The organism is Stenotrophomonas sp. C9D9, assembly GCF_056491205.1.
In genome coordinates this window covers 1,775,570-2,000,681 of the sequence record NZ_JBSZIF010000004.1, presented here as the reverse complement: position 1 = coordinate 2,000,681, position 225,112 = coordinate 1,775,570, and the positions used below count along the sequence as shown (strand labels likewise).

The window sequence follows — 225,112 nt, the reverse complement described above, 5'->3', positions numbered from 1 at the left end:
GAAAAAAAAGCAGAAGCAAAAGCAACAGCCGACGGCTTCCGGGGTCAGATCCCTTTTCCGCAGGAAAAGGGATCTGACCCCTCTTTCCAAGCCGATAACACCAATGCTCTTGCTGTCCGATGCAGTGAAGAACGAGAGGGTTGGGCCGGGGTGGGGTGACGGGACCGTTGGCGCCATGGATGGCGCCATCGAGCCCCCATGGATGGGTTTACGGCGTGTCCCGTCACCCCACCCCGACCCGACCCAGCACGTAAGAACAATGAGCCGACCAACCTGCTGTTGATCTTGATGTTGATCTGTAAGCAGTCGCGGCCGCAGGCCGCGCGGAACACTCACAGATGCCGCAGTTCCTGCTTCAGCGTCGCCACGCAGCGGCGGCTGACTTCCAGCGGCTGCCTGCCATGCCGCAGCACCGCCTGCACCTGCCCACCCGAGCCGCGGCGCAGTTCCACCAGCTCGTGGCGCGCCACCAGGCAGTTGCGATGGATGCGGATGAAACGGCTGGCGAACTCTTCTTCCAGCGACTTCAGCGATTCCTCGATCAGGTCCTCGCCGCGCGCGTGGTGCACTACCACGTACTTCTCTTCGGCCTGCAGGTAGTGGATGTCGTCCAGCGGAATCAGCCGCAGGCTGCCGCGCAGGCGTGCGCACAGCACGCTGCGTGCCTGCTGCCCGCCATGTTCCTGCGGCTGGCCATCGCGGCCGGCCAGGAATGTGCGTGCACGTGCAATCGCCGCTGCCAGTCGTTCGGCGCGCACTGGCTTCATCAGGTAGTCGATCGCTGCGGCCTCGAACGCCGACAGCGCATGCGCATCGTAGGCAGTGCAGAACACCACCGCCGGCCGCGGTTCGAAGCTGGCCAGGTGGCGGGCTGCTTCCAGGCCGTCCAGCCCAGGCATTGCGATGTCCAGCAGGACCAGGTCGGGCTGCAGCTCCGCGCACGCGTGCAGGGCCTGCTCGCCGTTGCCGGCCTCGGCCACCACGTCCACGCCGTCCTGCGCCGCCAACAGGCTGCGCAGGCGCTCGCGCGCCAGTGGTTCGTCATCGGCGATGACTACCCTCACGATCGTTCCCTCACTGGATCGGCACTGTCACCTGGCAGGCATAGTAGCCTTCGCTCCAGCCAGCCGTCATCCGCGCGGCGCTGCCGAAGCGCCAGGCCAGCCGATGGCCGATGCTGTGCTGGGCATGGCCGGCCCCCCGCGCCAAGGCCAGCCCGGGCGCCTGCGGATCAGGCGCGGGATTGCGCACGCGGATCTGCAGCTCGTTGCCCTCGCACAGCAGCTGCAGCTCGATGGTGCCGCCGTCGGGCAGGCGCGAGATGCCGTGCAGCACGGCGTTTTCCACCAGCGGCTGCAGTACCAGCCTCGGCAATGGCAGGTCCCACGGCAGCGGCTCGTCGCGCTGCCAGCGCACCTGCAGGCGTTCGCCCAGGCGCAGCGATTCGATCGACAGGTAGCGCTCGGCCAGTTCGCATTCGTCGCGCAGGGTGGAATCGCCCTCGCCTGCACCGAGCGCAGCACGGAACAGATCGGACAGATCGAGCACCGCACGTTCGGCCACCGCGGGATCGCGATGCAGCAGGCTGGCGATCAGGTTCATGCTGTTGAACAGGAAGTGCGGGCGGATCCGCGCCTGCAGCGCGTCGGCCTGGGCGCGTGCATTGGCCTGCACCTGCGCGGCCCAGCGGTCGCTGACATAGAAGTAGCGCAGCGCCAGCGCGGTGATCAGCGCCGTGGTTGCTGCACTCCCAAGGGTGAAGCGCCAGAAGCTGATGCCGCTGGCGAAGCTGTCACCCAGCACCGCGTACAAGGCGTGCACGATGCCGGCACAGACCACCGCGATCAGGGTCGCCAGTGCGATGGCGGCGACCGCCCCCAGCACCTGCGGCAGCCTGGACAGCGCCTGCCGCAGCAGGCACAGGCAGGCGGTCACCGCCAACGCCAGCCATAGCGCGAATCCACTGGCCGACAGCAGTTCGCCGAAGGTCCAGTGGCGGCTGCCATCCGGGGCCAGGGCCAGCACCACCACCACCAGTTCGGCCAGGCCCAGCATCGCCGCCAGCCGCGGCAGGCGGCACAGTTCCGGCATCCATGGCGGTGTGCTGGCCGGGGACATGGCTCAGCCCGCGCCCAGGCGTTCCTGCAGCCAGTCACCCAGTGCCTGGATCTCTTCGGCACAGACCTGGTGGGCCATCGGGTAGCTGTGCCATTCCACCTCCAGGCCCAGCGCCTGCAGCGCCTGCGCGCTGTGTACGGCCACCGCCTGCGGAATCACCGGGTCGCTGCTGCCATGGGCCATGAACACCGGCACCTGCACGGCACCGTCAACACGCGTGGCGCTTTCAGCTTCGGGCAGGTAGGTGGACAGCGCGATCAGGCCGGCCAGCGGCGCGGTGCGCGACAGCGCAGCGGTCAGGATGATCGCGCCACCCTGCGAGAAGCCGGCCAGGAAGATCTTCTCCGCCGGAATGCCGCGCTCGATCTCACGCGCGATCAGCGCGTCCAGCTGCGCCACCGATTCCTGCACGCCGGCCATGTCGGCGCGCGAACGGAAGTCCATGCCGACGATGTCGTACCAGCCGCGCATCGGCACGCCGTTGTTGATCGTGATCGGCCGCACCGGTGCGTGCGGGAACACGAAGCGCAGCGCCGGCCAATGCGGCCGCACCAGCTCCGGCACGATCGGCGCGAAATCATGGCCATCGGCGCCGAGGCCGTGCAGCCAGATCACCGACCACTGCGGCGAGGCGCCGGTTTCCTGTTCCACCGTTTGCAGCATGATGCGGCTCCTTCAAGTTCGAGCCGCATTATGCCGCTGGCGCGGGGCAATCAGTACAGCGGCGGTTGCGCGGCCGCTTCCCGGCGCAGCTGCGCGGCGCGTACCAGCACCGGCGGCGGGATGTTCTCCTCGGGGATATCGAGCAGGCCAAGACGGTGCAGGAAGGCGCCGGGGCCACGCGAGGACGTCAACGCCACCACCGGGACCGCCAGCACCATGCCGATCACCACCGGCGCCATCCACGCCGCCAGCGATGGCGACACCGCCCAGGCCAGCACGCCCATGAAGGCGCCGAACACACCCAGGCCACCGTAGCCGCGGATCAGTGCCAGCCACGAGATGCCACCGTCGTCACGCTGCTGCGCGTCCCAGCCGGAATCGCGGCCGGACAACACTTCGGCCACGCCCCGCGACTGCACGTACATCACCACCGGCGCCATCAGTGCGGCCAACACGGTTTCCACCAGCATCGACACGAAGGCACGGATCGCACCGCCGCAGCCACGGCGGTCGACCGGGTCCAGCAGCATCGCCAGGTAGCCGAGCACCTTGGGCAGCAGCAGCACCGCCATGGTGGCGGCGAACAGGCGCACCACCTGCTCTTCGTCCTGTGCGCGCCAGTAGACGCTGGGCGACAGGTGCAGCAGGGCGTTGAAATCGATGCCCTCCTGGAACAGCGGGATGGCGATGCCGATCAGCATCAGCATTGCCCACATCGGCGCGGTGAAATAGTGGCCGATGCCGATCAGCATGTGCGTGCGGCTGATCCAGTGCAGGCCGCGGCTGCCGACCACCTTGCCGTGCTGCAGGTTGCCCTGGCACCAGCGACGGTCGCGCACCAGCAGGTCGGTCAGGGTCGGCGGGCCCTCTTCATAGCTGCCACCGAGGTAGGGCACCATGTGCGCGGCCCAGCCGCCACGCCGCATCAACGCCGCTTCGACGAAGTCATGGCTGAGCACGTGGCCGCCGAACGGCTTGCGCCCCGGCAGCGCCGGCAGGCCGGCGTGGTCGGCGAAGGCGCGGGTGCGGATGATGGCGTTGTGGCCCCAGTAGTTGCTCTCGGCGCCATGCCACCAGGCCACGCCGCGGGCGATCACCGGCCCGTACACGCGGCCGCCGAACTGCTGCATGCGCGCGAACAGGGTACGGCCGCCGATCACCGACGGCAGGGTCTGGATCAGGCCGACGTCGGCGTTGTGCTCCATGCCGGCCACCAGGCGCACGATGCTGTCGCCGGTCATCAGGCTGTCGGCGTCGAGGATCAGCATCTGCGGGTAGGCACCGCCGAAGCGGCGGACCCAGTCGGCGATGTTGCCGGCCTTGCGCCCGCTGTTGTCACCACGGCGACGGTAGAACAGGCGGGTCTGCCCGTCCGGCACCCGCTCGCGCAGCTCGGCGAACACCTGCTCCTCGGCAGCGGCGATATCCTCGCGACGGGTATCGCTGAGCACGAAGAAATCGAAGCGGTCGAGCTGGCCGGTGGCCGCCACCGACTCGTAGATCGCCTGCAGGCCCGCCAGCAGGCGGCGCGGATCTTCGTTGTAGGTCGGCATCAGCAGTGCGGTGCGGCTGTGCACGGTCGGCAGCGGCTTGTCCGGGTCGATGCCGAGGCGGTAGCCACGGTCGAACACGGCGGTCAGGAAGCCGGCCAGGGCGCTGGCGAAAGACAGCGCGATCCAGGCAAACAGGCCGACGAACAGTACCAGCAGACAGGCTTCAAGCACGCTGATGCCATTGGCCGACAGCACCCGCCACATCATCCGCGTGGCCACGGCGGTCATGCCGAGCGTGCCACCGAAAATGTACAGCCGGCGCAGGCCGATCAGGCGCGGCGACGTGCGGTGCCGCCGGACCTTCAGCGCGCCTTCGCGCAAGGTCTGTTCGGGCATCTGCAAGGGAGATTCAGCGGGCAGCAGCGCCCAGCCGGCATCGAGCCGGGGCGTTTCTGCTTCCGCATGGATGGTCTGCACCCCCATCGCCGCCTACTCCGCGCCGTCGGCACGGCCGGCCATCCCGGCCGGGCTGCATGCACCATGGTTCCCGGCGCGCTTTCCCGGCGCCCGCACTTGTCCTGGCTGTGTCGGCCTCAGGCCGCACAGTCGATGTCTGTCACTACCGGAACCCACACGATCTCCAACGGGGCGGAATCGAAAATGCGGCCCAGTCTAGGGCGCCGAATGTAAGCCGAGCGCGAAGGTCTACGCCGGGATTTATCCCCATTCAGCAAATAGCAGGCGATCATGCCGGGGATTGGCCAGATGTCATTACATCGCCCCCGGTACTGGATCGTAACAAACGCGAACGGTTATCATTTCATTAACCAGGCAGGTCACCGTCTTCCGCACGGCCGCGACCCACCCAGCTGCGCCGGTCCACACCGCGCGCCCGACGACCCACGGAAGGGGGGGCTGCCTGCTGTCTGCCTGCGCCTGCTGCTTCCACAGGGTCACCCCACCTCCCATGGAAGCCGTCATGTCCCCGTCGTCCCGTTCCCGTTCCGCGCGCCTGCCGCGCACCCGCCTGGCCAGCGCTCTGGCCACCGCCTGCCTGCTCGCCCTGCCCGGCCTGGCCGCTGCAGAGGCCAGCGCCGATGCCTCCACCAAGGACCTGGATACCGTGGTGGTCACCGCCTCGGGCAGCCAGCAATGGATCAAGGATGCCCCGGCCAGCATCAGTGTGATCAGCCGTGAGGACATCGAGCGCCAGCCGGTGCCCGACCTGGCCACCCTGCTCAGCCGCGTGCCGGGCGTGACCGGCGGCCTCAGCGCCGTCGGCGAACAGTCCAAGATCAAGCTGCGTGGCATGCCGTCCAACTACACGCTGGTGCTGGTGGACGGCAAGCGCATGGGCAGCTCGGCCGCGACCAACTATCGCCCCGACCTCGGCCGCCAGGACCTGAACTGGATCTCGCCCGACCAGATCGAACGCATCGAAGTGGTGCGCGGCCCGATGTCGTCGCTGTACGGCTCTGACGCGATGGGCGGCGTGATCAACATCATTACCCGGCGCATCGGCGACGAATGGAATGGCAGCGCCACCCACAGCTATACCCGTCCCGGTGATGGCAAGCGCGGCGATACCCAGCAGATCGGCGCCACCTTCTCCGGCCCGCTGGGCGAACGCTTCGGCCTGCGCATCGGTGCCAACAGCATGCGCCGTGATTCGGACCAGTCCAACAACGGTGTCTACGGCAATGCCTACGCCGGCGAGAAGGACCGCAATGTCGATGCGCTGCTGCAGTGGAAGCTGAGCGATGCACAGGAACTGTCGCTGGAAGCCGGCCATGGCGTGCAGCAGGCCTTCATCGATGCGTCGCTGGAAAAGCAGGACGAAGGCGCCTGGGGTGCCAGTGAGCTCAAGCGCAGTTCGCTGGCGCTCAACCATGATGGCACGTGGAGCTTCGGCACCTCCAAGCTCAGCGCGTACTGGACCGAATACAAGAACGACATCGGCGCCACCGGACGTTCCGAGGCCACCGACACGATCATCGAAGGCAGCCTGACCACGCCGTTCACGCTGGGCGTTGAACACCAGTTCGCCGTGGGTGGGCAATGGAAGCGCCAGGAGCTGACCAACACCGACACCATCGGCCGCGCGCCGATCGACTACGCCGGCAATGCCGTCAGCGGCTCCAACCTGGAAGTGGATACGTGGGCGCTGTTCGTCGAAGACGAACTGAAGCTGCACCGCACCCTGGCCCTGACCGTGGGCGCGCGCCTGGACCACCATGAGAAGTTCGGCGGCCACGTCAGCCCGCGTGCGTACCTGGTCTGGCATCCGGCCGAACAGTGGACGATCCGCGGTGGCGTCTCCAAGGGCTTCCGGGCGCCCAGCCTGACCGAGAATTCGGCCACCGCGGCCACCCAGTCCGGCGGCCGCGGCTGCACCTCGCTGATCCCGCTGGGCTATACCCGCGGCGGCTGCTACATGGCCGGCAACCCGGACCTGGATCCGGAAACCAGCACCAACCGCGAGATCGGCATCAGCTTCGACAATGACCTGATCGATGTCGGCGTGACCTACTTCCATACCGACTTCCGGAACAAGATCGAGTACGCGCCGCTGGGCCGTTTCAACGGCATCTGGTGGACGCGCATGAGCAACGTGCAGCGCGCGCGCACCAGCGGCATGGAAGGCAACTTCAATGTCCGCTTCGGCGAGCAGTGGCGCTGGCGCACCTCGGCCACGTGGATGAAGGAAGCCAAGAACCTGACCACCGGCCGCAACCTGATCGATACGCCGGAATTCTCAGGCTATTCGTCGCTGGACTGGACGCCGAACACGGTGTTCTCCAGCAGCCTGTCGGCGCAGTACACCGGCAAGCAGACCGGCACCGCCACGACCTTCCTCAAGGCCTACACGCTGTATGACCTGACCGCTGCATGGAACGTCAACGAGGTACTGACCCTGCGCGGTGGCGTCAGCAACCTGGCGGACAAGAAGCTGTATGCCGAAGGCTCCACCGACTACTTCGTGGCCGGGCGCAGCTACTTCCTGAGCATGACCGCACGGTTCTGACCGGCGGCGCGCGCCGTGATCGCGCTGGCGACATGCCAGCGCGATCGACGGTGTTGCGGGTTACTCGCTTTCCAGCGCGGCCGGTGCCGCATCCCGCGTGGCGGCCGTGCGTGCACGGTCCATCGCCACCGCCAGTTGCTGGCGTGCGAGCAGTTGTTGTGCCTGCACCACTTCAGGTGTCGGCAGGAGCACCGGTCCCGGTGCGTTTTCCGGTGTAGCAGGTGTGGTCATGCAACCTCCATGGACATCCCGCCGCCGCACGGGTCCAGCCGGGGCGGCAGCGGAACTGCGCACCCTATCCTAAAAACAAGGCGGGTGGGTGACGGTGCGGCGCCCTGCCGCAGCCCCACACCGGCCCACCCGTCACATTTTTGACGCCCGAGGCTGGTTTCCTGAACCGATCGCCCCGTATCATGTAACCGTTTTCCTACAAGGACGTATTCGTCAATGAACGCAGTCGACCTCTCCCGCTTCAGCCCGAAGTGGCAGTTCCGCTTCAACTTCTTCCAGCAGCACGGCGCTCCCAAGGAGCCGGGTTTCAAGCAGGCCTGGAAGGCGCTGTCCTTCGGCGACCGCCTGAAGGTCAACATCAACTTCTTCGCCTTCTTCTTCGGCGCCATCTACCTGTTCATCCTGGGCATGTGGCGCAAGGCGCTGGTGGTGATCGGCATCAACATCGTGCTGGTCATCGTCACTCTGTTCCTGCCGGAAATCGTTGCCCGCGCACTGTTCATCGCCATGAACTTCCTGGTCGCCTCCAGCACCAACTACAGCTACTACCTGGAACAGGTGAAGGGCAAGGCCAGCTGGAACCCGTTCGAAGGCATGTTCTAAGCCACCGCAGTCACCGGACGCGGTCCGGTGCACCAGCGAGAGCAACGATGACGCCCGGCCTTGGCCGGGCGTCATCGTTCATGCAGTGCCTCAGGCTGCGCGGCGTGACGGCACCTGCGGCTCGGCCTGCAGGCGGAAGCGCGATACCGCCACCGCCAGCTGCTCGGCCTGCTCTTCCATCGCCCGCGCGGCGGCGCTGGCTTCCTCCACCAGCGCGGCGTTCTGCTGGGTGGTTTCGTCCATCTGCACCACGGTCTGGTTGACCTGCTCGATGCCGGCCGACTGCTCGCGCGAGGCCGCCGAGATCTCGGCCATGATCTCGTTGACCCGGCCGACCTGGCCGACGATTTCCTGCATGGTGCGGCCCGCGCCGTGCACCAGCTGCGCACCGGCACCCACCTGCGCCACCGAGGCGTCGATCAGCTCCTTGATCTCCTTGGCCGCACCGGCCGAGCGCTGCGCCAGTGCGCGCACTTCGCTGGCGACCACGGCGAAGCCGCGGCCCTGCTCACCGGCGCGCGCCGCTTCCACTGCCGCGTTCAGCGCAAGGATATTGGTCTGGAAGGCGATGCCATCGATCACCGAGATGATCTCGGCGATGCGCTGCGACGACGCTTCGATCTGCTCCATGGTGTGCACCACCTGGCTGACCACCTGGCCACCTTCGCTGGCCACGCCCGCCGCGGAACCGGCCAGCGTGTTGGCCTGCAGCGCGTGATCGGCATTCTGGCGCACGGTGGACGTCAGCTCTTCCATCGACGCGGCCGTTTCTTCCAGGTTGGCGGCCTGCTGTTCGGTGCGCCGCGACAGATCGCTGTTGCCGGCGGCGATCTCGCCGGCGGCCAGGCGGATGCTGGCCGCCGACTGCTGGATCTGGCCGACGATCTGGGTCAGCTGCTGCACGGTGCTGTTGGCATCGTCGCGCATCACTGCGAACACCCCGTGGAAGTCGCCCTGCATGCGGGCGCTGAGGTCACCGGCGGCGATCGCGCGCAGCAGCGTCGACAGCGCCGCCAGGTTGTGGTCGCTGACCTGCATCATCGTGTTCAGGGTCTCCACCATGCGGCGGAAATCGTGGTCGAAGCGCAGTGCATCACCGCGCACGGCGAAATCACCGGCGGCGGCAGCGGCGGCCAGCTGCTGGATCTGCTCGTTGATCGCGGCCAGGTTGCTCTTGGTGGTCGCCATCGCGGCGGTGAACACCGCCTTCTCGCCCGGCAGCGCTTCCATGTCCACGCTGAGGTCGCCCACGGCATAACGCTGCATCACTTCAACCAGGCGCTGGGTGACCGCATTGCTGGACGCCACCAGCTGGTTGCTGTCGGCCACCATGCGGCCGTACTCGCCCGGGAACGCCGCGGCATCCATGCGGTAGCTGAGTTCACCGGCATCGTGGCGGCGCGCCATTTCGGCCTGCGCGGCCATCACCGCTTGCAGCTGGCCGCGCATGCCCTGCATCGCGTCCAGCAGGCGCCCCACTTCGTCATTGCTGCGCGCCGGCAACGTGCTGTCCAGCTTGCCGGCGGCGACGTCGCCGGCCACGCGCACCGCTTCGGCCAGCGGGCGGATCGCCAGGCGGCGCAGCAGTACATAGACACCGGCGCTGAGGGTCAGCGCGGCGATCACGCCGACCAGCAGGGTCAGCCACAGCAGCTGGCGCGCTTCGGCCACGATCACCGCATGCGGCATCACCACGCCCAGCGCGAAGCGCTGCGGGGCATCGCCCACGCGCAGCGGCACATACACGCGCACGTTGCCGGCCGCATCGGGGCTGAAGGCCTCGAACGGGCGGTCGGCGGCGATCTCGGTCAGCATGCTGCGGGTCAGTGCATCGTTACGCGGCTTGCCGATTTCGGCGGCGTTGGCCGAGGCCAGCACCACGCCCTTCGGCGACAGCAGTTCGATCCGGCCGGCCCCCATCGGCTTCAGCGTGGCCAGGTGCCTCTGCAGTGCCGCCAGCGAGAAGTCGACGGTGAATACACCGAGGAACTTGTCGTTCTCGATGATCGGCGTGCTCAGCGTACTCATCAGCACCTGCTGCCCGGCGATGTCATAGGCATAGGGCTCGCTGACCTTGGGAAGCTTGTCGCGGCTGGGCACGATGTACCAGTCACCGGAACCACTGGCAGTCTCGGTGTAGTCGGTCATCTGCGACTGCTGCGGCTTGCCGTCATGCCAGGCCCAGTAGCTCATGTAGCGGCCGGTGGCGTCGTGCGCTTCGGTGTTGACGAACGCGGCATCCTTGCCGTCGAAGGCGTCGGCCTCCCACATGGTGCTCTTGCCCAGCCATTCCGGATGGGTGCGCAGCTGCTCACCCAGCACGGCGGCCAGGCTGGCGCGATCGGGCACATCGCCACGGGCGCGCTGGGCCAGCACGGTCTCGACCATGGCGTCATTGCTGGCGAAGGCGGTGCCCAGATCGGCCGAGACCTGGCGCGCTTCGGCGGTGGCCTCGCTGGTCATGGTCTGGCGCGAAGCGCTGATCAGGCTGGCGCTGGCCTGTCGGTAGATCAGGAACGCGGTCAGGCCGAAGCACAGCAGCGCGATCGCGGCGGTGCCCAGCATCAGCTTGTGGGCGATGCTACCCGGGCGGCGGGCAGCGGCGGAGCGGGAAGAAGACATGGGAGGGTCCGCAAGGCAGTTCAGGACGACCGGCACCACGAAGGCACCGCGCAGGCGCGCGATCCGTCGCGCAGGCCACCGGCCGCCGGGGTGGTCCCGGCGCTGGAAGCGCACCGGGTTAGCGGCCGCCCGCCAACGAGGTTGAGGCGACCGGCCTGCACATTCCTGAATCTGCTCAGGGTCGGGTCAGCTACCCGCCCGTCGCGATGACCTCACTCGGCCACGCGGTCCTTGATCCACTGCGCGCGCGGCAGTACCTCGATGCTGCCGACGGCGTACTGCTGCAGCACGTCGTCCGGCCCGAAGCACGGTTGCCAGCCCAGCTCGCTGCGCAGGCGGGCACTGTCGTAGACACGGTCGATGCTCAATGGCAGCGGCCAGCCACGGCGTTCGAACTCGGCCAGCAGCTGCGGCGCGCGGCGGGCCAGCACGCTGCGCGGGTGGGTGGCCAGTTCCAGGCAGTCCTCGCGCCGGAACGGCGTCGGCGCGCAGGCGAGGTAGCGGGCGAAACGGGCGCCTTCGTCGAGCAGCAGTGCAGCATGTGCGCTGGCCACATCGCGGGCGTCGATGCCGCGATGCAGGCGGAACATCGCCATCCGTTCGGGCGGTTCCGGGAAGCACCGGCCCATGCGCAGCACGCGAACGCTGAAGCCCGGCGTGGCGGCAGCTTCAGCCAGGGTCTCGGCCTGCAGCTTGGTGCGGTGGTAGATCGTGCGCGGCAGCGGCTCGGTGTCTTCGTCGATCCAGCGGCAGCCACCGGCTACCACGGCATGGCCGTACAGCGCCGTGGTGCTGGTCAGCACGAAACGCCGTGCGCCGGCTTCGCGTGCGGCCTGCAGCAGGTGCGCGGTTGCCTCCACGTTGATCTGCTGGAACACCGCGTCCGGCACCAGGCCAACATGCGGGGCATGCAGGGCCGCGGTATGGATGACCGCGTCCACGCCCTTTACCGCGCGTGCGACGGCCTGGCGGTCGGTGACATCGGCAATGATGCGCGTGGTGGCGAACGGGCTGCGGTCCAGCCCCACCACTTCGTGGGCGGCCGCCAATGCACCGAAGATCGCGCGCCCGATGCGCCCGGAACTGCCGGTCAACAGAATCTTCATTGAGTCCATTCACTCGAAGCGCCCGGGAACTACCGGGATGCCTCGATTCTAGGCATGCATTCGCGCATCTGCGATAGGACAGCCATGCAATCGTGCGTTCATCTTGACGACTTCGCAGGCGCCAGCAGTTGCCGCGCGATGAACAGCGGATCGTCGCCGCCGGCCACATCAGGCCTCACGCCGGTGCCTTCCCAGTTGCCACCGGTGCGCAGATTGATGGGTTGCCGGTCGGGAATGCTGATCTGATAGCCATCGGGCAGCAGCACAGGATCACTAAACATATGCGCTGCGCCGCCACTGCGCGTGCCGACAATCCGCGCGCGACCCAAGGCCTGCAGCGAGTAGGCGACGAACTCGGCGGCCGAACCGGTGCGGCGGTCGATCAGCACCACCAGCGGTTTCAGGTAGGCGGGCAGGCTCGCCGGCGGCAGCGGTACCGGCGTGCGCCGGCCGCGCTGGTCCAGCTGCTGCACCGTGCCGATCTTCGCGTCCAGCAGCGTCCGTACCAGCAGATCGGCACTTGCATCGTCGCCGCCGCCGTTCTGGCGCAGGTCCAGCACCAGGCCATCGGTGTCGGCCAGCAGCATGAAGGCCGCAGCAAGCTTCGGCCGCGCCAGATCCAGCGGATAGAAGGTACTCAACCGCAGGTAGCCAACGTTGCCCTCCAGCACCCGCACCTCGCGCACGCCGGCGCCGTTGCTGCGGGCATCGGCGCGCCAGGCCATCAACCAGTCGTCCTGGCCGGCCGCCGCGTCCACGCGTTCAACGTGGAAGTGGCCATCGAACATGTCCAGGTCCTGGTTCAGGCGTGCGCTGAACGCAGCAGGATCCGAGCAGCTGTCCGCATAGCGCTGCTGCGTCGACCAGCTGCGCAGGGCGTCGGCGATGCGGGCGCCCTGCGCCTCGTCCAGGTACTGCGCCTGCACGGCGCTGGCGGCCGCCTGCAGGACCCCGTCCTGCGCGGGGCAGGCCGCCGCCAGCAACGCGCCGAGCATCCAGGAGAGCGCCATCATCCACCCCGCATTGAAGATATATAAGTGCTTATATATCATCCCGGTCATGGATCTCCAACACGCCACGCTGGGTACCCTGCTGCGCGCCCTGCTCGACCAGCTGGACCCGGCCGTCGAGCAGGCCTACCAGGACCTGCGCCTGGACTACCGGCCGCGCTACACGCCGGTGCTGCGCACGCTGATGGCGCAGGGCCCCTGCCGGATCAAGGACCTCGCGCTGGCCTGCGGGCTCAGCCATTCGGCGCTCAGCCAGACCGTGGCGGCGATGGTGCGCGATGGTTGGCTGCACACTGCCAACGGTGACGACGGGCGCGAACGCATCCTGCAGTTGAGCCCACGCGCGCAGCGCGCGATGCCTGTGCTGCAGGCGCAATGGCAGGCCACCGCAGTGGCGGCACGCAGCCTCGATGCCGATCTGGGCCAGTCGCTGGAGCAGGTGCTGCGCGAAGCACTGGTGGCGCTCGAACAACGGCCCTTCGCACAGCGCCTGCAGGACGCCCGCCGGCGCTGAAGCGCTACTGCTCTGCGGCCATCTCGATCTCGCTGAGGAAGGTCCAGCTGCCGTTGGCCACGCGCAGCTCCAGCGTGCGGCATTGCGCAGCCAGGGGGGCTGCATTGCCGAGCACGTACTCCTCTTCGGTCGAGCCCATCACGCCGGACTGGGTGAAGGGTGCCGACAGCGTGCCGATCGGGACGGCGGCAGTTCCCGGCTCGGCGCACATCACCTGCACCGACGTCGGCGTGACGATGCCCCAGGCCGGGCGGGTCATCGTGTGCAGGCCGATCCAGTCGACCCGTCGGCGCTGGCCGAGGTCGATGGTGATGCTGACGTTGCCGTGCACGCCTACCCAGCCCGCGTCCATCGGATTGCGCGGGTCGCCTACACGGCGGTCGAACAACTCATGGCCGCTGCTGTCGGGATAGCTGGCTGCCGGCGCCACGCTGTAGCGATAGGTGGTCTGCACCGGATCGACGAGGTACGAGGCACCCAACCCGTACAACCCGCGATAGGTGTTCATCATCCGCGGCGCCTCGCCGTAGCCCTGGCCGGGGCCGACCACTTCGGACATGTGGTACTGGTTGAGCCAGGCAACGCGCTTGCCAGCCGAACGCGCACTCCACAACTGCTGGTTGATGCGCTGCACCGACGCCGACCGGTATGCACCGGACAGGCCGTTGCCGGTGTCCAGGAACAGCGGGCTGCCATGGTTGAACAGCTCGATGTCGGCCCACACGGCGCTGGCGCCCAGCTGCGCCGACAACGCCTGGTAGTACTGCTCGGTGGAGTAGCCCGGTCGATCCCACTGGAACAGTTTCGCGTGCGACGCCGCGCCGATGCCGTCCTGCCAGATCTGCACGTCGACCCCCGTGGCGGTGCGGAACCGCGCTGCAGCGCTGGCCACACTGGCCGGGTCGACGCTGGACGACGCCAGATAGGGCGCCACCATCACCGGCCTGGACGGCGTCGCCGCTTTCAGTGTTGAGACGATCGCGCGGTAGAAGGACACACGATCGGCCGGCACCTGCGCGGGCTCATCGGTGATGTACCAGCCGCCGAATGCCGGATGCGCTGCGTAGTGCTGGGCCAGCAGCGCCATTGACTGTGCTGCATCCTGCGCCACCGCTGCGGCGTTCGCCCCCTGCCAGAACGTCGCGCACTGGCCCGAACTGTAGGTGGTGCCGACCACGACCTTCATCCCGCGCGCCGCGGCGGCGTCCAGTACCGTTCCCAGCTTGGCCGGGAAGCCGGCGATCCATTCGAAATCCTGCGCGCTGCTGGCGCAGCCCGCGCCGGCACGCGTGGCGCGGGTCTGGCCGATGATGAGCGTGTCGTTGCCCAGGTCCTGCAGTTCATCGAGGAACATCGGCAACTGTGCCGCCGGCAACTGCTCATCGGTGGACGAGTAACCGAAGTGGACGAAACTACCGCTCAGCAATACGTTGTCCGCATGGGCCGGCGCAGCGCAGGCCAGCAGTGCGAGCCATCCGAATCTGTTCATGGTGTCCTTTCCTGTCTGGGTTGCCATCCGGCATGCCGGCCCATCCTAGCCAAGCCGCGCCCGCCTCGCAGCAGCGTAGCTGCGCCGTGAAAGGCAGTGCGGTGTGGCGTGAAGCCCGCGCCGCCGGCGCGGACACTCCCTTAGCCGGGCACGCGCAAGGATGAGCTTCCCTTCCATGCACCGGGAGCCTTCACATGGCTGACCAGCATCACGGCACCTCCCATCGCGGCTTCGCTTCGATGGACCAGGACAAGCAGCGCGCGATCGCCGCAAAGGGTGGACGCGCCGCGCATGCGTCCGGCAATGCACATGAGTTCAGCCCGGCCGAGGCACGCGTGGCAGGCCGCAAGGGCGGCGAGGCGATCAGCCGCAATCGCCAGCACATGGCAGCGATCGGCCGCGAAGGCGGGCACGCGCGCCACGCCAATGCACGGCAGCAGCAACAGCAGCACGTGGCCGAACCTTCGCCAACCACGGAGGAGGGGGCGCAACGCCAGCAGGGCTGACTGCGGCGGGCTCAAGCGCGCTGGCGCTGGCGGTACAGACCCAGCGCCGCCAGCAGGGCCAGCACGCCGGCGACGGCCATCGCCCAGCCGAAACCGCTGGCCATGGCGCCGCGGTACCAGGCCAGCGTCTGCGCCCCTGGCAGCAATGACGACGGCTGCAGGATCAGCGCGCGCGCCTGTGCGGCCACTGCGGGTTGCCCTGCCGCCTGCGCGGCCGCAGCGAACTGTCGCACCGCGCGCAGGCCCATCAGGCTGCCCAGCAGTGCAATGCCCAGGCTCATGCCCGCCTGGCGCAGCGCGTTCATCGTGGCCGACGCAATGCCAGCCCGCTCCACGGGGACACAGGCCATCACCGCCATACCGGTCGCCGGCACCGCCAGGCCCATGCCAACGCCGAGCAGCATCAGCAGGGCGCTGGCGTGGCCACGTCCCGTGCCCGGCGCAAACGTGGCGATCGCACACAGGGCCACGCCGGTCAGTACATACCCCGACACCAGCGCGGTATGCAGCCCGATGCGTGCCACCAGACGGCCGAACAACAATGACACCACGCCCATCAGCAGGAACTGCGGTACCAGCTGCGAGCCCGCCTGCGCCGCATCGTGGCCCTGCGCCTGCTGGAAGAACAGCGACAGGAAGAACAGGCTGGCATAGGCGGTGAATCCAAGGACGAACGAGGCCAGGTTGAGCATGCCAAAGCCAGGCATCGCCAACAGGTCCAGCGGCAGCAGCGGCCGCATCACGCGACGCTCGACCGACGCAAACAGCGCCAGGCCCAATACCGCGATGCCGAGTGCCAGCAGCGTCGCAAGCGCCAGCGGCCCGTGCTCGCCGATCGCGATCAGGCCATAGCTGAGCGCACCCAGCGCGACAATGCTGAGCAGCTGCCCGACCGGGTCCAGCGCGGCGTGCTGCGGATGCCGCCGCTCCGGAATGCCCCAGGCCCCCAACGCCAATGCAAGCAGGCCCAGCGGCAGGTTGATCAGGAAGATGCTGGGCCAACCGGCGCGCTGCACCAGTTCACCGCCCAGCAGCGGCCCCAGCACCAGCGCCAGCGCGCTGAACGCCGACCAGCCACCGATCGCGCGTGCACGCGGGCGTGCTTCGGGAAATGCATGGCTGAGGATCGGCATCGCACTGGGAATCAGCAGGGCACCGGCCACACCCTGCACCGCCCGCCCCGCCACCAGTGCCGGCAGGCTGCCAGCGCAGGCACACAGCAGCGAGCCTGCGATGAAGGTCGCCACGCTGAGCAACCACATGCGGCGGTGGCCGTAGCGGTCACCCAGTGGTCCCGCCGACAGCATCACCGCCGACAGGGCGATGGCATACGCATTGATCACCCACTGCAGCCCCGCCATGTCGGTGTGCAGTGCCTGCTGCAGTGTCGGCAGCGCGACGTTGACGATGCTGATGTCCAGCGAAGCAAGGAAGGTGCCCAGATAGGCCGCCAGCACCAAAGCCGGCCGTCGGAAGCGTTGCATGTACAGATCCCGGGGGAGGATGTGGGCGCATCGTAGTTGACTGACTGACCGTCGGTCAATGACTGGCGGTCAGTCAATGCGGGAGGACGGCTAGAATGAGCACCGTCGCACCCGGACCCCGCCCCATGCAGATCCCCGCTGCCGCCAGGCCCCGTACCAAACCCGCTGAAACCCGCCAGGAAGAGCTGATGGACGCCGCGCAGGCGCTGTTCCTGTCACAGGGCGTGGAAGCGACCACCATCAGCGACATCGTGGCCGCCGCCGACGTGGCCAAGGGCACGTTCTATACCTACTTCGCCTCGCGCACCGAGATCCTGCAGGCGCTGGCACTGCGCTACACGCAGCAGTTCATGGCCGAGGTCGACCACGCCGTGCAGCAGCAGCCTGCCCACGATGGCGTGGCGCGCCTGCGCGCCTGGATCCGCGCCAACATCGTGACCTACGTCCGCACGCACGCGCTGCACGACGTCGTGTATGCCAACCATCACCACCACCAGCGCGGCAATGCCGAGCGCAACGCGATCCAGCAGCAGTTGCTCGGCATCCTCGAAGCAGGTGTCAACGCGGGCCTTTGGCAGCTGCCGGCACCGCAGGTCACAGCCTCGCTGATCTATGCCGGCGTGCACGGCGCCACCGACGATCTGATCGCTGCACCAGCACAGGACGCCGACACCTTCATTGCGGCGGTGGTGGCCGATTGCCTGCGCATGGTCGGCGTGTCGCCGGCCCCGAAGCGTGGCGGCACGCGGCGCTGAAGCGCTGGCCGTCGCTCAGGCGTGGGCGAGGATGTTCAACAACCGACCAAACGGGTCGCGGACGAAGAAGCGCCGCACGCCCCAAGGCTCGTCGGCCGGGCCATATTCCAGCCCGATGCCGGCCGCGCGCATGCGCTCCAGCACCTCCTGCAGGTTGTCCACTTCGATCGACAGGTCCGGCACCGGTGTGCCGGAACCCCCTTCGCTGGCGAAGCTGACCTGCGCCAGCGCACTGCCCTGCCCGCCATGGGTGACGATCCAGCCATGGTCCATCACCACCGGCATGCCAAGCAGTTCGCCGTAGAACGCAGCGGCACGCACGGGGTCGGGGGTGGCGATGTTGGCGACGACGCGCTTGACGGCCATGTTCCATTCCACCATGAAGAATGCGTCGAGAGTGCCCGACCCTGCGCGCAAACAGAAGAGCCCCGTCACCGACGGGGCCCGTCATCAGCCGATCATGGCTGGGCTTACACCGCGCCGCAGCGCTCCATGACACATCGATCGTATTCGTACTGGCATTCCATGGCATCACCACCGCCGGATACACACGCCTGATAGGCCTTCCAGCAGGGCAGATCGCAGGGCGGAATCGGTCCGGCCACGGCCACCGAGCCGCTGCAGGCCAACGCGAACACGGCACCGGCGATCACTTTCCTGAAAGTACGCATCGACATCGCTCCTTGATAAGCCTGGTGAGCCCAAGCCCGGCCACCTTAGCGCTGCACACGGGGCGTTGGGTGAAGGCAGATGCGGCTCGACTCAGCGTTGCAGCAACCCCAGGACACGCAGTTGCTCGGCCAGCTCATCAATGTTGCGCCACGGCAGGATCGGCGAATTGCCACGCTCGTCCGGTGGGTTGTCCGGCAGCGCGTCGGACCAGCCACCCGTCCCCACAAGCGGCAGCAGCGGCCGCTTGTGCAGCCAGGCCAGGCAAACCTCCGAGATCGTGCCGGCACGCCCGCCGATCACGATGCAGGCATCACCGGCCAGGGCCATGATGAGGTTGCGCGCATCCCCCATGCCACAGGGCACCACCACCGTGGCCGGCCAATCGGCCGGCGGCATGCTGCTTTCCGGAATGACGCTGAGCACCTGGCCACCGGCGGCGATCGCCTGCTCGGCAGCCACGCGCGTAGCGGCGCTGCCACAGCCACTGACGACCGTGATGCCCTGGATGGCCAGGAAACGCCCTGCTTCAGCTGCCCGTTGGAACGCGTCGCTGCCAGGATCGGCACTACCCAATATCGCCAACTGTGGTTTACGGAATTCAGTACGCATGGACGGTTCCAGGGCCTCGGAAGGAAAGATCACGGTGCTCTGTATGGCGGAGCCACGCCACGCACCAATCACAAAACATTAACACGTTCATAAAAATCCCTTCACATTACTGGGGGATCTCGCCATGCCTTGGCGTTAACGGCCTTGTTGTCCGTCAACCAAGGAAGTTGTCCGATGAATCACCCGCTGTACGGCCGTTCGTCCCGCTCCCTGTCGCACCGCCCACTGGCGCTTGCCGTCGCCAGTTCGCTGCTGCTGGCCGCCGCATTGCCGGCCATGGCCAGCGAATCACTTGATGCCTGGCAGCAGCAACGCCAGCTGCAGGCTGCGTGGGCGCAGCCCGCTGCAAGCACCGCACCTGCAGCCACAGCCACTGCACCTGCCGCCAGCAGCACCGCCGTTCTCGGCAACCCGGGCGATCCGGCCAGCTGGCGCAGCGATGAATTCAACGCCGATTGGGGCCTGGGTGCGATGGGCGCCGACTACGCCTATGCACGCGGCCTTACCGGCAAGGGCGTGCGCCTGGCGCTGTTCGACTCGGGCTCCGCACTTGCGCATCCAGAGTTTGCAGGACGCAATACCTCCAGCATCACCATCGGTGCCGACTGCGCGACGCCAGGTGTCGTCGCAGGTACCGGTGCCTGCGGGCAGACCCGCGGCGAACAGCCCGGCTACAACTACTACGGACTCGGCGCCGGCGTTCCGGCCGCACTCGCGGCACGCCTGATCGCCGCCGGCCAGCCCTATGGCTTCAGCTACGCCGACCATGGAACGCATGTGCTTGGCACCATCGGCGCCAACCGCAATGGCACCGGCATGCATGGCGTGGCCTTTGGTGCAGATCTCACCACCGCCCGCGTGTTCGGTGACACCTACTACGAGTGGCGCCTGGACCCCGACAATTTCTATCGCCCGCGCGCGGTGTACCGCACCGATCCGGATGACGCCGCTACGCTGGACATGTACGCGCAGATCCAGGCGCAGGGTGTACGCGCCATCAACCACAGCTGGGGCATTTCCACGCGCAACATGACCGCCGCCGCGCTGGACCAGCAGTACGCCAGCATCGGTGCCGACTACGGCGTGTACGGCAGCATCTACACCAGCAACGGCGATACCCCGGCTTCCACCCTCATCCAGGTGTGGTCGGCCGGCAACGGCAGCGGTGCGGTTGCCGGCATCACCGCCTCGATGCCGCGCTGGAAGCCCGAACTGGAACCGTACTGGCTGGCGGTCGCCAACGTCCGCAGGCCCAATGCCGCCGCAGGTGAAACCGACTACGTGATCGATGGCAGTTCCAGCATCTGCGGCGTTGCCGCCAACTGGTGCATCTCGGCCCCCGGCACCGACATCGTCAGCACTATCGTCTCCGGTGATATCCAGGGCCGCATCGAGAACACCTCCGCCTACGTGCGGCTGATCATCGACAGCGAGAACACCAACTACGTCTACGGCACCAAGACCGGCACGTCGATGGCCGCGCCGCACATCACCGGCGCTCTTGGTCTGTTGATGGAGCGCTTCCCGTACCTGGACAACGCCCAGGTCCGCGACGTGCTGCTGACCACCGCACGCGATCTCGGCGCGCCGGGTATCGACGCAATCTACGGCTGGGGCATGGTCGACCTGCGCAAGGCCATCGAGGGCTATGGCTCGCTGCGCGTGGACACCACTGTGGTGATGAACCAGAAGGCCGGCGGCCTGAAGGTCTGGGAAGGTGATGCCTGGGACAACTGGGCCAACGACATCGGCGGCCCCGGCAAGCTGACCAAATCCGGCATCGGCTGGCTGCGTCTGAGCGGCAACAACAGCTTCAACGGCGCCGTGGTGCAGGACGGTACGCTGGAGTTGAACGGCGCCAACACGCTCACGTCGGCGGTCGAGGTCCAGGGTGGCCGGTTCCTGCTCAACGGCAGCCTGGTCTCCACCGCCCTGACCAGCACCGGTGGCGTCAGCACGGTCAGCGCCAGCGGCGTACTGAACAACAGCAACCTGGTGGTCAACGGCGGCGTGGTGTCCTTCAACGGCACCCAGACCGGTGGCACCACCACGGTCGGCGCCAATGGCCTGTTGAAGGGCGTCGGCACGCTCGGCAACACCCGCGTGGACGGCATCATCGCGCCGGGCAACTCGATCGGCACGCTGACCATCAACGGCAACTACGTGCAGGGCGCCACCGGCGTCTATGCAGCGGAGCTGGCACCGGGTGGCCGCAGTGACCAGCTGCATGTGACCGGCACCGCCACTCTCGGCGGCACCCTGGTCGCGCTGCCGGAACCGGGCGTGTACTACCTCGGCGAACAGTTCAACTTCCTGCGTGCCGACGGCGGCATCAGCGGCCAGTTCGCCAAGACCGACTTCAGCGCGTTCTCGCCCTTCCTGCAGTTCAGCCTGGCCTACGGGGCCAATGGCACGCGTATCGATGTCGCCCGTGGCGCCTCGCTGACCACGGCTGCCAATACGCCCAACCAGCGTGCAGTGGCGGCGGCGGCTGACCTGCTGCCGATCGCCCAGGGCCTGCCCAAGCCGCTGACCCAGCTGTTCCCGCAGCAGGTGGGTGGCGTGCTCGACGGTCTCAGCGGCGAGCTGCATCCGGCCACGGCCATCGCCCTGGTCGAGGGCAGCCGCTACGTGCGCGATGCCGCGTTGTCACGCCGTGCCGGCGCTGCGGCCCCCGGCACCGACGCGGGTGATGCGACGGGTGCATGGGTGCAGGCCATCGGTGGCAACAGCAAGCTGGACGGTGACTTCAATACCGCCCGCACCGAAGCCAACAGCAACGGCCTGCTGGTCGGCATCGACCGCGAGTTCTCCGGCTGGCAGGTTGGCGTTCTGGCCGGCACCGGCCGTACCGACGTGAAGCAGCAGGACCGCCGCGCCAAGTCCAAGATCGACAACACGCACTTCGGTGCCTATGCCAGCCACAACTGGGGCGGCTTCGGCTTGCGCGGTGGTGTGGCGTGGAGCAAGCACGAGGTGAAGAGTACGCGTGATGTCGCCTTCGCAGGTTTCAGTGACAGCCTGAGCGCGCGCTACGACGCCCGTACCCGCCAGGCCTTCATCGAAGCCGGTTACCGCTTCGGTGGCCCGGAAGCGGGGCTGGAACCGTACCTGCAGGTGGCGCGCGTGGAAGTGGACCTCAAGCGCATCAACGAACGCGGCGGAGCGGCGGCGCTGCAGGGCAAGGTGGACGACACCGGAACCACGATCGCCACCGCCGGCGTGCGCTTCGACAAGGGGCTGAAGGCTTCGTTCCAGCAGGATAGCTGGCTGCACCTGCGCGGTGGCGTCGGCTATCGCCGTGCCTCGGGGGATCGCAGCCAGGTTGCCAACCTTGCCTTCGCCAACGGCGGCACCACCTTCGCCGTCAGCGGCGCAGCGATCGCCGACAACGCGGTGGTGGCAGAGCTCGGCCTGTCAGCCTGGCTGACACCGCGACAGCAGCTGGAGCTGGGCTACAGCGGCCAGTTCGGCAGCGAAAGCCGCGACCACGGTGCAAACGCACGCTGGTCCGTGCGCTTCTGATTCCGAAGCAGTGTGCGCTTGAAGCGTTGGGGCGGCCTCACGGCCGCCCCTTTTTTATGCCACACCGGGAAAGGTGGCCGGGGCAGCGTACTGCCCCGGCCGCGGCGGCCCCGGGGAGAAGGCCGCCTTCAACCGTCAGGCAGCCTTCATCGCATGCTTCCGCGCACGCATGACGTTGTGGCACTCCTGCACTTCGGGCAGCAACTGGGTCACTTCCTGGCGTACCGCCGGCGGAAGCTCGTTGTCCTTCAACACGTCCTTGAACGCGCCCAGCAGGCGGTCCTCCGATTCTTCCAGCTCGGCCACGTAGCCATAGTTGGTGTCACCGAAGGCAGCACGCACCTTGCCATAGAACTGCTGCATCGAACCGACCACAGTGCCATGCTCGGCCGGCTTGCCACCGCTGGCGGCCACCGAGCCGCTCAGCGCCGCCACGATGCGGCCCTTGACGCCAGCAATGCGGGTGAACAGTGCCGACAGCTCGGCATCCTTGACCTTGGTGGCGGCTTCTTCATAGAAGGACTTGCCATCGCGGGCGATTTCAATCAGGTCGTTGAGGCGATGTTCGATGGTGGACTGGGTGCTCATGGAAATCACTCCTGTTCGCTTGAAAGTCTGTGGGAAACCGGCAAACGCATCTGCGTTGCCTGCGTGTCCACTGTGGCGTTGGGGATGTGGGCCCAGGGTGAGCACCGATTGATCCGCACGTCACCATCCACAACACGTACTGACTTCTTCATGCCCGGACCCGACAACGTTCACGGGAACTGAGCAAACAGTCCGGCATTCACCAGGGCGCGGTGACGACGAGCAATGCGATCACCAGCACGATCGCCAGAACGAGAAGCAGAGCGTGCCACTGCCGCCAACTGGGCTTCGGTTTTCCCGGGGTATTCATGCAACGTCTCCTTCATCGTTTATGGGTTCAGAGGCAGACTGATGCAGAGCAGCATCCCGTCCCGTGGACGGAGCGTGGATGCCTCGTGCACGACCAACGGCGCGGCGCGCTGACGATAACGCGTCCATAACGTAATTGACGTGTAAACGGAATGTTAGGTTCCTCTCGATTCCGCATAGCGGAGTTTCAGATCGGTTTCGACACAGCGATGTGCGGAGCCCATACAACTGGATTTGGAGAGAGCCAAATGCATCACTCGTACACCCTGCTTTCGCTGGCAGTGGGCACCGCGCTGGCCGCTGCCTGGGCACCGGCCGCGCACGCACAGACCGACGGCGACAAGACACCGAAGAACCTCGACCGCATCCAGGTCACCGGCTCGGCCATCCGCAGCGTGGACATCGAAACCCAACAGCCGATCATCGCCATCACCCGTTCGATGATCGAGCACCAGGGCTTCACCACCATTGCCGACCTGCTGCAGAACCTGACATCCACCGGCTCACCGGCCATCTCCCGCGCGCGTGCGCTGGCGTCCGGCGAGAATGTCGGCGGCTACTACGCCGACATCCGCAACCTCGGCGCCACCCGCACGCTGGTACTGGTCAACGGCAAGCGATTGGGGGCAACCACCGGCGGCCTGCAGGACCTGAGCCAGATCCCGATGAGTGCGGTCGAGCGCATCGATGTCCTGAAGGACGGCGCCTCCGCACTGTACGGCTCCGATGCCATCGCCGGCGTGGTCAACATCATCACCCGCAAGGACTACGACGGCCTGGAAGTCTCCGTGCAGCACGGCCAGTTCAGCCAGGGCGACGGCAAGGACAGCACGTTCTCGCTGGTTACCGGCGCACGCGGCGAGCGCGGTGGCTACACGCTGGCCCTGGAGTACCAGAAGTCCGATCCCGTGTTCGCGCGCGACCGTTCATTCTCGAAGTATGGCGGCGCCGGCCCCGACTATCCCGGCGCGGACTGGAGCAACATCAGCCAGAACGGTTCCTGGTGCGACCCCGCGCTCTACAAGTGCAACACCGGCGATGCCGTGTTCAAGACGCTCAACCGTGGCGGCAACCCGAAGAACCCCAGCGACTACCACCCGATCACCCCGGCCGAGTTCGCCAATGGCAACGATCAGATGCACCTGCAGACCGGCATCGAGCGCCGCTCGTTGTTCCTCAGTACCGACTATGCGCTGACCGACCAGATCAAGTTCAGCACCGACATCGGCTACAACGAGCGCATCACCGACCAGCAGATCGCAGGCTACCCGTACCAGTCCACCAAGTTCGGCACACCGCTGTCGGCCGGCAGCGTGTTCAACCCGGTCGGGCGCAACGTCGAGTTCAATCGCCGCCTGTGGGAGCTGCCGCGCACCACCGAAAGCAAGCTGAAGTCACTGCGCATCGCCCCCAGCCTGTCCGGCTATTTCGAGCTGGCCACCAAGGCCTATGACTGGGAAGTGGGCGCTCTGTTCAACCGCAATGAAGTCACAAAAACAGGCCGTGGCGACATGAGCCTGATCGCTTCCCGGCAGGCATTGGGGGCTTCCTACCTCGATGCCAACGGCGTGGCACGGTGTGGCACGGCGGCATCGCCGGTCTCCGGCTGCCTGGCCTGGAATCCTTTGCTGCCATTCGGTGTCGCGGGGGCAGGCTCTCTCTCCGACCCCGAATTGCAGCGCTTCTTGTTCCCCACCTTCACCGATACCGGCATCACCAAGACCCGCAGCTACTTCGCCAACATCTCCGGCCCGGTGATCGACCTGCCCGCCGGCGAGCTGTCGGTGGCGCTGGGCTACCAGTACCGCAAGGAAGAAGGGCGCTTCGTGCCCGACGCCTTCGCGCAGTCGCGCCAGAGCACCGCGCTGGGCGCATCAACCACCGCCGGCGACTACAGCCTCAATGAATTCTTTGCCGAAGTGAACGTGCCGGTGCTGCGCGACCTGCCGTTCGCCAGGGAGCTGACCGTGAACCTGGCCACGCGCTATTCCGACTACAGCAACTTCGGCAGCACCACCAACTCCAAGGCGAGCTTTGCCTGGCGCCCGATCGAGGAGCTGATGATCCGCGGCACCTTCGCCGAGGGCTTCCGTGCACCGAGCATCTCCGACCTCTACGGTGGGCTGGGTACCAGCTTCCAGACCTACGTCGATCCCTGTGGCACGGGAGCCACCAACAGCGTCAACGGCAATGCGGCATGCAATGCGGCCGGCGTTCCGCTGGGCTACCAGCAGCTGAACCAGAGTCTCAAGCCCTGCGCCAGCTACCCGTGTGCCACCCCCGACGAGTTCACCACCGGCTCCAACCCGAAGCTGCGCCCGGAAGAGTCCAAGAGCAAGACGGTGGGTGTGGTCTGGAGCCCGCGCTGGGTCGACGGGCTGGACATCAACCTGGACTGGTACAGCTACAAGATCACCAACATGATCATCCAGGACAGCGTCGACCGCATCCTGCGTGACTGCTACGTGCTCGGCAATGCGCCGCGCTGCGGCAGCGTCAAGCGCGCGGGCGACGGTCATATCACCAGCATGTTCTATGGCCTGGCCAATCTCGGCGCCATGGAAACCGAAGGCTGGGACCTGGGCATCCGCTACCGGCTGCCGGAATTCTCGTTCGGCCGTTTCACCCTCGACCTCCAGAACAGCTACGTCTCCAGCTACGACGAGCAGAACCAGAACTCGGCCGGCGAAACGATCATGATGGGCCGCGTCGGCCAGCCGGGCATCTTCCGCCTGCGCTCCAATCTCGGCGTGAACTGGCAGCTGGGCAACTTCACTACCCAGTACACCCTGCGCTACTACTCCGGCATGGTGGAGAGCTGCGTGCCGAATCGCCCCTGCACCCTGCCCGACCGATACGCCTATGGCGAACCGGATGCGCAGCGCAGGGTGGGTGGCAACGCCTTCCATGACATCCAGGTCAGCTACAAGCTGCCGTGGGACGGCACCGTGGCGCTGGGTTCGAACAACGTGTTCAACCACCAGGGGCCGATCATGTTCTCCAAGCCGTCCAGCTCCTTCCCCTACTACGGTGGGTTCGATATCGGCCGCACCGTGTACGTGAAGTACTCGCAGCGCTTCTGACCTGAACGGGCCGTGCGCGTGGCCGGCGGAAGGGGAGTCCGCCGGCCACGCTGCACACTTCCTCCACCCAATCTCCATCGTTCTTCGACGGAATCTCCAAGGTTTCCGGCAACACTGATGTCATGACGGCAAGGGAGCTGGACCGCATGGATCGCCACGCGTACCGATGCTGCATGCCCGTCTCCAGGTTCACCACTGCATGCAATGGCATGGCCCTGTTCGTCAATGCAGGCCAGACCGTTGCTAGGGAAGTACGAGATGACAACGGCAGTTCGCACCGGCCTGGCCGACCTGGTCGCTGACGCGCAGCGCTACCTGCGCAGGGTCCTGCCGGGGCTTGCCTCGGCGGTGCATCCGGTCACGGTGGCACACGCCATTCCGCGCGCGATGGCGTCGCGCTACCACATCGCCGAGCTGACCCTGTACGGTGAAACCCCTGCCATGCTCGCCGTGGCCCGCGAGCCGGGCGAGTCCAGCAGCCGCGTCATCCAGGACGTACGCAGCCTGCGCTCGGCAGCAAACGCATTGGTGCTGTATGTCTCGCCCTACCTCACACCGACACAGCGACGCTTCCTGGTCGAGAACCACATCGACTTCGTGGTGCCGCACGCACAGCTGTTCGCACCGAGCCTGGCCATCGAGTTCCGCGACGCGCCCGACCACGAGAAGAAGGCGATCTCGCTGCTGCCTTCGGCGCAGGCCGTGCTGATCCACGTACTGTTGTCCGGGCAGCCGCGCTGGTGGTCGCCCCGCGAGATCAGCGCCACCGCAGGCTATACCTCGATGACCGCATCGCGGTTGTCCGCCGAGCTGGTCGGGCGCGGCCTGGCCGAACGCTCCACGGGCGGCCGCGAACGTTTCCTGCGCCTGGCAGGCGATCGCCGTGATGTCTGGGCCAGGGCGCAACCCTTCCTGCGCTCACCGGTACTGAAAGAAGTCGATGTCTGCTGGGACCTGGTAGGTACCCTGCTGGCCGATGCGGGCCAACCCGCGCCGCGTGCAGGTCGGGATGCACTGGACGCGGACGGATCGCCAGCGGTGGTGACCACCCGTGCACTGCATATCGATGCCTGGCGCGCGCTTGCTGCGCAGCCGGCGGTCGCCCCCGGTTGCGCGCAGCAGGTGCGGTTGCAGATATGGGCCTATCCACCGGCGTTCACCGGCGTCGGCGCGGTGATCGACCCGCTGTCGCTGTACCTCAGCCTGCAGGGCAAGCGCGGCCACGACAGCGATACCCTGGAATTGCGGATCGAACAGGCACTGGCGACCGCGCAGCACGCCTGATCGCCCATTTCAGCCTACGCCTGCGATTCCGCCGTGGCCTGCGTCGCGCGCTTGGCACTGAACTCAGCAAATACCACGCCCGACACTGCCAGCAGGCCGCCACCCAGCACCCATCCGCTGAGTGACTCGCCCAGCAGCAGCACCGCCAGTGCGGCCGTCACGATCGGCACCAGGTTGAAGAAGCCCGAAACGCGCGCCGCACCCAACCGCGAAAGACCGGTCATCCAGGTCAGGGGTGCAAGGATCGACGCACATACGGCAGCGAAACCGATACAGCCCACAGCGGTCAGGTTGTTCACCCCGCTGCCGACCAGCAGCTGCAGTGGCAACAGGATCAGCGATGCGGCCGTGGCCTGCAGGAACAGTGACTCCAGCACCGACAGCGGAATCTTCCAGCGCTGCATGAGCACGTTGTAGGCGGCAAATGCCAACGCGCCGATCAGCATGATCGCATCACCGCGGTTCAGGCCGTGCACCGCCAGCCGCGCCAGGTCGCCCTGCGACACCACAGCCACCACACCGACCGTGGAGATCACCGCACCGACGATGGCGGCACCGCGCACCGGATGGCCCATGAAAAGACGTGACAGCGCCAGCGCGATCAACGGAATCAGCGCCTGGATCACGCCCATGTTGGTGGCCGAGGTGAAGTGCGCCGCATAGTACGCCAGGCACTGGTACATCACCCCGCCCAGGCAGCCCAGCACCAGGAAGCGCCCCAGATTGGCGCGCACGATCGGTAGATGGCCGCGCAGCCGTGGCCATGCGAAGGGCAGCAGGATGATCGCGGCCACCAGCCAGCGGAAGAAGCCGATGTCGATGGGACCGACCGAGCCGGAGGCCAGCTTGGTGACAATCGTGTTGGCGCCCCACAGCAGGCAGGCGAGGATCGGGAAGAGATAGTTCAAGACGGCAGGTGTACGCGGGGGAATGGCCAGCGTACGCTTGGCGCATATCAAGGACATCCCGAAAATGCGCCACTCCGACCCAGGCTTGCGGCAACCGTTGGAACCCATCCCCACCTTCCGCCAGCTGCCCGGCCCGATCTACTTCCGGCAGGGTGCGATGGAACCCACCGACTGGGGCACGCACAGCCATCCCTGGGGACAGTTCAACTTCGTTGCGCAGGGCGTGATGGAAATGAAGATCGAGGGCGAGTGGATGGTGTCCCCGCCGCACTATGCGCTCTGGATTCCGCCTGGCGTGGCCCACTACTCGCGCAACCGATCGGTGCTGGCCTATCGATCGGCTTACCTGTCGCCAGCGTTGTCGCGCCGCTTGCCCACGCGCTGCCGGGCGCTGGAGGTCACGCCCCTTCTGCGTGAACTGCTGCACGAACTGGCGCGCCAGGGCGTGACCGATCCGCAGACGCCTGGCCAACGGCGCATGGCCGCGGTGGTGATCGACCAGATCATCAACGCCGCCGTTCTGCCCAGCTTCCTGCCGATCGCCAGCAGTGATGCACTGAAGCAGGTGATGGCATACGTGGAGAAACACCTGTCCACGGCCGAATCCGTGGCCGAGATCGCGCAGCGGCATCACATGAGCGTGCGCAAGCTGGAGCGCATGGCGCGCAGTGAACTGGGCATGTCACTCGGCGACTGGCGTGGGCGGGTGAAGTTCGTGCGCGCCACCGAGGCGCTGTGCACACGCAAGCCGATCAGCCGCATCGCCGAGGAGCTGGGCTATTCAGGCGTCAGCGCGTTTGCCGAAATGTTCAAGCGGCACGCGCAGTGCACACCCGACCAGTATCGGAAGCAACATCGGGCCGGGTAGAGGTGGCGTCAGTTGGCATCCTGCCTGGCAGCGGCCTTCTGGCGTGCATACCGAGGCGCCAGCGCCAACCGTTCGATGCCCAGCAGAATGCCCATGAACAGAAGCACTGCGGGTAGCCAGTAGAACAGGAACACCGCAATCTGAAAGTCCCAGGTGTTCACGTACTGATCGGGGTTCGGCGGACCCGCCAGGACAGCCTTCGCATTCACGTAGAACCACGATGAGGCCAGGATCACCGCGATCAGCAGTTGCGCCGAGGCCAGCATCCAGAAGGGTGGTAAACGGGAATGACCGCGCATGGCATCCTGCCGGTGAAGGAAGCTGGCAATTGTAGGCGTGACCTGCACACGGGCACAGACTCGAGTGTCGAATTCCCGCCCCGTTGTTCGTCGGAACAGGAAAAGCAGGCCCCTCTGCCTGCAGGAGCGCTCCAATGCCCCCGATCCTCACCGCCTTCGCTACTTCCCCCGACCGCGGCCAGGGCCTGGCCCGCGACATGCGCGTGCGCTGGGCACTGGAGGAACTGGCCGTAGCCTATGACGTGCAACTGCTCAGCTTCGCCGAGCTGAAGCAGCCCGCGCACCTGGCACGGAATCCGTTCGGGCAGATTCCCACCTGGCAGGAGGGCGACCGGACCCTGTTCGAATCCGGCGCCATCGTCCTGCATCTGGCTGAGCAGCATGCCGGCCTGCTGCCGCGCGACCCGGACGCCCGCATGCGCGCGATCATGTGGCTGTTCGCTGCACTGAGCACGGTAGAGCCCCCCATCGTCGAGCGCTCCATGGCCTGGGTGCTTGAGCGCGAGCAACCCTGGTATGGGCAGCGGCAGGTGATGCTCGATGAGCGGGTCCGGACGCGGCTGGCACAGCTGTCGACGTGGCTGGCCAGGGCGGAATGGCTGGACGGCGAGTTCAGCGTCGGCGACCTGATGATGGTCTCGGTACTGCTGCGCCTGAAGAGCAGCGGCCTGCTCGACGAGTACCCGCAGGTGGCCGCCTATGTGGCCCGGGCCACGCAGCGGCCCGCGTACCAGCGCGCCTTCGCCGCGCAGCTGGCGGTATTCCAGAACGCCTAGCGCTCCGCCCCGCGCGGGGTCTTCAGTGCCGCCTGCGCCGGCAGGCGGCCTGCACCAGCATCAGCTGTGCCACCAGGATCAGCATCGCACAGCCCGACAACAGCCAGGGATCGATGTACCACTGATCGTTGAAACTGAAGTCGCCCGCCGATATGCGCTTCCAGCCGTTGAAGTGCTGCATCGCCGCGACCACGAACGCGAAGCCACCTGCAGTGTACGACAACCAGGGCACGATGAGACCGCCCGGGCGCGCGAACAGCGTCAGCAGGCCCAGCACGCCGATCACCGTGCGCTGCACGCGGCAGTACGGGCAGACATAGGCCATTCCGCTCCATTCCACCGCCCAGGCCAGCACGCTGACCAGCACCGCAGCGCCTGCCGCGATGTAGAGGACTCTGGGCGAGACCATCATGCTGCCATCGTGTGCCATCCCGTGCTCCTTCGTTCAAAGACCCCGGCAGGGTAGCAGCGTGGCAGGCTCAATCCTTCTTGAAGACCGTACGCTTGCCGATCGGACTGCTCTTGCGCGCCGTGGGCCTGGCCAGGCCGGGAATCAGGAAGTCGGTGACCTTGTAGCCCTTCTGGACCTTGGAGGCCAGCCAGCGCGGCATGCGCCCACGGCCGGACCAGGTCAGTCGCTTGTACTCCGGATCACGGTATTTGGCGGCTACTTTCCCGGTTCTGCGCCGTGCCGGTTTCCGGCTGGGTGCGTCCGCTTCGATGGCCTCTCCACCGAACAGCTCTTCGAGGGTATACCCCGCTTCGGCCGCGGCGGCCTTCAACATCCGCCGCACCGCGCTGGCTGGACGGCGGTTGGAAATGAGCTGTTTCCGCTGTTCAGCGGCAACCACCAAGGCGCCCAGCTCCCGAAGGCTGAGCGATTCAATATCGATCGTCATGCTGGAAAGGTCTACTGCCGCGCGGCCCGTGTCAAGGCGGCTTGCCTCCGCGTAGACACGGGCTTCACCGCCGGTGGGCTCCGATCGCCTGCGTCGGCCATCCCCGAGGACATCCCTTTGAGCACTTCATCGCATTCGCTCGCCTACCTGCTTGCACGCATCCTGCTGATGGCGCTGTTCCTGGTCTCCGGGCTGGGCAAGCTCGGCGATCTCAGCGGCACCCAGGGCTACATGGAAGCGATGGGCGTGCCCGGCATCCTGCTGTGGCCGACCATCGCCTTCGAGATCGGCAGCGGCCTGTGCATCCTGCTTGGCTTTCAGACCCGGCTGGTGTCGATCGTGCTGGTGGGATTCAGCCTGGTCACCGCTTTCATCTTCCACCACAACCTCGCCGACCAGACCCAGCAGATCATGTTCCTGAAGAACCTGGGGCTGGCCGGTGGGTTCCTGCTGCTGGCCTGCACCGGGGCCGGGCGCTACAGCGTTGATGGCAGAGGGCGGCGCGGGTAAGCGTCGATCCGTGGTCGGCACGCGCTAGCGGCGAAGTTCGGCCTCTGGCGCCAGCGTGTGGATCACCTTGCCCTGCGCATCCAGAAACTCGATCGCACCATAGCCTTCCGCAGTGACGGTCAGCCGCAACCGCGTACGGTCGGCCTTGTCATTCAACGCAATGGCCGGCGTGCCGTCAGAGCCGACCACCAGGCCGATTCGGGTCGGTGCCTGCACGCCGGGAATCAGCTTGTTGCCCAGCGCAGGCTCGCGGATCAGCTTTGGCGCCTGGTTGATCGAAAAACTCACCGCCCCGTCCGGCGAGACCCGCCAGCCGATCGCATCCATCGCCGGATGATCCAGTGCCAGCACCGCCATTCCACCGTCGACATCGGCAGTACCGAAGCCACCGCGCTCGCTGCCCTTATCGTCATACAGCACCATGCCGGCCACGTTGAAGGCGCGCTTGTACTGCAGGCCATCGATGATCGGCGCCGGCGTCTTGCCGGACAGCGTCATGCGGATCACGCCCGTGTCATCGATGATGTCGATGCGCCGTGCAGTGATCCGCTCATGGTCCGGTGTCTGCACGCGCGTCTGCGGTGCCTTGTCGACAATCAGGCGTTTCAAGGTTTCAACAGACGGGCGCCTGGGTGATTCGCCAGCGTCGGACGCGAATGCCGGAACGCATTGCAATGCAACCAGAAGGAAGAACGTACAAGTACTGTGCATCATGCGGTCTCCTGTCGGGATCGGAATCAACATCTGCACGCCCAGCATACCTGTGGTCGACGCCCCCCCTCGCGGTGACACGGGCGTGCTGGCGATGGATCGACACCATGCCGTCAACCACGCCCCCCGCGGTCTGTATTCACTCCTGCGCACGCCGCCGGATACGGAAATGATCCCGGCAAGCGGACGGGGACATGCTGATAACGCCCTGGAACGCCGTGCGGAAGGCGCTCAGTCCTCGTATCCCAACTCTCACTCGGGCGGCGTTGGATTGCTTGTCCCACTGCGACGTGAGCCTTCCCATCTCTGGAACCAGCTCAGTCCCTACGCGGCCTCAACGTACGGTGCTACTGCAACGGCCAGCACGTCGATTCCCCGCATTGAGCCGGCGATGTCGTCTGGCCCGCTCTTCTTGAAGCGCGACCAATCCGCCCTCGCCAGCTTCCCCACCAGCAGTTGATCTGCGGGCAGCCGATGCATCGCCCAATAGGGGAACTGTCGCGAAGACACACGACCTCGCGCCAGCTCAACGATGCCGGTGTGACTCGTCGACTGCATCACACGCTCGTAGACACTCGCAACGCCGTCTTCAGGCCCTTCGAAGTACTGCACGAATCGATCTCCGTCGTGCAGAAGGACACCGGTAACCCCGGCCATCCTGTTGAACCTGGCGGCATCTGCTACCAACGACTCCAAACGTTCCGCGGAGAGATCCGCGGCAACCTGACTTGCGTAAACAACAGCCCGAAGGGGCATGGCTTCTGCCTTGAAGGATGTGCCGGGACGGCACCTATTCATACCCTAGCACCGGGAACAAGTCCGCACCGCCACTCGAATTCTTAATTCTTCAGAATTCGATCAAACCACCTTTGTCCCAGATGGCCCTCAAAACAGCATGATGGGCGCCCTACGGATTCAGGGGCTTCGTTCATCTTCATGCGTGACATCGGACAGTTCTACGTAATCAGCGTCGAGGGAGTGACGCGGGCGGACGGCACCCTGCTGCAGGTCACCCGGATCGATTGCTCCTGCATCAAGTGTTCCTGGCAATTCAGGGCCATTCCCAACCATGGCCTGGTCGATCTCGACGGTGCGGCGGCCCTCAGCTGCCCCACCTGCGGCAATCACCAGTCAGTCAGCCGCGCACGGCTTGAAGAGCTCAACCGACGCAACGACGAATAGCCTGCACTTCAACCATCCATCAACGCGGCACCGACACGACCGATACCTGGTTGGCTCTATCGTTCGTCAACAGGCACCATCCCGGCATTCCCATGAGTCATACCGGCATTTTTCAGATCACCGATCTCACCTACACGCCTGGAGAGCAGGGCACGCTGGCCCGCGCACTGCAGATCGTCGCCACCTGCACTGCGTGCGGATCCACGAGCATCTGGGGCGAGCATGAGATGGAACACGTTGCCGGTGGAACCGTGCTCTCATGCCGCACCTGTGGTGTCCGCCAGGCCATCAGCAACGCGCGCCTTTCGATCTGCCCATCGGACATCCGCCATCCGCGCCGCTGAAGGACACCGGGCTCGTACTGCGTAGCGAACCGGCAGAAGCAGACGTTCACTCGGCTTTTACAACGCATCGCCACTCCAGGCCAGGAAGCCCCGGACGCATCTACCTGCATCCAACGGCCGCGCCAGCGCGTATGTAGGATGCCCGCGCCTTGCGGGCCTCCCATAGAGGAACGCGCCGTGAAAGCTCTTCAGCGGATAGCCGCCACCGTAAGCTTCGCCGTACTCGTTTCAGCCACTTCAGCCAGCTTCGCCGCCAACACCGTGATGGTCGGCGGAGCGGAGATGTATCCCACCAGGACCATCGTCCAGAACGCCATCAACTCCAAGGACCACACGACCCTGGTTGCGGCAGTCAAGGCCGCAGGCCTGGTCGATACACTCAATGGAGCCGGCCCCTTCACCGTTTTCGCGCCCACCAATGCGGCCTTCAACAAGCTGCCTGCCGGCACGGTCGATACGCTGGTGAAGCCTGAAAACAAGGCACAACTGACCAAGATCCTGACCTACCACGTAGTGCCGGGCAACTACAGTTCCGCGCAGCTGATGGCCGATGCCAGGAAGCACGGCGGCAAGGCCATGCTGAAGACCGTTGAAGGTGAATCGCTCACCGTCGCTCTGCACGATGGCAAGCTGTGGGTCATCGATGCCAAGGGCGGCAAGGCGGGCATCAGCATTGCCGATGTCGGCCAGTCCAATGGCGTGATCCACGTGATCGACACCGTGTTGATGCCGAAGTAGCTGCACGCAGCAGGACGTCCACATGAGCGGCAGTCGCGTAGCGGCTGCCGCTGTCGCCCTCCTTGAACCAGAATCGCGGCTGCGGGGCAGATGACACGCCATCACATCGCTCCTGAAGCGCCCGGCAGCCTTGATATCCCTCATCCACCAGAAGCAGACCCTGGATTCCAGGTGACTACCTGGACGTCGTAGATCTCGCATTCGGTTTGGTCCATGGGCTCCCAATGGTCGCTCGCCAACTCAAAGAAGGCATCCGGCACATCCATGGAAAACGTTGGGCCTTTCTCCCGATTGCGCTGGCGGACGCGATCACGACGAACGTCACGTGGGGCATCCAGGAGATACACGGCCAGATCGTAGCCCGCCTCCCTGACCTGCGCGTAGAAGCTCTCGCGGCTGGCTCTCTCCACCAGGCCCAGCTCGAGTACAACGTCGCGACCCGTATCGAGCACTTCGCAGGCTGTGATCCATATCTGCGCCGTGCAACGCGCCTTCCTTGCGGCATACCATTCCATCAGGTTGGCGGCGGGACGGTCCGGGCTGTACAGCCGTACGAACCACGCGTCCAGAATGAATCCTGCCGCCGTGTGCAGACTTCGCAGCTCGGCAACAAACGTGGATTTGCCCGCACCGACGGGCCCTTCGACCAGGTGAATCGTTGCCATAGTGATTGAGCCATTCCTCATGGCGTTATCGACGATCATGTTCGACTACACCACTGGCAGCCACGCGCTTCTGCGCCACGTGAATTCTGCCGGCGGCACAAAAAAGGCACTGAGACCGAAGCCCAAGTGTCTTCCATTTTCTGGTCGCACCAGGATTGGAACCTGGAACCGAAGCATTTTGAGGATTCTACAGGGCCTCCACGCGTCACCACAGACGTTCCGGCTGTAAACCAAGCGGCTGATTTTCCCAGGCCGCGCGACCATCTTCGCTCATCATTGTCTACCTCTTTCCGCTGACAGAAGGCCGCCGAGCGATCGCCAATGGGCGCAATGAAGGGAATGCTCAGAGAGAACGGACTGGCCACTTTGCCGATCGTCAAATGGGCCTCGGATCCAGCGTCGCATGGTGTGGGCTGCCCGGATGTGCGGAAGCTCGCCGGCGGTGGGCTGAAGTTCCGCTACAGATACACCAAGGCCAACGGTCAACGCGATCGCGTCGCGGCCGCACCAGAAGTGAGGGCGCAACCTTCGCGATGAGATCGCAACTGCGGCGGCCGCCGCCGGGCGAACGAGCGAACGAAGCCAAGTGCTACCGCGGCACGGAATGGCCATTTTGCCACTCATGCACTCGCCTCCCGAAGAAGGGCATTTGTCGCTTTACGTCCAGTGATGCGTGACTGAGAACACGCAAGAAGCAAGTGTAGCCAGCCACAACAAATTTCTGGTTGACAGTGAATATCAACCCGCAATATGAAACCGCGGGAATCGAGAGGCAGGGGATCAGCGCCAAAATCCGTTATCACCACGGCCCGAGGTCCAGCCCATCGCAAAGCTCTGCCACGACAAGGGAAAGGAATCAGGTGAAGATGAGTAGAAGTCTCGGATATGGAATGGTCGTCATCGGCGTAGTCGCAACCATTTCCTGGCTGGCCTGCAGACCATCCGATGTCACAGGAAGCAAAGGGCATGAGGCTCCTCGCAGTGAAAAAAGCACTTCGCCAACGGATGTCGCATCTGAATCAAGCATTCATCAATCCTTGCGTTCTCCACCCCAATCCATCGAATCAAAAGTGGCTTTGATTGGGAAGGCATTTCTGCTCAAGATCGAAGCACCTCACTACGAAGGCGATGCCTCGGAATACATTGACAGGCGCATCGCGGCTGCACGGGCGGGCGATGCCCAGTCGAGCTATGAGATCCACAACCGCATTGCCAGCTGCAAGCGGGCGCTTAACTCAGGTGATGCCGATGAGTACAAGGCCTACGCATCAGTGGGCCTGGGGGAGCAGTACTCAAGGAAGATCGAACAGGAGATTGACCACTGCCAAGGACTGATAGGGCGAACGGAAATCGGAGATGAGAATTGGCTCTCTCTTGCTGCCGCCCAAGGATCGGTCGAAGCGAGACTGATTTTCGCCAAAGACCCGAAAGCCATCATTGGCGACTTGACTGAGGCGCTCAAGGATCCGGAGCGGATAACCAATTATCGAAGGGATGCGATTGATTATCTTAGTGAGTCGGTATCACTGGGAAGCGTCGACTCGATTGAAGCCCTTGCTGACATCCATGACCGAGGGATCATTGCCGATAAATCCCCTGAAAAGAGCCTTGCATACTGGCTCGCATATCAGCGCGCGCAACCCAACAGCCAATCGGCGGCGTCCATTGCGAGGCTCTCCAAACTGTTACAGCCCAACCAGATAGAGCGATCCAACGAGATGTCTGAGGCTATATACAGATCCTGCTGCTTGTAATCCAACAAAAGTTTCCTACTCACCCAACATGGCGCACGATGAAAGCAATGATTTCGAAGAAATGGTTGATTGCAACTTCCCTGGTGGTCGCAATTGCAGCCCTTCCCATGGCTTATGCGATTTGGCCCTTTGATCCTGCCCCCACCGTCTTTGGCCCAGTCAACTGTAGTACGTGTCAGTTGCAGGCTCGAATTCCAGACAACGCCACGAAGGCGTTCCTGAATAGATACAGAGATGTAACGAACGAGCAGAGAAAGGGGGGATTCGAATTCTCAATTCAGGCAGGTTCCAAAGTCATCGTCTGCAACGCGACGCACTGCGCCACCTACGAGTTGACAGACAGCAATGACTGGAACGGAACCAACCAGGAGCCCATCACGCGTCCGCCCTCCAGTCGCGGCGGCGCTGGCGGCGGCAGCGGAGGAGGTAGTGGTGGCACGGGCGGAGCCAACCTGGGTGGAGGCTGCCACGGCAACTGCGGAGGCAGCGGCAGCGGAAGGGTAACGATCAAACCGATTACTCCTATTCGCCCGAAGTAGCATTGGAAGCGCAGAACAGATCAGGCAAGCGGGAACAGCACCTCCCGCTTGCATGAACATCAGCATTGATCCTGCAACGGCGAGAAGTAGTGGAAGCGCGACGACCGGATCCAGCATCGAGGCGCCCCGGATGTGCAGCAGTGGATGCGCAACGAATGACCCTTCCCAGGCACCGGCATCGGTACCAACTGAAATGTAGACACCGCATAGGCATCGAACGCAAAAGGCACCGCATAGCGGTGCCTTTGAAATGATGTAAGCCACTGGATGAGTTGGTGGGCCCACCAGGATTCGAACCTGGAACCAAGGGATTATGAGTCCCCTGCTCTAACCGTTGAGCTATAGGCCCTGCGCAGCCTCACAGTGTAGTGAGGCCGCCATCGGGATTCCACTGCGCGCCACCCCAGGCCCTCACGCCATTACTGCCCCAGGCGCTGCATCAACCGCTCCAACGGCGCACGGTTGTGGTATTCCCCGCGCAGGCTGCGCTCGCGCTCGTCGCACTGTCCGTTGTCGGCCACCACCAGGTCGGTGCCGCGCAGCAGTACTCGCGTCGTGCAGCGCCCCTGATGCAGATGCAGCACGTCCTCATCCTCCTCTGCTGCAGCACGGCCCAGAACCCGCGGCGCCGCTCCCTCGTCGCTACCGGGCACGCTCAGTTCGAATGCGTCGCCCTTGGCTGCGATGTCGATGGCATTTCCGTCGCTGCGTTCCCAATGGGCGACCCAGTCGGTCAGGCTGGTCTCGACGTAGCTGCTCGTTTTCATCACGCGCGACTCCGGCGCCCAGCCCACCACCTCCTTGCTCGGCGGACGTGCTTTCACGCAGTAGTAGCTGTTCCAGCGGTCGCCGATCACCAGGCCGGTGCCCGGTTCCATCTCCTCGCCACTGCGGCACCCGTCCCGTTCCTCGTCCAGGCAGCCTTCTGCCTCGCCCAGCAGCAGCACCTGCCCGGCGTCGACCACGCGGCCCACGGCATAGTCGAACTGGCTGCTGAAGAAACTCTCGGCATTGCATGGCGGTGGTTGCGGAGTATCCGCCCAGGCAACCAGCGGTGACAGCGAGAGCAGCAGGATCGGCAGTTTCATCGGCATTCCATTGACCAGGGCGAAAACAGGACACGTATCCTATCCCGTCGCCTGCAACGCGGATGATCGCAGGCAAAAAACAAACCCCGCTTGCGCGGGGTCTGTCAGGTGCTTCATGTGCAGCGGATACGCGTCAATCGATATCCAGGAAGCTGCGCAGCTGCTCCGAGCGGCTCGGGTGACGCAGCTTGCGCAGGGCCTTCGCTTCGATCTGGCGGATGCGCTCACGGGTCACGTCGAACTGCTTGCCGACCTCTTCCAGCGTGTGGTCGGTGTTCATGTCGATGCCGAAGCGCATGCGCAGCACCTTGGCTTCCCTCGGGGTGAGGCCGGCCAGCACGTCGCGCACGGTTTCAGACAGGTTGATGTTGGTGGTGTTCTCGATCGGGGACTCCACGTTGGTGTCCTCGATGAAGTCGCCCAGATGGGAATCCTCGTCGTCGCCGATCGGGGTTTCCATCGAGATCGGCTCCTTGGCGATCTTCATCACCTTGCGGATCTTGTCTTCCGGCATGTCCATTTCCTTGGCCAGCTCCTCCGGCGTAGCCTCGCGGCCGTACTGCTGGAGCATCTGGCGGGAAATGCGGTTCAACTTGTTGATCGTCTCGATCATGTGCACCGGAATACGGATGGTGCGCGCCTGGTCGGCGATCGAGCGGGTGATGGCCTGGCGGATCCACCAGGTGGCGTAGGTCGAGAACTTGTAACCGCGGCGGTACTCGAACTTGTCCACGGCCTTCATCAGGCCGATGTTGCCTTCCTGGATCAGGTCGAGGAACTGCAGGCCACGGTTGGTGTACTTCTTGGCGATCGAGATCACCAGGCGCAGGTTGGCCTCGACCATTTCCTTCTTGGCCTTGCGCGCCTTGGCTTCACCGTAGGCCATGGCACGGCTGATTTCCTTCAGCTCTTCCAGGTCCAGCTGGGTCAGCTTCTCGATGTCGATCGTCGCCTGCTGTTCGGCGATGATCTGGTCCTTCACTTCGCGCAGGGCCGAAGACCACTTCTGCTTGCGCTTCAGTGCGTCTTCCACCCACTCCAGGTTGGTCTGGTTGCCTTCCCAGGAGCGGATGAAGTCCTTGCGCGGCATGCGGGCAGTAACGGTCGCCAGGTTCAGCACGCGGCGCTCATGGGCCTTGATCGACGCCATGGTGTCGCGCAGCTGCTTGGTCAGCACGTCGGTCAGCGGCAGCGGCAGCTTCAGGGTGACGAACACCGCCGACATCTCTTCGCGCAGGCGCGGCAGGTTCTTCTTGTCGCCCTTGGTCGCCGCCTTCTTGAAGGCATTGAAGGCATCGCTGAGCGCCTGCATGCGCGCAGCGACTTCCTCCGGATCCGGACCGGTCGGTGCGGCTTCTTCCTCGCCCCCCTCGACATCATCGTCCTCGTCCTCATCGCCTTCGGCGTCGGCATCGCTGCTGTCATCGGCAGCGGCCGCCGGCGGCGCCGGCTCTTCGTCGGCAAGGTCGTTGAAGCCGACGATCACTTCGGCCAGGCGCTTCTTGCCTTCCTTGTGGGCTTCGTAGTCGGTCAGCAGCGACTCGACCGAAACCGGGAACTGGCCGAGGGCGGCCTGGACCTGCGAAAGGCCTTCCTCGATGCGCTTGGCGATGGCGATTTCGCCTTCGCGGGTCAGCAGCTCGACAGTGCCCATTTCGCGCATGTACATGCGCACCGGGTCGGTGGTACGGCCACCTTCGGTGTCGAGCGCGCTCAGCGCGGCGGCGGCTTCTTCGGCCGCGGTGTCATCGACTTCGCGGTTACCGGTGTTGCCGTCGTTGAGAAGCAGGGTTTCCACATCCGGCGCAACTTCATGGACATCGATGCCCATGCCGTTGATCATGCCGATGATGTCTTCGATCTGTTCCGGGTCGACCATGTCGTCCGGCAGATGGTCATTGACTTCGGCGTAGGTCAGGTAGCCCTGTTCCAGGCCCTTGCTGATCAGTTGCTTGATTTCGGATTGGGCAGGACGTTCGTTGGCCATGTAGTGCTCGCGCCACCGGCTAGGGAGAAATAGGGAACGTAGCATTATACCAGCCCGGGGCCCTGCCTGCCGGGCGGTGGTCCCGCAGGCTCAGGGCCTGAGAAGGAAGGTCACGGGACCGTCATTGACCAGGCTGACGACCATATGGGCACCAAACCGGCCCGTTTCCACCCCTGGTGCGTGATTTTCACGGCAGATGTCGACAAATCGATTGAACCCGCGTTCAGCCTCGTCCGGCGGCGCGGCGCTGGTGAAGCTGGGCCGCATGCCCGAACGGGTATCGGCCGCCAGGGTGAACTGGCTGACCAACAGCAGGCCGCCGCCGGTGTCGCGCAGCGACCGGTTCATCTTCCCGGCCTCGTCGGCGAACACCCGGTAGCCCAGCAGGCGCTCGGCCATCCGCCGCAACTGGGCCTCGGTATCGCCCGGCTCCATGCCGACCAGGGCCAGCAGGCCGGGGCCGATCTGCCCCACCACCTCCTCGTCGACATGGACGGCGGCCTGGCTGACACGCTGGATCAGGACGAGCATCGTGGGCTTCCAATGAACGGGGCCGGCCACGATAGCAGCGCCCTTGGCTAAACTGGCGCCGATGAATCCGCAACGCAAAGCCCGGCTGGTCTACCGCGCCACCACCCTGTTCGCCCGCCTGCCCTGGCCGCTGCTGCGGGGGTTCGCGCACGCCCTGGCGTGGACGTGGGTCCGTCTCAATGCTCGCGAGAGCCGCGTCACCCGGCGCAATCTGGAACTGGCCTACCCGGAACTGGATGGTCCGGCGCGCGACCGCCTGCACCGCGAACTGCTGCGCTCCACCGCGCTGCAGGCCATCGAGACCCTGCGTCTGTGGAGCCAGCAACCGGCCGACAACCTGCGCCTGCACCTGAAGCAGCGCCACGGCGAAGCCCTGTACGACGCGGCCCTGGCCAGCGGCAAGGGCGTGATCGTGGCCGCGCCGCACTTCGGCAACTGGGAGCTGCTGAACCAGTGGCTGGCCTCGCGCGGGCAGATCGCCATCGTCTACAAGCCGCCGGAAGACGAGGCCAGCGACGCCTTCCTGCAGCTGGTGCGCGGCGGCCAGAACGTGCAGCAGGTGCGCGCCGAGGGCCCGGCCGTACGCCAGCTGTTCAAGGTACTCAAGGACGGCGGCGCCACCGGCATCCTGCCCGACCAGCAGCCCAAGGCCGGCGATGGCGTGTTCGTGCCGTTCTTCGGCGTGCAGGCGCTGACCATGACCCTGGTCAACCGGCTGGCCGAGCGCACCGGCGCCACCGTGCTGTACGGCTGGTGCGAGCGCATCGGGCCGGACATGGAATTCGCCCTGCACATCGAGCCGACCGACCCGGCCGTGGCTGATCCGGACCCGCAGGTGGCGGCGACCGCGCTCAATGCCGGCATCGAGCGCATCGCCCGCCGCGACCCGACGCAGTACCAGTGGACCTACAAGCGCTATACGCTGCGGCCACCGGGCAGCGGCGAGGAAGACCCGTACGCGACCGAAGAGCATCCGCACTGACGGCTGTCCGGTCACCTGCGACCGGCGGCCGCACCACGTTGAATACGACGCCGGCGCCCCCATAGAGACTGCGATGTCCGCCTCCCCCGGTCCTGCCATGCCTGCTGCCTCTTCCCTGTTCGGCGATCCCGCCGCGATCCGCTGCGAACGCGCGGTGGCCGAACTGCGTGCCGGCCGCCCGGTGCTGCTCCACGATGGCCAGGGCCAGCGCCTGGCGGTGATCGCCCTGGACAGCGCCACCGCCAGCAGCTTCGCTGCCTTCGCCGCTGCCGCGCGCGAACGCCACTACCTGTTCCTGACCGCCACCCGCGCCCGCGTGCTCGGCGTGGAGGCCCCGGAAGGCGCGCGCCTGCCGCTGGCCGGTGTCGCCTTCGATGCCCTGCCCTCGCTGGGCTACCTGCGCGAGCCCGGCCCGATGCCGGATGGCTGGAGCGCTGGTGACGCCTTCGATGCCGGCGCGGTGGAGCTGGCCCGGCTGGGCCTGCTGCTGCCGGCAATGGTGGCTGTGCGCCTGGATGCAGATGACAGCACCTTCAATGGCGCTGCTGAAGTGGCGCTTTGCGATCTGGCCGAGGGCGCGGCCCACGCCACCCACGACTACGAACTGGTGGCGCGCTCGCCGGTGCCGCTGCGCGACGTCGGCATGACCACCTTCGCGGTGTTCCGCGGCGGCGTGGCCCAGCGCGACCAGGTCGCGATCATCGTCGGCGAACCAGACCTGTCGGCGGTGGTGCCTGTACGCGTGCACTCCTCGTGCCTGACCGGCGACCTGTTCGGCTCACTCAAGTGCGACTGCGGCGACCAGCTGCGGCGCGGCCTGCGCAAGCTGAAGGAACTGGGCGGCGGTGTGCTGCTGTACCTGGACCAGGAAGGCCGCGGCACCGGCATCGCCGCCAAGATGCGCGCCTACGGCTACCAGCACGACGGCCTGGACACCATCGATGCCGATGCACAGCTGGGCTTCGGTGCCGACGAGCGCCGCTACGGCAGTGCGGTGGCGATGCTGCATGGCCTGGGCATTTCGCGCGTGGCCCTGCTCAGCAACAACCCGACCAAGGCACAGCGCCTGCGCAACGCCGGCATCGAGGTGCTGGACTGCATTCCGGTCACCGGCGAGATCACCGCCGAGAACGAGCATTACCTGCGCACCAAGGCCGATCGCGCAGGCCACATGCTGGATGTCGACGCGCTGATCCAGGCTGCGCAGTAACGCAGCCGACCTGCTACCGTCTGCGCGGTGCGGTCTCGGCCGCCATCGCCCGCCCTGCCGCCTGACGGAGCCCGCGTGACCGACGTCCTCCTGCCCTCCCCGCCCACCGATGCCTGGCAGTCGCTGCCGCAACGCGCTGCCCGCCTCGCTGCACTGGAAGGCGCCTTCGGCGGCCTGTTCGTGCCGGGCCTGCCGCTGGCCGCGGCCGCATGGTTCTTCGATCTGCCCGGCGGCCTGTGGACGGCCGCCCTTGGGCTGCTGATCGGCATCGTCTTCGGCGCCTGGCTCGGCCGCCGGCGCTTGACCCGCACCCGCTGGCGGCTGGATGCCCAGGGGCTGGGCCTGCGCCGCGACCTGATGTGGCAGCTGGAAACGCGCATCCCCATTTCGCGCGTGCAGCACCTGGACCTGCGTCGCGGCCCGCTGGAACGCCGCGCCGGCCTGGCCACGCTGATCGTGCACACCGCCGGTACCCGCATGAGCGCGGTGACCGTAAGCGGCCTGGATGAAGCCGACGCCGAGCGCCTGCGCGACACCCTCTCGCACCAGCTGGACCAGGACGCCGACGCCCTGTGAGCCTGCCGCCGCCCTTGCCCGCATCGCTGCCTGCCGGTGGCGAGGACCATCGCCTGCACCCGTGGTCGTGGCTGTTCGTGCTGCTGATGCAGCTGCGCCACTACTTCCTGCCACTGGTGGCGCTGCTGGTGTTCGGCCAGCGCGGCGATCGCGACCCGATGTGGGCGCAGCTGATTCCGCTGTCTGCGATTGCCGCGCTGGTGCTGGTCTCGGTGCTGCAGTACCTCAGCTACCGCTACCGCATCGGCAGCGATGCGATCACCGTGCGCAGCGGGCTGCTGGCGCGCAACCGCCGCGAGATCCCATTCGCCCGCATCCACAACGTGGAAGTGCGGCGGAACCCGCTGCACCGTCTGTTCGGCGTGGCCGAGCTGCGCCTGGAATCGGCCGGCGGCGTGCGCCCGGAAGCGGAGATGCGCGTGCTGAAGCTGGACCAGGCGCTGGCGCTGGAACGACTGGTGCGCCAGCGTGGGCAGGCACCGCAGGCCGCTGACGTTGTCGCCGCCCCCTCGTTCACCGACGCCGACACCGAACAGGTGCTGCTGCGCCTGTCGAGCTGGGACGTGGTGCGCATGGGCCTGCTCTCCAACCGCGGTTGGGCACTGGCGATCGCCGCCTTCGGTGTGCTGTTCCAGACCGTGCCGCGGCCGGTGATGGACGCGGCCATCCAGCGTGGCGGCCAGGAAGCCTTCGGCTATGCCAGCCACCTGCATCCCGGCGTGGCCGGCGCCTTCCTGCTGCTGGCTGCCGCACTGCTGCTGGGCTGGCTGGCGCTGCGAGCGCTGTCGGTGGTGCTGACCCTGCTGCGCTATCACGGCTTCACCCTCAGCGAGCAGGATCGCCGCCTGACCGTGTCGGCCGGCCTGCTCAGCCGCACCCGGAGTAGTGTCGCGCGTCGCCGCATCCAGGCCTGGACGCTGCGCGAAAGCACCCTGCATCGCTGGTTCGGCCTGCGCCAGCTGCGCATCGACAGCGCTGCCGGCGGCCCTTCGCGCGATGAGGATCGCGCCCTGCGCGAGCTGGCGCCGCTGGCAACCCAGGAGCGCTGCACGCAGCTGGTGCAGCACCTGCTGCCACAACTGCAGTGGCCACCGGCGCAGTGGCAGTCCATCCCGCAGCGTGGCTGGTGGCGGCTGTGCCTGGGCGCGCTGGTGCTGGTGCCGTTGCTGGCAGCGGCCGCGTACTGGCGCTGGGGATCGTGGGGGCTGGTCGTGCTCGCATGGCTGCCGGTGGCGCTGCTGGTGGCACATCGGCAGATGGCGCGCATGGGCTGGTACCTGGATGACCACTACGTGGCCGTGCGCGGCGGCTGGTGGAAGCGCTGGTGGCGCTGGGCCGAGCTGGACAAGGTGCAGGGCCTGCGCCTGCAGCGTTCACCGCTGGACAAGCTGCTCGGCACCAGCAGCCTGCAGCTGGACACCGCCGGTGCACACGGTGATGTGGCGTTGACCCTGCACTACCTGCCGCAGGCGCAGGCGCAACACGTGATGGAGCAGCTGGCGGCGGCGCTGGCACGGCGCAAGCTGCGCTGGTAAGCAATACAGGCAGTGCCGGCCGCTGGCCGGCAACCGGAGACATTCCCGAGGTTGCCGGCCAGCGGCCGGCACTACCGCGAGCGGGGCCGTGCATCCACGCGTGGCTCGGCTCTACACCTCTCCGATCAGCGCTGCGACGGGCCCCAGTACCCCAGGTCCTTGCGGATCTGCAGGTCGCGCACCCAGCTGCCGAATGGCTTGCGCCGCAACACACCCATTTCACCGGACAGGAAATCCTCGGTGGCCGCGATCACCCGCTCGCTGGACAGGCCATCGCGGTATGGATGGATGGCGTCGGCGTAGCGCACGATCTCCGCCTGCAGCGCGGCGTCCGGATGCAGCGCACGCTGCAGCATCACCGGCAGCTGCGCCGGGTCGTCGAAGTCGATCATGTGCGGCTTGGGCACGCGGTTGCGGAAGGTCACCACCGGCTTGTGCTGGACGATGAACTCCGAAACGATCGACGAGGTGTCCGACACCAGCACATCGGCGGCGCGTTGCGCGGCCATCACCTGCTCGGGCTCGATGAAGCGGGCATTGGCACCGGCCAGCGCGCGGTAGCGCTCGAACAGTTCCGGTGGGCACTTCGGGTGCAGGGTCAGCAGCCAGTAGCGGTTGCCCTCGGCGATGTCAGCGGCGATCTGCGCATGCAGGTGTGGCGCTGCACTCAGGCGCTCGGTGAAGGTCGAACCGAACAGGATCACCGGACGCCCGCCCGCCGCTGCGCGCAACGCGGCGCTCTCGCCACCGTCGTCGCGGAACAACGGGTCCAGCTTCGGCCAGCCGGTCTCGGCCACCGCGAAGTGGCCCTGCAGGGCGGCGATCTCACGGAACGGCCCGGTGGTGGCCGGCCCCTGCGTGCAGTACAGGTCGAACATGCCGCGCACCCGGAAGTGGCCGCGCGCACTGTCCCGCTTCTCCACGTTGAAGCCATGGAACAGCTGCACCTTGGCGCCGGACAGGAAGGTCGGCACCCAGTTGGCGGCGCTGAACACGGCACGCGGCCGCATCGCCAGGGCCTGTTTCAGGCCGATGTTGGGCACACCCGGCAGGCTGCTGCCGGCCGCGCCGTCCTCGAACCAGGCCGCCACCTCCTGCCCGGAGGCGTGCAAGGCCTGCGCCAACGGGGCGAGAATAGGCAGCGCATAGCGCTCCGTCGCAAACAACAGGTACCCGGCCATCATGTCCTCCACGACCGCTCCCATCGAACGGCCTCGCATCTCGGCCTGCATTATCGCGTTCAACGAGGCCGGCCGCATCGGCGACTGCCTGGCCTCGCTGGCCTTCTGCGACGAGATCATCGTCGTGGACTCGTGCTCCACCGATGCCACCGTGGCCATCGCCGAGGCCGCAGGCGCCCGCGTGCTGCAGCGCGCGTTCGATGGTTTCCGCAGCCAGAAGGCATTCTGTGTGGAGCAGGCCCGCCACGACTGGGTGCTGTGCCTGGATGCCGATGAGCGGATCAGCCCGGAACTGCGCGCGGCCATCGAACAGGCCCGCGACGGTGGCTTCGCCGGCCATGCCGGCTATCGCTTCGCGCGCCTGTCGGAGTACTTCGGCAAGTTCCTGCGCCATGGCAACGCCTACCCGGACCGGGTGATGCGCCTGTTCGACCGCCGCCGCGGCGGCTGGCGCGGCAAGCGCGAGATCCACGAGGCGGCCAGCGTCGACGGCAGTGTCGGCACCCTGCGCGGCGATCTGGTCCATTACCCGTACCGCTCCCTGCAGCAGCAGCTGGCCAAGACCGAGAAGTACGCGCGGATGATGGCCGAGCACGAGTTCGCACGCGGCAAGCGGGCCACGCTGGGCAAGCTGGTGCTGGCCCCGGCCTGGCGGTTCTGGCGCGGCTTCGTGTTCCGCGGTGGCTTCCGCGACGGCTGGCACGGTCTGGTCTACGCCTATGTGCGCGCCAACTACGTGCGCCAGAAGACCATCATGCTGTGGATGCTGGGCAACGGCCAGGCCGTGGCCGACCCGCCGAACCGCTGATCGCCGGGCCCTGCCCGGCGCGACGCGGCATCACGACCCGGTGATCGCCCGGTGGCGCGTGCCTTCGACGATCGACAGGCCGGTCAGCAGGCCGACCAGGGTCACGTAGAAACTGGCCGTCATCTGGTGCGCGAACATCGACTGGGTCAGCCCGCACAGCGCGTAGGTGATCACCAGCATGACGCCGGCTGCGGCCGGCCCCCGGAAGGTCGCCCGTCCACTGCGGCGATGCAGGCGCACGAACAACCACAGCGGGATGCCATACACCGCCAGCAACAGCAGCAGGCCCGGTACGCCCTGGGTCGCCGCCCATTCGGCCACGTCGTTGTGTGCATGCCCCAGGTGGCAGCGCAATTCTGCCGGGTTCTCCCGGCAGACCGGCACGCGCTGCATCGCACTGTCGAAATGACCGATGCCAACACCCACCAGCGGATGATCGAGGAAGGTCTGCCAGGCCACCTGCAGGCGCTCGACGCGGGCGCCGGCGGAAGAATCACTGTCGCCCAGCTCCATCCGCTGCACGTCGCTGTGCAGCTCGCTCAGGCGGACCTGGTGGCGCAGCTCCGGTACCGACAGCAGCAGCGTCGCACCGATCGCCAGCATGCCGGCCAGCACCGACAGGCGCGCCGCACCGGTGCGCCAGCGCAGGCTCAGCGCCAGCACCACCAGCAGCGCCAGCAAGGCGGCGAACACACCGCGGCTGCCGGTCAGCACGATGGTGCCGCAGCCGGCGGCCATGCCGAGGATCACCAGCGACCAGCGCCGCGATGGGCGGCAGAACACCAGCAGCACCATCAACACCATCACGATGTCGGCCAGCACGATGGCGTTGGTGAACAGCTCCGCGCGCGGGGCGCCGCCCAGCACCTGCCACAGCGACATCGCAAAGGTGGCGAGCAGGCCGGTCAATGATCCGTACCAGAGCCACCGCAGGTTGGGACGCAGCGCGCAGACCCACAGCGCGATCCATGGGATCACCACGAACCGCGAACGGTTGTCGACGTCACGCAGGCCCTGTTCGAACAGCACCACCGACAGTACGCCGAGCGCCAGCACCGCCAGCATCAGCCAGGCCAGTACCTTCACTGGCTGGCCGGCCATGCCGCGCGCGCGCCACAGCAGCTCCGGCGCCAGCAGGGTGCTGAGCAGCAGCAGGAGACCGTACGGCAACAGGTTGATCGGCACGGTCAGCACCAGTGCCGGCAGGCAGAACAGGCCCAGCTGGGCCAGCCCGTGTGCAACCCCCTGGCGCCCACCGACGGGAACGCCCAGCGGGTCGCCGGCCATGAAGTTCAGGTTGTCCGGTGAAGCTGGCACGTCGGGAAGTATCGCTGCAATCTGCTGGAAGAACGGGAAGGACCAACGGGGGCCGTCCCAGCCTGCTGTTTTACTGCCTTTGGGCCCGCTTGGGCAGACTGGACAAGCGGAAATCGTGCTGGCTAGTCATGTTCCTGCAAACGCCGTTCACGTTCCCGCTCCTCGGCAGTGACCACGCAGGGCACCGTCACCGCCGCCGCCGGCACCAGCCACCAGCGCCGCCGGTTGGCCACGCCGGCCAGTTCAGAGCGGTTGCGGTCGACGCACGACAGCATCGCGTACTCGTGGACCAGCAGCCAACGACGTCCGGGCACCAGCCGCTGCCAGCGCGTGGCCGCCACCAGCTGCTCGTCCCAGTCAGTCTCGAAACCGAAGGTCGCCGCGGGTCGGTCGGCCAGCAGCAGGTGCTGCTCCTTCCAGGCCACCAGCCCCAGCTCGGCATCGGGGCCCAGACGGGTACCGACCGTGCGCATCAGGCCACGGGCGGAACTGGAATCGTTCAGCAGCGGGTAGCCGACCAGGCTGTACAGCACCCAGACCATCGCCAGGGTCGACACCAGCGCAAGCTGTCGGCGACGGCCGCAGGCCAGCAGACTCAATCCGCCCCACAGGCCCATCGCCAGGATCGTCCACGCCAGCGCGTCGACGGCCCCGGGGGCCAGCCCGCGGCTGTGGGTCAGGCGCAGCTCGAAGGCCGGGTCACCCAGCACCGCCATCGCGCCGGCCACCGCCAGGCCCAGTGACAGCAGGCCGGTGAACAGCCCCACCACGGCCTGCACATCGCGCCGCTTCAGCAACCCCGGCAACAGCGGTGCCAGCACCAGGCAGAACATCGGCAGCGCCGGCAGGATGTAGACGTCGCGCTTGCCGGCGGGAATCGAGAAGAACAGCACCACCATCAGCCACCAGGCCAGCGGCAGCAGATAGCGCGGGTCGCGGCGTTGCAGCCGGCGGCGCCAGGCCGGAATCGCCCAGGGCAGGGCCAGGAACGCCGGGATCCACATCAGCGGCATCGTCGCCAGGAAGTACCAGGCGGGCTGGTGGTGGTCCCAGGAATGGGTGTAGCGCTGCGCCGTCTGCTGGAACAGGATGTCGTCCATGTAGGCGCGGTACTCGTCCGAGCCGGTGGCAAAGCCGGCCAGCAGCATCGGCGCCAGCCACAACGACACCGCCAGCAGGAAGGCCAGCGGCGCCAGCCAGAAGCGCGCATCGCGCGCGTGCAGGCCCACCCGTGGCCACTGCAGTGCCGCGGCGATTGCCGCGGGTACGATCATCAGCAGCGCCAGCATGCCCACGCCCTTGGTGATCACGCCGATGCCGGCGAAGAACCAGCCCAGCCACCACCAGCGCCAGGCGGGCCCCAGCAGCAGGTGACGCAGCAGGCCGTAGTTGGCCAGGGTGATGAACAGCAGCAGCAGTGGATCGATCTGCGCCTTCTTCGCCTGGAAGGTGAACTGCAGCGCGAACAGCAGCGCCCAGCCGGCATACAGTCCCACCCGCCGCGTCCACAGCCGCCGCCCCAGGTCGACCACGCACCACAGCGTGCCCAGTGCCGCCAGCAGCGAGGGCAGCAGGAAGGCCACGCGCCACTGCCCGATCAGGCTGTACAGCGTGGCCTGCCACCACATCAGCATCGGCGGCTTGTCCGAGTACAGCTCGGTCCCGCGGTGCGGGAACAGCCAGTGGCCGCTGTCGAACATCTGCTTGGCCACCAGCGCGAAGCGCGGTTCGTCCGACGGCCACGGATCACGAAGGCCCAGCCCGGCCCCCAGCACCAGCAGGGCCATCACCACGAACAACCACGTCTCGCGCGACGCGCGGGATTTCAGCATGGGACTCGGAACGTCAGCGGGGGTCAGGCTGTTTTTAGCAGACGCGCGTAAAAGAAACCGTCAGCATCGCTGTCACCCGGCAGTCGCTGGCGCGCGATCCCCTCGCAGTCCAGGCCGAATGTGTCATCCAGAGGCTGTGCCACCGCGTCCGGATGCCACTTCAGGAAGGCCCGCACCTGATCGACGTTCTCGGCGCGCAGGATCGAACAGGTGGCGTACAAAAGCACGCCGCCCGGGCGCAGCATCGACCAGCAGGCCTCCAGCAGGCGGGCCTGCACGCCGACCAGCGCATCGATATCCTCGGCGCGGCGGTGGAACATCACGTCCGGCTGGCGGCGGATCACGCCGGTGGCCGAACACGGTGCATCCAGCAGGATGGCGTCGAACGGGGTGCCATCCCACCAGGCACCGGGGTCGCTGGCATCGGCCACCCGGGTCTGCGCCCCGTCACCCACACCGGTGCGGGTGTAGGTATCGCGGGCACGCGCCAGGCGGCGCGCATCGATATCCAGCGCCAGCAGGCGCAGGCTCGGGTCACGTTCCAGCAGGTGCGCCGACTTGCCACCCGGTGCCGCGCAGGCGTCCAGCACGCGGGCGCCGGACGCCGGTGCCAGCGCGTCCGCCGCACATTGCGCCGACAGGTCCTGCACCGACAGCGCACCGTCGGCGAACCCCGGCAGCTGGTTCACCGCGATCGGCGCCGCCAGGCGCAGCGCGTCGGCGCTGAGCGGGCTGGCTTCGGCGGCAATGCCGGCCTCGGCCAGCGTGGCCAGCGCCTTGTCACGCCCCCCCTGTTGGCGGTTGGCCCGCAGCCACAACGGCGCCGGCTGCAGGCTGGCGGCGAAGATCGCCTCGGCCTGGGCCGGCCAGTCGCGCTCGACGGCATCGGCCAGCCACTCCGGGAAGGCATCGCGCGCCGGCTGTTCCGGGAATCCCTCACGCTGCGCGCGGCGCAGGATCGCGTTGACCAGGCCGGCCTGGCGCTCACGGCCCAGCGCGCGGGCGGCGTCGACCGTGGCCGACAGCGCCGCATGCGCCGGCAGTTCCAGCACGTCCAGCTGGGCGAAGCCCACCATCAACAGGGTGCGCAGGTCGGCGTCGCGTGCCGACAGCGGCTTCTGCATCCACGACTGCAAGGCCGCGTCATAGGTACTACGACGGCGCAGGACTGCAAAGCACAGCGCTTCCAGCAGCGCACGATCGCGGCTGTCGGCCAGCTTGGGCAGCGCCCAGGCCAGTTCCGCCTTCAGCGAGCGGCCACGGGTGAACACCTGCGCCAGCACGCGTGCGGCCAGCATGCGGGTGGCCGCGCCCGGCGCCGCCTTGGCGACGGAGAAATCATTCTGCTTCGACACCGCTTATGCCCCCACGTGCAGGTCGCGGCGGGCATTGAGGTAGTCGGCGGCGGTGATCGCCTTGCCGCCTTCGCGTTGCAGCGTGCGCAGGCGCAGCGCGCCCTGGCCGCAGGCGATGTCGATGCCATCGCGGCTGGCCGCCAGCACCGTCCCCGGCGCCTGGCCATGGGCCAGGTCAAGGGCGACCGCGCCGTGGATGCGCACGCGCTCGCCGGCCAGCATGGCCTCGGCGATCGGCCACGGATTGAAGGCACGCACGGTGCGCGCCAGTGCATCGGCGTCCTGCGCCCAGTCCAGGCGGGCTTCGGCCTTGTCCAGCTTGTGCGCGTAGGTCACGCCCTGCTCGGGCTGCGGCCGCGCGATCGGCTTGATGCCGGCACGCAGCAGGCCCAGGCCGTCGGACAGCACCTGTGCGCCCAGTTCGGCCAGCTTGTCATGCAGCTGGCCGCCGGTATCGGTGGCCGCGATCGGCAGCTCCTGGTGCAGCAGCACCGGGCCGGTATCCAGGCCGGCTTCCATCTGCATCAGGCACACACCGGTCTTTGCATCACCGGCCTGGATCGCGCGCTGGATCGGCGCGGCACCGCGCCAGCGCGGCAGCAGCGAGGCATGCACGTTCCAGCAGCCGTGGGTCGGGATCGCCAGTACCGCCTTGGGCAGGATCAGACCGTAGGCCACCACCACCATCAGGTCCGGCTGCAGGTCGCGCAGCTGCTGCTGGGCAGCCTCATCCTTCAGCGATTCGGGCTGGTAGACCGGAATGCCACGGGCCACGGCCTCGAGCTTGACCGGCGACGGCGCCAGGCCACGGCCGCGGCCGGCCGGGCGATCAGGCTGGGTATAGACGGCCACGACCTCATGGTGGCGCGCCGCAGCGCGCAGCGACGACACCGCGAATTCCGGCGTACCGGCAAAGACAATCCTCATGGCTACCCCACTTGCAGGATGGATTCGTGCAGGAAAGAAAACGGCGCCGTCGGCCGGCGCCGTACAGCCCGCGCGCGTCGCGCAGGCACGGGCCACCCGAAGGGCGGCCCGGATTGGCGATCACGCCACGTGCTTGCGCTGCTTGGCCAGCTTCTTGCGGACCATCTCGCGCTTGAGCGGCGACAGATAGTCGATGAACAGCTTGCCGTCCAGGTGGTCCATCTCGTGCTGGATGCAGGTGGCCAGCACTTCGCCGGCCTCCAGCTGCTGCTCCTGGCCGTTGCGGTCCAGGTACTTCACGGTGATGGTATCGGCGCGGGTCACGTCGGCGAAGATGCCCGGGACCGACAGGCAGCCCTCCTGGTACACCCGCCCCCCGTCCTTGGCGACGATTTCCGGGTTGATGAACACATGCGGTTCATTCTTCTCTTCGCTGACATCGATGACCATGAAGCGCTTGTGCACGTCCACCTGGGTGGCGGCCAGGCCGATGCCCGGGGCGTCGTACATGGTCAGGAACATGTTGTCGATCAGTTCCTGGAAGGCCGGCGTGGTGACTTCGGCGGCTTCGATCAACGCAGCCTTGGTACGCAGGCGCGGATCGGGGAACTCGAGAATGGGGAGAAGGGCCATGGCTGTTTCCGGATAGGGGGCCGGCACGCCGGCATACGTCGCAGATTCTAGCTCCAACGCTTGCCTTGCGCCCCGGTTTCTGGACTATAGTGCGCGGACCTGTTGGGGAATCAGGGCTTCACACCTATGTTGCTTCGTTTTCGTACGGTCGTCGCCGCGGCGATGCTGACCGTGGCTGCCTATGCTACCGCCGTGGAAGTGAATGGCGGGCACCCGGACACCTATGTGGTCCGAAAAGGGGATACGTTGTGGGATATCGCCGCACGTTTCCTGCAGAAGCCTTGGCTGTGGCCGGAGATCTGGCAAGCCAATCCGCAGATCGCCAACCCGCACCTGATCTATCCAGGTGACGTGCTGAGCCTGGCCTACCTGGACCGGGTGACCGTGTCCCAGGCCGGTCCGCGCCAGGAGGCCCCGATCGACGCCATTCCGCTGGCCCAGGTCGAGCCGTTCCTGAAGCAGCTGAGCGTTGTCGACAGCGTCAAGCAGCTGCCCTACGTGGTCGGCCTGGAGGACAGCCGCCTGCGCGTGTCCGGCGGCGACACCGTCTACGTGCGCCTGGCTGATGCCCAGGTGGGCCAGCGCTGGGCCGTGGTACGCCCGACCGTGCGTTACGCCCAGCCCAAGCCGACCGAGGACCTGACCGCCAATGGCGACGTCACCCCGGGCAGCGGCAACCTGTGGAAGGCCTACAACGCGCCCAACGCCCGCCGTGGCGTGCTCGGCTACGAGCTGGCCCAGGTCGCCACCGGCACCATCACCCAGATCGCCGGCGGCAAGGTCGAGGCCTCCACGCTGGTGCTGGACAAGAACGTCGGCGGCCGCGAAGTGCGCGCCGGCGACCGCCTGGTGCCGGTCGAAGCCAGGCCGTACGACCTGCAGTTCGTGCCCCACGTGCCCGCCGCGGGTGTCGAGGGCGTGGACGTGCGCGTGCTGGCCGTCACCGACATGTTCACCGCCGGTGGTCCGCGCGACGTGATCGCGATCTCGGCCGGCCGCGCCCAGGGCGTGGACAACGGCACCGTGTTCTCGCTGTGGCGCCCGGGCCGCCATGTGGCGCACCGCATGAAGTATCCGACCTCCTCGCGCATGGACGACTCGCTCAGCACCGGCGCGGGCCGGGTCTCGCTGCCGGACGAATACGCCGCGCATGCGATGGTGTTCCGCACCTTCGACAACGTCAGCTACGCGCTGGTGATGCAGGGCGTGAAGCCGGTGCGGGTGGGCTACAACGCGCTGCACCCGGATGCGAAGTAACGGTTGCCGGGCTGCCCCGGCCACCGCAGGGAGTGCCGGCCGCGGACCGGCAGGCACCTCCGGCAAAACCTGACAGCCACACGCGAAGGCGCCCTAGGGCGCCTTTGTTGCGTGCGGCCGATAGTGGGGGATGACCACGCATGCATATGAGGCGCTGCTGCGCCTGCTGATGGCGGGAGGCGCACTGGCGCCCCGACGGGCCCTGCTGCAGGCCGCGGGCGATGCGGAAGCCGCCATCGCGCAAGGCACTGCGACCTGGCGCGCGCACGGTTGCACGCCGGAGCAGTGCGCCGCGCTGGACCGCCCCGATACCCGGGCCTGGACAGCCGCCCGGCGCTGGCTGGAACAGGACAACCATCACCTGCTGCCCTGCACCGATCCGGCCTTTCCGCCATCACTGCTGGAGGTACCCAATCCGCCGCTGGCCCTGTTCGTGGCCGGCGACCCCAGCCTGGCCTGGCGCCCCTCGGTGGCGCTGGTCGGCAGCCGCTCACCCACCCCGGGCGGGCGCGCACTGGCCGCACGTTTTGCCGGCTGCTTCGTCGAGGCGGGCCTGGCGGTGACCAGTGGCCTGGCCGCAGGCATCGATGCGGCCGCGCACCAGGCCACGCTGGAGGCCGGCGGCTGCACCGTGGCGGTGATCGGCACCGGCCCTGACCGGGCCTATCCGGACAGCCACGCCCGGCTGCAGGCGCGGATCGCCGCCGAAGGCGTGGTGCTCAGCGAGTACCTGCCGGGCACGGCTGCCCGCCCCGGCCACTTCCCCGCGCGCAACCGGCTGGTGGCCGGGCTGGCGCTGGCCACGGTGGTGGTCGAGGCCGCCCAGCGCTCGGGCGCGCTGATCACCGCGCGCCTGGCCGCCGAGGCGGGCCGCGAGGTCTGTGCCCTGCCCGGGTCGGTGCTCAACCCACGTGCGGCCGGCTGCCACCGCCTGATCCGTGAGGGCGCGGCGCTGGTCGAGCGTCCCGAGGAGGTCCTGGAACTGCTCGCCCCCGCCCTTCGCCAGCAACTGCCGGGCTTGCAATCGCGGTTGGCCACCCCCACTGAACAGGCACCGCCGGCGCTCCTGCCGGCGCGCTGGGCCGACGACCCTGACTACCAGTGCTTGTGGCGGGCCCTGGACCACAACCCAAGCGGTATGGATTCACTGATCACGCGCTGTGGATTGACGGCGTCACAGGTGTCCTCCATGCTGCTGGCCATGGAACTGGCGGGAATCGTGGTGTGCGTACACGGCCGCTACTGTCGAACTCCCTAGTTTCTTCACCTCCACAGCGTCGCGCGACGCAGGCCGAGGGGCAATGAAAGAGAGCATCCTGGACGTACTGCTGTACCTGTTTGAACACTATTTCAGCGAAGATGCGGACCTGATCCGTGACCGCGATTCGCTCCAGAACGGCCTGATCCAGGCCGGTTTCAGTCCCACCGAGATCAACAAGGCGTTCGACTGGCTCGATGCCCTGGCCGCGCAGCGGCCGAGCGTGGCCCAGGCGCGGGTCGATGGCCCGGTGCGCATCTACCATGGCCCTGAGCTGGACAAGCTGGACGTGGAATGCCGCGGCTTCCTGCTGTACCTGGAACAGCACGGCATCCTCGACGCCGACCAGCGCGAGCTGGTGCTGGACCGGGCGATGGCCCTGGACCAGGACGAACTGGACCTGGACGACCTGAAGTGGGTCGTGCTGATGGTGCTGTTCAACCAGCCCGGCTCCGAAGCGGCCTATGCCTGGATGGAGACGCAGATGTTCATGGACGAGCCAGAACCCCTGCACTGACCGTACACTTGGGGGCATAGCGCATTCAGGAGCGTCCCCGTGAGCGAGTGGTTCCATGCAGAAGGCAACCGGCAGCAAGGCCCGCTGCCGGCGGAACAGTTGGTCGAGTTGTTCCGCAACAACCAGATCTCCCTGGACACCCTGGTCTGGCGCGACGGCCTGCCGCAATGGCAGCCGTTGCGCAGCGTCGTCGACGAGCTGGGCCTGATCGTGCCGGCACTGGATGTCGCCGCGCCGGCCGTGGAACCCGAGCCGGAAACCGAACCGGAACCGGTGGCGCCGCCTCCGCCGCAGCCACCGGTGCTGCCACCATCCACGCCCTATGCCACGCAGACCCCGGCCGGGGTGCTGCCGCCGCCGAAAAAGAAGCTCTCCGGTTGCGCCCTGACCGCGATCATCGGCGGCGGCCTGCTGCTGGTGCTGGTGCCGATCATGGCCATCCTCGCGGCGATCGCCCTGCCCGCGTACAACGACTACACCGTGCGTGCCAAGGTCGCCACCGCGGTCAATGCCCTGCAGCCGCTGAAACAGCAGGTGCAGCACTTCGCCGACGACGAAGGCCGCTGCCCCGGTGCCAACGATGCCGGTTTCCCGGCCCCGGGTGATTTCACCCAGGCCGGCCTGTCGGCGGTGAACATCGGCCGCTTCAACAACGGCCACTGTGGCATCGAAGCAACGCTGGCCGTGCCTGGCAAGAGCCTCGATGGCGACCTGCTGTGGCTGGAATATGATCGCGACAGCGGCCGCTGGGAATGCAGCGGTGAAAGCGACGACAAGTACCTGCCGCCGTCGTGCCGCGGCTGAGCCACGCGCACGGCAGCACCTCCAAGGACGATCCAACAGGGAACATGCAATGACTGAGTGGTACTACGCCGAAGGACAGCAACGCCAGGGCCCACTGCCGGTCCAGGAAATCCGCCAGCGCTTCCAGCGCGGCGAACTGAACCTGGACACCCTGGTCTGGCGCGAAGGCATGGCCCAGTGGGCTGCACTGCGCCAGGTGGTCGACGAACTCGGCCTGCAGACGCTGGCCGACGCCAGCACGGCCACCGCCAGTGGCGGCTTCGACCTGCGCAGCGACTACGCCGCCATCGACAACGGCACCGCACCGCTGCCTGGCACGGGTGCGCTCAGCAGCTCGCCCTACAGCGCGCCGGCCGCTGCCGGTGCCGGTGGCCCGCAGCCGGTGATCGGCGGCGAGGTGGTCTATGCCGGCTTCTGGAAGCGCGTAGCGGCGTACATGATCGACTACTTCGTGCTGGCCATTCCGGGCGGCATCATCGGCGCCATCATCGGCGTGGTGCTTGGCGCCAGCATGGGCGCGGTGGGCAGTGGCGAGACCTCCATCGAAATCGTCGCGCAGGTGGCCAGCGCGCTGATCAACATGGCCATCGGCGTTGCCTACTACACCTGGTTCCATTCCTCGCAGGGTGGCGCCACGCTGGGCAAGATGGCGGTCGGCATCAAGGTCGTGCGCAGCAACGGCGACCGCCTGACCAAGGGCCGCGCCTTTGGTCGCTACTGGGCCATGCTGCTGAGCAGCCTCACCCTCGGCATCGGCTTCCTGATGGCCGCCTTCACCGAGCGCAAGCAGGGCCTGCACGACATGATCTGCGACACCCTGGTGGTCGACCGCTGGGCCTACACCGACCAGCCGCACCTGCAGCGCCATGAGCTGGGTACGGTCACCATCGTGATCCTGGTGCTGACCGGCCTGCTGTCGCTGGCGGGCCTGGTGCTGCTGGTGGCCGCGGTCGGCTTCATCGCCAAGATGGCCTCATGAACGGCCATCCTCACGTCTGGCTGCTTGACACGGGCTGGCCGGGCGTGATTCCTCTAATAAGGTGAAACCTGAACGCCCGGCACACTACCGGGCGTTCAGCGTATTGATTTGTCCGTGGCCGCTTCACTAATGCGGCCGTTTGCTCCACCCTAGCGGCCCCTCCCCTGCGGCTCGCCCCACAGACACTGCTGCCATGCCCAAGCACCTGCTCATCGTCGAATCGCCGGCCAAGGCCAAGACGATCAACAAATACCTCGGCAAGGACTACACCGTCCTGGCCTCGTATGGGCATGTGCGTGACCTGATTCCGAAGGAAGGCGCGGTCGACCCGGACAACGGGTTCGCCATGCACTACGACGTGATCGACAAGAACGAAAAGCATGTCGACGCGATCGCCAAGGCCGCCAAGGGCGCCGACGACATCCTGCTGGCAACCGACCCGGATCGCGAGGGTGAAGCGATCAGCTGGCATATCGCCGAGATCCTGAAGGAACGCGGGCTGGTCAAGGACAAGCCGATGCAGCGCGTGGTGTTCACCGAGATCACCCCGCGCGCCATCAAGGAAGCGATCAGCCAGCCGCGCGCGATCGCCAGCGACCTGGTCGATGCCCAGCAGGCGCGCCGCGCGCTGGACTACCTGGTCGGCTTCAACCTGTCGCCGGTGCTGTGGCGCAAGGTCCAGCGCGGCCTGTCCGCCGGCCGCGTGCAGAGCCCGGCGCTGCGCATGATCGTCGAGCGCGAGGAAGAGATCGAAGCCTTCATCGCCCGCGAGTACTGGTCGATCGCCGCCGAGTGCGCACACCCGTCGCAGCACTTCAACGCCAAGCTGATCAAGCTGGACGGGCAGAAGTTCGAACAGTTCACCATCACCGACGGCGACACCGCCGAGGCCGCCCGCCTGCGCATCCAGCAGGCCGCGCAGGGCTCGCTGCATGTCACCGACGTGGCCAGCAAGGAGCGCAAGCGCCGCCCGGCACCGCCGTTCACCACCTCCACCCTGCAGCAGGAAGCCTCGCGCAAGCTCGGCTTCACCACCCGCAAGACCATGCAGGTGGCGCAGAAGCTGTACGAAGGCGTGGCGATCGGTGACGAAGGCACCGTCGGCCTGATCTCGTACATGCGTACCGACTCGGTGAACCTGTCGCAGGACGCGCTGGCCGAAATCCGCGACGTGATCGCCCGTGATTACGGCATCGCCTCGCTGCCTGACCAGCCGAACACCTACCAGACCAAGTCGAAGAACGCCCAGGAAGCGCACGAAGCGGTGCGCCCGACCTCGGCCCTGCGCACCCCGGCCCAGGTGGCGCGCTTCCTGACCGATGACGAGCGCCGCCTGTACGAACTGATCTGGAAGCGCGCAGTCGCCTGCCAGATGATTCCGGCCACGCTCAACACGGTCAGCGTCGACCTGTCGGCTGGCAGCGAGCACGTGTTCCGTGCCAGCGGCACCACCGTGGTGGTGCCCGGCTTCCTCGCCGTATACGAGGAAGGCAAGGACAACAAGAGCGCCGAAGACGAAGACGAAGGCCGCAAGCTGCCGGCGATGAAGCCTGGCGACCGCGTGCCGCTGGAACGCATCCAGGCCGAGCAGCATTTCACCCAGCCGCCGCCGCGCTACACCGAAGCGGCGCTGGTGAAGGCGCTGGAAGAGTACGGCATCGGCCGTCCCTCGACCTACGCCTCGATCATCCAGACCCTGCTGTTCCGCAAGTACGTGGAAATGGAAGGCCGCAGCTTCCGTCCGTCCGACGTCGGCCGCGCGGTGTCCAAGTTCCTGTCCAGCCACTTCACCCGGTACGTGGACTACGACTTCACCGCCAAGCTCGAAGACGAGCTCGACGCCGTCTCGCGTGGCGAAGAAGAGTGGATCCCGCTGATGGCCCGCTTCTGGGAGCCGTTCAAGGAGCTGGTGGAAGACAAGAAGGAATCGGTGGACCGTGCCGAGGCCAGTGGCGCGCGCGAGCTCGGCACCGACCCGAAGACCGGCAAGCCGGTCAGCGTGCGGCTGGGCCGCTTCGGGCCTTACGCCGCCATCGGCAGCACCGCCGAGGACGCCGAGGAGAAGCCGAAGTTCGCCTCGCTGCGCCCCGGCCAGTCGATGCACACCATCTCGCTGGAAGACGCGCTGGAACTGTTCCTGATGCCACGCGCGCTGGGCGAGGACAACGGCGAGCCAGTCAGCGTCGGCATCGGCCGCTTCGGCCCGTTCGCCAAGCGCGGCAGCACCTATGCCTCGCTGAAGAAGGAAGACGACCCGTACACCATCGACCTGGCCCGCGCCGTGTTCCTGATCGAAGAGAAGGAAGAGATCGCGCGCAACCGGATCATCAAGGAGTTCGAGGGCAGCGACATCCAGGTGCTGAACGGCCGCTTCGGCCCGTACATCAGCGACGGCAGTATGAACGGCAAGATCCCCAAGGATCGTGAGCCGGCCTCGCTGACCCTGGCCGAAGTGCAGCAGCTGATGGAAGAAACCGGCAAGCCGGTGCGCAAGGGCTTCGGCGCCAAGAAGGCCGCCGCGAAGAAGGCACCGGCCAAGAAGGCGGCGGTCAAGAAGGAAGCGGCGCCGAAGAAGGCCGCGGCCAAGAAGGCACCGACCAAGAAAGCAGTAAAGAAGGCGGCCGCAAAGAAGGCCCCGGCGAAGAAGGCCGTCAAGAAGGCAGTCAAGAAGGCCGCGAAGTAACTCCACGCCATGCGTGGATGAGGGTCAAGGTGTGCGGACCAACGGTCCGCACCTACCGTCCGCACCCACCACCCCTTCTGCACGCGGCAGGGGGATAATGAAGGCCCACGTCGGGCCGGTCGCCGCCATGAAAGAACTCACCCTGGACTCTGCTGTCGCCACGCTCCGCGCCGGCGGCGTGATCGCCTATCCGACCGAAGCGGTCTGGGGCCTGGGCTGCGATCCCTCGCATGAAGCCGCAGTGCACATGGTGCTGCGGCTGAAGCAGCGCCCGATCGAGAAGGGCATGATCCTGGTCGCAGCCGAACTGTCGCAGCTGGAGGGCTGGGTGCGCCTGCAGGCGCTGCCCGACGCCCGCCAGCGTGCGGTTCTGGCCAGCTGGCCGGGCGCCAACACCTGGATCCTGCCGGCCGGTCCGCGCGCCCAACCGTGGGTCACCGGTGAACACAGCGGCATCGCCGTACGCATCAGCGCCCACCCACTGGTCGCCGCCCTGTGCCGCGCCTGGGGTGGCCCCCTGGTCTCCACCAGCGCCAACCTGGCCGGTGAACCACCGGCACGCAGCCGTGCCGAGCTGGATCCGCGCCTGTTGCGCCTGCTCGATGGCATCCTTGATGGCGAGACCGGCGGCCTGGCCCAGCCAACCCCGATCCGCGACGCGCTCAGCGGCAACGTGCTGCGCTCCTGAACCGACGATTGCACTGCCGCGTACAATCGCGCACCCTGCCGCCATGAACCTGCTGCGCACCGCCCTGGGCCTGTGCCTGTTGCTGCCATGGACCGCACCGGCCGCCGAGGACGTGCGCGTGTACCGCTGTGTCGCCAACAACGGCGCCGTGGCCCTGCAGGACAAGCCATGCAGCAGTGGTCGGCAGGAAGTGCGTGACCTGCAGCGCCCGCGCGACCCGGCACCACGGGTGGTGCGCAGCGACGCGACAGCCGCGCCGCCGGATGAGGCGCCGGTGATGCGTGATCGCGAGGTCCGTCACGTCTACATCCAGCCGCCGCAGCCGTTGTACGAGTGCGTGAGCGACGACGGTCGTCGCTACACCAGCGACAACAACGAGGGCAATCCGCGCTGGGTACCGTTGTGGACCAGCGTCTGGCTTCCGCACGGGCACCACGGCCCGGTCCATCCCGGCCCACGCCCGGCCTTCGGCACGCCGGTCGGCACCCCCATCGGTGAAGGAACCGGCTACCGGCCGCCCGCGGTGGGTGTCGGTGTGCAGGTCCCGGCCGGCAGCGTGCTGGTCCGCGACAGCTGTCATGCCCTGCCGCCGCAGGAAGTCTGTGCGCGCCTGCGTGACCGCCGCTGGGAACTCGATCGTCGCTACAACAGTGCGCTGCAGAGCGAGCGCACTGCCATCAGCAACGAACAGCGTGGCATCGACGCACGACTGTCGCGGGACTGCGAACGCTGAGCGCAGCGCCTGCCGTGGCATGTACGCTGTGCACATGAAGAACCTGATCTGGCTGGCCATGGGCCTGTTCGCCGGCAACGCAGTGGCCGACGACGGGGTGATCTACCGCTGTACTTCCAGCAGCAGCGATGTGCCCACCCTGCAACGTACGCCCTGCCCTGCCGGCAGCAAGCAGCAGGTGGTGAGGATTCCGGCGGCCGCCAGTGCGTCACCTGCATCGGCCACACCCGCACCTGTGCCGCCGCCACCCGAACCGGCGACGGCAGGTACACCGCCCGCTTCGGTGCCCAGCCCCCGTCGCCCCGGCGAAGGACGCACGATCATGGAAGCCGGCATGGTCGAACGCGAAGGCGGCGATCTGATACTCGACAGTGCATCGCTGCCACGCCAGGCCGATGCCGCGGCGGACCGCAATGCGCCCCCGAAGCCGCCGCTGCCACCGATCTTCCAGTGCACCGACAGCCAGGGCGGCGGCTACCTGCACGAGTACGAGGCCGCCCCCGGGCGCTGCGAACTGATGACCGTGCAGGGCCTGGGCGGCGCCACCCCGGTCAACGCCGCCGGCTGCGAAGTGGTGCGCGACCGCTGCGAGGAACTGCCGGAGGCGCAGCGCTGCAGCAGCTGGCAGCAACGCTTCCGCGACGCGCGCGGCCGTGAACGGTTCGCCTCGCCGGAAAACCGCGACAACGCCCGTGGGGAACGCGAACGGCTGCAGGGCGTGCTGGAGGCCAGCAACTGCCCGGTACCGGGGTGACAGCCACCGGTAGTGCCGGCCGCTGGCCGGCAACTGCAAGCATCTGAAGATCCTGTGGTTGCCGGCCAGCGGCCGGCACTACCACCGCATGATCAGAAGCCGTAACGCAGGAAACCGCCATCCACTGCGATGCATTCGCCGGTGACATAGCTGGCCGCCGGCAGGCACAGGAAGCCCACGGCCGCGGCCACTTCCTCCGGCTCGCCGATGCGGCGCATCGGCGTGCGGTTGATCACTTCTTCGTAGTAGTCCGGGTCCGACAATGGACCGGACGTGCGCCGCGTGCGGATGTACCAGGGCGCCACCGCGTTGACCCGGATGCCATCCTCGGCCCACTCGACGGCCAGGTTGCGGGTCATCTGGTGCATCGCGGCCTTGGTCATGCCGTAGACCACACCACTGCGTACGTGGGTCAGCCCGGACACGCTGCCGACATTGACGATCGACGACGACGCGTGCCGGGCCAGCAGCGGATGCGCGTAGCGCGACAGCTCGAAGGCCGAGAACAGGTTGGTCTCGAAGATCTTGCGCCACTCGTCCTCGGAATACTCCGTGGCCGCCTTGGTGACGTTGCCACCGGCATTGTTGACCAGGATGTGCAGGCCATCACTGTGGTCTTCCACCCAGTCCAGGATCTGGCGGCGGTCCTCGTCATCGGAGACGTCGGCGGCCAGCGCATGCACCTGGTGCTGCGGATACACATCCAGCAGTTCGTCGCGCGCGGTCTCCAGCATGTCGATATCGCGGCCGACGATCATCAGATCGGCGCCGAGCCCCGCCAGTTCATGCGCGATGGCCAGGCCGATGCCGGCGCTGGCGCCGGTGATCAGGGCCGTCTGGCCGTCCAGGCGCCACCGTTGCTGGGTCATGTGTCCTCCGGGGCCGTGCCCACTGCATTTCAATGCCGCAAGGATACGCGCTCACGGCGGCGCTCGGCCGGGGATGCGACACTTGCCCATACGCCCACCGCGGAGAGCTGCCATGCGCATCCTGATCCTGTCCACGTCACTGCTGGCCAGCCTGCTGCTGGCGGCCTGCCAGCGTCCGCCGACGCCGAACCCGGAGAAGCCACCGGTGCCACGAGCGATGTCGCGTGCGATCAACGAACCGCTGGACCGCGCCAAGGACGTGCAGAAAACCGTCGATGATGCCGCCGCGCGTGAGCGCAAGGCCGAGGCCGACGCAACACAGTGACCTGTGGGGTCAGAGCCCTTTGCGCTGCAAAGGGATCCGACCCCATGAACGAAAACGCCCGGCCTGAGCCGGGCGTTTTCATTCGATACCGTTGCCGGTCAGAACCCGCAGAAGCAGTACGCCAGCGCCTTCACCGGTGCGCCATTGCCCTTCTCGCGGGCCGCGTTCTCGACGAAGCGCAGCTGCGTATCCACTTCCGGCATCGTGCGCGCCAGCATCATCCGCGCCATGCCCGAATCGGACAGCATCCAGGCACCGGCGCGGCTGCCGGCGAAACCGCTGACGAACTGCGCGAACGGCGTGGCTGCCTTCTCGATGTAGCGCACGCGATAGGCATCGGCCTTGCCCAGTTTGGCGCGGCTGGCCGCATCGGCCACCGCATCCTTCAGGCCACCGAAGGCATCGACCAGGCCGCGTTCCTTGGCCTGTGCACCGCTCCAAACGCGGCCGCGGGCGACCTCGTCCACGGCCTCGACCGGCTTCTTGCGGGCGTCGGCGACGCGACCGGTGAAGTCGGCGTAGCCCTTGTTGATCACCGTCTGGATGACCTGGCCCACGGCCGGGTCCATCGGGCGGGTGACGTCGAAGGCACCGGCGAAACGGGTGGTGCCGACGCCATCGGTGTGCACGCCGATCTTGTCCAGCGCGCGGCTGAAGTTCGGCACCATGCCGAAGATGCCGATCGAACCGGTGATGGTCGACGGATCGGCATAGATGCGATCGGCATTCATGCTGATCCAGTAGCCACCGGAGGCGGCCAGGTCACCCATCGACACCACCACCGGCTTGCCGGCGGCCTGCAGCGCCACCACTTCGCGGCGGATCTGCTCGGAGGCGAACACTTCACCGCCCGGCGAATCCACGCGCAGCACCACCGACTTCACGTTGTCGTCGTCGCGCGCGGCGCGCAGCAGCGCCGAGGTCGACTCGCCACCGATGCGACCGGCCGGCAGGTCACCGCCACTGATTTCGCCGGCGGCCACCACCACGGCCACCTGCGGACGCGAGTCCACCGGGTTGCGGCGCGCGTCGAGCAGGGCCAGGTAGCGGCCGAAGTCGACGTTGCGGAAACCGCCATCGGCATCCTCGTCGGCCACGCCGCGCTCGATCATCAGATCCTCGAATTCCTCGCGGGTCTTCAGCGCGGTCACCAGCTTCTGCTGCAGGGCGAACTTGGCCAGGTCGCCACCGGCGGCAGCGATGCCTTCCGGCAGCGTGTCGATGCCGGCGGCCAGCTGCGCCGGATCCAGGCGGCGGGCCTTGGCGATGTCGCCCAGATAGCGCTGCCACACATCATTCATCCAGAACAGGTCGGCTTCCTTGGAGGCCGGCGACGCAGCATCGAGCACGTACGGCTCGGCCGCGGACTTGTACTCGCCCACCTTGAACAGGTGCACGTCCACGCCCAGCTTGTCCTGCAGGCCGGTGCGGAAGTACTGGCGGTAGCGGCCCAGGCCTTCGAGCACGACCGAACCCATCGGGTCCAGGTAGACCTCGTCGGCCTGCGCGGCCAGCAGGTACTGCGACTGGCCCATGCTCTCGCTGTAGGCCACCAGCTGCTTGCCGGAGGCGCGCAGGTCCTGCAGCGCGGCGGCCACTTCACGCAGCGAGGCGAAGCCGGACGGCTGCAGCTTGTCCAGCTCCAGCACCACGCGTTCGATCTTCTTGTCTTCCTTGGCCGACTCGATCACCCGCAGCAGGTCGCGCAGCTGGATCTCTTCGGCACCGTTGTCACCCACTGCCTTGGCCAGCGCGCGGCTGACCGGATCGGCACTGAACTGCTCGACCAGGCGGCCTTCCGGCGCGATCACGAGCGTCGTGCGGTCCTGCAGCGACTTGCTGGCACCGGCGCCCATGCCGGCGGCGATGACGAACATCACCAGCAGCAGGAACAGCAGGCCGAAGAACACCAGGTTGAGGATCAACCGGCGGGTGAAGTTCATGACGTCCCACAGCCCGATGAAGAAGCTGGCGACGGGATTGCGACGCGCCGGGGGCAGCGGGGGCACGGGTTGATTCATGGAACGCTCCGGATGGCTTCTTGCCGTGGTACCAGCATAGCCGGTGCCGCGTGATGCGGCATCGGACACAAGTCAGGGGATCGCCCGCCATGGGTCGGCAGGGCGGGCGGGACGATCAGGACAACATCGACTGGCCGATGCGCAGGCTGCTGCGGCGCAGGCGCCAGCCCATCAGGATGGCAGCGGCGGTCAGGCCGACGATCAGGCCGATCCACATGCCCTGCGGGCCCATGCCCAGCCCCAGGCCGAGGCCGGCGCCGAGCGGCATGCCCAGGCCCCAGTACGCGAACATGGCGATGAACATCGGCACGCGGGTGTCCTTCAGCCCGCGCAGCGCGCCGGCCGACAGCACCTGGATGCCGTCCGGGAACTGGAAGGTGGCCGCGTACAGCAGCAGGGTCGAGGCCAGCCCGGCCACCGCCAGGTCGTTGGTGTATACACCGACGATGGCATCGTGGCCGAACAGCAGCACCGCCGCCGACAACGTCTGCGTGCCCATGATGATCGCGTAACCGGCCCAGGCCGCGCGCCGCACGCCGAAGCCGTCACCACGGCCGACCGCATGGCCGACGCGCACGGTGGTGGCCTCGGCCACGCCCATCGGGATCATGAAGCACAGCTGGGCGACATTGATCGCGATCTGGTGCGCGGCCGCTTCATTGGCACCGAGGCGGCCGATCAGCAGCGCGGTGACGATGAACAGGCCGCCTTCCATCAGCACGGTGATGCCGATCGGCAGGCCGGTGCGCAGCAGCTCCCAGATCGCCTTCCAGCGCGGTCCTTCGAAGTGCGAGAACAGCTGCAGGCGGGCGAAGCGCTTGGTGAACCACAGGTAGGTGGCGAAGGCGATCGCCTGCAGCCACATCATCACCGCCGAGGCGATGCCCAGGCCTTCGGCGCCCATTTCCGGGAAGCCGAGCTTGCCGTTGGCCAGCACATAGCCCATCGGTGCCAGCACCAGCAGGCCACCGAAGCCGAGCAGCATGGTCGGCAGCGTCCAGTGCATGCCCTCGCTGAGATAGCGCATGCAGAAATACAGGGTCAGCGCAGGTCCGCCCCAGCGCACCGCATGCAGGAATGCGGTGGTCCCCGGCACGATGTCCGGCGCGATGCCGAATGCCGGCAGCAGCGGCGGCACCACGGTGAGGAAGGTGAACATGATCAGGCCCAGCCCCAGCGCCAGCCACAGTGCCTGGCGGAACAGCGGGCCGATCTCGCGCTCGCGGCCGGCGCCATGCAGCTGCGACACCGAGGCGGTGAGCGAGATCAGGGTGCCGATCGGAATCAGCATCGGCAGCCACAGCAGCGCCGTACCGATGGTGACGGCGGCCAGCGTGGCCGTGGCGTGGTGGCCAGCAATCACGTTGTCGACGAAGGAGATCAGACCGGTGGACACATGACCCAGCACGAGCGGCAGGGCGAGCAGACCGGTGGCGCCGACTTCCTTGCTGAAGCGCGGCGTGGAGGTTGCAGTAGACATAAGGTGCTTGACGCGAACTGCGGTTGCGCGCGAAGGGCACAGGCACCGGGTTGCGGGCGCCCATCTTACGCGGGCGGCGCGTGCATTCCCATGACATGGCGTGAATGCTGGGTTTCAGCCGCCCCACACAAAAAGGGGACGGAGGGGATTAAGTCGTATCCGGCACTAGCGGGCCTGAAACGACTTAATCCCCTCCGTCCCTTTTTTACTGGCCGGCCTGGCGCTTGAGCCAGCTGTCGCGCTCGGCGGCGGGCACGGCGAGGAAGGCGCTGCGCACGGTGTCGCGTTCCTGCGGTGGCGTGCGCTGCGCGACCAGGGTCAGCTGGGCCAGCTGCGCCGGGCTGAGCTGGCGCAGTACGGCCAGCGCGGTCTCGCGCTGTTCCGGGGGCACGAAGCCGAACAAGCCATGCAGCTTGGGGAATTCCAGGCCCAGTTGCGGGCCCAGCCGCCACCCGTCGCGGAACGCCTGGTCCTGGTCGCGGAACTGTTGGCGCAGGCGCTGCTGCTGGTCCGCAGGCAGCGCATTGAATCGCGCAGCCGCCTGGCGGATACGCTCGCGCTCTCCTTCAGGCAACGCGCGCCACGCGGCGTAGTCGGCGCGGCGTTGGCGCTGTTGCTGCGCATCGAGCTGGGCGAAGGCAGCGGGTGCTGCCGTCGTCGATGCCGGCGAAGCCACCGGCGTGGCCGGCGACGACGGTGGCGGCAACGGCACGTTCAACGATTGCGGTGCCGCAGACAGCGACAACGGCAGGGCCAGCAACAGGCTGGCGAACCAGGACTTATTCATCGGCAGCAGCGGTTTCCAGCGTGGCGCTGGCCGGCTCCGGCCGGCTCGGCTTGGATTGCGATTCGTCTACCGGCAGCGGACCGCCCGCGGCAGTCCACGCGTACAGGTCGGCATCGGCCACCAGCGGGTAGTCGCGGTCGGCCAGCATCGTGGCGTCGTCCGTGGCCTGGGCCGTGGTCGCATCCGGGGTGGCGTTGACCTTGCTTGGTGGCAGGGCTTCCACCGTCACCGGACCGGCTTCGCCCACCACACCCTCCGGCAGCGGTGCATCACTGCCGAAGGAATGCCCCTGCCAGTAGCGCCAGCCCAGCGCTGCGGCCAACAGCACCGCCACGGTCACCAGCAGGATCAGCGGACCGCGCCAGCGCGGCTTGGCGTTCGTGCGACGGCGCTTGCCATGGGCGGCCGCACGCTCATCGCGCTGCGGTGCGCGCCAGCTCGAGGTCGGGGCTTCGTTGTGGGCGGCCGGTGCGGCGGGTTGCTGCAGCTGCTGCAGGCGCGCGGCCGGCAGCTCACGGATGCGCGCCTGCACCTGTTCGGCCAGCTGGCGCCAGGCCGAGGCATCCGGCTGGCCGTGGGCATCACGCGGGCAGGCGTCGGCCAGCAGGTGCTGGTAGCCGGCCTCGTCCTGGTCGAGCACGCGCATGGCGATGCCCTCATCCAGGCTGCCGCCCACCCGCAGCAGCAATGCCAGGCGCGGCAGCGGTGGCATCGCGCCCAGCGCGGCCAACGGCGGCCCCCACTGCCCGCCCGCCGGCTCGCGCAACGCCTGGCGCTGGCCCAGCAGGGTCCAGAAGCGGGTCGGCCACTGCGCCATCGGCAGATCGCTGGCGACGGCGGCAAAGGCGCGCATCACCGCCACCAGGGTCTGCTCGGCGCGCGCGGCATCGCCGCACTGCAGTTCAGCGACCACCAGGGCACGGCGCTCGACGCCACGCAGGAACGCCGACAGCGCGCCGGCCGCGGTCGAGGAAACAGGGGCGGGCACAGCCGTCATCGGTCACTCCAAAGGTCTGCCGGCATGATAGCGGCAGGCCATCGACGCCCGTAGGACTTGCGCCCACAGGCACTTCGTGCTGCAGGTTGTGCACAGCACCACGCCCCCGCAGCGGAAAACTGGGGCATCCAGCTGAATTCACTCTGTTTCAGCATTGTTTCACACTTAAGTTGTTGATTTTGAATGTTTTTACTATGTGGCGATTTTTTGACCAACCCAAGCGTGAGGCCGTCGCCATCGGCCTTCTGCGTTTCCGCTGACCGTTAACGCACAACGTTATCCACAGAACATGTGGATAAGACTGAATCTCCAATGGACACCGATATTTAGGTGACATTTATGATTCAACGGGCGCCGCCCGGCCGCTCCCTCTTCTGCCATTCGCGCGCGCATGGCCCGTTACACTGGCCCGATGCTTTCACCGATTCCGACCCTGCAGGTCGCCCTGCCCGTCCCCCTGCCCCGCCTGTTCGACTACCTGTCGCCTGAGGGTGATGGCCCGGCGGTCGCGGTCGGCTGCCGCCTGAAGGTGCCATTCGGCAACCGGGAGCTGGTCGGTGTGGTGGTCGGTCACGGCCAGATCGACGACGGCCAGGGACTGCGCCAGGCCCTGGCCTGGTGCGACCCGCAGCCGCTGCTGCAGGGTGAGCTGTGGCAGAGCCTGCAATGGCTGGCGCGCTACACCCACGCCCCCCTGGGCGAGGTGCTGAGCACCGCCCTTCCCGGCCCGCTGCGCCATGGCGAGCCCCTGCCGGACACCCACCACTGGGGCTGGCAGCTGACCCCGGAAGGCCGCGATCAGCGCGACAGGCTGCGCGCCGGCAGCCGCCCACGGCAACTGGCCGAACTGCTGGCCGAAGCCATCGTGGATGAGGACGTGCTGGGCGAACGCATGGAGGACTGGCGCACCGCCGCACGCAGCCTGGCCAAGCGCGGGCTGGCCGAGCGCGTTGCGCTGAGCGTGGCCCCCCAACACGCGCAGCCACTGCCCGGCCCCACGCTCAACCCGGACCAGGCCGAGGCCGTGGCGGCGATCAACGCCGCCGACGGCTTCCAGCCGTTCCTGCTGGATGGCGTGACCGGCAGCGGCAAGACCGAGGTCTATCTGCAGGCGATCATCCATTGCCTGGCACAGGGCAAGCAGGCGCTGGTGCTGGTGCCGGAAATCGGCCTGACCCCGCAGACCCTGGCACGCTTCCGCGGCCGCCTCGGCATCGCCGTGCATGCGCTGCATTCGGGGTTGAACGACAACGAGCGCGCGCGCGTCTGGGCAGCGGCCTCACGCGGCGAAGCACGCGTCATCGTCGGCACCCGCTCGGCAGTGTTCACGCCGCTGCCCCAGGCCGGCCTGCTGATCGTCGACGAGGAACACGACGGCAGCTACAAGCAGCAGGACGGCATCCGTTACCACGCGCGCGATTTCGCCCTGGTCCGGGCCAAGTCGCTGGGCATTCCGGTTCTGCTGGGCAGTGCCACGCCCTCGCTGGAAACCCTGCACAACGCCTACGCCGGGCGTTACACCCACCTGCGCCTGAAACAGCGCGCCGGCGATGCGCGGCCACCGCGCGTGCGCATCCTGGACGTACGCAAGCGCCCGCTGCATGACGGTCTCTCCGCCGATGTGCTGGCCGGCATCGGCGAGCACCTGCAGCGCGGCCAGCAGGTACTGGTCTTCAAGAACCGCCGCGGCTATGCGCCGGTGCTGCTTTGCCACGACTGCGGCTGGACCGCGCCATGCCAGCGCTGCGATGCGCCGATGACGGTGCATGGTGGCGGTCGTCGCCTGCAGTGCCACCACTGCGGTGCGCGGCAACCGGCGCCGCTCGCGTGCCCGGCCTGCGGCAGCCTGGCGCTGCAGCCGCAGGGCATCGGCACCGAACGCCTGGAAGAACACCTCACCGCCGCCTTCGCCGACTTCCCCGTGGTACGCATCGACCGCGGCACCACCTCACGGCGCGACGCGCTGGAACAGCAGCTGGCGAAACTGGGCGACCAGCCCGGCATCCTGGTCGGCACGCAGATCCTGGCCAAGGGCCACGACCTGCCCAAGCTGACGCTGGTGGTGGTGGTCGGCATCGACGAAGGTCTGTTCTCCGCCGACTTCCGCGCCAGCGAGAAACTGGCCCAGCAGCTGATCCAGGTGGCCGGTCGCGCCGGACGTGCACGTGACCCCGGCGAGGTCTGGCTGCAGACTCATCACCCCGGGCACCCGCTGCTGGAAACCCTGGTGAGCGGTGGCTACCAGCCGTTCGCGCAGGCCGAGTTGAACCAGCGCCAGGCGGCCGGATTCCCGCCGTTCGCGCATCTGGCGCTGATGCGCGCCGAAGCGCAGCAGGTGGAGCATGCCAACGCGTTCCTGCTGGCCGCTCGGCAGTTGCTGGGCGAGCAGAACGTGGTCGAAGCCTACGGCCCGATGCCGGCACCGATGCCACGGCGTGCTGGCTACCAGCGCACGCAGCTGCTGCTGTCGGCCATGCAGCGGCCGCCGCTGCATGGTGTGCTTTCGCAGTTGGTGCCGCAGCTGTATGCACTGCCGGAAGCACGCAAGGTGCGCTGGTCGCTGGATGTGGATCCGACGGATCTGTATTGAGGGGTCGGAGCCCACCCGCTGGGTGGGATCCGACCCCGATGGCCAGGGGGTCGGATCCCTTTTCGCAGAAAAGGGCTCTGACCCCGAACGCCACCGCTTACGTCAGCGGCGACATCACGCCGCGCTGGTAGGCCGGCCGCTCCCGCAGCCGCGCATACCAGTCAGCCAGATGCGGCAGCTCCGGGCGCTGGATCGGCAGTTCGAACCAGGCGTAGATCAGCGAGCCCAGTGGAATGTCACCCATCGCGAATTTCTCGCCCGACAGCCATGGCTGTTTCGCCAGGGTGGCATCGGCCATTGCCAGGTAGTCACCGGCGCGGACGATGGCGGCGCTGATGCGCGCTTCGTCGCGGTCGGCCGGCGCGGTGCGCATGATGCCCCAGACCAGGTCGCTGTACAGCGGCGCCATCCGCGACGTGCTCCAGTCCATCCACTTCTCGGCCTGGGCGCGTTCCATCGGATCTTCGGCGTACAGGGTACCCAGCGCGTAACGCGCACTGAGGTAGCGCACGATGGCATTCGATTCCCACAGCGGCAGGCCGTGGTCTTCGATCACCGGCACCAGGCTGTTGGGATTCATCGCCTGGTACTCCGGCGTCTGCGTGCCGCCGTGGCTGCCACCGACTTCGATGGACTCATACGGCAGGCCGATCTCTTCGGCGCACCACAGTACCTTGCGGACGTTGCTGGAATTGCGGCGGCCCCAGATCTTCAACATGCGGGTTTTCCTTGCGGGCAATGCGAGCGGCAACGATACGCCTGATCGGAGTGGAGATGTGCGTGCCGGATGCGGGATCAGGCATCTGGGGCTTGCCGGCCAGCGGCCGGCACTACCTGTTCTTTTTTGGCAGCGCGCGCACGTAGGACGACTTGCCGTCCTTCTTCAGCTCGAACAGCCCGATTGCTGCCAGCAGATCACTGAGCTTGCCGTAGCCGTAGTTGCGCGGATCGAACGAGGCCTGGTTGCCGATCTGGCTGCCGACCGGCCCCAGGTGCGACCAGCCATCCTCGCCCTCGGCCGAGGACACCGCGCGGCGCAGCATCTTCACTAGCCGCGTATCGCTGCGCATCTCCGCCCCGCTCTTGCGCGGGCGTGCATCATCATTGGCGACGGGCTCGCTCGACGCCTGCTCGCTCGATGCCTGCTCGGCATCCGGCACGCTGGCATGGGTCTGGCCCAGCGCTTCCAGGTAGGTGAACTTCGAGCACGCGTTGACGAACGGTTCGGGCGTCTTCTTTTCGCCGAAGCCATACACCTTCACGCCATCGGTCAGCAGGCGCATCACCATCGGGGTGAAATCGGCATCGCTGGACACGATGGCGAACCCATCAAGATTGCGCGCGTACAGCAGGTCCATGGCATCGATCACCATCGCCATGTCGGAGGCATTCTTGCCCTTGCTGTAGGCGAACTGCTGGATCGGGCGGATCGCATATTCGTGCAGCACCGCTTCCCAGCCCTTCAACCGCGGGCTCTTCCAGTTGCCATAGGCACGGCGCACGTTGGCCACGCCGTAGCGGGCGACTTCGGCCAGGACCTCGTCGATCTTCGAGGCCGGCGCGTTGTCGGCGTCGATCAACAGGGCGATGCGCTTTTCCGGTTCGCTCATGGGCTCCTCAGGGGCCGTTGCCTGAACCCGAGTATCGCCGATCCACGCGGGCGCTGACGTGACAGGCAGCCGCCGTGCGAAGATGCCAGGCGCTTCCCCCAATGCCCCCACTGGAGTGAGTCGATGAGTCGCGAGCGCGTTCCCCACCTGGTTGTTGTCGGCGGCGGTTTTGCCGGCCTCTGGGCCACCCGTGCCCTGGCCCGCGAGCGCATACGCATCACCCTGGTCGACCGCCGCAACCATCACCTGTTCCAGCCGCTGCTGTACCAGGTGGCCACCGCCGGCCTGTCCGCGCCGGATATCGCCGCGCCGCTGCGCCACATCCTCGGCCACCAGCGCAACGTGGAAGTACGCCTCGGCGAAGTGGTCGCCATCGACAAGCAGGCCCGGCAGATCCGCATGGCCGATGGCAGCACGCTGGACTACGACAGCCTGCTGTTGGCCACCGGCGCCACCCACGCCTACTTCGGCAACGACCAGTGGGCCGATGATGCACCCGGCCTGAAGACGCTGGACGATGCCATCGCGCTGCGCCGCAAGCTGCTGCTGGCATTCGAGCGCGCCGAGGCCGAACCGGACCCGGCGAAGAAGGCGGCATGGCTGAGCTTCGCGGTGGTCGGCGGCGGTCCCACCGGCGTCGAACTGGCCGGCACCCTGGCCGAGATCGCGCGGCATACGCTGCGCAACGAATTCCGCCACATCGACCCGGCCAGCGCCAAGGTGCGGCTGGTCGAGGCCGGCCCGCGCGTGCTGTCCTCGTTCCCGGAAGTGCTTTCGCTGAAGGCGCGCCGGCAGCTTGAAAAGCTGGGCGTGGAAGTGCTGACCGGTACCCCGGTGAGCGACATCGACAGCCAGGGCTTCAAGCTCGGTGACCAGTTCGTGCCGGCACGCACCGTGGTGTGGGCCGCCGGCGTGGCTGCTTCGCCGCTGGCGCGCACGCTGGACGTGCCGCTGGACCGCGCCGGCCGCGTGCAGGTGCAACCGGACCTGACCCTGCCCGACCACCCGGAGCTGTTCGTGGCCGGCGATCTGGCCGCACTGAACCAGGCCAACGGCAAGCCGGTGCCCGGCGTGGCGCCTGCCGCCAAGCAGATGGGCAAGTACGTGGCCGAGGTGATCCGCGCGCGGCTGCATGCCAAGGCGGCACCGGGGCCGTTCAAGTACGCCGACTACGGCAACCTGGCCACCATCGGCCGCATGGCCGCGATCGTGCACCTGGGCCGGCTGCAGCTGTCGGGCATCCTGGCCTGGTGGTTCTGGCTGGCCGCGCACGTGTTCTTCCTGATCGGCTTCCGCAACCGCATCGTGGTGCTGCTGAACTGGGCGGTCGCGTACTGGAGTTACCAGCGCAGCGCGCGCATCATCTTCGGTGATGACCAGGATGACCGGCGGCCGAAGCGCTAGGGCCGAAGACGGACACGGGTTCTCTGCCTGGGAGTAGATCCACGCCATGCGTGGATGAATGTCTGTGCAGGACGCATCGAGCTCAGCCACGCATGGCGTGGCTCTACTGCCTCATCGGGCCACCTGGCACCCGCCGTTTCGACCAGGTGCGGCAGAAGTCCTCCTTCCTTGCGGTATCGGCAATCTGCGCGGTACTCCAATGCCGGGTGATCCAGATCGTCAACGCGGTGCTGCTCAGATGCCAGCGCAGCATGCCGTGCCGAGGCTGTCGCCACAGATGGCGTCGGGCAATCCAGAAGGCCTCCCGCTCCACTTCCGGCACCTTCTTCTGCATCACGTCCTTGTCGAAGAACTGCGCGGCGAAGCGCCAGGGGTTCATCGGCTGGTATCCCGCCCGTGGTTCACTACTGCACGCAGCCACACCACTGGGCGCGCGGTCCGCCGGCTTCGGCCGGCCTTCCACCAGCGCCAGTCCGAGCAGGTACAGCAGGCCAGGCAGCAGCGCGATACCGGCGACCACTACGACGACGGAGATCAATGCCTTGCCAGCAGCGCGCATCGCGCTCACTTCGCCTTTGGTTTTGGATACCACAGTGCGTTGACGATGACCCAGCGCTGGTCGAAGCGCCCCATGTGGAAGTAGTCGACGAACCACGGGGTTTCCAGCCGCACCGAGGCCGCGTTGCCGGTCACGTCCAGCACCGTGCAGCGGCGGTCCCATTGATCCTTCGGCGTCTTCAACGCGCCCTGCTTCGTCAGCGAGACCAGCTCTTCCTTCGACATCCGGCGCAGGCCCAGGCGTTCATCGGGTGTATCGCCGAGGACCGCGCGCTTGGCCAGATCCGGATGCAGGGAGCGGGCGACGCGCTGCGGGTCGGCCTCCAGCTGGCCGTCGACGTAATCGTGGCAGGTAGCTTCGATGGCCGCGATGGTGGCCGGGTCTGCGGCGGGACTTGTTGATGCGGAGAGAGCGAACAGCAGGGCGATCGTGGACATCCGGGTCTCCAGGGCTGGGCGCGGGGCGATCATCGCATGGGCCGGGCAGCCCATCCACGCATGGCGTGGCTCTACTGGGACCGGCGATGTCGGCAGGCCGGAGCCGAGCGTGGGCGTGGATCTACAGAAGCGTCTCGGCTGGTGCCTGCAGCCAGGCCAGCTTGCGTTCGCGCGGCTGCTGCTTGAGTTGCCACTCGGCGCGTGAGGCGGCGGCCCGGTCCGGGTACTCGCGCACGGCCAGCACGCGCAGCGGTGGCCGTGCCCGGGTGTAGCGCGCGCCCTTGCCGGCCTGGTGGGCGGCGAAACGCGCCTCCACATCGGTGCTGATGCCGGCGTAATAGCTGCCATCGCGGCATTCGAGCAGGTACAGGAACCACGGGCGGAGGGACGGGGCCATGCCCGGATTATGCCGTGCTGCACTGCAGCGGATATACTGGCGCCCGAATGCAGGAGAGAGGCGCCGCGCTGGCGCCCGCCGAAGGCGCAGGCTCCCATGATCGCTCAGGCCGGTGGGCTGGAATCCCACCAACCATGCATTCGACTCGCCGAGCTGGAGAGAGGTCACCGGGCACGCCCGGGACGATCCGCCGAAGGGGCACGCGGCCCACGCCGCTGAACTCTCAGGCAAAAGGACAGCGGGAGCGGCACCGGTCATCGTCATCCCGTCATTGCGCAGGCAGTGGCGGTATACGCGCATGGCCGGCCCTACCGCGCCCGGAGCCTGCCCCATGCTGCTGTCCATCATCTACCTGATCGCCATTTCCGCCGAAGCCATGACCGGCGCGCTGTCCGCCGGCCGCCGCCGCATGGACCTGTTCGGCGTGGTCATGATCGCCTGCGTCACCGCCCTCGGCGGCGGCTCGCTGCGCGACATCCTGCTCGGCCATTACCCGCTGGGCTGGGTGAAGCATCCCGAGTACCTGGGCTTCACCGTATGCGCGGCGCTGATCGCCACCTGGGTCGCACGCTGGATGCACCACTTCCGCCGCACCTTCCTGGTGCTCGATGGCCTGGGCCTGATCGCCTTCACCCTGATCGGCTGCTCGATCGCGCGCGAGGCCGGCCATGCGATGCCGATCGTGCTGATCGCCGGCATGCTGACCGGCGCGTTCGGCGGCGTGCTGCGCGACATCCTCTGCAACGAGGTGCCGCTGATCTTCCAGAAGGAGCTGTACGCGATCATCGCGCTGCTGACCGGCGCGGCCTATCTGTTGCTGCTGCATTGGGGCGTGGCCGATGCCACTGCGATCCTGTGCTGCCTGGGCGGCGGCTTCGCGCTGCGCCTGCTGGCGATCCACTACCGCTGGGAAATGCCGAAGTTCGTGTACCACGACGAAGTGCATTGAGGTTCGCGTTCGCCGAGCATGGGGTTCCAGGCTTGGCGCGGATCTACTGCACCACCCCGGCGATGTACCTGGCGCTGTCGCTCATGCGCAGCGCCAGGCGCATCGCCGGTGCAGATGGGCCGGTCTCCAACTCCGGCCGGCCCTGATCGCGGCCGCACCCCCGCAGGCGCTGGCCGCCATCCACACACGTGCCGCACTCAAGCGGCTTCGGACACCTTCACGTCGCGACGGGCGCGCACGGCCGCAGCCAGTCGCTGCAACACCGTCACGGTGGTGTCCCAGTCGATGCAGCCATCGGTGATGCTCTGCCCGTAGACCAGCGGCTGGCCTTCCACCAGTTCCTGGCGGCCACCAACCAGATGGCTCTCGATCATCACACCAACGATGCGCTGTTCGCCGTCTTCCAACTGAACGGCGATGTCCTCGATCACCTTCGGCTGGTTTTCCGGATTCTTCAGGCTGTTGGCATGGCTGGCGTCGATCATCAGGCGCGTCGGCAGCCTGGCCTTGGCCAGCACCTGGCAGGCGTCGGCGACGCTGCCTGCGTCGTAGTTCGGCTGCTTGCCGCCGCGCAGGATCACATGGCAATCCGGATTGCCGGCGGTCGATACGATGGCGGTACCGCCCTGCTTGGTGACCGACAGGAAGTGGTGCGGATTGGACGCTGCACCCACCGCGTCGGCGGCGATCTTCACGTTGCCATCGGTGCCGTTCTTGAAGCCGACCGGGCACGACAGCCCCGACGCCAGCTCGCGATGCACCTGGCTTTCGGTGGTGCGTGCACCGATCGCGCCCCACGCCACCAGGTCGGCGATGTACTGCGGCGAGATCACGTCAAGGAACTCGACACCGGCTGGCAGGCCGAGCTTGTTGATGTCGCGCAGCAGGCCGCGGGCGATGCGCAGGCCCTTGTCGATCCTGAAGCTGCCATCCAGGTCCGGATCGTTGATCAGGCCCTTCCAGCCCACCGTGGTGCGCGGCTTCTCGAAGTACACGCGCATGACGATTTCCAGTTCGCCGGCCAGCGCGTCGCGCAGCGGCTTGAGGCGCTGGGCGTATTCGATGGCGGCCTTCGGGTCGTGGATCGAGCACGGGCCCACCACCACCGCAAGGCGATCGTCACGGCCATGCAGGATCTGGTGCAGGGCCGCGCGCGAGGCGCTGACGGTGTCGGAGGCTTCATCGTCACAGGGCAGCATCGCCAGCAGCTGGGCGGGCGGTGTCAGCGGTTCGATGGTGCGGATACGCAGGTCGTCGGTGTGCGGGGGCATTGCAGGAGATCTCCGGAACGTTGGGGGTCCCCAGCGTGGCGGCATGAAAAAAGCCGCCAGGTTCGCTGGCGGCTTTCGGGAATGCGTCTGAAGCTTTCTTCAGGGTGAGCGCAGTCCTTCCTCCGCCAGTGGCTTCGGAAAGTAATACCAGTAAAAGCGGGTAGCGGCTGCGTTCATGGGGTGTATTGATAGCACAGCTTTTGCGCAGTGCAAAATGTTTCATCCGCAACTGGGGACCCGGTTCAGCGAGGTGCGCGCCAGCGCTGCCTACCTGGCAGCAGCCACGCAGAGTCGCTCATTTGCCATGCACTTCCACGTCCAGCAGCAGGCCTTCGTGGATGTCGGCCCAGCGTTCCAGCACGCGATCCAGCTCCTGCCTGGCCTCGTCCAGCTGCTCGGGGTTGAGCAGGGAACGGGCGGTGTAGAGGTCGGAGACCAACCGCCGCAGGGCCGCTTCCGGGATGGCGACCGACGGCCCTTCCAGCCCCGGCAACTGCAATGCCGGGCTGTCGCCAAGCGGGCCGAACAGCGTGACCTGGAGCGTGCTCTGCATGATCAACTTCCCTGCGGATGGACATGGGCAATGCACTGTTTACCGCGTCCGGGTGACAGGCGCATGTGCCATGCTCGCTTGAATGGCCTGGGGTTGCCGGCCAGCGGCCGGCACTACCGAAGCGAGCGCATCGCGCGTTTGCGGATGTAGGCGTTGGCGGTGCTGTCGTGCTCGCGCTGCCAGCGCGCGCAGAGTTCGCGCAGCCACTGCGGCTTTGTCTTTCCGGCATCATTGAGCCAGTTGCCGACGGAATCCTGCACATAGCGTTCCGGGTCATCGGCCAGTGCTTCCAGCAGCGCCACTGCATGTTCCGGATGTTGCTTGAACAGGGCGATGTGCGTGGCCCAGACACCACGCGGGCGCAGTGCTTCGCAGGCGAAGCGGCGCAGGTACGGCGATGTTTCCTGTGTCCACGGTTGCAGGTACCCGAGCGCCTGCACCGGCGCGGAAACAATGTCCGTGCGTAGCGCCAGCCACGCCCATTCGCGCACTCCGAAGTGTGGGTCGTCGGCCAGCGTGCGCATCTGCTGCAGCTTCTCTGCCAACGTTGCGCGAGCATCGCTGCCGATCAGATAACAGGCCCAGCCGCGCACGGTATCGGAGCTGTGATGCTGCCAGAGTGCAGGCGCGCCCTGCCCCGCCCCGCGCAGCAACTGCGCGGCCAAGGCCATGCGCTGGGTGATGCCCTTGCCTGAGGCTTCGTGCATGCGGTGCAGCGCTTCGGGTTCAAGCGCAGGCGCTACCCCTTGCAACAGCTCGGCGAAATCCACTGCCAGGCATTCGGCCAGATGGGTAGCGGCGGCGTTGCCGCTGTTGAGTGCGCGCCGCCGTTCCGCTGGAATGGGCGTGCTCATGCTGCGGATTCCCGCCCGGCGTCCGTGTGCTGCCAGACCTTGTGCAGCAGCCGTGACAGCTGTTGCTGTTCATCCGCATCCAGGCCGTTGAACAGGCCGCCGATCCACTGTGTGTGCTGCTCGAACAGCGCTTCGGCCAGGCGCGCCCCCTTTGCGGTCAACACGATCTGCAGGCGGCGGCCATCCTCGGCATCGCTGCGACGCTGCAGCAGGCCTTCGCGTTGCATGCCGTCGAGCAGGCCGCTGATGGTGGCACGGGTCACGCCGGCACGCTCTGCCAGTTCATGGGGCGGCAGCGTGCCGCCCGCCCCGTGTAGCAGGAACAGCACGATGAAGCGGCCCTCGCTGAGCCCGTGCGGTGCAAGCCGGGCAGCGCAGTCGCGATCGATCGACGAGGCCAGCGAGAGCAGCTGGAAACACAGGCGCAGCTGCGCGACGTTGGCGTGGCCGCGTCGCTGCGCCTCATCCATCAGGGCATGGTGCTTGGCTTCGATCATGGCACCCCTCCAATATGATTAGCCGCCTAATCATATTATAAAAATAAGTCATCCATGAACTACACCGATTTTCAGGAGAACGTCCCCAGCAACAGGCGTGCGATCAGCCCGCCGCCCTCACGGTGCAGCAGCTGCAGTTCGCCTGCGTGCCGCCTGGCCACATTGGCGGCCACAGCCAACCCCAACCCGGCGCCACCGGTGGCGCGGCTGCGCGAGCTCTCGCTGCGCTGGAACGGTTGCAGCAGGCGTGCACGGTCGGCCTCGGCGATGCCCGGGCCGCGGTCCATCACATCCAGCTGCACCCTGTGGCCGGCCATGGCGAGCTGCAGCTCCACGGCCCCGGCGTAGCGCTCGGCGTTGTCGATGAGATTGTCGACCGCGCGCCGGATCAGCAGCGCATCGCCGTTCCAGCGCAGCGTGTCCGGCCCCTGGATGGAGATGCCGGCTCCGCGCAGCAGCGCCGCCTGCACGCACTCCTCCAGCAGCGCAGCCAGATCCAGCGAGTGCATCTGCAACGGCTGCAGTTCACCACGTGCGTAGTCGAGCACCTGCTCGATCATCGTATCCATGCGTTCGATGTCCGCCACCATCCGTGCCGCCTGTGGCGCAGGCGCAAACTCGGCGCGTAGGCGCAGGCCGGTCAACGGCGTGCGCAGATCATGCGCCACTGCGGCCAGCATGTGGGTCATGTCCTGTGCCTGCGCATGCAGGCGATCGCGACCGGTGCTGATCGCAGCGGCCAGCATCTGTACCTCGCGTGGGCCGTCATCCGGCAAGGGCGCTGCGGCCTGCAGGTCCACCCGTGCGCTGGCTTCGGCCAGGCGGTGCAGCGGGCGTCCCAGCCGGATCGATGCCCACGCCGCCAGCGGCGCCAGCAGGACCGCACCACCCAGCAGCGCAAGCACCACCTGGCGGCGCCAGGCCGCCAGATCGCTGTGATCGCTGCCGACCACCTGCCAACGGCCATCGGCCTGGCGTACGCCCAGTTCAAACGGCGGCCATTGCATGGCGGTCAGTACCGCCGCCTGCGCCTTCAGTACACCGGCCCGCGCCGTGGCATCGAGCACGGTACCCCCCTCGATGACCTGCACGTCCGGCGCCTTGCCCTGCCCACTCCAGACCAGGCGTACCTCCTTCGCCGGCAAACCCATCTGCAGCGCCGCCAACTGGGTGAGCCAGTCGCTGGCGCTGCCCTGTGGTGGTGCGTCCTGTGTCGCCAGATGCAGGCCCAATGGCGCTGCGGCCTGTTCGCCGCGCAGCACCTGCACGGCCTGGTCCAACCGCATCGGCGGAGGCGCGGGCCGGGGCATCCAGCCAACCACGGCCACGCTGACCAATGTCGCCAGCAGCAGGCTGGCCAGGGCCAGCATCGCGATCCAGCGCGCGGTCGGCCACCGGCTGCTCACAACACCTGTACCTCGGCGTCGAAGCGGTAGCCTTCACCGCGCAAGGTCTGCACCAGGGCTTCAGCACCGGGTGAGGCCTGCCCCAGCTTGCGTCGCAGCCGACTGATCGCCAGGTCGACCGCACGATCGACGCTGTCGGTGGGTTCACCGCGGCTCAGCTGCAGCAGCTGCTCACGCCCCAGCACCCGCCCGGGACGTTCGGCCAGCGCCAGCAGCAGGCTGAACTCACCGCGGCTGAGCATCAGTTCGTTTCCGTCCGGCGCGAACAGGCGACGTTGATCAGGCAGCAGCCGCCAACCGGCAAAGCGCAGTTCGCTGGCCACCTGCGCGCGCAGCTTGTGCTGGCGGCGCAGCAGCGCGCGTACCCGTGCCAGCAGCTCCCGCGGATCGAACGGCTTGGCCAGGTAGTCGTCCGCACCCATCTCCAGTCCGATCACCCGATCCGGCGCGCTGCCCATCGCCGACAGCATCAGGATCGGGATGGCGCGTGCCTGCAGCCGGCGGCAGACCGAAAGCCCGTCCTCGCCGGGCATCATCCAGTCAAGGATGATCAGGTCGGGCCGTTCGCTCTGCAGCACCATGTCGAGCGCCGTCGCGTCCGCGGCCACCCGCACCTGGTAGCCATGCAGCAGCAGGCAATCGGCGATGGCATCGCGGATGCTGGCGTCGTCATCGACAACGATGACACGGGCGGGAGTCGTCATGCGGGCAGTATCGGGCCGGTCTGTATCAGGACGGTATCAACAGCGATATTCCCGCGATACGCCGCTGCGCGCCAATGGGCGCCCATGATCACTGCGGAGATTTCCCTTGCGCCTCATCCTCCTGTCCCTGCTTGCTGCGCCGCTGCCTGCGCTGGCGTCCGATGCCCCCGAACACGTGCTGCCAATGTGGATGCAGGGTGGTCATCCGGCGGTGGCCGTCCTGCTGGACGGACGCGCCGAACCGCTGCGCTTCGTGGTCGACAGTGCCGCCGGGGCAACGCTGGTCGATGCCCGTGTGGCGAGGCGCTATGGCCTGGAGGATGCGGATGCGGTGGTATCGCACGCCCAGGGCGCAAGTGCGAAGGCGGCCCGGTTGCAGCGCACGCGCAGCACGTCCTGGCAGCTGGGCAGCTGGCAGCTGCAGGCCCGTGGCATGCAGGTCGACCTGTCCTCCCTGGCCAAGGACGATGATCCGGCCATCGACGGTTTGATCGGCAATGACCTGACCGGACGCTGGGACACGCGCTGGGACTTCGGCGGCAATCGCCTGGCGCTATGGACGCCTGGCCGATTGAACCTGGAAGGACCGGGTTGCCAGCCCAATGCGCTGCCCGAGCGCACTGCCAGCCTGCGCCAGTTCGGCTTCATCACACTGGCACTGGGCACGCCGGGTGTGGAGGCCATTGCCGTGGTCGACACCGGCGCGGCGCAGACTGTTCTCAACGCTGAAGCGGCCCGCGCACTGGGGTTGCGCACCGACGGCAGCGACGCACGGGTAAGCATGCGCGAAAAGGGCACCGAGGGGCTGGGCGGCGGCGCGCAGGCCACCTGGCTGTACACCCTGCCCGGGATGACCGGCAGCGGCTGGAAGCACCCGTCGATGGAGGTCCGCATCAGCGAACTACCGGTGTTCAAGGCGATCGGCCTGGAGGCGCGGCCGGCGCTGATCCTCGGTGCCGATGCAATGCGCGGAGGCCAGGTGGACTTCGGTGCCGGCGCGGCCCGGATCTGCCTGCGCCGGCCGCAGGCCAGCTGACATCTGGCAATGACGCCAGCGGCAGCCTGGCGTAGCATCGCCGTGCGCCCCACCAGGAGTTCCACGCATGTGCCGTGCCACCCTGATGTTGCTGACGCTGCTCCCGCTGGCGGTACTGGCCGCGCCGCCACCCGTGCCCACGCCGGCTCGCATCGATGCCGAAGCACAGCGGCTGATGCAGGCGGCCCATGCGCGCGGGATGGCGCTGGCGGTGATCGACGACGGCAAGGTGGTGCACGTGGCCGCCTACGGTGAACGCAACGCCGCGGGCGAGCCGCTGCGCACCGACACTGTGATGTACGCCGCATCGCTGACCAAGATGGCGTTCGGGTACCTGGTCGCACAACTGGTGCAGGACGCGCGTATCGATCTGGACGCCAGCATTGCTACCGCCCTGGACAAACCGCTGCCGGACTATCCACCGGAACCGAAGAAGTACGCCGACTACAGCGTGCTGGCCAGCGATGCCCGCTGGCGCCAGCTCACGCCACGCCTGCTGCTCAACCACGCCAGCGGCTTTGCCAATTTCGGCTTTCTCGAACCGGATGGCCGGTTGAAGTTCCACTTCGAGCCCGGCAGCCGCTACGCCTATTCCGGTGAGGGCCTGATCCTGCTGCAGTTCGTGATCGAACGCGGGCGACTGGGCGAGGATGTGGGTGCGTTGATGCAGCAGTGCGTGTTCGATCGCTTCGGCATGGCGCGCACCAGCATGGTGTGGCGCGCGGATTTCGCCGGCAACCTGGCCGATGGCTGGACGGCCGAAGGCAATTCAGAGCCGCACGATGAACGCAGCCGTGTGCGGGCGGCGGGGTCGATGGATACCACCATCACCGACATGGCCCACTTCGCCGCCGGCTATGTGCGCGGCGATGGGCTGTCCCCGGCAATGCGCAGGGAGCTGGTGCGGCCACAGCTACCGATCACCACCGCCAGCCAGTTCCCAACACTGCAGCCGGAGCTGCCCGTTGCGCAGCAGCACAGGGATCTGGCCGCGGGCCTGGGCGTAGTGACCTTCCGTGGTCCCCAGGGTGCAGGCTTCTACAAGGGCGGCCACGACGATGCGGTCGGCAACACCCTGGTGTGCATCGAGCGGCACAAACGCTGCGTGGTGATCCTGGGCAACGATGTACGGGCGGAGGCTACGTTCCCGGCACTGGTGGCGTTCGTGCTGGGCGATACCGGCGTGCCATGGCAGTGGGAGTACGGCGTGGCGAAGGCATTCGTCGAATGAGGGCGCGTTGACGCCTGCATGGCAAGTGCGGCTGGACGGGTGCATCCACGCATGGCGCGGATCTACCAGCGAAACCGTGCACCTGTAGATCCACGCCATGCGTGGATGCCTGCCCCGCTCAGCGCGCCTGTTCGAAGAACATCAGGTACACCAGCCGGCCATTCTCCAGGCAGTCGCCGAACGCGGGCCCGGCGGTGTGCCAGAACCAGGGGCGCAGCAGCACCAGCCGGTTGAAGCGCATCGGGATGCGCATGGTCATTTCCCACTGGCTGTCGTCGTTGCTGTCGCGCTCGATGATGTCGCGATGCATGTCGCCGCCGTTGGCATAGCCTAATGCGGCCAGCTCCGCTGCATCCAGGGCCATGCGCTCGGTGCCGGTGCGGCGGTGGCGGAAGAACTCGGTGCCGCCCTCGCAGTGCTCCGGTGCACTCAGGTAGAGGATGCCCGACCAGTGCGAGTGGTCGGCGTGCACCTTGGCGCGGCCGGTATCACCGGCCAGGGTGATCCGGAACTTGCCGTGCGACTGCAGCGGGTTGACCGGCCGCAGCGGTTCGTTGACCAGCCGCGAGACCGCGCCGGACAGTCCATCCAGATCCAGCCGCTGCTGCGAATTGCGGCCGGGAAACGCGCCCTCCTGCACGGGATAGGTCAGGCCCAGCGCCGCCTGGCGCAACCCCTGCGCATCGGCAGGAGAAAGGAAGTCGTCAACGATGATGAACGAGGTAGGCATGGCCACCGAGCGTAGCGATGCGCTGCGGCGGCAGCAACCGGGCAACGAAAAACCCCGCCTCGCGGCGGGGTTCTTCCTTGCATCGGGAAGGCGTGCCGACCAGGGTCGGCAACGACTGCCGGGGACGTGGACTTAGAAGTCCATGCCGCCCATGCCACCCATGCCGCCCATGCCACCGGCGCCACCCATGGCCGGCTCGTCCTTCTTCGGAGCTTCGGCAACCATGGCTTCGGTGGTGATCATCAGGCCAGCAATCGAAGCGGCGTTCTGCAGCGCCGAACGGGTCACCTTGGTCGGGTCCAGGATGCCGAACTGCAGCATGTCGCCGAACTCGCCGGTGGCGGCGTTGTAGCCGAAGCTGCCGGTGCCTTCCTTGACCTTGTTGATGATGACCGACGGCTCTTCGCCGGCGTTGGCCACGATTTCGCGCAGCGGGGCTTCCATCGCGCGCAGGGCGATCTGGATGCCGTGGTTCTGGTCTTCGTTGGCACCCTTCAGGCCGGCCAGTGCGGTGACCGCACGGACCAGGGCGACGCCGCCGCCCGGGACCACGCCTTCTTCAACGGCTGCACGGGTAGCGTGCAGGGCGTCGTCGACGCGATCCTTCTTTTCCTTCATTTCGATTTCGGTCGACGCGCCGACCTTGATCACGGCAACGCCGCCGGCCAGCTTGGCCACGCGTTCCTGCAGCTTCTCGCGGTCGTAATCCGAGGAGGTGTCCTGGATCTGGGTCTTGATCTGGCCGACGCGTGCATCGACGGCAGCCTTGTCACCCACGCCATCGATGATGGTGGTGTTTTCCTTGGAAACCTGCACCTTCTTGGCGCGGCCCAGGTCCTTGATGGTGGCCTTTTCCAGCGACAGGCCGACTTCTTCGGAGATCACGGTGCCGCCGGTCAGCACGGCCATGTCTTCCAGCATCGCCTTGCGACGGTCGCCGAAGCCCGGAGCCTTGACGGCCACGACCTTGACGATGCCACGGATGGTGTTGACCACCAGGGTCGCCAGCGCTTCGCCTTCAACTTCTTCGGCCACGATCAGCAGCGGCTTGCCGGCCTTGGCGACGCCTTCCAGCACCGGCAGCAGGTCACGGACGTTGGAGATCTTCTTGTCGTGCAGCAGGATGAACGGGTCATCCAGATCAGCGGTCTGCGACTGCTGGTTGTTGATGAAGTACGGGGACAGGTAGCCGCGGTCGAACTGCATGCCCTTGACCACGTCCAGCTCGTTGTCCAGGCCCGAGCCTTCTTCAACGGTGATCACGCCTTCCTTGCCGACTTCCTTCATCGCGTCGGCGATGATCTGGCCGATCGACTCGTCCGAGTTGGCCGAGATGGTACCGACCTGGGCAATCGCCTTGTCGTCGGCGGTCGGCTTGGAGATGGTCTTCAGTTCGGCAACGGCGGCCACGACGGCCTTGTCGATACCACGCTTCAGGTCCATCGGGTTCATGCCGGCGGCAACCGCCTTGGCACCTTCGCGGATCAGGGCCTGGGCCAGCACGGTGGCGGTGGTGGTGCCGTCGCCCGCGTCATCGTTGGTGCGCGAAGCAACTTCCTTCACCATCTGCGCGCCCATGTTCTCGAACTTGTCAGCCAGTTCGATTTCCTTGGCGACGGAGACGCCGTCCTTGGTGATGGTCGGCGCGCCGAAGCTCTTTTCCAGCACGACGTTGCGGCCCTTCGGGCCCAGGGTGGCCTTGACGGCATTGGCGAGAACGTTGACGCCGCGCACCATGCGCGAACGGGCGTCTTCACCGAAACGAATATCCTTGGCAGCCATTGCATTTACCTCATTGGTAGCGCCGGACGAGGCCCGGCGGCTGGGATTTGGGGATCAGGTTGAAACAGGTCGCGCCGGGGCTCAGCCGATGACGGCGAGCACGTCGTCTTCGCGCAGGACCTTGTACTCGACGCCTTCGCTCTTGTACGAGCTGCCGGCGTACTGGCCGTAGATGACCTTGTCGCCGACCTTCAGCGACGGAGCGCGCACGCTGCCGTTGTCCAGCGGCTTGCCCGGGCCGACGGCCACGACTTCACCCTTGGTGGACTTTTCCTTGGCCGAATCCGGAATGACGATGCCACCGGCGGAGATTTCGTCGGCTTCGATCGGCTTGACCACAACGCGGTCGTGCAGCGGCTTGATGCTCATGAGAGACCTCTTAAGTTATTGATTGGTCTGAAAAAGTCTGGCGATGTTAGCACTCACCCCAGGTGACTGCCAGCATTGCTCGCGAAAAAGCCCGATGAATCGGGAGCAGGACAGAGATGGAGCTGCGCCCGGACCTTTCAAGGCCGGGCGAGGAAAAATTTTCGCCGCCCCGGGATGCGCGGATTCCCGCCCTGCGTGAAGGCATTCAGGCCGGTGCAACGCGACAACCCCGTGCCCAAAACCCTCGACATTTGGTGACCCGCGTCGCACTGTCAGATATCTGACGTTCATTTACGACAAAGTGTCACTGGATCGGCCTTAGGCTCGGCCGCGCATTCCCAATCACAAGGAGTAGTCGATGCGATTGCTGTCCCCGCTTGCCGCCGCCTGCCTGCTGGCCCTGGCCGCCGCGCCGGCCCAGGCCGAGGTCTTCATCAATGAACTGCACTACGACGACAGCACCGCCGCCGGTGACGTCGGCGAAGCGATCGAGGTCGTGGCCACCGCCGGTGAGGACCTGTCCGGCTACCGCCTGTACCTGTACAACGGCGCCAACGCCTCGGCCGCCGTGGTGTACGACAACAAGCCGGTGCCGGCTGGCAGCGCCGCCGGCTGCGGCAGCGCCACGATCGCCGTGGTCAACTACCCGACCAACGGCATCCAGAACGGCCCCAACGACGGCATCGCCCTGGTCGATGCCAGCGGCAAGGTGGTCCAGTTCCTCAGCTACGAGGGCGCCATCACCGCCTCCGGCGGCCCTGCCGCCGGCATGACCAGCCAGAACATCCCGGTGGCCGAGACCAACAGCACGGCGCCGGGCACCTCGCTGCAGCTGACCGGCAGCGGCAGCCAGTACGCCCACTTCACTTGGGCCGAGTCGGCCAAGCAGACGTTTGGCAGCTGCAACAACGGCCAGACCTTCAGCGGCGGTGGCACCCCGGGCCCGAACACGCCGCCGTCGGTCTCCACCACCACCCCGGCGCAGGGCAGCAGCACCTTCCCGGCCGCCGCCGACCTGGAAGTGGTGTTCAGCGAGACGGTGAACCTGGCCAGTGGCGCCTTCGCCCTGAGCTGCGGCACCTCCGGCAGCGTGCCGCTGACTTTCCCGGCCAGCGGCCGCAGCGTGAAGCTGTCCACCAACACCGCGCTGGTGGCCGGTGAAGCCTGCCGCTTCGATATCCGTGCCGCGCGCATCACCGACCTGCAGGGCGCGCACCCGGCCGCCGACAGCCGCATCGCCTTCACCGTGGCCAGCACCGGCGGCAATCCGGACCCGGGCAACCCGGGCGTGCCGGCCGGCTACTACTCCAAGGTCAACACCAGCAGCCCCAGCCAGCTGCGCTGCTCGCTGCACGCCACCATCAAGGGCCACACCGCCTATCCGTACAGTGGCTCGGGCACCAGTACCTGGACCATCCTGGAAATCGCCGACGAGGATCCGAACAATTCCGGCAGGATCCTGGATGCGTATCGCAACCACAGCTACGCCAAGGTGACCGATCGCGCCGGCAGCGGCAGTGGCCTGAAGTACAACCGCGAGCACACCTGGCCGAACTCGCTGGGCTTTGCCAGCACCACCGGCGACAAGGGCCTGCCCTACGCGCCGTACACCGACACCCACATGCTGTACCTGACCGACGCGCAGTGGAACGCCGACCGTGGCAACAAGCCGTTCGGCAAGTGCGACGCCAATTGCGGCGAGCGCGCCACCGAGGCCAACAACGGTCAGGGCGGCGGCAGCGGTGGCTATCCGGGCAACTCCAACTGGGTGCGCACGCCGGACGGCAACACCGGCACCTTCGAGGTGTGGGGCAAGCGCAAGGGCGACATGGCGCGTGCGGTGATGTACATGGCGATCCGCTACGAGGGCGGCAAGGATGCGGCCACCGGCCAGTCCGAGCCGGATCTGGAGCTGACCGACGACCGCAGCAAGATCGTCAAGACCAGCAGTTCGCCCGCCTACATGGGCCTGCTGTCGACGCTGATCGACTGGCACCTGTCCGATCCGCCGGATGATGCCGAGCGTGCGCGCAATGACGTGGTCTACAGCTTCCAGGGCAACCGCAATCCGTTCATCGACCACCCCGAGTGGGCAACCCCGGCCCTGTTCACCTCGGCCAAGCCGGCCACCTGCCAGCTGGCCAACTGACCGCGCAACGCAGCGGTCCACTGCCGCCGCCGGGCCCTGACCCGGCGGCGGCCCTATACTCGACGGTCATGTCGACCGTCGATCCCGTCCTGCTGCTGTTGACCACCTGCCCGGACCGGGCCAGTGCCGAGCGCATCGCGCACGCGCTGGTCGGCGAGCGCCTGGCGGCGTGCGTGACCCGCCTCGATGGCGCGCAGTCGACCTACCGCTGGCAGGGCGAGGTGACCACCGACGCCGAACTGCAGCTGCTGGTGAAAACCACCGCGAGCCGCGTCGATGACGCGATTGCCCGGATCGTCGCACTGCATCCGTATGAACTCCCGGAGTGCATCGCGGTCGAAACCCGGGCCGGCCTGCCGGCGTATCTGGACTGGATCCGGGCACAGACCCGGGAGGACACTGATTGAAGACTCTGTTTGCGCGCGGCGCCGCCTTGTGCGCCCTGTTGTGGCTCTCGCTGCCGGCCTTCGCGCTGGATGAGAAGGACCTGCTGCCGGTGGACCAGGCGTTCGCGCTGACCGCCAGTGCCCCCGAACGGGGCCAGGTGCAACTGCAGTTCAAGATCGCACCGGGCTATTACCTGTATCGCCACCGCACCAGCGTCAAGGCCGACCCGGCCTTCAACGCCGGCGCGCTGCAGATGCCCAAGGGCGACAGGCACCACGACGATTTCTTCGGCGAGGTCGAGACCTATCGCGAGCGCCTGCAGGCCACCCTGCCCGGCACGCCGACCGACGCCGCCGGCACCATCAGCCTGGAAGTGCGTTACCAGGGCTGCGCCGATGCCGGTGTCTGCTACCCGCCGCAGAAGCGCGTGGTGCAGGTCACCCTGCCGGGCGCCGGTGCGGCGGCCGCGGTGCCTGCCGCGCGTGCCGGTGCGGCAAGCCCGTTCAACAACCCGCTGGCCGGTGCCGGCAACAGCGGTGGCCTGCGCCTGCCGGGCGCGGCCAACAACAGCCAGGCCCTGCCGCTGCCGTCGGAACAGGCGTTCGGCTTCGATGCCATCGCCAGTGACGGCAACACCCTGCTGCTGCGCTTCAGCCCAGCGCCCGGCTATTACCTGTATCGCGACCGCACTTCGCTGAAGCTGGAAGGCAGCGCAGGCGTGCTGGCCGACAAGCCGCGCTGGCCAGCCGCGCAATCGCATCGCGACGAGCACTTCGGCGATGTCTCGGTCTACTTCAACCAGGTGGAAGTGCCGCTGCCGCTGCGCCGCACTGTCACTGATGCGGTCGACAGCACCCTGGTGGTGACCTTCCAGGGCTGCCAGACCGATGGCATCTGCTACCCGCCGATGACCCGCCGGGTGAAGCTGTCGATTCCGGCGGGCAAGCTCTCCGCCAGCACTGACCAGGCGCCAGCACGCAACGAGGTGATCAGCCCGCTGCGCGCCGCCGGCGCGCCACGTGAATCCGCCAACGGCGCACCGCTGCGCCTGCTGCCGACCGTGCCCAACGACGGCAGCGCCGCTCCCGCCGCCAGCGGCAGTGAGGGCGCACGCAATGAGTTCGCCGCCGACGCGCGCGATGGCAACGCCCTGCGCACGCGGCCACCGGTGACCACGCCGAATCCGGACCGCTCGTTCGTCTGGGTGCTGCTGCTGGCGCTGGCCGGCGGCCTGGTGCTGAACCTGATGCCCTGCGTGCTGCCGATCCTGTCGCTGAAGGTGCTGAGCCTGGCGCAGAGTGGCGAAAGCCCCGAGCGTGCGCGCAGCCATGCCCTCTGGTACACGCTGGGCGTGCTGGTCGCCTTCGCGGTGATCGGTGCGCTGATGGTGGGCCTGCGCGCGATCGGCAACGCCGTCGGCATCGGCTTCCAGCTGCAGCACCCGGGCGTGGTGGCGGCGCTGGCGTACATCATGTTCGCGGTGGGCCTGAGCCTGTCGGGCGTGTTCACCCTCGGCGGTGGCATCGGCAACCTCGGCCAGTCGCTGGCCAGCCGCAGCGGCCCGGCCGGTGATTTCTTCACCGGTGCGCTGGCCTGCCTGGTCGGCAGCGCCTGTGTCGGCCCGTTCATGGGCGGGGCGATTGCCTATGCCTTCATTGCCCCGCCGCTGAAGGCGATGACCGTGTTCCTGTTCCTCGGCCTGGGCCTGGCACTGCCGTTCCTGCTGATCGGCTTCGTGCCGGCGCTGGCACGCCGCCTGCCCAAGCCCGGCCCGTGGATGGAAACGCTCAAGCACGTGCTGGCCTTCCCGATGTATGCCACCGCGCTGTGGCTGCTGTGGGTACTGGGCAAGCAGCGCGGCGTGGACGGCATGGCGCTGGTGCTGGGCGGCCTGCTGCTGTTCGCCTTCGGCCTGTGGCTGTTTGAACGCAACCGCTGGACCGGCTCGCGCGCGGTGACCCTGCTCGGCGTGCTGCTGGCGATTGGTGCGCTGGTTCCTGCCTGGGGCGTGACCCAGCTGGCACCGCCGGCACGGGCCGCACAGGCGGCCAGCGAGAACGTGGTCGAGTATTCGCCGCAGTTGCTGGACCGCCTGCGCGCCGACAACCGCGTGGTGTTCGTCAACATGACCGCCGACTGGTGCGTGAGCTGCAAGGCCAATGAACGCGCCGTGCTGTCGCGGCCGGAGTTCAAGGAACTGCTCAAGCGCACCAACGCGGTGTACATGCGCGGTGACTACACCAATGTCGACCCGCAGATCACCACGTTCCTGGAAGAACACAAGGCCGTGGGCGTGCCGCTGTACGTGGTGTATGGCCCCGGCGCGCCGCCGACCGTGCTGCCGACCCTGTTGACCCAGGCGGTGGTCGAGGAAGCGCTGCTGCGCACCGCACGATGAAGTGGCAACGGCCAGCGCTGCTGTGGACAGCGGTGCTGGCCGCCGGCCTCGGCCTGTGGGCCGGGCATCGATTGTCACCTGGCCCGTCTGCACCGGCCGCGCCAGCGACGGCTTCCACGGCGACGGCCGTGACGCCCCCGCTGCAGGTGGGTGATCCCTTGCCGGCGCTGACGCTGCCGGACCTGGCGGGACAGCCGCTGGACCTGCGCGCTCGCTTCGCCGGCCGCCCGCTGCTGATCAACGTCTGGGCCAGCTGGTGTGCGCCCTGTGTGGAAGAGATGCCCGAACTGGCGCGCTTCGCCGATGCCCAGGGCGACAACGGCGTGCAGGTGCTGGGCATTGCGCTCGATACCCCGGACGACGTGCGCGCTTTCCTGCTGCGGGTGCCGGTGGACTACCCGATCGTGGTCGAGACGCCGGGGCCACGCGATGCCAGCGTGCAGTTGGGCAATACGCAGGGCCTGCTGCCCTACAGCGTGCTGTTCGATGCACAGGGGCGGCTGGTGAAGGCAAAGCTGGGGCCGTTCGAGCACGGTGAGATCGACGGCTGGGTGAAGTGAGGGTGTTTTTTTGCAGGGCTTGCAGCCCTGCACCCTGCACTCTGCACCCTGCTCAATGCAACGGCAACGGCAACGGCAACGGCCAAAGCCAAAGCCAAAGCCAAAGCGGGCATTCCGTGGGATGGCGGGGCACTGTGGGTGGTCAGGACACGCCGTAAACCCGTCCATGGGGGCTCGATGGCGCCATCCATGGCGCCAACGGTCCTGACCACCCACACCGCCCCACCTCTGACAGACTCCCGCAGCTGTTGGTAGGTGTCGACCTTGGTCGACACATCTGTCAGATATCGAAATAAATCCGGGGTCAGATCCGTTTTCCTGCGGAAAACGGATCTGACCCCACTGCCGTTCCACCAGATCGCGGAAATCTGTCCATGGTGGAGTGGCAACCTGCTGTTGCTGTTGCCGGCCAGCGGCCGGCCACTACCGCAGGTGCCGGGCGCCGCCCGGCCGATCCCTCCGCTTGACCGCAGGCAGGGCGCCACGGAGAATTCCGCGACTAATTCTCATTTGCTGTTGCGCAGGATGCGGGCGGCAGCCTCCCGGGCCCCTCTCCTTCGATGTTCAAGAACGTCCTGTTCCAACTGCATTGGCTGCTGGGCATTACCGCCGGTGCCGTCCTCGCCGTGATGGGCCTCAGCGGCGCCGTGCTGTCCTTCGAGGACGAGCTGCTGCGCGCGGCCAATCCCGGCTTCGCCGAAATCGCCGAGCACCATGCGGACGGCCAGCATCCCCTTGCACTCAGTGAACTGGTGCCGTTGCTGCAGGCCGGCAGCGAGCGGCCCCTGCAACGCCTGCGCGTGGACGCCACTGGACAGCGGCCGTCGGTTGCGCGATTTGCCGGCGGCAAGGACCACTGGGTGTACTTCGATCCGTACAGCGGCGAGCGCTTCAGCGCCCTGCGCGGGCAGGCGTTCTTCGACTTCGTCGAAGACCTGCATCGCCACCTCGCCGCCGGTGAGCGCGGCAAGTGGATCACCGGCAGCTGTGCGATCGCGCTGCTGTTCTTCACCCTGTCCGGTCTTTACCTGCGCTGGCCACGGCGCTGGTGGCACTGGCGCAGCTGGCTGGCGGTGGAGTGGACGCGCAGCGGCCGTGGCTTCCTGTGGAGCCTGCACTCGGTGATCGGCACCTGGGTGCTGCTGATCTACCTGATGAGTGCACTGACCGGCCTGTGGTGGTCGTTCGACTGGTACCGCACCGCGGCCAACACGCTGCTGGGCGTGGCGCCGGCGGCAAAGCACAAGGTGGCCGCCGACGCGGCACTGGACCTGGATCGCATCGAGGCCACGCTGTACGCGCTGCCCGGCGTGCGCACCGGCTTCATCGACCTGCGCCTGCCGGAGAAGCCGGGGCAGGCGCTGAACGTGCGGGTGATGGCCGGCGATCCGTCGCAGCGCGGCGGCCACCACGATCGTGCGCATGACCTGCTGCAGCTCGATCCGGCCAGCGGCGCGATTCTCGATGCCCGTCCGTACGCACGCCAGGGTGCGGGCGGGCAGCTGGCCACCAGCGTGTTCGCGCTGCATTCGGGCAGCTACTTCGGTGTGCCCGGGCGGGTGGTGGTGATGCTCAGCAGCCTGGGCATGAGCCTGTTCTTCATCACCGGCTGGATGCTGTATCTGGACCGCCGCCGCAGCCAACGTGCGGCGCGAGGGCTGCGCCGGTCGCTGCCGACAACGACCACCGATGGCGGTGGTTCGCCATGGCTGGTGGTGCATGCCAGCCAGAGCGGACTGGGCGAACAACTGGCGTGGCGTGCGGCCGCGCAGCTGCAGGCGTCCGGTCATGCGGTGCAGGTGCTGCCGCTGGCCCGCGTCGATGCCGCGAAGCTGCAGGCCACCTCCCAGGCATTGCTGGTGCTGAGCACGTTCGGCGATGGCGAGCCGCCGGATGCGGCGCGCCGCGCCGCGCGGCTGCTGCTCGCACAACGCCTGGACCTGTCGTGCCTGCAGTTCGGCCTGCTTGCGCTGGGCGACCGCCAGTACCCTCATTACTGCGGCTTCGGCCGCCAGTTCGATGGCTGGCTGATCGACAACGGCGCGTGTCCGCTGTTCGAGCGCATCGATGTCGATGCCGCTTCGGTGCCGGCGCTGCGCCAGTGGCAGCAGCAGCTGGGTGCGCTGACCGGCATCACCACCGATGACAGCGTGCTGCCTGCGGCAACGCAGATGCATGAGTGGCGGCTGCTCGGCCGCGACCGCCTCAACCCGGGCAGCATCGGCGGAGCCATCTGGCGTATCCGTCTTGCCGCACCGGCCGACATGCAGTGGCAGGCGGGTGACATCCTGCACATCGCGCCCCGCCACAACGCGCGGCATGCCGGTGCCGTGTTGAAGGCCCATGGGCTGGACCCGCTGCAGCCACTGCTGGTCGACGGCCATCCGCGCACGCTGCTGGCGCTGGCCAGCGAACGCGAGCTGCCCGAGGCCGATGCTGCGCTGGCGGTGCAGGATGCCTGCCTGTGGCTGGCCGGGCTGCCGCTGCTGCCCAGCCGCGAGTATTCGGTCGCCTCCTGCACGGATGATGGCGTGGTGGAGCTGGTGGTGCGGCTGGTGCATGACGCCTCCGGTCGAGCCGGGCTGGGCTCGGGCTGGCTGTCGTTGCATGCGCCGATCGGTGCCAGCATCGTTGCCCGTGTGCATCGCAACCCCGGTTTCCATCGTGTCAGTGGCGCCCCGATGGTGCTGATCGGCAATGGCACCGGCATCGCTGGGCTGCGCAGCCTGTTGCGCGAAGCCGCCCACGCAGGCGAGCACGGGCACTGGCTGCTGTTCGGTGAGCGCCAGCGCGCACACGACTTCCTGTTCGCCGACGAGATCGAGGCCTGGCGGGCCCAGGGCCATCTCACGCGGGTGGACCTGGCGTTCTCACGCGATGGCAAGGGTAGTTACGTGCAGGATTACCTGCGGGCGGCCACCGATGCGCTGCGCGAGTGGATGCAGCGCGGTGCGGTGATCCATGTCTGCGGCTCGCTGCAGGGCATGGCCGAAGGCGTGGACCAGGTGCTGCGTACCGCGCTGGGTGATGAAGTGGTGGAAACGCTGCTGGAAAACGGGCGCTACCGCCGCGACGTGTATTGAGCCACAAGGGTGGTGCCGGCCAGCGGCCGGCACTACCGGGGCAGCTTCAGGCCGCCGCACGCGCCTGCGGTATCGACTGCAGACGGAACGCGCCCACTGCTTCGGCCAGGGCATGTACCTGCGCCTGCATCTGCGCAGTCGAGGCACCGGCCTCTTCCACCAGGCTGGCGTTGCGCTGGGTGCTGGCTTCCATCTGCACGATGGTCTGGTTCACCTGGGCGATGCCGGCATGCTGGTCCTGCGACGCACTGCGGATGCCAGCCAGCAGGTCGGCCAGCTGCTGCACGCTGCCGACGATCTCGCCCATCGTGGTGCCGGCCTGCTCGGCCTGCCGGTTGCCCTGCCCGACGCGCGCCACCGAATCCTCGATCAGGCCCTTGATCTGCTTGGCCGCCTCGGCACTGCGCTGCGCCAGCAGGCGTACTTCGGCAGCCACCACGGCGAAGCTGCGGCCCTGCTCGCCGGCGCGCGCCGCTTCCACCGCCGCGTTGAGCGCAAGGATGTTGGTCTGGAAGGCGATGCCATCAATCAGCTGGGTGATGTCACCGATCCGCCGTGACGCTTCACTGATGCCATGCATGGTTGCCACCACCTGGCCAACAGCCTCACCGCCGCGCTGCGCCACTGCTGCCGCGCCCTGCACCAGGGCATCGGCGCGACCGGCGGCATCGGCGTTGCGGCCAACGGTGTCGGTCAGCTCATGCATCGACGCTGCGGTCTCTTCCAGGTTGGCGGCCTGTTGCTCGGTGCGCTGCGACAGATCGTGATGACCGGCAACGATCTCACCGACACCGGTATCGAGGCTGGACGTGGCCTGCTGGATGCGGGTGACGATGCGGCCCAGCTGCGCGACGGTGGCATTGGCATCGTCCCGCATGCGCGCGAACACGCCCTGCAGGTCCCCCTCCATGCGCACGCTGAGGTCGCCGCGGGCCAGTGCAGCGAGCAGTGCCTGCAGGTCACCGAGGTTGGTTTCAAAGGTGGCCAGCAGGCGATTGATGCTGGTCGACAACGTGCGCACGAAGCCCTGCTTGCCCTCCAGCGCGATACGGCCATGCAGGTCACCGTGTGCCGCCGCATCGACCAGGGCAGCCACTTCGGTTTCCAGCAGCGTCTCCAGCGCACGACTGCGCCATTCCACCGCTACGCCGAGGAACTGCCCTTCGTCGATGATGGGGTTGGCAATCAGCTGGTAGCGCACACCGACATGACCGATCTCGCGCTCCTCGCGCTGACGCACGCCGGCCAGGCTGGCCAACGCCGGATGCAGGCGCACTGCATCGCTGCCCACCAGGTCTTCGAGCTGGCGTTCGAGTTGCTGCAGCAGTGCCGGATTGACGTAGGCCACCTGGCCCTCGGCATCGATCACCATCAGCCCGGTCTGCGCGCTGTCCAGCGCCTGGCGCACGCGGGTATTGCCGCGCGCACCGGCACGCTCGGTCTCGATGCGCGCACGCAGGCGCTGCTGCATGTCGACCAGGCGCTGTGCCAGCTGTCCGATCTCGTCGTTGGCGTTGTACACGCGCAGGGTGGTATCCAGGCGGTCGTCGGCGATATCGCTGGCGAAACGCAGGGTGTCCTGGATCGGCTGGCGCACCGCACGCAGCACCAGCACCAGGCTGGTGATCAACACGCCGGCGACCAGCAGCAGGGTCACTGCGAACAGCACGCTCATGGTGCGCGTGCCGGCCTGCTGGCGCGCCTGTGCCTCGGCCAGCACCGCCATCTGGGCCTGCTGGAAGGCGGCCAGCGCCGGCGCCACGCCTGCGGCGGTATCCAGCAACGATTGCGCCTCCACATCCAGGCCAACGCGGGCGGCGGTATAGCCCAGCAACGCGACCTGATAGGCCTCCATGCCGTTGCGAAGGGCATCCTGCGCATCGGTCGGCAGGCCCACCAGCGCGAGATCGAACGGCAGTTTCTCTTCGCTCGCACGGTCGGCATGGGTGGAATCGCCATCGAGCAGCAGCAGCGCCTCCTGTCGGCGCATCTTCTGCAGGGACAACGCCAACGAAGGCCGCTGCAGCGCATCCACCTGCGCCTGCAGGGTGTCGGCGGCCTGCTGCAGCTGCGCGGCGAGGCCGGCATCGCCACGACCCATCTCATCGACGCGTTCGAACAGGGCGGCCACACCCTGCGAGAATGCACCGGCAGCTTCGGTCAGCGCCTGCAGCGCCTTGCGCCGGCCGGCATCCATCGGCATCGCGCGCAGCGCCTGAAGATCGGCCTGCAGCGCCTTCTGCGTCGCCAGCAGCTGCGCGCGGTCGGCATCGTCGAAACTGCGTGCATACTGGGTCTGCAGACGACGCGCCTCGGCCACCCGTGTCGCCAGGCTCGCGGCCAGATCGCTGCCGTGCTGGTAGCTGGCCTGGCTGCGTGCCGCCTGCGTGCTGGCATGGCCGGTCCAGGCGTAGACCGCAGCGATCGCGATCAGGCCCAGGCCACAGACCCACAGGGTCGCCTTGAGCTTGTTGGCTACGCTGAGCCGGTGCGGCTGCAGCCACAGCAGCAGGCCGGGGGACGCCGAGCGCAGCGCGGCAAGCCGCATGCGCAGGGACCGGAGGTGGGGGGCAACGGCCGACATGACAGACTCCAGGCGGAAGGACGCACCTGTATCGGCTGGAAATGGAGCAACTTTAGGGCGTTCTTGGTGCAGTTCCACCGATTGCTGGCGGACGCGGCCTTTGTACCCGGCACAGGCGACGGGGGGATGACACCCGCGCAGTGCTTGACCTCAACCCCGGTTGGGGGAGCACAGTGGACCTCCCTCCCCGCCCGGTGCCCCCATGACGACGCTCGATGTCCCCCGCTACCTGCAACGCCTGCAGCTGGATGCACCGCCACCGCTGACGCTGGCGGGCCTGACGCTGCTGCAGCAGCGCCACAACGCACTGCTGCCGTTCGAAACCCTCAGCTGCCTGCTGCGCGATGCAGTGCCGATCGACCTGGACAGCGTGCAGCGCAAGCTGCTCGACGACCACCGTGGCGGCTACTGCTTCGAACTCAATGGCGGCCTGCTGGCGCTGCTGCAGGCGCTGGGCTTCGATGCGCAGCCGTTGAGCGCGCGCGTGCTGCTGGCCGCCCAGGACGGCGAACTGACCGCACGGACCCACCTGCTGCTGCGCGTGCAGGTGGACGGCGATGACTGGCTGGTGGATGCCGGTTTCGGCAGCCTGACCCCGACCGTGCCGCTGCGCCTGCGTGATCCACAGCCGCAGGCCACGCCTCACGAGCGCTTCCTGCTGCAGCGCCTGCCCGGCGAGGGGGATTTCGTGCTGTCCGCCGAGTCCAGCGATGGCTGGCGGGCGATGTATCGCTTCGACCTGCACGCGCCGGCACCGATCGACAACGTGGTGGGCAACTGGTACGTGTGCACCCATCCCGATTCCAGTTTCCCCGGCCAGCTGCGCGCGTCACTGACCGGGCCGGACTGGCGACGCACCATCGGCAGCGGCAACTACACCGAGTACCGCCCTGGCCAGGCACCGGACAAGCGCCCGCTGCATGATGTTGGCGACGTGCGCGAAGTGTTGCAGCAACGCTTCGGCATGCAGTTGCCGGACGATCCACGGCTGGATCCGGCGATCAACGACTGGCTGCAGCGCTCGCGTGCCGCGACCCACGTGTAGCGTCGAGCCATGCTCGACTGCTGTTGGCGGCGCGGGGAACGCGTCAGTCGAGCATCGCTCGACGCTACAGAACCGCGCGCGCCTGCAATGCGATCCGGTTGCCTTCGCTGTCGCGGATCTCGGCCACGCGCCAGTCGCCGGCATCGGCCGGGCCGAAGCGCAGCTCGGCCCCTGCCTGCAGCGCACGCTCGAGGCTGGCATCCAGGTCATCGACGCCGATATAGATGCGCGCGCCCTGTTCGGAGGGCCGGTAGTCCGCACCCTGCACCAGCGACATGCTGGCGCCGGCGGCCTCATCGGCAAACGGCAGGTACGCCATCCTGCAGTCATGCAGCAGGATCGGTTCGTCCACCGCCACCTGCAGCCATTGCTGGTAGAACGTGATGGCCCGGACCAGGTCAGTGACCGGTATCTCAACGTGCAGGATGGGGTTCATCGCCGCAGGATAACCGGATACTGACACGGCCTTGCAGGGCGGCACTGGCATGCTGGGGCGCCCTTTCCCCGCGGAGTCCTGCATGTCCCTGGCCGATCATCGTAGTGCGCTGGCACCGCTGGGCTACCTGCGCGTGGCCATCAACCTGGGCAACCCGGTGCTGGCACAGGGCGATGCGCGCTCCCCGCGCGGGCCGTCGCTGGAACTGGCCACGGCATTGGCGCAGCGCATGGGCGTGCAGGCACGCTTCACCTGCCACGACTCAGCGGCCTCGGTGGTCGCTGCGGCCAGCGAGGATGCCTGGGACCTGGCCTTCCTGGCCATCGATCCGGCGCGTGCCGACCGCATCGCCTTCAGTGCCGCCTATGTGGAGATCGAAGGCACCTACCTGGTGCGCGAGGACAGCCCTGCGCAGCAGGTGGCCGACCTGGACCGCGATGGCCTGCGCATCGCGGTCGGTCGTGGCGCGGCCTACGACCTGTTCCTCAGCCGCGAACTGCGCCACGCCAAGATCGAGCGGGCCGAGACGTCGGCGGCGGCGATCACCCTGTTCGAGCAGCAGCGCCTGGATGCCGCCGCCGGCGTGCGCCAACCGTTGGCGGCATGGGCACAGGCCCATCCCGGCCACCGCGTACTGGCCGACCGCTTCACCGCGATCCAGCAGGCGGTCGCGGCGCCGGCCTCGCGCCCGGCCGATGCATTGCAGGCGCTGTTCGAGGACGTGGAGGCGATCAAGGCAGGCTCGTTGCTGGGCGAAGCCTTCGCCCGTGCCGGGCAGGCGGTTACGTTGGTACGGTGAATGCCGCGCACACGCAGTCGAGCATGGCCCAACGCTAAAGATGTGCGTCTGCCATGTGCCGCACGTGCTCGGCGGCCTGCGCATGCAGCCAGTCGCGGAACGCGAGGAAGCCACGATGGCGGGCCGAGCGCTGCGGGTAGACCAGCCAATGCGGCCAGGCGGTTTTCAGTCGCAGGCTGGACAGCGCCACCAGTTGGCCGGAATCCAGCAGCAGGCGCGCCCGCGTCACCCGTCCCAGCGCCACGCCTACCCCGTCCAGCGCCGCGCGGTGGTGCGCCTCCGAATCATCCAGCACCGCCACGAAGCGCGGCGGCGGGTTCTGTCCACTCAGCGCGAACCAGGCGCCCCACGCTCCATCGGGATCCCCCAACAGCGGCCACTGGTTCAGCGGCACGCGGTCGATCCCTCCCATGCGTTCGATCAGCGCCGGGCTGGCCATCGGCAGCAGCCACTCGTCGAACAGCGGCTCCACCACCAGGCCCGGCCACTGCCCGCTGCCCAGCCGCAGCGCGGCATCGAACTGGCGCTGCCGCTCGAAATCAACCAGGCGCTCACTTGACTGCAGGTTGATCTCGATCTGCGGGTGCTCGGCCACGAAGTGCCCCAGCCGCGGCACCAGCCACGCCGACGCCATCGACGGTACCGCGCTGATCGTCAGCACGTGCTCGGCGCGTGCGGCATAGGGCTGGAAGGCCTCGTTGATCGCATCCAGATGCGGGCCGACCTGGTCGAGCAGGCGCTGCCCCTCCAGCGTGAGGGTGACGCCACGCGGCTGGCGGACCAGCAACGGCTGCCCCAGCCGCTCTTCCAGCTGGCGCATCTGATGGCTGAGCGCACTGACGGTCAGGTTCATCGACGCCGCCGCGCGCGACAGGTTGCCGAGCCGGGCGGCAGCCACGAAACCCTGCAGGGCATGAAGGGGCGGACGGGACATAAGGCTTGAATTCCTCTCAAGGCATGCTTGCGGAAATGTCGCTTTTTGCCCTTCCATGCTGCCCGTATCGTGCAATCCACTCAAGTGGAGGCACGCTCATGAACATCTACGGCAGCCTGTTGTTCCTGCACGGCCACGTGGCCAGCGCCGAGCTGGCACGGCAGCTTGCCAGCCCGTCCACACCTGCCCCGCAGTGCCCGCGGCAACCGGCTGCGCCGGTTCAGCCGCCGCGAGCCCGTTGAGCGCCCCTCAGCCTGCATACCAGCGCTGGACGTGTTCAGGCAGCCACGGGGTCGGATCGATATCCAATGCCCGACAACCGTCGAGGGTGTCACGCAGCACGCCCTCGCCGGGGCCACCGGGCATCCGCAGGCCCTCCTCTTCCGGAAGCTGCACCGCAGCCCAGTCGTGCAGCCGATCCAGGCGCAGGCGCAGGGCGGCCCGCAGCCACGCCTTCAATGGATAACAGCGATAGCCTTGTTCGCCCAACGCGGCAATCGCAAGCGACAAAGCCTGGTTGGCACCACGTACCCATTCGGTGCGCCCCCCAGCCTTGTCCTGGACCGTCATCGGCGCCGGCGCGCGGTGCGCCTTGAACGGCGAACGCAGCTGCAGTTCCAGATCTCTTGCATCGCGCTCGCTTTCCGCTTCCACCAGTGCACCGGCGTCGAGATCGAAGAACTCGAACCAACGCCGGTGCAATGCGCTGATGCGTCCGAGCGGATCACGCGAGAAACCGATCTTCGCGTAGTCTTCCCACGCACAGGGGAAGACGTAGGCGAAGACACGACCGTCGATGCGGATATCCGACTGCATGTGCGCAGGCTGCCTCGACGACAGCCCGGGTGCAACCGGGCGTTACCGTGGACGCTGCAGTGCCTCCTGCACCGCCGCAGCCACGTCGGTGTTGTCGATGTAGCTGCCGTCATTCCAGCGCACGTGCTGGCGGTAACCGGCATCGACGCCCCGTACGCGCTTTCCAAGCAGCTCCGCACCTGCGCCCTTGGCCCACAGCGGCACCAGCGCATTGGAGTGGTTGCCGGTGGGCCGGAAGCTCATCCCCGGCATGCGTCCACGGCCGTTGTTGCGTACCGGCGCGAAGGCAACGTTCTGTGCATCCGGGCCCATCGGCATGCTGTTGTCATGGTCAGTGGTGACGATCAGCAGGTTGCGCTCCCAACCGCCGTTGCGCTCGATCCATTCAACCACTGCTGCCACTGCGTCGTTGAACTCCACGGTTTCCTCGATCAGGCGGCCGTACTGCGGCTGGTCGCTGCATTGGCCGTAGTGCCATTCGGTGCCGCAGGCGCTGGTGTGCGCGGCCCAGTCGGTGGCACCGCCTTCCACCATCAGGAACAGGCCCTTGGCCGAACGCTGCTGCAGGAACCGCAGCGCGCCACGCGTCATGGTCGCAAGATCGGGCACGCTGTCGATCTTCCTCACACCGGAAGGCGTGGCCGCATCCTTGTCCAGCACCTGCAGCTGGCGCGCCTGCTGGAGCGTATTGGCCACGCGCGGCACGCCGATCAGCGGCCGGTCGGCCGGCAACCGACCCTGCGCCAATGCAGTGAACTCTTCCTTGCTGCGGATCAGGCGCCACGGCCCCGCCGGATTGCCGGCAATGGTGCTGCCCGCTTCCAGCTGCTGCCAATCCTGCGGGGAGACCCATTCCCACGGGTTCGCGCAGCCCTCGGCCTTCGCCGAGCCGGCCCCCTCGTCACAGGCGTGACCATCAACGCTGTAGCCGGGACCGCCGGTGCCCATCACCAGGTCCATGTGGCCCTGCGCCAGCATCTGGTGCGCAATCGCGTGATAGTTGTTGCGCGATTCGTTCTGCGCCGCGAACGCCGCCGGCGTTGCATGCGCGAACGGCACCGAGGTCACCACGCCGGTCGCCATGCCCAGGCGCTTGGCGCGCAGCGTATTGAACTCGACCGGATTGCCATCGTTGTTGTAATTGATGGCGTTGTTGTAGGTCTTGATGCCCGAGGACAACGCCGTACCGGCCGCAGCACTGTCGGTCGCGACCGCCGCCAGATACTGGTAGCCGACGAACGGCAGGTCCTGCGCCGGCACCGGTTCGCTGTCCCAGGCCTTGCCCGCGTCGTAGCCCAGGGTCTGTGCGTTGTCGCGGGTCGGCTGGCTGCTGGCGTTCAACGGGAAGGTGGTTACCGCCAGGCGCTGTGGGAAATCCGCATACGGCGCGCCTTCGCGGCTGCCGTATTGCCAGTAGGCGGCGGCGTCCCAGGTGCCCCAGCCGGCACCGTCGTTGATCATCACGATCACGTTGTGCGGGCGCGCTTCGGCGGTGGGAACAGCATCGGTGCGCAGATTCGGCTGGCAGCCGCTCAGCGCGGCCAGTACGGCCAGGATCGACGGGCACAGCCAACGTCGCGCAACGGGTCGGGTCATGGGCTCCTGCAGACGGCTCAGCGGCGGATCGCGCCGCTTTTGCAACGTTATAGCATTGCTATATTGCAGGAGTGTGCGGGCGGCAGCGCCCAAGGGGCCGGACCCGCCATCAGGTCCGGCCGACGGCCTCAGGACGCCGCGTCCTGCGGCAACGTCAGCGAGCTGCCATCAACGAACACCACGGCTTCCGGCGTCCACACCACCGTGTACTTGCTCTCATCCAGGCTGGCCAGCTTGCGGTCATTACTCTTGGTCTGCGAGAAGCGCACCGAGCGACTGCCCTGCCAGATCACGCTCTGGCCAGCCGGAATGGTCACGTCATTGGTGATGGCGAATCCAGAAATCTCCTCGCCAAACAGATCGCGTACCGACACATAGCCCTTCACGCCGGCGATGTCCTTGCCGGTGTTGTTCTGGTACCCAAAATCCACGACCAGCAGTTCGTCGGTGGTGATGCCGTGCGAACGCTGCACTTCGATGTCCTTGGACACCACGGTGACGGTGACCGCCTCGCGCAGCGGCTTCATCGCCGCTTCGCGACGTGCTTCAAGTTCCGCCTTCAACGCGGCCTGGCGCGCTTCCTCGGCCTTCCGCTCTTCGACAAAGCGGCGCTGCTCTTCCACGGCCTTGCCCAGCGTCATGCCCGGCGGAATGCCCTGGCCTTCCTTGCCACCGAACACTCCGGCCATCTTCGACGTCAGGGTCACACGCACGATGTAGGCTGCAGCCAACTGCTGTTCTTCAGGGGTGAGCTTCTCCAGCTCGGGCTTGATCGTGGCCAACTGGTCCACGTCCTGCGGAATCACGGTGTTCTTCGGGTTGGCGCATGCCACCAGCATCAGGCAGGCCAGGCCGGTGACGATCAGACGCTTCTTCATGGATGTCCCTTCGCTACTGAAAAATCGGGCTTTCCGGCCCGGCGGAGGCGCAACGTTAGCGTACTTGCCGGCACATTCGTACGGGTCGATGCAGAGGCAAGATTCATGCCGGAAGCCGGTCTGCACACCCGCGATCCGCTATCCTCGTGCGGCATCCCAGCACAGCCTTTCCGACATGTCGCCATCGCCGACTGCGCACTCCTCGATCACCATCGAAGCCAGCACCTTCGCGGTGATCCACCAGCACAACGCGGACATCGCGCGGCAACCGGCCTCGCTGACCAAGCTGATGGCCGCCTACGCCGCTTACGAATGCGTCGAAGAGAACGCTCGTGCGTGGGACGAAGTGGTAACCATCGCCGCCGAAGATGTGCACGCGGTGGCCGAGGATGAAACGCGCATGGGCCTGGCGCCCGGCGAAACGGTCAGCCTGGCACGCCTGCTGGAAGGGTTGATGATCGTCTCCGGCAATGATGCGGCGCTGGCCATCGCGCGCCATCTGGACGGATCACAACCCGCATTCCTGGACCGCATGAACCGGCACGCGCGCCAGCTCGGCCTGCGCAGCACGTGGTTCGCCAGCGTGTCCGGCATCACCACCGCGCACCATGCCTCCAGCGCGCGCGACATGGCGGTACTCGCCGCCTGCCTGCTGAATGACCATCCGCAGATACTGGCAATCACCGCGCAGCGCGCGTTCGCGCATGGCAGCTTCAGCCGCAGCAACCAGAACGCCCTGCTTGGCGAAAACGGCGTGGATGGATTGAAGACCGGCTACACCCAGGCAGCAGGCTTCTGCCTGGCCGCCACCGCATGCCGGTCAGTGCCCGGGCGGGATCAGCCGGTACGCCTGATCACCGTGGTGCTGGGTTCTGAAAGCCGTGACGCACGCGATGCCCTTGTGCGCGAGCGTCTGGCCGCCGGGTTCACAGCGCTGGCCGGCAACACCGCCGACGCCTGAGCGGCTCAGCGCCGCTTGACCGTCGCCACGATCAAGCGCTGCAGCTCGGCCTCGGCGTCGGCCTTGTCCAGCGCGCCTGCTGCCACGGCTTCGGACAGGGCCTCGGCCGCACCGAGAATCGCCCAGCACCCGGCCAGTGGCACCGTGCCGTCGGCCGCAAATGGGCCCAGCCAGATGTCGCAGTTGTCGATGAAATCCTGCTGGTAGCGCCGCCTCACCTCGCGCAGTTCGGGTGCACCGACCAGCGCGGCAAGGATGCCCTGCACTTCGCTGCCCTGGCTGAGGATGCAGTCGATGTAGCCGGAGGCGATTGCCGCCGCACGATCGGCCAACTGCGCCCGGGCGCGGCCGATGCGCTCGTTGAAGACCATCGTCTGGCGACCGTCGTAGTCATCGTAGAGCGCGGCCAGCAGCCCATTGCGGGTCACGAAGTGATCGTAGGCCACCGGCTTGGTCACACCCGCAGCCTCGGCCAGCCGCCCCAGCGTCAGCGCATCGGTACCTTCGTCGCCGACCAGCGCCCAGGCCACGTCCAGCAACTGGCGGGCGCGTTGCTCACGGGTCAATCGGCGGCGCGTGGGTGCGGCGTTGGCAGGCATCGGTGGAGCACGGCGGTCAGCGCATCGGAGTACCGATTTTACGGCCGATCGCCAGCGCGGTCTGCAGATGCGCTTCGGCTGTACCGGAATCGGCGTCCAGCAGCAGGTCGGACGACAGCACGCGCGCGCCGCAGTAGTCGAAGATGCCCATGTCGATCTGGGTCTTCATCGCCGCACCGTAGCCGCGCCGTTCGATCATGTCCGCGCCGGCCCCGCCGATGCCGACCAGGTGCACGCGCAACCGCTGCAGCTTTTTCTGCACCTTGCCATCGGCACCGTCCTGGTAGGCCCAGCCCTGGGTGAACACACGATCGATCCAGCCCTTCAGCAGCGCGGGGAACGACCACCAGTACAACGGGTAGACCAGTACCAACGTGTCGGCAGCCTCCAGCCGCGCCTGCTCGGCGGCGACGTCGGCCGGCGTTGCGCCGGTGCCACGGAACAGCGCGTGGTCCTGCATGTTGAAGCGCGGATCGAAGCCTTCGGCCATCAGATCGGCGTGGGTCACGCGGTTGGCGGCGTCCGACGCGATGATGGCTTCGCCGATGCACCTGGCGATGGCATGGGTCAACGCGGCGGATTCAGGATGGGCGGTAACGATGAGGGTGTGCATGGGGGATGTCCGGAATTCACTAACTACCAATAGTAAGTAGTGACGCCCGGGATACCAGCACCATGCGTGGGACGCTGTTTCCGCATCCACCGTATAGTGCGGCGGTTCCCGCTGAGATACCCGACGATGCACCGATATCTGCTTGCCCTTCTGCTGGCCCTGCCCATGGCAATGGCCGTTGCGCCAGCGCTGGCCGGTGAACTCAGTCCGGAAGACTCGGCTGCATTGCGCAAGGAGGTGCAGGCGATGATGGACGCCTTCGCCCGGGGCGATACCGAGCTGATCATCGCGCGCACCCATCCCAGCCTGAAGCAGCTGGCTGGCGGCGACGAGGCCTTTGCGCGGGCGACCCGCGACACGGTGAAGGCGCTGCGCAAGGCCGGCGTCACCATCATCAGCGACGAGGCGGGCGTGCCAGGCCGCACCTATGCGGCCGGTGACGAGGAAGTCTGCTTCGTACCGCGCCAGTCGCTGCTGCGCGTGCGCGAGGCGCCGATGCGCAGCACGTCATTCATGGTCGCTGTGCGGAGCGTCGGTACCACGCAATGGCGCTATCTGGATGGCGCCGCGCTGCCGGACAACCCCGGGCTGTTGCAGCAGCTGCTGCCCGACCTGGAACCGGGCGTGGTCCTGCCGGAGAGTGAGACGGAAGCGCTGTAGGCGTAGGCGCATCCATCCACGCATGGCGTGGATCCACTGTCCCTGCTGGCCAGAGTCCGCACCGGGGTTTCCGTCAACGGAACAGCGCGTTCAACGCCGCACCCGAGGCCGCCTGCTGCAGGCCATCGAAGCGGCCGTCCTGCGCGATCGGCTGGGTCGCCTGCATCAGCCCACCCCACGCCGCACGCGCCAGCGCACCGCCCAGGCTGACCCGGCGCACGCCGAGTGCGGCGATGTCCTGCAGGCTCAGCGGTGTCGGTCCACCGACCAGCAGGTTCACCGGCTTCGGCCCCGCAGCGGCGACCACCGCGCTGATCTGTTCACGCGTGCTGATGCCCGGTGCATACAGCACATCGGCGCCGGCCTCGGCGTAGGCGCGCAGGCGCTGCAGGGTGTCCTGCAGATCCGGCACGCCGACGAAGAAGTTCTCGGCCCGCCCGACCAGCAGCACATCGCCACCCGCGTGGTCGATGGCCGCACGTGCCGCGCGCAGTCGCTCGACCGCCTGCCCGATCGGCCGCAGCGGCGCATCAGCTACGCCACTGGCATCCTCGATCGACAACGCCGCGATGCCGGTATCGATCGCCGCCGCCACCGCCTCCCCCACTGCCTGTGGCGTGGCGCCGAAGCCATCACCGAAATCGGCGTTCAACGGCAGCGGTGTCGCTGCCGCCATCAGCCGCAGATGTTCCAGCGTGGCCTGCAGCGAAACCGCCCCATCCGGCCGCCCTTCACTCCAGGCGCAGCCGGCACTGGTCGTGGCCAGTGCCTGGAAGCCCTGCCGCTGCAGGTAGCGTGCACTGCCCACGTCCCACGGATTGGGCAGGACGAAGCACCCTGCTGCATGCAGCTGGCGGAAGGCCGCGCGCTTGCGTTGGGTATCGGCATCGGACGAGGTCATGGCGGGCTCCGGGGCGGCAGACCTGCACCCTAGCCCGCCGCCCGGTCGCGCTCAATGGCGATGAAGGCAGCCGTGCATGAGGTGATGCCGCCTGCTTATTGGACGCTGTGGATGCAGGTGCCCGAGCGTGCTTGCCTGCCCACACAATGCCGCCACGGAGCCCTTCATGCACCCGGACCCGCCGACCCTCATCGACGCCGGCGACGATGACGCCCACTGGGCCGACCTGCTCTCGCCCGCACGGCGTCGCCTGATCGCCTCGGCCGGACTGGCCGCCGGTGGGCTGGCCAGCGCGTCGACCGCCACCGCAGCCGCGCGCAGCGACAGCACGGTGAACACCACCGAACCCGGGCGCCCTGGCTTCCGCACCATCATCCCGCCGGCGCCGGAGGGCCGCAGCCCCTGGGGCCAGGCCACCGCCAGCGAACCGACCCCGCGCCCGGCCAGCGTGCGCCCCGGCGAGGCCACGCTGCCCACCCGGCCACGCGCCTACACCGCCATCAAGAGCTACCACGCGCATATCTACTTCGACGAGGACAGCTTCGAGAAGGCCGCGCTGCTGCGGCGCTGGGCCGCCGAGCGCTTCCCGGTCGAGCTGGGCAACTGGAACCTTGAGCCGCGCGGACCGCACGTCACTCCCTCGTTCTATTTCGGCTTCACCAACGACCTGCTGCCGGTGCTGGTGCCCTGGCTGCAGCTCAACAGCCTGGGGCTGACCATCCTGATCCACCCCAACACCGGTGATGGCCGCGCCGACCATCTGTATTACGCGTTATGGGTGAATCGCGCGCAGCCGGTGAACGCCTACAACTGGCCGACGCCGAAGCCGGGGGAACGGGAGCCGCTGGAGGAGGTGTTCCCGAACGTGGTGCCGACAGTGCCGCTGGAGACCTGAGCGGGTGCGTGGCGGGGGCGGTGGGTGGCGTGCAGCGCGCCTCGGGCTGCCCCTCGGTGGGTGCGTAGCTTGCTGCGCACCGAACTTCCTTCATCCACGCATGGCGTGGATCCGCCGCATCACGGCCCATTGCGGCATCGGTCAGCGCCCAGCCTTGCCGGCATCGTCGGCCTACGTGCCAGCATCCCCGGCCAGCACCACGTTCAGCGCGCCTTGATCCAGCGCCCGCCATACGGCCACAAGCACTCCGGCAGATTTCAAACGATCGATTGAAACGCTGCAAACTTCGCCGAACTGGACAGCATCCGCCGGTTCCGCCAGACTGCCGCCCTTTCCCGTCTTCCGGATCCCATGGCGAAGCTGCTGGTCCTGCACGGCCCCAACCTCAACCTGCTCGGCACCCGCGAGCCGGAGGTCTACGGCCACACCACGCTGGCCGACATCGACCAGGCCCTGGCTGCCCAGGCATCGGCCGCCGGGCACACCGTGGACAGCCTGCAGTCCAACGCCGAGCATGTGCTGGTGGACCGCGTGCAGGCCGCGCGCAGTGACGGAACCGCTTTCATCCTGATCAACCCCGCCGCCTTCACCCACACCTCGGTGGCCCTGCGCGATGCGCTGGCGGCGGTGGCGGTGCCGTTCATCGAGATCCACCTGTCCAACCCGCATACCCGCGAGCCGTTCCGCCAGCACAGCTACTTCAGTGACAAGGCCGTGGGCGTGGTATGCGGCTTCGGTGCCGACAGCTACCGCTACGCGATGGACGCGGCACTGCTGCGCGTGCAGGCGGCCAGCGCGTGAAGATGCTGCCGCGCGTGCTCGCCGGCGTTGTGGCGTGGGCCGGCATCTACGGTGCCGCCGCCGCGTTCGACCGCAAGGACGAAGGCATCGACTGCGCCCATCCGGGTACCACGATGGAGAGCGACCTGTGCGCCTCGGACGTGGCCGCCGCCGCTGATGCCGAACTCAATACCGTCTATGCACAGGCGCGTCGCCAGCTGCGTACCCCGGCCCGCGGTGGCACCTGCAGCTATTGCGGCGATGCCGAGCAGGAGCTGGTACTGGCCCAGCGTGCCTGGATCCAGCTGCGCGACCACGACTGCAACGCGGTCTATGCCCTCAATTCCGATGGCACGGCACGCAACGGCGCACAGATGCGCTGCCTGACCACCCTCGCGCGCGACCGTACGCGGCAGCTGCGCGAGTTCTACGAACTGCTTTGACCCGAGCGCGATGCGCTTCCCACCACACTGACATCACGAGCAAAGAGGCCACCATGGATCTCCGCAAAATCAAGAAGCTGATCGACCTGCTGGAAGAGTCGAACCTGGCTGAAATCGAAATCAAGGAAGGCGAAGAGTCGGTGCGCCTGTCGCGCGCCCCGGTGGCCGGCTATGCCGCCCCGATTGCGGCCCCGGTGTATGCCGCTCCGGCCGCTCCGGCGCCGCAGGCGATGCCGATGCAGTCGCCGACCGAAGCCTCCACCGGCGGCACCGCCAAGCCGGGCCCGGCGCTGCCGGAAGGCCACGTGCTGCGCTCGCCGATGGTCGGCACCTTCTACGCCTCGTCCGCCCCGGACAAGCCGGCCTTCGTCACCGTTGGCCAGCAGGTCAAGGAAGGCGAAACCCTGGCCATCATCGAAGCGATGAAGATGTTCAACCCGATCGAAGCCGACAAGTCCGGCACCATCGTCGCCATCCTCGGCGAGAACGGCCAGCCGGTGGAATTCGACCAGCCGCTGTTCGTGATCGGCTGAGGGGCACGCCATGCTCGACAAAGTCGTCATCGCCAACCGAGGGGAAATCGCGCTGCGCATCCTGCGCGCGTGCCATACCCTCGGCATCCGCACGGTGGCCGTGCACTCCACGGTCGACCGCAACCTCAAGCACGTGGCCATGGCCGATGAGTCGGTCTGCATCGGTCCGGCGCCGTCGCCGCAGAGCTACCTCAACATCCCGGCACTGATCGCCGCGGCGGAAGTCACCGACGCCCAGGCCATCCACCCGGGTTACGGCTTCCTGTCGGAGAACGCCGACTTCGCCGAGCGTGTGGAAGAGTCCGGCTTCATCTTCATCGGCCCCAAGGCCGACACCATCCGCATGATGGGTGACAAGGTCGAAGCCATCCGCGCGATGAAGTCCGCCGGCGTACCGTGCGTGCCCGGCTCGGGCGGCCCGCTGGGCGAGGACATCGTCGCCAACACCAAGATCGCCCGTGAGATCGGCTACCCGGTCATCATCAAGGCGGCCGGTGGCGGCGGTGGCCGCGGCATGCGCGTGGTGCACGCCGAAGCCTCGCTGAAGACCTCGATCGAAACCACCAAGAGCGAGGCCAAGGCCGCGTTCGGCAATGGCGAGGTCTACATGGAAAAGTTCCTGGAAAATCCGCGCCACGTGGAGATCCAGGTGCTGGCCGACGGCCAGGGCAACGCCATCCACCTGGGTGAGCGTGACTGCTCGATGCAGCGCCGCCACCAGAAGGTGGTGGAAGAAGCACCGGCACCGGGCATCAGCGCCGAGCAGCGCGAGCAGATCGGCAAGGTGTGCACCGAAGCCTGCGTGCGCATCGGTTACCGCGGTGCCGGCACGTTCGAGTTCCTGTACGAGGACGGCCGCTTCTACTTCATCGAAATGAACACCCGCATCCAGGTGGAGCATCCGGTCACCGAAATGGTCACCGGCATCGACCTGGTGGCCGAGCAGCTGAAGATCGCCGCCGGCCAGAAGCTGTCGATCAAGCAGAGCGACGTGGTGCTGACCGGCCATGCCATCGAATGCCGCATCAACGCCGAAGACGCCGAGACCTTCGTGCCGAGCCCGGGCACCATCACCGGCTTCCATCCGCCGGGTGGCCCCGGCGTGCGCGTGGATACCCACATCTACAGTGGCTACCGCGTGCCGTCGAACTACGACTCGATGATCGGCAAGCTGATCGTGCACGGCCCGGACCGCGAAACCGCCATCGCCCGCATGCGGGTGGCACTGAGCGAAATGGTGGTCGATGGCATCAAGACCAACATCGCCCTGCAGCAGCGGATCATGCGTGACAAGGGCTTCCAGGCCGGTGGCCAGAACATCCACTACCTGGAAAAGCGCCTTGCCGAGCGCAAGAACAAGCCGATCGCACTGACCTGATCGGCGCCAGGTGCTGGACATGAAAAGGGCGGGGATCTCCCCGCCCTTTTCTGTTTCTGTAGAGCCGAGCCCATGCTCGGCTTGCCGGAAAGCACAGCCGGGGCCTGCCCGGCTCTACCCAGGCAGGCTCAGCGCGCGTCCGCCGCCGTCGCCGGGATCTGCGAGTTGGCCAGCGGCCGCACGCCATTGGGCGAGGTGGGGTCGACGATCACCATGGTTTCGGTGGAACCATCGGGCCACACCACCTGGAAGGTGCTGCCGGCCGGCAGTGAAGCGAATGGCATGCCACTCTGCGCGCGATAGACCGCAGCGACCTGGCTGGCACCGGCACGGCGCACGTCTTCCTGCGCCTTCACCGTGGTCAGCTCCACCTTCGACAGATGCCGGTAGCGGTCCTCGTAGGTATCGATCATCAGCAGGCCGACCGCGCCGGCCGAGTAGGCCACGAACAGCGCCACCCAGAACCAGAACTTGGCCCCATGCAGGAATCGACGGTAATTCATCGCCCGTCCCTCTTTCCAACCAATCGCTTGATCCATTCCTTCATTTTCCCAGCACCTTGCCGCGATACCGCAGCGTCATACACGAAATCCCGGAAATCCTGCGCTCCATCCTGCGAACAGATCCCTCCGTTCGCACAAAAATTGTTGACCAGCACGCTGTCCGCTCCACAGGCTAGACCGAGTTCACAGGCCGCAAGCCGCCATGCAAGTTCACTGAGCTGCTCGCCCGCCACCAGGCCGTCAAGCGCGCGGTCACCGGCAGCACGCACGCCCATGGCCGGCGCGATGGCCATGTAGGCCTCCGGGTCGCGCGAGGTGCGCACGCGCTCGACCAGGTCGCGACGGTATTCGGCACTGTCTTTCAGCGGCTCACCTTCGGCGAACAGCGCTGCTTCCGCGGCCAGGTTGCCCTGTGCGGCCGCTTTGCGGCGCTCGGACAGCACCAGCGCCGCACCCAGCTTGTCGCCCGGCACGAATCCGCCGCAGCGCTGCGCCACGCGCTCACGCGCCTCGATCATCGCCGGCGCCGCCGTCAGGCCCAACCCACTCAGTACGTTGTTGTCCAGGCGGTAGCCGCCCGGATCGAGTGCGTACTGCGCGCAATAGTCATAGACGCGGCTGAGCATCCAGCGCGCCTCGTGATTGCCGTTGTCGGCCTGTGCGCGCAGGCGCTGGGCGTAGGCATACAGGTCGCTGGCATCTTCGATGTCGGCGCGCAGGTCCAGCGGCAGGCCCGACGGCAGCGTGTTGCCGCGCTCGAAGGCCGCAAGCCGCCGCGCCAGTGCTTCCGGCACCGCCGGCAGCGGCGCTCCGCTGTCATGGCTGGCCACGGCCAGCGGCAGGTCCGGCGACGCCGACGGCGATGCCTCGCCCGCAGCATGGCCGCTGGCCCGATACCCGGCCACGCCCAGCACGGCCACCGCCGGCAGTACGAGCAACCAGGTTTTCAGGGTCGGAGCGAAGGCCATCGGCGGGTGTGAGCGTTCACGGCACACAGGAAAGCGCCGAGTTTAGCAAGGCCTGACAGGCCTGTCTGAACTGCCCCCGTTCATCTCAAGGCAGCATCTCAGGCAATACGGAGACGCCCCGATGGTCTAGCATGGCCCCCTTTCCCGCGACTGTCCCCACCGCCATGCCGTTCCTGGAACTGACCCTGCGCTGCACCGAAGCCACCCAGCCCCGCTATGAAAATGCGCTGGAGGACGTCGGCGCACTGGCCGTGACCCTGCTCGATGCCGAAGCCGACACCAGCAACGAACAGGCCATCCTCGAACCCGGCGTGGGTGAAACGCCGCTGTGGGACACTCTGGTGCTGAGCGCGCTGTTCCCCGCCGACAGCAATGCGCTGCTGCTGCTGGCCGCACTGGAATCCTTCGACCCGGAGCTGGACTGGAGCAATGGCAGCTTCCGCGCGGTCGAAGACGAAGACTGGGAACGCGCCTGGCTGGACCAGTTCCAGCCGATGGATTTCGGCAGCCGTACCTGGATCGTGCCGTGGAACCATGAACTGCCGGACGCCGCGCAGGCCGCCGATGCCGCCGTGGTGCGGCTGGACCCGGGCCTGGCCTTCGGCTCGGGCACCCACCCGACCACCGCCCTGTGCCTGCGCTGGCTGGACCAGCTGGCCGTGGAGGGCCAACTGCAGGGCCAGCGCGTGCTCGACTTCGGCTGCGGCTCGGGCATCCTCGCGCTGGCCGCACTGAAGCTGGGCGCCGCCGAAGCGATCGGCGTGGACAACGACCCGCAAGCGTTGGTCGCCACCGCCGACAATGCCGAGCGCAATGGCGAGCAGGCCCGCATGCATGTGTACCTGCCGCAGGACGAACCGGTCGCCACCTATCCGATCGTGGTCGCCAACATCCTCGCCTCGGCGCTGGATGCGCTGGCCGAACTGCTGGCCGCACGCGTCGCCGCCGGCGGTCGCATCGCCCTGTCGGGCATCCTGCATGGCCAGGAAGGCGAACTGCTGCAGCGCTATGCCGCGTGGTTCGACGATCTGCAGGCCACCCAGGATGGCGACTGGATGCGCATCACCGGCGTACGCCGCGCCTGATCGTGATTGAATGACTGCTGGATCCGAGCCCGCGCCCTGAGCATGTCCGAGCCGAACCCGCCGCGCCGCCCTTTGGCCACCTTCCTGCGCCCCACGTCGGAAGGCGAGGCCGCACCTGCGACCGATGCGCACACGCCCGACCCGGCGGTGCATGACATCCCTGCCGCGGAGAGCGGCGATCCGGGCGATCCGATCGACGCGGCGTTGCCGCCAATGGCGGAGACGCGACAGATCGATGACACCGTCATCCTCGACAAAGCGGCCGTGATCGAACCCGTCCCGGCCGCGCAGGCCGTGGCCGGCGATGCGCCGAGCTTCCTGGGCACTTCGCGGCCGCGCACGCTGCCGACGCCGCGCTGGCACTGGGTGCTGGTCGCCGGGCTGGCACTGTTGCTGGTACTGCAGAGCGTGCTGGCCGATCGTGCGCGACTGGCCGCCGACGCCGGCAACCGCGCCTGGCTGGGCGCGTTGTGCGGCGCACTGCGCTGCAGCCTGCCGGCCTGGCACGAGCCCACCGCGTTCACCATGACCAGCCGCGAAATCCGACCGCTGCCGGGCCAGGCCGGCGTGCTGCAGGTGCAGGCCAGCATCCGCAACGATGCGCGCTGGGCACAGGCCTGGCCGGACCTGCGCCTGTCGCTGTCCGATGCCGATGGCCGGGTGATCGGCAGCGGCGTGTTCGCACCGGCGCAGTACCTCGGCGAGGCCCCCGGCGCGGCCCTGCTGGAACCAGGCCAGAGTGCGCGCATCGCGTTCCGCGTGCAGGAGCCTGCCGCGTCCACCGTCGCATTCACCTTCGACTTCCTCTGACCAGGGTAGAGGCGACCAGCCGTGGCAGGTCGGGCACGCTCGCGCTAGACTGGCCGCCACCACCTCGTCCGGCCGCGCGCTCCGCGCGCACGGGCCAACCAGATCGGGAACCCCCTTGAACGCTGTCCTCTCTCGTCCTGACAACAGTCGTGGCGCTCCCCGGCCACCGCTGCGTGAACACGTCGCCCAGTCCGTGCGCCGCTACCTGCGTGACCTCGATGGCTGCGACGCGGACGATGTCTACGAGATCGTTCTGCGCGAGATGGAAATCCCGTTGTTCGTGGAAGTGCTCAACCACTGCGAAGGCAACCAGAGCCGTGCCGCCGCGATGCTGGGCATCCACCGCGCCACCCTGCGCAAGAAGCTGAAGGAATACGGCATCAGCGCGTAAGCGCGCGCGGGTAGTGCCGGCCGCTGGCCGGCAACCCCATGAACGATGGCAGGATGTTGCCGTTGCCGGCCAGCGGCCGGCACTACCGGCTCCAGTAGATCCACGCCATGCGTGGATGCCACCCCGGCGATCAACCGCCCCGCCCCGTCCAGTAGATCCACGCCATGCGTGGATGCAGCCCCCGCGGAATCAGCCGCCGCCGCCCGCCTTCCAGTAGTACCGCACCACATGGAAGAACACCGGCGCGGCGAAGCACACCGAATCCAGCCGGTCGAGCATGCCGCCATGCCCCTCGATCATGTGGCCCCAGTCCTTGATGCCGCGGTCGCGCTTGATCGCCGACATCACCAGGCCGCCCCAGAATCCCATCAGGTTGATCAGCAGCGACAGGCCGAACGCCTGCAGCGGCGTGAACGGGGTGATCCACCACAGCGCCGCCCCCAGCGCGCTGGCGCTCAGCACGCCACCCACGAAGCCCTCCACCGTCTTCGACGGCGACAGCTTCGGCGCGATCAGGTGCTTGCCCAGCAGCTTGCCCCAGATGTACTGCAGCACGTCCGAGGACTGCACCACGATCACCAGGAAGGCGAACAGCAACACGTTGCGCGACGGGTCATGGCCGGGCACGTGCAGGTTCAGCAGCAGCGGCACGTGCGAGATGCAGAACACGCAGATCATCAACCCCCACTGCACCTTCGCCGTGCGCTCCAGGTAGTGCGTGGTATCGCCACCAATGGTCGACAGGATCGGCAGGAACAGGAACGCATAGACCGGGATCAGCAGCGTGTACATGCCGTACCAGTCGATCCACACCAGGTAGTACTGCCAGGGCAGCACGATGTAGAACGCGGCCAGCAGCGCGTAGTAGTCGCCGGAACGGGTCGGCGCCAGGGTGATGAACTCGCGCAGCGCGAACAGCGAGATGATCGCAAACAGCACGATCACCCCGGCACGGCCGAAGAACAGCGCCAGCCCGACCACGATCGCCATCACCCACCACGCGCGGATGCGCGAGACCAGGTTTGCGATCACCGCGCTGGGCCGCCCACGCTGGCGCCAGCGCAGGGTCTCGGCCACCAGCGTGGCCAGCACCAGCACCGCGCCGACACCGGCGAACAGCAGGCCGGTCTGCTGGCCCACGCTGCGCGCTGCCAGGTCGCCGGACACATCCATCAGATAACTCATGCGCGCCCTCCATTAGGCGCCAGGTCCAGCAGCGCCTGCCGGCTGCGCGCAAGGAACGCAGCCTTATCCTCGTCGGCCTGCAACCGCAGCGGCGTGCCGAAGGTGGCCGTGCACAGCAGCGGCAGCGGCAGGAACCGGCCCTTCGGCATCACCCGCTTCAGGTTGTCGATCCACACCGGCACGAACTCCAGTTCCGGCCGTTGCCGCGCCAGGTGGTAGATGCCGCTCTTGAACGGCAACAGCGGTTCATCGCCGACATTGCGCGTGCCTTCCGGGAACAGGATCAGCGAGCAGTCTTCATCCACCGCATCGCGCAGTACCTGCAACGGGTCCTGCTGGCGATGACCGGCCTCGCGCTCGACCAGCACACCGTTGAACACCGCATCGATCAGGTAGCGGCGCAGGCCGTCGCGCTGCCAGTACTCGGCTGCGGCAACCGGGCGCACCTGGCGCCGCAATGCCGGTGGCATCGACGACCAGATCAGTACGAAGTCACCATGGCTGGCGTGGTTGCCGTAATACACGCGGCGCTCGCTGGACGGCGCGCAGCCGATCCACAGCGCGCGCGCACCGGTCACCACATGGATCGCGCCACTGCAGGCGCGGGCAATCAGTTCGGCGAACATCAGCTCCTCCCGTTCACGTCTGCGGCCACACCACGGCCAGCACCAGCAGCACCACCTGCACCGCTGTCAGCAGGTACTGGCGCAGCAGCAGGCGGCGCATGCCGGCCCAGCGCAGGTCCCAACCGCGTAGCGGCGCGTCGGGCGCGGCGCGGCGCAGGCCACTGTCGTGCAGCAGCTGGTCGGTACGGCGCGCAGCGGCGTCACCCTCCAGGCCTTCATCGCGCAGCAGCTGCAGCAGGCTGGCATCCAGCCCGACCCGCCATGCGTGGTAGGCCTGTGCGAGCCCGACGACGACGCTGACCAGCAGCAGGCCGGCAGCAACCATCGCCAGGTCCGGCTCGGTGCCAAGCAGCAGCAACGCCACCAGCAACAGGCCCAACGACAGCAACGCCGGCCAACGGCCCTGCCGCAGCAGCAGCTGCATGGTCGCCAGATCGGGAACCGTACTCACGTGCGTGCTCCCGCTGCAGCAGTGATGGCATGCAGATGCGCCGCGCCCAGCACGATACCGGGACGTGCCGCGCGCACGATCGCCACCGCGGCATCGGTATCGGCGGCACGACCACTGCGCAGCAGCCAGGCCGCCACACTGGCAGCACTGCGCGAATAGCCCAGCGCGCAACACACCAGCAGCGGCCCCTGCATGCGCAGGCGCTCGATCGCCTCGGTCGCCGCGCGCAGCTGTTCCGGCGTGGGCACTACCAGGTCCAGCATCGGCACGCTGGCATACGCCGCGCCCGGTGCACGACAGGACAGTTCAGCACAGGCATCGACCACGCCGACCAAGGGGGCTGGCAACGCAGCACAGGGAATGCGCCCCAGCCACACGCCATCCATCACCGGCACCGGCTGTGGCGCACGCCGCGTCCACAGCCGCGAATTGATCCATGCCGCGCCCAGGTACGGCGCCAGCAACCAGCGCGCCGCCATGGTCAGGCGCCCATCAGCGCGCTTCTGGAACACCACCGTGCCCAGCCCGGCATAGGCCAGCGCTACCAGCAGCAGCGACACCACCGGCCACAGCAGCCACAACGCCGCGCCACGCAGAAGCACCACCGGTACCAGCAATACAGCGGCCCCCAGCAGGTACAGCGCTGCCAATCGCCAACGTTTGGCATCACGCACGGTGCGCCAGGCGCGCAATGGCGGCGTGCCCTGCTCCGGCCACAGCCAGACGCACAGCCAACCGGCCAGCAGGCCGGTCGGGATATCAATGAAATGATGCTGGAACGTGGTCAGCACCGAGACACCGATCAGCAGCGCCCACACATGCAGCACCCAACGCCAGGCACCCTGCAGGTACTGCGCGAATTTCACCCACAACACGATCAGCAGCACGATGTGCAGCGACGGCGCCTGATTGAACGGCTTGTCGAAGCCCAGCAGCACATCGAACAGCCAACCGAACACGCCGCCGATCTCCGGCCGCTCGAAGCTGAAGCGCAACGGCCACAGCAGGAAGCAGCTCACGGCGATCAGCTGTGCACTGAACAGCCGCAGCGCGTGCCGGTCCAGTTCCAGCCGACGCCGGCACAGGAAGAACGAGATCGCGTAGAACAGGTCGATCGACCAGTACGGCACGATCGTCCAGGGCACGAACGGAATCTGCGTTTCCCATCCGAACGCCATCACCGGCAGTTCGGCATGGCGGCCGGCCATCCAGTTGGCGAAGCCATAGCTGGCGAAGAAGAACGGGCCCAGCAGCGCCAGCCACAGCAGGGCGCGCCGCCAGGGGCGCCCTTCCGCGGCCAGCGGGGTTGCAGCGAGCGTCGCCATCACGCGGTCCGGCGAGCCAGCGACACGGTGAAGATGCCGAAGTCATCGATGCGCTGCGCCACCTTCTCGAACCCGGCCAGGCGCACCAGCTCATCCATTTCCTGCTGGGTACGGCGGCGCATCACCCACGCTGCGCCACCCCGGTGGCTGGTCAATGCGCGTGCGATGAACTCCAGCTGCGGGTGCCAGGGCTGGCCGGTGTAGGCCAGGTAGCCACCCACCGGCACCGTTGCGGCGATGCCCTGCAGCGAGCGCAGCACGGCGTCGTTGTCGGGGAACAGTTCGTACAGGCCGGACACCACCGCCAGCGTGGGCGACGGATCGACCTTGGCCAACTGCGACGGATCGAACGCATCGCCCTGCTCGAAGCGTGCGATGTCGGCCGCACCGAGGCGCTCGATCAACGCCTGGCCCTGGGTCACGTTCAGATCACTGAAGTCGCGCAGCACGATGCGGTCGGCGCGCTGCTCGCCCTGGCCCAGCGCTTCCAGCACATAGCGGCCATGGCCGGCAGCCACATCCAGCACGCGCACCGGCGTGCCCTGCCCGCGCAGGCGCTGGGCAGCGTCGCGCAGCAGTTCCTGCAGGTGCTGGCCGCGAATGCGGATGCCGCGCCAGCCGATCGCATCCAGATAGTTGCGGTCGACCATCCGCCCCAGCGGGCCCTTGCCACGCGCTTCGTTGCGATAGATGTAGTCCAGCGTGCTGCCCGAATCGAAACCGGTCTGCAGTCCCAGCGCGATGCCTTCGGACAACGTACCGCCGAAACGCAGGCCGCCACGTACCACGCGCCAGCGCAGGTCGGCCAGGCTGTTACGCTCCGGTGGCCACGCCAGGATCTCCGATTCCTCGAAGGTCGGCCCATGGCGGTGCGCGTCGCGCCGTGACAGCTCGCGCAGCGGCTCGGCGAAACGCGCCTGGATGAAACTGCGGATGCGTGCCAGCGCAGGCGCCCGATCGCGCTCGCCCAGCGTGTCGTGGAAGAAGCCCGGCAGGTGCACGCGCTCCTTGATCGGGCTGGACAGGCGCTCGTAGAAGCGGTCCTGCGGGCCACGGTGCACGACGAAGTCCGAGCCGGACACCAGCAGCTGCACCGGCACGCTGATCGCCTGCGCATCGGCAACGATGCGGTCAGCCGCTTCGTACAGGCCCAGCAACACGCGCACCGAGATCGGCCGCGTGATCAGCGGGTCGGTGCGGTAGCTTTCCACCCGCGCCGGATCATGGGTCAGCCACTGCGGCTTGACGTAGCTGTTGACGAAGAAGTTGCCACGCAGCTTCTGCATCAAGGCCAGGCCCGGCCGCGCGAACGGCACGTACAGCTTCACCTTGAACGCCGGCGAAGCCATCACCAGCGCACGCAGGCGCGGCGCGTAATCGTGCACCCAGGTCGCGGCGACCACCGCCCCCACGCTCTGCGCGATCACCACGATGTCTTCCACCGCGATGCCATGCTCGGCGCCGATATGGGCGATGAAGCTGTCCAGGTCGCGCACCAGCGCCGGGAAGCCCGGTGCATCGCCACGCGCACCCGGCGAACGGCCATTGCCGCGCGCATCCCAGGCGAAGAAGGCGGTGTCGGGCAGGTCCAGCTCATCGACCAGGTGGGTGACACGCCCGGAGTGCTCGTGGCCGCGGTGCAGCAGCACGATGGCCTTGGTGGCCGGCGTTGCGGTGGTGCCCGCCCAGTACCGGTAGAACAGCGGTACCTGGTCGAAGCTGTGGAATTCCCGTTCCTGCGCCTGACGCATGCAATCTCCTGATTGTCTTTTTGTATCTGCTTGATTAATTCGGCGAAACCGCCGATTCCCGCAGTCCGCGACGGACCCGGTTGATCATGGTCAGCATGCACAGCGCCGCCATGGCCGCGGCCACGCCAGTGACCGTCATCGCGCCAACCCACTCAAACGCCAGCAGCAGGCCCAGCGCACCGATCACGAACGCGCGGTCGCTCTTGCCCATCGGGCCGTCATAGCGGCGGCTGGCAGCGACCATCAGCCCCAGCACGCCGGCGTACTCGCTCAGGGCCGCCGTCCAGGCCAGCAGCCACAGCGCCTCCGGGCGTACGCCCGGCACGCTGAGCAGGCTCAGGTACAGCGCCGCGTCGGCGATCACATCGCACAGCTCGTTCAGGTAGGCGCCCAGCCGCGACTGCTGGCCGAACTCGCGGGCCAGCATGCCGTCCACGGCGTTGAGCGCCATGCGCAGCAGCATCCACAGCGGCAGCAGCAGGTACAGCAGGGGCTGGGCCGGCGCGCAGCACCAGACGGCGGCGGCCACCAGCAGCGAGACCACGGCGGCGGCCACGGTCACCGCGTTGGCGGTGATTCCCATGCGGTACAGACCGCGTACGGCCGGACGCAACAGGTCCTGGAAACGTCCTTTCAATGCATAGATCGACACGATCTGTACCCGCTAATCCTTGGCAGTGCGGGCACAGCCTACCCCATCGTCGACAGATTCCGGCAACCCGGCTCCGGCCCGCAGCCCCGCCACCGGATCCGGTCGGATCGATGTGCCTGACGCGGCCATGCACCGATTGCCGAGGCCAATTACCCCTTCCAGCGCCCGCCACCGGCCCCCACCGCCTACAATATCGGCCCCGCTCCGCTGCCGATTCTGTCCCATGACTGCTGATCTGTTGCCCGTCCGCCGGGCCCTCCTCTCCGTTTCCGACAAGACCGGCCTGGTCGAGCTGGCCACTGCGCTGGCGGCACGCGGCGTGGAGCTGCTGTCCACCGGCGGCACCGCCAAGGCGATCCGCGATGCGGGCCTGGCCGTGAAGGACGTGGCCGAGGTCACCGGATTCCCGGAAATGATGGACGGCCGGGTCAAGACCCTGCACCCGATGGTGCATGGCGGCCTGCTGGGCCGTTCGGGCCTGGATGATGCAGTGATGGCCGAGCACGGCATCGGTGCCATCGACCTGCTGGTGCTGAACCTGTACCCGTTCGAGTCGGTCACCGCCAAGGCCGACTGCACCCTGGCCGACGCGGTCGAGAACATCGACATCGGCGGCCCGGCCATGCTGCGCTCGGCGGCCAAGAACTTTGCCCGCGTGGCAGTGGCCACCGACCCGTCGCAGTACGCCGAGCTGCTGGCCTCGCTGGAGGCCAACAACGGCCAGCTGACGGCTGCCACCCGCTTCGCGTTCTCGGTGGCCGCGTTCAACCGCGTCGCCCAGTACGATGCGGCGATCAGCAACTACCTGTCGGCGGTCACCGCCACCGACGCCGCGGTGCCGGCCCGTGCCGAGTACCCGGCGCAGATGAATTCCACCTTCGTGAAGGTGATGGACCTGCGCTACGGCGAGAACCCGCACCAGAGCGGCGCGTTCTACCGCGACCTGTACCCGGTGCCGGGCACGCTGGCCACCTTCCAGCAGCTGCAGGGCAAGGAACTGAGCTACAACAACCTGGCCGATGCCGATGCGGCGTGGGAATGCGTACGCCAGTTCGATGCGCCGGCCTGCGTCATCGTCAAGCACGCCAACCCATGCGGCGTGGCCGTCGGTGCTGGCAACGGCGATGCCTACGAGCTGGCCTACGCCACCGACCCGACCAGCGCCTTCGGCGGCATCATCGCCTTCAACAAACCGCTGGACGCCGCCACTGCCAAGGTGATCCTGGACCGCCAGTTCGTCGAAGTGCTGATTGCCCCGGACTACGAGCCGGCTGCGCTGGAATACGCGCAGAAGAAGGCCAACGTGCGCGTGCTGCGCATCCCGCACGGCGATGGCCTGAACAACTTCGACAGCAAGCGCGTCGGCTCGGGCCTGCTGCTGCAGTCGTCGGACAACCGCGGCATGACCCGTGATGAACTGAAGGTGGTCAGCAAGCTGGCGCCGACCGACAAGCAGTTCACCGACCTGCTGTTCGCCTGGAAGGTGGCCAAGTTCGTGAAGTCCAACGCGATCGTCTATGCCAAGGACAACCGCACCATCGGTGTCGGTGCCGGCCAGATGAGCCGCGTGTACTCGGCCCGCATCGCCGGCATCAAGGCCGCCGATGCGAACCTGGTAGTCGAGGGCTCGGTGATGGCCTCCGACGCGTTCTTCCCGTTCCGCGACGGCATCGACGCCGCCGCTGCCGCCGGCATCAAGGCGGTCATCCAGCCGGGCGGTTCGATGCGCGATGCCGAAGTGATTGCCGCCGCCGACGAACATGGTCTGGCCATGGTGTTCACCGGCGTGCGCCACTTCCGCCATTGATCCTGGAGCGACACGGATGTCCACAGTTTCGATGAAATCGCTGGCCGCCCTCGCCCTCGCGGGTGCGGCCGTGCTGGCGGGCTGCAAGCCTGCTGCCGAGCCCAGCACGGGCCCGAAGGCAGATGCGCCGCCGGTGGCCCCCGCCTCACCGGCGCAGCATGTCAGCCGCACCGCACGGCTGCAGGCCTTCCTGGTCCAGCGCTACGGCAGCAACGCCAAGCTCTCCGGTGAATGGCGCGGCAGCTGGACCGACGATGGCGACACCCATGCGATGGACTGGCAGGTCTGCGCGGAACAACCGGTGGTGAGCGGTGACAGCTGGCAACAGCTGCTGGCCGTGTGCGGTGCGCTGGTCGATGGCGCGCACATCGACCCGGGAACCATCGAGTTCTTCGTGCTGCGCCCGAATGGCGAGGGCTTTGAAGTGGCCAGCGAACTGACCGGCCAGCGCTTCGGCAGCGGCGGCCAGCCCGGCACCGCCAGCATCATCCGCGCCGGCAGCGACTTCTATGGTTTCCGCGTCGAGGACGGCTGGTTCGGGCAGGGTTTCTCGTTGCTCTCGCAGTCGCTGATCCTGCCGGGCCCGAACGGCCTGGTGGCCAGTGGCAGCGTGCGTAGCCATATCGACAATGACGCCCAGTACGAGTGCGACACGGTCCATGCCAGCACCGACCCCGACACGACCAACGACTGCCGCACCCGCCGCTTCAGCATCGATTTCGCCCTGCGTTTCGACGACAGCGACCGCAGCGCGCGCGTCTGGCCACTGCTGATCGAGGAAACCGGAATCACCTGTGGTGGCAAGCAGGTCCGGCAGCAGCACCGCTTTACCCTGGACCCGAAGACCTGGGCCTACTCCTTCCCCGAATCGCTGCGACGCGAAGGCTGCGAGTGAACCACGCGCGCCGCCGGGGATATCGATCCTCCCTTCCCACGCAATCTGGAATCTCGTGATGAACGTACTTGTCATGCGCATCGGCGGCCGCGAACACGCCCTGGCATGGAAGCTGGCCCAGTCCTCCCGTGTCACCGAAGTGATCGTGGCGCCCGGCAACGCCGGCACCGCCAGCGAAGACAAGTGCCGCAACGTGGCGGTCAGGGTCACCGATATCGACGGCTGGTCTGGCGCTGGCCCAGGCTGAAGGCGTGGCGCTGACCGTGGTCGGCCCGGAAGTACCGCTGGTGGCCGGCGTGGTCGACCGCTTCCGCGCCGCCGGCCTGCGCATCTTCGGGCCGACCGCCGCTGCCGCGCAGCTGGAAGGCAGCAAGGCCTACGCCAAGGACTTCCTGGCCCGCCACAACATCCCTACCGCGTTCTACGCCGTGCACAGCGACGTGGACGCTGCGCTGGCCTACGTGCGCAAGAAGGGCGCACCGATCGTGGTCAAGGCCGATGGCCTCGCCGCCGGCAAGGGCGTGATCGTCGCAATGACGTTGACCGAAGCCGAAGACGCGGTGCGAGACATGCTCTCCGGCAACGCGTTCGGCGATGCCGGCGCACGCGTGGTGATCGAGGAATTCCTCGACGGCGAGGAAGCCAGCTTCATTTCGATGGTGGACGGTGTGCATGCGCTGCCGATGGCCACCTCGCAGGACCACAAGCGCGTCAGCGACGGCGATACCGGCCCGAACACCGGCGGCATGGGCGCCTATTCGCCGGCCCCGGTGGTGACGCCGGAGGTGCATGCACGCGTGATGCGTGAGGTGGTGAACCCCACCGTGCAGGGCATGATCGCCGACGGCATCCCGTTCACCGGCTTCCTCTATGCCGGCCTGATGATCGACGCCAGCGGCGCACCGAAGGTCATCGAGTTCAACGTGCGCTTCGGCGACCCGGAAACCCAGCCGGTGATGCTGCGCCTGCAGTCGGACCTGGTGGAGCTGGTGGAAGCCGCCATCGACGGCCGCCTGGACCAGGTAGAAGCACAGTGGGATGCACGCCCGTCGCTGGGCGTGGTGCTGGCCGCGAAGCCCTACCCGGAAGCGCCGATCACCGGCGACGTGATTTCCGGCCTGGACGACGTGCCGGCCAGTGCCAAGGTGTTCCATGCCGGCACCGCGCTGGACGCGCAGGGCCAGGTGGTCAGTGCCGGCGGCCGCGTGCTGTGCGTGGCGGCGCTTGGCTACAGCGTGCGCGATGCGCAGGCAAAGGCCTATGCCGGCGTGGCCAAGGTGACCTGGGCCAACGAATTCCACCGCACCGACATCGGCTGGCGCGCGATCGCACGCGAGGGCTGAGGTCCGGCGCCGCAGCCACGCATGGCGTGGCTCTACAGGCGCCACACCGCCGGGGTAGATCCACGCCACGCGTGGATTGAACACCTCGGAAAAGCAAAGGCCCGGCAGAACCGGGCCTTTGCTTTACAGGACTGCTTCGAGTCCCTTCCGATCAATCAGGTTCAGCAACTTCAGTGATGGTCCGCTGGGCTTCTTCTCGCCCTGTTCCCAGCTGCGTACGGTGGAAACGCTGGTATTGAGAACTCCAGCAAAGACCGGCTGACTGAGCTGCAATGACGCACGCAGGGCACGGATCTGGGCACTGCTGTATTCAGGGACCGGCTCAAGGCAAAGCGCTTCGTAGCTGCTCAATCGACGTTTATCGATGAAGCCATGTGCGTGCAGACTCACAGCCGCATCATGCACCGCCTCAAGAAGCGCACTTTTCGCGCGCCGTCGCTCAGGGGTCTTCGTCATGGCTGATCTCCTGTAGATCCCCGTACTGCACGGCACGATTCAGCTGCGCCGTACTCATTTTCAAGAACTCCGATGCGTACAGCTGCAGCGCATCGCGTTCCGCATTCGTGATTGCAGCACGTTCATTCTTCTCGTAGCCGAAAAGGAAGAACCAATGCCCGCCTCGCTGTGTGGCGACGATGGTTCGGACGCTCCCACGCTTTCCTCGCCCCGGCAAGGCAACGCGCTTCTTGAAGATTCCGCCGCCAAGATCAGCATCCACCAGACCCCCTTCCATTTCACGTACCGACCGGTACAGCGCAGCGTCGGACAGGGTGGTCCTGCGCATGCTGCGATTGAAACTTCGTGTGCGGAAGACGCGTGGCATGATCATACCGTGCCACTGCGTGGTACGGCGTGAACATCAGCATCCAGCACATGATCCGGTCGGCGCAATCACCGCTTTGGCGTCAGACTAGAGCCACGCCATGCGTGGATGAGAACGCCACCAAAAAGAAAAAGCCCGGCAATGCCGGGCCTTTTCATCGCTTCAACGCCACCCCGCTTACGCGGTGAACAGCGCCTTCATCTTCTTCAGCGCATTCGCTTCAACCTGGCGGATGCGCTCGGCCGACACGCCGTACTCGTCGGCCAGCTCCTGCAGCGTCACCTTGCTGTCCGCGTCCAGCCAGCGACGGCGGATGATGTCGCGCGAGCGGGCGTCCAGCTCGGCCAGGCCTTCGCGCAGCAGCTGCATCTGGTTGTCTTCGCTGTCGGCACGTTCGTAGGCCATCGACGGGTCTTCATCGTTGGCGACCAGGAACGCAGCCGGCGACGGCGGCGCGTGCTCGTTGTCCTCGTCGGTCGGCGCATCGAAACCGATATCGCGACCGGACAGGCGCGACTCCATTTCCATGACCTCGCGCTCGGACACGTTCAGGTCCTTGGCCACCGCGCTCACCTCAGCCGCGTTCATCCAGCCCAGGCGCGTCTTCGACTTGCGCAGGTTGAAGAACAGCTTGCGCTGCGCCTTGGTGGTGGCGACCTTCACGATGCGCCAGTTCTTCAGGATGAACTCGTGCATCTCGGCACGGATCCAGTGCACGGCGAAGGAGACCAGGCGCACGCCCATGTCCGGGTCGAAGCGCTTGACCGCCTTCATCAGGCCGATGTTGCCTTCCTGGATCAGATCGCCCAGCGCAAGGCCGTAGCCGTTGTAGCCGCGGGCCACGTGCACCACGAAGCGCAGGTGCGAATGCACCAGCTCGCGGGCGGCGTCCAGATCGTTACCGTCGCGGAAGCGACGGGCCAGGTCCTGTTCGTCATCGACCGACAGCACCGGGATCTGGTGCACGGCACCGATGTAGGCGTCCAGCGAACCGAGCGCACTGGGAATCGGGAGATTGTTTGCCACAAGGGCAGTAGAGGTGTTCTGGCTCATAGGCACCCATCTTAGCAGTCCGGCATTTGGACTGCTAAAGGAGGAAAAAGTTCCAGCGTCCCATTGATGCAACACTGGTCCCAAACAGAGCCCTACCGTAGCGCGATTTGATGACAGTGGCGAGCATGCTTTTCGGGATTCACAATCCCTTGGAATTCAAGCAATTACCTACTGGAAACCGGCCAATTCCGGTCAAGCGGAGCTGAACGGGCCGTCCGCAGGACCCATTCAGGCCCGGAAACGTTGCCCGGCGTTCAGCCCCGGTCACCCACCGGCGGTCAGAGCGCCGAGCGTGGCGGCAGCGACCAGTCGATCGGGGCCTGGCCGCGGCGCTGCAGGTACTCGTTGGCCATCGAGAAATGCCGGCAGCCGAGGAAGCCACGGTGGGCCGACAGCGGCGACGGATGCGGCGACTTCAGCACGCGGTGGCGGCGGGTATCGATGACCTTGCCCTTCTGCTGCGCATAGGCGCCCCAGAGCATGAACACCAGCCCTTCGCGCTCGCGGTTGAGCACGTCCACCACGTGGTCGGTGAAGCCTTCCCAGCCACGCCCCTGGTGCGCACCGGCCTTGCCCTCCTCCACCGTCAGCACCGCATTGAGCAGCAGCACGCCACGCTGCGCCCACGGGATCAGGCAGCCGTGGTCCGGACGCGGGATACCGAGATCGCTCTCGATCTCCTTGTAGATGTTCAGCAGCGACGGCGGCACCGGCACGCCCGGCGGCACCGAGAAACTCAGGCCGTGCGCCTGCCCGCGGCCGTGGTACGGGTCCTGCCCGAGGATGACCACCTTCACCTGCTCGAAAGGCGTGGCGTCGAACGCGGCGAAGATCTGCGGGCCGGGCGGGAACACCGCCGCGCCACTGGCCTTGCGCTGGCGCAGGAAGCTGGACAGCTCGCGCATCTGCGGCTGCAACAGGTAATCGCCGACATGCTGCTTCCAGCTCGGTTCCAGCTGGATCGTCGGGGTGTCGGCTACTTCATCCATCATCGCAACAGAGGTCCATCGTTCAATCGGGCCAGCCGCAGCTGGAACAGCACCTTGGTGACCAGCAGCCGTTCTTCGATCGGCTTGAGCACCAGGTCGTTGGCACCGGACTGCAGCAGCCCGGTCTGGTTGTGCGGATTGCCATCGCCGGTCATCACCAGCACCGGCAGGCGGCGCTTGCCGTAGCCGAAGTCCACGCGCACGCGCTGCACCACGTCGCGACCGCTCAGTTCGCCCTTCAGGGTGACGTCGGTCAGCACCAGGTCGATGCGGTGGCGACTGCGGCCCAGCGACTCGGCGGTGAGCAGGGTGAACGCTTCTTCGGCGCTGACCACGTGCAGCACGTTCAACTGCTGGCGTTCCAGCATGCGCTTGGTGGCCTCGGCCACCACGCGGCTGTCCTCGATATAGAGGATGGTGGCGCCGGGAATGGTCTGCGGCTGCACGTAGCCGCGGATGAAGGTCGCCAGTGCCTCGTGGCCCAGCGCCTTGTCGAAATAGTCGGTGACGTACTCGGTGAAGCGGCGCTGCTCCAGGTGCTGCTGGGCATCGCCGGAGACCACGATCACCGGCACATAGGCCTGGCCGGCCGCTTCGCGCACCATCCGCGCCAGCGCCAGGCCGTCGCCATCGCGCAGGGTCAGCGAGGTCGTCACCAGGTCCACCGGGCCCTGCGCCAGCGCCTGCTGCGCATCCTCGATGCTGTCGCAGCCGATCACCTCCACGCCCGGCAGGTCACGCTGCAGGACGTCGGCGATCAGCTTGCGCACCAGCTTCGAACCATCGACCACCATCACCCGCGTCGCGGGCCCTTCAAGGTGCTTCAGCGCTTGCGGTTGCATGCCGGTCTCAGGTGTCGGTCGGGCGGGTCTGGCGGAGGAAGTGGCCGGTGACCAGCCAGGCGCCCAGCCAACCCAGCAGCAGCGTGCCGAGCAGGACCAGGCCGCCATGCAGCAGGTCCAGGCCGTGCAGTACGAACGGGCTGCCATAACTGCGCGAGAGTTCGGCCAGCGGCATGCGCAGGGCGGCACCGGCGGCGCCGATCAGGGCCAGCGCCACCGCGCCGGCGCCCAGGCCGTACCACGCGCCCAGGTACAGGAACGGGCGACGGATGAAGCCATCGCTGGCGCCGAGCAGCTGCAGCACGCCGATCTCTTCGCGGCGGGCCTGGATGTCCAGGCGTACCGTGTTGCCGACCACCAGCGCGGCACCCACGCCGAGCAGTACCGACAGCACCTGCACCAGCCGCGCGCCGAAGGCCAGCCAGGCATCCAGGCGCTGGCGCCACAGCGCATCGTGCTGCACCAGGTCGGCCTCGGGCAGGCTTTCCAGCGCGCGCGCCAGGCGTGCGTCATCCTTGCCCTGGCCGGGGGTGATCACCAGCAGCGAGGGCAGCGGATTGTCGTTGAGTGCGTCGATGGCCTCACCGAGGCCGGCATCGCGCAGTTCCTGCAGGCCCTGCTCCGGCGTGCGCACGTTCACTTCGGCCACGTCGTCGCGGTCGCGCAGCTGGCCCGCCAGGCGCAGCGCGCCGGGCCCATCCACGTTGCCCTTCAGGAACACGTTGATGTCGCGCGACTGCTGCACGCTGCCGGCGAACTGCTTGAGGTTGTCCAGCGCGATCGACAGCCCCAGCGGCAGGGCCAGTGCCAGCGCCATGACCATCACCGTCAGCAGGGTCGCCCACGGCTTGCGGCAGGCGCGGCCCAGGCTGAACACCACGCTGTGCACGTGGTGCTGGAACCAGACACCCACACGCGAGGGGGCGGCGGCTTCGCTGTTTTCGTTCTTCGCCATCGGTTACTCCGCCAGGTCCTGCGGCGAGATGTCATCCACCAGCCGGCCGTGGTCGAGGATCAGCACGCGCTTGCGCATGCGGCGCAGCAGCGGCAGGTCGTGACTGACCACCAGCACGCTGGTGCCGCGCGAGGGCAGCTCGGCGAACAGGGCCATGATCTCCGCCGCCAGGGTAGGGTCGAGGTTGCCGGTCGGCTCATCGGCCACCAGCAGCTTGGGCTCACCAACGATCGCGCGCGCGATGCCGACGCGCTGCTGCTCGCCGGCCGACAGCTGCGAAGGCAGCGCCTTCTCGCGGTGGCCCAGGCCCATCCGTTCCAGCACCGAGCGCACGCGCTTGTTGATGTCGCCACGGCGGGTACCGCGCAGGATCAGCGGCAGCGCCACGTTCTCGGCGATCGAACGGTCCATCAGCAGGCGGTGGTCCTGGTAGACCGCCCCCACCGCGCGTCGGTGGCGGGGCACGTCGCCACCGCGCACCTTCAGCAGGTTGCGCTCGTCGAACACCACCGCGCCGCGGCTGGGCCGCTCGTCCAGGTGGATCAACTTGAGCAGGGTGCTCTTGCCCGCACCGGAATGGCCGGTGACGAACAGCATCTCGCCCGGCGCGACCTCGAAGCTGACATCGGTCAGCGCCTCGTGGCCACCGGCGTACTGTTTGCTGACATTGTCGAAGCGCAGGACACTCATGCCCCGATTATGCAGGAGCGGCGCGACGTCGTGGAGCCGGTCGCGCGATCGGTAGTGCCGACCGCTGGCCGGCAGCTGTGTGGGTTGCCGGCCAGCGGCCGGCACTACCCCCACCCCATGGGGCAGTGCGGACCAAGGTCCGCACCCACCATCGGCGGCTTAGTTGCCCGACAGCATCCGGCGGATCTTGCGGCCGATGCGGGTCAGGAACGAATCGCCGGTATCGGCCGCCGTGCGCACCGGCTTGGCCACCACCTGCACCGGGGTCACCGGGCTGGCGCCGTTGCCGGCGTTGGCCTGCACGCCCTCGCCACCCTCGACCGGACGGCCGTGGCGACGACGACGGCGCTTGCGCGGCTTGCGTTCGCCATCCACGGCACCTTCCGGTGCACCCTCGGCACGCGGCGGGCGCGGCGGACGCGGGGCCTGGGCGACAGCGGCTTCAGCACCTTCGGCCGGGGCAGTTGCGGCCTGCTCACCTTCCACGCGCGGCTTGCGCGGGCCACGCGAACGGCGCTCGCCGCTGCGCTCACCGTCGCGACGCTCGCCACGGCCACCGCCGGAGCGGCCTCCACTGCGACCACCACCACGACGCTCTTCTTCGGCGGCACGGGCTTCGCGCGCTTCACGGAAGATCTGGCCGACGCTCTCGTTCTCCTCACCTTCCTCGCCAGCGGCCGGGGCCGGGCGTTCCGGGCGCGGCAGCGGGGTCAGCAGTTCCTTGGTGACCGGCTCGGACGGGATCTTCTGCTCGATGTAGGCCTCGATGTCCGGCAGGCCCATGGCGTAGCGTTCGCAGGCGAAGCTGATCGCATCACCCTCTTCGCCCAGGCGCGCGGTACGACCGATGCGGTGCACGTAATCTTCGGCGTCGAACGGAAGGTCGTAGTTGTAGACGTACTTGATGCCGTCGATATGCAGGCCGCGCGCGGCGACGTCGGTGGCCACCAGGATCTCCAGCTGGCCCTTCTGGAAGCGGTTGAGCAGGCTCTCGCGCTTCTTCTGCGGCACGTCGCCGGACAGCACGCCGACGCGGTAGCCGGCCTTTTCCAGCGAACGGGCGACGCGCTCGACGAACACCTTGGTATTGACGAACACCATGGTGCGCGCGCCTTCGCTGCGCGACAGCAGGCCCAGCAGCAGCGGGATCTTCTCGTCGTCGGCCGGGAAGTAGATGCGCTGGCGCACGCGGGCAGCGGTGATGGTCTCGGCTTCGACCACCAGCTTCTGCGGCTCGTTCATGTGCTCGTAGGCCAGCTCCAGCACGCGATGGCTGAGGGTGGCGCTGAACAGCAGGGTCTGGCGGATGGTGCGTTCCGGCATGCGGCGCAGCAGGAAGCGGATGTCCTTGATGAAGCCCAGATCGAACATGCGGTCGGCTTCGTCCAGCACGCAGATCTCGCAGGCGTGCAGCGAAACCACCTTGTGCTGCTTGACGTAGTCGATCAGGCGGCCCGGGGTGGCGATGATCACGTCCACGCCCTGCTGCAGCAGCTCGCGCTGCTTGTCGTAATCCACGCCGCCGTAGACCAGCGCGAAACGCAGGCCCAGGTCGGAACCGAACTTCACCGCATCCTTGTGGATCTGGATGGCCAGTTCGCGGGTCGGGGCAAGGATCAGCGCGCGCGGATCTTCCGGCTTGCGGTCGGCCAGGGCCGGGCGGGTCAGCAGGCGGTTCACGACAGCGACCAGGAAGGCCAGGGTCTTGCCGGTGCCGGTCTGGGCCTGGCCGGCAACATCACCACCGGGCAGCGCGACCGGCAGGGTCAGCGCCTGGATCGGGGTGCAGCGGGTGAATCCGGCTCCTTCAAGGCCGGCCTGCAGGGCCGGATGCAGCTCGAAGGAGGAGAAGGTCAAATCGGTCAGCGGTTTGTCGCTCATGAGTCCGTCTTGGTATGGCCGCCGGCCCGTGGGGCGGCTGGCACTTCATCGTCTAGGGGCACCGTCGCAAACTGCGGCCCCTGCGGCGGGTTGGCAGGCTGGGACCACCCGGTCCGCGCGCCGCACAATGCCCCAGTTTAACGCACTCGGGCAGGCAAACCGGAATGACCCGTCTCATAAAGTCAAGAGACGGCGCCCTTCACCCAGCCACACCGGACTTGAACGGCCTGCCCGGGGTCGCTGGTGTTGCCCACTGCCAGCCCCATGTACAGGAAGACAGTGAAATCCGACACATACCGGCCATCGAAGCGATCACGATACGCTGGGTTCCAGCCGGCGCCTGTCCCTGCCCTGCGATAGGGGTACACTGCCGGCCGTGAGCGTCCAGGCATCCCGCCGAACGCACCGCGGCAGTGCGCCGCGAGGCAACGACGAGGGTCGCGCCACCGGGCATGGCCCAGTTCACCCACCTCCGGCATCGCCGGGTGCAATCCAAGACGAGAAACCAAGATGAGCGACAAGGTTGTACATGTCGGCGACGCCGACTTTGATAGCGCAGTGCTGAATTCCAAGGAACCGGTGCTGGTCGATTTCTGGGCCGAGTGGTGTGGCCCCTGCAAGATGATCGCCCCGGCGCTGGACGAACTGGCCGATGCCTACCAGGGCCGCGCCAAGATCGCCAAGGTCAACGTCGACCACAACCGCGCGCTGGCCGCCAAGTACCACGTGCGTTCGATTCCGTACCTGGTCGTGTTCAAGGACGGCGAGAAGGTCGGCGAGCAGATCGGTGCGGTGGGCAAGGCCCAGCTGGCCGGCCTGCTGGACAAGGCCCTGGCCTGATCCCGTTGTTCCCGGCAGCCGCCGCCCCGCGGCTGCCGGCGGGCGCCCCGCGTCCATCATGAATGCTGTTCCCGGCGACCCTTGCAAGCCGCCGCAGGCCGATGATAGTGTCGGCATATCCGGCCGCGTTCGCGTGCCGCACCCTCTGGACGCAGTTTCTTCCAGACCCATTCCCAACGTTCGCCGCCCCAGCCGGGCGCTCGCACCTTCAAGCGAGGAATAACGCTCTTGTCCGATAACACTTCCGAAACCGGCAGCGCCGATGCGCCCGCCGAAAAGCGCGTGCGCAAGCCCCGCGTGAGCAAGGCCGCCGCCCCGGCAGCCGCCGAAACCAGCGCCGCTCCGGCGCAACCGACCCTGCCGCTGGCAGCCGCGCCCGAAGCGCCGGCACCGGCTGCAGCCGCCCCCGCGCCGAGCGCGCCTGCCACTGAAGCCCCCGCCTCCGGCGGCGGTGAGGGTGGCGAAGGCCGCGAATCCGGACAGCGCCAGCAGAACCACCAGGGCGGTGGCCAGAACCAGGGCCAGGGTCAGGGTCAGAACAACAACCCCTACAACCAGAACGGCCAGCAGGGCCAGGGCAATCGCCGCGACCGTTTCCGCAACCGTCGCGACCGTGACCGCAACCGCGGTGGCCGTGATGACGGCATGCCGCAGGACGGCGGCGAGCAGCAGCCCTTCGTGCCGCGCCCGCACGCCAACGTGCCGGAAGGCTTCCCGGTCTACTCGCTGAGCGACCTCAAGCGCATGCCGGCACAGAAGCTGCTGGAAATCGCCGAGCAGCTGCAGATCTCCGAAGGCGTGGCCCGTGCCCGCAAGCAGGACGTGATCTTCGCCCTGCTGAAGGTGCTGACCCGCCACGGCGACGGCGTTGCCGCCGATGGCGTGCTGGAAATCCTGCCGGACGGCTTCGGCTTCCTGCGCGCGGCCGAAGCCAGCTACCTGGCCGGCCCGGACGACACCTACATCTCGCCCAGCCAGATCCGCCGCTTCAACCTGCGCACCGGCGACCACATCTCCGGCCGCATCCGCTTCCCGAAGGACGGCGAGCGCTACTTCGCGCTGAACATCGTCGACACCATCAACGGCGAGCCGATCGAAGCGTCGAAGAACAAGGTGCTGTTCGAGAACCTGACCGCGCTGTTCCCGCGCCGCCGCTTCACCCTGGAGCGTGGCAACGGTTCGTCGGAAGACATCACCGGCCGCATCCTCGATCTGATGGCGCCGCAGGGCAAGGGCCAGCGTTCGCTCATCGTGTCCCAGCCTAAGGCCGGCAAGACGATGATGATGCAGCAGGTCGCCACGGCCATCACCACCAACCACCCGGACGTGCACCTGATCGTGCTGCTGATCGATGAGCGCCCGGAAGAAGTGACCGAAATGCAGCGCACCGTGCGCGGCGAGGTCATCAGCTCGACCTTCGACGAGCCCGCCGCGCGCCACGTGCAGGTGGCCGAAATGGTCATCGAGCGCGCCAAGCGCCTGGTCGAGCACAAGAAGGACGTGGTGATCCTGCTGGACTCGATCACCCGCCTGGCCCGCGCCTACAACAACGTGGTGCCGAGCTCGGGCAAGGTGCTGACCGGTGGTGTGGACGCCAACGCCCTGCACCGCCCGAAGCGCTTCTTCGGTGCCGCGCGCAACGTGGAAGAAGGCGGCAGCCTGACCATCATCGCCACCGCGCTGGTCGACACCGGCTCGAAGATGGACGAGGTGATCTACGAAGAGTTCAAGGGCACCGGCAACAGCGAAGTGCACCTGAGCCGTCGTATCGCTGAAAAGCGCGTGTTCCCGGCCATCGACATCAACCGTTCCGGCACCCGCCGCGAAGACCTGCTGATCGAGCCGGAGCTGCTGCAGAAGATCTGGATCCTGCGCAAGCTGCTGCATCCGATGGATGAAATGGCCGCGATGGAGTTCCTGCTGGACAAGATGAAGAACACCAAGTCCAACGACGAGTTCTTCGGTTCGATGAAGCGCTGATCCACGGCATTGCATCGAAAAGAACCTGCCGCTCGCTGCGGCAGGTTTTTTTTTGCCTGCAGGGCGACCCACTTCACTTTGCCGCCGCCGACTTTTGGCGATAATTCGCCCGATACCCTGCCCGGCCCTGCGGGCGTGGCCACCGATTCCCGCTGTCGCCCCTTCCGGAGAACCGGTCGGGTCCAGCCTCCTGCCGGATCCGTCGACGCATGCGAACGCTGTCCCCCCGCCTCAACCTGGGCAAGCTGATCCTCGCCCTGGCCCTGCTCAGCGCCATCATCGCCCTGGCCAACACCCTGCTGGCCAGCTACCGCGTGCAGCGCGACCAGCTGGTCGGCAATACCCTGGAAGCCAACCGCGTCTATGCCACCAAGCTGGCCGAGACCACCCAGAACTTCCTGCTGGCCGCACAGCAGGAGCTGGCCTACGCCGCCACCCGGCTCGGCCAGAGCGACCTGGATCCGAAGCAGGCCCAGGATGAAGCCAGCCGCCTGCAGCTGCAGACCAACAGCTTCAACTCCTCGCTGGTGGTCGACGCCGACGGCCTGGTGATCGCCACCTCGCCGCAGACCCTGCAGCTGCAGGGCGAGATCCTGCACAGCGTCGGCAACAACGCCGCACTGGCCGCGCGCCAGCCGATGATCAGCGATCCCTACCAGTCGGCCACGGGCAAACTGCTGGTCTCGCTGTCGCACCCGATCTTCGACCGCCAGGGCCGCTACCGCGGCTACGTCAGCGGCACCCTGTACCTGCGCCAGCGCAGCGCGCTGCATACGCTGCTGGGCAAGCACTACTATCGCGACGGCTCCTACCTGTACGTGGTCGACCGCCATGGCCGCCTGCTGTACCACGCCGACGGCAAGCGGGTCGGCGACTACGTGGTCGGCAACCCGGCGGTGAAGGCGGTGGTGCGCGGCGAACGCGGCGCGCAGCAGGTCCGCAACAACCTGGGCGTGTCGATGCTGGCCGGTTATGCGCCGGTACCGGCCACCGGCTGGGGCATCATCGCCCAGCGGCCGACCGAGGCCACGTTGCAGCCGCTGTCGCGGTTGATGACTGCGGTGATCTGGAACGCGATCCCGCTCGGCCTGCTGTCACTGCTGATCACCTGGTGGTTCGCCCGGCGCATCTCGATGCCGCTGTGGCAGCTGGCGCGCAACGTACAGGGCGGCGAGGACACCGGCAACGCGATCAACCACGTCAGCGGCATCCGTGCGTGGTACTTCGAGGTTGCCCAGCTGAAGCAGGCGGTCCTGCACAGCTTCAACGCCCTGCAGGACCGCATCGGTACGCTCAACCGCGCCAACCGCACCGATCCGCTGACCGGCCTGCTCAATCGCCGCGGCCTGCAGCAGGCGCTGGATGCGCTGCAGGTGCAGGGCATCCCGTTCGCGATCCTGGCGCTGGACATCGATCGCTTCAAATCGATCAACGACAGCCACGGCCATGACGTCGGCGATGCCGCCATCGTCCATATCGCCGACCAGATGCGCCGCTACTCGCGCGACAGCGACATCCTCTGCCGCGCCGGTGGCGAGGAGTTCCTGCTGCTGTTGCCGGGCATCAGTACCGACTCGGCACGCCAGGCCGGCGAGCGCCTGCGCCAGCACATCGCCGGTCATCCATTCGAGCCGGTGGGCACCATCACCGTGTCGCTGGGCGTGGCCCACTTCCCCAGCTTCCATGTCGATGCCGAGCAGGCGCTGCGGCTGGCCGACAAGGCCCTGTACATGGCCAAGGAACAGGGCCGCAACCGGGTGGTGGTCTACCCGTACGCGGACTGAGAAGCGGCCGGCCTGGCCAACCGCCTCACCGCGCCGGGCTCAGCGCTGGGCCAGCGGCGTCAGCAGGCGCAGGCCGCGCTGGGTGCCATCGACCATGTACACGCCGCCGGCGGGCAGCAGATCACTGCCCACCTGCTCGGCTGCGTCCGGCTTGCGCCACGGTGCGGCCTGGCGCGGGCCGGGGATGAAGGCACGCCAGCGGCCATAGCGTTCCGGCTGGCCGTTGTCGCTGTTGTTCAGGGCGAAGGTGACCGGCACGCGCACGGTCCAGGAGTCACGCGTACTGTCCTCGCCGGTGGTCGGCGGCACGAAGGTCCACTTGCGGGCCGCACTGATACTGGCCTTGGCGAGGATGTCGCGCATCTTGGACATGGTCCGTTCCGGTGCGACCACCGTCATGTTCACCTGTTCGGCAACGACATCGGCGACGGTGCCGTCGCGCGCTACCTGGACCAGCAGCAGCACGTCACCCTGCCCACCATTGCGGAAGGCATCCTCGGGGTAGCGCGGTGGCGGCATGTTCTTCCGGGTGACCGAATCGGTAGCCTTCGGATCATATTCACTGAAATCGACACTGGTCATGCTGATCTGGTAGTTGCCGTCGTCCTGCTCCTTGCCACGCAGGCGTACCCGCAGCGGCGCGTGGGTGGCCACCGGCTTGCCGTCGCGCAGCGTCGGCTCGAACTGCCAGCCACGGATAGTGCCTTCCACGAACGATGCGATGCCCGGTGCGAGCATCGCCTGCTGGTCCAGGGTCAGCTTGCTGACCGATCCGTCGGCCGCCACATCGATACTGCCCGACAGGGCCATGCTCATCTCGGCAGTGGCGCGCACGGCGCGCGCGTTCTGGGCAACGGCATCGGCCGGCAGCAGGGGAGCGCCGGCGGTAAACGCCAGGGCCAGGGCAAGGAACAGGGGGGAGCGCATCATTGCCGGATCCATGGTGATGAGGTGAACCCAGAGCGTACCCCAGTCTGGACGGGACCGGCAGGCGGTTCACGCCAATCCGTTCAGGCCAGGCGATGGGCCACCGCGTAGGGCGGCGTATCCGGATAGTCACCGCCGGCGAAGCGCGCCTGCAGGCCCTGCCACCACGCGGGATCGAAAAGGTGCCGATAATGTTCGCGCACCGCGGACAGCTCGCCCGCCGGCAGGCCCATGAACGGGCCGAAACGCTCGGGAAACACATCGCGTGGCCCGACATGGAACCAGGGTTCGTCGGCCATGGCTTCCTCCGGCGTACGCGGCTGCGGCCAGGCGCGGAACACGCAGTCGCTGACCAGGCACAGCTCGTCATAGTCGTAGAACACGGCCCGACCATGCCGCGATACGCCGAAGTTCTTCGGCAGCATGTCGCCGGGGAAGATGTTGTTGCGCGCCATGTCGGTGATCGCCTGCGCGTAGTCGAGTACCGCCGCGCGCACCGCCTCGCCGCCCTGCTCGCGCAGGTACAGGTTCAATGGACGGAAGCGACGCTGCACGTAGCACAGTGCGACTTCCACCTGGTCGCCATCGACGCGCACGCTCTGCGCGCACTGCTCGAGCAGCTCTTCCAGCAAGGCCGGTGCGAAGCGGTCGCGTGGGAAACGCAGATGGCGGTACGGCTGCGCATCCAGCAGGCGGCCGACCCGGTCGAGATTGAACACCAGCGCGTACTTCTCTTCCACCTGCTGCCGCGACATCGCCTTGGGCCAGGCGAAGCGGTCGCGGATCAGCTTGAACACCAGCGGATAGCTGGGCAGGGTGAACACCGCCATGACCATGCCCGGCGTACCTTCGGCGGGCACCAGCCGCTCCTGCGGATGTTCGTTGAAGTGGCGGAAGAAGGTCCGGTAGCGCTCGGTCTTGCCCTGCTTGGCCCGGCCCAGAACGGTGTAGATCTCATCGATGGGCTTGCCTGGCAGCAGGCTGCGCAGGAACACCACCGCATCGCCGACCGTGGCAAGGTCGGCCTGGAAATAACTGCGCGACACGCCGAACAGGTGGGCGACGTCGCGGCGCCGGGTCAGCACCGCATCGGCACGCAGGCCCTGGCCATCGTTGACCAGGGCAATCACGCACGGTGAGAAGCGATGCTCGCCGAACACGCGACCCACCAGGTAGGCGCGGCGCTCGCGATAGAACACGGTGTCGAGCAGCTCGATGCTGCGCACCGGCGTATCGCCCCAGTGGGCCAGATCATCCTGCAGGCGCACGGCGATGGCAGCCGCGCAGCGCAGCTGGTGCGCATAGGGAATGTCGAAGCGGTAATCGGCCAGCACACGCTGCAGGGCCTCCACCGGCCGCGTCGGCGAGACCGCATAGGTATGCCGTGCGACCGGGTGGGTGATCGCATCGGATGGCTCGACATCGAAGGCGATGAACTCCAGTTCCGGGTCCACGCCACGGGTGGAGAACAAGCGCCGCGACAGCGTGTTGTAGAAGGTCTTGTACAGTTCGGCGTCGATCAGCCCCCGCAGCAGTGCGCTGTAGCGCGCATGCACCTGCAGCCACAGCGCGCGCTCCCCGATCGCTTCGCCGGCGAGACGCCGCAGCGCATCCATCTGTTCGGCGATGCACAGGTCGTACAACGCGATGCGTTCGACTGCATCCTGGCGCGCGCCCGCCCAGTCGCGCTGCTCGAAGCGCTGCCGCGCACGGGCGGTGATCGCCGCAAAGCGGGCGTGATACTGCTCGAAGCCGGCGTGGATGGCGCAGGCGATGCGCGACGCCAGCTCGGCAGCGATGTCAGGCTCGGACATGCAGGACTCACCCGGGAGGACCGGCTTCACCATACGCTGGCGTGGGGTGGCTTGTGTAGGGCCACTGCGTGCCGCGACAAACGCAACGATTCCTACAGACCCGATGCCTCCCCGCTGCCTACCCTTTCAGGCCCAACAACGGCACGAGGTGACGCATGCAGCAAATGACCTTTATTCCACGCGTGGAGGAAGGCAACGTAATCCCCCAGCGCGCCCGCGACGGCTACATCAGCGCCACCGCCCTCTGCCAGTCCGTCGGCAAGCGCTGGTCCGATTACCGGGCGTTGAAATCGACGGAGGAGTTCCTGCAGGAGCTCATGGCGCAGACGAAGCTGTCCGAGAATGAGCTGATCCACGTGGTATCCGGTGGAAACCCGGCGATGCAGGGCACCTGGATCCACCCGTACCTCGCCATCCACCTCGGCCAGTGGCTGTCGCGCAAGTTCGCAGTGAAGGTCTCGCAGTGGGTGGTGGAATGGCAGCAGGGTCGCGCCAACGCGGTGATGCCAGCGCACATCGACCGCTACATGCAGAACCGCGCCAAGGTGCCCTATACCCACTTTTCGATGCTCAACGAGCTGACCCTGAACCTGATCGCGCCGCTCGAGCAGGCAGGCTACACGCTCCCGCAGGCGCTGGTGCCGGACATCTCCGAAGGCCGCCTGTTCTGCAAATGGCTGAGGGATCATCGGGGTATCAACACCGATGCACTGCCCACGTATGACCACTCCTACCCGGATGGGCGCACGGTGCAAGCCAAGCTGTATCCCAACGAGCTCTACGAAGACTTCCGCCGCCACTTCAACGAAGTGTGGTTGCCTGAGAAGGCGCCGGCGTACTTCGCCAAGCGCGACAACAAAGCGCTTTCGTTCGTGACCACGCTGCTGCTTCCACCGCAGTGAAAGCAGCGCCGAACGTGCTCGGCTGCTTCGGCCGAAAGCAGCCGAGCATGGCTCGGCTCTACAGTGGCAATGAGCAGCCGAGCATGGCTCGGCTCTACAGGAGCCGGTGGCTCAGATCGCCAGTTCAGCCTCCACGTCCTGTACCTTGCGCCGGGCCAATGCCAGGTTGGACTTGGTACGGTCCAGCACGATGTAGAAGAACAGGCCCTTCTTCTTCGCCACCGGGCGCATGATGTGGTACGCCTTGCCCAGCGAGATCAGGATGTCCTCGATGCTGTCGTTGAGGTTCAACGACGCGGCGGTTTTCATCTTGGCGCGGATCACTTCGGTGTTGCCGGCGGCGGCCACTTCCATGTCCATGCCGGCACCGGCTTCGCCCAGCAGCATGCCGCTTTCATAGTCGACCAGCGCCACTGCCTGCGCGCCGTCGATGCCCATCAGTGCGTTCAACGATTCATTCAATCCAGCCACGTCGCACCTCTTGTCGATGTTGGTTCGAGCCCCTCGTTCCCCTGCGGCCGGGCTCACGATCCGCCGAGTTCGGCCAGGATCGCCTGGCCACATTCCCTGCTCTGCCACAGCACCTGGCCGATCACGCTGCGCTGGTCGCAGGCCGCCATCAGCAGCAGCGGTGCGCGCCCTTCGGCCTGGATCGCCAGCATCAGCACCTTGCCGCCCGCCGCTTCCAGCATCAGTGTCTGCAGATCGCCCAGTACCAGTTCGCGCCCGACCGCCGCAGCCAACGCCAGCATCGCGCTGGTCATCGCCGCCAGCCGTTCGCCGCGCCCTTCGGCGCCGGCGCTGACCAGGGCAAAGCCATCGACGCTGGCCAGCACTACCGTGCGCACGCCTTCGACCCGCTGCTGCAGGTCCTGCAGCAGGGGCTGCAGGCGCTCACGCTGACCGGCATCGGGCAGTACCGCCATCTGCCCGTCAGCCATGTGCAGCTACCAGCGCGTGCGCTTCCATTTCGCTCATCAGTACATCCATCAGCAGCAGTCCCTGTTCGCGGTCACGGGCATCCACGGCCAGCAGCGGCAGCGGCTGGTCGTCAAGGCAGGCACGGGCGGTCCAGTCATCCAGTGCGGCCTGCGGTGCCTGGTCCAGGTGGGTGACCGCCACGACCAGTGCCAGGGATGATGCGAACGGCTGCAGCACCTGCAGGTAGCCTTCCAGCTCGCTGGCCAGGCCGGCGCGGCGCGCATCCAGCAACAGCACCGCGCCACGCGCGCCCTGCAGCAGGATCGGCCACAGGAAATCGAATCGCTGCTGGCCAGGTGTGCCGTAGAGGCGCAGGCGTTCGCCGTTGGGCAGGTCGATGTCTGCATAGTCCAGCGCTACGGTGGTGGAGGCCTTGTCGGCGCCGAGGCGATCACTGTTGGCCACATCCGTGTCGACCACCGCGCCGGCCGCGATGCTGCGTACCAGGGTCGACTTGCCGCTGCCCATGCCGCCCAGCATCACCACCTTGTGCTCACGCATTGCGCTCACTCCCGCGCAGGTGCCGCCACAGGCGGGCAAGCAATCCGTTGTCGGTGCGGGTGCCACCTGCCGCCATCATCGGCGCCGCAGGGGCGGCCTGCAGCTGCGCGTAGCCACACAGGTAGGCGGCATGGATGAAATCGCGAACGGCCGCCGCCGGCAGTTCGAGCAGCATCGCGCATTCTTCAACCGTGCACGCACGCTTGAGCAGCAACGAGCACAGGCGGAAGCCATCGTGGTCATGGCCCAGCACGCGGAAATCCGGCCAGCGCAGCAGCTTCACCGAGGCGCCGCGCAGGCGCTCGTCCAGCGCCTGCCAATGGCGGCTGCGTTGCGCCCATTGCCACAGCAGCGGCCGCAGCGGCTGGCGTGGCCGCTCGCCGGCCAGGGCCTGCAGGCGCGCGGGTGTCAGCGCGTCCAGCTGAAGGCGTTCAAAGGCATCGGCCAGGCGCTCCACCAGCGCCGCAGCCGGCTCCTGCAACAGCACGGCCTGATCGTGCTCCAGATCCATCAGCAGCAGAGGCTCGCCCGCATCACCCAGCAGTGCCTGGCCCTGTCGCAGCGGCAGCCGCTCGCGCAGCAGGCGGGTGATGGCGTGCGCGCCATCTGCCAGGCGGATCGGTGCAGGTGTCTGCATGGCCAGGGGCTCCGGTGCCAACTGCATGCGGCGCAGCGCGCGACCGATGGCACCGTCATCAAGCACGTCCTGATGCCCGTCGCCATCACGCAGCTGGCCGCCGATGTCCTCGATCCAGCACTGCAGGCGCGGTCGTTGCTGTCGCATGCGCTGGGCGGCGTTGCGCAGCGCCGGGGTATCGCGGATGACCAGCAGGTCGCAATCGTCCAGATCCTGGCTGCGCCGGACCTGGCCATCCGGCAGTGCCGAGGCCAGGCGCAACCGTTGCAGCAGGGCCTGCTCGCCCTGGATATCGGTTCCCACTACCAGCACGCGTGCCATCCGTGTTCCCCGAGCGACCACCTCCCCGGTGGTCTCGCGTCGCCAAGGCTAGGGCATTGCCGACGAAGGCCGTCGTGATCGACTGCTCAGATTGAGGGCAGCTGCAGACTGTCTCCTATCCGTTCTGCGACGGCCATCGCGGGCAAGTTTCATGCCCCTTTGACGGCATTCCGACAGCCGACGGATGTCACGGTTTCATCGCTTGGGGGGCAGATCCCTTTTGCATGGCAGAAGGGATCTGACCCCGAAGGCCGCAAAAAAGAAACCCGCGCCGAAGCGCGGGTTCCGGTGTCACGGCCGAGCGGCGCTGGATCAGCCGCGCAGCTGCTCCAGCGCGGCGTTGAAGGTCGCGCTCGGGCGCATCGCCTTGCTGGCCTTGGCCACGTCCGGGCGGTAGTAGCCACCGATGTCCACGGCCTTGCCCTGCACCGCGATCAGTTCCTCAACGATCTTCTGCTCATTGTCGGTCAGCGCCTTGGCCAGCGGGGCGAAGCGTGCCTTCAGCGCGGCATCTTCATTCTGCGCGGCCAGGGCCTGGGCCCAGTACAGCGCGATGTAGAAGTGGCTGCCGCGGTTGTCGATGCCACCCAGCTTGCGCGACGGCGACTTGTCGTTGTCCAGGAACTGGCCGTTGGCTTCGTCCAGTGCCTTGGCCAGCACGCGGGCTGCGGCGTTGTCGTAGCGGTTGCCCAGGTGTTCCAGCGACGCGGCCAGGGCCAGGAATTCGCCGAGCGAATCCCAGCGCAGGTAGTCCTCTTCGACGAACTGCTGCACGTGCTTCGGGGCCGAACCACCGGCGCCGGTCTCGAACAGGCCACCACCGGCCATCAGCGGAACGATCGACAGCATCTTGGCGCTGGTGCCCAGCTCCATGATCGGGAACAGGTCGGTGAGGTAATCGCGCAACACGTTGCCGGTCACCGAGATGGTGTCCTCGCCCTTGCGGATGCGGTCCAGCGAGAACGCAGTGGCTTCCACCGGCGGCAGGATGCGGATATCCAGGCCGTTGGTGTCGTGGTTCTTCAGGTAGGTTTCGACCCTGGCGATGACCTGCGCGTCGTGGGCGCGGGCGGCATCCAGCCAGAACACGGCCGGGGTGCTGCTCAGGCGGGCGCGTTCGACGGCCAGCTTCACCCAGTCCTGGATCGGCGCGTCCTTGGTCTGGCACATGCGCCAGATGTCACCGGCTTCCACGGCGTGCTCGAACACCACGGTGCCGGCATCGTCGGTGACCTTGACCACGCCATCGGCAGCGATCTGGAAGGTCTTGTCGTGCGAGCCGTACTCTTCGGCCTTCTGCGCCATCAGGCCGACGTTCGGCACCGAACCCATGGTGGCCGGGTCGAAAGCGCCGTGCGCCTTGCAGTCGTCGATGACGGCCTGGTACACACCGGCGTAGCAGCGATCCGGAATGACCGCCTTGGTGTCCTGCAGCTTGCCTTCGGCGTTCCACATCTTGCCGGAGTCACGGATCATCGCCGGCATCGAGGCATCGACGATCACGTCGCTCGGCACGTGCAGGTTGGTGATGCCCTTGTCCGAGTTGACCATGGCCACGCCCGGACGCTGCGCGTACTCGGCAGCCAGGTCGGCTTCGATCGCCGCACGGGTGGCCTCGGGCAGCGACGGCAGGCGTGCGGCCAGGTCACCGATGCCGTTGTTGGCATCGAAACCGGCCTGCTTGAGCACGTCGGCGTGCTTGGCCAGCACGTCCTTGTAGAACTCGTTGACCGCCACGCCGAACATGATCGGGTCGGAGACCTTCATCATGGTCGCCTTCAGGTGCAGCGAGAACAGCACGCCTTGGGCCTTGGCATCGGCGATCTGCTCGCTGATGAAGGCGGCCAGTGCCTTGCGGCTCATCACCGCGGCATCGACGATCTCGCCGGCCTTCACTGCGGTCTTTTCCTTCAGCACGACGGTGCTGCCGTCCTTGCCGTGGAAGGTGATCTTCAGCGCACCGGCGTTGGCCAGGGTGGCCGACTTTTCGCTGCCGTAGAAATCACCGGCGGCCATGTGCGCGACGTGCGACTTCGAATCCGACGCCCAAGCGCCCATGCGGTGCGGGTGCTTGCGCGCATAGTTCTTCACCGACAGCGGTGCGCGGCGGTCGGAGTTGCCTTCGCGCAGCACCGGGTTCACCGCACTGCCCTTGACCTTGTCATAGCGCGCCTTGTAGTCGCGCTGCTGGTCGTCGGCCGGGGTTTCCGGGTAATCCGGCAGCGGATAGCCCTGGTCCTGCAGTTCCTTGATGGCCGCCTTCAGCTGCGGCACCGAGGCGGAGATGTTCGGCAGCTTGATGATGTTGGCGTCCGGGGTGGTCGCCAGCTGGCCCAGCTCGGCCAGGTCGTCGCTGACCTTCTGCGCGTCGCTGAGCAGTTCCGGGAACAGCGACAGGATGCGGCCGGACAGCGAGATGTCACGGGTTTCCACCACGATGCCGGCAGTGGCGGTGTAGGCACCAACGATCGGCAGCAGCGACTGGGTGGCCAGGAACGGTGCTTCGTCGGTCAGCGTGTAGAGGATCTTGGACATGGGGGACTTGGACTCTGTAGCGATGCTCAGGGGAAGGCCGGCGCCAACGCCGGGCCACGTGCAACCGTGTCGCGCGCGGGGCCGGGCCCCGCGCTTTCCCCCGTCGCCGTCAGGGTGGGCGCGCGGCGGGGAAACCCCTGCATTGTCGCGTTTTCAGCCGCGCGGGGCAAAGCCGCGCCATACGCGGCGGTACTGCATGCCGGCAACGCTGTGATCCATCCACGCCCGGTGTGGATGAAGCGCGGCCCGGTTGTGACTAGATCCACGCCATGCGTGATGGGGCCAACCGCCACCCAATAAAAAAGGACGCAGCCTCGCGGCTGCGTCCATCGTGAGCCCTGCCGGGAGAGAGTCGGCAGGACTTACTTGACCTCGAACTCCTGCGGCGTTCCAGCCGCCTTGCCATCGACGGTGACCTCGGCGCGGTACTTGCCGGCCGGCCAGCCCTTTGCATTCTTGAACGTGACGTTGGTGGTTTCCGCGCCGCTGGTGTTCAGGGTCGCGTTCTGCTCGCCGGCCACCTGGCCGTCCTGGTAGGTCAGCTTCGCGCCAACGGTGACGTTGTTGGCAGCGCCATCGGTCTTGACCGAGACGATGACGTCATCCTTAGGTGCGAACAATGCTGTCGTCGCAACCGACTTGTCGGCGGCTGCGGTCTTGCCCACGGTGACCGCCGAGACGCTGACTGCAGCGGCTTCGGCCATCGGCGGCGGTGCGCCGGTCATCGGGGCCGGTGCCGCCGGCTCGGCCGGGGCAGTGGCTGCCGGTGCGGCGTTGCTGTCGGTCGACTCTTCCTTCTTCTTGCAACCGACCACGGCAACGCTGCCCAGCAGGGCGGCGATCAGGGCGGTCTGGAGCGGGGTGGTCTTGATCATTCGGGGTTCCTCCCAGGGATTGTCGGACGGCGTTCGATCGCCGGCTTACTTCGGCGGCAGTTTCAGGGTCTGGCCCGGGAAGATCTTGTCCGGGTCATCAAGCACATCGCGGTTGGCTTCGAAGATCTTCTTCCAGGCATTGGCGTCGCCCAGATGCTGCTTGGCGATCTTCGACAGCGAGTCACCCTTCTGCACGGTGTAGGTGCCGCCGCTCACAACGTCGGCGGTGCTGTCCACCGAAGCGCTTACGCCTGAGAAGTCCGCCTTCGGCACCTGCTCGGCGGTACTGTCGACGCTGCCACTGACGCCGGAGAAATCGGCTTTCTTCTCGGTACTCATCCACAACTCCCGTCTGCATGACTACGTGGTTCGCACGTTGCCATGGCGGTTGTTAAATGGGGATGGTGCAGATGTGAAGCCGCCCCCGGGGGCGGCTGAACAGATCGGGAGAGCCGGTGCCCGGTAGTGCCGGCCGCTGGCCGGCCTGCCCTTGCCCTGGATGCGGGTTCCCTGCAGTTGCCGGCCAGCAGCCGGCACTGCCCGTAACCGCCTGCGGCGGTTATTTATTGCCGCAGTTCGCGGTAGGTCGCAGCCGGTGCAACGATGCCGGGGCTGGCCCGCCAGGGATTGATATCCAGGCCACCACGGCGGGTATAGCGGGCCTCCACTTCCAGCCACTGCGGCTGGCAGCGGGCGGACACTTCGCTGAAGATCCGCTCAACGCACTGCTCGTGGAACTCGGCGTGCTCGCGGTAGCTGACCAGGTAGCGCAGCAGGCCCGCACGGTCGATCTTCGGCCCGCGGTAACGCAGGCTGACCGTCGCCCAGTCCGGCTGGCCGGTGACCGGGCAGTTGGACTTCAGCAGCGCCGAGACCAGGGTCTCCTCTACCACTTCATGCGCATCGGCGGTGAGGAAGTCCGCCTGCGGCGGACCGTAGCAGTCGATCTCCACATCCAGCCCGTCGACGGATTCACCGAGCGGCGTCTCGCGCAGGCCCGGCAGACCGAACTCGACCTGGACAGGCGCACCGGCGCAGGCTGACAGGTCAGCCACCAGACGCTCGCGCAGTGCCTCGGCGCTGTCGATGCGGGTGCTGTTGAGGGAGTTGAGGTACAGCTTGAACGACTTCGACTCGATCAGCCGCGGCGAGGTGCACGGCACCTGCACGGTGGCGACGGCGACCTGCGGCTTGCCACGCGGGTCGAGCCAGCTCAGCTCGAAGGCATGCCAGCGGTCGTGGCCGACGAACGGCAGCGCGGCGTCATCGAGGCCGATCTCGGCGCGGGCGCCGATGCGCGGGATGGGGAACAGCAGGCCGGGATCGTACTGCGACGGGTAACTGACCTCGCGACCGAGGCTGGAATCCTGTGGGGTGTTCATGGGGGTCATTGTATCGCGCGAAGGGCGGGCCTTCGGCCGGGCCGGCCAACGGCGGAGCCCCTCCGTGGTGGTTTTGTTGGTTGGTCGTGGAAGGCGGTCTATCGGCTTGGCCGGGTGGGTAGGCGGGTCGGGGGACGCCGTAAACCCGTCCCTGGGGGCTTGGCCGCGGCATCCATGCCGCGGACACCCCCGCCCCGCCTACCCACCCGGCCCCTGACAGTTCCCTGCACGCGGCCGCCACCACGGGAAAGATCAGAAAATCAAAATCAGAATCCGATCCTTCAGACGTTCATGACGTCCGCCGTGCCGACCAACGGTCGGCACCCACCAACAGCAGCGGGCACCAACAGCCGCGGGAAACTGTCGAAGGCGGGGTGGGTCCGGTTGAGGGGGTGTCCGCGGCATGGATGCCGCGGCCAAGCCCCCAGGGATGGGTTTACGGCGTCCCCCTCAACCGGACCCACCCCGCCATCCCAAGGAATGCCCACTTTTGACGTTGCCGTTGCCGTTGATTCAAGCGGGTGCAGGGCGCAGTCCTGCCGGAAACCCTCAGCCAGCAGGAGTGCCGGCACCGTTCAAGTAATCCAGGCTCACCTGCAGCAGCGCGCGGAATCCAACATCCAACGCCTTCTCATCCAGCAGGAACTTCGGCGAATGGTTGGCCGGCGCCGTCGCCGGGTCGATCCCAACGCTGGTGGACCCGACGAAGAAGAACATGCCCGGCACTTCCTTCGCGTACAGCGAGAAATCCTCCGCGCCCATCTGCAACGGCGGCTCGTACACGTTGTCCTTGCCCACCACCGCCTGCAGGCTCGGCAGCATCTTCGCGGTCAGTGCCGGGTTGTTCACCGTGGCCGGGTTGCCATCGGCCTCGTAGATCTCGGTCACCGCCTTCGCGCCGTGCGCGGCAGCGGTGTGCTCGGCCACGTTGCGCAGGTCGGCGAAGATCTGCTGGCGCATGCCTTCGTCGAAGGTGCGGATGGTGCCGACCATCTCCACTTCATCGGGAATGATGTTGTAGCGGATGCCACCGTTGATCGCGCCGAAGGTCAGCACCGCCGGCTGCTTGGACAGGTTGGCGCGGCGGCTGACGATGGTCTGCGCGGTGCCGACCAGATCGGCGGTGGCGACGATCGGATCGACACCGTTCCACGGCGCCGAGCCGTGCGTCTGGCGCCCGATCACCTTGATCCCGAACCGGTCCGAGGCGGCCATCAACGGGCCGCCGCGCACGGCGATCTGCCCTACCTGCACGCTGGAGAACACGTGCAGGCCGAACACCGCTTCCGGCTTGAAATCAGCGAACAGGCCTTCCTTGAGCATCAACGCGGCACCACCCTTCTCCGGCGGCGGTGCGCCCTCCTCGGCCGGTTGGAAGATCAGCATCACCTGACCCGGCAGGTCCTTCTTCATCGCCACCAGTGCTTCGGCCACGCCGAGCAGGGTGGCGGTATGCGCGTCATGGCCGCAGGCATGCATCACGCCCACGGTCTGACCGCGGTACTGGTCAGTGGCCTTCGAGGCGAACGGCAGGCCGGTCTGCTCGGTCACCGGCAACGCGTCCATGTCGGCGCGCAGCGCGATCTTCGGGCCTGGCCTGCCGCCCTCGATGATCGCCACCACGCCGTGATGGGCGATGCCGGTCTTCGGCTTCAGGCCCATCGCGCGCAGGCGCTTGGCGACCTCGGCCGAGGTGCGCGCCTCGCGGTTGGACAACTCAGGATGCTGATGGAAGTCCCGGCGCCATTCGACCACCTTGGCCTGCAGCCGCTGCGCGGCGGCGGTCACCTCCGGGCGCTGCCCGTCCTGGGCGTAGGCAAGGGCCGGCAGGGCCAGCAGCAGGGCGGACAGCAGCAGCGAACGGCGCATCGCAATCTCCACAGCAGAAGGGTTCCAGCTGAATGTAGGGCAACACCGCCGCCACGGGAACCTCCGGCGCTGGATCCGGTCTTAGCGCCCGTCCCATCCGTCATGCAGGAAACGTGATGTGGCACAGGTATGCTTTGCGCATTGCCCCGGCGTCCCGCCTGGTCCAGCCCTCTCGGAGTCCTCGTAATGTCACGTGTTTGGAAGATCGTGCTGCTGGTCGTGGCAGTGCTGGTGCTGGCCGTGGTCGGCCTGCGCGTCATGGGCGGGGGCAAGGACAAGGCCGGTGGTGCGGCTGCGGGGGCGCGCCAGGGCGGCGAGGATCCGAATGCCGGTCCCGTACCGGTGACCGTGGTGGATGCCACGCGCCAGGACGTGCCGGTGTATGCCAGCGCGCTGGGCACGGTGACCGCGATGAACACCGTTACCGTCAGCCCGCAGGTCGGCGGCCAGCTGATGAGCCTGAATTTCCGCGAAGGCCAGGAAGTGAAGCAGGGCGATGTGCTGGCGGTGATCGATCCGCGCACGGCCCAGGCCAGCTATGACCAGGCCGCCGCGGCCAAGCGCCAGAACGAAGCCCTGCTGGCCACCGCGCGCTCCAACTTCCAGCGCTCGAACGCGCCGGAGTATCGCCAGTACGTCGCCAAGACCGATCTGGATACACAGCGAAACCAAGTGGCACAGTACGAAAGCGCGGTCGCAGCGAACGAGGCCAGCATGCGCTCGGCACAGGTGCAGCTGCAGTACACCAAGGTCACCGCACCGATCACCGGCATCGCCGGCATCCGTGCGGTCGATGCGGGCAACGTGGTCAACGCCGGCACCGCACTGGTCACGCTGACCCAGATCCATCCGATCCACGTACTGTTCAACCTGCCCGAGCGCCAGCTCGGCGACGTGCGCCAGGCGCAGGCCGCCGGTACGGTGCCGGTGGCCGCGCTGGACCGTGCCGATTCGCACGTGTTGTCCGGCGACGGCAAGCTCGACGTGGTCGACAACCTGATCAGTGCCGACAGCGGCACCTTCAAGGCGCGTGCCCTGTTCGACAACACCGACAACGGCCTGTGGCCGGGCCAGTTCGTCAACGTGCGCATGCAGCTGCGCACGATCGGCGGTGGCGTGGTCATCCCCACCCAGGCGGTGCTGCGTGGCCCGGACGGCGAGTACGTCTACATCGTGCAGGGCGACAACACGGTAAAGATGCAGACCGTGCGCAGCGGCGTGGAAGTGGGCGACAGCCAGGTGCAGATCGCCGAAGGCCTGAAGGGCGGCGAGCGGGTGGTCAGTGAAGGCCAGTTCCGCCTGAAGCCAGGCAGCAAGGTCACCGCGCTGAAGCCGGGCGAGACCCCGGCCGCACCGACCGAGGCCGAACTGAAGGCGGCCGAGCAGAAGAACGCAGGCGGCGGTGGCCGTCGCGGTGGTGGCCCGCGCTGAGCGCAGGCCACTGATCTCCCTCGCGCCGGCGACCCTGCCGGCGCCGACATTGAAGTGCCAGCAAGGATCAGTCCGTGGGCTTTTCGACGATCTTCATCCGCCGCCCGATCGCCACCTCGCTGTTGATGGCGGGCCTGTTGCTGCTGGGCATCCTCGGTTACCGCAAGCTGCCGGTGTCGGCACTGCCGGAAATCGATGCGCCCAGCCTGGTGGTCACCACCCAGTACCCCGGCGCCAACGCCACCACCATGGCCTCGCTGGTCACCACGCCGCTGGAGCGCCAGTTCGGGCAGATTTCCGGGCTGGAGCTGATGACCTCCGATTCGTCGGCCGGGTTGTCCACGATCATCCTGCAGTTCTCGATGGACCGCGACATCGACATCGCCGCGCAGGACGTGCAGGCGGCGATCCGCCAGGCCACCCTGCCCTCGTCGCTGCCCTACCAGCCGGTCTACAACCGGGTGAACCCGGCCGACGCGGCCATCGTCACCCTGAAACTGACCTCTGACACGCGCCCGCTGCGCGACGTCAACAATTACGCCGATTCCATCCTGGCCCAGCGCCTGTCGCAGGTGCAGGGCGTGGGTCTGGTCTCGATCGCCGGCAATGTGCGACCGGCCGTGCGCATCCAGGTCAACCCGGCGCAGCTGTCGAACATGGGCCTGACCCTTGAGCAGCTGCGCAGCGCGCTGACCCAGGCCAACGTCAATGCGCCGAAGGGTTCGTTGAACGGCAAGACGCAGTCCTACAGCATCGGCACCAACGACCAGCTGGCCAGCGCCGCCGAGTACCGCGACACCATCATCAGCTACAAGAACGGCCGCCCGGTGCGGCTGTCTGACGTGGCCGAGGTGATCGATGGCGTGGAGAATGACCAGCTGGCCGCCTGGGCCGACGGCAAGCCGGCGGTACTGCTGGAAGTGCGCCGCCAGCCCGGTGCCAACATCGTGCAGACCGTCGAGCGCATCCGCGCGATCCTGCCGCAGCTGCAGGGCGTGCTGCCGGCCGACGTGCACCTGGAGATCTTCAACGACCGCACCGAGACCATCCGCGCGTCGGTGCATGAAGTGCAGTTCACCCTGATCCTCACCATCGGCCTGGTGGTGGCGGTGATCTTCGTGTTCCTGCGCCGGTTGTGGGCCACGATCATTCCGTCAGTGGCGGTGCCGTTGTCGCTGGCCGGCACCTTCGCGGTGATGGCCTTCGCCGGCATGTCGCTGGACAACCTCTCGCTGATGGCGCTGGTGGTGGCCACCGGCTTCGTGGTCGACGATGCGATCGTGATGATCGAGAACATCGTGCGCTACATCGAGCAGGGCAAGAGTGGCAAGGAAGCGGCCGAGATCGGCGCGCGCCAGATCGGCTTCACTGTGCTGTCGCTGACGGTCTCGCTGGTGGCGGTGTTCCTGCCGCTGCTGCTGATGCCCGGCGTCACCGGCCGCCTGTTCCACGAGTTCGCGTGGGTGCTGAGCATCGCCGTGGTGCTGTCGATGCTGATCTCGCTGACGCTCACCCCGATGATGTGCGCCTACCTGCTCAAGCCCGACGCCCTGCCCGAGGGCGAGGACGCGCATGAGCGTGCGGCGGCGGCCGGCAAGCAGAACCTGTGGACGCGCACCGTCGGCCTGTACGAACACAGCCTGGACTGGGTGCTGGGCCACCAGCGCCTGACCCTGGCGGTGGCCGGCGGCGCACTGGTGCTGACCGTCCTGCTGTACGTGCTGATTCCCAAGGGCCTGCTGCCCGAGCAGGACACCGGCCTGATCACCGGCGTGGTCCAGGCCGACCAGAACATCGCCTTCCCGCAGATGGAACAGCGCACCAAGCAGGTGGCCGAGGCACTGCGGCACGATCCGGATGTGACCGGCGTATCGGCGTTCATCGGTGCCGGCAGCATGAACCCCACGCTCAACCAGGGCCAGCTGTCGATCGTGCTGAAGGAGCGCAGCCAGCGCGATGGCCTGGACGAGATCCTGCCGCGCCTGCAGAGGGCAGTGGCCGGCATTCCGGGCGTGGCGCTGTACCTGAAGCCGGTGCAGGACGTGACCCTGGATACCCGCGTGGCCGCTACCGAGTACCAGTACTCGCTGTCGGACGTGGATTCGGCGACGGTGGCCACCCAGGCCACGCGCCTGACCGAAGCGCTGCGCAAGCGCCCGGAACTGGCGGACGTCGACAACAACCTGTCCAACCAGGGCCGCGCCCTGGAGCTGAACATCGACCGCGACAAGGCCAGCGTGCTGGGCGTGCCGATGCAGACCATCGATGACACGCTCTACGATGCGTTCGGCCAGCGCCAGATCTCGACCATCTTCACCGAGCTCAACCAGTATCGCGTGGTGCTGGAAGTGGCGCCGGAGTTCCGCACCAGCACCGCGCTGATGGAACAGCTGGCCGTGACCTCCAACGGTGCCGGCGCACTGACCGGCACCAATGCCACCAGCTTCGGCCAGGTCACCTCGTCGAACTCGTCGACCGCCACCGGCATCGGCGCGCAGAACACCGGCATCACCGTCGGCGCCGGCAACATCATCCCGCTGTCGGCGCTGGCCGAAGGCAAGGTCAGCAGTGCGCCGCTGGTGGTCAGCCACCAGCAGCAGCTGCCGGCGGTGACGGTGTCGTTCAACGTGGCGCCGGGCTATTCGCTGTCCGAGGCCGTGCGTGCGATCCAGGAGACCAAGGACAGCCTGGACATGCCGACCCACCTGCATGCCGAGTTCATCGGCAAGGCCGCCGAATTCACCGGCAGCCAGACCGATGTGGTGTGGCTGCTGCTGGCCTCGCTGGTGGTGATCTACATCGTGCTGGGCGTGCTGTACGAGAGCTACATCCACCCGATCACGATCATCTCCACGCTGCCGCCGGCCGGTGTCGGCGCGCTGCTGGCGCTGATGCTGTGCGGCCTGAGCCTGTCGGTGGACGGCATCGTCGGCATCGTGCTGCTGATCGGCATCGTCAAGAAGAACGGCATCATGATGGTCGACTTCGCGATCGAGGCGCGCCGCGCCGGTGCCAACGCGCATGAAGCGATCCGCCGTGCCTGCCTGCTGCGCTTCCGCCCGATCATGATGACCACCGCCGCGGCCATGCTGGGCGCGCTGCCGCTGGCGCTGGGCACCGGCATCGGCTCGGAACTGCGTCGCCCGCTGGGCATCGCCATCGTCGGTGGCCTGCTGCTGTCGCAGCTGGTGACCCTGTACACCACGCCGGTGATCTACCTGTACATGGAGCGCTTCTCCGAGTGGCTTGCCCGCCGCCGCGAACAGCGTGCGCTGCGCAACGGTTCGCTGCAGGAGCCGCAGGCATGATCCACGCCCCGCTGCTGCGGGGGGCCGCACGATGAACCTGTCCGGCCCCTTCATCCGCCGCCCGATCGGCACCGCGCTGCTGGCCATCGGCCTGTTCATGGTCGGCCTGATCTGCTACCTGCGGCTGGGCGTGTCGGCATTGCCGAACATCGAGATCCCGGTGATCTTCGTGCATGCCAGCCAGTCCGGCGCCGACGCGGCGACCATGGCCTCCACGGTCACCGCGCCGCTGGAACGCCATCTCGGCCAGCTGCCGGGCATCGACCGCATGCGCTCGTCGAGCTCGGAAGGCAGCTCGCTGGTGTTCATGATCTTCCAGAGCGGCCACAACATCGATTCGGCGGCACTCGATGTACAGACCGCGATCAACTCGGCACAGGCCGACCTGCCCTCGGGCATGGGCTCGCCGATGTACCAGAAGGCGAACCCGAACGACGACCCGGTGATCGCCATCGCGTTGACCTCGCAGACGCAGTCGGCCGACGAGCTGTACAACGTCGCCGATTCGCTGCTGGCGCAGCGCATCCGCCAGATCAGCGGCGTTGCTTCGGTCGACATCGCTGGCGCTTCGACGCCGGCGGTGCGCGTGGACGTCAACCTGCGCCTGATGAACGCGCTGGGCCTGACCGCCGATGACCTGCGCAACGCCGTGCGCGCGGCCAACGTGACCTCGCCCACCGGCTTCCTCAGCGATGGCAACACCACCACTGCGATCATCGCCAACGACTCGGTGGCGCGTGCCGCCGACTTCGCCGACCTGGTGGTCAAGACCCAGGGCGACGGCCGGGTGATCCGCCTGAAGGACATCGCCAACGTCTACGACGGCCAGCAGGATGCCTACCAGGCCGCGTGGTTCGACCACAAACCGGCGGTGGTGATGTACGTGTTCACCCGGGCCGGCGCCAACATCGTGGAGACCGTGGACCGGGTCAAGGCACAGATCCCGACCCTGCGTGACTACCTGCAGCCGGGCACCACGATGACGCCGTACTTCGACCGTACGCCGACCATCCGTTCGTCGCTGCATGAAGTGCAGATCACCCTGCTGATCAGCCTGGCGATGGTGGTGCTGACCATGGCGCTGTTCCTGCGCCGGCTGGCACCGACGCTGATCGCCGCAGTTACCGTGCCGCTGTCGCTGGCCGGTGCCGCGCTGGTGATGTACGTGATGGGCTTCACCCTGAACAACCTGAGCCTGCTGGCGCTGGTGATCGCGATCGGCTTCGTGGTGGACGATGCGATCGTGGTGATCGAGAACATCATGCGCCACCTCGACGAAGGCATGCCGCGCATGCAGGCGGCGCTGACCGGTGCGCGCGAGATCGGCTTCACCATCGTCTCGATCACCGCCTCGCTGGTGGCGGTGTTCATCCCGCTGCTGTTCGCCAGCGGCATGATGGGCGCGTTCTTCCGCGAGTTCACCGTCACCCTGGTCGCGGCCATCGTGGTCTCGATGATCGTCTCGCTGACGCTGACCCCGGCGCTGTGCAGCCGCTTCCTCAGTGCGCACGACCACAGCGCGCCACCGTCGCGCTTCGGCCGCTGGCTGGATGCCGGCCACGAGCGCATGCTGCGCATCTACACCGTGTTCCTCGATTTCTCGCTGCGCCACGCGCTGCTGATGTCGCTCACCCCGTTGATCCTGATCGGCGTCACCGTGTTCCTGTTCGGGGCGGTGAAGAAGGGTGCGTTCCCGCCGCAGGACACCGGCCTGATCTGGGGCCGCGCCAACTCCAGCGCCACCGTCTCCTTCGAGGACATGGTCGCCCGCCAGCGCCGCATCACCGACATGCTGATGGCCGACCCGGCAGTGAAGACCGTGGGTGTCCGCCTGGGTAGCGGCCGCCAGGGCTCCAGCGCACAGTTCAACATCGAGCTGAAGTCACGCAGCGACGGCCGCCGCGAAACCACCGCACATGCGTTGGCGCGACTCAGTGCCAAGGCCGATCGCTACCCGGACCTGCAGCTGCGCCTGCGCGCGATCCAGGATCTGCCCAGCAACGATGGCGGCGGGTCCAGCCAGGGCGCGCAGTACCGCATTTCGCTGCAGGGCAATGACCTGGCCGCATTGCAGGAATGGCTGCCCAAGCTGCAGGCGGAACTGAAGAAGAACCCGAAGCTGCGCGACGTCGGTACCGACGTGGACAATGCCGGCCTGCGCCAGAACATCCAGATCGACCGCGCCAAGGCCGCGCGCCTGGGCATCACCGTGGGTGCCATCGACGGCGCGCTGTACGGTGCGTTCGGCCAGCGCCAGATCTCCACCATCTATTCGGACATCAACCAGTACAGCGTGGTGGTCAACGCCCTGCCCTCGCAGACCGCCACCCCGGCGGCGCTGGATGAGGTGTACGTGCGTGCGCGCAACGGCGACATGGTGCCGATCACCGCGGTGGCTACCCAGATGCCCGGCCTGGCCCCTTCGCAGATCACCCACGAAAACCAGTACACGACGATGGACCTCAGCTACAACCTGGCTCCCAACGTGAGCATGGGTGAGGCCAAGGCGATCATCGATGCCACCGTGGCCGGCATGCGCATGCCTGGCGACATCCGCCTGGCCGACGATGCGGGCTTCGGCTTCAATTCCGATCCCAGCGACATGCTGATCCTGGTGCTGGCCGCGATCCTGACCGTGTACCTGGTGCTGGGCATGCTCTACGAGAGCCTGATCCACCCGGTCACCATCCTGTCCACGCTGCCCGCGGCGGGCGTCGGTGCGCTGCTGGCATTGTTCGGCACCAACACCGAGCTGTCGGTGATCTCGATGATCGCGCTGGTACTGCTGATCGGCATCGTCAAGAAGAACGCGATCATGATGATCGACTTCGCACTGGTGGCGCAGCGCGAGCATGGGCTGGCACCGCGCGACGCCGCGCGCGAGGCCAGCATCGTGCGCTTCCGCCCGATCATGATGACCACGATGGTGGCCATCCTGGCGGCGGTGCCGCTGGCGATCGGCCTGGGTGAAGGGTCCGAGCTGCGCCGCCCTCTGGGTATCGCGATGATCGGCGGCCTGCTGTTCTCGCAGAGCCTGACCCTGCTCAGCACGCCGGCGCTGTACGTGATCTTCTCGTGCCTGGCCGAGCGCTGGCGCGCACGCCGCGCACGCAAGCGCGAAGCGAAGCTGCTCAAGCGCGCGCAGCGGGCCTAACTTCGGTAGAGCCGGCCGCTGGCCGGCTTCCTCCGTACAACGAATCTGCCGGCCAGCGGCCGGCACTACCGTGGTGGTCCGCCCTCCATATTTCACGCGCAGCCCGCAATAATGGTCGGAGGTCCCTCCACCGAGCCTGCATGCCCGCCCGACAATCCCGCCTCAGCCGCCTCTGGGCCCACGAGAAGGCCAGCTACGGCCTGCGCGTGTTCATCGCGCTGGCCACGGCCGTTGCCGTGTGCTGGCAGTTCGATGCGCTGACCGCCCTGCCCGGTGTTTTCCTGGGCATCATCGCCAGCGCCATCGCTGAGACCGACGACAACTGGTGGGGCCGGACCAAGGCCGTGGCGCTGTCGCTGCTGTGCTTCTGCATTGCTGCGGCCTCGGTGATCTGGCTGTTCCCGTGGCCGTGGATCTTCATCGGCGCGCTGGCGCTGTCCACCTTCGGCCTGACCCTGCTCGGTGCGCTCGGCGAGCGCTATGCGTCCATTGCCCAGGCCACGGTGACCCTGGCGATCTACACCATGATCGGCCTGGAACAGCACGGTGCCAGCGACCTGCACAGCGCGCTGGAAGCGGTCAGCCACCTGCTGGCCGGCGCAGTCTGGTACGGCCTGCTGTCGATCCTGTGGACCGCGCTGTTCGCCAACCGGCCGGTACGTGAGCGCGTGGCACGGCTCTACCAGGAACTGGGCCGCTACCTGCAGCTGAAGGCCGCGCTGTTCGAACCGGTGCGCGAAGCCGACCTGCAACGTCGCCAGCTCGACCTGGCCGAACAGAACCGCCGCGTGGTCGGTGCACTGAACGAAGCCAAGACCGCGATCCTGGCCCGCTTCGGCCGCTCCGGACGCCCCGGCGTGAACTCCGGCCTTTACCTGCGCCTGTACTACATGGCGCAGGATTTCCACGAGCGTGCCAGTTCCTCGCACTACCCGTATGGCGCACTGGTGGACGCGTTCTTCCACAGCGATGTGCTGTACCGCTGCCAGCGCCTGCTCGACCTGCAGGGCCAGGCCTGTGCCCGCCTGGGCGAAGCGATCCGCCTGCGCCGTCCGTTCGTGTACGGCGAAAGCAACCAGCAGGCCGGGCGCGACCTGGCCGATGCGCTGGCCTACCTGCGCGACCAGCAGCGGCCGCAATGGCAGCGCCTGCTGGGCTCGCTGGACCTGCTGGTGCACAACCTACGCAGCATCGAACGGCGCCTGCTGGATGCCGAACGCTCCGAAGCGAGCCTGGACAACGTCGATACCCGCCTGCGCGACAGCAACCCCCACACCCTGCGCGAGATGGGCGTGCGCATCCGCCAGCAGCTCACGCCCGGCTCGGTGCTGTTCCGGCATGGCCTGCGCATGGCGCTGGCGCTGATCGCCGGCTTTGCAGCGATCCGCCTGTTCAATGCGCAGAACGGTTCGTGGGTGCTGCTGACCATCGTGTTCGTGTGCCGGCCCAACTTCGGCGCCACCCGCCAGCGCCTTGCCCAGCGTATTGTCGGCACCTTGGCCGGCCTGGTACTGACCTGGGCACTACTGCAGCTGTTCCCGCAGCTGCACGTGCAGCTGCTGATCGCCCTGCTCTCTGCGCTGCTGTTCTTCTTCACCCGCACCGACCGCTACCTGGTCGCGTCGGCGGCGATCACGGTAATGGCACTGACCTGCTTCAACCTGATCGGCGATGGCTTCGTGCTGATCGTGCCGCGCATGGTCGATACGGTGCTGGGCTGCGCGATCGCAGCGGCGGCCGCGTTCCTGATCCTGCCTGACTGGCAGGGTCGGCAGCTGCATCTCGTCCTGGCACGCGTGCTGGACACTGCCGCTCGCTACCTGGATTCGGTGCTGGGCCAATACCGCAGCGGCATGCGCGACGACCTGGCCTACCGCATCGCCCGCCGCGACATGCACAACGCCGATGCTGCGCTATCCACCGCACTGTCGAACATGCTGCGTGAACCCGGCCATGTGCGCCGCAATCTGGATGCCGGGTTCCACTTCCTGGCGCTGTCCAACACGCTGCTCGGCCATCTGTCGGCGCTGGGCGCGCATCGCGACCAGGTGGACAGCTATGCTGGCGACCCACTGGCATTGGCGGCCGGGGAGCGCGTGCGCAAGGCACTGCAGCAGCTGGCCTCGGCCCTGACCGCGCGGCAACCGGTCGCGGAAGATGACAACGACGCCGACCGCGCGGTGGCGGCCGAGCTGGAGCAGATCGACGAGGCAATGCCGCCGAAACTGCAACTGATCCGTACGCAGATGGCGCTGGTGCTGCGCCTGCTGCCGAAGGTGCGGGCAGCGGCCAATGAAGCGGTAACCAGCCTGACCTGATCCCTCACCGCTGAATCAGGCACGCCATCCGCGCATGGCGTGGATCCGCTGCGCCGTGTGCAACGGCGCGTTGCATCCAGCGCTGCAGTTCGATCACGCGGCCACGCGGATACTGGGCAATCCCCCACTCCGGATCATCGCCATGAAAATCGAACTCAGCGGCCGCACCGCGCTGGTGACCGCCTCCACTGCCGGCATCGGCCTGGCCATCGCCCAGGGCCTGGCCGCCGCAGGTGCGCGCGTCATTCTCAATGGCCGCAGCACCGACAGCGTCGAGCGCGCCCGCCAGCACCTGCTCGCCACCGTGCCGGGAGCCGACGTGCTCGGCGTCGCCGCCGACCTCTCTGAGGGAGCCGGTGTCGAAACACTGTTGGCCGGCCTGCCCAAGGTCGACATCCTGGTCAACAACGCCGGCATCTTCGGCCCACAGGACTTCTTCGAAACCGATGACGCGACCTGGGAGCGCTACTGGCAGACCAACGTGATGTCCGGCGTGCGCCTGTCGCGTGCGCTGCTGCCGGCGATGGTCGATGCCGGCTGGGGCCGCGTGCTGTTCATTTCCTCCGAATCGGCACGCAACATCCCCGCCGACATGATCCATTACGGGGTCAGCAAGACCGCGCAGCTGTCGTTGTCGCGCGGCCTGGCCAAGCGCGTGGCCGGCAGTGGCGTCACCGTCAACGCGGTGCTGCCCGGCCCGACCCTGTCCGATGGTTTCGCGGCGATGTTCGAGGATGAACGCCAGCGCAGCGGCAAGCCGCTGGAGCAGATCGGCCGCGAGTTCGTGATGGCGCACCGGCCGTCCTCGGTGATCCAGCGCACTGCCACGGTCGAAGAAGTGGCCAACATGGTGGTGTACCTGGCCTCGCCACAGGCCTCGGCGACCTCGGGTGCTGCGCTGCGCGTGGATGGCGGCGTGGTCGACGATATCGTCTGACACCTTTCAAAGTGTGCGGACCAACGGTCCGCACCCACAGTCGTGGGGCTTCAGTAGATCCACGCCATGCGTGGATGCATGCCGCCATGGTCCCGGCAGATGGGCAGGAATGCTAGGCTGCGCCGGTCAAGGAGGTTCCATGTCCGGTCACAACCAGTTCGCCCTGCTGCGCCAGCGCCGCTTCCTGCCGTTCTTCGTGGTCCAGGCGCTCGGTGCGTTCAACGACAACGTGTACCGGCAGGCGATCATCAGCATGTTGCTGTTCATGGCCGTGCCGGAGGAAGAACTGGGGCTGTATGCCACGCTGGCGCCGGCCATCTTCATCCTGCCGTACTTCCTGTTCTCGGCACTGGCCGGGCAGATCGCCGACAAACTGGAAAAATCGCGGCTGATCGTGATCACCACCACCATGGAGATCGTGATCATGTCGCTGGCGGCCACCGGCTTCCTCACCCAGAGCCTGCCGGTGCTGCTGGTCGCACTGTTCTGTACCGGCATGCAGTCGACCCTGTTTGGGCCGGTGAAGTATTCGGTGCTGCCGTCGGTGCTCAGGCCCGAAGAGCTGACCGGCGGCAATGGCCTGGTCGAGATGGGCACTTCGATGTCGATCCTCTCCGGCATGATCGTCGGCGGCCTGGTGTTCACCGTGGCCGGCAGCCACGGCACAGTGGTGGCTGCGTGCGCGATCATCGCCCTGGCGATCTGCGGCAACATCGCCGCCCGCCTGATTCCCAAGGTCGATGCCGGCGACCCGAACCTGAAGATCAACTGGAATCCGTTGCCGGAATCGCTGGCGGTGCTGCGCATGGCGCGCCAGCAGAAGGCCGTGCGCAACTCGATCCTGGGCGTGTCCTGGTTCTGGTTCGTCGGCACCGTGCTGACCTCGCAGCTGCCGGCCTACGCGGTGACCAACCTGGGTGGCCAGCCGACCCTGTACATCTTTGCGCTGGCCCTGTTCTCGGTCGGCACCGGCGTCGGCTCGCTGTTGTGCGAGAAGCTGTCGGCCCGCACGGTGGAAATCGGCCTGGTACCGCTGGGTGCGTTCGGCATGACTGCGTTCCTGCTCGACCTGTACTTTGCCCGCAGCGGCGAAGCGACGGTGCACGGGCTGACCATCGGGCCGTTCCTGCAGCAGCCCGGCAGCATCCGCATCGTCATCGACCTGATCGGCATCGGCCTGTTCACCGGCATCTTCGTGGTGCCGCTGTTCGCGCTGATCCAGAGCCGCACGCCGAAGGCGCAGATGTCGCGCGTGTTCGCCGCACTGAACATCCAGAACTCGGGTTTCATCGTCGCTGCGGCGCTGCTGTCGCTGGCCGCCCACAAGCTGCTGCACTGGACCATTCCGCAGCAGTTCCTGGCGCTGGCCATCGCCAACGCACTGGTGGCGATCTACATCTTCACCATCGTCCCAGAATTCCTGATGCGCTTCCTCAGCTGGCTGATGGTGCGCACCCTGTACCGGCTGCGCCCGCACGGCATCGAGGCCAACGTGCCGGACGAAGGCGCCGCACTGCTGGTCTGCAACCACGTCAGCTACATGGACGCACTGATCCTGTCGGCGACCATCCCGCGCCCGGTGCGCTTCGTCATGTACTACAAGATCTTCAACATCCCGGTGATGCGCTGGATCTTCCGGACCGCCAAGGCGATCCCGATTGCCGGGGCGCGCGAAGACCCGGCGCTGATGCAGCGTGCGTTCGATGAGATCGACGCCGCGCTGGCCGAAGGCGAACTGGTCTGCATCTTCCCCGAGGGCGCCCTGACCCGCGACGGGCAGATGGCGCCGTTCAAGTCCGGCGTCGAGAAGATCCTCGAGCGACGGCCGGTGCCGGTGGTGCCGATGGCGCTGCGCGGCATGTGGTCGAGCATGTGGAGCCGCCGCGACAGCCGCCTCGGCCGCATGCGCGTGCCGCGCCGTTTCCGCGCCACCGTCGAGGTGGTGGCAGCGCCGGCCGTCGATGGCCACACCACCAGCGCCCCGGTGCTGGCGGCCCAGGTGCGGGCCCTGCGTGGTGATCACGCCTGAAGGAACCGGCCCGTCCAGCGGGCCGGGTGACCTCTCCACATACGCCAGCGTCCAGTGGCGAACACGGCATGCCGTGGCTGTAAACGCATACATGCAACGCGGGTTGAGGTAGATTACGCACCCACAGGGGGGAGGTTCGGCCGTTTCAACATGGCCGGCCACCAAGGAATGGAGTCTCGCTTTGAATCAACCGCCACCGCTCAGCCGTCCGGTCTACATCCCCAACCATCTGGTCTGGGCGATCCTGACGACGCTGTTCTGCTGCCTGCCGTTGGGCGTGGTGTCGATCGTCTATGCCTCCCAGGTCGATGGCCGCCGCGCGGCCGGCGACCTGCCGGGGGCCTACAGCGCGTCGCGCAAGGCGGGCTGGTGGGCGGTGGCTTCGGCCGTGGCCCTGCCGGTCCTGTTGCTGTTGTGGTTCGGGCTGTTCGGCGGCTTGGCCGTACTGGGCGCTCTTTCCGACCAATGATTCACCACCACCACCCATCAAGGAGCTTGAACCCATGAACACCGCCACTCCGCAGGTCCCGAACAATCTGGTCTGGGCCATCCTGAGCACCCTGTTCTGCTGCCTGCCGGCCGGCATCGTGTCGATCGTCTACGCCGCCCAGGTCAACGGCAAGCTGGCCGCTGGCGACATCGCCGGTGCCCAGGACTCCGCCGCCAAGGCCAAGAAGTGGGCCATCTGGTCGGCCATCGCCGCCGTCGTGGTCGGCGTGCTGTACGGCATCCTGATCGTCGCTGTCGGCGGCATGGGTGCAATGAACAACAGCGGCTACTGATCCGCGTGGACGGATCCGGCGCCCGCGCCGGATCCGTTGCTGCAATGTCCGCACTTCCCGCCCGCTCCCGATTCGCCCGCTGGGCACCGCTGCTGGCCGCCACCGGCCTGGCCGCCGGTGCCGCGGTGGTGCTGCGCAACGTCAATCCGTATGTCGCCGGCAATCCCTTGCCGAGCTGCCCGCTGTACGCGCTGACCGGCCTGTACTGCCCGGGCTGTGGCAGCACCCGCTGCCTGTATTCGCTGGTCCATTTCGACCTGCCCGGCGCGATGGCGATGAACCCGCTGCTGGTCATCAGCCTGCCCTTCCTGCTGCTGATGCTGCTGAACGTCGCCGGCATCCGTCCGCGCGTGCTCGACCCGCTGATGCGGGTATTGGCCAATCCCACGTTCTGGCTCTGGGTGCTGCCCGGGTATGCGCTGCTGCGCAACCTGCCGTGGGCACCGTTCACCGCGCTGGCACCGATCTAGGTTTCCAGCCAACGGCGCAGCCCCTCGTGGTGGGCGGCGTTTGAAAGCAGAAGCCCTGGGGTTGGCCGGGCGGGATGGGTTTGCGGGGGACGCCGTGAATCCGTCCGTGGAGGCTTGGCCGCGGCATCCATGCCGCGGACACCCCCGCAAACCCATCCCGCCCGGCCACGGACAGTTTCCGTGTGCGTCCACCACGGAAAAGAAAGAGAAGATCAAAAGCGGAAGCGGATCGCTTCGCTGCGCTTGCTCGGAGCCGAGCATGGCTCGGCTCTACAGAACATCCGTCACCGGAAATCTGTCGCGGGTGGGGCGGTGTGGGGCTGCAGGACCGTTGGCGCCAAGGATGGCGCCATCGAGCCCCCAGGGACGGGTTTACGGCGTGTCCTGCAGCCCCACACCGCCCCGCCCAACCATCACCAATCCAGAGCTGCTGTTGCCGTTGCTGTTGCTTCTGCAGGTGCAGGGCTGCAAGCCCTGCAAAACAACTACGTCACCCAGCCTGCAATCACCAGCAGGGCCAGGATCGCCAGCCACAGCAGCAGCATCCGCCACACCAGGCTCATCGCATCACGCAGGTCCGGCAGCCGCTGCCACACCGGCAGCAACCCCGCCTCGGTGTAATCGTGCGCATCCTCGCGCAGCTCGGCGTTGACGCTGGCCCGCGCCACCGCGCCCAGGAATCCGATGTTGCCCGCCAGGCGTTCGCCATGGGCCTGGCGCCAGGCCTTCCACGCCGTATCGAAGTTGCCCACCAGCGCCATCGAAAACGCCATCAGCTGCGCCACCGGCCACTCGATCCAGCCCAGCAGGCGCTGCGCCAGCGCCAGCGGCTCCACCGGCACGCGGGCGCGCATCGGGCTTTCTGCCATCAACGCCAGCAGCCGGTAACCCAGCGCACCGGCCGGGCCCAGCAGCAGGAACCAGAACAGCACCGCGAACCAGCGCCGCAGCGCATTGAGCACGGTCGCCTCGACCAGCGACGGCACGTCCTCGCGCAGGCTGCCACCGGCGGCCTGCAGGTTGCGCACGGCGGCCTGCCGCGTCGCAGCGTCGTCCGCGTCGATGATCGCTTCGATATCACGATCCAGGTCGCGCGGCCCCCAGCACCAGGCCAGTACCGCCACGCCCAGCAGCAGCGACGGCAGCCCGAACAGCACCCCGCGCAGCAGCCACGCCAGCAGCGCCATCAGCAGCAACGGTGGCAGCAGCGCCAGCGCCACACCTGCCGCGCCCTGCCAGGCCTTGCCGCCATGCGCGTCCAGCCAGCCCAGCCAGCGCCGGAAGCCGTCGAAACGGCGCAGCGAGGCGGCAGCGGCCGGGGCAACGTGGCCCAGGGCCAGTGCCACCAGCACGGCGGCCAGAGTGGTGAACATGGCAGGTCTCCCTACGAAACAGAACGCTCGGCGCCGCTACCTTACCTGTCGCAGCGGCGCCCTCCGCGATGACCCGCACTGTAACCCGGGCCGTGTTCAGGTGGCGGCAATACAGGCGCCGCAGCCGGCCGGGTTCAGCCCGCGTGCTGGCGGTACCAGTGTTCGATCAGGCCCCGCGAAATCGAGATCGGCGGCGACAGGCGGATGCCCTGGCCATCGTCCTCGACATCGCGTGCCAACGCAGCGCCCACCTCTTCGGCACTGAACCAGCGCGCGTCCTCCAGTTCGCCATCCACGGTCGGCAGGTCATCCTGCGCCTGTGCACGGAAGCCGACCATCAGTGCGCCGGGGAACGGCCACGGCTGCGAACCGAGGTACTGGCAGGCGGTCACCCGCACTTTGCTCTCCTCATGGACTTCGCGCACCACGGTCTGCTCGAAGGTCTCGCCCGGTTCGACGAAGCCGGCCAGCACCGAGTAGCGACGCGGTGCCCAGTTCGACTGCCGGCCCAGCAGCAACCGGCCCTGGTTCTCCACGGCCACGATCACGGCGGGATCGACACGCGGATAGTGCTCGGTGGCGCATTGCCCGCAGCGGCCGACGAAGCCACCACGAGCAAACGCCACGGCGCCGCCGCACACGCCGCAGAAGCGGGTGCGCGAGTGCCAGTAGGACATGCCGCGGGCATAGCTGAAAGCGGTCGCATCGGCCATCGACCACAGCAACGCGGCCTGGCGCAGATCAAGCCGGCGTGGTGCGCTGATGGTGACGTTGGCGGCTTCAACCGAGAACCACGCCTGCTCCCTGCGCAGGCCAAGGAAGATCGCGGCACCCGGGCCGCCGCCGATGTCGGCACCGCTCAGCGCCAGCGGCTGATCGTCATCGCCGATGAAGGCGCTGCCGTCCTGATCGAGCACGAGAATGCGCGCACCCGGCCACAGGCGCGCCAGTGCATCGGCATCCTCGCGCAGGGCATCGGCGCGCTCCAGCGGTTCGCCAACGAAGGCGAAACCGGAAAGCGGCGAAGGAGTATTGGGCATCCGGCAAGCGTGCCGCCAATCGATGCGGGTGGCAAGGTCGGCACTGTGCGCAGTTTGCCCGTGTGCTCCACGGGCGAGGTTGCGGGCACCGCGCATCCACGCATGGCGTGGATCTACTACATGCTGAAGCTGCTGCCGCAGCCGCAGGTGGTCTTCGCGTTCGGGTTGCGGATCACGAACTGGGCACCGGTCAGGCTCTCGGTGTAGTCCACCTCGGCGCCCATCAGGTACTGCAGGCTCAGCGGGTCGACCAGCAGGGTCACCCCGCTGGTCTGTACCGCCAGGTCGTCCTCGGCACGGTTCTCGTCGAACTCGAACCCGTACTGGAAGCCCGAACAGCCGCCTCCCTCGATGTACACGCGCAGGGCCAGGTCGGGGTTGCCCTCTTCCTGGATCAGGGATTTGACCTTGGCGGCCGCCGACTCGGTGAAGTTCAGCGGGCGCTCCAGCGACTGGTAATCGGGCGCGGCAACCGGGGTGGCGCCGGGCAGGGAGACTAGCGTGCTCATGGTGTCAGCATGGGGGTGCCGACGATGGCTTTCAAGCCATCGCCTCGGCCAGCTTGCGGCGTGCGGCGGTGTCGCCCTTGCCATCATTGGCGTCGTCGCCTTCCGGCGCCGGCAAGGCCGCCATCGGCGCGCTGGCATGGATCAGGCGGCCGTTCAGCTGGGCACCCGCATTCATCTCCACCACCTGGTAGTGGACGTTGCCATTGACCCGTGCGCTCGGGGTCAGCTCGACCTTCTCGGTGGCGTGCACATCGCCGTCCAGGCGGCCACTGATGACCACCACCTGGGCGCGGATCTCACCCTCGATCACGCCATGCTCGGCGACCGTCAGGGTCGCGCCACTGGCGCCTTCGGCGGCAATCACCTTGCCGTGGATGCGGCCTTCCACATACAGGCCCCCACTGAATTCCACATCACCGCGGATCACCACCTGGTTGCCGATCAGGGCATCCACCACCAGCTGGCCTTCCCGGTTGGATTTGCTGCTTCCGAACATCTGCCTACTCCCCTTTGCTGGCCGGCGCGCCGGCCTGTTTCCAGTCGAATACCTGGGTGGTACCCCCCGTACCACTCCCCAATGTCACCCGCACGCGTTGCGGGGTGAAGTCAGCCGGCAGCATCACGCTGCCGGTGATCTGCTGGAAGTACCGGAACGAGTAATCCTGTCCCGGTACCTTGCTGCGCTGGTGCAGATCATCCCAGCTGATCGTGGCCAGCTTGCCGTTCTTCACGCCTTCCACGGTGAAGCGCATCTGCCCCTGGCTGATGGCACCGCGGTTGAGGTTCTGGGTCAGCACAGCGGTGTACTGCCAGGTGCCGGCCGCTTCCGGGCTGAACTCGATCGAGTGGGTGTTCAGGCCCTTGCGCTGGCTGGTCGAACCGACCAGCCGCTCATAGAAGGCGACGTCGGCGCGCAGGCCGGCGATTTCCTCATCGCGCTCGGCCAGCGAGGATTGCACCTCGGTGTTGGCGGCGCGGCTGATGCGGTCGGAGGCTTCCAGCGTGGCCTGCTTCTGGCGCAGTTCGGTCAGCTGCGCCTGCAGCGTCTCGGCACGCTTCTCGGCGGCCTGCAGGCGCTGGCCCTGGGCATCACGCGGCGTGGCCATCCAGCAGCCGCCGAGCACCGCCAGCACCAGGCTGAGCAGCCAGATGCCGCCGATCACCAGCAGGCGGCGGCGGTCGACAGGCGGTCGCGGCGCGCCGGGCAGGCGCACCTGCACGCGCATGGGAGGACGGTTGGTCATGGGTGGTTTCCGGGGTATCGCGAGGGCGACACCGTTACGGCCCCTGTGGCAAACGACGGGCTAGTGTATGACAGGACGGGTGGGTTTCCTGCGCAGTGGCCGGCCACGGTCTGTGGCGTTCAGGCACGCCATCGTCGATAGTGTGGCCCCCTGCACAGTTCCGTCGCCGGAGCACCGCCATGACCGAAGCCCACCTGTTCGTGATCGGCATCCTGCTGGCCTGGCTGGCCGGCATCCGCGTCTACCTCACCGTGTTCGGCGTCGGCCTGGCCGGCCTGCTCGGCTGGGTCGACCTGCCGCCCGCCCTGCAGGCCACTGAATCGTGGTGGGTGCTGGGCACATCGGCGGCGCTGGCCATCGCCGAGTTCTTCGCCGACAAGATCCCCGGCGTGGACTCGGTCTGGGACCTGGTGCAGACCCTCGCGCGCGTACCTGCCGGCGCATTCCTCGCGGCGGCCACACTGTCGCCGGATGGCCAGCTGGGCACCGGTGCGCTCGCCGCCGGTGCCGGCGTCGCTCTGGCCAGCCATGGCCTGAAGGCCGGTACCCGCGCCCTGCTCAACACCTCGCCGGAACCGGCCAGCAACTGGGTCGCCTCCGCCGCCGAAGACACCGTAGTGATCGGCGGACTGGCGCTGGCCCTGGCGCATCCGTGGATCGCGCTGGTGGTGGTGCTGGCCTGCAGCCTGGCCGGCGCACTGCTGGTGTGGCTGGTCTGGCGCGCACTGTGGAAGGGCGTGCGCTGGCTGGCGCACGGTGCATCGGCACCACCGCCAGGGCACACCGGTACCGGTTGAGCGCCGGGCTTGTCGCATAATGGACGCGAACACCAGGAGCACCGATGGCCGCAAACGAATCCCCCGCGGGCGCCCGCCCGGGACGCGCTGAAACCCCTCCGGCCGATCATTGGCAACGCTGGGCGCCCGAGGCGGCAAACCCCGCTGTGGCCGCACCGACGGTTGCGACCCCGCGGCCCATCGCGACCGATGCCCCGGCGCCGCTCAACAGCGCACCGCCGCCGCTGCCCGGCCCGATCGCACTGGCCGAAGCCGGCAACAACGATCTGGCCCCACCGCCATCGGACTCGCCTTACCGCGTGCTGATCGTTGAAGACGATCGCGCGCAGGCCCTGTTCGCGCAGAGCGTGCTGCACGGCGCCGGCATGCAGGCGATCGTGCACAGCGATGCCGATGCCGCGCTGCAGGCGATCAAGGAGCACCGCCCCGACCTGATCCTGATGGACCTGCACCTGCCCGGGCTGGACGGCATGCGCCTGACCGCGCTGATCCGCCAGCAGCCCGGCCTGCAGCTGCTGCCGATCGTGTTCCTCAGCGGCGATCCGGATCCGGAGCGCCAGTTCGAGGTGCTCGACAGCGGCGCCGACGACTACCTGAGCAAGCCGATCCGGCCCCGCCACCTGATCGCAGCGGTGGCCAACCGCATCCGCCGCGCACGTGCCCAGGCCGCGACCCTGCCGGGCGCTACCGGCGCACCAGCCACCAGCAATCCGGAAACCGGCCTGCCGACGCGCCACCACGTGCTGCAGCAGCTCAACACCGCACTCGCCCACCGCGATCAGGGCGGCGTGTTCTTCATCGAAGTAGCCAGTGCGCTGGGCCTGCGCGAACGCTATGGCTATGCGGCGTTTGAACGGCTGATGGTGCAGGCCGGGCAGCGCCTGGCCGAAGCCGGCCATCCGCACCTGCTGGCTCGCCTGAACGACAACAGCTTCCTGCTGCTGGCCCGCAACGCCGACGAGGACGCCCTCGAAGGCATCGCCGCCACCCTGCGCGAGCAGCTGTCGGCACGCGCCTTCGTGATCCGCGACGACGAATCCGTGCACCTGCGCGGCGTGGTCGGCTATGCGCCGCTGTCGCCGGGTTTCGAGGATGCCAACAGTGCGCTGGAAGCGGTTGAGCGCACCACCCTGCAGGCACGCCTGCTCAGCGCCGGCGTGGCGGGCCACGTGCATCGCCAGGCGGTCACCGAACAGGAACACCTGGCGCTGCTGGAAGGCCAGCTGGAACTGGCCTACCAGCCGATCGTCGCCGTGGCAGGTGGCAACACCGCGCAATACCAGCTGCTGCTGCGCCTGCGCCAGGCCGATGGCACGGTGCTGGCAGCCGGCCAGGTGATCCCGGCCGCGGAAGCCGCCGGGCGCATCGCCGACCTCGACCAGCAGGTGATGGACCACGCGCTGGGCCTGCTGGATCTGTACCGGCACGCGACGCAGCCGTTGAACCTGTTCGTCTCGCAGTCGCTGCGTACCCTGCAGCGCGATGCCTTCGCCGACTGGCTGCTGGAATCACTGCAGCAGCGTGACCTGCCCGGCAGTGCGCTGGTGATCGACGTGCGCCTGCCCGACGCACTGATCCACACCGTCCCGCTGCAGCAGTTCTGCCAGCGCATGGCCGGTGCCGGGGTGCGCTTCTGCCTGAGCCAGTTCGAACCCAGCGGCGAGGCCGATGCACTGCTGACCCAGCTGCCGCTGTCGTTCGTGCGCATGGCTGCGCGCTTCTCCAGCAGCCATTCCAATCCGGCCACGCGCGAGGAACTGCGCAAGGCGATCGAACAGGCCCATGCCGCCGGGCTGCAGATCATCGGCCAGCAGATCGAGGATCCGCAGGCTGCAGCAGCGATGTGGGTCGGCGGCGTCGACTACATCCAGGGCAACATGGTGCAGTCGGCCGGCAGCGACCTGAACTTCGACTTCCACAACGCGGTGCTCTGACGTGCCGCTGTGGGGCGTGCTGCTGGTTGCCCTTGCTGCGGCCGCCATCGCGCTGCTGCTGGGCCTGCGCCTGCGCGCGCGCAACCATGCGCTGGCCCAGCTGCAGCGCACGCACAATGCGCTGGCCGCCGAACGCGACCAGCTTCGCCATACCACCGAACGCCAGGGCCAGCTGGAACAACAGCTGCTGCAGGCCAAGCAGGCCGCCGAGGCGGCCGTGCTGGCCAAGGGCGAGTTCCTGGCCACGATGAGCCACGAGATCCGTACCCCGCTCAACGGCATCCTGCCGATGCTGGAGCTGATCGCGCGCGGACCGCTGGGCGAAGACCAGCGGCAGATGCTGGCGACCGCCTCGGCCAGTTCGCAGCAGCTGCTGCGCATCGTCGACGACATCCTCGACTACTCCCGGCTGGAAGCGCAGGCGCTGGAACTGGAGATCACCAGCTTCAACCTGCGCGACCTGCTCGATGGCGTGGTGCAGCTGATGCAGCGCGCCGCCGACGCCAAGGGCCTGGCCCTGGGCCTGCAACTGGATCCATCGGTGCGCCTGCCGGTGCGCGGCGACCCGGTGCGCCTGCGCCAGGTGCTGAGCAACCTGCTGGCCAACGCCATCAAGTTCACCGCCCGCGGCCAGGTGCAGCTGCGCGTGCTGCGCCTGGGCGAAGGTGCCGCGCAGCACCAGCTGCGCTTCGAGATCATCGATACCGGCATCGGCATTGACGACGCGCTGCAGGCACGCCTGTTCCAGTCCTTCAGCCAGGCCGACGCATCCACCACCCGCATCTATGGCGGCACCGGCCTGGGCCTGGCCATCTGCAAGCGCATCATCGACCTGATGCACGGGCACATCGGCGTGCAGTCCACGCCGGGCCAGGGCGCGACCTTCTGGTTCGAGATCCCGCTGCTGAAGGTCCCTGGCGACCTGCCGGCGATGGCGCGCGCGCCGGCACCACTGCTGCTGTTCAGTGCCGACGCAACGCTGCAGACACGTATCGAGCGCATCGCCGCCCACCATGGGCTGCAGGTGCAGGTGCTGGCGCAGCTGGATGCCTTGGTCGAGCGCCTGCGCGCTCCCGCGCGGCCCGGGCAACCGGCACCGGCATGGTTGCTGGTCGATGCCCGCGCACGCCGCAACGGTGAGGCCACGCTGCAGCTGGCGCTGAATGATCGCGGTGACGACGATGCACTGCAGGTGCTGTGGCTGCAGGAGGGCGCACTTCCGCAACGCCCGCGCCAGCGCCAGCTGCCCCCGCACTTCGACGATGCGGCCCTGCATGCGCTGCTGGCTGCACCGGTTGCCTCCGCCCGCCCCGCTGCGCTGCTGGCCAGCGCGGACAACGAGCAACCGGCTGCCACGCTGCCGCCGTTGCATCTGCGTGTGCTGCTGGTGGAGGACAATACGGTCAACCGGATGGTGGCCGAACAGCTGCTGCGCGTGTTCCAGTGCGAAGTGCGCAACGCCGCCGATGGCGAGCAGGCACTGGCCGCCCTGCGCGAAGGCGACGTGGACATCGTGCTGATGGATTGCCAGATGCCGGTGCTGGACGGCTATGCCGCCACGCGCCGCTGGCGCGCCGAAGAAGCGGAGACCGGGCGTGCGCGGCTGCCGATCATCGCAATGACCGCCAATGCCATGGCCGGTGACCGCGAGCGCTGCCTGCAGGCGGGCATGGACGATTACCTGTCCAAGCCGATCGCGCGCGCCACGTTGCATGCGCTGTTGCAGCGTTGGGTGCAGCGATCGCGCGATGTCGCGGCATCGCGCTTGCTCGATGGCGACACACCCGTGGCCCGTCGGGTCCTGCCAGCCGAGCAAGGCTCGGCTCTACCAGGCGATGACAGCCGGGTCGGCGCGATGCCGAAACCGGTGCTCGACCGCGACGTGCTGGATGAACTGCACGCCGTGATCGGCGACGCTGCCACCCAGATCGTTGCGGTCTTTCTTGAAGATGCGCCGGTGATGGTGCAGCAGTTGCAGCTGGCCGCGCAGAACGGCGATGAGCCGCGCTTGCAGGCCGTTGCGCACAGCCTGAAGTCATCGAGTGCGAACGTGGGCGCGTTGTCGCTTTCGGCGATCGCGCAGCGGATCGAGCATGAAGCCCGCAGCGGCAGCCTGCAGCGCCCCGCCGTGGCAGTGGCGCTGCTGGTTGCGGAATTCGCCCGCGCGCGCGTGGCGCTGACGGGCTACCTGGCACAGCATCGCGCCGGCCAGGGCGGCTGACTCACTCTTCCAGCTTGCTCAGCAGGTACTTCGGCTCGCCGATGCGCTCGATCAGGTCGAGCTGGGTTTCCAGCCAGTCGATGTGCTCTTCTTCCGAGTCGAGGATCTTCACGAACAGCTGGCGGCTGACGTAGTCGCCAACCGAGTCGGAATAGGCCACCGCCTCGCGCAGGGTGACCACGCCATCGCGTTCCAGCGACAGGTCGCACTGCAGGATCTCGGTCGGGTTCTCGCCGATGCGCAGCTTGCCCAGCGCCTGGAAATTCGGCAGTCCTTCAAGGAACAGGATGCGGTCGGCGAGCATGTCGGCATGCTTCATCTCGTCGATCGATTCCTTGTACTCGTGTTCAGCCAGTTCCTTGATGCCCCAGTTCTTCAGCATCTTGGCGTGCAGGAAGTACTGGTTGATCGCGGTCAGCTCGTTGTAGAGGACCTTGTTGAGGAATTCGATGACCTTGGTGTCGCCCTTCATGGGGGTGCTCCTGCACGCTGAAAACGCAGGCACTTTAACGCCTTGCGTGCGGTCGTGAAGGAACGCGAATCGTGCGCATTGGCCTGCGCGGCCGCACGTGAAGGATGCGAAAGCGCGGCGTCAACGCGCCGCGAAAAGGCAATCAGGCGACCTGGGCCAGGCCCAATACCGGCAGCGGCAGATCATGGGTCGCACGTGCCTTGGCCAGCAGGTCGCCGGCCATGTCCAGGCAGGAACCGCAGGTGGCACCACAACCGGTACGCATGGTCAGTTCGGCCACCGTGCTGACGCCATGGCTGGCGGCTTCGCGGATCTGGTGGTCGGTGACTCCGTTGCAGATGCAGACGTACACAGGCGGGAACCGGGCTGACAGGCCAGAAGCGGCCTGTTGGCTATTCCAATAGAAACGAGAATGGTTGTCAATCAGAGACCTGAACCATTCTCGATACCGTTCAGCCGGTCAGCTGGCCGGGCCGTCGCCCGTGGCCTTCTTCGGCCAGTAGCCCCGGGTCCGCGGGCGCTTGCGCGGGCGGTCGTGCCCGGCCGTGTGGCCCGGCATCCAGGCCTCGGCGGCGCTCTTGGGCATGGCGGTGACGCCCTGCCCGGCCACGCCGCGCGCCAGTGGCGCCAGGTGTCGCAGGGCACGCGCATAGACGCCGCGTTTGAACATCACCACGTGCTCTACCGGGTACCAGAAGTCCACCCAGCGCCAGTGGTCGAACTCGGGCGAGTCGGTGTGGTCCAGCTTCACGTGGGATTCGTCACCGGTCAGGCGCAGCAGGAACCAGACCTGCTTCTGGCCGATGCAGACCTGCCGCTCGTTGCGGCGGATGGCCCGCGCCGGCAGCTTGTAGCGCAGCCAGCCGGGTGTCGCCCCGAGCACTTCCACATGCTCAGGCAGCAGGCCGGTCTCTTCCTGCAGTTCACGATACATGGCCTCGACAGGCGTCTCGTCGGTGTTCATGCCACCCTGCGGGAACTGCCAGCCGTCCCGGCGCACGCGTCGTGCCCAGAACACCTGACCATCCTGCCGCATCAGCACGATGCCGACGTTCGGTCGATAGCCGTCCGGATCGATCACGATGCGGACTCCTAAAAAATCTACTGGTCGGGACTATCCCATGCCCTCTGTCGGCCCACAAGCACGACACAAAAGTGTTGACAGGGGCGATACACATCCGCAGAATAGCGGGCTCACCAAGGCTATGTAGCTCAGCCGGTTAGAGCACAGCACTCATAATGCTGGGGTCGGTGGTTCGAGTCCACCCATAGCCACCACACTGAAAATCAAGTTGTTTTTCAGTGTGAAAAGTGAGAAAATAGTTGCACGTTTTGCCCCGTCGCCAAGCGGTAAGGCACCTGACTCTGACTCAGGCATTCGGTGGTTCGAATCCATCCGGGGCAGCCAAACAAAAAAGAAAAAAGCCTGATCGAAAGATCAGGCTTTTTTCTTTTTTGTTTGGTCACGCATCCCACCTTATCCCCGCGCCTGTCGGCGCGCCCCCTTGAACAACAAGGGGGCTCTTCTCCAGAGAAGAGCCCAGGGGTCGGATCCTTTTCCAAAGGAAAAGGCTCTGACCCCACCCCATCGCCGGCCGCTGGCCGGCAACCTCGAAATGCGCAATCCCGAAACGACAAAAGCCCGGCCGAAGCCGGGCTTTTGCTTTTCCAACCAGCGGGCTCCCGAAGGAGCCCAACCAGGCGCGGTGAATCAGCGCTTGGAGAACTGGGTGGCGCGGCGGGCCTTGTGCAGACCGACCTTCTTACGCTCGACTTCACGGGCGTCACGGGTCATGAAGCCAGCCTTGCGCAGCTCGGACTTCAGGGTTTCGTCGTACTCGACCAGAGCACGGGCGATGCCCAGACGGATCGCACCGGCCTGGCCGGTGGTGCCGCCGCCAGCGGCGGTGACCAGGATGTCGAAGCTTTCGGTGTTCTTGGTCAGCTCGAGCGGCTGGCGCACGATCATGCGCGCGGTCTCACGACCGAAGAACTCGTCCAGCGGACGACCATTGACGGTGATGTTGCCCGAACCCTTGCGCAGGAACACGCGAGCGGTGGAGGACTTGCGGCGGCCAGTGCCGTAGTTTTGAGTGATAGCCATGATTAGATATCCAGAACCTGCGGCTGCTGTGCGGCGTGCGGATGCTCAGTGCCGGCGTAGACCTTGAGCTTGCGGTACATCTGGCGACCCAGCGGGCCCTTCGGCAGCATGCCCTTGACGGCGATCTCGATCACGCGCTCCGGGTGGCGCTCCAGCGCCTGGGCCAGGGACTCGGTCTTCAGGTTGCCGATGTAGCCGGTGAAACGGTGATACATCTTGTCCTGCAGCTTCTTGCCGGTGACGGCAATCTTTTCTGCATTGATGACGACCAGGTAGTCGCCGGTATCAACGTGCGGGGTGTAGACCGGCTTGTGCTTGCCGCGCAGACGGCGGGCCAGCTCGGTGGCGAGACGGCCCAGGGTCTTGCCCTCGGCGTCGACGAGGTACCAGTCGCGCTGGACGGTCTCGTTCTTGGCAGTGAAAGTGCTCATGAAGAACTCTAGGTTAGGTCGGGCTCATTGCGGCGAACGACTCGCCGGAACTCTGCCACGCGTTGTGAAAGGTGAAGCGTAAGAGGCGGGATTGTACGCAGGTCAAGCCCCCGGTGCAAGCTGGCCCTGCCCCGGGTTGGCAGGGGGACGGGGGCGGGCGAGAATCGGCGGGTCTTCCGCCCCACCGCGTACCGCCATGACCGTGCTCCGCCAGACCACTCCGCTGGACCACCTGCTGACCGAAGCGCAGCGCGCCCTGGACACGGTGTTCGGCAATCCACCGGCGGCCCGCCCCTACCCGGCTGCGGACACCGGCGAGCCGGGCATGGACAACGCCGAGCGCCGCCACGCGGCGGGCCTCATGCGGATCAACCACGTCGGCGAAGTCTGCGCACAGGGCCTGTACTTCGGCCAGGCGGCCGTGGCCCGCGACCCGGCCACCCGTGAACACCTGCTGGAAGCGGCCCAGGAAGAGACCGACCACCTGGCCTGGTGCGCCACCCGGCTGGGTGAACTGGACAGCCGCCCCAGCCTGTTCAATCCGCTGTGGTACGCCGGCAGCTACACCATCGGCACCCTGGCCGGGCTGCGCGGCGATGGCTGGAACCTGGGCTTCGTGGTCGAGACCGAGCGCCAGGTGGAAGCCCACCTGGACGAGCACCTGGTCGACCTGCCGGCCGGCGACCTGCGCAGCCGCGCGGTCATCCAGGTGATGAAGGAAGACGAGGCCCGCCACGCGGAGCACGCCGAGCAGGCCGGCGCACGCCGCCTGCCGTTCCCGATCCCGGGCGCGATGGCGCTGGCCTCCAAGGTGATGAAGACCATCGCCTACCGGCTGTGACCGCCAGGTAGTGCCGGCCGCTGGCCGGCAACCACGCGGGCGCCGCAGAAGATCAGGAGGTTGCCGGCCAGCGGCCGGCACTACCGATTAATTGGGCGAGACCAGCTTCAGGCCGATCACGCCGGCCACGATCAGGCCCACGCAGGCCAGGCGGGCCGGCGACGCACTGTCGTTGAACAGGTAGATGCCCAGCACCGCCACGCCCATGGCGCCGATGCCGGTCCAGATCGCATAGGCGGTGCCGACCGGGATGCTCTTCATCGCCTGGCTCATCAGATACAGGCTGATCAGGGCGGACACCACCGTGGCAACGGTGGGCAGGGGTTTGCTGAAGCCTTCGGAGTACTTCATTCCGAGGGCGAAACCGATCTCGAACAGGCCGGCCAGCAGCAGGTAGATCCAGGGCATGGGTGGGGGCTCCTTACCTTTTTTGAGAAAAACGAAACGGCCCGGTGTTTTCACACCGGGCCGTGGGTCGGTACATCACCGTGGAACTGTAACGCGTGCGGGGCACTGGTTCCACGGGGCGGGTCGTCCCGCCTGGGCGGCGATGCCTGCAGGCATCGCGCATGGGGCTTACTCGGACAGGTTCCGGCCGTGGAACAGCTCTTCGATCTCGCGCTTCAGCAGCGCTTCGATCTTCATGCGTTCCTTGAACGACAGGTTCTTGGCCTTTTCCTCGAACAGGTACTGGTCCAGGTCGAAGTCCTTCAGGTGCATCTTCGTGTGGAAGATGTTTTCCTGGTAGACGTTGACGTCGAACATCTCGTAACGCGACTTGATGTTCTTGGCCAGGAAGTTCTGGATCGAGTTGATCTTGTGATCGATATAGTGCTTCTTGCCCTTCACATCGCGGGTGAAGCCACGGACACGGTAGTCCATGATCACGATGTCCGATTCCAGGCTTTCGATCAGGTAGTTCAGGGCCTTCAGCGGCGAAATGACACCACAGGTGGCCACGTCGATGTCCGCGCGGAACGTCGCGATACCTTCCTGCGGATGGGTTTCCGGGTAGGTATGGACGGTGATGTGGCTCTTGTCCATGTGCGCGACCACGGCGTCGGAGATCAGCTCCTTGCCGGCCTGCTTCTTGTCGATCACCGGTTCTTCGGAGATCAGGATGGTCACCGAGGCACCCTGCGGGTCGTAGTCCTGGCGGGCCACGTTCAGGATGTTGGCGCCGATGATCTCGGCGACATCGGTCAAGATTTGAGTCAGCCTGTCGGCGTTGTACTCTTCATCGATGTATTCAATGTAACGCTGACGCTCCTCTTCGGTGCGCGCGTAACACACGTCATAGATGTTGAAGCTCAGCGCCTTGGTGAGGTTGTTGAAACCCTGCAGCCTCAGGCGAGGCAACGGCTTGACCACGGCGGTCGATTCCTGTGTAAGAAGGGAAAGGAGGAATTATGGGGCAAACTGCCCTCGGGGGGAACGTGAAGACGCAAGAGTTCTGGCACACTGTTTGCCCTTAACAATTGCGCTGGTTAAGCTCCGCTATCGACCCCGTGAATCCGTTCATGCGCAGAGGGAGCGCCCCTATCGTGTCAACCGTGCGCCTAGCTAGCAGTCCACTGGCCCTGGATATCGCCACAATCGATCGTTTCCTGGCGCACAGCCACAGGCGGCGATATCCCACCCGTACCGACGTCTTCCGACCCGGTGACCCGGCGGGAACCCTGTATTACGTCATCAGCGGCTCGGTTTCGATCATGGCCGAGGAAGATGACGATCGCGAGCTTGTGCTGGGCTACTTCGGTGCCGGCGAGTTCGTCGGCGAGATGGGCCTGTTCGTCGAATCGGACCGCCGCGAGGTGATCCTGCGGACCCGTACCGCCTGCGAGCTGGCTGAAATCAGCTACGAGCGCCTGCATCAGCTGTTCCTCGGCCCGCTGTCGGCCGATGCCCCGCGCCTGCTGTACGCGCTGGGCCAGCAGATCTCCAAGCGCCTGCTCGACACCAGCCGCAAGGCCAGCCGCCTGGCATTCCTGGACGTTACCGACCGGATCGTGCGCACCCTGCACGACCTGGCGCAGGAACCGGAGGCGATGAGCCATCCGCAGGGCAGCCAGCTGCGCGTCTCCCGCCAGGAGCTGGCCCGCCTGGTCGGCTGCTCGCGTGAAATGGCCGGCCGTGTGCTGAAGAAGCTGCAGACCGACGGCCTGCTGCATGCCCGCGGCAAGACCGTGGTGCTGTACGGCACCCGTTGACCGTTGAGCACCCGGTGGGTGCGGACCTTGGTCCGCACTCCTTCGCGCGCTAGGCTCGGTACATGGAACTGAGCAGCGCATTCTGGTGGTTCATCCTCATCGGCCTCGGCGCCCAGCTGGTCGACGGCGCGCTGGGCATGGCGTTCGGCCTGGTGTCGTCGTCGGTAATGCTGGCCATGGGCATTCCGCCCGCGCAGGCCAGCGCCGCCATCCACACCGCCGAGGTGTTCACCACCGGCGCCTCCGGCGTGTCGCATCTGGTCGCCGGCAATGTCGATAAGCGCTTGTTCGTCCGCTTGGCGCTGCCCGGCGCTGTGGGCGGCGCCGTAGGTGCCTACGGCCTGACCCAACTGCCCGGCGAGGTGATCCGCCCGCTCATCTATCTCTACCTGCTGGTGCTGGCCATCATCATCCTGGCACGCGCCGCCGGCCGACTGATGCCCAAGGGCGAGGTCAAGCGGGTGCCGGTGCTGGGCTTCGTGGCCGGCTTCCTGGATGCCAGCGGCGGCGGTGGCTGGGGCCCGGTGGCCACCTCCACCCTGCTCGCCCGCGGCGGCCAGGCGCGCACCACCATCGGCACGGTGAACGCGGCCGAGTTCGTGGTCACCCTGACGGTTTCGGCAACGTTCCTGCTGTCGATGGGGCTGCATCACCTGCAGATCGTGGCCGGCCTGCTGATCGGCGGCATGATGGCCGCACCGGTGGCCGCCCTGCTGGTGAAGCGCCTGAAGGAGCGTTGGGTACTGGTGGCCGTTGGTGTGCTGGTGCTGGGCATCAGCCTGTTCCAGATCGGCCATGCACTGACCGGGTATCTGGCGCGCTGAATGCTTGCCGGCCAGCGGCCGGCACTACCTGGACGGAAAAGGGGTAGTGCCGGCCGCTGGCCGGCAGATCCATCACCGTGCGATGGGGTCAGAGCCCCTACGGGGATCTGACCCCGGGCTACGCCTTGTCGCCGCCACGGTCCACGCAGCCCCAGTTGAGGATGCGGGTGCCGGCCGGCAGCACGCGGCGGAAGAAGTCCACGCGGCCCGGCTTCGGGTTCACCACCACCGGCGCCTTGGCGGCCAGCAGCAGCGGCAGGTCGGCAGTACTGTCGGAATACGCGATGTCGATGTCGCCATAGCCGCGCTCGCGCAGCATGCGCATCTTCTCTTCGTTGTGGCAGTGGCGGGTCGGGCCGACGCCGCCCAGCCGCGGGCCGACCTCGGTGCCGATCACCGGCACGTCCTGGTGGGCGACGAAAGCCAGGATCGCGCGCGCCAGCTCCGGCGGCGCACCCGTGGCAACCACCACGCGGTCGCCCTTGGCGCGGTGCGCGGCGAACACTTCCAGCGCCTGCGGCAGCAGCTTGGCGCGCATCTGCGCCTGGTTGCGCAGCACGTAGGCGTCGATCACCTTGTTGAAGTCACGCGCACGGTGCAGGCCGAAGCTGCCGATCCACACATAGACCGAGATGCCCGCGCGACGGGTCGGCAGCATCGCCACCATCGGCCCGGCGATCGGCGTGACCAGCAGCGCCGCCAGCATGCGCAGCGGGTTGCGCTTGATCAGCGAGGCGAACAGGTGGGTGCCTGAATCGCCGTCGTAGAGGGTGTGGTCGAAGTCGAAGACCACCAGCGGCGCATCCTCGCGCGGCGTTGGATAGTGCGTTGTCATGCCGCGAAGAATAGCTGACGCAGGCCCTCGCCCGGCTCTTCCACGCGCATGAAGGCTTCGCCCACCAGGAAGGCGTGGATGCCGGCGTCACGCATCAGCGCCACGTCCTGCGGGCCGAGGATGCCGCTCTCTGTGACCAGCAGGCGGTCACGCGGCACGGCGTTCTGCATGTCCAACGTGGTCTGCAGCGACACCTCGAACGTGCGCAGGTTGCGGTTGTTGATGCCGATCATCGGCGCCGGTACCTGCAGCGCGCGCTCCAGTTCATCGATGTCGTGCACTTCCACGAGCACGTCCATGCCCAGCGACAGCGCCAGTTCGGACAGCGTGGCCAGCTGGGTGTCGTCCAGCGCCGCCACGATCAGCAGGATGCAGTCGGCGCCCAGCACGCGTGCCTCGTACACCTGATAGTCGTCGATGACGAAGTCCTTGCGCAGCACCGGCAGCGTGCACGCCTCGCGCGCCTGCTGCAGATAGGCGTCGGCGCCCTGGAAGAAGTCCACGTCGGTCAGCACCGACAGGCAGCTGGCGCCACCGAACTCGTAGCTGACCGCGATGTCGGCCGGGCGGAAGTCGGGGCGGATGACGCCCTTGGACGGGCTGGCCTTCTTCACCTCGGCGATCACCGCCGGGTCACCGTTGGCCACCGCCGCCTGCAAGGCGCGCACGAAGCCACGTACCGGCGGGGCACTGGCCAGGGCGGCCTGCAGCTCCTCGAGCGGGCGCTGGGCGCGGCGCTGGGCCACTTCTTCGGCCTTGCGGGCCAGGATCGTCTGCAGGATGTCGCTCATCGTCTTCGGTTCGGTGCGGGGGCGGTGAGGACGGCCATTATCGGCCATCAAGGGGGTCAGGCTGAACCGCGCGCTCAGGCAACCAGCGCGCGGGTGGTCTCCACATACTGCTGCAGGCGCTGGCGGGCGCTGCCGTTGGCGATGGCGGCACGAGCGCGGGCCAGGCCGTCGCCGATGTCGCTGGCCACGCCGGCCACGTACAGCGCGGCACCGGCGTTCAGGGCCACGATGTCCAGCGCCGGGCCGGGCTCGTTGTCCAGCACCGCGCGCAGCATCGCAATGGACTGTTCCGGGCTGTCCACGCGCAGGTTGCGGCTGGCCGACATGGCGATGCCGAAGTCCTCCGGGTGGATCTCGTACTCGCGCACCTTGCCGTCGCGCAGCTCGCCGACCAGCGTGCCGGCACCCAGCGAGATCTCGTCCATGTTGTCGCGGCCCCAGACCACCATGGCGCGCTCGGTGCCCAGTTCGCGCAGCACGCGCGCCTGGATGCCCACCAGATCGGGATGGAACACGCCCATCAGCACCGACGGGGCACTGGCCGGGTTGGTCAGCGGGCCTAGGATGTTGAAGATGGTGCGCACGCCCATCTCGCGGCGTACCGGTGCGACGACCTTCATCGACGGATGATGGATCGGCGCGAACATGAAGCCGATGCCGGTCTGCTCGATCGCAGCAGCCACCTGGGCCGGCTGCAGCTCGATGGCCGCGCCCAGTGCTTCCACCGCATCGGCGCTGCCGGACTTGGACGACACGCTGCGGTTGCCGTGCTTGGCCACGCGCGCACCGGCCGCGGCGGCGACGAACATCGCGCAGGTGGAGATGTTGAAGGTGTGCGAACCATCGCCACCGGTTCCGACGATGTCGACCAGGTGTGTGCTGTCGGCCACCGGCACCGCCAGCGCGAATTCGCGCATGACCGTGGCCGCCGCAGCGATCTCGTCGATGGTTTCCTTCTTCACGCGCAGGCCGGTGAGGATGGCGGCGGTCATCATCGGCGAGACATCGCCGCGCATGATCTGCCGCATCAGGTCGACCATTTCGTCGAAGAAGATTTCGCGGTGCTCGATGGTGCGTTGCAGGGCTTCCTGGGGGGAGAAGCTCATGGGAATGCTCCTTGGATCAGGCCGCCGGGCGCTGCAGGAAATTGCGCAGCAGGGCGTGGCCGTGTTCGGTGAGGATGGATTCGGGATGGAACTGCACACCTTCCACCGGGAACTGGCGGTGGCGCAGGCCCATGATCTCTTCGATCGAGCCGTCGTCGTTCTCGGTCCAGGCGGTCACTTCCAGCACATCGGGCAGGCTGTTCTTGTCCACCACCAGCGAGTGGTAGCGGGTGGCCTGGTAGCGGTCCGGCAGGCCGGCGAACACGCCCTTGCCTTCATGGCGGATCGGCGAGGTCTTGCCATGCATGATGTTGCCGGCACGGATGACCGTGCCGCCGTAGACCTGGCCGATGCCCTGGTGGCCCAGGCACACGCCGAGGATCGGCGTGGTCGGGCCCAGGCGCTGGATCAGCTCCAGCGACACGCCCGCTTCGTTGGGCGTGCACGGGCCGGGCGAGATGACGATGCGCTCGGGCTTCTGCGCGGCGATCTCGTCCACGCTCATCGCATCGTTGCGCACCACCTTCACCTCGGCGCCCAGCGTCTGCAGGTACTGCACGAGGTTGTAGGTGAAGCTGTCGTAGTTGTCGATCATCCACAACATGGTCAGGTTCCGTCGCTTATCAGGAAAATGGCGTATACGTTTTCGGTGTAGGTGATGGGGCCGGCTTCGATGGACTCCGGTGCACCGGGCGCAGGTGCCGAGGCCGGTGCATAGCTGCCGGTCACCGAGATCCTGTCCAGATACTCACCATCCTCGCCCGGCTGCGGCCATTGCCCGGCCTGGATGCCGTAGGCGAAGTCCGGCGCCACGTCGGAGATGCTGTACAGGCCACGCACTTTCGTTCCATAGGCCTTGGCCAGCCCCTGCGCGGACTCGCGGGTCTTGGCCGCAGCCTCGCCCTTGAGTTCACGTCGCAGCGCCACTTCACCCGAGTAGATCGGGGCCACGCTGCTGACCTGCACGTTCTCGTTGGCCTTCAGCGCGCCCAGCACGTCCTGCATCGCCTTCACGCTGGCGAAGCTGGCACGCAACTGGCGCGACACGCGGGTGCCGATGAAGACCTGCCGGTTCTGCTCATAGCGCGTCGCCGGGCCGATCCGCAGGTTGTCCGCACGCACGCTGCCCTCCACCGCCTTGTTCTGCTTGAACAGCGCCAGCGCGCGGGCAACGTTGTCCTGCACGCGGCGCCGCGCCGCATCTGCGTCCATGTCGGTCTCTTCGATGTTCAACTGCAGGCCGAACCGGTCAGGCATCACCTCGCGGCGCGCCTCGCCCTTCACCAGCAGATGCGGCTGCGAGGGAATGGTGTTGGCCTGCGCCCACGCAGACGGGGCCATCGTGGCCAGCAGTGACGACCACAGCAATGCGCTCAGCAGCTTCATGCGGTACTCCTTGTCTTGAATGGGAACAGCGGAGGGTGCCGCGGCGCAGGCCACGGCACGGGGAACTTCACAGACCCTTGGCGGCCTGGGCGACGGCGCGGAACAGCGCGCGGCCCTTGTTCATCGTCTCGTCCCATTCCTTGTCCGGGTCCGAGTCGTAGACGATGCCGGCGCCGGCCTGCACGTACAGGCGGCCATCCTTGATCACCGCAGTGCGGATCGCGATCGCGGTATCGGCATCGCCGTGCCAGCCGATGTAGCCGATGCTGCCGGCGTAGACATTGCGCTTGATCGGTTCCAGCTCGCGGATCACTTCCAGCGCGCGGATCTTCGGCGCGCCGCTGACGGTGCCGGCCGGGAACGTGGCACGCAGCACATCGGCATAGCTCAGGCCCGGCTGCAGCTGCCCGGTCACTTCGCTGACGATGTGCATGACGTGGCTGTAGCGTTCGATCACGAACTGCTCGCCCACTTCCACGGTGCCGGCCTTGGACACGCGACCGGCGTCGTTGCGGCCGAGGTCGATCAGCATCAGATGCTCGGCGCGCTCCTTCGGATCGGCCAGCAGCTCTGCTTCCAGCGCCAGGTCCTGCTCGACGGTGGCGCCGCGCGGGCGGGTGCCGGCGATCGGACGCACGGTGACTTCGCCATCCTGCAGGCGCACCAGGATTTCCGGCGAGGAACCGACCACCTGCAGGTCGCCGACATCGAGGAAATACATGTACGGCGAGGGATTCAACGCGCGCAGCGCGCGGTACACATCCACCGGGCGCGCCTTGAACGGCACGCTCAGGCGCTGGCTGAGCACCACCTGGAAGATGTCGCCGGCACGGATGTATTCCTTGCTGCGCTGGACCGCATCGACGAAGCCTTCGCGGGTGAACCCGGAAACGAAATCGGACTCGTCCAGCACGTCGCTGTTGAGCGGTGCCGGATAGCCGGTCCCCGGTGCGCGCAGCTTGGCGGTCAATGCATCCAGGCGTGCCTGGGCCTGCTCGAACGCCCCCTCGACACGCGGGTCGGCATGCACGATCAGGTACAGCCGGCCCTTGAGGTTGTCGAACACCGCCAGTTCGTTGGAGTCCAGCAGCAGGATGTCCGGCGTGCCCAGTTCATCGCGGCCGGCCGGCGGTGCCAGGCGCGGTTCGATGTAGCCGATGCACTCGAAACCGAACCAGCCGACCAGGCCGCCGGTGAAGCCCGGCAGGCCTTCCAGCTTGGGCACCGAGTGGGCGCTGCGCAGCGCCTCGACTTCGGCGAACGGGTCGGCCACCTCGCGGGTGTCCACCACCTGGCCGTCTTCGCGCACGGTCAGCGTGTGGCCATGGAAGGCGTACACGCGGCGCGCCGGCAGGCCGATGATCGAGTAACGACCAAAGCGCTCGCCGCCTTCGACGGATTCAAACAGGTAGGTATTGGGACCGTCGGCGAGCTTCAGATAGACCGAAAGCGGCGTGTCCAGGTCGGACAGCACTTCACGGACGACGGGAATATGGGTGTGGCCTTCAGCGGCCTGCAGCTGAAACTGAGCGTGCGAGTTCAAGACGACTTTCCTTCCGGGACACAGCGTTATGGGGGCGGACGACGGCAACGGGCCACCATCGCCACCAACGGCGTGCGGAAGAAAGGGTATGCGGGGTCGTCAGGCTGGACACCCCTTGACTGTATCGCAGCCGAGGCGGGAGGGGAACCCCGCCAAACTGAACCACGGCACGTCCGGGGCGGCCGCAGAGATCGGCGCTACGCCGGGGCGTTCGCAGCGGAGCCCCCACCCAGCAGCGGACAGCTGGCCGGCAGATGCATCCGCACCCTGCCCGGCACGCACGCGATGCGGAACTGGCGGGCCTGTACCGGTTCGCCGTCCAGGTTGAGCGTCAACGGGCGCTCGGATTCCACCTGCAGCCACGGCAACCGCGCGCGCGTGGCCAGCTGTTCGAGCGCCGCCTGGGTGCCGGACTTCAGCATCTGGCCGAGGGTGGCGGTGACCTCACCTTCCAGCTCAGGGAGCACGGTTACATCCAGCAGCCCATCGTCGATCAGTGCCTGCGGGCACAACTGCTGGCCACCGCCGGCCTGCCGGCCATTGCCGATGCCGAGCGCGATGAAGTCGCCTTCCCACGCGAAATCCGGACCCGACAGGCGTGCATGGATCGGCTCGATCCGCCCCAGCTTGGCGATGCCGGTGATCACATAGGCCAGCCCGCCCAGCATCTTCTTCAGGCCGGCATCGGTCTCCACCGTCACCTGCGTGCCGAAGCCACCGCTTGCGAGATTGGCGCACCACCAGGGCGTGCCATCGGCGTCCACGCGCAGCAGATCGATGGCATGCGGCGTGGACTGTCCGATCAATGCAAAGGCCGCCTTCGGCTCGGACGGAATACCCGCAGCCGTGGCGAAATCGTTGGCGGTTCCCATCGGGATCAGCGCCAGCGAGGGCAACGCATCCGCCGCTTCCTCACGGTGCGCCAGGGTTTCGGCCACCGCACTGAGCGTGCCGTCGCCACCGGCGGCAACGATCACGTCCACGCCGTGATCGATGGCCTCGGCCACGTAGCGCTCGGCATCACCGTCCTCCCAGGTCACCCGCACGTCCAGCTGCACGCCCTGCCCGCGCCAATGGCCGACAGCCTCGCGCAGTTCCTCGTTGCCTGCGGATTTGCCATTGAGGATCAGGCGCCAGCGCGGTGCGGTCATGCGGAGCTTCCAGGAGGGGGCGGCACAGGCTAGCAATGCGCTGTTTGTCCGCAGTGAATGTCACGCAGGTGTCATTCAGCTGCTGGAGAATGGAAGGCCATAGCAGGGACGACGGATGGAGGCAGGATCAGCCTCCCACGCATGCAGCGAGGCCACGCCAGTGATTGGCGTGGCTTTTTTTTGGGGTGGGCTGGGAGTGCGAACCAAGGTTCGCACCCACCGGGTTGCGGTTCGCACCCACCCGGTTGGTAGATCCACGCCATGCGTGGATGCACTCGCCTCAGCCGTTGGCGAAATCGTGCAGCGCCTGGCCCTGCAACCGGTACACGGTCCACTCGTCCTGCGGCGTGGCGCCAGCGGCGGTGTAGAACTCGATGGCCGGGGTATTCCAGTCCAGCACCGACCATTCGAAACGACCGCAGCCTTCGGCCACGGCCTGGCGTGCGATGTACTTCAGCAGCGCCTTGCCGGCGCCCACACCACGCTTTTCCTGGCTGACATACAGGTCTTCCAGGTAGATGCCCTTGCGGCCCAGCCAGGTCGAGTAGTTGTAGAAATACACCGCGTAGCCGATCGCTTCGCCGTCGGCTTCGCAGATCAGCGCGCGCGCCGTGGCATCGGCACCGAACAGGCTTTCGGCGATGCCGATCTCGTCGGTCTGCACCGAATGCTCGGCCTTCTCGTAGATGGCCAGCTCGCGGATGAAATGCAGGATCAGGCCCGCATCGGCGACGGTGGCCGGGCGGATATTCAACAGAGCCATGGGCGAAAAAGCGGACGGAGGGGACCAAGCGAGCTTAATCCCCTCCGCCCCCTTTTTGTCAGCGTGCCGCGGCGACGTTGGCGCGCATCTGCGCGATCACGTCCTGGTAGCTGGTCTTGGCGTTGAAGATGGCCGAACCGGCGACGAAGGTGTCGGCGCCGGCGGCGGCGATCTCGCCGATGTTGTCGGCCTTCACGCCGCCGTCGATCTCCAGGCGGATGTCCTTGCCGCTGGCATCGATCATCTTGCGCACCACGCGCAGCTTGTCCAGCGCCGAGGGAATGAAGGCCTGGCCGCCGAAGCCCGGGTTGACCGACATCAGCAGCACCAGGTCCAGGTCATCCAGCACCCAGTCGAGGATGTCCACCGGGGTGGCCGGATTGAGCACGATGCCCGGCTTGCAGCCCAGCGAGCGGATCAGCTGGATGGTGCGGTGCACGTGGCGGCTCGCTTCCGGGTGGAAGCTGATGTAGGTGGCACCGGCTTCGGCGAAGTCCGGGATGATGCGGTCCACCGGCTCGACCATCAGGTGCACGTCGATCGGCGCGGTGACGCCGTGCTTGCGCAGCGCCTGGCAGACCATCGGGCCGATGGTCAGGTTCGGCACATAGTGGTTGTCCATCACGTCGAAGTGGACCCAGTCCGCGCCGGCGGCGAGGACGTTGTCGACTTCCTCGCCGAGGCGGGCGAAGTTGGCGGACAGGATGGACGGGGCGATGAGGCAGTTGGACATGGCCGGGGCCTTCGGAACGGGGAAAAGGTTCTCCCGCCCGCAGGCGGGACTCTGGAATCAGCGCTTGCGCAGGGTCTTGATGCGGTCGTAGGCGGCATTGATCCGCCGCGACTTCTGCTCGGCCTGCTGCTGCAGCTCGGGGGCGGCGCCGCCAAGCTTGTCGGGGTGGTACTGCGAGATCAGCTTGCGGTAGGCGCGCTCGACCTCGGCATCGGTGGCCTCGGAGGTCAGCCCTAGCTCCCGGTACGGGTTCTCCTTGTTCAGGCGGAACCAGTCCGAGTCGAAGGCGTGGCCGATCAACAGGCCGACCATCGCGCCAAACAGCGGATTGGGCCGGAACAGCAGGGCGCCGGCGATGAATCCGAGCAGTTTTCCGTACCAGCGCATGGCGCTCCGGGGTCGACCGACGAAATGGACGCTCATTTTACGTCACAGCGGGCCCGGACCGCTTTACACTAGGCCGCCCGCTGGTCAGCGGGCCCGCCGGGTCCGTTGGGCAGCAGCCGTATCGACAACGCCCCAGGAGTGCCCGTGCCAACCACGCTGTTGCAATCCGATCTCCCCGGCCTGCCCTTGCGCCATCGCGGCAAGGTGCGTGATGTGTTCGATATCCCGCGCGAGCGGCTGCCAGCCGGAACCCCGCCGGGCGAGTACCTGCTGATGGTGGCCACCGATCGCCTGTCGGCGTTCGACGTGGTCCTGCCCGACCCGATTCCGGGCAAGGGCGAGATGCTCTGCCAGGTCTCCAACTTCTGGTTCGCCAAGACCGCGCACCTGATGCCCAACCACCTGACCGGCATCGACGTGGCCAGCGTTCTGCCCGAAGGCGTGGACCCGGCCCTGTACGCCAAGCGCGCGGTGGTCACCCGCAAGCTGAAGCCGGTGCCGGTGGAAGCGATCGCCCGCGGCTACCTGATCGGCAGCGGCTGGAAGGACTACCAGCGCACCGGCAAGGTCAGCGGCATCGACCTGCCCGATGGCCTGCGCCAGGCCGAGCAGCTGCCGGAGCCGATCTTCACCCCCTCGACCAAGGCCGCCGTCGGCGACCATGACGAGAACATCGATTTCGATGCGATGGTGAAGCAGGTCGGTGCGGACCTGGCCGAGCGCGTGCGCGACGCCACACTGCGCATCTACAAGTTCGCCGCCGATTACGCCCGCGAGCGCGGCATCATCCTGGCCGATACCAAGTTCGAATTCGGTACCGATGCCGATGGCCGCCTGTACATCATGGACGAGATGCTGACGCCGGATTCCTCGCGTTACTGGCCGGCCGACGAGTACGAAGTGGGCACCAGCCCGCCGAGCTACGACAAGCAGTTCGTGCGTGATTACCTGGAGACGCTGGACTGGGGCAAGACCGCCCCGGGCCCGAGCATCCCGGCCGAGATCATCGAGCGCACCCGCGCCAAGTACGCCGAGGCACTGCAGCGCCTGGCCGGGATCAGCGTCGACTGATCCGCCTGCGCCCCCCGGCCGGAAAGGCGGGGGGCGTTCTGAATGCGGTAGTGCCGGCCGCTGGCCGGCAACTCCGCAAGCCTGCCGCCAGGCATGGCCTGGCTCTACTACAGGTTGCCTGGGGGGTAGTGCCGGCCGCTGGCCGGCAATCTCGCGAACCTGCAGCCAGGCATGGCCTGGCTCTACTGACGGCTCCGGCGGGAGTATGCTGGCCGCATGCAGACATCCACCGAGCTTGCGCGGCCGATCGACCGCTATTTCGCCAGCTACTCCGACGACCACCGCAATGTGATCAACCAGCGCATCCACGTGGTGGCGGTCCCGGCGATCCTGTGGTCGGTGGTGGCCCTGCTGTGGTGCCTGCCGCCGCTGATCACCTGGTTCCAGTACGGCATCTGGTCGGCGTTCGCGATGTTCAGCGCCTGGTGCTTCTACAACAAACTGTCGCGCCCGCTGGGCATCGGCATGCTCATCCAGTTCTTCGTGTTCGGCTGCCTGTGCCGGCTGCTGGAGGCCGAGATCGGCATCCAAGCCCTGCGCTGGCTGGCGGTGGGCGTGTTCGTGGTGGCCTGGATCGCGCAGTTCATCGGCCACAAGTTCGAGGGCCGCAAGCCCAGCTTCCTGACCGACCTGACCTATCTGCTGATCGGACCGGCCTGGGTGATGGCCAAGTTCTACCGCAAGCTCGACTGGCGCTACTGACCTGGCGGCGGCCGACAGCGGCCGTCGTTTCCTGAACGGGCGGATTCCGTCACCCGTAGTCCACGGGAGCCCTGCCAGCCTGCGCCGGTGATCCGCTCCCCATCGCCCGCCCGTCGACGGCAGCCCCTGTGCGACAGGGCCTGCGGTCTCCCTGCGTGGGCGTAGGGTGTCCCCCGAGGGCAACCAGGGAAGTGATGCAGGAACGTGATGTTGCGCCGCAGAAAAAATGAATCAGCGAACGTTACATGCAATTGATCGCTGTTCGATGGGTTTCGGCGACATTTCGCAGCCTGTTATCCTCCCTGACCTGCTCGTGAATCATGGATTCCCTGCATGCTCCCCAGCCTGCCCCTGCTGCTGGCCCTGCCGTTCCTGATGGCAGCGGCTGTTGCGGCCTTCCCCCGTAGTTCGCGCTCGACTGCTGCCTGGCTGGCGGCGCTGGCGCCGTTGGGCGGGCTGGCCATCCTCGGCTGGCTGACCCCGTCAGTGCTCGATGGCCAGGTGGTCCGCACCCTGGTGCCCTGGCTGCCGCAGATCGGCCTGGACTTCACCCTGCGCCTGGACGGCCTGGCCTGGATGTTCGCCGGGCTGGTGCTCGGCATCGGCGCGCTGGTGGTGCTGTATGCGCGCTACTACCTGAGCCAGCAGGACAACGCGCACCGCTTCTACTGCTACCTGCTGCTGTTCATGGGCGCCATGCTGGGCATGGTGCTGTCGGGCAACCTGCTGTTGCTGATGATCTTCTGGGAAATGACCAGCATCAGCTCGTTCCTGCTGATCGGCTTCTGGTCGCACCGCCAGGACGCCCGCGAAGGCGCGCGCATGGCGCTGGTGATCACCGGCGGCGGTGGCCTGGCCCTGCTCGGTGGCGTGCTGCTGATCGGCCGCATCGTCGGCAGCTTCGACCTGGACGTGGTGCTGGCCGCCGGCGAGCAGATCCGCGCCAGCGCGCTGTACCCCTACGCCCTGTTCCTGGTGCTGGCCGGCATCTTCACCAAGAGCGCGCAGTTCCCGTTCCACTTCTGGCTGCCGCACGCGATGGCGGCGCCGACCCCGGTCTCGGCCTACCTGCACTCGGCCACCATGGTGAAGGCCGGCGTGTTCCTGCTGGCGCGCCTGCATCCGGCACTGGCCGGCAGCGACCTGTTCTTCTACACGGTCAGCGGCATCGGCGCGCTGACCCTGCTGATCGGTGCCTGGAACGCGATCTTCCAGCACGACCTGAAAGGCCTGCTGGCGTACTCGACCATTTCCCACCTGGGCCTGATCACCCTGCTGTTCGGCCTGTCCACGCCGATGGCAGTCGTGGCCGGCGTGTTCCACATCCTCAACCACGCCACCTTCAAGGCCTCGCTGTTCATGGCCGCCGGCATCATCGACCACGAGACCGGCACCCGTGACATGCGCAAGCTGGGAGGCCTGCGCAGGCTGATGCCGTTCACCAGCGCGCTGGCGATCATCGCCTCGCTGGCGATGGCCGGCATCCCGTTGCTCAACGGTTTCCTGTCCAAGGAAATGCTGTTCGCCGAAGCGCTGACCGCCGGCGGCGGCCCAGGCGCGATGCGCACGGCCGTATCGATCGCGGCGCTGCTGGCCGGTGTGTTCGGCGTGGCCTACAGCCTCCGCTTCGTGCACGACACCTTCTTCGGCCCCGGCCCGCACGACCTCGACCGCGTGCCGCATGAGCCGCCGCGCTGGATGAAGGTGCCGGTGGAACTGCTGGTGGTGATCTGCATTGCGGTGGGCGTGGCCCCGGCGCTGACCGTGGCGCCGGTGCTGCATGCCGCCGCGGCCTCGATCCTCGGCAATGCCATGCCCGAGTACAGCCTGGCGGTATGGCACGGCTTCAACCTGCCGCTGGCGATGAGCGCGATCGGCGTGGTCGGCGGCGTGGCGCTGTACTTCGGCCTGCGCAAGCTGATCAACCTGCACGGCGTGGAAACCCGCACCACCGGCCGCAACGTGTTCCATGCGCAGCTGGATGCGATCTCCGCGCTCGCCATGCGCCTGACCAACGGCATCGCCAATGGCAGCCTGCAGCGCATGCTGCTGGGCCTGGTGCTGGTGGCGATCGTGGTCGCCGCCGCGCCGTTCGTGGCCAACCCGGCCTCGCCGAACTGGACCGCACCGCAGCCGATTCCGCTGCTGGGCTGGGCACTGTGGCTGGTGATGATGGCCTGCGCGGTCGCCACCCTGCGCGTCTACAAGCAGCGCCTGCTGGCGGTGCTGCTGGTCGGTGGCGTCGGCCTGATGGTGGCGCTGACCTTCGTGTTCCTGTCCGCGCCAGACCTGGCCCTGACCCAGCTGCTGGTGGAGATGGTGACCCTGGTACTGATGCTGCTGGGCATGAACTACCTGCCTGCGCAGTCCGGGCCGGAGCGGCCGCGCTGGCGCAAGCGCCGTGACGCAGTGATCGCGATCATCGCCGGTGCCGGACTTGGCGCCTTGGCCTATTCCGCGATGACCCTGCCGCCGAACACGATGGCCGGCGAGCTGCTGGGCCGGGCGCTGCCCGAGGCCTATGGCCAGAACGTGGTCAACGTGATCCTGGTCGACTTCCGCGGCTTCGATACCTTCGGCGAGATCACCGTGTTCGGCATTGCCGCGCTGGTGGTGCACGCACTGCTGCGACGCACGCGGATGGCACCGGAGCAGATCATGCCCGGCCCGCCGATCAAGCTGCCGGTGCCGGCCGACCTGGCGCAGATCATGTTCCCGCTGACCCTGACCGTGTCGATCTTCCTGTTCCTGCGCGGCCACAACGCGCCAGGTGGTGGCTTCATTGCCGGCCTGGTGCTGGCGGTGCCGCTGCTGATCCAGTACGTGATCCAGGGCACCGCATCGGTGGAATCGCGCTTCGGCTTCGACTACATCCGCTGCATCGGCATGGGCCTGCTGATCGCCATCCTCAGCGGCAGCGCTTCGATGCTGTTCGGCGTGCCGTTCCTGACCAGCGGCCACCTCGACCTGCACCTGCCGCTGATCGGCGACGTGCCGCTGGCCAGCGCGATCGGCTTCGATATCGGCGTGTATCTGGTGGTGTTCGGTGGCGCGATGCTGATGCTGTCGATGATGGCCACCGTGAAACCCTCTCGTACCCGCACCGCGCGCAAGGGCGAGATCGACCTGCAACGCCGCTCGGCACGCACCGGGGAGATGCACTGATGGAACTGGCCCTGGCCTCCGCGATCGGCGTGCTGACCGCCATCGGCGTTTACCTGCTGCTGCGTGCGCGCAGCTTCGACGTGATCCTCGGCATGACCTTCCTGTCCTATGCGACCAACCTGCTGATCTTCGCCGGTGGCCGCGTGGTGCTGGGCAAGGCGCCGGTGCTGCAGGAGGGCGTGGACAGCCACCTCGGCAACTACACCGATCCGCTGCCGCAGGCGCTGGTGCTGACCGCGATCGTGATCGCCTTCGCGATGACCGCCGTGAGCATCGTGCTGGCCATGCGCAGCCGCAGCGACAACCACAGCGACCACGTGGACGCCCACGAGCCGGATGACGACCTGCAGGATGAGGGTGTGCCGCCGCGCCAGGGCGAGGACCGCGCATGAACCACCTGGTGATCCTGCCGATCCTGATTCCGCTGCTGGGTGCTGCGCTGTCGCTGTTCGTCGAACACCGCCGCTATGGCCCCAGGGTGCAGCGCGCGGTGGCCTGGACCTCGCTGTCGGCGCTGGCGCTGGCGGTGGGCCTGCTGTTCGCCACCACCGCCAGCGGTGACATCAACGTCTACCTGCTGGGCGACTGGCCGTCGCGGCTGGGCATCGCGCTGGTGGCCGACCGGCTGTCGGCATGGATGCTGCTGACCACCCTGCTGCTGGCCATTCCCTGCCTGCTGCATGCCTGCTCGGGCTGGGACCGGCGCGCACCGCACTTCCATGCCCTGTTCCAGTTCCAGCTGGTCGGCCTCAACGGTGCGTTCCTGACCGGCGACATTTTCAACCTGTTCGTGTTCTTCGAGGTGATGCTGATCGCCTCCTACGGCCTGCTGCTCAGTGGCGGCCGCGGCCTGCGCATGCGCATCGGCCTGCATTACGTGGTGTTCAACGTCACCGCCTCGACCCTGTTCCTGATCGCGCTGGGCCTGCTGTACGCCTCGCTGGGTTCGCTGAACATGGCCGAGCTCTCGCAGCGCATCGCCGAGGTGCCGCCGGCGCAGCTGACCCTGGTGAAGGCGACGATGGGCCTGTTGCTGCTGGTGTTCTGCGCAAAGGCCGCGCTGATGCCGCTGTACCTGTGGCTGCCGGAAGCCTATTCGCGTGCACCGGCGGCCGTGGCCGCGCTGTTCGCGATCATGACCAAGGTCGGCCTGTATTCGGTGCTGCGCATCCAGATGCTGTGGTTCGGCGACGACGCCGGCGCGATGGCCGGCTACGGCCGCGACTGGCTGCTGTGGGCCGGTGTGGCCACGCTGGTGCTGGGTGGCCTCGGCGCCCTGGCCGCGACCCGCCTGCGCGTGCTGATCTCGTACCTGGTGATCGTGTCGGCGGCCACGCTGTTCATCGCCTTCTCGGTGGGCACGCCAAAGGTGCTCTCGGCCGGCCTGTACTACCTGCCGCACAGCAGCTTCGTCGCCGCCGCGCTGTTCCTGATTGCCGACCTGATCCGCCGCCGCCGCGGTGGCGCCAGCGACCGCAAGGAAGTGGTGGCACCGATGCCGGGCAAGGAAACGCCGGCGGTGCTGTTCCTGATCGGCGCGGTGTCGGTGGCTGGCCTGCCGCCGCTGTCCGGCTTCCTGGCCAAGACCGCGCTGCTGGCCGGCATGCCGGCGCAGTACACCGGACCGGTGTGGACCGCGGTGCTGGTCAGCAGCCTGCTGGTGATCATGGGCCTGACCCGCGGCGGCATCCGCCTGTTCTGGCGCGTGCCGCCGGTCGAGGCCGATGCACCGAAGCCGCGCAAGGCACGCCTGCGAAGGGTCGAGCTGTACGCCGCCTGCATCCTGCTGGCCTACGGCATCGGCATGACCCTGGCCGCCGCGCCGCTGATGCGCTACACCGACGCCACCGCTGCACAGCTGCTGCAACCCAGCGAGTACGTGCAGCAGCTGCGCGCGACCGCACCGGAGATCCGCCAGCCATGACCGCCCAGCGCTCCCTGTTCCGTCGCCTGATTCCCTCGCCGATGCTCAGCATCATGGTGGTGGCGTTCTGGCTGCTGATGTCCGACAGCTTCACCCTCGGCCAGATCGTGCTGGGCCTGCTGCTGGGCGTGGTGGTGCCGCTCTTCGCCGCACGCCTGGACCGCGAGTTCGCCCGCATCGGCACGCTGCGCCCGTTGCCGAAACTGCTGTGCGTGACCCTGTGGGACATCCTGATGTCCAACATCCGCGTGGCGATCCAGGTACTGGGCCCGGAGAAGAACATCCACCCGGGTTTCATCTGGTTGCCGCTGGACATCGCCAACATCCACGGCATCGCCGCGCTGACCAGCATGATCACCCTGACCCCGGGCACGGTCTCGGCCGCGCTCAGCGACGACCGCAAGTTCCTGCTGGTGCACGTGCTGCACCTGGAGGACCCACAGGACCTGATCGATACGATCAAGCGCCGCTACGAGGCGCCGTTGATGGAGATCTTCCCATGACTGGATTCCAGATCATCCAGACCACGCTGGTGGTGTGCATGCACGTGGTCGGCCTGGCCATGCTGCTGGCCACCTGGCGCCTGCTGCGCGGGCCGACCGTGCCCGACCGCATCCTCGCACTGGACACCCTGTCGGTGACCGCCATCGCCGAGCTGATGCTGTTCGGCATGTACCTCAACTCCGCGATCTACTTCGAAGCCGCACTGGTCATCGCCATGCTCGGCTTCGGCAGCACCGTGGTGCTGAGCAAGTTCGTGCTGCGCCGGGATATCGTCGAATGATCACCGCGATCCAGATCGGCCTGTCGATCCTGCTGCTGTTCGGCTGCTTCTTCATCCTGGTCGGCGCACTCGGGCTGGTGAAGCTGTCCACCTTCTTCAAGCGCCTGCATGCACCGACCAAGGCCAGCACGCTGGGCGTGGGCTGCGTGCTGGTGTGTTCGGTGTGCTACCACATCTTCCTCGGCCAGGACCCGCAGCCGCGCGAGCTGCTGATCACCGTGTTCCTGTTCATCACCGCGCCGATCAGCGCCCACATGATGGCCAAGGCCGCGCTGTCACTGCTGATGGAAACCCGCCCCAGCCTGCCGGGCAACGAACCGGCCGCCGAAGAGCAGCTGCCGCCGCCGGAACCGGTGCGGGAAGAAGAGCACGCGCAGAATCGGTAGTGCCGGCCGCTGGCCGGCAGGGTGACACCCGGCGGGTGCCGACCGTTGGTCGGCACGAAATCAACCGCATCCACGCAGAGCGTGGATCTACAACGCCGGTGCGCCCACCAGCAGCAGTTCCAGCACGAACCAGCCGACGAAGGCGACCAGCAGGATTCCGCCTTCTCCTCGGCTTATCTTCAGGTCGCCACGCAGCATCGGGTACAACACCAGCGCGAACGCCAGCAGCGCCGGCAGTTCCAGGCGCACGAACGAGGCCGGCAGCGCCAACGGCTGCAGCATCGCCATCGCACCGATCACCAGCAGCAGGTTGACCACGCTGGAGCCCAGCACGTGGCCCAGCACCATGTCGCCGTGACCGCGACGCGCGGCGGCGATGGCCGTCGCGACCTCGGGCAATGCGGTGCCGATCGCCACCGGCAGCAGGCCGACCAGCAGCGGCGTCCAGCCCAACGCGGTACCGAAGTCCGCTGCGGCCCCCACCACCAGGCGCGCACCCCAGTACAGGGTCAGCGCGGCGATCAGCACCCGCAGCACGTTCAACGGCAGGCTGGTACGGCTCAGCGCGGATTCGGCGATGGCCGCCTGCACCTCGGCGCTCTCGAAACGGCCGCGGCGAAGCAGCAGTACCTGCACGACGATGAAGCCCGCCACCAGCACGCCGCCTTCCCAGCGCGCCAGGCGACCATCCAGCCCGAACAGGATCAGCAGCACGCCGGCCGCCAGCAGCGACCACCACAGCACCGTCTGCAGGCGCGCGCGCAGCAGCAGGGGCGCGGCAATCGCCGCCAGCGCCAGGGTCAAGCCCAGGTTGACGATGCTGCTGCCGACGGCATTGCCCAGTGCCAGCTCCGGTTGGCCGACCGCCAGCGCGCGCGCGTTGACCGCCAGTTCCGGCAACGAGGTGGTCACCCCGAGCAGCAGCAGTCCGGCAGTGAACGGGCTGGCCCCGAAGCGCTGGGCCAGGCCGGACACGGCCTTGACGATGGAGTCCCCGCCCAGCGCCAGCAACAGCAGGCCGAGCAGGAACCAGGCAATGGCAATGGCGATCATCGAGCACTCCCCCAGCGGTCGTGGCGCGATTCTACGCTGGCCCCGCGCGCATGGCTGGGCCGTGGATCAAGGATCAGCCACAGCCTTCCACATAATCGACCTGCGGGGTCTGCCCGACGCGCCAGGCATTGACCCGACCATCGGCACCGAGCGCGAAGTCGATCACCGCCCCACCCTCCTGCACCGGACGCACGCGCAGGTGCTGGGCCTTCTCGTCGTACTTGTCAGGGCCGACGTCACCGCGCTCGGGGTACAGCACCTGCAGCTCGCCCAGGGTCATGCCGACCTTGCCGCCGCCCGGTGCGGCGATGGCGGCGCTGCGCACGTCGTAGCGCACCAGCTTGCGGCCTTCGATCATCAGGCGGGGGTCTTCGGCATCCTGCGGGCGCAGGAAATAACAGCCGTCGTTACCGTCGTCAGCCGGCAACGGCTTGCCACTGGCGTCGGTGCCCAGACCCTGCAGCGGTGTGCCAAAACCACTGCGGACCTCTGCGATGCCAGCGCCCAGCGTTGCGCCAGCGAATCCATCCAGGCGCGCCGGGCCCTGCGCGGCGGCCGGGGCCATCGGTGCAGGCGTGGCTGCGGCGCCCGTACTGGGGCCAGCGATGGTCGGCGACGGGGCCTCGGCACTGCGGTTGCAGGCGGTGAGCGACAGCAGCAAAAGACCGGCAATCGGAAGGTGCTTCATCGGTGCGGTTCCCTGGCACGAAAGTAGCTGCACGCTAGCGCAGCACGCGTGCAGATGCTGCATTGTCATCGCGGTTTCATCGCCCTCGTTCAGGCTCGGCGTGCACCGACTTGGCTGTCCCTTCCATGCAACCGCGCAAGACCGATCTCGCCCGAACCGCGCTGCAGGCCCACCGCGCGCCGCTGGACATGCGCCAGCGCCGGTTGCTGATCCTGTGCGACGGCCAGCGCAGCATTGCCGACCTGACCAGCCTGCTCGGCCAGGACGCGCCGGCCATGGTCATCCAGCTGGTGCAGGCCGGCTACCTGAGCACCGGTACCGCCGCCGCGGCCCCACCGCCGTCGCCGGCACCCGCGGCAGCGCCGGTTCCGCCCACACCACCAGCCGCAGCACCTGCGGCAACTCCGCCCACCGCAGTGGAGCGCCGCCGCTCGCTGGTAGCTGCGCGCATCTACGTGCTGGGCATCCTGGAAATGCAGCGCCATCCGCAGGCGGCGGCGCTGTTCCGCGACCTGCAGCAGGCACGCGCCGAAGGTGAAGTACTGCAGGTGCTGCACTCGGCGATGCAGATGCTGCCCGGGCTGACCTCGGAGGGCTATTGCCAGCGCGTGCGCCAACGCCTGCTGGAAGCGCTGCCGCTGGAGCATTGCGACGCGTTCGCGGAGGCCGCCTGAAGAAAAGGGGACGGAGGGGATTAAGTCGCAATCAGCACACGTGTGCTGATTGCGACTTAATCCCCTCCGTCCCCTTTTTCGGGTCAGCGGAAGTTGTTGCGCAGGCCGTTCCAGCACTGCTGGTAATCGCCCTGGCGATGGCCGGCCGCCAATGCCTGCGCGGTCGGACGGATCACCGCGCGGGTCTCGAACATGAAGGCCATCGTGTCCTTGATCACGTCCGCCTTGGACAGGTCCGCATTGGACGCCTTGTCGAAGGTGGGCGCGTCCGGGCCGTGACCGCTCATGCAGTTGTGCAGCGATGCGCCACCCGGCACGAAGCCCTCTGCCTTGGCGTCATACGCACCATGCACCAGGCCCATGAACTCGCTGGCAATGTTGCGGTGGAACCACGGCGGGCGGAACGTGTTCTGCGCCACCAGCCAGCGCGGCGGGAAGATCGCGAAGTCCATGTTGCTGGTGCCGGGCGTGTCGCTGGGCGAATGCAGCACCAGGAAGATCGACGGGTCCGGATGGTCGTAGCTGATCGAACCGATGGTGTTGAAGCGGCGCAGGTCGTAGCGGTACGGCGCGTAATTGCCGTGCCAGGCCACCACGTCCAGCGGCGAATGGTCGATCGGCGCACGCCACAGGCGGCCCTCGAACTTGGCGATCAGTTCGAAATCGCCATCGACATCCTCGAACGCCGCATGCGGGGTCTCGAAGTCGCGCGGGTTGGCCAGGCCGTTGGAGCCGATCGGGCCGAGGTCAGGCAGCTTCAGCAGCGCGCCGTAGTTCTCGCAGATGTAGCCGCGGCTCGGGCCGTCAGGCAGTTCCACCCGGAAGCGCACGCCACGCGGGATCACCGCGATCTGCTGCGGCTCGATCTCGATCACGCCCAGCTCGGTCAGCAGGCGCAGCGCGCCCAGTTGCGGCACGATCAGCAGCTCGCCATCGGCGTTGTAGAAGTAGCGGCCGACCATGTCGCGGTTGGCCGCGTACAGGTGGATGCCCACGCCGGCATGCGCATCGGGCGAGCCGTTGCCACCCATGGTGTACAGGCCTTCGACGAAGTCGGTCGGCAGCTCCGGCAACGGCAGCGGGCTCCAGCGCAGCTGGTTCGGCGAGGCCGGCTGTGCGCCGAAATCACACTGCAGCTGCGACTGCGCGAACGGGGTGAACTCGCCGTGGGTGACCGCCGGGCGGATCCGGTACAACCAACTGCGGCGATTGCTGCCACGCGGCGCGGTGAAGGCGGTGCCGGTCAACTGTTCGGCGTACAGGCCGTGGGCCACCTTCTGCGGCGAGTTCTGCCCGACCGGCAGTGCACCGGCCACGGCCTCGGTGGCGAATTCGTTGCCGAAACCGGACTGGTAGCCGCGGGCGGTGAGGGCGGTGGACATGAGGGCTCCTGGGTACGGCGGGACCGGAACGGAAAGCAGCCGAGCATGGCTCGGCTCTACAGATGAGCAGGCGCCGGGCTTGACCCGGCGCTACCGTTGAACGTTACAGCACGCCGCGGCGGATCTGGTCGCGCTCGATGCTTTCGAACAGCGCGGTGAAGTTGCCTTCGCCGAAGCCTTCGTTGCCCTTGCGCTGGATGATCTCGAAGAAGATCGGGCCGATGCAGTTCTGGGTGAAGATCTGCAGCAGCTTGCGCTGGTGGGTTTCCGGATCGGCATCGATCAGGATCTTGTTCTTCGCCAGGCGCGCCACGTCTTCACCGTGGTTCGGCACGCGCTGGTCGATCACGTCGAAGTAGGTCTCCGGCGTGTCGAGGAAGTCCACGCCCTGCGCGCGCATCGCTTCGACGGTCTCGTAGATGTTCTCGGTGAAGCAGGCGATGTGCTGGATGCCCTCGCCCTTGTACGCGTCCAGGTACTCGTTGATCTGGCTCTTCGGGTCGGACGATTCGTTCAGCGGGATGCGCACGATGCCGTCCGGCGCGGTCATCGCCTTGGACACCAGGCCGGTCTTCAGGCCCTTGATGTCGAAGTAGCGGATCTCGCGGAAGTTGAACAGACGCTCGTAGTAGTCCGACCACTGCTGCATGTTGCCGAAGTACAGGTTGTGGGTCAGGTGGTCGATGAAGGTCAGGCCGAAGCCCACCGGGTGCAGGTCGGCGCCGGCGATCGGCTCGTAGTCGCCGTCGAAGATGCTGCCGGCGCTGCCGTAGCGGTCGACCAGGTACAGCATGCAATCGCCGATGCCCTTGATGACCGGCGCGCTGACCGCCTTGCTGTCCGGCTTGAAGGCGATGGCTTCGGCGCCGTTGCCCAGCGCGGTCTGGTAGACCTCCGCGCCCGGCTTCTTGAAGCGGATGGCGAAGCCGCAGGCGCACGGGCCGTGCTTTTCGGCGAAGTCCGAGGCGAACGAATCCGGGTCTTCATTGACCAGGAAGTTGACGTCGCCCTGGCGATAGACGGTAATCGGACGCTGCTTGTGCTTGAGCACCGCGCTGAAGCCCATCTTCCGGAAGTACTCGTGCAGCTCCTGGCCACGGCCGGCCGGGGCGGCGAATTCGACGAACTCGAAGCCGTCGATGCCCATCGGGTTCTCGAAGGTGGTGACCTGCATGCCGGGGTTGGGATGCGAGGCGGTCGGGACTGCGGTATTCATGGCGTGGCTCCGAATCGGTACCGCATCGGTACAAACCAGGTGCGGGCAGGTAGGGACCCGGCGAGAATGCAGGGTCTGGACCCACCCCTTATAGTTACACTTGAAACCACCAGCAAGGTGCACCGCAACATGAGCCCCGCCGATCCCGTTTCGACCCGCCTGCGTGCCTCGCACGTCCTGCTCGACCTGGAACAGTTCCTGCCGTACCGGCTGAGCGTGCTGTCCAACCGGGTCAGCGGCAACATCGCCAAGCTATACGGCGATCGTTACGGTCTGGCGATCCCCGAGTGGCGGGTGATCACCATCCTGGCGCTGTACCCGGGCTCGTCGGCCAGCGAGGTCTCCGACCGCACGGCGATGGACAAGGTGGCGGTCAGCCGTGCCGTGGCCCGCCTGCTGGAGCGCGGCTTCATCAAGCGCGAGACCCACGGCGACGACCGCCGCCGCTCGGTGCTGGCGCTGTCGGCGGCGGGTTTCGAGGTGTACGAGACCATCGCGCCGATGGTGATCGAGATCACCCGCAAGCTGATGTCGGTGCTGAGCGACGAGGAAGAGCAGGTGCTGGAGAAGCTGATCCTGCGCCTGGCCGGCGAAGGCCTGGAGCGGATGGGCGAAGGGGTCTGAAAGAAAAAGGGGACGGAGGGGATTAAGTCGCAATCGGCGCATGTGTGCCTGATACGACTTAATCCCCTCCGTCCCTTTTTTCAGCTCAGGTGCTTGCGCCGTGCATGGATCCACGGCACGGCCAGCGCGGCGATGGCACCGCCGGCGAAGCCGAGCGAGGCCGCGACGGTGGCGGCTTCGACTGCCCCCGGCAGCGCCAGCGCGGCCGCTACGAGCAGCAGCGACGGCAGGCCGACGAAGGTGCCCAGGAAGAAGTGCCAGCGCGGTGACCAGGTGTTGAGCTGCAGCAGGCTGACCGGTTGCCAGGCATCCGACGCGGCATCTTCGGCGATCTTCGCCACGACCTTGCCCAGGTCCACTTCCGGCAGCGCGCGTCCGAGGCGAGCAGTCGCCAGCAGCTCCGCAACCGCCTCCACCGGCGGGAAACTGGACGGCCACGCGACGGGAGCCGGCACGCCGTAGGCGGTCAGCAGCGGTACGCTCAGCCACGGCGCCACCAGCGGGCGCATGCGGCGGCGACCGTGCACGCACCAGATCTGCGGCTGGCCGTGCGCAGTGACGCTGTACAGCGCCAGTTCGTTGGCCGGCGGATAGCCGAGCATGGTCACCCGCGCGGCCAGGCTGTCCTGGCCCATCGCACGCAGGAAGCCCGGGCGGCTGCGCCCTTCCTGCATCCACGCCAGGCCAAGTGCACCCACCAGGTAGGCTTCTGCCACGTCCTTGCTGCCGGCAGTGGCGCGTTCGTCACTGGCCAGATACCACGCGAGTGATTTAGGTTCGGAGACATCCTCCAGGCCCCAGCGGCTGTCGTCACCGAGCACGTGGCGTACCGGCAGCCGCGCCGGTGCGGTCTCACCCCGCTCGCCCGGCTGCAGGAACGGCAGCACGCCCTGGATGAAGATGGACAGATCGATGGCACGCACGCCGTGGCCCTGCCATTCCGGCGGCAGCAACCCGGCCAGCTGGCCTTCGGCAGCCAATGCATCGAGCCTCGATTTCTGCTCGACCAGCTTCTGCACCGCGCCCTTCAGCACCACGTTGTCGGGCAGCGCGATCTGCGGCAGCCGGTGACGCGGCGGTGCCAGTTCAACGGTGTCCTCGCCGGTACCGGCGTCATCCAGCAATGCCTCCTGCGGCGGCAGGGTCACGCCCTCGCCTGCCCCACCCTCGGCCAGGTCGCTGGCAGGTTCGGGCAATCGTTCGGCGTGGTCGCTGTGCATGGGCGTTCCGGTAGGTTGCGTCGACGGGGCGTCGACTGAGGTCCTTGCCGGTAACGGCGAGCGCGGTGCGATATTGAGATGCCGATTCCGGGAATGTGACCGCAACCACAGTAGATCCACGCCATGCGTGGATGCGACCCAACATCAGTGCCGACCAACGGTCGGCACCCACCGAAGATGCCGGCCAGCGGCCGGCACTACCCTATTCCGGTTTGTCAGGCGCCCACTGCTTGAGGAAGGCGGTCACCCGTGCGGGCTGGAAAGCTTCGCCCTTGCGCAGCTCACCGGTCGCCTGCGACACCAGCAGGCCACCATCGGCGTCGAGCACCAGCAGGTACGGGTAGTCACGTTCCATCACCGGGTACTGGGCGAAGAAGGCAGCGTTGGGCTGTTCGTCGCTGGCGTTGACCTTCACCCACACGTAGTGGGCATCGCGGAAGCGGCGCAGGTCGCCGTTGCCTTCCACCATCTCGTCCAGCGCCTGGCAGCGATCGCAGGCGGCGTTGCCGACCTCGAGCAGGATGCGCTTCTTGCCGCGCTGGGCTTCCACCTTGGCGGTGGCCAGATCGTCGGCGGGGTCGCGGGCCGGGTCGAACTGCGCGCCGAGCCCGGCGATGGCGGCGATGTCCGCCGCCACCGGAGTGTTGCCCGAGGCCACCGGTTCGCTGGGGTCAGCGACCGGTGGCTCGGTGGGTCGGGTATCCAGGGGTTGCGTAGGCTCGGCAGCGGCAGGCGGTTGCGGTTCGGAACAGGCGCCGATCAGCGCCGCACAGACCACCACCACTGCACTACCGAGCTTGCTGCGCATGCCTTCTACCCTCTCATCATCATTTGACGCCGTGCATCAGCTTGTTGATCAGCGGGGCGACCAGGAACAGCACCACGCCGGAGCCGATCAGGGCCCAGAACCCGAAGGTATACCCCTTCAGGGCCGACTCGACCGTCATGCCGCCTTCACCACTGACCACGCCAGCGAAGATGCCCGACAGGTTGTTGCCGATGCCGGTGGACAGGAACCAGCCACCCATGCCGAAGCCGACCAGGCGCACCGGGGCCAGCTTGGTCACCATCGACAGGCCGATCGGCGACAGGCACAGCTCACCCACGGACTGGATGACGTAGACCATGAACAGGGTCCAGAACGGGATCTTGCCGTCCACGACCATCTGCGACAGGGCGAACATCAGCAGCGCGAAGGCAGCGCCGTTGAACAGCAGGCCCAGGCCGAACTTGCGCGGAATGGACGGATTGGCGCGGCCCATGGCCACCCAGATCCAGGCGATGATCGGCGCCAGGGTGATGATGGCCACCGAGTTGACCGACTGGAACCACGCGGTCGGGAAGGTCCAGTCACCGAACTGGCGGTTGACGATGTTCTCGGCCAGGAAGGTGAACGAGCTGCCGGCCTGTTCGAAGAACATCCAGAACATCACGTTGAAGGCGAAGATGATCAGCATGGCGATCACGCGGTCGCGCTGTACCTTGCCCTCGCGGACGCCCTCGACCAGCAGCAGGATGGCCAGGGCGGTGAACATCGCACCCAGGATCCAGGCCAGCGCGGTGGCGCCGGTAGCCAGCAGGAAGTACGCAACCGGGATGGCGACCACGGCACCGGCCAGCACCATGATGATGCGGCCGAAGCCTTCAGCGCCGGCCGGCGGTGCACCGATGCCCTTCAGGCCGGCACGACCGATGTAGAACCACACCAGCGAGATCAGCATGCCCACGCCCGAAGCGATGAACACGACCTTGTAGGACGGCATCGCATCGGTACCGAACACCTTGCGGGCCAGGTACTCGGTCAGCACCGGGGCGATCATCGCGCCGATGTTGATGCCCATGTAGAAGATGGTGAAGCCCGAGTCGCGGCGCTCATCCTTCAGCCCGTACAGCTTGCCGACCATGGTCGAGATGTTGGGCTTGAACAGGCCGTTGCCGACGATGATCGTGGCCAGGCCGAGCTTGAAGATGTGCTCCTGCGGCAGCGAGATCATGAACAGGCCGGCGGCCATGATGATCGCGCCGGTCAGGATCGAGCGCTGGTAACCCAGTACCCGGTCGGCCACGTAGCCACCGAAGATCGCCGCGGCGTACACCAGGGCCAGGTAGGCGCCATAGATGCGGCTGGCGTCGCCTTCACCGGCAGCGCTGCCGTTGTAGAACTGGGCGACGATGTACAGCACCAAGGCCCAGCGGATGCCATAGAACGCAAAGCGCTCCCAGAACTCGGTCATGAACAGCATCCACAACGGGCGCGGATGGCCCATCGTGGTCTTGAAGTCCGGCAGCGCCGGCTCTGGGGTGTTCGCAGTGGCGTTTAGGCTCATGCGGATTTCCTGGTTCGGTGGATGACGAGCACGTCCGCTGTGCAGTTGAAGCAACGCGCGAGGATCACCGACTTCTGGCGTTCACGTCAAATACACGCCGTTTGAGGCAGGTCACGGCCTGCTCGCTGAACTTGCATCTGAAACGATCCAGCCGATGGCCGGGGTCCAAGCTGAATGGGGGTCAGCCCCGTTCTGCGGGGGGCGCGGCCTGCAGGCTGGTGCGCACCTGGAACAGTTCGGGGAAGAAGGTCAGCTCCAGCGCCTTGGCCAGGAAGCCCACGCCGGACGAGCCGCCGGTGCCGCGCTTGAAGCCGATCACGCGCATCACGGTGCGCATGTGTCGGAATCGCCACAGCTGGAAGGCGGTCTCCAGGTCCACCAAGTCCTCGCACAGCGAGTACTCGCGCCAATAGCGATCGGTGTCCTGGTAGATGCGCTCGAAGACCGGCTGAAGTGCGTCGTCGGCCACATGCGGCTGGGTCCAGTCGTGGGATTCGTACACCGCCGGCACGGCATGGCCGAAGCGGGCCAGGTACTTCAGGAATTCCTCGTACAGGCTGGGCGCTTCCAGCACGATGCGCAGCTGCGCCTGCCCGGCCGGGTCGTGCTCGAACACCTGCAGCATCTGCGCGTTCTTGTTGCCCAGCAGGAACTCGATGTAGCGGTACTGCAGCGACTGGAAGCCCGAAGACGGGCCCAGCACGTCGCGGAAACCCATGTATTCGGACGGGGTCAGCGTTTCCAGCACCGACCACTGCTCGGTGAGCTGGCGCAGCACCTGCTTGCTGCGCGCCAGCACCTTGCGGCACTGCCAGACTTCATCGCGCTGCAGGAAGCCGATCGCCGCGCGCAGTTCGTGGCCGAGCAGCTTCAGCCACAGCTCCGAGGTCTGGTGCTGGATGATGAAGAGCATCTCGTCGTGGTGCGGCGGGCTGGACAGCGGCTGCTGCGCGCTGAGCAGCTGGTCCAGCCGCAGGTAGCCGCCGTAGGTCAGGCGTCCCTGCAGGTCGGTGTGGATGCCGGCTTCGAGATCGCGTTGGTTGTTGTCGACGGACATGGGCGGGACCAGATCGGGGGCGGCAAGGGTAGCGCGTTGCCGCCGCGCTGGCAGCCGCCGGGTCCATACCGGGGCGTGCGGTTGGTCGTGGAGCATCGGCCGATGCCGGGCCTGCGCGTGGAACCGTCCAGGCCGTTGTACTGGCGGTCAGCCAGAGGCGTATTCTGATGCTTTGCAGCAACGACTGAATACGTTGTTGTTATTGGCCCCCCACCCGCCGGCAGGGGTAAAACGGGGAATCGCCGTGTTGCGGCGCAGGAAGGCTATTCCGTACGCGTTCCTTAACATGGCGATTCATATCATTTGTAACTTCTCTGTCGAAGGTGCAGTACGCAATGACGGTTGCCGCTGAATTCAAGATCGAATACCTGCAGTACCTGGACGCGGACGGCAAGCTCGTCCGCGATGACCTGCCCGCGTCGCTGCGCGACCCCAAGGTCCTGGTACCGCTGTTCAAGCAGATGCTGTTCGTACGTACGTTCGACAGCAAATCCATTGCGCTGCAGCGCACCGGCAAGCTCGGCACCTATGCCGCCTGCCTGGGCCATGAAGCCGCGCACGTGGGTATCGGCGCTGCGATGCAGAAGGACGACGTGTTCGCACCTTCGTACCGCGAGTATGGCGCGATGTTCATGCGTGGCGTGCGCCCGCACGACGTGCTGATGTACTGGGGCGGCGACGAACGCGGCAACGATTACGGCGGCAACGCGGCCAAGGACTTCCCGTTCTGCGTGCCGATTTCCACCCAGTGCCTGCATGCCGCAGGCGCCGCGCTGAAGTTCAAGCTCAACAAGGAACCGCAGATCGCCGTTGCGGTGTGCGGCGACGGCGGCAGCTCCAAGACCGACTTCTACGCGGCACTGAATTCGGCCGGCGCCTACAAGCTGCCGCTGATCCTGTGCATCGTCAACAACGGCTGGGCCATCTCGGTTCCGCGTTCGGCCCAGACCGGTGCCGAAACGCTGGCGCAGAAGGGCCTGGCCGGCGGCCTGCACTGCCTGCAGGTGGACGGCAACGACCTGATCGCAGTGCTGGCGGCGATGGAACAGGCGCGCGAACGTGCGCTGGCCGGCGACGGTGGCACCGTGCTGGAACTGATGACCTACCGCCTGTCCGACCACACCACCGCCGACGACGCGCGCCGCTACCGCGACGACGCCGAAGTGAAGGATGCCTGGCAGCGCGAGCCGATGCTGCGTCTGCGCAAGTACCTGATCAACGCCGGCGTGTGGAGCGAGGAAGAAGAGGCCGCCTGGACCGCCGAGTGCGGCACGCGCGTGGACGAGGAAGTGAACCTGTACCTCAACACGCCGGTGCAGCCGGTCGAGGCGATGTTCGACTTCCTGTATGCCGATCCGCCGCCGGACCTGCTGGCCCAGCGTGCCCAGGCGATCGCCCTGGAGAAGCGCCATGGATGAGATCAAGAACGGCGCGCCCGGCGCGCACACCAACGCCGCCGACAGCGCTGCTGTCGCGCGCGGAGATGACAGCATGACCACCACCCCGATCACCCTCATCGAAGCCATCACCCAGGCGCTGGCCTGGGAGCTGGAACACGACCCGTCGGTGCTGGTGCTGGGCGAAGACGTGGGCGTCAACGGTGGCGTGTTCCGCGCCACCGCCGGTCTGCAGCAGCGCTTCGGCTCGGACCGCATCCTCGACACCCCGCTGGACGAAACCACCATCGCCGGCCTGACCATCGGCCTGGCCGCACAGGGCATGAAGCCGGTGGCCGAAGCCCAGTTCGACGGCTTCATGTACCCGATGGTCGACCATATCGTCTGCCACGCCGCCCGCCTGCGTTACCGCACGCGCGGCCGCCTGCACTGCCCGATGGTGCTGCGCGTGCCGTGGGGCGGTGGCATCCGCGCGCCGGAACACCACAGCGAAGCCAACGAGGCGATCTTCACCAACGTGCCGGGCCTGCGCGTGGTGCTGCCGTCGTCGCCGCAGCGTGCCTATGGCCTGCTGCTGGCCGCGATCCGCGAACCGGATCCGGTGATCTACATGGAGCCCAAGCGCATCTACCGCCAGTACAAGGAAGTGGTCGTCAACGACGGCGAAGCCTTGCCGCTGGACGTCTGCTTCGTGCTGCGCGATGGCACCGACGTGACCCTGGTGACCTGGGGCGCGCAGGTGAAGGAAGCGCTGGAAGCGGCCGACAAGCTGGCCGGTGAAGGCATCAGTGCCGAAGTCATCGACGTGGCCACGCTGCGTCCGCTGGACTTCGCCACCATCGCCGAATCGGTGGCCAAGACCGGCCGCTGCGTGATCGTGCAGGAGGCCCCGAAGACCGCGGGCTTCGGCGCCGAGATCGCCGCGCGCCTGGCCGAGGAATCGATCTACGACCTGCTGGCCCCGGTCGAGCGCGTCACTGGCTACGACACCCACATTCCGCTGTTCCGCCTGGAAATGAAGTACCTGCCGAGCGTTGAGCGGATCGTGGCTGCGGCCAAGCGCGCGGTGGCGGCCGGCTGACATGCGGGCCCGCCTTCTGGGGGCTTACCGCAGCCAGTATCCCAACCCGCTCCGGTTCCACACCGGCCAGATCGTCGAAGTAGGTGTCCGTGACGAGGAATGGCCGGCGTTTGCCTGGGTACGCACCAACGATGGGCGCGCTGGATGGGCGCCCATCGCCTGGTTGCAGCTGCTGGACGAGGGTCGCGCCGAAGCGCTGTGCGACTACGACGCCCGCGAGCTGGATGTGGAAAGCGGCGAGATGGTGAAGCTTCATCACGAACACGGCGGGTGGTGGTGGTCCGAGCGCGCCAATGGCGCGACGGGTTGGCTGCCGGCCCGCGAACTGGAACTGCTGGAAGAGAACTGCAAATGAGCCAGACCAAGAACTTCAACCTGCCCGACCTGGGCGAAGGCCTGCCGGACGCGACCATCGTCGAGTGGTTCGTCAAGGAAGGCGATGTGATCAAGCTGGACGAGCCGCTGGTGTCGATGGAGACCGCCAAGGCCGTCGTCGAAGTGCCCTCGCCGTTCTCCGGCAAGGTGCTGAAGCTGTCCGGCGCCGCAGGCGACATCATCCCGACCGGCTCGGTGCTGGCCAGCTTCGAGCTGGACCCGAACCTGCCGCAGCGCGCCGATGGCCAGGACACCGGCCACAGCCATGGTCACGCCGCACCCGCTGCCGCGCCGACCCCGCCGCCGCTTCCCGCCGCTGCCGCACCGGTCGCCACGGAAGAAGCCAAGCCCGCCGCGGCCGAGCGCGATGACGCCGGTACCGTGGTCGGCGCGATGCAGAGCTCCAATGCCGTGCACGCCGAACAGGCGCTGGCCGTCGGTGGTGTCAAGGCCGTGCCGGCCGTGCGTGCGATGGCGCGCAAGCTGGGCGTCGATCTGAGCCGCGTGGCCGCTACCGGCACCGATGGTGCGGTGACCATGGCCGACGTCAAGCAGGCCGCCGCCAACGGCACCGCCAAGCTCGGCGCTGCTCCGGCGCCGGTCGCCGCGGCTGCGTATGCCGCGCCGGCCCCCGCGCAGGTGTCTGCCCCGGTGCAGAGCGAAGCACGCACCCCGCTGTCTGCCGCCGGCAAGCCGATGCGCACCCAGCCGCCGGGCGTGGTCGCCAAGGGCCAGCCGGAACCACTGAAGGGCGTGCGCCGCAACATGGCCCGCGTGATGGCCGATGCGCACAGCAAGGTCGTACCGACCACGCTGAACGACGACGCCGACATCCACGCCTGGCTGCCGGGCAACGACGTGACCGCACGCCTGGTGCGCTCGATCGTGGTCGCCGCGCAGAAGGTGCCGGCGATGAACGCCTGGTTCGACGGTGAAGCGCTGACCCGCACCCTGCACGCGCAGGTGGACATCGGCATCGCCGTGGACACCGACGACGGCCTGTTCGTGCCGGCGTTGCGCAATGCCGACATGCTCGATGCACGCGGCATCCGCGAAGGCGTCAACCGCCTGCGCGAGCAGGTGGAATCACGTTCGATCGCCGCCTCGGAACTGAGCGGCTACACCATCTCGCTGTCCAACTTCGGCATGTTCGCCGGCCGCTACGCGACCCCGGTCGTGGTGCCGCCGTGCGTGGCCATCGTCGGTGCCGGCCGTGCCCGCCACCAGATGACCCCGGTGATGGGCGGCGTGGAAGCGCACAAGGTAATCCCGCTGTCGGTCACCTTCGACCACCGCGCGGCCACCGGTGGTGAAGCGGCCCGCTTCCTGCGCGCGATGATGGACGACCTGGCGCTGGCCAGCTGATCAGGTGGGTGCCAACCATGGTTGGCACATGAATTGAAAGAAACGCCGGGCAATGCCCGGCGTTTTTTTATGCACCCATCCACGCATGGCGTGGATCTACACAATGTGGGCGATCAATCGCGCGCCACCATGCCCTCGGCGCGGCTGTACACGCGCAGGCGGTGACCATCAGGGTCGGCACCGACGAAGGTGTGGCCGAATTCCAGTGTCACCGGTGCCTGCAGAATCTGCACGCCGAGCCCGCGCCACGCATCGTGCATCCGCTGCACGGTCTCCGGGTTGGCGACCACCATCGCCAGTTCGGCGGCACCGGCCTGTGCGGACACCGGCGGCTGCACGTCGTCGCGTTGCCACAGACCCAGCGCAGCGCCATCGCCGAGCAGGAACAAGGCAAAGCCGGGCGACTGCTCGACCGGTGGCTTGCCGAGAATGCCACTGTAGAAAGTGGCGCTGGTGGCGACGTCGCGCACGTACTGCAGCAGGGTGCTGGGCGTGAACATGGGGGAACCTCCGTTGTTGGGAGCGTTCATGGTGGTACGGCCCTGCTGACAGATTCTGTCAGTAGCGTCGAGCGTGTTCGACTGCTGTTGCCCCTGCCCTGGTAGAGGTCGAGCTTGCTCGACTGCTGTTCGCGAAGATCAAAGGCGGTCGAGCAAGCTCGACCCCTACCAGGAACGAAGAACGAAGGCCGCCCTCCCCCAGAAGCAGGAAGCGAAGCACAGAAGCAGTCGAGCAAGCTCGATGCTACGAACGGTCCAACCAGTCCGGAGCGATGCCCTGTGCCTTCTGCCAGCGCCGCAGGAGGGTGGCGCGTGGCACGAGGTAGTGATCCTCCAGCACACGCACCTGGCGGATGCGATCCAGGCGGAAATGACGGAAATCCTCGCGGCTCTCGCACCACGCCGCCAGCATCGGCACTTCATCGAAATAGCCCAGCGCGAACGGCCAGACGATGCGCTCGGTACGTTGGCCCTGCGCATCCTGGTAGCCAAACTGCAGTCGTTGTTGCGCGCTCACCGCTTCGCGCACAGCCTGCAGGCGCGCCGCCGGCACCTTGGCCGCCGTTCGCGAAGGTCCCACGCGCAGGCCACTGTCACGCAGCGCTTCGCGCCGTGCTGCAGGCAGTACATGCGCGATGCGCGCCAGGGCATCACGCGCGGCCTCGGCCAGCGCAGGCTCGGTGCGCGCCGCAACCCAGCGCAGGCCCAGCACCAGTGCATCGATCTCGGCGGGTGGCAGGGTCATCGGCGGCAGGGTATCGCTCGGTGCCAGCTGGTAGCCGACGCCGGCCTCACCACGCAGGTCGGCGCCCTGCTCGCGCAGGGTCTCGATATCGCGGTACAGCGTCCGCAGGCTGATGCCCAGCGCTTCGGCCAGCACCTGCCCCGCGACCGGCCGCCGATGGCGGCGCAGCAGCTGTTGAAGCTGGGTCAGGCGCAGCGCACGCGACATCAACCGACCAGTGCGCTGGAAGTCACCACGTGCTCGCCCGGCGGCGGAGCCAGCGCGGCATCCACCAGTGCCCTGGCAATCCGTTCGGCCGGATTGATCCGCCACGCCCGCGGCAACACCGGCCCCAACACGCCCAGCACCCGCAGGGCGAAGTGTTCGCCACGGCGCACCTGCTGCCGCTGCCCGCCAATCAGGCCGGGCCGCACCAGAGTGAGCGAAGCAAACTCGAGCGCGCGCAGATCGCGCTCCAGTTCACCCTTCACCCGGTTGTAGAAGATCGCGGAGCCTGCATTGGCCCCTGCTGCCGAATTCAGTACGAAGGCGCGCGCACCCTGGCCGCGTGCCAGCCGCGCAAATGCGAGCGGGTAGTCATGGTCGATGCGATGGAAGGCCTCACGGCTCCCCGCCTGGGCCATCGTGCTGCCCAGCGCGCAGATCACCGTATCGACCTGCGCCCAGTCGGGCGCCTCCGGCAGGGCGTCGAACTGCAGCAGCGGGGCGTACAGCTTCGGGTGGGCCAGGGTCAGCGCCCGTCGGGTCGGGGCCACCACGGCACGGCAGCGCGGGTCGTCCAGCAGCATCGGCAGGGCCAGCCCGCCGACCAGCCCGGTCGCCCCCAGCAACATCACGCGCATCACCACCTCCACTGCGGCATCCTGTCGCCCATCCTAGCCGTTCAAGCCGTCGGCGGCCGCGCCGATATGCTGGAACCAGTCCCTGCCAGCCCCAGGATTTGCTCGATGACGGACCAGCCCGACCACCGCCCTGCCCCCGGTACCGCCCTTGGGCCGCCGGCACGCGTCCGCGCGGTGGTGGATGACGGGCTGGGCGACCGCGTGGTGTTGCAGGGTGGCGGTGGCGTGGCCCTGCAGCAGCTGTTCGCCGGGGCCGACGCACCGGAGCCGCTGCTGGCCGCGTTCGCCAACGGCATGGCCACCCTGCCCGGCGAACTGGGCGACATGGGCGATCGCCTGCAGTCGGCACAGGCCAGCGCCGATTGGCCGCGCTACGGGCGCGCGATGCGGCAGCTGATCGACAAGTACATCCGCACCATCGAGCAGCATTCGCCGGACGGGCAGCCGGAAAGCCTGCGCCTGTCCGAGCAGCTGCGGCTGCTGCTGGGCGGCGCGGTGGTCGCGCTGCTGCAGCACGACCCGGACCTGCGCGAACAGGCGCAGGCGCTGGCCACGCGCCTGCGGCAGTGGCAGCCCGGCACGGCCCTGGAACCGATCGAACAAGGCGTGCGCGAACTCGGCCACCAGGTCGGCGTGCGCGCCGAGAGCTGGCAGGAGCAGCAGGCGTTGCTGCTGGAACTGTTTGCGTTGCTGCTGGAGAACGTGAGCGAGCTGCTGGATGACCGCAGCTGGCTGCAGGGCCAGATCGCGGCCGTACGCCAGCTGCTGGACGGGCCGTTGGAAGCTGAAGCGGTCGAGCGCACCCGCGCCGAGCTGCGCGAAGTGATCTATAAGCAGGGCCTGCTGCGCCAGGGCATCGACGATTCGAAGGCGGCGATGCGCGGGCTGATGGGCGAGTTCATCGAGCGCATGGATGGCATGGCCACCAGCACAGGTGAGTACCACGACCGCATCGGCAGCTACGCGCTGCAGCTGCGCGAGGCACGCAGCATCGCCGACCTCAACCAGCTGCTGCAGGACGTGATGCGCGACACCGGCAAGGTGCAGCAGCAGGCCGCACAGGCGCGCGATCACCTGGCCAACGCGCGCCAGGAAGTGGAGCGAGCAGAGCAGCGCATCGCCGAGCTGGAGCAGGAACTGCGCGCCGCTGGTGACCTGGCGCGCATCGATCCGCTGACCCAGGCACTGAACCGCCGTGGTCTGGACGAACTGCTGCAACGCGAGCTGGCCCGTGCCGCACGCAACAACTCCCCGCTGGGCGTGGCGGTGATCGACCTGGATGATTTCCACCAGACCAACGATGCACATGGCCATGCCGGTGGCGATGCACTGCTGCAGCACCTGGTGGCCGTCTGCAAGCTGCTGCTGCGCGCCACCGATGGCATCGCGCGGCTGGGTGGCGACGAGTTCGTGCTGGTGCTGCCGGAGACCCAGGGCGCCGACAGCATGGCCACCGTGCAGCGCTTGCAGCGTTCGTTGGCGCACCGCGTGCTGACCGTGCAGGACCGGCGCGTGCCGGTGCATTTCAGTGCCGGGCTGGCGCAATGGCAGCCCGGCGACGATACCGAGACCCTGCTGCGCCGCGCGGACGATGCGCTGTATGCGGCCAAGCGGCAGGGCAAGAACCGGGTGCAGGCGGGGTAGTTCTCCGGTACACCGAAAACGCTTCGGTAGGTGCCAACCTTGGTTGGCACGCGTGGAAACAAAGCGCCGACCAAGGTCGGCCTCTACCGGGCAATGGGCCGCCGCTTACTTCCCGCGCAGCTTCTGGAACCCGGTCACCGCTGCCAGCACGATGGCACCGGCGATGATGCCGACCACCATGTTGCCCACCGCACCGATCAGCCAGCCCCACTGCCCCTCGCCGCCCAGCGCCTGCACCGCGTGGTGCAGCGCCGGCACGTTGTGCACCAGGATGCCGCCGCCGACCAGGAACATGGCGATGGTGCCGGCCACCGACAGGAACTTCATCAGCCACGGCGCCGACGCCACCAGGCCGCGACCGAAGGCGGCAATGGCGCCGCCCTTGCGCGACAGATACAGGCCAACGTCATCGAGCTTGACGATGCCCGCCACCAGTCCGTAAACGAAGATCGTCATCGCCAGCGCCACCACCGCCAGAGTGATCAGCTGGTTGGTGAACGGCGCGGTGGCGACCACGCCCAGGGTCAGCACGATGATCTCGGCCGAAAGGATGAAGTCGGTGCGGATCGCGCCCTTCACCTTGTCCTTCTCCCACGCCACCATGTCCACCTCGGCATCGGCCAGCGCCTTGCGGCGCTCGGCCAGACGCTCGGCATCGTCGTCAGCCGAATGCAGGAAGCGGTGCGCCAGCTTCTCCACGCCCTCGAAGCAGAGGAAGGCACCACCGATCATCATCAGCGGCACGATCAGCGGCACGTTCCAGCCGCGGCTGTGCAGCCAGGCTTCCAGCGCACTGATCGCCAGGGCCGCCGGCACCAGGATCACCTTGTTGACCAGCGAGCCCTTGGCCACCGCCCACACCACCGGCAGTTCGCGGTTGGCGTTCACCCCGGTCACCTGCTGCGCGTTCAGCGCCAGATCGTCGCCCAGCACGCCTGCGGTCTTCTTTGCCGCGACCTTGGTCAGCACCGAGACATCGTCGAGCAGGGAGGCGATATCGTCGAGCAGGGCAAACAGGCTGGCACCGGCCATGGGGCGTCCAAGAAAGGGAATGAGCGGATTCTGACCGATACCGGGGCAGCTGCGGAAGCGGCCGGATTCACCGCGTGCCTACCGCCCCCCGGCGACACTGCGGAATCCGGACATTGCCGGCCAGCGGCCGGCACTACCTGTATTCGTCGCATGGGAGTGTCGCTTGAGCAATCCGCCCACCGCCAATGGCAACCCTCCGCTGGTCAAAGGCATGAACCGGCGCAGCCAGATCCTGCGCCTGCTGATGCGCTACCGCCATTCGGGCGTGTTCTCGGGCATGAACCTGGACGCGGCCAGCAACCAGGCCGACGTGCCCGCCGATGGCAACCCGGAACAGTTCGTCAGCGACCTGGAAGCGCTGGGGCCGACCTTCGTCAAGCTGGGCCAGATGCTGTCCACCCGCCCGGACATGGTGCCGGTGGAATTCGCCACCGCGCTGGAGCGCATGCAGGAAAAGGTGGCCGAGATCCCGGTCGAGCGCATCCACGCCATCGTCGAGCAGGAACTGGGCGCGCCGGTGAACAAGCTGTTCGCCGCGTTCGATCCGGAGCCGCTGGGCTGTGCCTCGATCGCGCAGGTGCATCGCGCGGTGCTGCACGATGGCCGCCAGGTGGCGGTGAAAGTGCAGAAGCCCGAGGTGGCCGCACAGCTGCGTTCGGACCTGGAGGCGCTGCGCAGCTTCGCGCTGGCCGCCGACCACCTGACCCAGGTCGGCCGCCGCGTGCGCCTGCGCGACTGGCTCAACGAGTTCGCCAAGACCCTGATGCAGGAGCTGGACTACCACGCCGAGGCCGAGAACCTGGCCCGGTTCGGCCGACACCTGAAGCCGTTCCGCCGCCTGTGGATTCCGCAGCCGCTGTGGGATTACAGCAGCCAGCGCGTGCTGACCATGGAACTGGCCACCGGCGTGCGCGTGGATGCGATTCCCGATGTGCGCCGCACCGAGCAATCGATGGACCCGCTGGCGGCGGCGCTGATCCGCGGCTACCTGGACCAGATCTTCGTGCACGGCGAAATCCATGCCGATCCGCACCCGGGCAACCTGCGGGTGATGCCCGATGGACGGCTGGCGATCTTCGACCTGGGCATGGTCGCGCACATGCCGCCGCGCCTGCGCGAGCGGCTGCTGAAGATCCTGTTCGCTGCCGTCGATGGCCGCGGCGAAGAAGTGGCCGACGACCTGATCAGCATCAGCACGCGGCTGGAGGCGTTCGATGAAGAACGCTACCTGCGCGAGACCGGCCAGCTGATCGCGCGCTACGCCGCCAGCGGCAGCTTCTCCGAAGGCCGCGTGGTGCTGGACATGGTGCGCATCGCCACCGCCTGCGGCCTGCGCACGCCGCCGGAACTGAGCCTGCTGGGCAAGGCCCTGCTCAACCTGGAAACCGTGTGCCGGCTGCTTGCACCCGAGCTGGAAACCCGCCGCATCGTCGAGCGCCAGCTGCAGCACGTGATGCGCGCACGCCTGAAGAAATCGCTGTCGGCCGCCAACATCGCCAGCGAGGCGATGGAGCTGCAGCAGCTGCTGCGCGATGGACCGCGCAAGCTGTCGGACATCATGGCGCTGCTGGCCGAAAACCGCCTGCAGATGAAGGTCACCGGCCTGGAAGAATCGCGGTTGATGGAAAACCTGCAGAAGATCGCCAACCGCGTGGCGGCCGGCATCATCAGCGCCGCATTGATCATGGCCGCCGCGATGATGATGAAGATCGACAGCGGCTGGCACCTGTTCGGTTACCCGCTCATCGCCCTGATCCTGTTGTTCATCGGCGTGGTGCTCGGCTTGGGCATCGTAACCAGCGCATTGCTGTTCGACCGTCGTGCGCGGGCACGGGAAGAACGTGGGCATCGCTAGCGCATCGACGAAAACTCCCGTATTCATGCGGTTTTTAATGCAATCCAACGAACCCTTTCACGCTCGTTTTACCTTCTGAGCGCGATTGCGCGCGCGTTATTTCAACAAACATTTCAGTCAGGTTCGTGCATGCACTATCGGGTCATCGGCCTGTCATGTGCATGTGCTTGTGGCAGCGCCGGTCGGATGGACACGCGTCGGTACGACGTCCATCACCACCACCCCGTCACTGCCGAAGCTGCCTATGCTCTGGATACTGCTGCTGTCGTTGTTGCTGTTGTGCTGGTTGTTCCTCGCGTCCGGCAAATGGGTGAGGTGGAAGGCCGGTGCGTTCTCGCTGTTGCTGCTCACGCTCAGCGCGTGGTGGCTGATCGACAAGCTGTCCGGTGATGGGCTCAATGCCGCCACCCTGTACCACCTGGGCGCCGACATGGAAGGCGCCGGTGTCTCCGATTTCAAGGGCTATATCGCCGGCTTCATCGTGCTGGCGCTGGTCTCGCTGCTGCCGCTGTTCGCCACGCGGGTCAAACGCTGGCGCCGGCCCGGTCACGGTGGCGCGTTGTTCGCCGGTTTCGCGGCCGTGTGGGTGGCCACGATCATGATCAGCCCGCTGGCCCGCGACGGCCAGCGCCTGTACCAGCAGCTGCGCCCGGTCGACTTCGCCCGCATCGCCCCCGAGTACCAGGTACCGACGCAGCCGCTGCAACGCCCGCGCAACATCGTCTGGATCTACGGCGAAAGCCTGGAACGCACCTACCTGGACGAGAACGTGTTCCCGGGCCTGATGCCCAACCTCAATCGCCTCGCCAGCCAGTCGCTGGACGTGCGTGGGCTGGCCTCGGCCGAGGGCAGCGGCTGGACCATCGCCGGTCTGGTCTCGTCGATGTGCGGCGTGCCGCTGACCACCTCGCAGGGCGATGAGAACAGCATGGACCGGATGGGCAGCTTCCTGCCCAAGGCGGTGTGCCTGGGCGACTACCTGAAGCAGCAGGGCTACACCAACCACTATCTGGGCGGTGCCAACGGCCAGTTCGCCGGCAAGGGCCAGTTCCTGGCCAGCCACGGTTTCGATGAAGTGCATGACCTGGCGTGGTTCAAGCAGCAGAAGAAGATCGGCCGCATCCACTACTCGGCCTGGGGCGTGCACGACGACGTGCTGCTGGACACCGCCTACCAGCGCTTCGAACAGCTCTCGCGTGCGGGCTCACCGTTCATGCTCACCACGCTGACCATGGACACCCACCACCCGGCCGGTCACCTGCCGGTGTCGTGCAAGGGCGAGCGCTACCAGAGCCAGTACGGCAACATCAACATGCTCAACGCGCTCAAGTGCAGCGACCGGCTGATCTCGCAGCTGGTGCAGCGCATCCAGGCCAGCCCGTACGGCAAGGACACGCTGATCGTGATCGCCTCCGACCACCTGGCGATGCCCAACGATCTGACCCACATCCTGACCCGGCAGAAGCGCGAGAACCTGCTGCTGTTCCTGGGGGATGGCATTGCCCCGCAGCAGCTCAGCACCGAGGCCGGCACCACCCTGGATTCGGGTGCGACCCTGCTCAGCCTGCTGGACCCGAACCTGAAGACGATGGGCTTCGGCCGTTCGCTGATCGATACCCAGCGCGCACCCAGCGCCAGCGTGGCCACCCAGCGCGATGGCGGCCGCGATTACCCGCAGTACCTGGCGTTCGCCCGTTCGCTGTGGCTGGGCGAACCGACCCGCGAACTGAAGATCGACGGCGATGACCAGGTGGTGGTCGGCCTGCAGCACGTGCAGCCGCCGGTGCTGCTGGAGTACGACAAGGACTGGAGTCTGAAGTCCGTGTACCTGGAAAACACCTCGCGCCAGTTCGATGATGCCAGTCCGGACAACACCCTGGCCTACGTCGACCGTTGCACCGCGTTCGAGGATGGCTCGGCCGACGGTGACTGGTGCGCCCTGCTGGTCAACCGTGACAATGGCATCAAGCTGTACCGCGACAACGACCTGCGTGGCGGCATTGCCGTGGATGCACCGCTGGATGCGTTCCAGGGCCCGCGCCCGAGCGTGCGCCAGGCACACATGATCACCCAGAAGGGCCGCCGTACCCGTGCCGGCCAGTACATGCTGCAGCTGGTGGCAAGCACGCGCCCGGATCGTGGTTTCTGGATCGAGGCGGTGTCCTCGCAGCGCAAGGTGGTACTGGCGCAGCAGTGGGTGCAGCCCGATGCCAACGGCAAGATCAACGTGTCGTTCGGTCTGGACCACGAAGTGGATGATCTGGAGATCCGCGCGTGGTTGAACCACGCCGAGAAGCTGGCGGTGGACACGTTCGCACTGGTGCCCTCGCGCAGCCGACCACGAGGATAGGGGTTTCTTTGCAGGGCTGCGCCCTGCGCCCGTGGTAGTGCCGGCCGCTGGCCGGCAACCTTAGAAGCAACAGCAACAGCGGGCATTCCGTGGGATGGCGGGGCGGTGTGGGGTGGCAGGACACGCCGTAAACCCGTCCATGGGGGCTCGATGGCGCCATCCGTGGCGCCAACGGTCCTGCCACCCCACACCGCCTCACCTCTGACAGATTCCTAGCATCTGGTAGATCCACGCCATGCGTGGATGAATCTCCATCGAAATCGAATATTTCGACAATTGATCGAAGAACATCCACGCATGGCGTGGATCTACGTGTCGACCAAGGTCAACACCCACCAAGAGCACGCCATGCCATTCCGACAGATCGCGGCAAATTGTCAAAGGCGGGGTGGGTCCGGTTGCGGGAGTGTCCGCGGCATGGATGCCGCGGCCAAGCCCCCAGGGATGGGTTTACGGCGCCTCCCGCAACCGGCCCCACCCCGCCATCCCACAGGAAACCAGCTTTTGCCGTTGCGGTTGCGGTTGCGGTTGCGGTTGCTGTTGCCTTTGCTCCGGCTCGTAGCAGGTGCAGGGCGCAGCCCTGCAAAGAACCCCCTACTCCTGCGGATCGCGGGTGATGTGGATGTCGGTCGGGGTCGACAGCGGAATGTTCCGCTCGGCCAGGATCTGCAGCAGGCTGAAGTACAGATCGCTGCGGGTGGCATACACCTGCCGCGGGCTGGCCACGTACGCGAAGCTGTTGATGGTGATCTGGCCACCGGCAATGCTGTCGATGTAGACCGTCGGTGCCGGCTGCTTCAGCACGTTGGTGTGCGCGGTATACGCATCCAGCAGCGCCTGCCGCAGGTTGCCGACATCGGTGCTGGGGGGCACCGCGAACTGGATCTGGATGCGGCCCTGGTTGTTGCCCATCGTCATGTTGCGCACGGTCTTGGTGACCAGCTCGGAGTTGGGCACGATCAGCGTCGACTTGTCGCCCACCTGGATCTCGGTCGAACGCAGGCTGATGCGGCGGATGTCGCCTTCCTGGTCGCCCAGCTTCACCCAGTCGCCGATTTTCACCGGGCGCTCGGCCAGCAGGATCAGGCCGGACACGAAGTTCTGGGTGATCACCTGCAGGCCGAAACCAATACCCACCGACAGCGCGCTGACCAGCAACGCCAGCTTGCTCAGCTGCAGGCCCATCGCGCTCAGCGCCCAGATCACCGCGATGATGATGCCCACGTAACGGGCAACGGTACTCACCGAATTGCGCGCACCCAGGTCCAGCTCGGTCTTGGGCAGGTAGGTGTCGGTCAGCCAGCGCTGTACCAGCTGGGTAACGGCCAGGCCAGCCAGCAGAACCAACACCGCCAGCACGATGCGCACCGGCTCCAGCTTGGTTCCGCCAATATCGAATCCAGAGGTGAACAGCGAAGAAAAGCGCTCCACCACCGCGCCGATGTTGCCGAACGGCGCCACCAGCGCCAGCAGTGCAAGCAGCACGACAATCGTGCGCAACGCCGCCGACAGCAGCACGCCCGCCTGTTCCAGCCGCGACACGCTCAGGCCGGTGCTGAGCAGGATGGTCTGGCCGACCTTGCTGTCGGCGTTGAGCATCCACGTGCTCAGGTCGTCGACGAACTTGAACAGCAGGGTCGCGGCCAGCACTACGATGCTGCCGCCGATCAGCTGCTGGTTCACGAACTTGGCAAAATTCAGGTAGCCCAGCAACGTGGCAATGATGGCGGCCACCACGGCGATATTGCCCGCTACCCGGGCCAGTACCAGCCAGCTGCTGCGGCGCACTGGCGTACTCACGCCAAGGCCATCGGCCTGTGCTTCCAGCTTAGCCTCGGCCTCGGCGGTCTGCCGCCGATGCAGGCGCGCCAGGGTCACCAACATGGCCATGATCAGGCCGAGGTAGGTCAGCGCAATCAAGCCGTCCAACGCCACCGTGGTGACATCGCTGGTGCGCGTGGCCTGGTCGAGGGCCACCAGCACCGTGCTCAGCCAGGCCAGCGCCGCCGCGCCCCACGCGTACTTGCGCACCTTCAGCGCGGCGGTATCGTCCAGGTTCAACAGCCGCCATGACGGGCGCTTGGGCACCAGCAGGCAGGCGCTGAGCGCTGCAATGAAGGCCGCACGGAAGGTGGCGGTCTCCAGGCCGTCGGCCACCACCTGCAGGCGCGGCGCGATCGCATCGATGGCATCCAGCGCCGCCATCAGTACCACCACGGCATAACCAGGCAGCAGCGTACCCACCAGCAGCAGCCACATGGCCAGGCCAGACCGGCGCAGGCGACCGTCAGGCGCGCGCTCGGACGCGGCGAACCTGCGTCCCAGCGCGCGCAGCCACAGCCGCAGCGGGAAC

Annotated in this window: 211 protein-coding genes, 3 tRNA genes, 2 pseudogenes and 2 riboswitches (1 of these 218 only partly in view); of the genes and pseudogenes, 95 read left to right on the top strand and 121 right to left on the bottom strand. The window is 67.2% G+C overall.

Features of this window, described 5'->3' with window-relative positions; all coding sequences use genetic code 11:
* Positions 1-332 precede the first annotated feature (332 nt).
* From ACXI0D_RS14590 to mdoH, 4 genes are read right to left on the bottom strand one after another with little or no spacing between them, the layout of a single operon-like run.
* On the bottom strand, positions 333-1,064 hold the full coding sequence (locus ACXI0D_RS14590; protein ID WP_049443312.1) for a LytR/AlgR family response regulator transcription factor: 732 nt from the start codon (positions 1,062-1,064) through the stop codon (positions 333-335).
* Between the two features lie 10 nt (positions 1,065-1,074).
* Positions 1,075-2,118 carry a sensor histidine kinase gene (locus ACXI0D_RS14585; RefSeq protein WP_049443311.1) on the bottom strand — a complete coding sequence of 348 codons (1,044 nt, stop codon included), beginning with the start codon at positions 2,116-2,118 and terminating at the stop codon, positions 1,075-1,077.
* 3 nt (positions 2,119-2,121) lie between these two features.
* Positions 2,122-2,781: an alpha/beta hydrolase gene (locus ACXI0D_RS14580; protein ID WP_101766126.1), complete on the bottom strand. Its 660-nt coding sequence runs from the start codon at positions 2,779-2,781 to the stop codon at positions 2,122-2,124.
* 50 nt (positions 2,782-2,831) lie between these two features.
* Complete coding sequence (gene mdoH / locus ACXI0D_RS14575; protein ID WP_049443309.1) at positions 2,832-4,757, bottom strand: glucans biosynthesis glucosyltransferase MdoH; 1,926 nt, start codon at positions 4,755-4,757, stop codon at positions 2,832-2,834.
* A gap of 496 nt (positions 4,758-5,253) precedes the next feature.
* Between mdoH and ACXI0D_RS14570 the strand changes: the two genes are divergently transcribed.
* Positions 5,254-7,299: a TonB-dependent receptor domain-containing protein gene (locus ACXI0D_RS14570; RefSeq protein ID WP_479642724.1), complete on the top strand. Its 2,046-nt coding sequence runs from the start codon at positions 5,254-5,256 to the stop codon at positions 7,297-7,299.
* Positions 7,300-7,359: 60 nt separating this feature from the next.
* Here the strand turns inward: ACXI0D_RS14570 and ACXI0D_RS14565 are convergent, their stop codons facing one another.
* Positions 7,360-7,530: a hypothetical protein gene (locus tag ACXI0D_RS14565; RefSeq protein ID WP_005419553.1), complete on the bottom strand. Its 171-nt coding sequence runs from the start codon at positions 7,528-7,530 to the stop codon at positions 7,360-7,362.
* 216 nt (positions 7,531-7,746) lie between these two features.
* Here ACXI0D_RS14565 and ACXI0D_RS14560 point away from each other — a divergent pair, with 216 nt between their 5' ends.
* Positions 7,747-8,133 carry a DUF2628 domain-containing protein gene (locus ACXI0D_RS14560; protein ID WP_119006805.1) on the top strand — a complete coding sequence of 129 codons (387 nt, stop codon included), beginning with the start codon at positions 7,747-7,749 and terminating at the stop codon, positions 8,131-8,133.
* Between the two features lie 90 nt (positions 8,134-8,223).
* On the opposite strand, the gene ACXI0D_RS14555 is transcribed toward ACXI0D_RS14560, so the two are convergent.
* The 3 genes from ACXI0D_RS14555 to ACXI0D_RS14545 all read right to left on the bottom strand — a co-directional run bounded on the left by ACXI0D_RS14555 (position 8,224) and on the right by ACXI0D_RS14545 (position 12,871).
* Positions 8,224-10,755: a methyl-accepting chemotaxis protein gene (locus ACXI0D_RS14555; RefSeq protein WP_119006806.1), complete on the bottom strand. Its 2,532-nt coding sequence runs from the start codon at positions 10,753-10,755 to the stop codon at positions 8,224-8,226.
* A gap of 212 nt (positions 10,756-10,967) precedes the next feature.
* Complete coding sequence (locus tag ACXI0D_RS14550) at positions 10,968-11,861, bottom strand: NAD-dependent epimerase/dehydratase family protein (protein WP_014038589.1); 894 nt, start codon at positions 11,859-11,861, stop codon at positions 10,968-10,970.
* Positions 11,862-11,959: 98 nt separating this feature from the next.
* Positions 11,960-12,871 (bottom strand): S41 family peptidase, encoded by a 912-nt coding sequence (locus ACXI0D_RS14545; RefSeq protein ID WP_119007004.1) that lies wholly within the window; start codon positions 12,869-12,871, stop codon positions 11,960-11,962.
* Positions 12,872-12,920: 49 nt separating this feature from the next.
* On the opposite strand from ACXI0D_RS14545, the gene ACXI0D_RS14540 reads away from it, so the two are divergent.
* Positions 12,921-13,385 carry a MarR family winged helix-turn-helix transcriptional regulator gene (locus ACXI0D_RS14540; RefSeq protein ID WP_049443306.1) on the top strand — a complete coding sequence of 155 codons (465 nt, stop codon included), beginning with the start codon at positions 12,921-12,923 and terminating at the stop codon, positions 13,383-13,385.
* A 4-nt stretch (positions 13,386-13,389) separates the two neighbouring features.
* Here ACXI0D_RS14540 and ACXI0D_RS14535 read toward each other — a convergent pair whose 3' ends face one another.
* Positions 13,390-14,874 carry a DUF4434 domain-containing protein gene (locus ACXI0D_RS14535; protein ID WP_049443305.1) on the bottom strand — a complete coding sequence of 495 codons (1,485 nt, stop codon included), beginning with the start codon at positions 14,872-14,874 and terminating at the stop codon, positions 13,390-13,392.
* Positions 14,875-15,068: 194 nt separating this feature from the next.
* Between ACXI0D_RS14535 and ACXI0D_RS14530 the strand changes: the two genes are divergently transcribed.
* Positions 15,069-15,380: a KGG domain-containing protein gene (locus ACXI0D_RS14530; protein ID WP_049443304.1), complete on the top strand. Its 312-nt coding sequence runs from the start codon at positions 15,069-15,071 to the stop codon at positions 15,378-15,380.
* Positions 15,381-15,391: 11 nt separating this feature from the next.
* On the opposite strand, the gene ACXI0D_RS14525 is transcribed toward ACXI0D_RS14530, so the two are convergent.
* The gene (locus ACXI0D_RS14525) at positions 15,392-16,864 is read right to left on the bottom strand and encodes an MFS transporter (protein WP_049443303.1); all 1,473 of its coding nucleotides are present in this window, start codon (positions 16,862-16,864) and stop codon (positions 15,392-15,394) included.
* Positions 16,865-16,989: 125 nt separating this feature from the next.
* Here ACXI0D_RS14525 and ACXI0D_RS14520 point away from each other — a divergent pair, with 125 nt between their 5' ends.
* On the top strand, positions 16,990-17,619 hold the full coding sequence (locus tag ACXI0D_RS14520; RefSeq protein WP_049443302.1) for a TetR/AcrR family transcriptional regulator: 630 nt from the start codon (positions 16,990-16,992) through the stop codon (positions 17,617-17,619).
* A gap of 15 nt (positions 17,620-17,634) precedes the next feature.
* On the opposite strand, the gene ACXI0D_RS14515 is transcribed toward ACXI0D_RS14520, so the two are convergent.
* From ACXI0D_RS14515 to ACXI0D_RS14505, 3 genes are all read right to left on the bottom strand, one after another.
* Positions 17,635-17,985, bottom strand: a complete 351-nt coding sequence (locus ACXI0D_RS14515; RefSeq protein WP_049443329.1) for a VOC family protein — start codon at positions 17,983-17,985, stop codon at positions 17,635-17,637.
* A 104-nt stretch (positions 17,986-18,089) separates the two neighbouring features.
* Complete coding sequence (locus ACXI0D_RS14510; protein WP_049443328.1) at positions 18,090-18,290, bottom strand: hypothetical protein; 201 nt, start codon at positions 18,288-18,290, stop codon at positions 18,090-18,092.
* A 91-nt stretch (positions 18,291-18,381) separates the two neighbouring features.
* Positions 18,382-18,900, bottom strand: a complete 519-nt coding sequence (locus ACXI0D_RS14505; protein WP_049443301.1) for an SLOG cluster 4 domain-containing protein — start codon at positions 18,898-18,900, stop codon at positions 18,382-18,384.
* A gap of 174 nt (positions 18,901-19,074) precedes the next feature.
* Between ACXI0D_RS14505 and ACXI0D_RS14500 the strand changes: the two genes are divergently transcribed.
* Complete coding sequence (locus ACXI0D_RS14500; protein ID WP_479642723.1) at positions 19,075-22,425, top strand: autotransporter domain-containing protein; 3,351 nt, start codon at positions 19,075-19,077, stop codon at positions 22,423-22,425.
* 135 nt (positions 22,426-22,560) lie between these two features.
* On the opposite strand, the gene ACXI0D_RS14495 is transcribed toward ACXI0D_RS14500, so the two are convergent.
* On the bottom strand, positions 22,561-23,013 hold the full coding sequence (locus tag ACXI0D_RS14495; protein WP_005419568.1) for a PA2169 family four-helix-bundle protein: 453 nt from the start codon (positions 23,011-23,013) through the stop codon (positions 22,561-22,563).
* Positions 23,014-23,570: 557 nt separating this feature from the next.
* Between ACXI0D_RS14495 and ACXI0D_RS14490 the strand changes: the two genes are divergently transcribed.
* Positions 23,571-26,405, top strand: a complete 2,835-nt coding sequence (locus tag ACXI0D_RS14490) for a TonB-dependent receptor domain-containing protein (protein WP_479642722.1) — start codon at positions 23,571-23,573, stop codon at positions 26,403-26,405.
* A 258-nt stretch (positions 26,406-26,663) separates the two neighbouring features.
* Positions 26,664-27,689: an IclR family transcriptional regulator gene (locus ACXI0D_RS14485; RefSeq protein WP_049443298.1), complete on the top strand. Its 1,026-nt coding sequence runs from the start codon at positions 26,664-26,666 to the stop codon at positions 27,687-27,689.
* Between the two features lie 14 nt (positions 27,690-27,703).
* On the opposite strand, the gene ACXI0D_RS14480 is transcribed toward ACXI0D_RS14485, so the two are convergent.
* Positions 27,704-28,654, bottom strand: coding sequence for a DMT family transporter (locus ACXI0D_RS14480; protein WP_182474400.1), 951 nt, complete (start codon positions 28,652-28,654; stop codon positions 27,704-27,706).
* 7 nt (positions 28,655-28,661) lie between these two features.
* Between ACXI0D_RS14480 and ACXI0D_RS14475 the strand changes: the two genes are divergently transcribed.
* On the top strand, positions 28,662-29,465 hold the full coding sequence (locus tag ACXI0D_RS14475; protein ID WP_101766451.1) for an AraC family transcriptional regulator: 804 nt from the start codon (positions 28,662-28,664) through the stop codon (positions 29,463-29,465).
* Between the two features lie 8 nt (positions 29,466-29,473).
* On the opposite strand, the gene ACXI0D_RS14470 is transcribed toward ACXI0D_RS14475, so the two are convergent.
* On the bottom strand, positions 29,474-29,764 hold the full coding sequence (locus ACXI0D_RS14470) for a hypothetical protein (RefSeq protein ID WP_049443296.1): 291 nt from the start codon (positions 29,762-29,764) through the stop codon (positions 29,474-29,476).
* 134 nt (positions 29,765-29,898) lie between these two features.
* Here ACXI0D_RS14470 and ACXI0D_RS14465 point away from each other — a divergent pair, with 134 nt between their 5' ends.
* Positions 29,899-30,540 (top strand): glutathione S-transferase family protein, encoded by a 642-nt coding sequence (locus tag ACXI0D_RS14465; protein ID WP_049443295.1) that lies wholly within the window; start codon positions 29,899-29,901, stop codon positions 30,538-30,540.
* Positions 30,541-30,562: 22 nt separating this feature from the next.
* Here the strand turns inward: ACXI0D_RS14465 and ACXI0D_RS14460 are convergent, their stop codons facing one another.
* Both ACXI0D_RS14460 and ACXI0D_RS14455 read right to left on the bottom strand, forming a co-directional pair.
* Positions 30,563-30,970, bottom strand: a complete 408-nt coding sequence (locus tag ACXI0D_RS14460) for a hypothetical protein (protein ID WP_197588979.1) — start codon at positions 30,968-30,970, stop codon at positions 30,563-30,565.
* 49 nt (positions 30,971-31,019) lie between these two features.
* Positions 31,020-31,439, bottom strand: a complete 420-nt coding sequence (locus ACXI0D_RS14455) for an H-NS histone family protein (protein ID WP_030002870.1) — start codon at positions 31,437-31,439, stop codon at positions 31,020-31,022.
* Positions 31,440-31,556: 117 nt separating this feature from the next.
* On the opposite strand from ACXI0D_RS14455, the gene ACXI0D_RS14450 reads away from it, so the two are divergent.
* Positions 31,557-31,949 (top strand): DoxX family protein, encoded by a 393-nt coding sequence (locus ACXI0D_RS14450; protein WP_030002869.1) that lies wholly within the window; start codon positions 31,557-31,559, stop codon positions 31,947-31,949.
* Between the two features lie 24 nt (positions 31,950-31,973).
* On the opposite strand, the gene ACXI0D_RS14445 is transcribed toward ACXI0D_RS14450, so the two are convergent.
* Both ACXI0D_RS14445 and ACXI0D_RS14440 read right to left on the bottom strand, forming a co-directional pair.
* Positions 31,974-32,558, bottom strand: coding sequence for a hypothetical protein (locus tag ACXI0D_RS14445; protein WP_236251792.1), 585 nt, complete (start codon positions 32,556-32,558; stop codon positions 31,974-31,976).
* A gap of 426 nt (positions 32,559-32,984) precedes the next feature.
* Complete coding sequence (locus ACXI0D_RS14440) at positions 32,985-33,416, bottom strand: BLUF domain-containing protein (RefSeq protein WP_030002867.1); 432 nt, start codon at positions 33,414-33,416, stop codon at positions 32,985-32,987.
* A gap of 180 nt (positions 33,417-33,596) precedes the next feature.
* Between ACXI0D_RS14440 and ACXI0D_RS14435 the strand changes: the two genes are divergently transcribed.
* From ACXI0D_RS14435 to ACXI0D_RS14425, 3 genes are all read left to right on the top strand, one after another.
* Positions 33,597-33,842, top strand: a complete 246-nt coding sequence (locus tag ACXI0D_RS14435) for a hypothetical protein (RefSeq protein ID WP_030002866.1) — start codon at positions 33,597-33,599, stop codon at positions 33,840-33,842.
* A 92-nt stretch (positions 33,843-33,934) separates the two neighbouring features.
* A complete protein-coding gene (locus ACXI0D_RS14430) occupies positions 33,935-34,186 on the top strand; it encodes a hypothetical protein (protein ID WP_030002865.1) in 252 nt (83 codons plus the stop codon).
* 177 nt (positions 34,187-34,363) lie between these two features.
* Positions 34,364-34,924, top strand: coding sequence for a fasciclin domain-containing protein (locus tag ACXI0D_RS14425; RefSeq protein WP_030002864.1), 561 nt, complete (start codon positions 34,364-34,366; stop codon positions 34,922-34,924).
* A 140-nt stretch (positions 34,925-35,064) separates the two neighbouring features.
* Here the strand turns inward: ACXI0D_RS14425 and ACXI0D_RS14420 are convergent, their stop codons facing one another.
* Positions 35,065-35,628 (bottom strand): P-loop nucleotide/nucleoside kinase family protein, encoded by a 564-nt coding sequence (locus ACXI0D_RS14420; protein WP_479642721.1) that lies wholly within the window; start codon positions 35,626-35,628, stop codon positions 35,065-35,067.
* A gap of 827 nt (positions 35,629-36,455) precedes the next feature.
* On the opposite strand from ACXI0D_RS14420, the gene ACXI0D_RS14415 reads away from it, so the two are divergent.
* Both ACXI0D_RS14415 and ACXI0D_RS14410 read left to right on the top strand, forming a co-directional pair.
* Entirely contained in the window at positions 36,456-37,343 is an 888-nt protein-coding gene (locus tag ACXI0D_RS14415) for a hypothetical protein (protein ID WP_479642720.1), read from the top strand.
* Between the two features lie 38 nt (positions 37,344-37,381).
* Positions 37,382-37,882, top strand: coding sequence for a hypothetical protein (locus ACXI0D_RS14410; protein ID WP_197588993.1), 501 nt, complete (start codon positions 37,382-37,384; stop codon positions 37,880-37,882).
* 273 nt (positions 37,883-38,155) lie between these two features.
* Here the strand turns inward: ACXI0D_RS14410 and ACXI0D_RS14405 are convergent.
* From ACXI0D_RS14405 to dtd, 4 genes are all read right to left on the bottom strand, one after another.
* Positions 38,156-38,231 (bottom strand) — tRNA-Ile (locus tag ACXI0D_RS14405).
* Between the two features lie 70 nt (positions 38,232-38,301).
* Positions 38,302-38,970, bottom strand: coding sequence for a hypothetical protein (locus ACXI0D_RS14400; protein ID WP_049443292.1), 669 nt, complete (start codon positions 38,968-38,970; stop codon positions 38,302-38,304).
* A gap of 133 nt (positions 38,971-39,103) precedes the next feature.
* On the bottom strand, positions 39,104-40,957 hold the full coding sequence (gene rpoD, locus ACXI0D_RS14395) for an RNA polymerase sigma factor RpoD (RefSeq protein ID WP_014038623.1): 1,854 nt from the start codon (positions 40,955-40,957) through the stop codon (positions 39,104-39,106).
* Between the two features lie 90 nt (positions 40,958-41,047).
* On the bottom strand, positions 41,048-41,488 hold the full coding sequence (gene dtd / locus ACXI0D_RS14390) for a D-aminoacyl-tRNA deacylase (protein ID WP_049443291.1): 441 nt from the start codon (positions 41,486-41,488) through the stop codon (positions 41,048-41,050).
* Between the two features lie 61 nt (positions 41,489-41,549).
* On the opposite strand from dtd, the gene ACXI0D_RS14385 reads away from it, so the two are divergent.
* From ACXI0D_RS14385 to ACXI0D_RS14370, 4 genes are all read left to right on the top strand, one after another.
* Positions 41,550-42,470 (top strand): lauroyl acyltransferase, encoded by a 921-nt coding sequence (locus ACXI0D_RS14385; protein WP_101766138.1) that lies wholly within the window; start codon positions 41,550-41,552, stop codon positions 42,468-42,470.
* Positions 42,471-42,543: 73 nt separating this feature from the next.
* On the top strand, positions 42,544-43,680 hold the full coding sequence (gene ribA, locus ACXI0D_RS14380) for a GTP cyclohydrolase II RibA (protein ID WP_014038626.1): 1,137 nt from the start codon (positions 42,544-42,546) through the stop codon (positions 43,678-43,680).
* 75 nt (positions 43,681-43,755) lie between these two features.
* On the top strand, positions 43,756-44,256 hold the full coding sequence (locus tag ACXI0D_RS14375; RefSeq protein ID WP_119006813.1) for a PH domain-containing protein: 501 nt from the start codon (positions 43,756-43,758) through the stop codon (positions 44,254-44,256).
* Positions 44,253-45,791: a PH domain-containing protein gene (locus ACXI0D_RS14370; RefSeq protein ID WP_479642719.1), complete on the top strand. Its 1,539-nt coding sequence runs from the start codon at positions 44,253-44,255 to the stop codon at positions 45,789-45,791. The genes ACXI0D_RS14375 and ACXI0D_RS14370 overlap by 4 nt, the downstream gene beginning before the upstream one ends.
* A gap of 125 nt (positions 45,792-45,916) precedes the next feature.
* On the opposite strand, the gene ACXI0D_RS14365 is transcribed toward ACXI0D_RS14370, so the two are convergent.
* Positions 45,917-46,975, bottom strand: coding sequence for a CDP-glycerol glycerophosphotransferase family protein (locus ACXI0D_RS14365; protein ID WP_101766141.1), 1,059 nt, complete (start codon positions 46,973-46,975; stop codon positions 45,917-45,919).
* Here ACXI0D_RS14365 and ACXI0D_RS14360 point away from each other — a divergent pair.
* Positions 46,974-47,780, top strand: a complete 807-nt coding sequence (locus tag ACXI0D_RS14360) for a glycosyltransferase family 2 protein (protein WP_101766142.1) — start codon at positions 46,974-46,976, stop codon at positions 47,778-47,780. The two genes, ACXI0D_RS14365 and ACXI0D_RS14360, sit on opposite strands and share 2 nt — an antisense overlap.
* A 30-nt stretch (positions 47,781-47,810) precedes the next feature.
* On the opposite strand, the gene ACXI0D_RS14355 is transcribed toward ACXI0D_RS14360, so the two are convergent.
* The 5 genes from ACXI0D_RS14355 to def all read right to left on the bottom strand — a co-directional run bounded on the left by ACXI0D_RS14355 (position 47,811) and on the right by def (position 53,844).
* Positions 47,811-49,067, bottom strand: coding sequence for an O-antigen ligase family protein (locus ACXI0D_RS14355; protein WP_101766143.1), 1,257 nt, complete (start codon positions 49,065-49,067; stop codon positions 47,811-47,813).
* 152 nt (positions 49,068-49,219) lie between these two features.
* Entirely contained in the window at positions 49,220-50,929 is a 1,710-nt protein-coding gene (locus ACXI0D_RS14350) for an ArnT family glycosyltransferase (protein WP_049443286.1), read from the bottom strand.
* Between the two features lie 23 nt (positions 50,930-50,952).
* Complete coding sequence (gene rsmB / locus ACXI0D_RS14345; protein ID WP_049443285.1) at positions 50,953-52,284, bottom strand: 16S rRNA (cytosine(967)-C(5))-methyltransferase RsmB; 1,332 nt, start codon at positions 52,282-52,284, stop codon at positions 50,953-50,955.
* A 3-nt stretch (positions 52,285-52,287) separates the two neighbouring features.
* A complete protein-coding gene (fmt, locus tag ACXI0D_RS14340; protein ID WP_479642718.1) occupies positions 52,288-53,211 on the bottom strand; it encodes a methionyl-tRNA formyltransferase in 924 nt (307 codons plus the stop codon).
* A 120-nt stretch (positions 53,212-53,331) separates the two neighbouring features.
* A complete protein-coding gene (gene def, locus ACXI0D_RS14335) occupies positions 53,332-53,844 on the bottom strand; it encodes a peptide deformylase (RefSeq protein ID WP_008267110.1) in 513 nt (170 codons plus the stop codon).
* 126 nt (positions 53,845-53,970) lie between these two features.
* Here def and ACXI0D_RS14330 point away from each other — a divergent pair, with 126 nt between their 5' ends.
* From ACXI0D_RS14330 to ACXI0D_RS14290, 9 genes are all read left to right on the top strand, one after another.
* Positions 53,971-55,101, top strand: a complete 1,131-nt coding sequence (locus tag ACXI0D_RS14330; RefSeq protein WP_014038635.1) for a LysM peptidoglycan-binding domain-containing protein — start codon at positions 53,971-53,973, stop codon at positions 55,099-55,101.
* Between the two features lie 130 nt (positions 55,102-55,231).
* Positions 55,232-56,359, top strand: coding sequence for a DNA-processing protein DprA (gene dprA / locus ACXI0D_RS14325; protein WP_119006816.1), 1,128 nt, complete (start codon positions 55,232-55,234; stop codon positions 56,357-56,359).
* A 43-nt stretch (positions 56,360-56,402) separates the two neighbouring features.
* Positions 56,403-56,876 (top strand): DUF494 family protein, encoded by a 474-nt coding sequence (locus ACXI0D_RS14320; protein ID WP_005419622.1) that lies wholly within the window; start codon positions 56,403-56,405, stop codon positions 56,874-56,876.
* 39 nt (positions 56,877-56,915) lie between these two features.
* On the top strand, positions 56,916-57,680 hold the full coding sequence (locus tag ACXI0D_RS14315; protein WP_479642717.1) for a pilin: 765 nt from the start codon (positions 56,916-56,918) through the stop codon (positions 57,678-57,680).
* A gap of 49 nt (positions 57,681-57,729) precedes the next feature.
* Entirely contained in the window at positions 57,730-58,659 is a 930-nt protein-coding gene (locus ACXI0D_RS14310) for an RDD family protein (RefSeq protein ID WP_479642716.1), read from the top strand.
* Positions 58,660-58,852: 193 nt separating this feature from the next.
* Positions 58,853-61,342 (top strand): DNA topoisomerase I, encoded by a 2,490-nt coding sequence (locus ACXI0D_RS14305; RefSeq protein ID WP_479642715.1) that lies wholly within the window; start codon positions 58,853-58,855, stop codon positions 61,340-61,342.
* 97 nt (positions 61,343-61,439) lie between these two features.
* The gene (gene tsaC / locus ACXI0D_RS14300) at positions 61,440-62,030 is read left to right on the top strand and encodes an L-threonylcarbamoyladenylate synthase type 1 TsaC (protein WP_080347457.1); all 591 of its coding nucleotides are present in this window, start codon (positions 61,440-61,442) and stop codon (positions 62,028-62,030) included.
* A gap of 43 nt (positions 62,031-62,073) precedes the next feature.
* The gene (locus ACXI0D_RS14295; protein WP_479642714.1) at positions 62,074-62,763 is read left to right on the top strand and encodes a DUF4124 domain-containing protein; all 690 of its coding nucleotides are present in this window, start codon (positions 62,074-62,076) and stop codon (positions 62,761-62,763) included.
* Positions 62,764-62,797: 34 nt separating this feature from the next.
* Complete coding sequence (locus ACXI0D_RS14290; protein ID WP_479642713.1) at positions 62,798-63,517, top strand: hypothetical protein; 720 nt, start codon at positions 62,798-62,800, stop codon at positions 63,515-63,517.
* A 92-nt stretch (positions 63,518-63,609) separates the two neighbouring features.
* Here ACXI0D_RS14290 and ACXI0D_RS14285 read toward each other — a convergent pair whose 3' ends face one another.
* Positions 63,610-64,386 carry an SDR family oxidoreductase gene (locus ACXI0D_RS14285; protein ID WP_014038643.1) on the bottom strand — a complete coding sequence of 259 codons (777 nt, stop codon included), beginning with the start codon at positions 64,384-64,386 and terminating at the stop codon, positions 63,610-63,612.
* 112 nt (positions 64,387-64,498) lie between these two features.
* Here ACXI0D_RS14285 and ACXI0D_RS14280 point away from each other — a divergent pair, with 112 nt between their 5' ends.
* A complete protein-coding gene (locus ACXI0D_RS14280; protein ID WP_014038644.1) occupies positions 64,499-64,711 on the top strand; it encodes a hypothetical protein in 213 nt (70 codons plus the stop codon).
* 98 nt (positions 64,712-64,809) lie between these two features.
* On the opposite strand, the gene sppA is transcribed toward ACXI0D_RS14280, so the two are convergent.
* The 4 genes from sppA to ACXI0D_RS14260 all read right to left on the bottom strand — a co-directional run bounded on the left by sppA (position 64,810) and on the right by ACXI0D_RS14260 (position 69,996).
* Entirely contained in the window at positions 64,810-66,732 is a 1,923-nt protein-coding gene (gene sppA / locus ACXI0D_RS14275) for a signal peptide peptidase SppA (RefSeq protein WP_032958263.1), read from the bottom strand.
* A gap of 115 nt (positions 66,733-66,847) precedes the next feature.
* Positions 66,848-68,212, bottom strand: coding sequence for an MATE family efflux transporter (locus ACXI0D_RS14270; protein ID WP_101766150.1), 1,365 nt, complete (start codon positions 68,210-68,212; stop codon positions 66,848-66,850).
* A gap of 205 nt (positions 68,213-68,417) precedes the next feature.
* Positions 68,418-68,999: a DUF3106 domain-containing protein gene (locus ACXI0D_RS14265; RefSeq protein WP_049443277.1), complete on the bottom strand. Its 582-nt coding sequence runs from the start codon at positions 68,997-68,999 to the stop codon at positions 68,418-68,420.
* The gene (locus tag ACXI0D_RS14260; protein WP_049443276.1) at positions 68,992-69,996 is read right to left on the bottom strand and encodes a hypothetical protein; all 1,005 of its coding nucleotides are present in this window, start codon (positions 69,994-69,996) and stop codon (positions 68,992-68,994) included. The genes ACXI0D_RS14265 and ACXI0D_RS14260 overlap by 8 nt, the downstream gene beginning before the upstream one ends.
* A 412-nt stretch (positions 69,997-70,408) precedes the next feature.
* On the opposite strand from ACXI0D_RS14260, the gene ACXI0D_RS14255 reads away from it, so the two are divergent.
* Entirely contained in the window at positions 70,409-72,586 is a 2,178-nt protein-coding gene (locus ACXI0D_RS14255; protein ID WP_101766151.1) for a primosomal protein N', read from the top strand.
* 97 nt (positions 72,587-72,683) lie between these two features.
* Here ACXI0D_RS14255 and ACXI0D_RS14250 read toward each other — a convergent pair whose 3' ends face one another.
* Positions 72,684-73,304, bottom strand: a complete 621-nt coding sequence (locus ACXI0D_RS14250; protein ID WP_014038651.1) for a glutathione S-transferase family protein — start codon at positions 73,302-73,304, stop codon at positions 72,684-72,686.
* Between the two features lie 112 nt (positions 73,305-73,416).
* Entirely contained in the window at positions 73,417-74,196 is a 780-nt protein-coding gene (locus tag ACXI0D_RS14245) for an NYN domain-containing protein (protein ID WP_075676070.1), read from the bottom strand.
* 123 nt (positions 74,197-74,319) lie between these two features.
* On the opposite strand from ACXI0D_RS14245, the gene ACXI0D_RS14240 reads away from it, so the two are divergent.
* On the top strand, positions 74,320-75,600 hold the full coding sequence (locus ACXI0D_RS14240; RefSeq protein ID WP_119006821.1) for an NAD(P)/FAD-dependent oxidoreductase: 1,281 nt from the start codon (positions 74,320-74,322) through the stop codon (positions 75,598-75,600).
* A 103-nt stretch (positions 75,601-75,703) separates the two neighbouring features.
* Here ACXI0D_RS14240 and ACXI0D_RS14235 read toward each other — a convergent pair whose 3' ends face one another.
* The 3 genes from ACXI0D_RS14235 to ACXI0D_RS14225 all read right to left on the bottom strand — a co-directional run bounded on the left by ACXI0D_RS14235 (position 75,704) and on the right by ACXI0D_RS14225 (position 76,993).
* A complete protein-coding gene (locus tag ACXI0D_RS14235; protein ID WP_101766155.1) occupies positions 75,704-76,159 on the bottom strand; it encodes a hypothetical protein in 456 nt (151 codons plus the stop codon).
* A 5-nt stretch (positions 76,160-76,164) separates the two neighbouring features.
* Positions 76,165-76,596 carry a nuclear transport factor 2 family protein gene (locus ACXI0D_RS14230; RefSeq protein ID WP_075676067.1) on the bottom strand — a complete coding sequence of 144 codons (432 nt, stop codon included), beginning with the start codon at positions 76,594-76,596 and terminating at the stop codon, positions 76,165-76,167.
* Positions 76,597-76,717: 121 nt separating this feature from the next.
* The gene (locus ACXI0D_RS14225) at positions 76,718-76,993 is read right to left on the bottom strand and encodes a GIY-YIG nuclease family protein (protein ID WP_049443272.1); all 276 of its coding nucleotides are present in this window, start codon (positions 76,991-76,993) and stop codon (positions 76,718-76,720) included.
* Between the two features lie 40 nt (positions 76,994-77,033).
* A riboswitch (glycine riboswitch) is annotated at positions 77,034-77,123 on the top strand.
* 13 nt (positions 77,124-77,136) lie between these two features.
* Positions 77,137-77,240: riboswitch (glycine riboswitch) on the top strand.
* Positions 77,241-77,324: 84 nt separating this feature from the next.
* On the opposite strand from ACXI0D_RS14225, the gene ACXI0D_RS14220 reads away from it, so the two are divergent.
* Entirely contained in the window at positions 77,325-77,942 is a 618-nt protein-coding gene (locus ACXI0D_RS14220; protein ID WP_005411215.1) for a trimeric intracellular cation channel family protein, read from the top strand.
* A 197-nt stretch (positions 77,943-78,139) separates the two neighbouring features.
* Here ACXI0D_RS14220 and ACXI0D_RS14215 read toward each other — a convergent pair whose 3' ends face one another.
* From ACXI0D_RS14215 to ACXI0D_RS14190, 6 genes are all read right to left on the bottom strand, one after another.
* Positions 78,140-79,213, bottom strand: coding sequence for a 3-deoxy-7-phosphoheptulonate synthase (locus ACXI0D_RS14215; RefSeq protein WP_101766156.1), 1,074 nt, complete (start codon positions 79,211-79,213; stop codon positions 78,140-78,142).
* Positions 79,214-79,508: 295 nt separating this feature from the next.
* Positions 79,509-79,766, bottom strand: a complete 258-nt coding sequence (locus ACXI0D_RS14210; protein WP_049443322.1) for a hypothetical protein — start codon at positions 79,764-79,766, stop codon at positions 79,509-79,511.
* Between the two features lie 113 nt (positions 79,767-79,879).
* Positions 79,880-80,620 carry a DNA alkylation repair protein gene (locus ACXI0D_RS14205; RefSeq protein WP_101766157.1) on the bottom strand — a complete coding sequence of 247 codons (741 nt, stop codon included), beginning with the start codon at positions 80,618-80,620 and terminating at the stop codon, positions 79,880-79,882.
* On the bottom strand, positions 80,617-81,117 hold the full coding sequence (locus ACXI0D_RS14200; RefSeq protein WP_119006823.1) for a MarR family winged helix-turn-helix transcriptional regulator: 501 nt from the start codon (positions 81,115-81,117) through the stop codon (positions 80,617-80,619). Before ACXI0D_RS14200 ends, ACXI0D_RS14205 begins: the two co-directional genes overlap by 4 nt.
* 71 nt (positions 81,118-81,188) lie before the next feature.
* The gene (locus ACXI0D_RS14195) at positions 81,189-82,487 is read right to left on the bottom strand and encodes a sensor histidine kinase (RefSeq protein WP_049443321.1); all 1,299 of its coding nucleotides are present in this window, start codon (positions 82,485-82,487) and stop codon (positions 81,189-81,191) included.
* A 32-nt stretch (positions 82,488-82,519) separates the two neighbouring features.
* Positions 82,520-83,227 carry a response regulator gene (locus ACXI0D_RS14190; protein ID WP_049443268.1) on the bottom strand — a complete coding sequence of 236 codons (708 nt, stop codon included), beginning with the start codon at positions 83,225-83,227 and terminating at the stop codon, positions 82,520-82,522.
* Between the two features lie 106 nt (positions 83,228-83,333).
* On the opposite strand from ACXI0D_RS14190, the gene ACXI0D_RS14185 reads away from it, so the two are divergent.
* Positions 83,334-84,263 carry a pepsin/retropepsin-like aspartic protease family protein gene (locus ACXI0D_RS14185; protein WP_119006824.1) on the top strand — a complete coding sequence of 310 codons (930 nt, stop codon included), beginning with the start codon at positions 83,334-83,336 and terminating at the stop codon, positions 84,261-84,263.
* Between the two features lie 67 nt (positions 84,264-84,330).
* Entirely contained in the window at positions 84,331-85,494 is a 1,164-nt protein-coding gene (locus ACXI0D_RS14180; RefSeq protein ID WP_119006825.1) for a serine hydrolase domain-containing protein, read from the top strand.
* A gap of 118 nt (positions 85,495-85,612) precedes the next feature.
* Here ACXI0D_RS14180 and ACXI0D_RS14175 read toward each other — a convergent pair whose 3' ends face one another.
* From ACXI0D_RS14175 to ACXI0D_RS14165, 3 genes are all read right to left on the bottom strand, one after another.
* On the bottom strand, positions 85,613-86,224 hold the full coding sequence (locus ACXI0D_RS14175; protein ID WP_014038665.1) for a DUF6445 family protein: 612 nt from the start codon (positions 86,222-86,224) through the stop codon (positions 85,613-85,615).
* Between the two features lie 132 nt (positions 86,225-86,356).
* On the bottom strand, positions 86,357-88,006 hold the full coding sequence (groL, locus tag ACXI0D_RS14170; protein ID WP_014038666.1) for a chaperonin GroEL: 1,650 nt from the start codon (positions 88,004-88,006) through the stop codon (positions 86,357-86,359).
* An 81-nt stretch (positions 88,007-88,087) separates the two neighbouring features.
* On the bottom strand, positions 88,088-88,375 hold the full coding sequence (locus tag ACXI0D_RS14165) for a co-chaperone GroES (protein WP_006396661.1): 288 nt from the start codon (positions 88,373-88,375) through the stop codon (positions 88,088-88,090).
* Positions 88,376-88,733: 358 nt separating this feature from the next.
* Between ACXI0D_RS14165 and ACXI0D_RS14160 the strand changes: the two genes are divergently transcribed.
* From ACXI0D_RS14160 to ACXI0D_RS14140, 5 genes are all read left to right on the top strand, one after another.
* On the top strand, positions 88,734-90,524 hold the full coding sequence (locus tag ACXI0D_RS14160; RefSeq protein ID WP_049443265.1) for an endonuclease: 1,791 nt from the start codon (positions 88,734-88,736) through the stop codon (positions 90,522-90,524).
* Positions 90,525-90,592: 68 nt separating this feature from the next.
* Positions 90,593-90,931, top strand: coding sequence for a divalent-cation tolerance protein CutA (cutA, locus tag ACXI0D_RS14155; RefSeq protein WP_014648595.1), 339 nt, complete (start codon positions 90,593-90,595; stop codon positions 90,929-90,931).
* Positions 90,928-93,309: a protein-disulfide reductase DsbD family protein gene (locus ACXI0D_RS14150; protein WP_049443264.1), complete on the top strand. Its 2,382-nt coding sequence runs from the start codon at positions 90,928-90,930 to the stop codon at positions 93,307-93,309. Before cutA ends, ACXI0D_RS14150 begins: the two co-directional genes overlap by 4 nt.
* Positions 93,306-93,869: a TlpA family protein disulfide reductase gene (locus ACXI0D_RS14145; protein WP_479642712.1), complete on the top strand. Its 564-nt coding sequence runs from the start codon at positions 93,306-93,308 to the stop codon at positions 93,867-93,869. The genes ACXI0D_RS14150 and ACXI0D_RS14145 overlap by 4 nt, the downstream gene beginning before the upstream one ends.
* A 560-nt stretch (positions 93,870-94,429) precedes the next feature.
* Positions 94,430-96,952 carry a PepSY domain-containing protein gene (locus tag ACXI0D_RS14140; RefSeq protein ID WP_479642711.1) on the top strand — a complete coding sequence of 841 codons (2,523 nt, stop codon included), beginning with the start codon at positions 94,430-94,432 and terminating at the stop codon, positions 96,950-96,952.
* A 46-nt stretch (positions 96,953-96,998) separates the two neighbouring features.
* Here ACXI0D_RS14140 and ACXI0D_RS14135 read toward each other — a convergent pair whose 3' ends face one another.
* Positions 96,999-99,536, bottom strand: coding sequence for a methyl-accepting chemotaxis protein (locus ACXI0D_RS14135; protein WP_101766163.1), 2,538 nt, complete (start codon positions 99,534-99,536; stop codon positions 96,999-97,001).
* 202 nt (positions 99,537-99,738) lie between these two features.
* On the opposite strand from ACXI0D_RS14135, the gene ACXI0D_RS14130 reads away from it, so the two are divergent.
* Entirely contained in the window at positions 99,739-100,581 is an 843-nt protein-coding gene (locus ACXI0D_RS14130) for an arylamine N-acetyltransferase family protein (protein ID WP_101766164.1), read from the top strand.
* A 64-nt stretch (positions 100,582-100,645) separates the two neighbouring features.
* Here ACXI0D_RS14130 and ACXI0D_RS14125 read toward each other — a convergent pair whose 3' ends face one another.
* The gene (locus ACXI0D_RS14125) at positions 100,646-101,017 is read right to left on the bottom strand and encodes a VOC family protein (RefSeq protein ID WP_101766165.1); all 372 of its coding nucleotides are present in this window, start codon (positions 101,015-101,017) and stop codon (positions 100,646-100,648) included.
* An 82-nt stretch (positions 101,018-101,099) separates the two neighbouring features.
* Between ACXI0D_RS14125 and ACXI0D_RS14120 the strand changes: the two genes are divergently transcribed.
* Complete coding sequence (locus tag ACXI0D_RS14120) at positions 101,100-101,816, top strand: transporter substrate-binding domain-containing protein (RefSeq protein WP_101766166.1); 717 nt, start codon at positions 101,100-101,102, stop codon at positions 101,814-101,816.
* A gap of 34 nt (positions 101,817-101,850) precedes the next feature.
* Here the strand turns inward: ACXI0D_RS14120 and ACXI0D_RS14115 are convergent, their stop codons facing one another.
* Positions 101,851-102,750, bottom strand: coding sequence for a LysR substrate-binding domain-containing protein (locus tag ACXI0D_RS14115; RefSeq protein ID WP_101766167.1), 900 nt, complete (start codon positions 102,748-102,750; stop codon positions 101,851-101,853).
* 98 nt (positions 102,751-102,848) lie between these two features.
* Between ACXI0D_RS14115 and ACXI0D_RS14110 the strand changes: the two genes are divergently transcribed.
* Positions 102,849-102,992 carry a hypothetical protein gene (locus tag ACXI0D_RS14110; protein ID WP_182474401.1) on the top strand — a complete coding sequence of 48 codons (144 nt, stop codon included), beginning with the start codon at positions 102,849-102,851 and terminating at the stop codon, positions 102,990-102,992.
* Between the two features lie 7 nt (positions 102,993-102,999).
* Here ACXI0D_RS14110 and ACXI0D_RS14105 read toward each other — a convergent pair whose 3' ends face one another.
* The 3 genes from ACXI0D_RS14105 to ACXI0D_RS14095 form a co-directional block, all read right to left on the bottom strand.
* The gene (locus ACXI0D_RS14105; protein ID WP_101766168.1) at positions 103,000-103,566 is read right to left on the bottom strand and encodes a GIY-YIG nuclease family protein; all 567 of its coding nucleotides are present in this window, start codon (positions 103,564-103,566) and stop codon (positions 103,000-103,002) included.
* A 42-nt stretch (positions 103,567-103,608) separates the two neighbouring features.
* Positions 103,609-105,162 (bottom strand): alkaline phosphatase, encoded by a 1,554-nt coding sequence (locus ACXI0D_RS14100; protein WP_479642710.1) that lies wholly within the window; start codon positions 105,160-105,162, stop codon positions 103,609-103,611.
* A gap of 128 nt (positions 105,163-105,290) precedes the next feature.
* The gene (locus ACXI0D_RS14095; RefSeq protein WP_430346544.1) at positions 105,291-106,040 is read right to left on the bottom strand and encodes a hypothetical protein; all 750 of its coding nucleotides are present in this window, start codon (positions 106,038-106,040) and stop codon (positions 105,291-105,293) included.
* Between the two features lie 175 nt (positions 106,041-106,215).
* Here ACXI0D_RS14095 and ACXI0D_RS14090 point away from each other — a divergent pair, with 175 nt between their 5' ends.
* Positions 106,216-107,001 carry a D-alanyl-D-alanine carboxypeptidase family protein gene (locus ACXI0D_RS14090; RefSeq protein WP_479642709.1) on the top strand — a complete coding sequence of 262 codons (786 nt, stop codon included), beginning with the start codon at positions 106,216-106,218 and terminating at the stop codon, positions 106,999-107,001.
* A 5-nt stretch (positions 107,002-107,006) separates the two neighbouring features.
* On the opposite strand, the gene ACXI0D_RS14085 is transcribed toward ACXI0D_RS14090, so the two are convergent.
* Positions 107,007-107,600 (bottom strand): TetR/AcrR family transcriptional regulator, encoded by a 594-nt coding sequence (locus ACXI0D_RS14085; RefSeq protein WP_101766171.1) that lies wholly within the window; start codon positions 107,598-107,600, stop codon positions 107,007-107,009.
* A gap of 16 nt (positions 107,601-107,616) precedes the next feature.
* Positions 107,617-108,213 (bottom strand): NAD(P)H-dependent oxidoreductase, encoded by a 597-nt coding sequence (locus ACXI0D_RS14080; RefSeq protein ID WP_101766172.1) that lies wholly within the window; start codon positions 108,211-108,213, stop codon positions 107,617-107,619.
* 126 nt (positions 108,214-108,339) lie between these two features.
* On the opposite strand from ACXI0D_RS14080, the gene ACXI0D_RS14075 reads away from it, so the two are divergent.
* Positions 108,340-108,873, top strand: coding sequence for a hypothetical protein (locus ACXI0D_RS14075; protein ID WP_101766173.1), 534 nt, complete (start codon positions 108,340-108,342; stop codon positions 108,871-108,873).
* A gap of 73 nt (positions 108,874-108,946) precedes the next feature.
* Here ACXI0D_RS14075 and ACXI0D_RS14070 read toward each other — a convergent pair whose 3' ends face one another.
* On the bottom strand, positions 108,947-109,774 hold the full coding sequence (locus ACXI0D_RS14070; protein WP_049443250.1) for an isocitrate lyase/PEP mutase family protein: 828 nt from the start codon (positions 109,772-109,774) through the stop codon (positions 108,947-108,949).
* Positions 109,775-109,940: 166 nt separating this feature from the next.
* Here ACXI0D_RS14070 and ACXI0D_RS14065 point away from each other — a divergent pair, with 166 nt between their 5' ends.
* The 5 genes from ACXI0D_RS14065 to accC all read left to right on the top strand — a co-directional run bounded on the left by ACXI0D_RS14065 (position 109,941) and on the right by accC (position 113,803).
* Complete coding sequence (locus ACXI0D_RS14065; RefSeq protein ID WP_049443249.1) at positions 109,941-110,669, top strand: DOPA 4,5-dioxygenase family protein; 729 nt, start codon at positions 109,941-109,943, stop codon at positions 110,667-110,669.
* A gap of 351 nt (positions 110,670-111,020) precedes the next feature.
* Positions 111,021-111,470, top strand: a complete 450-nt coding sequence (gene aroQ, locus ACXI0D_RS14060; protein ID WP_014038684.1) for a type II 3-dehydroquinate dehydratase — start codon at positions 111,021-111,023, stop codon at positions 111,468-111,470.
* Between the two features lie 2 nt (positions 111,471-111,472).
* Positions 111,473-111,892: a lysozyme inhibitor LprI family protein gene (locus ACXI0D_RS14055; protein WP_049443320.1), complete on the top strand. Its 420-nt coding sequence runs from the start codon at positions 111,473-111,475 to the stop codon at positions 111,890-111,892.
* Positions 111,893-111,945: 53 nt separating this feature from the next.
* The gene (accB, locus tag ACXI0D_RS14050) at positions 111,946-112,425 is read left to right on the top strand and encodes an acetyl-CoA carboxylase biotin carboxyl carrier protein (protein ID WP_049443248.1); all 480 of its coding nucleotides are present in this window, start codon (positions 111,946-111,948) and stop codon (positions 112,423-112,425) included.
* A gap of 10 nt (positions 112,426-112,435) precedes the next feature.
* Complete coding sequence (accC, locus tag ACXI0D_RS14045) at positions 112,436-113,803, top strand: acetyl-CoA carboxylase biotin carboxylase subunit (protein WP_006473295.1); 1,368 nt, start codon at positions 112,436-112,438, stop codon at positions 113,801-113,803.
* Positions 113,804-113,931: 128 nt separating this feature from the next.
* On the opposite strand, the gene ACXI0D_RS14040 is transcribed toward accC, so the two are convergent.
* The gene (locus tag ACXI0D_RS14040; protein ID WP_014038687.1) at positions 113,932-114,306 is read right to left on the bottom strand and encodes a hypothetical protein; all 375 of its coding nucleotides are present in this window, start codon (positions 114,304-114,306) and stop codon (positions 113,932-113,934) included.
* Positions 114,303-115,274 carry a hypothetical protein gene (locus tag ACXI0D_RS14035; protein WP_049443247.1) on the bottom strand — a complete coding sequence of 324 codons (972 nt, stop codon included), beginning with the start codon at positions 115,272-115,274 and terminating at the stop codon, positions 114,303-114,305. The genes ACXI0D_RS14040 and ACXI0D_RS14035 overlap by 4 nt, the downstream gene beginning before the upstream one ends.
* Positions 115,275-115,438: 164 nt before the next feature.
* Here ACXI0D_RS14035 and prmA point away from each other — a divergent pair, with 164 nt between their 5' ends.
* The 3 genes from prmA to fis all read left to right on the top strand — a co-directional run bounded on the left by prmA (position 115,439) and on the right by fis (position 117,560).
* Positions 115,439-116,359 (top strand): 50S ribosomal protein L11 methyltransferase, encoded by a 921-nt coding sequence (gene prmA, locus ACXI0D_RS14030; RefSeq protein ID WP_049443246.1) that lies wholly within the window; start codon positions 115,439-115,441, stop codon positions 116,357-116,359.
* 42 nt (positions 116,360-116,401) lie between these two features.
* Entirely contained in the window at positions 116,402-117,169 is a 768-nt protein-coding gene (locus ACXI0D_RS14025; RefSeq protein WP_049443245.1) for a DUF3426 domain-containing protein, read from the top strand.
* 115 nt (positions 117,170-117,284) lie between these two features.
* Complete coding sequence (gene fis / locus ACXI0D_RS14020; protein ID WP_005419706.1) at positions 117,285-117,560, top strand: DNA-binding transcriptional regulator Fis; 276 nt, start codon at positions 117,285-117,287, stop codon at positions 117,558-117,560.
* 189 nt (positions 117,561-117,749) lie between these two features.
* Here the strand turns inward: fis and ACXI0D_RS14015 are convergent, their stop codons facing one another.
* The 6 genes from ACXI0D_RS14015 to ACXI0D_RS13990 are packed head-to-tail and all read right to left on the bottom strand — an operon-like array spanning position 117,750 to position 123,550.
* Complete coding sequence (locus ACXI0D_RS14015; RefSeq protein ID WP_049446524.1) at positions 117,750-118,745, bottom strand: phosphatidate cytidylyltransferase; 996 nt, start codon at positions 118,743-118,745, stop codon at positions 117,750-117,752.
* The gene (locus tag ACXI0D_RS14010) at positions 118,742-119,371 is read right to left on the bottom strand and encodes a lysophospholipid acyltransferase family protein (RefSeq protein ID WP_014038692.1); all 630 of its coding nucleotides are present in this window, start codon (positions 119,369-119,371) and stop codon (positions 118,742-118,744) included. The genes ACXI0D_RS14015 and ACXI0D_RS14010 overlap by 4 nt, the downstream gene beginning before the upstream one ends.
* A 13-nt stretch (positions 119,372-119,384) precedes the next feature.
* On the bottom strand, positions 119,385-119,822 hold the full coding sequence (locus ACXI0D_RS14005; protein ID WP_101766174.1) for a hypothetical protein: 438 nt from the start codon (positions 119,820-119,822) through the stop codon (positions 119,385-119,387).
* On the bottom strand, positions 119,819-121,123 hold the full coding sequence (locus tag ACXI0D_RS14000) for a phosphatase PAP2/dual specificity phosphatase family protein (protein WP_197622209.1): 1,305 nt from the start codon (positions 121,121-121,123) through the stop codon (positions 119,819-119,821). Before ACXI0D_RS14000 ends, ACXI0D_RS14005 begins: the two co-directional genes overlap by 4 nt.
* A 23-nt stretch (positions 121,124-121,146) precedes the next feature.
* Positions 121,147-122,898, bottom strand: a complete 1,752-nt coding sequence (locus ACXI0D_RS13995) for a bifunctional alpha/beta hydrolase/class I SAM-dependent methyltransferase (RefSeq protein WP_101766176.1) — start codon at positions 122,896-122,898, stop codon at positions 121,147-121,149.
* Between the two features lie 34 nt (positions 122,899-122,932).
* Positions 122,933-123,550, bottom strand: a complete 618-nt coding sequence (locus tag ACXI0D_RS13990; RefSeq protein ID WP_049446509.1) for a CDP-alcohol phosphatidyltransferase family protein — start codon at positions 123,548-123,550, stop codon at positions 122,933-122,935.
* A 223-nt stretch (positions 123,551-123,773) separates the two neighbouring features.
* Here ACXI0D_RS13990 and purH point away from each other — a divergent pair, with 223 nt between their 5' ends.
* The 3 genes and pseudogenes from purH to purD all read left to right on the top strand — a co-directional run bounded on the left by purH (position 123,774) and on the right by purD (position 127,595).
* Entirely contained in the window at positions 123,774-125,357 is a 1,584-nt protein-coding gene (purH, locus tag ACXI0D_RS13985; protein WP_049446506.1) for a bifunctional phosphoribosylaminoimidazolecarboxamide formyltransferase/IMP cyclohydrolase, read from the top strand.
* A 16-nt stretch (positions 125,358-125,373) separates the two neighbouring features.
* Positions 125,374-126,252, top strand: coding sequence for a hypothetical protein (locus tag ACXI0D_RS13980; RefSeq protein ID WP_479642708.1), 879 nt, complete (start codon positions 125,374-125,376; stop codon positions 126,250-126,252).
* A gap of 58 nt (positions 126,253-126,310) precedes the next feature.
* Positions 126,311-127,595 (top strand): annotated as a pseudogene (purD, locus tag ACXI0D_RS13975) (phosphoribosylamine--glycine ligase).
* Positions 127,596-127,718: 123 nt separating this feature from the next.
* Here purD and ACXI0D_RS13970 read toward each other — a convergent pair.
* The 8 genes from ACXI0D_RS13970 to rhlB all read right to left on the bottom strand — a co-directional run bounded on the left by ACXI0D_RS13970 (position 127,719) and on the right by rhlB (position 134,828).
* Positions 127,719-128,051 (bottom strand): helix-turn-helix domain-containing protein, encoded by a 333-nt coding sequence (locus ACXI0D_RS13970; RefSeq protein WP_014038700.1) that lies wholly within the window; start codon positions 128,049-128,051, stop codon positions 127,719-127,721.
* Positions 128,035-128,424 (bottom strand): type II toxin-antitoxin system RelE/ParE family toxin, encoded by a 390-nt coding sequence (locus ACXI0D_RS13965; RefSeq protein WP_110713939.1) that lies wholly within the window; start codon positions 128,422-128,424, stop codon positions 128,035-128,037. Before ACXI0D_RS13965 ends, ACXI0D_RS13970 begins: the two co-directional genes overlap by 17 nt.
* A 171-nt stretch (positions 128,425-128,595) precedes the next feature.
* The gene (rpoH, locus tag ACXI0D_RS13960) at positions 128,596-129,471 is read right to left on the bottom strand and encodes an RNA polymerase sigma factor RpoH (protein WP_006473441.1); all 876 of its coding nucleotides are present in this window, start codon (positions 129,469-129,471) and stop codon (positions 128,596-128,598) included.
* Between the two features lie 278 nt (positions 129,472-129,749).
* Positions 129,750-130,463 carry a uracil-DNA glycosylase gene (gene ung / locus ACXI0D_RS13955; RefSeq protein ID WP_005419723.1) on the bottom strand — a complete coding sequence of 238 codons (714 nt, stop codon included), beginning with the start codon at positions 130,461-130,463 and terminating at the stop codon, positions 129,750-129,752.
* Positions 130,460-131,302: a response regulator gene (locus tag ACXI0D_RS13950; RefSeq protein ID WP_049424094.1), complete on the bottom strand. Its 843-nt coding sequence runs from the start codon at positions 131,300-131,302 to the stop codon at positions 130,460-130,462. Before ACXI0D_RS13950 ends, ung begins: the two co-directional genes overlap by 4 nt.
* A 7-nt stretch (positions 131,303-131,309) precedes the next feature.
* Complete coding sequence (gene ftsX, locus ACXI0D_RS13945) at positions 131,310-132,257, bottom strand: permease-like cell division protein FtsX (RefSeq protein ID WP_014038703.1); 948 nt, start codon at positions 132,255-132,257, stop codon at positions 131,310-131,312.
* A 3-nt stretch (positions 132,258-132,260) separates the two neighbouring features.
* Positions 132,261-132,947 (bottom strand): cell division ATP-binding protein FtsE, encoded by a 687-nt coding sequence (gene ftsE, locus ACXI0D_RS13940; RefSeq protein ID WP_005419728.1) that lies wholly within the window; start codon positions 132,945-132,947, stop codon positions 132,261-132,263.
* A 159-nt stretch (positions 132,948-133,106) separates the two neighbouring features.
* Positions 133,107-134,828, bottom strand: a complete 1,722-nt coding sequence (rhlB, locus tag ACXI0D_RS13935; protein ID WP_479642707.1) for an ATP-dependent RNA helicase RhlB — start codon at positions 134,826-134,828, stop codon at positions 133,107-133,109.
* 510 nt (positions 134,829-135,338) lie between these two features.
* On the opposite strand from rhlB, the gene trxA reads away from it, so the two are divergent.
* From trxA to ACXI0D_RS13920, 3 genes are all read left to right on the top strand, one after another.
* Positions 135,339-135,668, top strand: coding sequence for a thioredoxin (gene trxA, locus ACXI0D_RS13930; protein ID WP_005411275.1), 330 nt, complete (start codon positions 135,339-135,341; stop codon positions 135,666-135,668).
* A gap of 228 nt (positions 135,669-135,896) precedes the next feature.
* Complete coding sequence (gene rho / locus ACXI0D_RS13925) at positions 135,897-137,648, top strand: transcription termination factor Rho (protein ID WP_014038707.1); 1,752 nt, start codon at positions 135,897-135,899, stop codon at positions 137,646-137,648.
* Positions 137,649-137,857: 209 nt separating this feature from the next.
* Positions 137,858-139,432 (top strand): sensor domain-containing diguanylate cyclase, encoded by a 1,575-nt coding sequence (locus tag ACXI0D_RS13920; RefSeq protein WP_049447297.1) that lies wholly within the window; start codon positions 137,858-137,860, stop codon positions 139,430-139,432.
* A 39-nt stretch (positions 139,433-139,471) separates the two neighbouring features.
* On the opposite strand, the gene ACXI0D_RS13915 is transcribed toward ACXI0D_RS13920, so the two are convergent.
* Positions 139,472-140,362 carry an energy transducer TonB gene (locus ACXI0D_RS13915; RefSeq protein ID WP_049447295.1) on the bottom strand — a complete coding sequence of 297 codons (891 nt, stop codon included), beginning with the start codon at positions 140,360-140,362 and terminating at the stop codon, positions 139,472-139,474.
* A gap of 80 nt (positions 140,363-140,442) precedes the next feature.
* Positions 140,443-142,173: a bifunctional isocitrate dehydrogenase kinase/phosphatase gene (aceK, locus tag ACXI0D_RS13910; RefSeq protein WP_101766181.1), complete on the bottom strand. Its 1,731-nt coding sequence runs from the start codon at positions 142,171-142,173 to the stop codon at positions 140,443-140,445.
* Positions 142,174-142,337: 164 nt separating this feature from the next.
* Between aceK and ACXI0D_RS13905 the strand changes: the two genes are divergently transcribed.
* Positions 142,338-143,075 (top strand): KilA-N domain-containing protein, encoded by a 738-nt coding sequence (locus ACXI0D_RS13905; RefSeq protein ID WP_479642706.1) that lies wholly within the window; start codon positions 142,338-142,340, stop codon positions 143,073-143,075.
* A 111-nt stretch (positions 143,076-143,186) separates the two neighbouring features.
* On the opposite strand, the gene ACXI0D_RS13900 is transcribed toward ACXI0D_RS13905, so the two are convergent.
* The 9 genes from ACXI0D_RS13900 to ACXI0D_RS13860 form a co-directional block, all read right to left on the bottom strand.
* Positions 143,187-143,546, bottom strand: a complete 360-nt coding sequence (locus ACXI0D_RS13900; protein ID WP_005419760.1) for a hypothetical protein — start codon at positions 143,544-143,546, stop codon at positions 143,187-143,189.
* Between the two features lie 53 nt (positions 143,547-143,599).
* Complete coding sequence (locus ACXI0D_RS13895) at positions 143,600-144,016, bottom strand: roadblock/LC7 domain-containing protein (RefSeq protein WP_019336717.1); 417 nt, start codon at positions 144,014-144,016, stop codon at positions 143,600-143,602.
* Positions 144,009-144,557, bottom strand: coding sequence for a GTP-binding protein (locus tag ACXI0D_RS13890; RefSeq protein ID WP_479642705.1), 549 nt, complete (start codon positions 144,555-144,557; stop codon positions 144,009-144,011). The genes ACXI0D_RS13895 and ACXI0D_RS13890 overlap by 8 nt, the downstream gene beginning before the upstream one ends.
* A complete protein-coding gene (locus ACXI0D_RS13885) occupies positions 144,550-145,515 on the bottom strand; it encodes a hypothetical protein (protein ID WP_479642704.1) in 966 nt (321 codons plus the stop codon). The genes ACXI0D_RS13890 and ACXI0D_RS13885 overlap by 8 nt, the downstream gene beginning before the upstream one ends.
* A gap of 312 nt (positions 145,516-145,827) precedes the next feature.
* On the bottom strand, positions 145,828-148,050 hold the full coding sequence (locus ACXI0D_RS13880; protein WP_479642703.1) for an NADP-dependent isocitrate dehydrogenase: 2,223 nt from the start codon (positions 148,048-148,050) through the stop codon (positions 145,828-145,830).
* A gap of 362 nt (positions 148,051-148,412) precedes the next feature.
* The gene (locus tag ACXI0D_RS13875; RefSeq protein WP_479642702.1) at positions 148,413-148,925 is read right to left on the bottom strand and encodes a hypothetical protein; all 513 of its coding nucleotides are present in this window, start codon (positions 148,923-148,925) and stop codon (positions 148,413-148,415) included.
* 45 nt (positions 148,926-148,970) lie between these two features.
* On the bottom strand, positions 148,971-149,264 hold the full coding sequence (locus tag ACXI0D_RS13870) for a LysM peptidoglycan-binding domain-containing protein (RefSeq protein ID WP_005419771.1): 294 nt from the start codon (positions 149,262-149,264) through the stop codon (positions 148,971-148,973).
* Positions 149,265-149,488: 224 nt separating this feature from the next.
* The gene (gene queF, locus ACXI0D_RS13865) at positions 149,489-150,307 is read right to left on the bottom strand and encodes an NADPH-dependent 7-cyano-7-deazaguanine reductase QueF (protein ID WP_049447282.1); all 819 of its coding nucleotides are present in this window, start codon (positions 150,305-150,307) and stop codon (positions 149,489-149,491) included.
* Positions 150,308-150,856: 549 nt separating this feature from the next.
* Positions 150,857-152,176: a M20 family metallopeptidase gene (locus tag ACXI0D_RS13860; protein ID WP_479642701.1), complete on the bottom strand. Its 1,320-nt coding sequence runs from the start codon at positions 152,174-152,176 to the stop codon at positions 150,857-150,859.
* Positions 152,177-152,362: 186 nt separating this feature from the next.
* On the opposite strand from ACXI0D_RS13860, the gene ACXI0D_RS13855 reads away from it, so the two are divergent.
* The 9 genes from ACXI0D_RS13855 to ACXI0D_RS13815 all read left to right on the top strand — a co-directional run bounded on the left by ACXI0D_RS13855 (position 152,363) and on the right by ACXI0D_RS13815 (position 166,605).
* Positions 152,363-153,607 (top strand): efflux RND transporter periplasmic adaptor subunit, encoded by a 1,245-nt coding sequence (locus ACXI0D_RS13855; protein WP_049447277.1) that lies wholly within the window; start codon positions 152,363-152,365, stop codon positions 153,605-153,607.
* Between the two features lie 74 nt (positions 153,608-153,681).
* Positions 153,682-156,915 carry an efflux RND transporter permease subunit gene (locus ACXI0D_RS13850; RefSeq protein ID WP_479642700.1) on the top strand — a complete coding sequence of 1,078 codons (3,234 nt, stop codon included), beginning with the start codon at positions 153,682-153,684 and terminating at the stop codon, positions 156,913-156,915.
* Between the two features lie 31 nt (positions 156,916-156,946).
* The gene (locus ACXI0D_RS13845) at positions 156,947-160,069 is read left to right on the top strand and encodes an efflux RND transporter permease subunit (protein ID WP_110713956.1); all 3,123 of its coding nucleotides are present in this window, start codon (positions 156,947-156,949) and stop codon (positions 160,067-160,069) included.
* Positions 160,070-160,209: 140 nt separating this feature from the next.
* A complete protein-coding gene (gene yccS / locus ACXI0D_RS13840) occupies positions 160,210-162,387 on the top strand; it encodes a YccS family putative transporter (protein ID WP_075676010.1) in 2,178 nt (725 codons plus the stop codon).
* A gap of 142 nt (positions 162,388-162,529) precedes the next feature.
* Positions 162,530-163,324 carry an SDR family NAD(P)-dependent oxidoreductase gene (locus ACXI0D_RS13835; RefSeq protein WP_479642699.1) on the top strand — a complete coding sequence of 265 codons (795 nt, stop codon included), beginning with the start codon at positions 162,530-162,532 and terminating at the stop codon, positions 163,322-163,324.
* A 139-nt stretch (positions 163,325-163,463) separates the two neighbouring features.
* Positions 163,464-165,353 carry an MFS transporter gene (locus ACXI0D_RS13830; protein WP_479642698.1) on the top strand — a complete coding sequence of 630 codons (1,890 nt, stop codon included), beginning with the start codon at positions 163,464-163,466 and terminating at the stop codon, positions 165,351-165,353.
* 181 nt (positions 165,354-165,534) lie between these two features.
* Entirely contained in the window at positions 165,535-165,822 is a 288-nt protein-coding gene (locus tag ACXI0D_RS13825; RefSeq protein ID WP_005419784.1) for a CD225/dispanin family protein, read from the top strand.
* Positions 165,823-165,856: 34 nt separating this feature from the next.
* A complete protein-coding gene (locus tag ACXI0D_RS13820) occupies positions 165,857-166,135 on the top strand; it encodes a CD225/dispanin family protein (RefSeq protein WP_014648653.1) in 279 nt (92 codons plus the stop codon).
* 44 nt (positions 166,136-166,179) lie between these two features.
* Positions 166,180-166,605, top strand: coding sequence for a DUF2752 domain-containing protein (locus ACXI0D_RS13815; protein WP_014038725.1), 426 nt, complete (start codon positions 166,180-166,182; stop codon positions 166,603-166,605).
* 485 nt (positions 166,606-167,090) lie between these two features.
* Here the strand turns inward: ACXI0D_RS13815 and ampE are convergent, their stop codons facing one another.
* From ampE to ACXI0D_RS13790, 5 genes are all read right to left on the bottom strand, one after another.
* Positions 167,091-167,978, bottom strand: coding sequence for a regulatory signaling modulator protein AmpE (ampE, locus tag ACXI0D_RS13810; protein ID WP_479642697.1), 888 nt, complete (start codon positions 167,976-167,978; stop codon positions 167,091-167,093).
* Positions 167,979-168,112: 134 nt separating this feature from the next.
* Complete coding sequence (nudC, locus tag ACXI0D_RS13805) at positions 168,113-169,018, bottom strand: NAD(+) diphosphatase (RefSeq protein WP_479642696.1); 906 nt, start codon at positions 169,016-169,018, stop codon at positions 168,113-168,115.
* A gap of 116 nt (positions 169,019-169,134) precedes the next feature.
* Positions 169,135-169,527 carry an iron-sulfur cluster insertion protein ErpA gene (erpA, locus tag ACXI0D_RS13800; RefSeq protein WP_005419789.1) on the bottom strand — a complete coding sequence of 131 codons (393 nt, stop codon included), beginning with the start codon at positions 169,525-169,527 and terminating at the stop codon, positions 169,135-169,137.
* Between the two features lie 31 nt (positions 169,528-169,558).
* Positions 169,559-170,023: a bactofilin family protein gene (locus ACXI0D_RS13795; protein ID WP_014038728.1), complete on the bottom strand. Its 465-nt coding sequence runs from the start codon at positions 170,021-170,023 to the stop codon at positions 169,559-169,561.
* A 4-nt stretch (positions 170,024-170,027) separates the two neighbouring features.
* Positions 170,028-170,771, bottom strand: a complete 744-nt coding sequence (locus ACXI0D_RS13790; RefSeq protein WP_049447264.1) for a DUF6776 family protein — start codon at positions 170,769-170,771, stop codon at positions 170,028-170,030.
* A gap of 179 nt (positions 170,772-170,950) precedes the next feature.
* Between ACXI0D_RS13790 and ACXI0D_RS13785 the strand changes: the two genes are divergently transcribed.
* Genes ACXI0D_RS13785 through ACXI0D_RS13775 form a run of 3 tightly spaced genes read left to right on the top strand, consistent with a single transcriptional unit; the run spans position 170,951 to position 175,723 of the window.
* Positions 170,951-171,568 (top strand): DUF4126 domain-containing protein, encoded by a 618-nt coding sequence (locus ACXI0D_RS13785; RefSeq protein WP_049447262.1) that lies wholly within the window; start codon positions 170,951-170,953, stop codon positions 171,566-171,568.
* A gap of 44 nt (positions 171,569-171,612) precedes the next feature.
* Positions 171,613-173,502: an EAL domain-containing protein gene (locus ACXI0D_RS13780; RefSeq protein ID WP_049447260.1), complete on the top strand. Its 1,890-nt coding sequence runs from the start codon at positions 171,613-171,615 to the stop codon at positions 173,500-173,502.
* Position 173,503: 1 nt separating this feature from the next.
* Positions 173,504-175,723, top strand: coding sequence for an ATP-binding protein (locus ACXI0D_RS13775; protein WP_458220662.1), 2,220 nt, complete (start codon positions 173,504-173,506; stop codon positions 175,721-175,723).
* Between the two features lies 1 nt (position 175,724).
* On the opposite strand, the gene bfr is transcribed toward ACXI0D_RS13775, so the two are convergent.
* From bfr to ACXI0D_RS13760, 3 genes are all read right to left on the bottom strand, one after another.
* Positions 175,725-176,195 (bottom strand): bacterioferritin, encoded by a 471-nt coding sequence (gene bfr, locus ACXI0D_RS13770; protein WP_005419804.1) that lies wholly within the window; start codon positions 176,193-176,195, stop codon positions 175,725-175,727.
* Between the two features lie 142 nt (positions 176,196-176,337).
* A complete protein-coding gene (locus tag ACXI0D_RS13765) occupies positions 176,338-176,547 on the bottom strand; it encodes a (2Fe-2S)-binding protein (protein ID WP_005411309.1) in 210 nt (69 codons plus the stop codon).
* A gap of 108 nt (positions 176,548-176,655) precedes the next feature.
* Positions 176,656-177,276 (bottom strand): RNA pyrophosphohydrolase, encoded by a 621-nt coding sequence (locus ACXI0D_RS13760; protein ID WP_005411310.1) that lies wholly within the window; start codon positions 177,274-177,276, stop codon positions 176,656-176,658.
* A gap of 120 nt (positions 177,277-177,396) precedes the next feature.
* Between ACXI0D_RS13760 and ACXI0D_RS13755 the strand changes: the two genes are divergently transcribed.
* Positions 177,397-177,473 (top strand) — tRNA-Met (locus ACXI0D_RS13755).
* A gap of 55 nt (positions 177,474-177,528) precedes the next feature.
* Positions 177,529-177,603: transfer RNA gene (locus tag ACXI0D_RS13750), tRNA-Gln, on the top strand.
* Positions 177,604-177,906: 303 nt separating this feature from the next.
* On the opposite strand, the gene rpsI is transcribed toward ACXI0D_RS13750, so the two are convergent.
* Positions 177,907-178,299, bottom strand: coding sequence for a 30S ribosomal protein S9 (rpsI, locus tag ACXI0D_RS13745; RefSeq protein WP_005411311.1), 393 nt, complete (start codon positions 178,297-178,299; stop codon positions 177,907-177,909).
* A 2-nt stretch (positions 178,300-178,301) separates the two neighbouring features.
* Positions 178,302-178,730: a 50S ribosomal protein L13 gene (gene rplM, locus ACXI0D_RS13740; RefSeq protein ID WP_005414692.1), complete on the bottom strand. Its 429-nt coding sequence runs from the start codon at positions 178,728-178,730 to the stop codon at positions 178,302-178,304.
* A gap of 196 nt (positions 178,731-178,926) precedes the next feature.
* Here rplM and coq7 point away from each other — a divergent pair, with 196 nt between their 5' ends.
* Positions 178,927-179,571, top strand: coding sequence for a 2-polyprenyl-3-methyl-6-methoxy-1,4-benzoquinone monooxygenase (gene coq7, locus ACXI0D_RS13735; RefSeq protein WP_049447257.1), 645 nt, complete (start codon positions 178,927-178,929; stop codon positions 179,569-179,571).
* Positions 179,572-179,658: 87 nt separating this feature from the next.
* Here coq7 and ACXI0D_RS13730 read toward each other — a convergent pair whose 3' ends face one another.
* Both ACXI0D_RS13730 and speD read right to left on the bottom strand, forming a co-directional pair.
* Positions 179,659-179,979, bottom strand: coding sequence for a DMT family transporter (locus tag ACXI0D_RS13730; RefSeq protein ID WP_005419816.1), 321 nt, complete (start codon positions 179,977-179,979; stop codon positions 179,659-179,661).
* Between the two features lie 168 nt (positions 179,980-180,147).
* Positions 180,148-180,942: an adenosylmethionine decarboxylase gene (gene speD / locus ACXI0D_RS13725; protein ID WP_006473908.1), complete on the bottom strand. Its 795-nt coding sequence runs from the start codon at positions 180,940-180,942 to the stop codon at positions 180,148-180,150.
* A 149-nt stretch (positions 180,943-181,091) separates the two neighbouring features.
* On the opposite strand from speD, the gene crp reads away from it, so the two are divergent.
* Positions 181,092-181,781 carry a cAMP-activated global transcriptional regulator CRP gene (gene crp / locus ACXI0D_RS13720; protein ID WP_010482649.1) on the top strand — a complete coding sequence of 230 codons (690 nt, stop codon included), beginning with the start codon at positions 181,092-181,094 and terminating at the stop codon, positions 181,779-181,781.
* A 62-nt stretch (positions 181,782-181,843) separates the two neighbouring features.
* The gene (locus ACXI0D_RS13715) at positions 181,844-182,605 is read left to right on the top strand and encodes a sulfite exporter TauE/SafE family protein (RefSeq protein WP_458220661.1); all 762 of its coding nucleotides are present in this window, start codon (positions 181,844-181,846) and stop codon (positions 182,603-182,605) included.
* Positions 182,606-182,723: 118 nt separating this feature from the next.
* Here the strand turns inward: ACXI0D_RS13715 and ACXI0D_RS13710 are convergent, their stop codons facing one another.
* The 10 genes from ACXI0D_RS13710 to ACXI0D_RS13665 form a co-directional block, all read right to left on the bottom strand.
* Positions 182,724-183,440 (bottom strand): haloacid dehalogenase-like hydrolase, encoded by a 717-nt coding sequence (locus ACXI0D_RS13710; protein WP_075676001.1) that lies wholly within the window; start codon positions 183,438-183,440, stop codon positions 182,724-182,726.
* Positions 183,437-184,231 (bottom strand): indole-3-glycerol phosphate synthase TrpC, encoded by a 795-nt coding sequence (trpC, locus tag ACXI0D_RS13705; RefSeq protein WP_101766197.1) that lies wholly within the window; start codon positions 184,229-184,231, stop codon positions 183,437-183,439. Before trpC ends, ACXI0D_RS13710 begins: the two co-directional genes overlap by 4 nt.
* A gap of 74 nt (positions 184,232-184,305) precedes the next feature.
* A complete protein-coding gene (trpD, locus tag ACXI0D_RS13700; RefSeq protein ID WP_014038738.1) occupies positions 184,306-185,337 on the bottom strand; it encodes an anthranilate phosphoribosyltransferase in 1,032 nt (343 codons plus the stop codon).
* Between the two features lie 16 nt (positions 185,338-185,353).
* The gene (locus tag ACXI0D_RS13695) at positions 185,354-185,941 is read right to left on the bottom strand and encodes an anthranilate synthase component II (RefSeq protein WP_014038739.1); all 588 of its coding nucleotides are present in this window, start codon (positions 185,939-185,941) and stop codon (positions 185,354-185,356) included.
* 2 nt (positions 185,942-185,943) lie between these two features.
* The gene (locus ACXI0D_RS13690; protein ID WP_101766199.1) at positions 185,944-186,723 is read right to left on the bottom strand and encodes an SIMPL domain-containing protein; all 780 of its coding nucleotides are present in this window, start codon (positions 186,721-186,723) and stop codon (positions 185,944-185,946) included.
* A 67-nt stretch (positions 186,724-186,790) separates the two neighbouring features.
* A complete protein-coding gene (gene trpE / locus ACXI0D_RS13685; protein ID WP_479642695.1) occupies positions 186,791-188,266 on the bottom strand; it encodes an anthranilate synthase component I in 1,476 nt (491 codons plus the stop codon).
* Positions 188,267-188,463: 197 nt separating this feature from the next.
* Entirely contained in the window at positions 188,464-189,417 is a 954-nt protein-coding gene (gene yegS, locus ACXI0D_RS13680; RefSeq protein WP_479642694.1) for a lipid kinase YegS, read from the bottom strand.
* Between the two features lie 280 nt (positions 189,418-189,697).
* Positions 189,698-190,180 carry a GNAT family N-acetyltransferase gene (locus ACXI0D_RS13675; RefSeq protein ID WP_049443914.1) on the bottom strand — a complete coding sequence of 161 codons (483 nt, stop codon included), beginning with the start codon at positions 190,178-190,180 and terminating at the stop codon, positions 189,698-189,700.
* Positions 190,181-190,238: 58 nt separating this feature from the next.
* On the bottom strand, positions 190,239-190,913 hold the full coding sequence (gene rpe / locus ACXI0D_RS13670; RefSeq protein WP_032127160.1) for a ribulose-phosphate 3-epimerase: 675 nt from the start codon (positions 190,911-190,913) through the stop codon (positions 190,239-190,241).
* Between the two features lie 57 nt (positions 190,914-190,970).
* Positions 190,971-191,300 carry a J domain-containing protein gene (locus ACXI0D_RS13665; RefSeq protein ID WP_458220659.1) on the bottom strand — a complete coding sequence of 110 codons (330 nt, stop codon included), beginning with the start codon at positions 191,298-191,300 and terminating at the stop codon, positions 190,971-190,973.
* A 144-nt stretch (positions 191,301-191,444) separates the two neighbouring features.
* Between ACXI0D_RS13665 and ACXI0D_RS13660 the strand changes: the two genes are divergently transcribed.
* The 8 genes from ACXI0D_RS13660 (at position 191,445) to ACXI0D_RS13625 (ending at position 199,332) form a co-directional block, all read left to right on the top strand.
* Positions 191,445-192,371 (top strand): phosphoribosylaminoimidazolesuccinocarboxamide synthase, encoded by a 927-nt coding sequence (locus ACXI0D_RS13660; RefSeq protein ID WP_014038746.1) that lies wholly within the window; start codon positions 191,445-191,447, stop codon positions 192,369-192,371.
* A 216-nt stretch (positions 192,372-192,587) separates the two neighbouring features.
* A complete protein-coding gene (locus ACXI0D_RS13655; protein WP_014038747.1) occupies positions 192,588-193,073 on the top strand; it encodes an Mpo1 family 2-hydroxy fatty acid dioxygenase in 486 nt (161 codons plus the stop codon).
* Between the two features lie 333 nt (positions 193,074-193,406).
* Positions 193,407-196,238 (top strand): monovalent cation/H+ antiporter subunit A, encoded by a 2,832-nt coding sequence (locus ACXI0D_RS13650; protein WP_049443920.1) that lies wholly within the window; start codon positions 193,407-193,409, stop codon positions 196,236-196,238.
* Complete coding sequence (locus ACXI0D_RS13645; protein ID WP_014038749.1) at positions 196,238-196,630, top strand: Na+/H+ antiporter subunit C; 393 nt, start codon at positions 196,238-196,240, stop codon at positions 196,628-196,630. Before ACXI0D_RS13650 ends, ACXI0D_RS13645 begins: the two co-directional genes overlap by 1 nt.
* Complete coding sequence (locus ACXI0D_RS13640; RefSeq protein ID WP_119006844.1) at positions 196,627-198,162, top strand: monovalent cation/H+ antiporter subunit D; 1,536 nt, start codon at positions 196,627-196,629, stop codon at positions 198,160-198,162. Before ACXI0D_RS13645 ends, ACXI0D_RS13640 begins: the two co-directional genes overlap by 4 nt.
* Positions 198,159-198,665: a Na+/H+ antiporter subunit E gene (locus ACXI0D_RS13635; RefSeq protein WP_014038751.1), complete on the top strand. Its 507-nt coding sequence runs from the start codon at positions 198,159-198,161 to the stop codon at positions 198,663-198,665. Before ACXI0D_RS13640 ends, ACXI0D_RS13635 begins: the two co-directional genes overlap by 4 nt.
* The gene (locus ACXI0D_RS13630; RefSeq protein WP_006399171.1) at positions 198,662-198,946 is read left to right on the top strand and encodes a K+/H+ antiporter subunit F; all 285 of its coding nucleotides are present in this window, start codon (positions 198,662-198,664) and stop codon (positions 198,944-198,946) included. Before ACXI0D_RS13635 ends, ACXI0D_RS13630 begins: the two co-directional genes overlap by 4 nt.
* Positions 198,943-199,332 carry a Na+/H+ antiporter subunit G gene (locus ACXI0D_RS13625; RefSeq protein ID WP_049443927.1) on the top strand — a complete coding sequence of 130 codons (390 nt, stop codon included), beginning with the start codon at positions 198,943-198,945 and terminating at the stop codon, positions 199,330-199,332. Before ACXI0D_RS13630 ends, ACXI0D_RS13625 begins: the two co-directional genes overlap by 4 nt.
* 87 nt (positions 199,333-199,419) lie before the next feature.
* On the opposite strand, the gene ACXI0D_RS13620 is transcribed toward ACXI0D_RS13625, so the two are convergent.
* Positions 199,420-200,385 (bottom strand): sodium:calcium antiporter, encoded by a 966-nt coding sequence (locus ACXI0D_RS13620; RefSeq protein ID WP_479642693.1) that lies wholly within the window; start codon positions 200,383-200,385, stop codon positions 199,420-199,422.
* Positions 200,386-200,458: 73 nt separating this feature from the next.
* Positions 200,459-201,142 (bottom strand): hypothetical protein, encoded by a 684-nt coding sequence (locus ACXI0D_RS13615; RefSeq protein WP_458220658.1) that lies wholly within the window; start codon positions 201,140-201,142, stop codon positions 200,459-200,461.
* Between the two features lie 56 nt (positions 201,143-201,198).
* On the opposite strand from ACXI0D_RS13615, the gene ACXI0D_RS13610 reads away from it, so the two are divergent.
* Positions 201,199-201,747: a hypothetical protein gene (locus ACXI0D_RS13610; RefSeq protein WP_479642692.1), complete on the top strand. Its 549-nt coding sequence runs from the start codon at positions 201,199-201,201 to the stop codon at positions 201,745-201,747.
* An 83-nt stretch (positions 201,748-201,830) separates the two neighbouring features.
* On the opposite strand, the gene hmgA is transcribed toward ACXI0D_RS13610, so the two are convergent.
* On the bottom strand, positions 201,831-203,129 hold the full coding sequence (gene hmgA, locus ACXI0D_RS13605; protein ID WP_479642691.1) for a homogentisate 1,2-dioxygenase: 1,299 nt from the start codon (positions 203,127-203,129) through the stop codon (positions 201,831-201,833).
* A gap of 103 nt (positions 203,130-203,232) precedes the next feature.
* Positions 203,233-204,345, bottom strand: a complete 1,113-nt coding sequence (gene hppD, locus ACXI0D_RS13600; protein WP_014038757.1) for a 4-hydroxyphenylpyruvate dioxygenase — start codon at positions 204,343-204,345, stop codon at positions 203,233-203,235.
* A gap of 129 nt (positions 204,346-204,474) precedes the next feature.
* Between hppD and ACXI0D_RS13595 the strand changes: the two genes are divergently transcribed.
* Complete coding sequence (locus ACXI0D_RS13595; protein WP_042359011.1) at positions 204,475-204,969, top strand: MarR family winged helix-turn-helix transcriptional regulator; 495 nt, start codon at positions 204,475-204,477, stop codon at positions 204,967-204,969.
* Positions 204,970-205,049: 80 nt separating this feature from the next.
* Here ACXI0D_RS13595 and ACXI0D_RS13590 read toward each other — a convergent pair whose 3' ends face one another.
* From ACXI0D_RS13590 to ACXI0D_RS13575, 4 genes are all read right to left on the bottom strand, one after another.
* Positions 205,050-206,189: a hypothetical protein gene (locus ACXI0D_RS13590; RefSeq protein WP_049443940.1), complete on the bottom strand. Its 1,140-nt coding sequence runs from the start codon at positions 206,187-206,189 to the stop codon at positions 205,050-205,052.
* A 202-nt stretch (positions 206,190-206,391) separates the two neighbouring features.
* Positions 206,392-206,997 (bottom strand): thioredoxin family protein, encoded by a 606-nt coding sequence (locus ACXI0D_RS13585; protein WP_049443942.1) that lies wholly within the window; start codon positions 206,995-206,997, stop codon positions 206,392-206,394.
* Between the two features lie 19 nt (positions 206,998-207,016).
* Positions 207,017-208,516, bottom strand: a complete 1,500-nt coding sequence (locus ACXI0D_RS13580; protein ID WP_101766206.1) for a peptide MFS transporter — start codon at positions 208,514-208,516, stop codon at positions 207,017-207,019.
* Between the two features lie 181 nt (positions 208,517-208,697).
* Entirely contained in the window at positions 208,698-209,573 is an 876-nt protein-coding gene (locus ACXI0D_RS13575; protein WP_014038762.1) for a tryptophan 2,3-dioxygenase, read from the bottom strand.
* 335 nt (positions 209,574-209,908) lie between these two features.
* Between ACXI0D_RS13575 and pdhA the strand changes: the two genes are divergently transcribed.
* Genes pdhA through ACXI0D_RS13555 form a run of 4 tightly spaced genes read left to right on the top strand, consistent with a single transcriptional unit; the run spans position 209,909 to position 213,791 of the window.
* Positions 209,909-210,991, top strand: coding sequence for a pyruvate dehydrogenase (acetyl-transferring) E1 component subunit alpha (gene pdhA, locus ACXI0D_RS13570; protein ID WP_049443946.1), 1,083 nt, complete (start codon positions 209,909-209,911; stop codon positions 210,989-210,991).
* Positions 210,984-212,051, top strand: a complete 1,068-nt coding sequence (locus ACXI0D_RS13565; protein WP_005419896.1) for an alpha-ketoacid dehydrogenase subunit beta — start codon at positions 210,984-210,986, stop codon at positions 212,049-212,051. The genes pdhA and ACXI0D_RS13565 overlap by 8 nt, the downstream gene beginning before the upstream one ends.
* A 1-nt stretch (position 212,052) precedes the next feature.
* Positions 212,053-212,406 carry an SH3 domain-containing protein gene (locus ACXI0D_RS13560; protein ID WP_005411349.1) on the top strand — a complete coding sequence of 118 codons (354 nt, stop codon included), beginning with the start codon at positions 212,053-212,055 and terminating at the stop codon, positions 212,404-212,406.
* Positions 212,403-213,791, top strand: a complete 1,389-nt coding sequence (locus tag ACXI0D_RS13555; RefSeq protein WP_049443948.1) for a dihydrolipoamide acetyltransferase family protein — start codon at positions 212,403-212,405, stop codon at positions 213,789-213,791. Before ACXI0D_RS13560 ends, ACXI0D_RS13555 begins: the two co-directional genes overlap by 4 nt.
* 113 nt (positions 213,792-213,904) lie before the next feature.
* Here ACXI0D_RS13555 and ACXI0D_RS13550 read toward each other — a convergent pair whose 3' ends face one another.
* The 3 genes from ACXI0D_RS13550 to ACXI0D_RS13540 all read right to left on the bottom strand — a co-directional run bounded on the left by ACXI0D_RS13550 (position 213,905) and on the right by ACXI0D_RS13540 (position 215,878).
* The gene (locus tag ACXI0D_RS13550; protein ID WP_049443950.1) at positions 213,905-214,291 is read right to left on the bottom strand and encodes a VOC family protein; all 387 of its coding nucleotides are present in this window, start codon (positions 214,289-214,291) and stop codon (positions 213,905-213,907) included.
* A 244-nt stretch (positions 214,292-214,535) separates the two neighbouring features.
* Positions 214,536-215,243: a helix-turn-helix transcriptional regulator gene (locus ACXI0D_RS13545; protein ID WP_049443952.1), complete on the bottom strand. Its 708-nt coding sequence runs from the start codon at positions 215,241-215,243 to the stop codon at positions 214,536-214,538.
* Positions 215,243-215,878: a Rossmann-fold NAD(P)-binding domain-containing protein gene (locus ACXI0D_RS13540; RefSeq protein ID WP_049444066.1), complete on the bottom strand. Its 636-nt coding sequence runs from the start codon at positions 215,876-215,878 to the stop codon at positions 215,243-215,245. The genes ACXI0D_RS13545 and ACXI0D_RS13540 overlap by 1 nt, the downstream gene beginning before the upstream one ends.
* 105 nt (positions 215,879-215,983) lie before the next feature.
* Here ACXI0D_RS13540 and ACXI0D_RS13535 point away from each other — a divergent pair, with 105 nt between their 5' ends.
* On the top strand, positions 215,984-217,522 hold the full coding sequence (locus ACXI0D_RS13535; protein ID WP_014038768.1) for a GGDEF domain-containing protein: 1,539 nt from the start codon (positions 215,984-215,986) through the stop codon (positions 217,520-217,522).
* A 105-nt stretch (positions 217,523-217,627) separates the two neighbouring features.
* Here the strand turns inward: ACXI0D_RS13535 and ACXI0D_RS13530 are convergent, their stop codons facing one another.
* Positions 217,628-218,554, bottom strand: a complete 927-nt coding sequence (locus ACXI0D_RS13530; RefSeq protein WP_049443955.1) for a DUF808 domain-containing protein — start codon at positions 218,552-218,554, stop codon at positions 217,628-217,630.
* Between the two features lie 208 nt (positions 218,555-218,762).
* Between ACXI0D_RS13530 and ACXI0D_RS13525 the strand changes: the two are divergent.
* Together ACXI0D_RS13525 and ACXI0D_RS13520 are read left to right on the top strand one after the other, a co-directional pair.
* A pseudogene (locus ACXI0D_RS13525) lies at positions 218,763-220,409 on the top strand (ABC1 kinase family protein); the annotation flags it as partial.
* A 244-nt stretch (positions 220,410-220,653) separates the two neighbouring features.
* Entirely contained in the window at positions 220,654-222,759 is a 2,106-nt protein-coding gene (locus ACXI0D_RS13520; protein ID WP_049443956.1) for a phosphoglycerol transferase I, read from the top strand.
* 594 nt (positions 222,760-223,353) lie between these two features.
* On the opposite strand, the gene ACXI0D_RS13515 is transcribed toward ACXI0D_RS13520, so the two are convergent.
* Positions 223,354-225,112, bottom strand: partial view of a DUF3772 domain-containing protein gene (locus tag ACXI0D_RS13515; protein WP_049443959.1) — the 3' portion only. Its footprint extends 662 nt past the window's final position; the window shows 1,759 of its 2,421 coding nt (coding positions 663-2,421); its start codon lies off the right edge, out of view — the gene reads right to left on this strand; its stop codon occupies positions 223,354-223,356.

Bases quoted from the DNA above. Each gene is read 5' to 3' on its own strand.
- ACXI0D_RS14505 (WP_049443301.1), bottom strand. From the start codon at position 18,900: ATGCGTACTGAATTCCGTAAACCACAGTTGGCGATATTGGGTAGTGCC.
- ACXI0D_RS14285 (WP_014038643.1), bottom strand. From the start codon at position 64,386: ATGACCCAGCAACGGTGGCGCCTGGACGGCCAGACGGCCCTGATCACC.
- ACXI0D_RS13835 (WP_479642699.1), top strand. From the start codon at position 162,530: ATGAAAATCGAACTCAGCGGCCGCACCGCGCTGGTGACCGCCTCCACT.
- ACXI0D_RS14460 (WP_197588979.1), bottom strand. From the start codon at position 30,970: ATGGCACACGATGGCAGCATGATGGTCTCGCCCAGAGTCCTCTACATC.
- ACXI0D_RS14090 (WP_479642709.1), top strand. From the start codon at position 106,216: ATGTCGCCATCGCCGACTGCGCACTCCTCGATCACCATCGAAGCCAGC.
- trpD (WP_014038738.1), bottom strand. From the start codon at position 185,337: ATGAGCTTCTCCCCCCAGGAAGCCCTGCAACGCACCATCGAGCACCGC.
- ACXI0D_RS14400 (WP_049443292.1), bottom strand. From the start codon at position 38,970: ATGAAACTGCCGATCCTGCTGCTCTCGCTGTCACCGCTGGTTGCCTGG.
- ACXI0D_RS13565 (WP_005419896.1), top strand. From the start codon at position 210,984: ATGGATGAGATCAAGAACGGCGCGCCCGGCGCGCACACCAACGCCGCC.
- rpe (WP_032127160.1), bottom strand. From the start codon at position 190,913: ATGTCCAACTGCCTCATCGCCCCGTCCATCCTGTCCGCCAACTTCGCC.
- ACXI0D_RS14320 (WP_005419622.1), top strand. From the start codon at position 56,403: ATGAAAGAGAGCATCCTGGACGTACTGCTGTACCTGTTTGAACACTAT.
- ACXI0D_RS14255 (WP_101766151.1), top strand. From the start codon at position 70,409: ATGCTTTCACCGATTCCGACCCTGCAGGTCGCCCTGCCCGTCCCCCTG.
- ACXI0D_RS14440 (WP_030002867.1), bottom strand. From the start codon at position 33,416: ATGCCCCTTCGGGCTGTTGTTTACGCAAGTCAGGTTGCCGCGGATCTC.
- ACXI0D_RS14180 (WP_119006825.1), top strand. From the start codon at position 84,331: ATGTGCCGTGCCACCCTGATGTTGCTGACGCTGCTCCCGCTGGCGGTA.
- ampE (WP_479642697.1), bottom strand. From the start codon at position 167,978: ATGTTCACCACTCTGGCCGCCGTGCTGGTGGCACTGGCCCTGGGCCAC.
- rhlB (WP_479642707.1), bottom strand. From the start codon at position 134,828: ATGAGCGACAAACCGCTGACCGATTTGACCTTCTCCTCCTTCGAGCTG.
- ACXI0D_RS14530 (WP_049443304.1), top strand. From the start codon at position 15,069: ATGGCTGACCAGCATCACGGCACCTCCCATCGCGGCTTCGCTTCGATG.
- ACXI0D_RS14495 (WP_005419568.1), bottom strand. From the start codon at position 23,013: ATGAGCACCCAGTCCACCATCGAACATCGCCTCAACGACCTGATTGAA.
- ACXI0D_RS14100 (WP_479642710.1), bottom strand. From the start codon at position 105,162: ATGACCCGACCCGTTGCGCGACGTTGGCTGTGCCCGTCGATCCTGGCC.
- ACXI0D_RS14230 (WP_075676067.1), bottom strand. From the start codon at position 76,596: ATGTCCACGATCGCCCTGCTGTTCGCTCTCTCCGCATCAACAAGTCCC.
- ACXI0D_RS14470 (WP_049443296.1), bottom strand. From the start codon at position 29,764: ATGCGCGGTCATTCCCGTTTACCACCCTTCTGGATGCTGGCCTCGGCG.
- ACXI0D_RS14420 (WP_479642721.1), bottom strand. From the start codon at position 35,628: ATGATCGTCGATAACGCCATGAGGAATGGCTCAATCACTATGGCAACG.
- ACXI0D_RS14075 (WP_101766173.1), top strand. From the start codon at position 108,340: ATGCACCGATATCTGCTTGCCCTTCTGCTGGCCCTGCCCATGGCAATG.
- mdoH (WP_049443309.1), bottom strand. From the start codon at position 4,757: ATGGGGGTGCAGACCATCCATGCGGAAGCAGAAACGCCCCGGCTCGAT.
- ung (WP_005419723.1), bottom strand. From the start codon at position 130,463: ATGATGGATGAAGTAGCCGACACCCCGACGATCCAGCTGGAACCGAGC.
- ACXI0D_RS14290 (WP_479642713.1), top strand. From the start codon at position 62,798: ATGAAGAACCTGATCTGGCTGGCCATGGGCCTGTTCGCCGGCAACGCA.
- ACXI0D_RS13785 (WP_049447262.1), top strand. From the start codon at position 170,951: ATGACCGAAGCCCACCTGTTCGTGATCGGCATCCTGCTGGCCTGGCTG.
- ACXI0D_RS13715 (WP_458220661.1), top strand. From the start codon at position 181,844: ATGGAACTGAGCAGCGCATTCTGGTGGTTCATCCTCATCGGCCTCGGC.
- ACXI0D_RS14555 (WP_119006806.1), bottom strand. From the start codon at position 10,755: ATGTCTTCTTCCCGCTCCGCCGCTGCCCGCCGCCCGGGTAGCATCGCC.
- nudC (WP_479642696.1), bottom strand. From the start codon at position 169,018: ATGCCCAATACTCCTTCGCCGCTTTCCGGTTTCGCCTTCGTTGGCGAA.
- sppA (WP_032958263.1), bottom strand. From the start codon at position 66,732: ATGAATCAACCCGTGCCCCCGCTGCCCCCGGCGCGTCGCAATCCCGTC.
- ftsE (WP_005419728.1), bottom strand. From the start codon at position 132,947: ATGAGTGTCCTGCGCTTCGACAATGTCAGCAAACAGTACGCCGGTGGC.
- ACXI0D_RS13965 (WP_110713939.1), bottom strand. From the start codon at position 128,424: ATGATCATGCCACGCGTCTTCCGCACACGAAGTTTCAATCGCAGCATG.
- ACXI0D_RS14560 (WP_119006805.1), top strand. From the start codon at position 7,747: ATGAACGCAGTCGACCTCTCCCGCTTCAGCCCGAAGTGGCAGTTCCGC.
- ACXI0D_RS13675 (WP_049443914.1), bottom strand. From the start codon at position 190,180: ATGGCTCTGTTGAATATCCGCCCGGCCACCGTCGCCGATGCGGGCCTG.
- ACXI0D_RS13640 (WP_119006844.1), top strand. From the start codon at position 196,627: ATGAACCACCTGGTGATCCTGCCGATCCTGATTCCGCTGCTGGGTGCT.
- ACXI0D_RS14195 (WP_049443321.1), bottom strand. From the start codon at position 82,487: ATGCTGGCCCTGGCCAGCCTGCTGCTGGCGACATTGGTCAGCGTGGCC.
- ACXI0D_RS14125 (WP_101766165.1), bottom strand. From the start codon at position 101,017: ATGAACCCCATCCTGCACGTTGAGATACCGGTCACTGACCTGGTCCGG.
- ACXI0D_RS14140 (WP_479642711.1), top strand. From the start codon at position 94,430: ATGTTCAAGAACGTCCTGTTCCAACTGCATTGGCTGCTGGGCATTACC.
- ACXI0D_RS13890 (WP_479642705.1), bottom strand. From the start codon at position 144,557: ATGCGTGAGCACAAGGTGGTGATGCTGGGCGGCATGGGCAGCGGCAAG.
- ACXI0D_RS13855 (WP_049447277.1), top strand. From the start codon at position 152,363: ATGTCACGTGTTTGGAAGATCGTGCTGCTGGTCGTGGCAGTGCTGGTG.
- hmgA (WP_479642691.1), bottom strand. From the start codon at position 203,129: ATGTCCACCGCCCTCACCGCCCGCGGCTACCAGTCCGGTTTCGGCAAC.
- ACXI0D_RS13560 (WP_005411349.1), top strand. From the start codon at position 212,053: ATGCGGGCCCGCCTTCTGGGGGCTTACCGCAGCCAGTATCCCAACCCG.
- def (WP_008267110.1), bottom strand. From the start codon at position 53,844: ATGGCCCTTCTCCCCATTCTCGAGTTCCCCGATCCGCGCCTGCGTACC.
- dtd (WP_049443291.1), bottom strand. From the start codon at position 41,488: ATGCTCGTCCTGATCCAGCGTGTCAGCCAGGCCGCCGTCCATGTCGAC.
- ACXI0D_RS14135 (WP_101766163.1), bottom strand. From the start codon at position 99,536: ATGTCGGCCGTTGCCCCCCACCTCCGGTCCCTGCGCATGCGGCTTGCC.
- ACXI0D_RS14035 (WP_049443247.1), bottom strand. From the start codon at position 115,274: ATGGCCTTCGCTCCGACCCTGAAAACCTGGTTGCTCGTACTGCCGGCG.
- ACXI0D_RS14175 (WP_014038665.1), bottom strand. From the start codon at position 86,224: ATGCCTACCTCGTTCATCATCGTTGACGACTTCCTTTCTCCTGCCGAT.
- ACXI0D_RS14515 (WP_049443329.1), bottom strand. From the start codon at position 17,985: ATGGCCGTCAAGCGCGTCGTCGCCAACATCGCCACCCCCGACCCCGTG.
- ACXI0D_RS13815 (WP_014038725.1), top strand. From the start codon at position 166,180: ATGTCCGCACTTCCCGCCCGCTCCCGATTCGCCCGCTGGGCACCGCTG.
- ACXI0D_RS14145 (WP_479642712.1), top strand. From the start codon at position 93,306: ATGAAGTGGCAACGGCCAGCGCTGCTGTGGACAGCGGTGCTGGCCGCC.
- cutA (WP_014648595.1), top strand. From the start codon at position 90,593: ATGTCGACCGTCGATCCCGTCCTGCTGCTGTTGACCACCTGCCCGGAC.
- ACXI0D_RS14485 (WP_049443298.1), top strand. From the start codon at position 26,664: ATGACAACGGCAGTTCGCACCGGCCTGGCCGACCTGGTCGCTGACGCG.
- fmt (WP_479642718.1), bottom strand. From the start codon at position 53,211: ATGAGGATTGTCTTTGCCGGTACGCCGGAATTCGCGGTGTCGTCGCTG.
- ACXI0D_RS13820 (WP_014648653.1), top strand. From the start codon at position 165,857: ATGAACACCGCCACTCCGCAGGTCCCGAACAATCTGGTCTGGGCCATC.
- ACXI0D_RS13650 (WP_049443920.1), top strand. From the start codon at position 193,407: ATGCTCCCCAGCCTGCCCCTGCTGCTGGCCCTGCCGTTCCTGATGGCA.
- ACXI0D_RS14490 (WP_479642722.1), top strand. From the start codon at position 23,571: ATGCATCACTCGTACACCCTGCTTTCGCTGGCAGTGGGCACCGCGCTG.
- ACXI0D_RS14245 (WP_075676070.1), bottom strand. From the start codon at position 74,196: ATGAGCGAACCGGAAAAGCGCATCGCCCTGTTGATCGACGCCGACAAC.
- queF (WP_049447282.1), bottom strand. From the start codon at position 150,307: ATGAACACCCCACAGGATTCCAGCCTCGGTCGCGAGGTCAGTTACCCG.
- ACXI0D_RS14410 (WP_197588993.1), top strand. From the start codon at position 37,382: ATGAAAGCAATGATTTCGAAGAAATGGTTGATTGCAACTTCCCTGGTG.
- accC (WP_006473295.1), top strand. From the start codon at position 112,436: ATGCTCGACAAAGTCGTCATCGCCAACCGAGGGGAAATCGCGCTGCGC.
- aroQ (WP_014038684.1), top strand. From the start codon at position 111,021: ATGGCGAAGCTGCTGGTCCTGCACGGCCCCAACCTCAACCTGCTCGGC.
- ACXI0D_RS14265 (WP_049443277.1), bottom strand. From the start codon at position 68,999: ATGAATAAGTCCTGGTTCGCCAGCCTGTTGCTGGCCCTGCCGTTGTCG.
- ACXI0D_RS13615 (WP_458220658.1), bottom strand. From the start codon at position 201,142: ATGACAATGCAGCATCTGCACGCGTGCTGCGCTAGCGTGCAGCTACTT.
- ACXI0D_RS13625 (WP_049443927.1), top strand. From the start codon at position 198,943: ATGATCACCGCGATCCAGATCGGCCTGTCGATCCTGCTGCTGTTCGGC.
- ACXI0D_RS13655 (WP_014038747.1), top strand. From the start codon at position 192,588: ATGCAGACATCCACCGAGCTTGCGCGGCCGATCGACCGCTATTTCGCC.
- ACXI0D_RS14115 (WP_101766167.1), bottom strand. From the start codon at position 102,750: ATGTCCCGTCCGCCCCTTCATGCCCTGCAGGGTTTCGTGGCTGCCGCC.
- ACXI0D_RS14540 (WP_049443306.1), top strand. From the start codon at position 12,921: ATGGATCTCCAACACGCCACGCTGGGTACCCTGCTGCGCGCCCTGCTC.
- ACXI0D_RS14545 (WP_119007004.1), bottom strand. From the start codon at position 12,871: ATGGCGCTCTCCTGGATGCTCGGCGCGTTGCTGGCGGCGGCCTGCCCC.
- ACXI0D_RS14065 (WP_049443249.1), top strand. From the start codon at position 109,941: ATGCACCCGGACCCGCCGACCCTCATCGACGCCGGCGACGATGACGCC.
- ACXI0D_RS14085 (WP_101766171.1), bottom strand. From the start codon at position 107,600: ATGCCTGCCAACGCCGCACCCACGCGCCGCCGATTGACCCGTGAGCAA.
- ACXI0D_RS13915 (WP_049447295.1), bottom strand. From the start codon at position 140,362: ATGATGCGCTCCCCCCTGTTCCTTGCCCTGGCCCTGGCGTTTACCGCC.
- ACXI0D_RS14570 (WP_479642724.1), top strand. From the start codon at position 5,254: ATGTCCCCGTCGTCCCGTTCCCGTTCCGCGCGCCTGCCGCGCACCCGC.
- ACXI0D_RS13905 (WP_479642706.1), top strand. From the start codon at position 142,338: ATGACCTTTATTCCACGCGTGGAGGAAGGCAACGTAATCCCCCAGCGC.
- ACXI0D_RS14260 (WP_049443276.1), bottom strand. From the start codon at position 69,996: ATGACGGCTGTGCCCGCCCCTGTTTCCTCGACCGCGGCCGGCGCGCTG.
- ACXI0D_RS14210 (WP_049443322.1), bottom strand. From the start codon at position 79,766: ATGCAGAGCACGCTCCAGGTCACGCTGTTCGGCCCGCTTGGCGACAGC.
- ACXI0D_RS14565 (WP_005419553.1), bottom strand. From the start codon at position 7,530: ATGACCACACCTGCTACACCGGAAAACGCACCGGGACCGGTGCTCCTG.
- pdhA (WP_049443946.1), top strand. From the start codon at position 209,909: ATGACGGTTGCCGCTGAATTCAAGATCGAATACCTGCAGTACCTGGAC.
- yccS (WP_075676010.1), top strand. From the start codon at position 160,210: ATGCCCGCCCGACAATCCCGCCTCAGCCGCCTCTGGGCCCACGAGAAG.
- ACXI0D_RS13690 (WP_101766199.1), bottom strand. From the start codon at position 186,723: ATGAAGCTGCTGAGCGCATTGCTGTGGTCGTCACTGCTGGCCACGATG.
- ACXI0D_RS14190 (WP_049443268.1), bottom strand. From the start codon at position 83,227: ATGACGACTCCCGCCCGTGTCATCGTTGTCGATGACGACGCCAGCATC.
- ACXI0D_RS13710 (WP_075676001.1), bottom strand. From the start codon at position 183,440: ATGACAACGCACTATCCAACGCCGCGCGAGGATGCGCCGCTGGTGGTC.
- rpsI (WP_005411311.1), bottom strand. From the start codon at position 178,299: ATGGCTATCACTCAAAACTACGGCACTGGCCGCCGCAAGTCCTCCACC.
- ACXI0D_RS13550 (WP_049443950.1), bottom strand. From the start codon at position 214,291: ATGTTCACGCCCAGCACCCTGCTGCAGTACGTGCGCGACGTCGCCACC.
- ftsX (WP_014038703.1), bottom strand. From the start codon at position 132,257: ATGGCGAAGAACGAAAACAGCGAAGCCGCCGCCCCCTCGCGTGTGGGT.
- ACXI0D_RS14040 (WP_014038687.1), bottom strand. From the start codon at position 114,306: ATGAATTACCGTCGATTCCTGCATGGGGCCAAGTTCTGGTTCTGGGTG.
- ACXI0D_RS14270 (WP_101766150.1), bottom strand. From the start codon at position 68,212: ATGTCTACTGCAACCTCCACGCCGCGCTTCAGCAAGGAAGTCGGCGCC.
- ACXI0D_RS13845 (WP_110713956.1), top strand. From the start codon at position 156,947: ATGAACCTGTCCGGCCCCTTCATCCGCCGCCCGATCGGCACCGCGCTG.
- ACXI0D_RS13585 (WP_049443942.1), bottom strand. From the start codon at position 206,997: ATGCGCAGCAAGCTCGGTAGTGCAGTGGTGGTGGTCTGTGCGGCGCTG.
- ACXI0D_RS13620 (WP_479642693.1), bottom strand. From the start codon at position 200,385: ATGATCGCCATTGCCATTGCCTGGTTCCTGCTCGGCCTGCTGTTGCTG.
- trxA (WP_005411275.1), top strand. From the start codon at position 135,339: ATGAGCGACAAGGTTGTACATGTCGGCGACGCCGACTTTGATAGCGCA.
- ACXI0D_RS14295 (WP_479642714.1), top strand. From the start codon at position 62,074: ATGAACCTGCTGCGCACCGCCCTGGGCCTGTGCCTGTTGCTGCCATGG.
- ACXI0D_RS13795 (WP_014038728.1), bottom strand. From the start codon at position 170,023: ATGTTCGGAAGCAGCAAATCCAACCGGGAAGGCCAGCTGGTGGTGGAT.
- ACXI0D_RS13995 (WP_101766176.1), bottom strand. From the start codon at position 122,898: ATGCGTCAGGCGCAGGAACGGGAATTCCACAGCTTCGACCAGGTACCG.
- ACXI0D_RS14250 (WP_014038651.1), bottom strand. From the start codon at position 73,304: ATGTTGAAGATCTGGGGCCGCCGCAATTCCAGCAACGTCCGCAAGGTA.
- ACXI0D_RS14480 (WP_182474400.1), bottom strand. From the start codon at position 28,654: ATGTCCTTGATATGCGCCAAGCGTACGCTGGCCATTCCCCCGCGTACA.
- ACXI0D_RS14435 (WP_030002866.1), top strand. From the start codon at position 33,597: ATGCGTGACATCGGACAGTTCTACGTAATCAGCGTCGAGGGAGTGACG.
- ACXI0D_RS14415 (WP_479642720.1), top strand. From the start codon at position 36,456: ATGAGTAGAAGTCTCGGATATGGAATGGTCGTCATCGGCGTAGTCGCA.
- ACXI0D_RS13535 (WP_014038768.1), top strand. From the start codon at position 215,984: ATGACGGACCAGCCCGACCACCGCCCTGCCCCCGGTACCGCCCTTGGG.
- ACXI0D_RS14055 (WP_049443320.1), top strand. From the start codon at position 111,473: ATGCTGCCGCGCGTGCTCGCCGGCGTTGTGGCGTGGGCCGGCATCTAC.
- ACXI0D_RS13635 (WP_014038751.1), top strand. From the start codon at position 198,159: ATGACCGCCCAGCGCTCCCTGTTCCGTCGCCTGATTCCCTCGCCGATG.
- ACXI0D_RS14585 (WP_049443311.1), bottom strand. From the start codon at position 2,118: ATGTCCCCGGCCAGCACACCGCCATGGATGCCGGAACTGTGCCGCCTG.
- ACXI0D_RS14510 (WP_049443328.1), bottom strand. From the start codon at position 18,290: ATGCGTACTTTCAGGAAAGTGATCGCCGGTGCCGTGTTCGCGTTGGCC.
- groL (WP_014038666.1), bottom strand. From the start codon at position 88,006: ATGGCTGCCAAGGATATTCGTTTCGGTGAAGACGCCCGTTCGCGCATG.
- ACXI0D_RS13695 (WP_014038739.1), bottom strand. From the start codon at position 185,941: ATGTTGTGGATGATCGACAACTACGACAGCTTCACCTACAACCTCGTG.
- ACXI0D_RS13595 (WP_042359011.1), top strand. From the start codon at position 204,475: ATGAGCCCCGCCGATCCCGTTTCGACCCGCCTGCGTGCCTCGCACGTC.
- ACXI0D_RS14350 (WP_049443286.1), bottom strand. From the start codon at position 50,929: ATGCTGAAATCCCGCGCGTCGCGCGAGACGTGGTTGTTCGTGGTGATG.
- ACXI0D_RS13645 (WP_014038749.1), top strand. From the start codon at position 196,238: ATGGAACTGGCCCTGGCCTCCGCGATCGGCGTGCTGACCGCCATCGGC.
- ACXI0D_RS14455 (WP_030002870.1), bottom strand. From the start codon at position 31,439: ATGACGATCGATATTGAATCGCTCAGCCTTCGGGAGCTGGGCGCCTTG.
- ACXI0D_RS14225 (WP_049443272.1), bottom strand. From the start codon at position 76,993: ATGGCCCCGTCCCTCCGCCCGTGGTTCCTGTACCTGCTCGAATGCCGC.
- ACXI0D_RS14240 (WP_119006821.1), top strand. From the start codon at position 74,320: ATGAGTCGCGAGCGCGTTCCCCACCTGGTTGTTGTCGGCGGCGGTTTT.
- ACXI0D_RS13830 (WP_479642698.1), top strand. From the start codon at position 163,464: ATGTCCGGTCACAACCAGTTCGCCCTGCTGCGCCAGCGCCGCTTCCTG.
- ACXI0D_RS14580 (WP_101766126.1), bottom strand. From the start codon at position 2,781: ATGCTGCAAACGGTGGAACAGGAAACCGGCGCCTCGCCGCAGTGGTCG.
- yegS (WP_479642694.1), bottom strand. From the start codon at position 189,417: ATGACCGCACCGCGCTGGCGCCTGATCCTCAATGGCAAATCCGCAGGC.
- ACXI0D_RS13630 (WP_006399171.1), top strand. From the start codon at position 198,662: ATGACTGGATTCCAGATCATCCAGACCACGCTGGTGGTGTGCATGCAC.
- ACXI0D_RS14550 (WP_014038589.1), bottom strand. From the start codon at position 11,861: ATGAAGATTCTGTTGACCGGCAGTTCCGGGCGCATCGGGCGCGCGATC.
- ACXI0D_RS14520 (WP_049443302.1), top strand. From the start codon at position 16,990: ATGCAGATCCCCGCTGCCGCCAGGCCCCGTACCAAACCCGCTGAAACC.
- ACXI0D_RS13790 (WP_049447264.1), bottom strand. From the start codon at position 170,771: ATGACCAACCGTCCTCCCATGCGCGTGCAGGTGCGCCTGCCCGGCGCG.
- purH (WP_049446506.1), top strand. From the start codon at position 123,774: ATGACTGCTGATCTGTTGCCCGTCCGCCGGGCCCTCCTCTCCGTTTCC.
- ACXI0D_RS13575 (WP_014038762.1), bottom strand. From the start codon at position 209,573: ATGTCCGTCGACAACAACCAACGCGATCTCGAAGCCGGCATCCACACC.
- ACXI0D_RS14475 (WP_101766451.1), top strand. From the start codon at position 28,662: ATGCGCCACTCCGACCCAGGCTTGCGGCAACCGTTGGAACCCATCCCC.
- ACXI0D_RS13555 (WP_049443948.1), top strand. From the start codon at position 212,403: ATGAGCCAGACCAAGAACTTCAACCTGCCCGACCTGGGCGAAGGCCTG.
- ACXI0D_RS13610 (WP_479642692.1), top strand. From the start codon at position 201,199: ATGCAACCGCGCAAGACCGATCTCGCCCGAACCGCGCTGCAGGCCCAC.
- ACXI0D_RS14130 (WP_101766164.1), top strand. From the start codon at position 99,739: ATGACGACGCTCGATGTCCCCCGCTACCTGCAACGCCTGCAGCTGGAT.
- ACXI0D_RS14200 (WP_119006823.1), bottom strand. From the start codon at position 81,117: ATGATCGAAGCCAAGCACCATGCCCTGATGGATGAGGCGCAGCGACGC.
- ACXI0D_RS14220 (WP_005411215.1), top strand. From the start codon at position 77,325: ATGCTGCTGTCCATCATCTACCTGATCGCCATTTCCGCCGAAGCCATG.
- dprA (WP_119006816.1), top strand. From the start codon at position 55,232: ATGACCACGCATGCATATGAGGCGCTGCTGCGCCTGCTGATGGCGGGA.
- ACXI0D_RS14015 (WP_049446524.1), bottom strand. From the start codon at position 118,745: ATGAGTTATCTGATGGATGTGTCCGGCGACCTGGCAGCGCGCAGCGTG.
- ACXI0D_RS14070 (WP_049443250.1), bottom strand. From the start codon at position 109,774: ATGACCTCGTCCGATGCCGATACCCAACGCAAGCGCGCGGCCTTCCGC.
- ACXI0D_RS13980 (WP_479642708.1), top strand. From the start codon at position 125,374: ATGTCCACAGTTTCGATGAAATCGCTGGCCGCCCTCGCCCTCGCGGGT.
- ACXI0D_RS14525 (WP_049443303.1), bottom strand. From the start codon at position 16,864: ATGCAACGCTTCCGACGGCCGGCTTTGGTGCTGGCGGCCTATCTGGGC.
- ACXI0D_RS14330 (WP_014038635.1), top strand. From the start codon at position 53,971: ATGTTGCTTCGTTTTCGTACGGTCGTCGCCGCGGCGATGCTGACCGTG.
- tsaC (WP_080347457.1), top strand. From the start codon at position 61,440: ATGAAGGCCCACGTCGGGCCGGTCGCCGCCATGAAAGAACTCACCCTG.
- ACXI0D_RS14120 (WP_101766166.1), top strand. From the start codon at position 101,100: ATGTCCCTGGCCGATCATCGTAGTGCGCTGGCACCGCTGGGCTACCTG.
- ACXI0D_RS14385 (WP_101766138.1), top strand. From the start codon at position 41,550: ATGAATCCGCAACGCAAAGCCCGGCTGGTCTACCGCGCCACCACCCTG.
- ACXI0D_RS13590 (WP_049443940.1), bottom strand. From the start codon at position 206,189: ATGCACAGCGACCACGCCGAACGATTGCCCGAACCTGCCAGCGACCTG.
- ACXI0D_RS14355 (WP_101766143.1), bottom strand. From the start codon at position 49,067: ATGGCCGGCGACCCGCTGGGCGTTCCCGTCGGTGGGCGCCAGGGGGTT.
- ACXI0D_RS14535 (WP_049443305.1), bottom strand. From the start codon at position 14,874: ATGAACAGATTCGGATGGCTCGCACTGCTGGCCTGCGCTGCGCCGGCC.
- erpA (WP_005419789.1), bottom strand. From the start codon at position 169,527: ATGAGCACGCTAGTCTCCCTGCCCGGCGCCACCCCGGTTGCCGCGCCC.
- ACXI0D_RS14165 (WP_006396661.1), bottom strand. From the start codon at position 88,375: ATGAGCATCAAGCCGCTGCACGACCGCGTTGTGGTCAAGCCGATCGAA.
- ACXI0D_RS14080 (WP_101766172.1), bottom strand. From the start codon at position 108,213: ATGCACACCCTCATCGTTACCGCCCATCCTGAATCCGCCGCGTTGACC.
- ribA (WP_014038626.1), top strand. From the start codon at position 42,544: ATGTCCGCCTCCCCCGGTCCTGCCATGCCTGCTGCCTCTTCCCTGTTC.
- ACXI0D_RS14160 (WP_049443265.1), top strand. From the start codon at position 88,734: ATGCGATTGCTGTCCCCGCTTGCCGCCGCCTGCCTGCTGGCCCTGGCC.
- ACXI0D_RS14280 (WP_014038644.1), top strand. From the start codon at position 64,499: ATGCGCATCCTGATCCTGTCCACGTCACTGCTGGCCAGCCTGCTGCTG.
- coq7 (WP_049447257.1), top strand. From the start codon at position 178,927: ATGACCGTGCTCCGCCAGACCACTCCGCTGGACCACCTGCTGACCGAA.
- ACXI0D_RS14205 (WP_101766157.1), bottom strand. From the start codon at position 80,620: ATGAGCACGCCCATTCCAGCGGAACGGCGGCGCGCACTCAACAGCGGC.
- ACXI0D_RS14310 (WP_479642716.1), top strand. From the start codon at position 57,730: ATGACTGAGTGGTACTACGCCGAAGGACAGCAACGCCAGGGCCCACTG.
- ACXI0D_RS14010 (WP_014038692.1), bottom strand. From the start codon at position 119,371: ATGTTCGCCGAACTGATTGCCCGCGCCTGCAGTGGCGCGATCCATGTG.
- ACXI0D_RS13730 (WP_005419816.1), bottom strand. From the start codon at position 179,979: ATGCCCTGGATCTACCTGCTGCTGGCCGGCCTGTTCGAGATCGGTTTC.
- ACXI0D_RS13665 (WP_458220659.1), bottom strand. From the start codon at position 191,300: ATGCGCTGGTACGGAAAACTGCTCGGATTCATCGCCGGCGCCCTGCTG.
- ACXI0D_RS14465 (WP_049443295.1), top strand. From the start codon at position 29,899: ATGCCCCCGATCCTCACCGCCTTCGCTACTTCCCCCGACCGCGGCCAG.
- ACXI0D_RS14500 (WP_479642723.1), top strand. From the start codon at position 19,075: ATGAATCACCCGCTGTACGGCCGTTCGTCCCGCTCCCTGTCGCACCGC.
- ACXI0D_RS13895 (WP_019336717.1), bottom strand. From the start codon at position 144,016: ATGGCTGACGGGCAGATGGCGGTACTGCCCGATGCCGGTCAGCGTGAG.
- ACXI0D_RS13950 (WP_049424094.1), bottom strand. From the start codon at position 131,302: ATGCAACCGCAAGCGCTGAAGCACCTTGAAGGGCCCGCGACGCGGGTG.
- ACXI0D_RS13520 (WP_049443956.1), top strand. From the start codon at position 220,654: ATGCTCTGGATACTGCTGCTGTCGTTGTTGCTGTTGTGCTGGTTGTTC.
- rplM (WP_005414692.1), bottom strand. From the start codon at position 178,730: ATGAGCACTTTCACTGCCAAGAACGAGACCGTCCAGCGCGACTGGTAC.
- ACXI0D_RS14235 (WP_101766155.1), bottom strand. From the start codon at position 76,159: ATGCGCGCTGCTGGCAAGGCATTGATCTCCGTCGTCGTAGTGGTCGCC.
- ACXI0D_RS13970 (WP_014038700.1), bottom strand. From the start codon at position 128,051: ATGACGAAGACCCCTGAGCGACGGCGCGCGAAAAGTGCGCTTCTTGAG.
- ACXI0D_RS13540 (WP_049444066.1), bottom strand. From the start codon at position 215,878: ATGCGCGTGATGTTGCTGGGGGCGACCGGGCTGGTCGGCGGGCTGGCC.
- accB (WP_049443248.1), top strand. From the start codon at position 111,946: ATGGATCTCCGCAAAATCAAGAAGCTGATCGACCTGCTGGAAGAGTCG.
- prmA (WP_049443246.1), top strand. From the start codon at position 115,439: ATGCCGTTCCTGGAACTGACCCTGCGCTGCACCGAAGCCACCCAGCCC.
- ACXI0D_RS14365 (WP_101766141.1), bottom strand. From the start codon at position 46,975: ATGATGGCCGGGTACCTGTTGTTTGCGACGGAGCGCTATGCGCTGCCT.
- ACXI0D_RS13880 (WP_479642703.1), bottom strand. From the start codon at position 148,050: ATGTCCAAGATCCTCTACACGCTGACCGACGAAGCACCGTTCCTGGCC.
- bfr (WP_005419804.1), bottom strand. From the start codon at position 176,195: ATGAAGGGCGACACCAAGGTCATCGAATTCCTCAACAAGGTCCTCTAC.
- ACXI0D_RS14110 (WP_182474401.1), top strand. From the start codon at position 102,849: ATGAACATCTACGGCAGCCTGTTGTTCCTGCACGGCCACGTGGCCAGC.
- ACXI0D_RS14430 (WP_030002865.1), top strand. From the start codon at position 33,935: ATGAGTCATACCGGCATTTTTCAGATCACCGATCTCACCTACACGCCT.
- ACXI0D_RS14105 (WP_101766168.1), bottom strand. From the start codon at position 103,566: ATGCAGTCGGATATCCGCATCGACGGTCGTGTCTTCGCCTACGTCTTC.
- crp (WP_010482649.1), top strand. From the start codon at position 181,092: ATGCGCAGAGGGAGCGCCCCTATCGTGTCAACCGTGCGCCTAGCTAGC.
- aceK (WP_101766181.1), bottom strand. From the start codon at position 142,173: ATGTCCGAGCCTGACATCGCTGCCGAGCTGGCGTCGCGCATCGCCTGC.
- trpC (WP_101766197.1), bottom strand. From the start codon at position 184,231: ATGAGCGACATCCTGCAGACGATCCTGGCCCGCAAGGCCGAAGAAGTG.
- ACXI0D_RS13920 (WP_049447297.1), top strand. From the start codon at position 137,858: ATGCGAACGCTGTCCCCCCGCCTCAACCTGGGCAAGCTGATCCTCGCC.
- ACXI0D_RS13530 (WP_049443955.1), bottom strand. From the start codon at position 218,554: ATGGCCGGTGCCAGCCTGTTTGCCCTGCTCGACGATATCGCCTCCCTG.
- ACXI0D_RS13870 (WP_005419771.1), bottom strand. From the start codon at position 149,264: ATGAGTACCGAGAAGAAAGCCGATTTCTCCGGCGTCAGTGGCAGCGTC.
- ACXI0D_RS14095 (WP_430346544.1), bottom strand. From the start codon at position 106,040: ATGAAGAAGCGTCTGATCGTCACCGGCCTGGCCTGCCTGATGCTGGTG.
- ACXI0D_RS14360 (WP_101766142.1), top strand. From the start codon at position 46,974: ATGTCCTCCACGACCGCTCCCATCGAACGGCCTCGCATCTCGGCCTGC.
- ACXI0D_RS14025 (WP_049443245.1), top strand. From the start codon at position 116,402: ATGTCCGAGCCGAACCCGCCGCGCCGCCCTTTGGCCACCTTCCTGCGC.
- ACXI0D_RS14215 (WP_101766156.1), bottom strand. From the start codon at position 79,213: ATGCCCCCGCACACCGACGACCTGCGTATCCGCACCATCGAACCGCTG.
- ACXI0D_RS13860 (WP_479642701.1), bottom strand. From the start codon at position 152,176: ATGCGCCGTTCGCTGCTGCTGTCCGCCCTGCTGCTGGCCCTGCCGGCC.
- rpoD (WP_014038623.1), bottom strand. From the start codon at position 40,957: ATGGCCAACGAACGTCCTGCCCAATCCGAAATCAAGCAACTGATCAGC.
- ACXI0D_RS13875 (WP_479642702.1), bottom strand. From the start codon at position 148,925: ATGATCAAGACCACCCCGCTCCAGACCGCCCTGATCGCCGCCCTGCTG.
- ACXI0D_RS14305 (WP_479642715.1), top strand. From the start codon at position 58,853: ATGCCCAAGCACCTGCTCATCGTCGAATCGCCGGCCAAGGCCAAGACG.
- ACXI0D_RS13580 (WP_101766206.1), bottom strand. From the start codon at position 208,516: ATGAGCCTAAACGCCACTGCGAACACCCCAGAGCCGGCGCTGCCGGAC.
- rpoH (WP_006473441.1), bottom strand. From the start codon at position 129,471: ATGAGCCAGAACACCTCTACTGCCCTTGTGGCAAACAATCTCCCGATT.
- hppD (WP_014038757.1), bottom strand. From the start codon at position 204,345: ATGAATACCGCAGTCCCGACCGCCTCGCATCCCAACCCCGGCATGCAG.
- ACXI0D_RS13545 (WP_049443952.1), bottom strand. From the start codon at position 215,243: ATGTCGCGTGCGCTGCGCCTGACCCAGCTTCAACAGCTGCTGCGCCGC.
- ACXI0D_RS13885 (WP_479642704.1), bottom strand. From the start codon at position 145,515: ATGGCACGCGTGCTGGTAGTGGGAACCGATATCCAGGGCGAGCAGGCC.
- ACXI0D_RS13780 (WP_049447260.1), top strand. From the start codon at position 171,613: ATGGCCGCAAACGAATCCCCCGCGGGCGCCCGCCCGGGACGCGCTGAA.